General features: G+C 73.3%; 209 protein-coding genes and 2 pseudogenes (2 of these 211 only partly in view). 96 read left to right on the forward strand and 115 right to left on the reverse strand.

Annotation, left to right across the window (positions count from 1 at the left end; translation table 11 throughout):
- On the reverse strand, nucleotides 1-130 hold the beginning of the coding sequence (locus F6X51_RS02405) for a transglycosylase domain-containing protein (protein WP_150961618.1). The gene continues 2,186 nt to the left of window position 1, outside the view; only the first 130 of its 2,316 coding nucleotides appear in the window; the start codon lies at nucleotides 128-130; its stop codon lies beyond the left edge, outside the window.
- Nucleotides 131-496: 366 nt separating this feature from the next.
- Between F6X51_RS02405 and F6X51_RS02410 the strand changes: the two genes are divergently transcribed.
- Together F6X51_RS02410 and F6X51_RS02415 are read left to right on the forward strand one after the other, a co-directional pair.
- Nucleotides 497-1,003, forward strand: a complete 507-nt coding sequence (locus F6X51_RS02410) for a YcgN family cysteine cluster protein (RefSeq protein ID WP_150961619.1) — start codon at nucleotides 497-499, stop codon at nucleotides 1,001-1,003.
- Between the two features lie 146 nt (nucleotides 1,004-1,149).
- The gene (locus F6X51_RS02415) at nucleotides 1,150-1,653 is read left to right on the forward strand and encodes a YciE/YciF ferroxidase family protein (RefSeq protein ID WP_150961620.1); all 504 of its coding nucleotides are present in this window, start codon (nucleotides 1,150-1,152) and stop codon (nucleotides 1,651-1,653) included.
- Between the two features lie 30 nt (nucleotides 1,654-1,683).
- On the opposite strand, the gene F6X51_RS02420 is transcribed toward F6X51_RS02415, so the two are convergent.
- From F6X51_RS02420 to F6X51_RS02450, 7 genes are all read right to left on the reverse strand, one after another.
- Nucleotides 1,684-2,367, reverse strand: coding sequence for an NrsF family protein (locus tag F6X51_RS02420; protein WP_150961621.1), 684 nt, complete (start codon nucleotides 2,365-2,367; stop codon nucleotides 1,684-1,686).
- Nucleotides 2,360-2,899 carry an RNA polymerase sigma factor gene (locus F6X51_RS02425; RefSeq protein ID WP_150961851.1) on the reverse strand — a complete coding sequence of 180 codons (540 nt, stop codon included), beginning with the start codon at nucleotides 2,897-2,899 and terminating at the stop codon, nucleotides 2,360-2,362. Before F6X51_RS02425 ends, F6X51_RS02420 begins: the two co-directional genes overlap by 8 nt.
- 224 nt (nucleotides 2,900-3,123) lie before the next feature.
- Nucleotides 3,124-3,363, reverse strand: coding sequence for a pentapeptide MXKDX repeat protein (locus F6X51_RS02430; RefSeq protein ID WP_150961622.1), 240 nt, complete (start codon nucleotides 3,361-3,363; stop codon nucleotides 3,124-3,126).
- A gap of 76 nt (nucleotides 3,364-3,439) precedes the next feature.
- Nucleotides 3,440-4,129, reverse strand: coding sequence for a DUF1223 domain-containing protein (locus F6X51_RS02435; RefSeq protein WP_150961623.1), 690 nt, complete (start codon nucleotides 4,127-4,129; stop codon nucleotides 3,440-3,442).
- A gap of 58 nt (nucleotides 4,130-4,187) precedes the next feature.
- Nucleotides 4,188-4,982, reverse strand: a complete 795-nt coding sequence (locus tag F6X51_RS02440) for a creatininase family protein (protein WP_150961624.1) — start codon at nucleotides 4,980-4,982, stop codon at nucleotides 4,188-4,190.
- A 122-nt stretch (nucleotides 4,983-5,104) separates the two neighbouring features.
- Nucleotides 5,105-5,488 (reverse strand): CsbD family protein, encoded by a 384-nt coding sequence (locus tag F6X51_RS02445; RefSeq protein ID WP_150961625.1) that lies wholly within the window; start codon nucleotides 5,486-5,488, stop codon nucleotides 5,105-5,107.
- Between the two features lie 155 nt (nucleotides 5,489-5,643).
- Nucleotides 5,644-5,856, reverse strand: a complete 213-nt coding sequence (locus F6X51_RS02450) for a CsbD family protein (RefSeq protein WP_150961626.1) — start codon at nucleotides 5,854-5,856, stop codon at nucleotides 5,644-5,646.
- A gap of 789 nt (nucleotides 5,857-6,645) precedes the next feature.
- Between F6X51_RS02450 and F6X51_RS02455 the strand changes: the two genes are divergently transcribed.
- A complete protein-coding gene (locus tag F6X51_RS02455) occupies nucleotides 6,646-7,656 on the forward strand; it encodes a 2-dehydropantoate 2-reductase (RefSeq protein WP_150961627.1) in 1,011 nt (336 codons plus the stop codon).
- A 55-nt stretch (nucleotides 7,657-7,711) separates the two neighbouring features.
- On the opposite strand, the gene F6X51_RS02460 is transcribed toward F6X51_RS02455, so the two are convergent.
- From F6X51_RS02460 to ileS, 9 genes are all read right to left on the reverse strand, one after another.
- Complete coding sequence (locus F6X51_RS02460) at nucleotides 7,712-9,580, reverse strand: potassium transporter Kup (RefSeq protein WP_246696602.1); 1,869 nt, start codon at nucleotides 9,578-9,580, stop codon at nucleotides 7,712-7,714.
- Nucleotides 9,581-9,772: 192 nt separating this feature from the next.
- Nucleotides 9,773-10,483 carry a dethiobiotin synthase gene (gene bioD, locus F6X51_RS02465; protein WP_150961629.1) on the reverse strand — a complete coding sequence of 237 codons (711 nt, stop codon included), beginning with the start codon at nucleotides 10,481-10,483 and terminating at the stop codon, nucleotides 9,773-9,775.
- Nucleotides 10,484-10,635: 152 nt separating this feature from the next.
- Nucleotides 10,636-11,409, reverse strand: coding sequence for a ferredoxin--NADP reductase (locus F6X51_RS02470; protein ID WP_150961630.1), 774 nt, complete (start codon nucleotides 11,407-11,409; stop codon nucleotides 10,636-10,638).
- A gap of 181 nt (nucleotides 11,410-11,590) precedes the next feature.
- A complete protein-coding gene (locus F6X51_RS02480) occupies nucleotides 11,591-12,523 on the reverse strand; it encodes a ring-cleaving dioxygenase (RefSeq protein ID WP_150961631.1) in 933 nt (310 codons plus the stop codon).
- Nucleotides 12,524-12,681: 158 nt separating this feature from the next.
- Nucleotides 12,682-13,965 (reverse strand): M16 family metallopeptidase, encoded by a 1,284-nt coding sequence (locus F6X51_RS02485; protein WP_150961632.1) that lies wholly within the window; start codon nucleotides 13,963-13,965, stop codon nucleotides 12,682-12,684.
- A gap of 88 nt (nucleotides 13,966-14,053) precedes the next feature.
- Complete coding sequence (locus tag F6X51_RS02490) at nucleotides 14,054-15,451, reverse strand: M16 family metallopeptidase (RefSeq protein WP_150961633.1); 1,398 nt, start codon at nucleotides 15,449-15,451, stop codon at nucleotides 14,054-14,056.
- Between the two features lie 157 nt (nucleotides 15,452-15,608).
- Nucleotides 15,609-16,256 carry a hypothetical protein gene (locus F6X51_RS02495; protein WP_150961634.1) on the reverse strand — a complete coding sequence of 216 codons (648 nt, stop codon included), beginning with the start codon at nucleotides 16,254-16,256 and terminating at the stop codon, nucleotides 15,609-15,611.
- Nucleotides 16,257-16,434: 178 nt separating this feature from the next.
- Entirely contained in the window at nucleotides 16,435-16,977 is a 543-nt protein-coding gene (lspA, locus tag F6X51_RS02500) for a signal peptidase II (RefSeq protein WP_150961635.1), read from the reverse strand.
- A gap of 162 nt (nucleotides 16,978-17,139) precedes the next feature.
- Nucleotides 17,140-20,130: an isoleucine--tRNA ligase gene (ileS, locus tag F6X51_RS02505; protein ID WP_150961636.1), complete on the reverse strand. Its 2,991-nt coding sequence runs from the start codon at nucleotides 20,128-20,130 to the stop codon at nucleotides 17,140-17,142.
- A 362-nt stretch (nucleotides 20,131-20,492) separates the two neighbouring features.
- Between ileS and F6X51_RS02510 the strand changes: the two genes are divergently transcribed.
- A complete protein-coding gene (locus F6X51_RS02510) occupies nucleotides 20,493-20,789 on the forward strand; it encodes a hypothetical protein (protein ID WP_150961637.1) in 297 nt (98 codons plus the stop codon).
- Between the two features lie 24 nt (nucleotides 20,790-20,813).
- Here the strand turns inward: F6X51_RS02510 and F6X51_RS02515 are convergent, their stop codons facing one another.
- The 4 genes from F6X51_RS02515 to F6X51_RS02530 all read right to left on the reverse strand — a co-directional run bounded on the left by F6X51_RS02515 (nucleotide 20,814) and on the right by F6X51_RS02530 (nucleotide 24,731).
- Nucleotides 20,814-21,755 (reverse strand): DMT family transporter, encoded by a 942-nt coding sequence (locus F6X51_RS02515; RefSeq protein ID WP_246696603.1) that lies wholly within the window; start codon nucleotides 21,753-21,755, stop codon nucleotides 20,814-20,816.
- 258 nt (nucleotides 21,756-22,013) lie between these two features.
- The gene (locus F6X51_RS02520; RefSeq protein ID WP_246696604.1) at nucleotides 22,014-22,643 is read right to left on the reverse strand and encodes a MarR family winged helix-turn-helix transcriptional regulator; all 630 of its coding nucleotides are present in this window, start codon (nucleotides 22,641-22,643) and stop codon (nucleotides 22,014-22,016) included.
- 309 nt (nucleotides 22,644-22,952) lie between these two features.
- Nucleotides 22,953-23,342: a response regulator gene (locus tag F6X51_RS02525; RefSeq protein WP_150961639.1), complete on the reverse strand. Its 390-nt coding sequence runs from the start codon at nucleotides 23,340-23,342 to the stop codon at nucleotides 22,953-22,955.
- Between the two features lie 129 nt (nucleotides 23,343-23,471).
- Nucleotides 23,472-24,731 (reverse strand): adenosylmethionine--8-amino-7-oxononanoate transaminase, encoded by a 1,260-nt coding sequence (locus F6X51_RS02530; RefSeq protein WP_150961640.1) that lies wholly within the window; start codon nucleotides 24,729-24,731, stop codon nucleotides 23,472-23,474.
- A 183-nt stretch (nucleotides 24,732-24,914) separates the two neighbouring features.
- On the opposite strand from F6X51_RS02530, the gene F6X51_RS02535 reads away from it, so the two are divergent.
- Both F6X51_RS02535 and F6X51_RS02540 read left to right on the forward strand, forming a co-directional pair.
- Nucleotides 24,915-26,453 (forward strand): hypothetical protein, encoded by a 1,539-nt coding sequence (locus F6X51_RS02535; protein ID WP_150961641.1) that lies wholly within the window; start codon nucleotides 24,915-24,917, stop codon nucleotides 26,451-26,453.
- A 76-nt stretch (nucleotides 26,454-26,529) separates the two neighbouring features.
- On the forward strand, nucleotides 26,530-27,678 hold the full coding sequence (locus F6X51_RS02540; RefSeq protein ID WP_150961642.1) for an aminotransferase class I/II-fold pyridoxal phosphate-dependent enzyme: 1,149 nt from the start codon (nucleotides 26,530-26,532) through the stop codon (nucleotides 27,676-27,678).
- 7 nt (nucleotides 27,679-27,685) lie between these two features.
- Here the strand turns inward: F6X51_RS02540 and F6X51_RS02545 are convergent, their stop codons facing one another.
- From F6X51_RS02545 to F6X51_RS02560, 4 genes are all read right to left on the reverse strand, one after another.
- A complete protein-coding gene (locus F6X51_RS02545; protein WP_150961643.1) occupies nucleotides 27,686-28,141 on the reverse strand; it encodes an NfeD family protein in 456 nt (151 codons plus the stop codon).
- Nucleotides 28,142-28,145: 4 nt separating this feature from the next.
- The gene (locus tag F6X51_RS02550) at nucleotides 28,146-29,243 is read right to left on the reverse strand and encodes an SPFH domain-containing protein (protein WP_150961644.1); all 1,098 of its coding nucleotides are present in this window, start codon (nucleotides 29,241-29,243) and stop codon (nucleotides 28,146-28,148) included.
- 117 nt (nucleotides 29,244-29,360) lie between these two features.
- Nucleotides 29,361-30,737: a thermonuclease family protein gene (locus F6X51_RS02555; protein ID WP_246696613.1), complete on the reverse strand. Its 1,377-nt coding sequence runs from the start codon at nucleotides 30,735-30,737 to the stop codon at nucleotides 29,361-29,363.
- A gap of 163 nt (nucleotides 30,738-30,900) precedes the next feature.
- Nucleotides 30,901-31,743 carry a hypothetical protein gene (locus F6X51_RS02560; protein ID WP_150961645.1) on the reverse strand — a complete coding sequence of 281 codons (843 nt, stop codon included), beginning with the start codon at nucleotides 31,741-31,743 and terminating at the stop codon, nucleotides 30,901-30,903.
- Nucleotides 31,744-32,219: 476 nt separating this feature from the next.
- Here F6X51_RS02560 and F6X51_RS02565 point away from each other — a divergent pair, with 476 nt between their 5' ends.
- Both F6X51_RS02565 and F6X51_RS02570 read left to right on the forward strand, forming a co-directional pair.
- Complete coding sequence (locus F6X51_RS02565) at nucleotides 32,220-33,149, forward strand: lipid kinase (protein WP_150961646.1); 930 nt, start codon at nucleotides 32,220-32,222, stop codon at nucleotides 33,147-33,149.
- 18 nt (nucleotides 33,150-33,167) lie between these two features.
- Nucleotides 33,168-33,956: a TerC family protein gene (locus tag F6X51_RS02570; RefSeq protein ID WP_150961647.1), complete on the forward strand. Its 789-nt coding sequence runs from the start codon at nucleotides 33,168-33,170 to the stop codon at nucleotides 33,954-33,956.
- A 94-nt stretch (nucleotides 33,957-34,050) separates the two neighbouring features.
- Here F6X51_RS02570 and F6X51_RS02575 read toward each other — a convergent pair whose 3' ends face one another.
- From F6X51_RS02575 to F6X51_RS02605, 6 genes are all read right to left on the reverse strand, one after another.
- The gene (locus F6X51_RS02575; RefSeq protein ID WP_150961648.1) at nucleotides 34,051-35,232 is read right to left on the reverse strand and encodes a DUF2125 domain-containing protein; all 1,182 of its coding nucleotides are present in this window, start codon (nucleotides 35,230-35,232) and stop codon (nucleotides 34,051-34,053) included.
- A 173-nt stretch (nucleotides 35,233-35,405) separates the two neighbouring features.
- On the reverse strand, nucleotides 35,406-35,846 hold the full coding sequence (locus F6X51_RS02580) for a hypothetical protein (protein ID WP_150961649.1): 441 nt from the start codon (nucleotides 35,844-35,846) through the stop codon (nucleotides 35,406-35,408).
- Between the two features lie 156 nt (nucleotides 35,847-36,002).
- Nucleotides 36,003-36,791, reverse strand: coding sequence for a lysophospholipid acyltransferase family protein (locus F6X51_RS02585; RefSeq protein WP_150961650.1), 789 nt, complete (start codon nucleotides 36,789-36,791; stop codon nucleotides 36,003-36,005).
- Between the two features lie 109 nt (nucleotides 36,792-36,900).
- Nucleotides 36,901-38,652: a gamma-glutamyltransferase gene (gene ggt / locus F6X51_RS02590; RefSeq protein WP_150961651.1), complete on the reverse strand. Its 1,752-nt coding sequence runs from the start codon at nucleotides 38,650-38,652 to the stop codon at nucleotides 36,901-36,903.
- Between the two features lie 296 nt (nucleotides 38,653-38,948).
- A complete protein-coding gene (locus tag F6X51_RS02600) occupies nucleotides 38,949-39,440 on the reverse strand; it encodes a hypothetical protein (RefSeq protein WP_150961653.1) in 492 nt (163 codons plus the stop codon).
- A gap of 770 nt (nucleotides 39,441-40,210) precedes the next feature.
- Nucleotides 40,211-40,951 (reverse strand): response regulator, encoded by a 741-nt coding sequence (locus tag F6X51_RS02605; protein ID WP_150961654.1) that lies wholly within the window; start codon nucleotides 40,949-40,951, stop codon nucleotides 40,211-40,213.
- Between the two features lie 445 nt (nucleotides 40,952-41,396).
- Here F6X51_RS02605 and F6X51_RS02610 point away from each other — a divergent pair, with 445 nt between their 5' ends.
- The 3 genes from F6X51_RS02610 to F6X51_RS02620 all read left to right on the forward strand — a co-directional run bounded on the left by F6X51_RS02610 (nucleotide 41,397) and on the right by F6X51_RS02620 (nucleotide 44,327).
- A complete protein-coding gene (locus F6X51_RS02610; RefSeq protein WP_150961655.1) occupies nucleotides 41,397-43,142 on the forward strand; it encodes an ATP-binding response regulator in 1,746 nt (581 codons plus the stop codon).
- Between the two features lie 7 nt (nucleotides 43,143-43,149).
- Nucleotides 43,150-43,866 carry an NAD-dependent deacylase gene (locus F6X51_RS02615; RefSeq protein WP_150961656.1) on the forward strand — a complete coding sequence of 239 codons (717 nt, stop codon included), beginning with the start codon at nucleotides 43,150-43,152 and terminating at the stop codon, nucleotides 43,864-43,866.
- Between the two features lie 239 nt (nucleotides 43,867-44,105).
- On the forward strand, nucleotides 44,106-44,327 hold the full coding sequence (locus tag F6X51_RS02620) for a hypothetical protein (RefSeq protein WP_150961657.1): 222 nt from the start codon (nucleotides 44,106-44,108) through the stop codon (nucleotides 44,325-44,327).
- Nucleotides 44,328-44,382: 55 nt separating this feature from the next.
- Here F6X51_RS02620 and F6X51_RS28855 read toward each other — a convergent pair whose 3' ends face one another.
- A complete protein-coding gene (locus tag F6X51_RS28855; protein ID WP_281407617.1) occupies nucleotides 44,383-44,517 on the reverse strand; it encodes a hypothetical protein in 135 nt (44 codons plus the stop codon).
- Nucleotides 44,518-44,787: 270 nt separating this feature from the next.
- On the opposite strand from F6X51_RS28855, the gene F6X51_RS02625 reads away from it, so the two are divergent.
- Nucleotides 44,788-45,567 carry a DUF1194 domain-containing protein gene (locus F6X51_RS02625; protein ID WP_246696576.1) on the forward strand — a complete coding sequence of 260 codons (780 nt, stop codon included), beginning with the start codon at nucleotides 44,788-44,790 and terminating at the stop codon, nucleotides 45,565-45,567.
- A 45-nt stretch (nucleotides 45,568-45,612) separates the two neighbouring features.
- Here F6X51_RS02625 and F6X51_RS02630 read toward each other — a convergent pair whose 3' ends face one another.
- The 5 genes from F6X51_RS02630 to ispG form a co-directional block, all read right to left on the reverse strand.
- Nucleotides 45,613-45,996, reverse strand: a complete 384-nt coding sequence (locus F6X51_RS02630) for a hypothetical protein (protein ID WP_150961659.1) — start codon at nucleotides 45,994-45,996, stop codon at nucleotides 45,613-45,615.
- A gap of 250 nt (nucleotides 45,997-46,246) precedes the next feature.
- Entirely contained in the window at nucleotides 46,247-48,589 is a 2,343-nt protein-coding gene (locus F6X51_RS02635) for a xanthine dehydrogenase family protein molybdopterin-binding subunit (RefSeq protein WP_150961660.1), read from the reverse strand.
- Nucleotides 48,586-49,068 (reverse strand): (2Fe-2S)-binding protein, encoded by a 483-nt coding sequence (locus F6X51_RS02640; RefSeq protein ID WP_150961661.1) that lies wholly within the window; start codon nucleotides 49,066-49,068, stop codon nucleotides 48,586-48,588. Before F6X51_RS02640 ends, F6X51_RS02635 begins: the two co-directional genes overlap by 4 nt.
- 441 nt (nucleotides 49,069-49,509) lie before the next feature.
- A complete protein-coding gene (locus F6X51_RS02645; protein WP_150961662.1) occupies nucleotides 49,510-51,531 on the reverse strand; it encodes a potassium transporter Kup in 2,022 nt (673 codons plus the stop codon).
- A gap of 289 nt (nucleotides 51,532-51,820) precedes the next feature.
- Entirely contained in the window at nucleotides 51,821-53,131 is a 1,311-nt protein-coding gene (ispG, locus tag F6X51_RS02650; RefSeq protein WP_150961663.1) for a flavodoxin-dependent (E)-4-hydroxy-3-methylbut-2-enyl-diphosphate synthase, read from the reverse strand.
- Nucleotides 53,132-53,523: 392 nt separating this feature from the next.
- Here ispG and F6X51_RS02655 point away from each other — a divergent pair, with 392 nt between their 5' ends.
- The 3 genes from F6X51_RS02655 to F6X51_RS02665 all read left to right on the forward strand — a co-directional run bounded on the left by F6X51_RS02655 (nucleotide 53,524) and on the right by F6X51_RS02665 (nucleotide 56,298).
- On the forward strand, nucleotides 53,524-54,651 hold the full coding sequence (locus F6X51_RS02655) for a patatin-like phospholipase family protein (RefSeq protein ID WP_150961664.1): 1,128 nt from the start codon (nucleotides 53,524-53,526) through the stop codon (nucleotides 54,649-54,651).
- Between the two features lie 115 nt (nucleotides 54,652-54,766).
- Nucleotides 54,767-55,387 (forward strand): sigma-70 family RNA polymerase sigma factor, encoded by a 621-nt coding sequence (locus F6X51_RS02660; RefSeq protein ID WP_150961665.1) that lies wholly within the window; start codon nucleotides 54,767-54,769, stop codon nucleotides 55,385-55,387.
- 107 nt (nucleotides 55,388-55,494) lie between these two features.
- Nucleotides 55,495-56,298 carry an anti-sigma factor family protein gene (locus tag F6X51_RS02665; RefSeq protein WP_150961666.1) on the forward strand — a complete coding sequence of 268 codons (804 nt, stop codon included), beginning with the start codon at nucleotides 55,495-55,497 and terminating at the stop codon, nucleotides 56,296-56,298.
- 13 nt (nucleotides 56,299-56,311) lie between these two features.
- Here F6X51_RS02665 and F6X51_RS02670 read toward each other — a convergent pair whose 3' ends face one another.
- Nucleotides 56,312-57,298 carry a bifunctional riboflavin kinase/FAD synthetase gene (locus F6X51_RS02670; RefSeq protein WP_150961667.1) on the reverse strand — a complete coding sequence of 329 codons (987 nt, stop codon included), beginning with the start codon at nucleotides 57,296-57,298 and terminating at the stop codon, nucleotides 56,312-56,314.
- 281 nt (nucleotides 57,299-57,579) lie between these two features.
- On the opposite strand from F6X51_RS02670, the gene F6X51_RS02675 reads away from it, so the two are divergent.
- Complete coding sequence (locus F6X51_RS02675) at nucleotides 57,580-57,963, forward strand: response regulator (protein ID WP_150961668.1); 384 nt, start codon at nucleotides 57,580-57,582, stop codon at nucleotides 57,961-57,963.
- A gap of 109 nt (nucleotides 57,964-58,072) precedes the next feature.
- Entirely contained in the window at nucleotides 58,073-58,606 is a 534-nt protein-coding gene (locus F6X51_RS02680) for a protein phosphatase CheZ (RefSeq protein ID WP_150961669.1), read from the forward strand.
- Between the two features lie 24 nt (nucleotides 58,607-58,630).
- Here the strand turns inward: F6X51_RS02680 and F6X51_RS02685 are convergent, their stop codons facing one another.
- Nucleotides 58,631-59,554 carry a TIGR01459 family HAD-type hydrolase gene (locus F6X51_RS02685; RefSeq protein WP_150961670.1) on the reverse strand — a complete coding sequence of 308 codons (924 nt, stop codon included), beginning with the start codon at nucleotides 59,552-59,554 and terminating at the stop codon, nucleotides 58,631-58,633.
- Nucleotides 59,555-59,635: 81 nt separating this feature from the next.
- Nucleotides 59,636-61,153, reverse strand: a complete 1,518-nt coding sequence (locus F6X51_RS02690) for an EAL domain-containing protein (protein WP_150961671.1) — start codon at nucleotides 61,151-61,153, stop codon at nucleotides 59,636-59,638.
- Nucleotides 61,154-61,359: 206 nt separating this feature from the next.
- Between F6X51_RS02690 and F6X51_RS02695 the strand changes: the two genes are divergently transcribed.
- Complete coding sequence (locus F6X51_RS02695; RefSeq protein WP_150961672.1) at nucleotides 61,360-61,581, forward strand: heavy-metal-associated domain-containing protein; 222 nt, start codon at nucleotides 61,360-61,362, stop codon at nucleotides 61,579-61,581.
- Between the two features lie 307 nt (nucleotides 61,582-61,888).
- The gene (locus F6X51_RS02700; RefSeq protein ID WP_150961673.1) at nucleotides 61,889-63,562 is read left to right on the forward strand and encodes a formate--tetrahydrofolate ligase; all 1,674 of its coding nucleotides are present in this window, start codon (nucleotides 61,889-61,891) and stop codon (nucleotides 63,560-63,562) included.
- A 142-nt stretch (nucleotides 63,563-63,704) separates the two neighbouring features.
- Here the strand turns inward: F6X51_RS02700 and F6X51_RS02705 are convergent, their stop codons facing one another.
- Together F6X51_RS02705 and F6X51_RS02710 are read right to left on the reverse strand one after the other, a co-directional pair.
- Nucleotides 63,705-64,154, reverse strand: coding sequence for a GNAT family N-acetyltransferase (locus tag F6X51_RS02705; protein ID WP_150961855.1), 450 nt, complete (start codon nucleotides 64,152-64,154; stop codon nucleotides 63,705-63,707).
- A gap of 83 nt (nucleotides 64,155-64,237) precedes the next feature.
- Complete coding sequence (locus F6X51_RS02710; protein WP_150961674.1) at nucleotides 64,238-65,116, reverse strand: C40 family peptidase; 879 nt, start codon at nucleotides 65,114-65,116, stop codon at nucleotides 64,238-64,240.
- 327 nt (nucleotides 65,117-65,443) lie between these two features.
- On the opposite strand from F6X51_RS02710, the gene F6X51_RS02715 reads away from it, so the two are divergent.
- Nucleotides 65,444-65,791 (forward strand): hypothetical protein, encoded by a 348-nt coding sequence (locus tag F6X51_RS02715; RefSeq protein WP_191969992.1) that lies wholly within the window; start codon nucleotides 65,444-65,446, stop codon nucleotides 65,789-65,791.
- 6 nt (nucleotides 65,792-65,797) lie between these two features.
- On the opposite strand, the gene F6X51_RS02720 is transcribed toward F6X51_RS02715, so the two are convergent.
- Nucleotides 65,798-66,484 carry an SDR family oxidoreductase gene (locus F6X51_RS02720; protein ID WP_150961676.1) on the reverse strand — a complete coding sequence of 229 codons (687 nt, stop codon included), beginning with the start codon at nucleotides 66,482-66,484 and terminating at the stop codon, nucleotides 65,798-65,800.
- Nucleotides 66,485-66,630: 146 nt separating this feature from the next.
- Nucleotides 66,631-67,347 carry an MgtC/SapB family protein gene (locus F6X51_RS02725; protein WP_150961677.1) on the reverse strand — a complete coding sequence of 239 codons (717 nt, stop codon included), beginning with the start codon at nucleotides 67,345-67,347 and terminating at the stop codon, nucleotides 66,631-66,633.
- 260 nt (nucleotides 67,348-67,607) lie between these two features.
- On the opposite strand from F6X51_RS02725, the gene F6X51_RS02730 reads away from it, so the two are divergent.
- The 10 genes from F6X51_RS02730 to panC all read left to right on the forward strand — a co-directional run bounded on the left by F6X51_RS02730 (nucleotide 67,608) and on the right by panC (nucleotide 76,388).
- Nucleotides 67,608-68,660 carry an AAA family ATPase gene (locus F6X51_RS02730; RefSeq protein ID WP_150961678.1) on the forward strand — a complete coding sequence of 351 codons (1,053 nt, stop codon included), beginning with the start codon at nucleotides 67,608-67,610 and terminating at the stop codon, nucleotides 68,658-68,660.
- Nucleotides 68,661-68,812: 152 nt separating this feature from the next.
- Nucleotides 68,813-69,664: a DUF58 domain-containing protein gene (locus F6X51_RS02735; protein ID WP_150961856.1), complete on the forward strand. Its 852-nt coding sequence runs from the start codon at nucleotides 68,813-68,815 to the stop codon at nucleotides 69,662-69,664.
- A 114-nt stretch (nucleotides 69,665-69,778) separates the two neighbouring features.
- A complete protein-coding gene (locus F6X51_RS02740) occupies nucleotides 69,779-70,252 on the forward strand; it encodes a DUF4381 domain-containing protein (protein ID WP_150961679.1) in 474 nt (157 codons plus the stop codon).
- 16 nt (nucleotides 70,253-70,268) lie between these two features.
- Nucleotides 70,269-71,297 carry a VWA domain-containing protein gene (locus F6X51_RS02745; protein ID WP_150961857.1) on the forward strand — a complete coding sequence of 343 codons (1,029 nt, stop codon included), beginning with the start codon at nucleotides 70,269-70,271 and terminating at the stop codon, nucleotides 71,295-71,297.
- Nucleotides 71,294-72,223, forward strand: coding sequence for a vWA domain-containing protein (locus F6X51_RS02750; RefSeq protein ID WP_150961680.1), 930 nt, complete (start codon nucleotides 71,294-71,296; stop codon nucleotides 72,221-72,223). Before F6X51_RS02745 ends, F6X51_RS02750 begins: the two co-directional genes overlap by 4 nt.
- 154 nt (nucleotides 72,224-72,377) lie before the next feature.
- Nucleotides 72,378-73,247 (forward strand): tetratricopeptide repeat protein, encoded by an 870-nt coding sequence (locus F6X51_RS02755; RefSeq protein ID WP_150961858.1) that lies wholly within the window; start codon nucleotides 72,378-72,380, stop codon nucleotides 73,245-73,247.
- Nucleotides 73,241-74,524, forward strand: coding sequence for a BatD family protein (locus F6X51_RS02760; RefSeq protein ID WP_150961681.1), 1,284 nt, complete (start codon nucleotides 73,241-73,243; stop codon nucleotides 74,522-74,524). Before F6X51_RS02755 ends, F6X51_RS02760 begins: the two co-directional genes overlap by 7 nt.
- Before the next feature lie 2 nt (nucleotides 74,525-74,526).
- Nucleotides 74,527-75,030, forward strand: a complete 504-nt coding sequence (gene ybaK / locus F6X51_RS02765; protein ID WP_150961682.1) for a Cys-tRNA(Pro) deacylase — start codon at nucleotides 74,527-74,529, stop codon at nucleotides 75,028-75,030.
- Nucleotides 75,031-75,126: 96 nt separating this feature from the next.
- Nucleotides 75,127-75,468, forward strand: a complete 342-nt coding sequence (locus F6X51_RS02770; RefSeq protein ID WP_150961683.1) for a hypothetical protein — start codon at nucleotides 75,127-75,129, stop codon at nucleotides 75,466-75,468.
- A 47-nt stretch (nucleotides 75,469-75,515) separates the two neighbouring features.
- Nucleotides 75,516-76,388, forward strand: coding sequence for a pantoate--beta-alanine ligase (gene panC / locus F6X51_RS02775; protein ID WP_246696577.1), 873 nt, complete (start codon nucleotides 75,516-75,518; stop codon nucleotides 76,386-76,388).
- Between the two features lie 46 nt (nucleotides 76,389-76,434).
- Here the strand turns inward: panC and F6X51_RS02780 are convergent, their stop codons facing one another.
- From F6X51_RS02780 to F6X51_RS02820, 9 genes are all read right to left on the reverse strand, one after another.
- The gene (locus tag F6X51_RS02780) at nucleotides 76,435-77,784 is read right to left on the reverse strand and encodes an extracellular catalytic domain type 1 short-chain-length polyhydroxyalkanoate depolymerase (protein ID WP_150961684.1); all 1,350 of its coding nucleotides are present in this window, start codon (nucleotides 77,782-77,784) and stop codon (nucleotides 76,435-76,437) included.
- 66 nt (nucleotides 77,785-77,850) lie between these two features.
- The gene (locus F6X51_RS02785) at nucleotides 77,851-78,222 is read right to left on the reverse strand and encodes a CopG family transcriptional regulator (protein WP_150961685.1); all 372 of its coding nucleotides are present in this window, start codon (nucleotides 78,220-78,222) and stop codon (nucleotides 77,851-77,853) included.
- Between the two features lie 255 nt (nucleotides 78,223-78,477).
- Complete coding sequence (dnaQ, locus tag F6X51_RS02790) at nucleotides 78,478-79,206, reverse strand: DNA polymerase III subunit epsilon (protein WP_150961686.1); 729 nt, start codon at nucleotides 79,204-79,206, stop codon at nucleotides 78,478-78,480.
- A 53-nt stretch (nucleotides 79,207-79,259) separates the two neighbouring features.
- Nucleotides 79,260-79,502, reverse strand: a complete 243-nt coding sequence (locus tag F6X51_RS02795; RefSeq protein WP_246696578.1) for a type II toxin-antitoxin system HicB family antitoxin — start codon at nucleotides 79,500-79,502, stop codon at nucleotides 79,260-79,262.
- Nucleotides 79,503-79,555: 53 nt separating this feature from the next.
- Nucleotides 79,556-80,215, reverse strand: coding sequence for a dephospho-CoA kinase (gene coaE / locus F6X51_RS02800; RefSeq protein WP_150961687.1), 660 nt, complete (start codon nucleotides 80,213-80,215; stop codon nucleotides 79,556-79,558).
- Nucleotides 80,212-81,060 carry a shikimate dehydrogenase gene (locus F6X51_RS02805; RefSeq protein ID WP_150961688.1) on the reverse strand — a complete coding sequence of 283 codons (849 nt, stop codon included), beginning with the start codon at nucleotides 81,058-81,060 and terminating at the stop codon, nucleotides 80,212-80,214. Before F6X51_RS02805 ends, coaE begins: the two co-directional genes overlap by 4 nt.
- Before the next feature lie 41 nt (nucleotides 81,061-81,101).
- A complete protein-coding gene (locus F6X51_RS02810; RefSeq protein ID WP_246696579.1) occupies nucleotides 81,102-82,136 on the reverse strand; it encodes a cation diffusion facilitator family transporter in 1,035 nt (344 codons plus the stop codon).
- A gap of 55 nt (nucleotides 82,137-82,191) precedes the next feature.
- Nucleotides 82,192-82,809, reverse strand: coding sequence for a Maf family protein (locus F6X51_RS02815; RefSeq protein ID WP_150961861.1), 618 nt, complete (start codon nucleotides 82,807-82,809; stop codon nucleotides 82,192-82,194).
- Between the two features lie 356 nt (nucleotides 82,810-83,165).
- Nucleotides 83,166-83,996: a pyruvate, water dikinase regulatory protein gene (locus tag F6X51_RS02820; protein ID WP_150961690.1), complete on the reverse strand. Its 831-nt coding sequence runs from the start codon at nucleotides 83,994-83,996 to the stop codon at nucleotides 83,166-83,168.
- A gap of 514 nt (nucleotides 83,997-84,510) precedes the next feature.
- On the opposite strand from F6X51_RS02820, the gene F6X51_RS02825 reads away from it, so the two are divergent.
- The 3 genes from F6X51_RS02825 (at nucleotide 84,511) to F6X51_RS02835 (ending at nucleotide 86,550) form a co-directional block, all read left to right on the forward strand.
- On the forward strand, nucleotides 84,511-85,644 hold the full coding sequence (locus tag F6X51_RS02825; protein WP_150961691.1) for a uroporphyrinogen decarboxylase family protein: 1,134 nt from the start codon (nucleotides 84,511-84,513) through the stop codon (nucleotides 85,642-85,644).
- A gap of 3 nt (nucleotides 85,645-85,647) precedes the next feature.
- Nucleotides 85,648-86,088: a protoporphyrinogen oxidase HemJ gene (hemJ, locus tag F6X51_RS02830; protein WP_150961692.1), complete on the forward strand. Its 441-nt coding sequence runs from the start codon at nucleotides 85,648-85,650 to the stop codon at nucleotides 86,086-86,088.
- A 111-nt stretch (nucleotides 86,089-86,199) separates the two neighbouring features.
- Nucleotides 86,200-86,550 (forward strand): lysozyme inhibitor LprI family protein, encoded by a 351-nt coding sequence (locus F6X51_RS02835; protein WP_150961693.1) that lies wholly within the window; start codon nucleotides 86,200-86,202, stop codon nucleotides 86,548-86,550.
- A gap of 34 nt (nucleotides 86,551-86,584) precedes the next feature.
- On the opposite strand, the gene hisG is transcribed toward F6X51_RS02835, so the two are convergent.
- The 6 genes from hisG to secB all read right to left on the reverse strand — a co-directional run bounded on the left by hisG (nucleotide 86,585) and on the right by secB (nucleotide 93,009).
- Nucleotides 86,585-87,598 (reverse strand): ATP phosphoribosyltransferase, encoded by a 1,014-nt coding sequence (gene hisG, locus F6X51_RS02840; RefSeq protein WP_150961694.1) that lies wholly within the window; start codon nucleotides 87,596-87,598, stop codon nucleotides 86,585-86,587.
- Nucleotides 87,599-87,612: 14 nt separating this feature from the next.
- On the reverse strand, nucleotides 87,613-88,761 hold the full coding sequence (locus F6X51_RS02845) for an ATP phosphoribosyltransferase regulatory subunit (protein ID WP_150961695.1): 1,149 nt from the start codon (nucleotides 88,759-88,761) through the stop codon (nucleotides 87,613-87,615).
- Between the two features lie 128 nt (nucleotides 88,762-88,889).
- Entirely contained in the window at nucleotides 88,890-90,425 is a 1,536-nt protein-coding gene (gene hisS, locus F6X51_RS02850) for a histidine--tRNA ligase (RefSeq protein ID WP_150961696.1), read from the reverse strand.
- A 79-nt stretch (nucleotides 90,426-90,504) separates the two neighbouring features.
- On the reverse strand, nucleotides 90,505-90,999 hold the full coding sequence (locus F6X51_RS02855; protein WP_150961697.1) for a DUF3429 domain-containing protein: 495 nt from the start codon (nucleotides 90,997-90,999) through the stop codon (nucleotides 90,505-90,507).
- A 73-nt stretch (nucleotides 91,000-91,072) separates the two neighbouring features.
- On the reverse strand, nucleotides 91,073-92,323 hold the full coding sequence (locus F6X51_RS02860) for an MFS transporter (RefSeq protein WP_150961698.1): 1,251 nt from the start codon (nucleotides 92,321-92,323) through the stop codon (nucleotides 91,073-91,075).
- Between the two features lie 179 nt (nucleotides 92,324-92,502).
- A complete protein-coding gene (gene secB, locus F6X51_RS02865; protein WP_150961699.1) occupies nucleotides 92,503-93,009 on the reverse strand; it encodes a protein-export chaperone SecB in 507 nt (168 codons plus the stop codon).
- 391 nt (nucleotides 93,010-93,400) lie between these two features.
- Between secB and F6X51_RS02870 the strand changes: the two genes are divergently transcribed.
- From F6X51_RS02870 to F6X51_RS02910, 10 genes and pseudogenes are all read left to right on the forward strand, one after another.
- Entirely contained in the window at nucleotides 93,401-94,129 is a 729-nt protein-coding gene (locus tag F6X51_RS02870) for a Tim44/TimA family putative adaptor protein (protein WP_150961700.1), read from the forward strand.
- A gap of 37 nt (nucleotides 94,130-94,166) precedes the next feature.
- Nucleotides 94,167-95,360, forward strand: a complete 1,194-nt coding sequence (mltA, locus tag F6X51_RS02875; RefSeq protein WP_150961701.1) for a murein transglycosylase A — start codon at nucleotides 94,167-94,169, stop codon at nucleotides 95,358-95,360.
- 10 nt (nucleotides 95,361-95,370) lie between these two features.
- Nucleotides 95,371-96,000: a Smr/MutS family protein gene (locus F6X51_RS02880; protein WP_150961702.1), complete on the forward strand. Its 630-nt coding sequence runs from the start codon at nucleotides 95,371-95,373 to the stop codon at nucleotides 95,998-96,000.
- A 283-nt stretch (nucleotides 96,001-96,283) separates the two neighbouring features.
- Nucleotides 96,284-97,627 carry a transcription termination factor Rho gene (rho, locus tag F6X51_RS02885; RefSeq protein WP_150961703.1) on the forward strand — a complete coding sequence of 448 codons (1,344 nt, stop codon included), beginning with the start codon at nucleotides 96,284-96,286 and terminating at the stop codon, nucleotides 97,625-97,627.
- 91 nt (nucleotides 97,628-97,718) lie between these two features.
- Entirely contained in the window at nucleotides 97,719-99,053 is a 1,335-nt protein-coding gene (gene mnmE / locus F6X51_RS02890) for a tRNA uridine-5-carboxymethylaminomethyl(34) synthesis GTPase MnmE (protein ID WP_150961704.1), read from the forward strand.
- Nucleotides 99,054-99,463: 410 nt separating this feature from the next.
- Nucleotides 99,464-99,613: a hypothetical protein gene (locus F6X51_RS27680; RefSeq protein ID WP_191969993.1), complete on the forward strand. Its 150-nt coding sequence runs from the start codon at nucleotides 99,464-99,466 to the stop codon at nucleotides 99,611-99,613.
- A 7-nt stretch (nucleotides 99,614-99,620) separates the two neighbouring features.
- A pseudogene (mnmG, locus tag F6X51_RS02895) lies at nucleotides 99,621-101,483 on the forward strand (tRNA uridine-5-carboxymethylaminomethyl(34) synthesis enzyme MnmG); the annotation flags it as partial.
- A 356-nt stretch (nucleotides 101,484-101,839) separates the two neighbouring features.
- Nucleotides 101,840-102,472, forward strand: coding sequence for a 16S rRNA (guanine(527)-N(7))-methyltransferase RsmG (gene rsmG, locus F6X51_RS02900; RefSeq protein ID WP_150961705.1), 633 nt, complete (start codon nucleotides 101,840-101,842; stop codon nucleotides 102,470-102,472).
- Nucleotides 102,469-103,311 carry a ParA family protein gene (locus tag F6X51_RS02905; RefSeq protein WP_150961706.1) on the forward strand — a complete coding sequence of 281 codons (843 nt, stop codon included), beginning with the start codon at nucleotides 102,469-102,471 and terminating at the stop codon, nucleotides 103,309-103,311. Before rsmG ends, F6X51_RS02905 begins: the two co-directional genes overlap by 4 nt.
- A 127-nt stretch (nucleotides 103,312-103,438) precedes the next feature.
- Nucleotides 103,439-104,323: a ParB/RepB/Spo0J family partition protein gene (locus F6X51_RS02910; RefSeq protein ID WP_150961707.1), complete on the forward strand. Its 885-nt coding sequence runs from the start codon at nucleotides 103,439-103,441 to the stop codon at nucleotides 104,321-104,323.
- 19 nt (nucleotides 104,324-104,342) lie between these two features.
- Here F6X51_RS02910 and F6X51_RS02915 read toward each other — a convergent pair whose 3' ends face one another.
- The 4 genes from F6X51_RS02915 to leuS all read right to left on the reverse strand — a co-directional run bounded on the left by F6X51_RS02915 (nucleotide 104,343) and on the right by leuS (nucleotide 109,798).
- A complete protein-coding gene (locus F6X51_RS02915) occupies nucleotides 104,343-105,203 on the reverse strand; it encodes an intradiol ring-cleavage dioxygenase (RefSeq protein WP_150961708.1) in 861 nt (286 codons plus the stop codon).
- A 101-nt stretch (nucleotides 105,204-105,304) separates the two neighbouring features.
- Nucleotides 105,305-106,336, reverse strand: coding sequence for a DNA polymerase III subunit delta (gene holA / locus F6X51_RS02920; protein ID WP_150961709.1), 1,032 nt, complete (start codon nucleotides 106,334-106,336; stop codon nucleotides 105,305-105,307).
- 40 nt (nucleotides 106,337-106,376) lie between these two features.
- Nucleotides 106,377-106,925, reverse strand: coding sequence for an LPS assembly lipoprotein LptE (gene lptE, locus F6X51_RS02925; protein ID WP_150961862.1), 549 nt, complete (start codon nucleotides 106,923-106,925; stop codon nucleotides 106,377-106,379).
- 248 nt (nucleotides 106,926-107,173) lie between these two features.
- Complete coding sequence (gene leuS, locus F6X51_RS02930; protein WP_150961710.1) at nucleotides 107,174-109,798, reverse strand: leucine--tRNA ligase; 2,625 nt, start codon at nucleotides 109,796-109,798, stop codon at nucleotides 107,174-107,176.
- Nucleotides 109,799-110,273: 475 nt separating this feature from the next.
- On the opposite strand from leuS, the gene F6X51_RS02935 reads away from it, so the two are divergent.
- The gene (locus F6X51_RS02935; RefSeq protein ID WP_150961711.1) at nucleotides 110,274-111,038 is read left to right on the forward strand and encodes a YggS family pyridoxal phosphate-dependent enzyme; all 765 of its coding nucleotides are present in this window, start codon (nucleotides 110,274-110,276) and stop codon (nucleotides 111,036-111,038) included.
- A gap of 22 nt (nucleotides 111,039-111,060) precedes the next feature.
- Here F6X51_RS02935 and F6X51_RS02940 read toward each other — a convergent pair whose 3' ends face one another.
- Both F6X51_RS02940 and F6X51_RS02945 read right to left on the reverse strand, forming a co-directional pair.
- Nucleotides 111,061-111,483, reverse strand: a complete 423-nt coding sequence (locus F6X51_RS02940) for a MarR family winged helix-turn-helix transcriptional regulator (protein WP_150961712.1) — start codon at nucleotides 111,481-111,483, stop codon at nucleotides 111,061-111,063.
- 328 nt (nucleotides 111,484-111,811) lie between these two features.
- Nucleotides 111,812-112,348, reverse strand: a complete 537-nt coding sequence (locus tag F6X51_RS02945; RefSeq protein WP_150961713.1) for a L,D-transpeptidase family protein — start codon at nucleotides 112,346-112,348, stop codon at nucleotides 111,812-111,814.
- A 314-nt stretch (nucleotides 112,349-112,662) separates the two neighbouring features.
- Here F6X51_RS02945 and F6X51_RS02950 point away from each other — a divergent pair, with 314 nt between their 5' ends.
- The 6 genes from F6X51_RS02950 (at nucleotide 112,663) to F6X51_RS02975 (ending at nucleotide 117,527) form a co-directional block, all read left to right on the forward strand.
- The gene (locus F6X51_RS02950) at nucleotides 112,663-113,349 is read left to right on the forward strand and encodes a response regulator transcription factor (protein ID WP_150961714.1); all 687 of its coding nucleotides are present in this window, start codon (nucleotides 112,663-112,665) and stop codon (nucleotides 113,347-113,349) included.
- Between the two features lie 136 nt (nucleotides 113,350-113,485).
- On the forward strand, nucleotides 113,486-113,938 hold the full coding sequence (locus F6X51_RS02955) for a cyclic nucleotide-binding domain-containing protein (protein WP_150961715.1): 453 nt from the start codon (nucleotides 113,486-113,488) through the stop codon (nucleotides 113,936-113,938).
- 64 nt (nucleotides 113,939-114,002) lie between these two features.
- Nucleotides 114,003-114,845, forward strand: coding sequence for a 2,3,4,5-tetrahydropyridine-2,6-dicarboxylate N-succinyltransferase (dapD, locus tag F6X51_RS02960; RefSeq protein ID WP_150961716.1), 843 nt, complete (start codon nucleotides 114,003-114,005; stop codon nucleotides 114,843-114,845).
- A 113-nt stretch (nucleotides 114,846-114,958) separates the two neighbouring features.
- Nucleotides 114,959-115,831, forward strand: a complete 873-nt coding sequence (locus F6X51_RS02965) for an alpha/beta fold hydrolase (RefSeq protein ID WP_150961717.1) — start codon at nucleotides 114,959-114,961, stop codon at nucleotides 115,829-115,831.
- Between the two features lie 69 nt (nucleotides 115,832-115,900).
- Nucleotides 115,901-116,869 carry an acid phosphatase gene (locus F6X51_RS02970; RefSeq protein WP_407658419.1) on the forward strand — a complete coding sequence of 323 codons (969 nt, stop codon included), beginning with the start codon at nucleotides 115,901-115,903 and terminating at the stop codon, nucleotides 116,867-116,869.
- Between the two features lie 256 nt (nucleotides 116,870-117,125).
- The gene (locus F6X51_RS02975; RefSeq protein ID WP_150961718.1) at nucleotides 117,126-117,527 is read left to right on the forward strand and encodes a DoxX family protein; all 402 of its coding nucleotides are present in this window, start codon (nucleotides 117,126-117,128) and stop codon (nucleotides 117,525-117,527) included.
- A 6-nt stretch (nucleotides 117,528-117,533) separates the two neighbouring features.
- Here F6X51_RS02975 and F6X51_RS02980 read toward each other — a convergent pair whose 3' ends face one another.
- From F6X51_RS02980 to F6X51_RS02990, 3 genes are all read right to left on the reverse strand, one after another.
- Nucleotides 117,534-119,369 carry an HAD family hydrolase gene (locus tag F6X51_RS02980; protein ID WP_150961719.1) on the reverse strand — a complete coding sequence of 612 codons (1,836 nt, stop codon included), beginning with the start codon at nucleotides 119,367-119,369 and terminating at the stop codon, nucleotides 117,534-117,536.
- A 2-nt stretch (nucleotides 119,370-119,371) separates the two neighbouring features.
- Complete coding sequence (locus F6X51_RS02985; protein WP_191969994.1) at nucleotides 119,372-121,153, reverse strand: glycosyltransferase family 2 protein; 1,782 nt, start codon at nucleotides 121,151-121,153, stop codon at nucleotides 119,372-119,374.
- 71 nt (nucleotides 121,154-121,224) lie between these two features.
- A complete protein-coding gene (locus tag F6X51_RS02990) occupies nucleotides 121,225-122,613 on the reverse strand; it encodes a M20/M25/M40 family metallo-hydrolase (RefSeq protein WP_150961721.1) in 1,389 nt (462 codons plus the stop codon).
- Between the two features lie 418 nt (nucleotides 122,614-123,031).
- Between F6X51_RS02990 and F6X51_RS02995 the strand changes: the two genes are divergently transcribed.
- The 9 genes from F6X51_RS02995 (at nucleotide 123,032) to F6X51_RS03030 (ending at nucleotide 129,544) form a co-directional block, all read left to right on the forward strand.
- The gene (locus F6X51_RS02995) at nucleotides 123,032-123,574 is read left to right on the forward strand and encodes a (2Fe-2S)-binding protein (RefSeq protein ID WP_150961722.1); all 543 of its coding nucleotides are present in this window, start codon (nucleotides 123,032-123,034) and stop codon (nucleotides 123,572-123,574) included.
- Complete coding sequence (locus F6X51_RS03000) at nucleotides 123,571-124,584, forward strand: FAD binding domain-containing protein (protein WP_150961723.1); 1,014 nt, start codon at nucleotides 123,571-123,573, stop codon at nucleotides 124,582-124,584. The genes F6X51_RS02995 and F6X51_RS03000 overlap by 4 nt, the downstream gene beginning before the upstream one ends.
- Nucleotides 124,585-124,592: 8 nt before the next feature.
- Nucleotides 124,593-126,848 carry a xanthine dehydrogenase family protein molybdopterin-binding subunit gene (locus F6X51_RS03005; RefSeq protein ID WP_150961724.1) on the forward strand — a complete coding sequence of 752 codons (2,256 nt, stop codon included), beginning with the start codon at nucleotides 124,593-124,595 and terminating at the stop codon, nucleotides 126,846-126,848.
- 155 nt (nucleotides 126,849-127,003) lie between these two features.
- On the forward strand, nucleotides 127,004-127,375 hold the full coding sequence (gene crcB / locus F6X51_RS03010; protein WP_191969995.1) for a fluoride efflux transporter CrcB: 372 nt from the start codon (nucleotides 127,004-127,006) through the stop codon (nucleotides 127,373-127,375).
- Nucleotides 127,376-127,386: 11 nt separating this feature from the next.
- A complete protein-coding gene (locus tag F6X51_RS03015) occupies nucleotides 127,387-127,824 on the forward strand; it encodes an EamA family transporter (protein ID WP_150961726.1) in 438 nt (145 codons plus the stop codon).
- Nucleotides 127,825-127,826: 2 nt separating this feature from the next.
- Nucleotides 127,827-128,504, forward strand: coding sequence for a M15 family metallopeptidase (locus F6X51_RS03020; RefSeq protein ID WP_150961727.1), 678 nt, complete (start codon nucleotides 127,827-127,829; stop codon nucleotides 128,502-128,504).
- Nucleotides 128,505-128,737: 233 nt separating this feature from the next.
- A complete protein-coding gene (locus F6X51_RS27685; protein WP_191969996.1) occupies nucleotides 128,738-128,911 on the forward strand; it encodes a hypothetical protein in 174 nt (57 codons plus the stop codon).
- Complete coding sequence (locus F6X51_RS03025; RefSeq protein ID WP_150961728.1) at nucleotides 128,908-129,237, forward strand: hypothetical protein; 330 nt, start codon at nucleotides 128,908-128,910, stop codon at nucleotides 129,235-129,237. Before F6X51_RS27685 ends, F6X51_RS03025 begins: the two co-directional genes overlap by 4 nt.
- A gap of 115 nt (nucleotides 129,238-129,352) precedes the next feature.
- The gene (locus tag F6X51_RS03030) at nucleotides 129,353-129,544 is read left to right on the forward strand and encodes a hypothetical protein (protein WP_150961729.1); all 192 of its coding nucleotides are present in this window, start codon (nucleotides 129,353-129,355) and stop codon (nucleotides 129,542-129,544) included.
- 54 nt (nucleotides 129,545-129,598) lie between these two features.
- On the opposite strand, the gene F6X51_RS03035 is transcribed toward F6X51_RS03030, so the two are convergent.
- Complete coding sequence (locus F6X51_RS03035; protein WP_150961730.1) at nucleotides 129,599-130,429, reverse strand: FTR1 family protein; 831 nt, start codon at nucleotides 130,427-130,429, stop codon at nucleotides 129,599-129,601.
- 381 nt (nucleotides 130,430-130,810) lie between these two features.
- On the opposite strand from F6X51_RS03035, the gene F6X51_RS03040 reads away from it, so the two are divergent.
- Both F6X51_RS03040 and F6X51_RS03045 read left to right on the forward strand, forming a co-directional pair.
- The gene (locus F6X51_RS03040; RefSeq protein ID WP_191969997.1) at nucleotides 130,811-131,068 is read left to right on the forward strand and encodes a hypothetical protein; all 258 of its coding nucleotides are present in this window, start codon (nucleotides 130,811-130,813) and stop codon (nucleotides 131,066-131,068) included.
- Between the two features lie 197 nt (nucleotides 131,069-131,265).
- A complete protein-coding gene (locus F6X51_RS03045; RefSeq protein ID WP_246696580.1) occupies nucleotides 131,266-131,757 on the forward strand; it encodes a hypothetical protein in 492 nt (163 codons plus the stop codon).
- On the opposite strand, the gene F6X51_RS03050 is transcribed toward F6X51_RS03045, so the two are convergent.
- Entirely contained in the window at nucleotides 131,729-132,106 is a 378-nt protein-coding gene (locus tag F6X51_RS03050) for a hypothetical protein (protein WP_246696606.1), read from the reverse strand. The genes F6X51_RS03045 and F6X51_RS03050 overlap by 29 nt on opposite strands.
- Before the next feature lie 200 nt (nucleotides 132,107-132,306).
- Here F6X51_RS03050 and F6X51_RS03055 point away from each other — a divergent pair, with 200 nt between their 5' ends.
- Nucleotides 132,307-133,203 carry a GGDEF domain-containing response regulator gene (locus tag F6X51_RS03055; protein ID WP_150961731.1) on the forward strand — a complete coding sequence of 299 codons (897 nt, stop codon included), beginning with the start codon at nucleotides 132,307-132,309 and terminating at the stop codon, nucleotides 133,201-133,203.
- A gap of 242 nt (nucleotides 133,204-133,445) precedes the next feature.
- Nucleotides 133,446-134,126: a LuxR C-terminal-related transcriptional regulator gene (locus F6X51_RS03060; RefSeq protein ID WP_150961732.1), complete on the forward strand. Its 681-nt coding sequence runs from the start codon at nucleotides 133,446-133,448 to the stop codon at nucleotides 134,124-134,126.
- A gap of 18 nt (nucleotides 134,127-134,144) precedes the next feature.
- On the opposite strand, the gene F6X51_RS03065 is transcribed toward F6X51_RS03060, so the two are convergent.
- Nucleotides 134,145-135,560, reverse strand: a complete 1,416-nt coding sequence (locus tag F6X51_RS03065; protein WP_150961733.1) for a cytochrome ubiquinol oxidase subunit I — start codon at nucleotides 135,558-135,560, stop codon at nucleotides 134,145-134,147.
- A 110-nt stretch (nucleotides 135,561-135,670) separates the two neighbouring features.
- Nucleotides 135,671-136,969, reverse strand: a complete 1,299-nt coding sequence (locus F6X51_RS03070) for a DNA topoisomerase IB (RefSeq protein ID WP_150961734.1) — start codon at nucleotides 136,967-136,969, stop codon at nucleotides 135,671-135,673.
- Between the two features lie 109 nt (nucleotides 136,970-137,078).
- On the opposite strand from F6X51_RS03070, the gene F6X51_RS03075 reads away from it, so the two are divergent.
- The 3 genes from F6X51_RS03075 (at nucleotide 137,079) to F6X51_RS03085 (ending at nucleotide 139,683) form a co-directional block, all read left to right on the forward strand.
- Entirely contained in the window at nucleotides 137,079-138,230 is a 1,152-nt protein-coding gene (locus tag F6X51_RS03075; RefSeq protein ID WP_150961735.1) for a glycosyltransferase family 4 protein, read from the forward strand.
- 10 nt (nucleotides 138,231-138,240) lie between these two features.
- Nucleotides 138,241-138,915, forward strand: a complete 675-nt coding sequence (locus tag F6X51_RS03080; protein ID WP_150961736.1) for a class I SAM-dependent methyltransferase — start codon at nucleotides 138,241-138,243, stop codon at nucleotides 138,913-138,915.
- A 201-nt stretch (nucleotides 138,916-139,116) separates the two neighbouring features.
- The gene (locus F6X51_RS03085; protein WP_150961737.1) at nucleotides 139,117-139,683 is read left to right on the forward strand and encodes an NAD(P)H-dependent oxidoreductase; all 567 of its coding nucleotides are present in this window, start codon (nucleotides 139,117-139,119) and stop codon (nucleotides 139,681-139,683) included.
- Nucleotides 139,684-139,765: 82 nt separating this feature from the next.
- Here the strand turns inward: F6X51_RS03085 and pbpC are convergent, their stop codons facing one another.
- A complete protein-coding gene (gene pbpC / locus F6X51_RS03090; RefSeq protein WP_150961738.1) occupies nucleotides 139,766-141,883 on the reverse strand; it encodes a penicillin-binding protein 1C in 2,118 nt (705 codons plus the stop codon).
- Nucleotides 141,884-142,408: 525 nt separating this feature from the next.
- A complete protein-coding gene (locus tag F6X51_RS03095; protein ID WP_150961739.1) occupies nucleotides 142,409-147,757 on the reverse strand; it encodes an alpha-2-macroglobulin family protein in 5,349 nt (1,782 codons plus the stop codon).
- A 199-nt stretch (nucleotides 147,758-147,956) separates the two neighbouring features.
- Here F6X51_RS03095 and F6X51_RS03100 point away from each other — a divergent pair, with 199 nt between their 5' ends.
- The gene (locus F6X51_RS03100; RefSeq protein WP_246696581.1) at nucleotides 147,957-149,450 is read left to right on the forward strand and encodes a trypsin-like peptidase domain-containing protein; all 1,494 of its coding nucleotides are present in this window, start codon (nucleotides 147,957-147,959) and stop codon (nucleotides 149,448-149,450) included.
- 52 nt (nucleotides 149,451-149,502) lie between these two features.
- Here the strand turns inward: F6X51_RS03100 and F6X51_RS03105 are convergent, their stop codons facing one another.
- From F6X51_RS03105 to F6X51_RS03145, 9 genes are all read right to left on the reverse strand, one after another.
- Nucleotides 149,503-149,658, reverse strand: a complete 156-nt coding sequence (locus F6X51_RS03105) for a DUF3309 domain-containing protein (RefSeq protein ID WP_150961740.1) — start codon at nucleotides 149,656-149,658, stop codon at nucleotides 149,503-149,505.
- A 133-nt stretch (nucleotides 149,659-149,791) separates the two neighbouring features.
- Nucleotides 149,792-150,829, reverse strand: a complete 1,038-nt coding sequence (locus F6X51_RS03110) for a cysteine synthase A (protein ID WP_150961741.1) — start codon at nucleotides 150,827-150,829, stop codon at nucleotides 149,792-149,794.
- Between the two features lie 292 nt (nucleotides 150,830-151,121).
- Entirely contained in the window at nucleotides 151,122-152,147 is a 1,026-nt protein-coding gene (locus tag F6X51_RS03115; RefSeq protein WP_150961867.1) for a sulfate/molybdate ABC transporter ATP-binding protein, read from the reverse strand.
- Nucleotides 152,148-152,166: 19 nt separating this feature from the next.
- A complete protein-coding gene (gene cysW / locus F6X51_RS03120; RefSeq protein ID WP_150961742.1) occupies nucleotides 152,167-153,063 on the reverse strand; it encodes a sulfate ABC transporter permease subunit CysW in 897 nt (298 codons plus the stop codon).
- Entirely contained in the window at nucleotides 153,056-153,910 is an 855-nt protein-coding gene (gene cysT / locus F6X51_RS03125) for a sulfate ABC transporter permease subunit CysT (RefSeq protein ID WP_150961743.1), read from the reverse strand. The genes cysW and cysT overlap by 8 nt, the downstream gene beginning before the upstream one ends.
- Nucleotides 153,911-153,919: 9 nt before the next feature.
- Complete coding sequence (locus F6X51_RS03130; RefSeq protein ID WP_246696583.1) at nucleotides 153,920-154,987, reverse strand: sulfate ABC transporter substrate-binding protein; 1,068 nt, start codon at nucleotides 154,985-154,987, stop codon at nucleotides 153,920-153,922.
- A 371-nt stretch (nucleotides 154,988-155,358) separates the two neighbouring features.
- Nucleotides 155,359-155,589 (reverse strand): hypothetical protein, encoded by a 231-nt coding sequence (locus tag F6X51_RS03135; RefSeq protein ID WP_150961744.1) that lies wholly within the window; start codon nucleotides 155,587-155,589, stop codon nucleotides 155,359-155,361.
- Nucleotides 155,590-156,018: 429 nt separating this feature from the next.
- Nucleotides 156,019-156,201, reverse strand: coding sequence for a NepR family anti-sigma factor (locus F6X51_RS03140; protein ID WP_150961745.1), 183 nt, complete (start codon nucleotides 156,199-156,201; stop codon nucleotides 156,019-156,021).
- Between the two features lie 364 nt (nucleotides 156,202-156,565).
- Nucleotides 156,566-157,366, reverse strand: coding sequence for an enoyl-CoA hydratase (locus F6X51_RS03145; protein ID WP_150961746.1), 801 nt, complete (start codon nucleotides 157,364-157,366; stop codon nucleotides 156,566-156,568).
- Nucleotides 157,367-157,581: 215 nt separating this feature from the next.
- Between F6X51_RS03145 and F6X51_RS03150 the strand changes: the two genes are divergently transcribed.
- Entirely contained in the window at nucleotides 157,582-159,219 is a 1,638-nt protein-coding gene (locus tag F6X51_RS03150) for an alpha/beta hydrolase family protein (RefSeq protein ID WP_150961747.1), read from the forward strand.
- A 90-nt stretch (nucleotides 159,220-159,309) separates the two neighbouring features.
- Here F6X51_RS03150 and F6X51_RS03155 read toward each other — a convergent pair whose 3' ends face one another.
- From F6X51_RS03155 to F6X51_RS03170, 4 genes are all read right to left on the reverse strand, one after another.
- The gene (locus tag F6X51_RS03155; RefSeq protein WP_246696584.1) at nucleotides 159,310-160,956 is read right to left on the reverse strand and encodes an ABC transporter substrate-binding protein; all 1,647 of its coding nucleotides are present in this window, start codon (nucleotides 160,954-160,956) and stop codon (nucleotides 159,310-159,312) included.
- Entirely contained in the window at nucleotides 160,953-163,223 is a 2,271-nt protein-coding gene (locus tag F6X51_RS03160; RefSeq protein WP_150961748.1) for a sensor histidine kinase, read from the reverse strand. The genes F6X51_RS03155 and F6X51_RS03160 overlap by 4 nt, the downstream gene beginning before the upstream one ends.
- Nucleotides 163,224-163,451: 228 nt before the next feature.
- Entirely contained in the window at nucleotides 163,452-163,823 is a 372-nt protein-coding gene (locus F6X51_RS03165) for a hypothetical protein (RefSeq protein ID WP_150961749.1), read from the reverse strand.
- 110 nt (nucleotides 163,824-163,933) lie between these two features.
- Nucleotides 163,934-164,251, reverse strand: coding sequence for a hypothetical protein (locus F6X51_RS03170; RefSeq protein ID WP_246696585.1), 318 nt, complete (start codon nucleotides 164,249-164,251; stop codon nucleotides 163,934-163,936).
- A 288-nt stretch (nucleotides 164,252-164,539) separates the two neighbouring features.
- On the opposite strand from F6X51_RS03170, the pseudogene F6X51_RS03175 reads away from it, so the two are divergent.
- Nucleotides 164,540-164,959, forward strand: a pseudogene (locus F6X51_RS03175) (hypothetical protein); the annotation flags it as partial.
- A gap of 173 nt (nucleotides 164,960-165,132) precedes the next feature.
- Complete coding sequence (locus F6X51_RS03180; protein WP_150961750.1) at nucleotides 165,133-166,554, forward strand: FAD-binding oxidoreductase; 1,422 nt, start codon at nucleotides 165,133-165,135, stop codon at nucleotides 166,552-166,554.
- A gap of 63 nt (nucleotides 166,555-166,617) precedes the next feature.
- On the opposite strand, the gene F6X51_RS03185 is transcribed toward F6X51_RS03180, so the two are convergent.
- Complete coding sequence (locus tag F6X51_RS03185) at nucleotides 166,618-167,016, reverse strand: DUF3775 domain-containing protein (protein ID WP_150961751.1); 399 nt, start codon at nucleotides 167,014-167,016, stop codon at nucleotides 166,618-166,620.
- A gap of 240 nt (nucleotides 167,017-167,256) precedes the next feature.
- On the opposite strand from F6X51_RS03185, the gene F6X51_RS03190 reads away from it, so the two are divergent.
- From F6X51_RS03190 to F6X51_RS03210, 5 genes are all read left to right on the forward strand, one after another.
- A complete protein-coding gene (locus tag F6X51_RS03190) occupies nucleotides 167,257-168,750 on the forward strand; it encodes a hypothetical protein (protein ID WP_150961752.1) in 1,494 nt (497 codons plus the stop codon).
- Between the two features lie 95 nt (nucleotides 168,751-168,845).
- Nucleotides 168,846-169,643 carry a 4-hydroxy-tetrahydrodipicolinate reductase gene (dapB, locus tag F6X51_RS03195; protein ID WP_150961753.1) on the forward strand — a complete coding sequence of 266 codons (798 nt, stop codon included), beginning with the start codon at nucleotides 168,846-168,848 and terminating at the stop codon, nucleotides 169,641-169,643.
- 104 nt (nucleotides 169,644-169,747) lie between these two features.
- Nucleotides 169,748-170,383 carry a 2,3-bisphosphoglycerate-dependent phosphoglycerate mutase gene (locus tag F6X51_RS03200; RefSeq protein WP_150961754.1) on the forward strand — a complete coding sequence of 212 codons (636 nt, stop codon included), beginning with the start codon at nucleotides 169,748-169,750 and terminating at the stop codon, nucleotides 170,381-170,383.
- Nucleotides 170,384-170,390: 7 nt separating this feature from the next.
- Entirely contained in the window at nucleotides 170,391-171,086 is a 696-nt protein-coding gene (locus F6X51_RS03205; protein WP_150961755.1) for an alpha-ketoglutarate-dependent dioxygenase AlkB, read from the forward strand.
- Between the two features lie 101 nt (nucleotides 171,087-171,187).
- Nucleotides 171,188-172,153, forward strand: a complete 966-nt coding sequence (locus F6X51_RS03210; protein WP_150961756.1) for a hypothetical protein — start codon at nucleotides 171,188-171,190, stop codon at nucleotides 172,151-172,153.
- 36 nt (nucleotides 172,154-172,189) lie between these two features.
- Here F6X51_RS03210 and chrA read toward each other — a convergent pair whose 3' ends face one another.
- On the reverse strand, nucleotides 172,190-173,593 hold the full coding sequence (gene chrA / locus F6X51_RS03215; RefSeq protein ID WP_150961757.1) for a chromate efflux transporter: 1,404 nt from the start codon (nucleotides 173,591-173,593) through the stop codon (nucleotides 172,190-172,192).
- A gap of 76 nt (nucleotides 173,594-173,669) precedes the next feature.
- The gene (locus tag F6X51_RS03220; protein WP_150961758.1) at nucleotides 173,670-175,103 is read right to left on the reverse strand and encodes an FAD-linked oxidase C-terminal domain-containing protein; all 1,434 of its coding nucleotides are present in this window, start codon (nucleotides 175,101-175,103) and stop codon (nucleotides 173,670-173,672) included.
- 318 nt (nucleotides 175,104-175,421) lie between these two features.
- Between F6X51_RS03220 and F6X51_RS03225 the strand changes: the two genes are divergently transcribed.
- Nucleotides 175,422-175,778 (forward strand): c-type cytochrome, encoded by a 357-nt coding sequence (locus F6X51_RS03225; RefSeq protein ID WP_150961759.1) that lies wholly within the window; start codon nucleotides 175,422-175,424, stop codon nucleotides 175,776-175,778.
- A 104-nt stretch (nucleotides 175,779-175,882) separates the two neighbouring features.
- On the opposite strand, the gene F6X51_RS03230 is transcribed toward F6X51_RS03225, so the two are convergent.
- Entirely contained in the window at nucleotides 175,883-176,422 is a 540-nt protein-coding gene (locus tag F6X51_RS03230) for a MarR family winged helix-turn-helix transcriptional regulator (RefSeq protein WP_150961760.1), read from the reverse strand.
- Nucleotides 176,423-176,743: 321 nt separating this feature from the next.
- On the opposite strand from F6X51_RS03230, the gene F6X51_RS03235 reads away from it, so the two are divergent.
- The gene (locus F6X51_RS03235) at nucleotides 176,744-177,166 is read left to right on the forward strand and encodes an organic hydroperoxide resistance protein (protein ID WP_150961761.1); all 423 of its coding nucleotides are present in this window, start codon (nucleotides 176,744-176,746) and stop codon (nucleotides 177,164-177,166) included.
- On the opposite strand, the gene F6X51_RS03240 is transcribed toward F6X51_RS03235, so the two are convergent.
- The 3 genes from F6X51_RS03240 to F6X51_RS28460 form a co-directional block, all read right to left on the reverse strand.
- Nucleotides 177,115-177,972: a methyltransferase domain-containing protein gene (locus F6X51_RS03240; protein WP_150961762.1), complete on the reverse strand. Its 858-nt coding sequence runs from the start codon at nucleotides 177,970-177,972 to the stop codon at nucleotides 177,115-177,117. The two genes, F6X51_RS03235 and F6X51_RS03240, sit on opposite strands and share 52 nt — an antisense overlap.
- 162 nt (nucleotides 177,973-178,134) lie before the next feature.
- Nucleotides 178,135-179,067 carry a site-specific tyrosine recombinase XerD gene (locus tag F6X51_RS03245; RefSeq protein ID WP_281407620.1) on the reverse strand — a complete coding sequence of 311 codons (933 nt, stop codon included), beginning with the start codon at nucleotides 179,065-179,067 and terminating at the stop codon, nucleotides 178,135-178,137.
- Between the two features lie 53 nt (nucleotides 179,068-179,120).
- A complete protein-coding gene (locus F6X51_RS28460) occupies nucleotides 179,121-179,273 on the reverse strand; it encodes a histidine kinase (RefSeq protein WP_246696586.1) in 153 nt (50 codons plus the stop codon).
- Between the two features lie 383 nt (nucleotides 179,274-179,656).
- Here F6X51_RS28460 and F6X51_RS03250 point away from each other — a divergent pair, with 383 nt between their 5' ends.
- Together F6X51_RS03250 and aroB are read left to right on the forward strand one after the other, a co-directional pair.
- Nucleotides 179,657-180,259 (forward strand): shikimate kinase, encoded by a 603-nt coding sequence (locus F6X51_RS03250; protein WP_150961764.1) that lies wholly within the window; start codon nucleotides 179,657-179,659, stop codon nucleotides 180,257-180,259.
- 53 nt (nucleotides 180,260-180,312) lie between these two features.
- Nucleotides 180,313-181,449: a 3-dehydroquinate synthase gene (gene aroB, locus F6X51_RS03255; protein WP_150961765.1), complete on the forward strand. Its 1,137-nt coding sequence runs from the start codon at nucleotides 180,313-180,315 to the stop codon at nucleotides 181,447-181,449.
- Nucleotides 181,450-181,462: 13 nt separating this feature from the next.
- On the opposite strand, the gene F6X51_RS03260 is transcribed toward aroB, so the two are convergent.
- From F6X51_RS03260 to F6X51_RS03275, 4 genes are all read right to left on the reverse strand, one after another.
- The gene (locus tag F6X51_RS03260; protein WP_246696587.1) at nucleotides 181,463-182,401 is read right to left on the reverse strand and encodes a phosphatase PAP2 family protein; all 939 of its coding nucleotides are present in this window, start codon (nucleotides 182,399-182,401) and stop codon (nucleotides 181,463-181,465) included.
- Nucleotides 182,402-182,487: 86 nt separating this feature from the next.
- The gene (locus F6X51_RS03265) at nucleotides 182,488-182,853 is read right to left on the reverse strand and encodes a response regulator (protein ID WP_150961766.1); all 366 of its coding nucleotides are present in this window, start codon (nucleotides 182,851-182,853) and stop codon (nucleotides 182,488-182,490) included.
- A 167-nt stretch (nucleotides 182,854-183,020) separates the two neighbouring features.
- A complete protein-coding gene (gene hpt / locus F6X51_RS03270; protein ID WP_150961767.1) occupies nucleotides 183,021-183,590 on the reverse strand; it encodes a hypoxanthine phosphoribosyltransferase in 570 nt (189 codons plus the stop codon).
- 113 nt (nucleotides 183,591-183,703) lie between these two features.
- Nucleotides 183,704-184,525 carry a zinc-ribbon domain-containing protein gene (locus F6X51_RS03275; protein WP_150961768.1) on the reverse strand — a complete coding sequence of 274 codons (822 nt, stop codon included), beginning with the start codon at nucleotides 184,523-184,525 and terminating at the stop codon, nucleotides 183,704-183,706.
- A gap of 229 nt (nucleotides 184,526-184,754) precedes the next feature.
- On the opposite strand from F6X51_RS03275, the gene ftsE reads away from it, so the two are divergent.
- The 3 genes from ftsE (at nucleotide 184,755) to F6X51_RS03290 (ending at nucleotide 187,568) form a co-directional block, all read left to right on the forward strand.
- Complete coding sequence (gene ftsE / locus F6X51_RS03280; RefSeq protein WP_191969998.1) at nucleotides 184,755-185,453, forward strand: cell division ATP-binding protein FtsE; 699 nt, start codon at nucleotides 184,755-184,757, stop codon at nucleotides 185,451-185,453.
- Entirely contained in the window at nucleotides 185,453-186,418 is a 966-nt protein-coding gene (locus F6X51_RS03285; RefSeq protein ID WP_150961770.1) for a cell division protein FtsX, read from the forward strand. Before ftsE ends, F6X51_RS03285 begins: the two co-directional genes overlap by 1 nt.
- A gap of 523 nt (nucleotides 186,419-186,941) precedes the next feature.
- Entirely contained in the window at nucleotides 186,942-187,568 is a 627-nt protein-coding gene (locus tag F6X51_RS03290) for a YdcF family protein (protein WP_246696608.1), read from the forward strand.
- 9 nt (nucleotides 187,569-187,577) lie between these two features.
- Here the strand turns inward: F6X51_RS03290 and F6X51_RS03295 are convergent, their stop codons facing one another.
- From F6X51_RS03295 to F6X51_RS03335, 9 genes are all read right to left on the reverse strand, one after another.
- Entirely contained in the window at nucleotides 187,578-187,940 is a 363-nt protein-coding gene (locus tag F6X51_RS03295) for a hypothetical protein (protein ID WP_246696588.1), read from the reverse strand.
- Nucleotides 187,937-188,404: a PTS IIA-like nitrogen regulatory protein PtsN gene (gene ptsN, locus F6X51_RS03300; RefSeq protein ID WP_150961771.1), complete on the reverse strand. Its 468-nt coding sequence runs from the start codon at nucleotides 188,402-188,404 to the stop codon at nucleotides 187,937-187,939. The genes F6X51_RS03295 and ptsN overlap by 4 nt, the downstream gene beginning before the upstream one ends.
- Nucleotides 188,405-188,556: 152 nt before the next feature.
- Entirely contained in the window at nucleotides 188,557-189,168 is a 612-nt protein-coding gene (gene hpf, locus F6X51_RS03305; protein WP_150961772.1) for a ribosome hibernation-promoting factor, HPF/YfiA family, read from the reverse strand.
- Nucleotides 189,169-189,546: 378 nt separating this feature from the next.
- Nucleotides 189,547-191,094 carry an RNA polymerase factor sigma-54 gene (rpoN, locus tag F6X51_RS03310; protein ID WP_150961773.1) on the reverse strand — a complete coding sequence of 516 codons (1,548 nt, stop codon included), beginning with the start codon at nucleotides 191,092-191,094 and terminating at the stop codon, nucleotides 189,547-189,549.
- Nucleotides 191,095-191,420: 326 nt separating this feature from the next.
- The gene (gene lptB / locus F6X51_RS03315) at nucleotides 191,421-192,323 is read right to left on the reverse strand and encodes an LPS export ABC transporter ATP-binding protein (RefSeq protein WP_246696589.1); all 903 of its coding nucleotides are present in this window, start codon (nucleotides 192,321-192,323) and stop codon (nucleotides 191,421-191,423) included.
- 11 nt (nucleotides 192,324-192,334) lie between these two features.
- Nucleotides 192,335-193,150: an LptA/OstA family protein gene (locus F6X51_RS03320; RefSeq protein ID WP_150961774.1), complete on the reverse strand. Its 816-nt coding sequence runs from the start codon at nucleotides 193,148-193,150 to the stop codon at nucleotides 192,335-192,337.
- Nucleotides 193,147-193,893, reverse strand: coding sequence for a lipopolysaccharide-assembly, LptC-related protein (locus F6X51_RS03325; protein ID WP_150961875.1), 747 nt, complete (start codon nucleotides 193,891-193,893; stop codon nucleotides 193,147-193,149). Before F6X51_RS03325 ends, F6X51_RS03320 begins: the two co-directional genes overlap by 4 nt.
- Nucleotides 193,894-194,117: 224 nt before the next feature.
- Nucleotides 194,118-194,744 carry a ribonuclease D gene (locus F6X51_RS03330; protein ID WP_150961775.1) on the reverse strand — a complete coding sequence of 209 codons (627 nt, stop codon included), beginning with the start codon at nucleotides 194,742-194,744 and terminating at the stop codon, nucleotides 194,118-194,120.
- A gap of 201 nt (nucleotides 194,745-194,945) precedes the next feature.
- Entirely contained in the window at nucleotides 194,946-195,329 is a 384-nt protein-coding gene (locus F6X51_RS03335; protein ID WP_150961776.1) for a ComEA family DNA-binding protein, read from the reverse strand.
- A 338-nt stretch (nucleotides 195,330-195,667) separates the two neighbouring features.
- Here F6X51_RS03335 and rpmF point away from each other — a divergent pair, with 338 nt between their 5' ends.
- The gene (rpmF, locus tag F6X51_RS03340) at nucleotides 195,668-195,856 is read left to right on the forward strand and encodes a 50S ribosomal protein L32 (protein WP_003601373.1); all 189 of its coding nucleotides are present in this window, start codon (nucleotides 195,668-195,670) and stop codon (nucleotides 195,854-195,856) included.
- A gap of 81 nt (nucleotides 195,857-195,937) precedes the next feature.
- Here rpmF and F6X51_RS03345 read toward each other — a convergent pair whose 3' ends face one another.
- Entirely contained in the window at nucleotides 195,938-196,198 is a 261-nt protein-coding gene (locus F6X51_RS03345) for a hypothetical protein (protein WP_246696590.1), read from the reverse strand.
- Nucleotides 196,199-196,367: 169 nt separating this feature from the next.
- Nucleotides 196,368-199,253 (reverse strand): phosphoenolpyruvate carboxylase, encoded by a 2,886-nt coding sequence (locus F6X51_RS03350; RefSeq protein WP_150961777.1) that lies wholly within the window; start codon nucleotides 199,251-199,253, stop codon nucleotides 196,368-196,370.
- Nucleotides 199,254-199,521: 268 nt separating this feature from the next.
- On the opposite strand from F6X51_RS03350, the gene F6X51_RS03355 reads away from it, so the two are divergent.
- From F6X51_RS03355 to F6X51_RS03365, 3 genes are read left to right on the forward strand one after another with little or no spacing between them, the layout of a single operon-like run.
- Nucleotides 199,522-199,857 (forward strand): hypothetical protein, encoded by a 336-nt coding sequence (locus F6X51_RS03355; RefSeq protein ID WP_150961778.1) that lies wholly within the window; start codon nucleotides 199,522-199,524, stop codon nucleotides 199,855-199,857.
- The gene (locus F6X51_RS03360) at nucleotides 199,854-200,852 is read left to right on the forward strand and encodes a hypothetical protein (protein WP_150961779.1); all 999 of its coding nucleotides are present in this window, start codon (nucleotides 199,854-199,856) and stop codon (nucleotides 200,850-200,852) included. The genes F6X51_RS03355 and F6X51_RS03360 overlap by 4 nt, the downstream gene beginning before the upstream one ends.
- Nucleotides 200,853-200,891: 39 nt before the next feature.
- Nucleotides 200,892-201,332 carry a cupin domain-containing protein gene (locus F6X51_RS03365; protein WP_150961780.1) on the forward strand — a complete coding sequence of 147 codons (441 nt, stop codon included), beginning with the start codon at nucleotides 200,892-200,894 and terminating at the stop codon, nucleotides 201,330-201,332.
- A 7-nt stretch (nucleotides 201,333-201,339) separates the two neighbouring features.
- On the opposite strand, the gene yddG is transcribed toward F6X51_RS03365, so the two are convergent.
- From yddG to F6X51_RS03380, 3 genes are all read right to left on the reverse strand, one after another.
- The gene (gene yddG / locus F6X51_RS03370) at nucleotides 201,340-202,257 is read right to left on the reverse strand and encodes an aromatic amino acid exporter YddG (protein ID WP_150961781.1); all 918 of its coding nucleotides are present in this window, start codon (nucleotides 202,255-202,257) and stop codon (nucleotides 201,340-201,342) included.
- Between the two features lie 72 nt (nucleotides 202,258-202,329).
- A complete protein-coding gene (gene phbB / locus F6X51_RS03375) occupies nucleotides 202,330-203,058 on the reverse strand; it encodes an acetoacetyl-CoA reductase (protein WP_150961782.1) in 729 nt (242 codons plus the stop codon).
- 342 nt (nucleotides 203,059-203,400) lie between these two features.
- On the reverse strand, nucleotides 203,401-204,585 hold the full coding sequence (locus F6X51_RS03380; protein ID WP_150961783.1) for an acetyl-CoA C-acetyltransferase: 1,185 nt from the start codon (nucleotides 204,583-204,585) through the stop codon (nucleotides 203,401-203,403).
- 308 nt (nucleotides 204,586-204,893) lie between these two features.
- On the opposite strand from F6X51_RS03380, the gene phaR reads away from it, so the two are divergent.
- Nucleotides 204,894-205,487 carry a polyhydroxyalkanoate synthesis repressor PhaR gene (gene phaR / locus F6X51_RS03385; protein WP_150961784.1) on the forward strand — a complete coding sequence of 198 codons (594 nt, stop codon included), beginning with the start codon at nucleotides 204,894-204,896 and terminating at the stop codon, nucleotides 205,485-205,487.
- 238 nt (nucleotides 205,488-205,725) lie between these two features.
- Here phaR and F6X51_RS03390 read toward each other — a convergent pair whose 3' ends face one another.
- Complete coding sequence (locus F6X51_RS03390) at nucleotides 205,726-209,139, reverse strand: acyl-[ACP]--phospholipid O-acyltransferase (protein WP_150961785.1); 3,414 nt, start codon at nucleotides 209,137-209,139, stop codon at nucleotides 205,726-205,728.
- A gap of 344 nt (nucleotides 209,140-209,483) precedes the next feature.
- Between F6X51_RS03390 and F6X51_RS03395 the strand changes: the two genes are divergently transcribed.
- Nucleotides 209,484-209,996 carry a TetR/AcrR family transcriptional regulator gene (locus tag F6X51_RS03395; RefSeq protein ID WP_150961877.1) on the forward strand — a complete coding sequence of 171 codons (513 nt, stop codon included), beginning with the start codon at nucleotides 209,484-209,486 and terminating at the stop codon, nucleotides 209,994-209,996.
- A gap of 630 nt (nucleotides 209,997-210,626) precedes the next feature.
- Here the strand turns inward: F6X51_RS03395 and F6X51_RS03400 are convergent.
- On the reverse strand, nucleotides 210,627-211,133 hold the full coding sequence (locus tag F6X51_RS03400) for a molybdenum cofactor biosynthesis protein MoaE (RefSeq protein ID WP_246696591.1): 507 nt from the start codon (nucleotides 211,131-211,133) through the stop codon (nucleotides 210,627-210,629).
- Between the two features lie 233 nt (nucleotides 211,134-211,366).
- Between F6X51_RS03400 and F6X51_RS03405 the strand changes: the two genes are divergently transcribed.
- Together F6X51_RS03405 and F6X51_RS03410 are read left to right on the forward strand one after the other, a co-directional pair.
- Entirely contained in the window at nucleotides 211,367-212,386 is a 1,020-nt protein-coding gene (locus F6X51_RS03405; RefSeq protein WP_150961787.1) for a gamma carbonic anhydrase family protein, read from the forward strand.
- 690 nt (nucleotides 212,387-213,076) lie between these two features.
- Nucleotides 213,077-214,336, forward strand: a complete 1,260-nt coding sequence (locus F6X51_RS03410) for an AI-2E family transporter (protein ID WP_150961788.1) — start codon at nucleotides 213,077-213,079, stop codon at nucleotides 214,334-214,336.
- 6 nt (nucleotides 214,337-214,342) lie between these two features.
- On the opposite strand, the gene F6X51_RS03415 is transcribed toward F6X51_RS03410, so the two are convergent.
- Nucleotides 214,343-215,602, reverse strand: a complete 1,260-nt coding sequence (locus tag F6X51_RS03415) for an amidase (protein ID WP_150961789.1) — start codon at nucleotides 215,600-215,602, stop codon at nucleotides 214,343-214,345.
- Between the two features lie 184 nt (nucleotides 215,603-215,786).
- Here F6X51_RS03415 and F6X51_RS03420 point away from each other — a divergent pair, with 184 nt between their 5' ends.
- The 6 genes from F6X51_RS03420 to rlmN all read left to right on the forward strand — a co-directional run.
- On the forward strand, nucleotides 215,787-216,593 hold the full coding sequence (locus F6X51_RS03420; RefSeq protein ID WP_150961878.1) for a DUF2270 domain-containing protein: 807 nt from the start codon (nucleotides 215,787-215,789) through the stop codon (nucleotides 216,591-216,593).
- Between the two features lie 77 nt (nucleotides 216,594-216,670).
- Nucleotides 216,671-217,693, forward strand: coding sequence for an extensin-like domain-containing protein (locus F6X51_RS03425; RefSeq protein WP_150961790.1), 1,023 nt, complete (start codon nucleotides 216,671-216,673; stop codon nucleotides 217,691-217,693).
- Between the two features lie 129 nt (nucleotides 217,694-217,822).
- The gene (locus F6X51_RS03430) at nucleotides 217,823-218,290 is read left to right on the forward strand and encodes a hypothetical protein (protein WP_150961791.1); all 468 of its coding nucleotides are present in this window, start codon (nucleotides 217,823-217,825) and stop codon (nucleotides 218,288-218,290) included.
- 124 nt (nucleotides 218,291-218,414) lie between these two features.
- The gene (locus F6X51_RS03435; protein WP_150961792.1) at nucleotides 218,415-219,095 is read left to right on the forward strand and encodes a ribonuclease T2 family protein; all 681 of its coding nucleotides are present in this window, start codon (nucleotides 218,415-218,417) and stop codon (nucleotides 219,093-219,095) included.
- Nucleotides 219,096-219,161: 66 nt separating this feature from the next.
- Nucleotides 219,162-220,007 carry a 23S rRNA (adenine(2030)-N(6))-methyltransferase RlmJ gene (locus tag F6X51_RS03440; RefSeq protein ID WP_150961793.1) on the forward strand — a complete coding sequence of 282 codons (846 nt, stop codon included), beginning with the start codon at nucleotides 219,162-219,164 and terminating at the stop codon, nucleotides 220,005-220,007.
- 133 nt (nucleotides 220,008-220,140) lie between these two features.
- A protein-coding gene (rlmN, locus tag F6X51_RS03445) for a 23S rRNA (adenine(2503)-C(2))-methyltransferase RlmN (RefSeq protein ID WP_150961794.1) crosses the window boundary here: on the forward strand, nucleotides 220,141-221,008 show its 5' portion. It continues 422 nt past the right edge of the window; only the first 868 of its 1,290 coding nucleotides appear in the window; its start codon is at nucleotides 220,141-220,143; its stop codon lies beyond the right edge, outside the window.

The raw sequence follows: 221,008 nt of genomic DNA on the forward strand, positions 1-221,008 counted from the left end.
CCTGGAAGCGGCCATAGGCCTCCCCCGTCGAGCGCCCGCTGTCGTACAGGCCCGCATTGACCCAGGCATCGAAGGCGAGGGCCGCGTGCCGGATCCGCGTCGTCAGGGAGGTGAGGTTCGGCAGGCGCACGATCTGATCCGGTTCCTCGGGCACCCAGGGTTGTGGCGGTCCGCGGCTTTCCGCCTCCGCCCGTCCGGCCCCATCTCTACCAAGCCCCGGGCCCGACCGCGAGGCTTAACGCGCGGCGGATACCGGGGACGATTCTACGCAGGCCCTGCCCCGCATTCCTCCGCGACAACGCGCCCGGGTCTGCGCGGACCCGCGCCATCGCCGCAAGTCTGCGCGGACCCGCGCCATCGCCGCAAGATTGCAGGAACCTTGATGCAGGATTGGGGCGCGCGGGTGGCGGGGATGGCGGCGCCGCTTGCTCCCCGGCCCGCCTTGCGGCAGAGGGGAGCCGATCCGCTCACACTCCATGTCGACGAGGCACTCCCGATGGGGGACCGCACGGCTGGGCGCCGCACCGGCGCCCCCGCATCCGAGCCGTTCTGGCGCACCAAGACCCTCGACGCGATGACGCCGTCCGAGTGGGAGAGCCTGTGCGACGGCTGCGGGCGCTGCTGCCTGCTCAAGCTCGAGGACGAGGACACGGGCGAGGTCTACCACACCGATGTCGGCTGCACCCTCCTGGACGGCCTCGGCTGCCGCTGCCGCGACTACGCCAACCGCCAGAAGCGGGTGCCGGATTGCGTGCGCCTGACGCCCCAGGCCGTGCGCACCATCCCGTGGCTGCCCCCGACCTGCGCCTACCGCCTCGTGCGCGACGGCGAGGACCTGTTCGACTGGCATCCCCTGGTCTCGGGCCGCGCCGCGAGCGTGCACGAGGCCGGCGTCTCGGTGCGCGGGCGCCTCTCGGGCAACGAGGAGGAATTCACCGAGGACGAATTGCCCGACCAGATCGTCGCCTGGCCGGGCCGGCCGCCCGGTCTCGACGAGGATTGAGGCCGCGCCGGCCTCGGTCACGCTCGATTGAAGCTCAGCCGAAGTCGATCGCAGGAACCGCCCGATCTCCCCCCGGTTTCCCGTGCAGGCATCCGGCGCAGATCCCACTGCGCACCGGTCAAGCTCAAGCACACAGGGAGCACGCAATGGGCCTCTTCACGACGCCGATCAAGACGATGGACGACCTGTTCACGCATATGCTGCAGGACATCTACTACGCAGAGCAGCAGATCACCAAAGCTCTGCCGAAGATGATCGACAAGGCGGGCGAGCCGCAACTCAAGCAGAGCTTCGAGAAGCACCTGCGCGAGACGGAAGGCCAGATCAAGCGCCTCGACCAGGCGTTCGAGCAGCTCGGCAAGACGGCCAAGGGCGTCGAGTGCGCGGCGATCAACGGCATCATCGCCGAGACCAAGGAGATGATGAGCGATGTCGGCGACCAGACGGTTCTCGACGCGGCCCTGATCGCGGGCGCGCAGGCGGTCGAGCACTACGAGATCACCCGCTACGGCACCATCATCGCCTACGCCAAGCAGCTCGGGCACGACAACGTCGCGAGCCTGCTCGGCCAGACCCTCGACGAGGAGCGCGCCACCGACAAGACCCTGACGGGCCTCGCCGAGGCGAGCATCAACCGCAAGGCGGCCTGAGACCGCGGCGGCCTCAAGGCTGCGGCGGCCTCAAGACCGCGGCGCGTCCTTTCCGGCGAGCAGGCGCCCGCCGGCGAGGCCGTTCAGCCCGATGATGGCGCCGACCGCGAGGGCGTGCATCAGGAGGTCGGTCGCCGTCGCGTCATGGGGGTGGAAGGGCACAAGCAGGGCCGCCGCCGCCGCCGCCGCCGCGAGGCCGCCCAGCGCCGCCGTGAGGGTCGGGTGCAGCGGGCAGGCCCGGCGCAGCATCACCACGAGCAGCAGCGAGAGCGGCAGCGACACGCCGACCAGGAAGGTGAAGCAGCTCTCGACCTCCCGCGTCCCGGGGATGTCGGTGCTCGGCGCCAGGATGCCGCGCAGGCAGCCGAGGCCGCTCGCGCCGATCCACAGGAGCGCGGGCCCGACGGGCAGCAGGGCCCAGCGCAGGGACCGGCCGGGCACGCTGATCTGGAAGGCCGCAAACGCCGCGGTCGCCGCCGTCAGGACCGCCGCGAGGGCGGCGACCCGCAGGTCGGGCACGCTCATGCGCGCGCGCAACCCCTCGATGTCGGCCATCGGCATCAGGAGCACGCCGAACCCGAGGGCGACGGCGATCCAGGCGAGGGCGCGCAATCCGGGCGGCGGCAGGCGCCGCACCGGCGCGAGGCCGCCGACGAGGCTCTCGACCAGACGATCGTGCTCGGAACTGCGATTCTGGCGCGACGTCTCAGACACCGTCCCCCTCCTTCTCGCGCGACAGCGTCGCGCGCAGGGCCTTGAGGGCCCGGTGCAGATTGACCTTGAGGGCCCCCTTGCTGCGCCCGGTGAGGGCCGCGGCCTCGTCGAGGGAGCGCTCCTGGAAGGCGAGCTGCTCGACCGCCTGGCGCTGTCCCTCGGGCAGGCCCTTCACCGCCTCGGCGAGGCGCGCGTCGCGCTCCTGAGCCTCCAGGCGCGCGCCGGGCTCGGGGCCCGCATCCGCGTGGGCCTCGTAGGCGAAGGGATCGTGCACCTCCTGCGGCCGACGGCCCGCGCGGCGCAGGCGGTCGATGGCGCGGCGCTGGGTGATGGCGCGCAGCCATGGCAGGAAGGGGCGGGCCGGGTCGTAGGTGGCCCGCGCCCTGTGGATCGTCAGAAGCGTCTCCTGCACGACGTCGTCCACCGCCTCGCCCCGCACGCCCTGCGCCCGCGCCATGCCGGCGATCACCGGAAGGCAGTCCCGCAGGAGCTGACGATAGGCCGCCGCATCTCCGGCCTGCGCTGCCGCCATGGCGGCCGAGAGCCTCGTTTCGAGCACCGTCCCTGCCCTGTCGCTCCGTGCCCCGGCTCCTCTTACGCCGGTTGGCCCCGCGGCGAAACGCGCTTCCGCACGCCCCGCGGCCGGGACGCGCGGCTCGGGAACCCGGGGGAGCGCAACGAGGGGGGCGGAGAGGATCATGCAGGGGCTCCGGGGGAGGCGGTTCGGGCGGCGCGGGGCCGCCCGGATTCCGGCCGTCAGTGCTTGCCCATCGAATCCTTCTTCATGGCGTCGTCCTTCTTCATGGCGCCCCCCTTCGTCGCGTCGGCCTTCATCGCGTCCGGCTTCATGGCATCCCCCTTCCGGGCGTCCGCCTTCATGGAATCGTGGGACATCGATTCCTTGGCCATCGGCTCCTTCTTCATCGCGTCCTGGGCGAAGGCGGGGGCGGCCGTGAGCGCGAGGAGCGCGGAAATCGCGAGACGAGCGTTGCGCATGGTCTGGTGTCCTTGGGCTGGAGAGCACCGGGCGGAGCCGCGGTGACCACCTCTATTCGTCGCCCGGTCCCGCCGGTTACGAGCGGGCGGCGCCGAGGATGCGCCCGTCGGCCGCCTGGACGATCACCGCGGCCTCGGTGCCGGCCGGCCAGGGCTCGGACAGGGTCCGGGCGCTTCCGTCCCAGCGGCCGAGGCTGCGCACCGAGCGCACCACGTTGGCCTGGACGAGGGTCCGGCCGGCATTCTCCCCGCGGGCGACCCGCGTCTCGTGCCGGGCATCGAAGCCGACGAGGAGGATGGTGGCGCCGCCCGCGCCGGGGCCGAGGCGCACCACGAGATCGCCGCCGACGCGGGCGAGGCTGACCGGGACGGCCGCGGCGGCCTCGCCCCGCGCCTGAGCGATCGCCGCGTTCACCGCCTCCCGGCGGGAGCCGACCACGCTGCGGCGCCCGTCGACCACGATCTGCGGCGTGAAGCTGCCCGCGCCGAGGCGCTGGGCGTAGGCCTCCTGGCGCTCGGTGGCGGCGGGCAGCGAGAACGTGTCGCGCCAGTCGAGGCGGTTCCAGTAGGTGACGTGGAAGGCGAGCGGCAGCAGGTCGCCGGGCCTGTCCGCGAGCTCCCCCAGGAAGGCCTCCGCGGGCGGGCAGGAGGAGCAGCTCTGCGAGGTGAAGAGCTCGATGACGACGGGCCGCTCCGCCGCCGTGGCGGGGCCCGCGAGGGCGAGCGGGACGAGGAGCGGCAGGAGGAGGCGGGCGGCGTGGCGCATGGGTTGGCGAAGCTCCGGTTCTGCGATGCCGGAGCCTTCGGCGGAGGCAGGCCCGCGGTTACGCCCCGTCCGCGCCCTCGAGCCGGAACCGGCCCACGTCGCGCAGGAGGGCCGCGAAGGCGCGGGCCCCGTGGTCGAGGGCGGCTCGGCCCGCCTCCGCGCTGCCGAGGCGCGCATCGCCGATGGCGCCCGAGGGGTGGAGATCGCCGGCCTTCCAGGCGAAGGCGGCGGGACGCCCGGCGCGCAGATGGGTGAAGTCCCGCTCCATCGCCACCGTGCGGGGCGTGAAATCCGCGATCGCGGCGGCGCGCACGAGGTCGGGCCGCAGGGCCAGCATCAGGGCGGTCTCGATGCCGCCCGCATGGATGCCGTGGCGGATCTCGGCCTCGGGGAACAGCCCGTCCGGATAGCCGAGGCGGCTCCAGGACGTCGTCACCGCGACCATGCGGTGTCGCCCGCGCAGGTCGCCGGCCACGAGGTCGATCAGGGCGCTGTTGCCCCCGTGCGAGGTCACGATGACGAGCTTGCCGCAACCGGCGGCGGCGAGGCCCGCGCCGATCTCGGTCCAGGCGCGCAACGCCGTCTCAGCCGTGAGGCTGAGGGTGCCCGGGAACGCGTCGTGCTCGTCCGACTTGCCGATGCTCTGCACCGGCAGCAGCAGCACGTCGAGGTCGTCTCCCACCAGGGGCCCGAGCCGCGCGAGGTAACCCTCGGCGATGATCGCGTCGGTGGCGAGGGGCAGGTGGGGCCCGTGCTGCTCGACCGCCGCGACGGGCAGGACCGCGATGGCGCAGCCCAGGTCGCGCCCGCGCAGGTCCCGCGTCGTCAGCTCACCCCAGAAACGGACCGGCATGGCCTCGAGCCTCCGCGCGCCCGCGCCGCGGGCCTGACCGCCCTGTACGGGATCGTCGCCCGCAAAAAAAGGCGCCCCGGCGAACCGGGACGCCCCAAGGTCCTGCGCTCCCGTCGATCCGCTCAGCGGGTGCGGCGCGCCAGCCAGCCGAAGCTGAAGGCCGCGGCCGCCACGAGGAGCAGCGTCGCCGTCTTGTTCTCCTCGGCCTGCCGCACCACCGCCCGTCCGCGATGCACGGCCTCGTCGCGGTAGCGCTGGCCGCGCTCGCGGGTCCCGTCGGCGAGCGCCCGGCCACGCTCGCGCGCCTCGTCGATCAGGTGCTCGCCGTCGCGGCGCAGGCCGCGCGCGGTGTCGCGGGCCTGCCCGTAGGTGTACTGGGCCGCGCCCGCGACCTGGTCGATCGCGCCGTCGACCTGGGACATCGGATGCCCCGCCACCGCGCCGACGGCGGTCTTGGCGCGCCCGCGAATGTGGCGGATTCCGCCCTCGATCCGATCCCTGTTCATGCTCCAAACCTCATTCTTCGAAGGACCGAAGGCCGGCAGCGCCGGCCTTCCTGGCCCGGCCTTCCTGACTCGGCCTGCGGGGCGGGCTGTGGGCCCGCCATCCGCACGCCGTCACCGTCGCGCGGCCCCGGCGGGCCGCTCCGGGTCGTCCGGGCTCAGATCTTCTTGACCGCGTCGGCCGCGCTCTGGGCCGCGTTCTTCACGCCGTCCTTGGCGTTGCCGACGGTCTTCTGGGCTTCGCCCTTCAGCTCCTGGGCCTTGCCCTCGGCCTGCAGCTTCTCGTTTCCGGTGGCGCTGCCGATACCCTGCTTGACGTTGCCGACCGCCTCGTTGGCGAGGCCCTTGATCTTGTCGGTGGTGCTGCTCATCGGAACTCTCCGTGGGTCGTTGCTGGAATGATCGGCGGGCACGAAGCGTGACCGCTCGCTCTCGGCAATTCTGAACGGCGCGCTCCCCCGAATGTTCCGGTGTTCACGAAGCCTTGAGCGAAGCGCAGGCGGGCACGGCACCGACTTGCTGCGGCGCATGACTGGGTTTTGTCGAGACGACCCGCACCCGGGGCTCAAATTTTTCCTGCTGCCTTTCCAAAAATTTTGCGCAGGACTTGAGCGCCTGACTTCGGCAATGCTCCCCGAATTCAAATCAGGTTCGTGGCATATTGAGTACCACGACGAGGAAGCGATCCGAGGACGCCTTCGCATGACCCCGCACGCCGTCGCTGCCCCACCCGGCCCGCCTTTTGCCCGCGACGACGCCCGGGCGCCCGGCCACGGCGGCCGGCGCCGTCCCGGCCTGCTCGGCCAAAGGGGAGGCGGACGGAGGGTCTTCGACCCGGCCCCGGACCTCGCAACCCTGTTTGGCGTCCCGGCGCCGTGCGTGCCGAAGCCGATGCGGGCCCGGCAAGCGCCGGCGCAATTCCGCAGGGGGCGAGCCCGGGCGATCGAGACCGGCGGGATCGGACGCCCGATGAACCGCCTCGACTGAGGCACCACGCCGGTTCGACGCCTCGGTCGCGGGCGGATCGCCGCCGCGGCGGAAGTCGCGTCCAAAGCGAGCTGGTCCTCCTCAGGCCGACGGGGCGGTGCGCCGCCCGACACCGCAGCAAGCCTCCGGAGCCCGCGCTCCATCACCGGGTTTCCCAGAGAAGGACGGTATCCATGAGTATCGCGATCGTCGGCGCCGGCGCCATCGGCGGCCAACTCGGCGTGAAGCTCGCCCATGCGGGGGAGCAGGTCACCTTCATCGCCCGCGGCGCCAACCTCGCGGCCATCAAGGCCGACGGCATGCGCCTCATCGACGAGGACGGGACCGCGTATCACGCCCGGGACGTGCGGGCCACGAGTTCCATGAAGGAAGCGGGGGTGCACGAGGTCGTGATGCTCACCGTCAAGGCGCATCAGGTCGGACCGATCGCCGAGGACCTGCGCCACATGATCGGCCCGGACACCGTCGTGCTGCCCCTGCAGAACGGCATCCCGTGGTGGTACTTCGCCCGCGGGCACGGCGGCCCCTTTGCCGGCACGCAGCTCGAGACGGCCGATCCGGGCGGCCTGATCGCCAGGAATCTCGATCCCGCCCAGGTGATCGGCACGGTGGTCTATCCGGCCGCGATCCTGACCGAGCCCGGAACCGTCAAGGTGGTGGAGGGCCAGCGCTACGGCCTCGGCGAGATCGACGGGACGAGGAGCGAGCGCGTGCTGAAGCTCGCCGAGCGCCTGACCCGGGCCGGCTTCAAGGCCCCGGTCTTCGAGGACATCCGGGCCGAGATCTGGCTCAAGCTCTGGGGCAACCTCAGCTTCAACCCGGTCTCCGCCCTCACCCACGCGACCCTCGTCGACATCTGCCAGTTCCCCGACACCCGGGCGCTGGCGCAGGCCATGATGGAGGAGGCCCAGGCCATCGCGAACACGCTCGGCATCGCCTTCCGGGTCGGCATCGACCGCCGCATCGCGGGCGCCGAGAAGGTCGGGGCGCACAAGACCTCGATGCTGCAGGACGTCGAGGCCGGCCGGGCGATCGAGCTCGAGGCCCTCGTCGGCTCCGTGATCGAGCTCGGGCGCCTGACCGGGACGCCGACGCCGCATATCGATACCGTCTACGCCCTGATGCGGCTCCTCGCCCGCAGCCTCGAGACGCGGAACGGCCGCCTCGCCATCCAGTCCGCCTGACGGCGCCCGCACGCTCGCCCGAGGGCCCGCCCGCGGCCCGCCGGGGGCCGGGCCGTCAGATCTCGATCTCGGTCCCGACCTCGACCACCTGGCGGGTCGGGACGCAGAAGAAGGCGCCGGTGCGCTCGCCGTTGCGCTGCATGAAGGCGAAGAGCTTCTCGCGCCAGTCCGACATGCCCTGATGGTCGTTCTTCGGGATGATGGTCTCGTGCCCGATGAAGACCGTGAGATCGTCGATGAAATGTTCGGGCAGGAGCCCGCTCCGGACCGCGCAGGCGAGCCCCTCGGGGATCGAGGCGTCCTGCATGAAGCCGTAGCGGAGCGTCAGCCGGTAGAAGTCCGGCGCGATCTGGCTGATCTCGGCGCGCTCGGATTCCGGAACCGTCGGGCTCTCCTCGTAGAGCGCCGTCACGATCAGGATGCGCTCGGTCAGGGCGTGGCTGCGCTCGACGAAGCGCGACAGGTGGAGCGGGATGCCGTGGGTGGCCGCCGACAGGAAGGCGGCGGTGCCGGGCAAGCGCACCGGCGGGTCCGCCCGCAGCCGGGCGAGGAAGACGTCCTCGGGCAGGCGCAGCGCCGCCCGCGCCTCCTCGACGAGGGCGTTGCCCTTCTTCCAGGTCAGCATCATCAGGGCGACGAGGCCGGCGAGCACCAGCGGAAACCAGCCGCCCTCGAAGAGCTTCACGCTGTTGGCGCCGAGGAAGACGAGGTCGATCACGAGGAAGAAGCCGTTGAGTGCCACCACCGCCACGGGGTTGTAGCCCCATTTCAGCGCGATGAGGGCGGCGAGCAGCGTCGTGATCGCCATCAGGAGCGAGACCGCGATGCCGTAGGCGCCCGCGAGGGCATCGGAGGAGCCGAAGATCACCACGGCGGTCAGCGTCGCGATGGCCAGGAGCCAGTTCACCACCGGCACGTAGATCTGCCCGCGCTCGTCCTGCGCCGTCTGGATGATCCGCATCGTCGGCAGGAAGCCGAGCTGGATCGATTGCTGGGTGAGGGAGAACACCCCCGAGATGATCGCCTGCGAGGCGATCACGGTGGCGAGGGTGGCGAGCCCGATCAGCGGATAATGCGCCCAGTCCGGCGCCAGCCGGTAGAACGGGTTCTCGATGGCGTCGGGCTCGGCGAGGAGCACGGCGCCCTGCCCGAAATAATTGATCATCAGCGCCGGCAGCACGAGGGCGAACCACGCGATCCGGATCGGCTTGGCGCCGAAATGCCCGAGATCGGCGTACATCGCCTCGCCGCCCGTCACCGCCAGGAAGGCCGCGCCGAGCATCGCGAAGCTGACATGCCAGCCCGCATGGGTGAGGAAGTCGACCGCCCGCCAGGGATTGGCCGCCGCCAGGATCTCCGGATGGTGGATGATGCCGCCGAGGCCGAGCAGCGTCAGCACCACGAACCACGCCAGCATCACGGGCCCGAAGATGCGGCCGATGAAGGCGACGCCCTTGCTCTGGACCAGGAACAGCCCGACCAGGATCACGAGGGTGATCGGCACCACGTAGTGGCCGAGGCCCGGCGCATCGACCTTCAGGCCCTCCACCGCCGAGAGCACCGAGATCGCCGGGGTGATGGCGCCGTCGCCGTAGAGCAGCGCCGCGCCCACGAGACCGACGACGAGGAGGAGCGCCTGCCAGGTGCCGGGCTTGGCATGGCGGGCGCCGAGGAGCGCCAGCATCGCCACGATGCCGCCCTCGCCGCGGTTGTCCGCCCGCAGGATCAGCACCGCGTACTTCACCGAGACGATGATGATCAGCGCCCACAGGATCAGCGAGACCGCGCCCATGACGGCGGCCGGCTCGGCGGCGCCCGCCCCCGGGCTCGCCGCCCGCACCGCCTCCTTGAAGGCGTAGAGCGGGCTCGTGCCGATATCGCCGTAGACGACGCCGAGGGCGCCGAGAAGCAGTGCCGGCCGCACGCGGCCTCTGCCGTGCTGAGCGCCCTCCCCCGCCCGGGGTTCGACATGGCTCACGGCTGGTACTCCGGTGCGGCGGGCAGGCCGGGCGTGATCGCCCGCCGTCCTGACTTGGCTGTTGGGCGGGAAGGTAGGGGGAGCGCGGGTGCCGTCCAGGGGCCGGAGCCCGCCGCGCGCGACGAAACCGCGTCGGTTTCAGGGGGCGCGCGGGACCGCCCCGGCCGCGGCGTCCCGGACCAGCCGCGCCAGGGTCCCGGGGCAGTCCGCGCCGCGCCGGAGGCAGGCGACGGGCGCGCCGGCCCGGCGCGCGATCGCCGCGGCCACGGTCTCGGGGGGCGTCGGGGCGTCGGGGCTCTCGCTGACCGCGATGGCCGCGAGGGGCACGCCGTGCGCCCGCAGGGTCTCGACGGCGGTGAGGGCGTGGCTGATCGCCCCGAGATAGCTGCCCGAGACGAGGAGGGCCGGCACCCCGAGCGCCGCCAGCCAGTCGAGGCCGGTCGCCTCCCGGGTGATCGGGCTCATCAGGCCGCCGACTCCCTCGATCAGCACCAGGGTCTCGGGCTCGGCCGCCGCGACGGCGGCCCGGCACCATGCCAGGAGATCCGCGAGGTCGAGGCTCCGCCCCTCGCGGGCGGCGGCGAGATCGGGCGCGAGGGGGGCGGCGAAGCGCCAGGGCGAGCAGGCCTCGACCGCCTCCGGCGTCAGGGCCAGCCCCTGCGCGGCGAGCAGCCGGCCGGTGTCGCTCGCCGCGAAGGTCGGGTCGCCCACCGGCGGCACCCCGCTCGCGAGGGGCTTCAGGGCCCGCACCGCCTCGCCCCGTGCCCGCAGGCGCCGGGTCAGGGCCGCGGTGACGTAGGTCTTGCCGATCTCGGTGCCGGCCCCGGCGATGAAGAGCGCCCGCGTCATGGTGGACCTGGTTGTGCCGCCGGCATCACGCGCCCCGGCGGGGGGCGGCCCCCGGGGCGGGGACGGCCCCCGGGCGGGTTCGGTGCCCCGGAACGCGGAAGGGCGCGCCGGGCGGGCCGGGCGCGCGCTCGCGGCCGCGATGATCGCCCGCGCTACTTCTCGACGAAGGCCTTCTCGATGACGTAGTGGCCGGCCTCGCCGTGGTTGCCCTCGACGTAGCCGCCGTTCGTCAGGAGCTCGCGGGTGTCGCGGATCATCTCCGGGCTGCCGCAGAGCATGAACCGGTCCGCCTCGACGCTCATCCTGGGCAGGCCGATATCGGCGAACAGCTTGCCGGAGACCATCAGGTCGGTGATGCGCCCGCTGTTGCGGAACGGCTCGCGCGTCACGGTCGGGTAGTAGATCAGCCCGTCCCGGATCGCCTCGCCCAGGAACTCGTGGTTGGGCAGGTCCTGCGTGATCGTCTCGCCGTAGGCCAGCTCCGAGATCTGACGGCAGCCATGGACCAAGACCACCCTCTCGAAGCGCTCGTAGGTCTCCGGGTCCTTGATGATCGACATGAACGGCGCCAGGCCGGTGCCGGTGCCGAGCAGGTAGAGGTGGCGGCCCGGGAGCAGATTGTCGAGGACGAGCGTGCCGGTCGGCTTCTTGCCCACCATGATCGGGTCGCCGACCTTGAGGTGCTGCAGCTTGCTCGTCAGCGGGCCGTTCGGCACCTTGATCGAGAAGAACTCCAGTTCCTCCTCGTAATTGGCCGAGACCACCGAGTAGGCCCGCAGCAGGGGGCGGCCCTCCACCTCGATGCCGATCATCGTGAACTCGCCGTTGCGGAACCGGAACGACGGATCCCGGGTCGTGCGGAAGGAGAACAGCGTGTCCGTCCAGTGATGGACCGACAGAACCCGCTCCTCGTTGTACTTGCTCATCGGTGAAGGTGTCCCGAATCTCACGGCCTTTTGCGGCGTCTTCTCGCACCTGCGGCGGTCCCGTCAAGGCATGGCAGCATCGCAGGCGCGGGTTGTCTCTATTGTCTGGAACGAGTCTTAATTCTTGGAACGATGGGCTTCTCGGCCCGGCCGGATCCTCGGCCCGAGCGATGACCGCCGATCAGAGCGGCTTCAGCCCGGCCTCGATCTCGGCCCGGCGCGGCTCGAGGAAGGGCGGCAGGGCGAGGCGCTCGCCGAGCGTCTCCAGGGGCTCGTCGGCGGTGAAGCCGGGGCCGTCCGTGGCGATCTCGAACAGGATGCCGTTCGGCTCGCGGAAGTAGAGGCTGCGGAAGTAGTAGCGGTCGATCGGCCCGCTCGAGGGCACCCGCCGGATCTTCAGGCGGTCGGCCCAGGCGCCGTAATCCGCGTCCGGCACCCGGAAGGCGACGTGGTGCACGGCGCCGGCCCCCTGGCGCCCCGGGGCGGAGCGGTCGTGCATCAGCTGCAGCTCGGCGGCCGGGCCGCCCGCCCCCATGCTGAACACCCGCACGGCGCCCTCGGGCAACTCGAAGCTGCGCGCGTGGTGCATCCCGAGCACGTCCGTCAGCACGGCCTCGGTGCGCTCCGGCCGGGCCACCGCGAGGCGGACCGGCCCGAGCCCGCGGATCTGGTGCGCCTCCGGCACCGGGCTCTGCGCCCACGGGTGCGCCTCCCCCTGGCCGCCATCGTCCACGAGGCTGAGGCGCTGGCCCTCGCCGTCGGTGAAGTCGAGGGTGAGGCGCCCGTCCCGCGCGATCGGTGGGGCATGCTCCACGCCCTGGCGGGCGAGGTGCTCGCGCCACCAGTCGATCGCCGCCGCGCCCGCGACGCGCAGCCCGGTGCGGGTGATGCTGTTGCTGCCGCGCTGCTCCGGGGGCGCCGGCCAGTCGAAGAAGGTCAGGTCGGTGCCGGGCGCCGCGACGCCGTCGGCGTAGAACAGGTGGTAGGCCGAGACGTCGTCCTGGTTCACCGTCTTCTTGACGAGGCGCAGGCCGAGCACCCGGGTGTAGAAGGCGAAGTTGTCCGCCGCCCGCGCGGTGATCGCCGTGAGGTGATGGAGTCCGGTCAGGTTCATCGCGCGTCTCCGGTGCGGGGCCCGCCCCACAGATGGGTCGCGGGCGCGGCGGAAGGGTCCGGCGCCCCGGGCCCGCCCGAAGGCGCGCCGGACCGCCGGTGCGATGCGGCGCAGGCTTGGAAGCGCGGACGGCCCCCGGAAGCCGGGGGCCGGCGCCGTCAGAAGGCGGTGGGGCGTCCGGCGGCGACCACCAGCATCTTGCCGTCCGCGAAGGTGCGGCTCGCCGCGCGGCGGATATCGGCCTGGGTCACCGCCGCCACCATGTCGTTGCGGCGCGCGATGTAGTCCATCCCGAGCCCCTCGAAGGCGATCTGCACCAGCTGGTGGGCGATCTTGGTCGAGGTGTCGAAGCCGAGGGCGTAGGAGCCCGTGAGGTAGTCCTTGGCCTTCTGCAGCTCCTCGTCGTCCGGCCCGTCGGTGATCAGGCGGCCGATCTCGTCGCCGATCACCGCCAGCGCCTCGCCGACCCGCTCGTTCTTGGTGGCGGTGTAGCCCCAGGTCATGGCCGCGGCCCGGTGGCTGACGAGGGAGGTGCCGACCGAGTAGGCGAGGCCGCGCTTCTCGCGCACCTCCTGGAACAGGCGGGAGGTGAAGGCGCCGCCCCCGAGCACGTGGTTGAGCACGTAGGCCGGGATGAAGTCGGGGTCGCGCCAGGGCACGCCGGCCATGCCGAAGCGGATCACCGATTGCGGCACGTCGAGATCGACGACGACCCGGCGGCCGAGGTCCTGCACCGTGGTGCGGGGCACGGCGCGCAGGGGCCCGGCCTCCGGCAGGGCGCCGAAGGAGCGGTTCAGGGCCTCGGTGAGGCGGGCGGAATCGATGGCGCCGACGGCCGCCACCTTCACGGCGCCGCGACCGAGGATCTGCGCATGCATCGCCACGAGGTCGTCGCGGGTGATCGCCGTGATGCTCTCGAGGGTGCCGGAGGAGGGCCGGCCGTAGGGGTGGCCCACGAAGGCTTCCTTGAAGAACCGGCGCGAGGCCATCACGCCGGGGTCGTTCTGCTGGTAGCGCAGGCCCGCGATGGTCTGGGCCCGCACCCGCTCGACGGAATCGGGATCGAAGCGGGGCTTGGCGAGCGCCAGCGCCAGGAGGTCGATGGCCTCGTCGGCGTGCTTGAGCAGCATCTTCAGCGAGCCGCCGACGGCGTCGGGCCCGGCGTGGAAGCTGAGCTCGATCGCCCGGGCGGCCAGGCGCTCCTGGAAGGCGTCGGAGGGCAGGTCGCCCGCGCCCTCGTCGAGGAGGCGCGCCAGCATCTGGGCGCACCCGGCCTTGCCCTCCGGATCCTGCGCCGCGCCGCCCTCGAAGGTGAAGGCCAGGGCGATCATCGGGACCACGGGGGATTCGACGTGCCACGCCTCGATGCCCCCGACGGTGGCGACGGGTTGCGCCTGGGTCGGGGAGGTCGCGGTGCGGGTGGCAGTCTCGGCCAAGTTCATGGGAACCTCTTTGTTCTTGTGCGGAGCCGCGGCTGGAGCCGCGGGCCGGTCCTCTCGTCCCGGGGCGCGGGGCCCCGGATCGGCGCCCCTACTCGGCGGCGAGGGCCCGCGGCGCGTCGGGGTCGCGGGTCTTGATCAGGTAGCCGGTCACGGAGCGGGCGGGCGTCAGGTAGCGCTCGGCCGCGGCCGCGAGGCGCTCCTTGGAGACGGCCTCGATGTCCGTGGGCCAGCGGCGCACCTCGTCGATGGTCTCGCCGATGGCCAGCGCCGAGCCGTAGATGCGGGCGAGCGAGGACTGGCTGTCCGAGGAGTAGACCGTCTCGGCCACGAGGCGGGTCTTGGCCCGCTCGATCGCTTCCGAATCCAGCGCCTCCGCGGGGGCGCGGCGCAGGATCCGGTCGAGCTCCTCCTCCAGGCGCTCCAGGCTGACGCCCTCGGCCGGCACCGCGTAGACGGAGAAGCGGGTGTCGTCGATGGCCGAGCCCATGTACCAGGCGCCCGCATTCACCGCGAGGCCGAGCTCCATCACGAGCTTGCGATAGAGGTAGGAGGTCGCGCCCCCGCCCAGCACCTCGGCCAGCAGCTCGAGGGCGTGGCACTCGCCGTCCCGCGCCGTGATGCAGGAGGGGGTGAGGTAGAGGCGCTGCAGGGTCGGCTGCTCGACCTTCGGGTCGGCGACGCTGAGGCGGCGCAGGGCCTTGGGCTCCGGCTCCCGGGCCCGGATGCGCAAGGGGCGGGCGCCCTGCGGGGTGACGTGCCCGTAGGTCTCCTCGGCGAGGCGCCGCACCGCGTCGGGGGTCACGTCGCCGGCCACCACCAGGATGGCGTTCTCGGGGGTGTAGAAGCGCTTGTAGTAGTCGAGGGCGTGCTCGCGGTTCAGCTCCTCGATCTCGTGCATCCAGCCGATGATCGGGATGCCGTAGGGGTGGTGCACGAAGAGGGAGGCCGCCATCGCCTCGGAGAGCTGGGCGGAGGGGTCGGTCTCGACCCGCATGCGGCGCTCCTCCAGCACCACGTCGCGCTCGGGGGCCACCACGGCATCGTCGAGGACGAGGCCGGTCATGCGGTCGGCCTCGAACGACATCATGGTCTTGAGGTGGTCGCGGGCGACGCGCTGGAAATAGGCGGTGTAGTCGTAGGAGGTGAAGGCGTTCTCCTGGCCGCCGAGGCCGGAGACGGCCTTCGAGAAGGCGCCGACCGGGTGCGTCTCGGTGCCCTTGAACATCAGGTGCTCGAGGAAGTGCGCGATGCCCGAGCGGCCGAGCGGATCATCGGCCGAGCCGTTGCGGTACCAGATCATGTGGGTCACGACCGGGGCGCGGTGGTCCGGCACGACCACGACGTCGAGGCCGTTGTCGAGGGTGAACGAGGAGACCTCCGGGCCGCCAGCCTCCGAGCGCCCGAAGGGCGCGGCGTCCAACCGGCCGGCATGCGCCGTGTGGCTGGTCGGGAAGAGGGCGGGCGTGGCCTTCCTGAAAAGATGCATACCGTTGTCCTTGGTGCGGCCCCTCTGTCGAGACCCGTCCGTTTCTGGCTCATGCCCTGAGGCCGAGGCTCCCGGGGGAACGCTCAGGCCGGGCCGGTTCCGACCCCGGGCAAGTCTCGTACCGGGGCCGCCTGACGCGCGGTCGAGGCCCGGCGCGTCAGCGACCCTGCCCCCGTAGATAGGCACCCGGATCCGCTTCTTCCCGTTCGCGGCTCGCATTGTTGATCGGATCGCTGTTCGTGGTCACGACCTTGCGGGGGGCCTTGCGATATCCGGTCGGGGGTTGGGTGAGGGTATCGCGGGTGGGTTCGACGATGGAGGGCTCGCTCTTCGTCTCCCCGACGCCGCGCATCAGCTCGAGCGGATTGACCCAGAAGGAATCGCGGTTGTTGTCGCCGGGCTTGCGCTCGGGGGCGGTGGGGATCTGGGCGTCGGCGCGGCGGCCCGAGCGCATCTCGTCGATGGAGGCCGTGGCGTTGTTGTCGTTGTAGCGGCCCTGCATCTGGCTGCCGCGGGGCAGGCGGCGCTCGGCGTCGTCGCGCTCGCGCTGCACCACTTCGGGCTCCTTCGGCCATTGCGGCGAGGCGGCGCGGGGGCGCGGCGGCGGCAGGGCCTTGCCGTCGAGCTTGGGCGGCATCACCAGCGGGGGACGCTCGTGGTAGTTGATCGCGGGCTGCTCCTTCTCGAGGAGGCCGAGGTTGCTCAGCGTGTCGCGCATCAACTCGCCGCGCTGCTGCGCCTGGACCGGCCCGGCAGCCAGCAGGCCGAGGCTCGAAGCGAGGAGGATCTGGCGATACCGGGTCATGGCGCCCCACAGGTTCCAGCCGGGCCCGGGCCTCGCCGTCGAGGTCCTCGGCGATCGCCCGTGCGAGGCGACCCGATCCGACCCTGTCGGCCTGATCCCGGTTTCAGGCGATCGTATGGCGCCTTGACCGCGCTGCACCAGCCATCGGCGCCGAGTCTGCGCCGATGTGGTTTACGCATCACAGGCGCGAGACATTCTCGGGCGGCGGGCTTTTGCCCGGAACCGGGCCGTCCGGCCGCTCGGGCTCCGCCCCGCGCCCCTCCGGCATCAGGCTGTCGAGGATGAGCCCGATCACCCCCGCCACGATCGCCGCGTCCGCGACATTGAAGACGTACCAGGACCAGGTGCCCGCGTGCAGGTGGACGAAGTCGAACACGGCGCCGTAGGCCGCCCGGTCGATGGCGTTGCCGAGCGCCCCGCCGGCGATCAGCCCGAGGGCGAGCCCGAGCAGGCGGGTGCCGGCCCGGCGCATCCAGAGCCCGAGCCCGAGGGCGGCGGCCAGCGACAGGGCGACGAGCAGCCAGCGCCCGAGCCCGCCCTCCTGCTGGAACAGGCCGTAGGACACGCCCCGGTTCCAGACGACGACGAACTCGGCATAGGGCCCGAAGCGCCAGGGCTGCGTCAGCACGAGGTCGGTGCCGAGGTAGAGCCAGAGCTTCGAGGCCTGGTCGAGCGCCAGCGTCGCCAGGAGGCCGGCCAGGCCGAGGCGGAACGGCGTCATGGCCGCGGCCCTGGGGCGCGGATGCCGGTCGGGTGACGTCCCGTCATCCTGAGAGACCCGCGGGACGCGGAGGCCTGCCCGCGATCCCGGATCGCGGGCGGACGCCCGGGGCGAACGCTCCGGAGGCGAACGCTTCGGGTGAGGCAGCGCCTGTCGTGCATGTCACGGCGCGGCGGAGGCCGCGGGCCGGGCCGCGTCCCACTCGCGCAGGGCCTTGGCGTCGCGCGGGGTCACGTCGGGATAGTCGGCATCCATCCCGACATCCGGGGTGACGCGCCAGGAGCGGGCGCATTTGCGCCCCGGCGCCGGGGCCGGCACCACGGCGACGCCGCGCACGTCGTCGAGGCGGAAGGCGTCGGCCGGTCCCTCGCCCGCCTCGACCCGGATCGCCGAGGTGATGCAGACATCGGCGAAGTCGACGCCGTCGAGGGCCCCGAGCAGGTCGGCATCGCTGACATAGACGGTCGGCGCCGCCTCGAGGCTCGCGCCGATGCGCTTGGCCGCCCGCTCGATCTCGAGGGCCCCGGTGACGACCCGGCGCACGCGCCGGATCTTGTGCCAGCGCTCCGCCAGCGGCTCGTCGCGCCAGGTGACGGGGGTGTCCGGCAGGGTCTCGAGATGGACCGAGCCGTCCTCGGACGGGTAGCGGTCGAGCCAGGCCTCCTCGGCCGTGAAGGCGAGGACCGGCGCGAGCCAGATGGTGACGCGCCGGAAGGTCTCGTCGATGACCTGGAGCGCGGCGCGGCGCGCCTTCGAGGAGATCGGATCGCAGTAGAGCGTGTCCTTGCGGACGTCGAAATAGAAGGCCGAGAGGTCGCCCGTCATGAAGCCGTTGAGGAGCGCCACCACCCGCTTGGTGTCGAAGCCGCGATAGGCCTCGCGGATCTCGGAATCGAGCTCCGACAGGCGGTGCAGGATGAAGCGCTCCAGCTCCGGCATGTCGGAGGCCGGCACGTCGTCGCCGGGCACGCGGTGCGCCAGCGAGCCGAGCATCCAGCGCAGGGAGTTGCGCAGCTTGCGGTAGGTCTCCGCGAAGGTCTTGATGATCTCCGGGCCGATGCGCAGGTCGTCGGAATAGTCCGAGGCCGCCACCCAGAGGCGCAGGATGTCGGCGCCCGAATCCTTGATGACGTTCTGGGGCGCGACGACGTTGCCCTTCGACTTCGACATCTTCAGCCCCTTGGGGTCGAGGACGAAGCCGTGGGTGAGCACGATGTCGTAGGGTGCGCGCCCCCGCGTGCCGGCGGATTCGAGCAGCGAGGACTGGAACCAGCCGCGGTGCTGGTCGGAGCCCTCGAGGTACATCACGGTGTCCCCCCCGCCGTCGCGCCTGCGCCGGACATTCGCCAGCCCCGGAAAGGCCTCCGGATCGTCGAGCACGAAGGCGTGGGTGGAGCCGGAATCGAACCAGACGTCGAGGACGTCCGTGACCTTCTCGTAGGCGCCCGGGTCGTGGTCGGGGGCGAGGAAGCGGGCGCCGTCCGGATCCGTGAACCAGGCATCGGCGCCCTCGGCCCGGAAGGCCTCGACGATGCGGGCGTTCACCCGCTCGTCGCGCAGCACCTCGCCGCTGCCCCTGGCGACGAAGACCGTGATCGGCACGCCCCAGGCGCGCTGGCGCGAGACCACCCAGTCCGGCCGGTTGCCGACCATGCCGTTGATGCGGTTCCGGCCCTGCGGCGGCACCCATTGGGTGTCCGCGATCGCCCGCATGGCGACCTCGCGCAGGGTCTGGTCGCCGAGCGCCGCTACCGGCTTGTCCATCGCGATGAACCATTGCGGCGTGTTGCGGAAGATCACCGGCTTCTTCGAGCGCCAGGAATGCGGGTAGCTGTGGCGCAGCACGCCGCGCGCCACGAGGTTCCCGGCCTCGGTCAGCGCCGCGATGACGGCCTTGTTGGCGTCGCCCTTCTCGCCCTTATGGTTAAGGACGAGTTTTCCCGTGAAACCGGGGGCCTCCTCCGTTAACGCCCCGTCGGCATCCACCGTGTAGGGGATGCGGGTGTCGATGCCGCGCTGGGCGAGCGCCCGGCCGCTCGCCATCCAGATCTCGAAATCCTCGCGGCCGTGGCCCGGCGCCGTGTGGACGAAGCCGGTGCCGGCCTCCTCCGTCACGTGCTCGCCGTCGAGGAGCGGGACCTTGAAGTCGTAGCCCGGCACGTGCCCGCCGAGGGGATGCGACAGGGTCAGGTCCCCGAGGCTCGCGGCGGGGACGTCCCGCACGCGCTCGAAGGCCGCGACGCGGGCGGCCCCGAACACCCCGGCCGCGAGGGCGTCGGCGAGCAGGAAGGTGTCGCCGACCTTGGCCCAGTTGTCCGCGGCCGCCTGGGTGACCCGGTAGAGGCCGTACGCGACCCTGCGCGAATAGGCCACCGCCCGGTTGCCCGGCATGGTCCAGGGGGTGGTGGTCCAGATCACCACGCGCGCACCCGCGAGGTCGCCCTCGGCGCCCTCGCGGATCGGGAAGGCCGCGAAGATGGTGTCGCTGACGTGGTCCTCGTACTCGACCTCGGCCTCGGCCAGCGCCGTCCGCTCGACCACCGACCACATCACGGGCTTCGAGCCGCGGTAGAGCTGGCCCGTCATCGCGAAGGTCATGAGCTCGCGCGCGATCGCGGCCTCGGCCGGGAACGCCATGGTGGCGTAGGGGTGGTCCCAGTCGCCGGTGCCGCCGAGGCGCTTGAACTCCTCGCGCTGCACGTCGAGCCAATGGGCCGCGAAGGTCCGGCATTCCTGCCGGAACTCGATGACCGGGACCTCGTCCTTGTTCTTGCCCTTGGCGCGGTACTGCTCCTCGATCTTCCACTCGATCGGCAGCCCGTGGCAGTCCCAGCCCGGCACGTAGTTGGCGTCGTGCCCGAGCGCGCCCTGGCTGCGCACGATCACGTCCTTCAGGATCTTGTTCAGCGCCGTGCCGATGTGGATGTTGCCGTTGGCGTAGGGCGGTCCGTCGTGCAGCACGAATTTCGGCCGGCCCGCGGCGGCGGCGCGGATGCGGCCGTAGAGGTCGATCCGGGCCCAGCGCCCGAGGAGGAGCGGCTCGCGCACGGGCAGTCCGGCCCGCATCGGGAACTCGGTGCGCGGCAGGAACAGGGTCTGCGAATAGTCGCGGGCCGCGGGGGCGGCGGCGGTCTCGGGGGTCGTGGCGGTCATGGATTCCGGCAAGGTTCGCGCTCGTCGCGGGTCATCGAGGCCGGCAGGTCACGCCGGCGGCGTCGCACTCCCGGCATCCGCTCGGCCCGCGCCAGCGCGGGCCCTCACACGGAGGCCGGGCCCGTAATTCGAATGAGGCGGCGCAGGCCGCGCGGATCGCAGACGTCGCGCATGGGAGGCGCTTCTAGCAGCGGCCCGGGCCGGGCGCCAGCGCGCAGACGCCGTCGCGCATTCACCACGCCGCCGGCCCGAAACGGCCGGGATGCCACCTTTTTCAAGCGCGGCCGTTGATCCGGCGACCTCCCGGCACGCCGGCGCACGGCGCGAACGGGGGCGAGACACACGGACGAGGAATTCCCGCCATGCACTCGGTCATCAAGAACCCGGTCTTCAAGCGCGGCCTGATCGCCGCGACGCTCGCGCTCTCCGCCCTCACCCTGTCCGGCGCCGCGGAGGCGCAAGGGCTGCCCGGCGGCGTCCGCCGCGGCGCCGCCGAGGGCGACCGGGTGGCCGGGCCCGTGGGCGGCGTCGTGGGCGGCGCGGTCGGGGGCGCCGTCGGCACCGTCAACGGCGCGCTCGGCATCGATCCGGGCCGGCGCGCCTACCGCACCAACATGCGCTCGCGCCACCACCGCCATCACCGCCGCCATCACCGCTGAGCGGCAAACGCCGCGCCGGCCGCCTCACGCGGGGGGCCGGCGCTCGCGCCGGACGCGCTCCTGCGCCAGGAGGTAGAGGCCCGAGGCCACCACGATCGCCGCGCCCGTGACGGTGAACCGGTTCGGGACGTCGCCGAAGATCAGGTAGCCGAGCAGCACCGACCAGAGCAGCTGCGTGTAGATGAAGGGCGCCAGCACGTTGGCGGGCGCCCGCGCGTGGGCGAGCACCAGCAGCCAGTGCCCGAGGGTGCCGAACAGCCCGACCGCGCAGAGGAGCGCCCAGACCAGCCAGCTCGCCGGCTGGGTCCAGATCCAGGGCAGGAGCGGGCTCATCAGCGCCACGCCGGAGAGCCCCGAGTAGAACATCGTCGTGGCGGTGGAATCGTAGGCCGCGAGCTTGCGCGTCGTGATGATGTAGAGGGCGTAGCAGAGCATGTTGCCGAGGCTGCACAGCACGGCCGGATGCAGGGTGCCGACCCCCGGCCGCACGATCACCAGCACCCCCAGGAAGCCGACCCCGATCGCCGCCATGCGGCGGGGCGAGGACCATTCCCCGAGGAGCGGGCCGGCCAGCAGCGCCACAGTCAGGGGCGCGGCGAACTGGATCGACAGGGTCTCGGCGAGCTGCAGGTGGCGAAGCGCCACGAAGTTCAGGGCGGTGGAGCCGAACAGCAGCAGCGAGCGCACGATCTGCAGGCCGAGGCGGCGGGTGCGCGCCACGTGGGGCGTCGTGATCGGGTTCACGAAGACCGAGATCAGCGCGACGCTCACCGCGTAGCGCATGAAGGTGGTGACCAGGGGGTCGACGCCGAGGCGCGCGAGGCTCTTGGCCGAGGCGTCGAGCCCGGCGAAGAACAGCACCGTGCCGCACATCAGCCCGATGCCGACGAGGCGCTGCCGGTCGGGGAGCGCCGGCACGCCCTCCCCGGGCGCCGCCCTGCGGGGCTCCGCCTCGTCCGCGCTCATCGCCACCGCCGCAATCCCCCGCCCGACCATCCCCGATTCGTGACCGGGTCATAGCGCCGGAACGGGAGGCCGGGCAGGCCCCCCGCCGCGGGGGAAGGTTGCGCGCTCCGCGGGCCCTGCTCGGAACCGCCAGGCCCTGGACGGGCCCGCGGCCCGGCCGGCCCGGTCTCCGGGTCAACGACGACGGCAAGGCCGGCGTGGCCGCGGCGCTGCGGGGGGCGGATGCGGATGCGGCCCCGGATGACGGCCCGCGCGGCTTCAGAAGGAGCGCGCGACCACGTCCTCGGGGACGATCAGGCCGGGCTCGATCTCGTCGTCCTCGCCGTCGATCTCGGCCTCGGGCTCGTGGCCGGAGACGCCCGCGGCGTCCGCGAGGTTGCGGGCGGCCTTGCGCAGGAGCTTGCGCAGGCGGCGCCGCTCCTTGTTGTCGAAGCCGTCGAGGATCTCGGCCTCGACCTCGTCCCAGAGGCGCTCGATCGCCTCGGCCTTGGCGAGGCCGGTCTCGGTGAGGCGCACCCGCACGATGCGACCGTCCCCGGCCTCGGCCCGGCGCTCGACGAAGCCGAGGGCGGCGAGCCGGGAGATCGTCTTGGAGGCGGTGGGCGGGCGCACCCGAAGCGTCGCGGCGAGGTCACCCATGGTCATGGTGCCGGCGGCCGCCAGCGCCTGCACCACCTGCTCCTGGCCGGCGAAGAGATCGAGGGCGGCGAGCCGGTCGCCGATGCGGGAGCGGTGAAGGCGCGCGGCCTGGACCAGGGCCCAGCCGACGCTCTTGGCGCCGGGCGGACGCATCCGCCGGGCCGCCTCGCGGAGTTCCTTAGCCGGCTTCCCGGCCTCGGCGTCCGGACGGTCCTTCGGCTTCTGGTCCTTGGTCGAGGGATGCTTGATCGACGGCGTCTTGGCTGACGGCGTCCTGGCCGAAAGGTCTTTGGCCTCGGAATTCCGGGCCGAGGCGTCCTTCGCCAGCGGGTCCTTGCCCGGCTTGCTCTTGCCGTTCGCGTGCATCGGGAGATCGCCGCTCGGTGCAGCCGGATGGTCCTCAACCGCTGCCATCGCTCTCACCCTCTCACGCCGCGCCCAGGACGCAAAGCCCGGCGCCCGAGGGAGCGCCGGGCCGCAACCCGGATGGCATGTGACGCGATCGTATGAAGCTGCGATGACAGCGGCGGCGCTTTCGCGCCGCCCTCCGATGCCGGCTCAGCAGGGCAGCAGACGCTTGAGCTGGTCGAGGATGTCCTCGCCGCTGCAGGGGCGGGCGATGAAGCGCGCGCCGGGGGGCATCCGCTCGGGATCGGGGGCGGCGCGGCCCGAGACGATGACGATGGGGAGTTGCGGGCGCGCCTCCGCGACGGAGTTGGCGAGGTCGAAGCCGTTGGTGCGGCCGGAGAGCTCGACGTCGGTGACGAGGCCGCAGATGTCGGGCCGGGCCTGGAGGATGCTGAGCGCCCGCTCGGCCGAGGCGCATTGCACGGTGTCGTAGCCGCCGTTCTCGAGGACGTCCCCGAGATCCATGATGGTCAGGGCCTCATCCTCGACGAGGAGAATCACGGGCCGGTCGTCCGATGGGCTCGTCGTCTCGTTCGTCACGTTGTGGCTCCTCCAGCGTGACGGCTCACGGGAGGGATCGGCCCCGGCGCGAACCGCGTCGAAATCCCAACTGTGCAAACGCCGTCCGGGTTGCACCCTCGCACGCGGATGGGTCCGCGGGAATCCCGCCTACGGATCCTGTCCCGCGGGATCCCGCACCACCGCGCAGAGGCTCGCCACGAGATGGTCGAGGTCGGCCGTCCCGATGGTGAGGGCCGGGGTCAGGTAGAGGATGTCGCCGAAGGGCCGCACCCAGGTGCCGCGCCGGATCAGCCGCGCCTTCAGGGCGGCGAGGTCCGGGGCAGCCGCGAACTGCACCACCCCGATGGCGCCGAGGACGCGCACGTCCCGGATGCCCGGCTGCCCGCGCAGGGGCGCGAGCCCGTCCGCGAGGCGCTCCCCGATGGCGCGGGCCTGGGCCAGCCTGGGCTCGCGCGCGAACAGGTCGAGGCTCGCATTGGCGGCCGCGCAGGCCAGCGGGTTCGCCATGAAGGTCGGCCCGTGCATCAGGGCGGCGGCGGGGTCGTCCGACCAGAAGCCCTCGAACACCTCGCGCGTCGCCAGGGTGGCGGCGAGCGCGAGGGTCCCCCCGGTCAGGGCCTTCGACAGGCAGAGGATGTCGGGCACGACCTCCGCCTGCTCGCAGGCGAACAGGGTGCCGGTGCGGCCGAACCCGGTGAAGATCTCGTCGAGGATCAGGGGCAGGCCGTGGCGGCGGGCGAGGCGCGCCACGGTTGCCAGCACCTCCGGCGGGTGCATCCGCATGCCGCCCGCCCCCTGCACCAGAGGCTCGACGATGACGGCGGCGAGCGCGTGGGCATGGCGCGCGAGGGTGGCGTCGAGGTCGGCCGTCGCGGCCCGGCTCCGCGGCAGGTCGCAGAAGATCTGGGTCGGCAGGTAGGCGCCGAAGCGCCGGTGCATGCCCTCCTCCGGGTCGCAGACCGCCATCGCCCCGAGGGTGTCGCCGTGATAGCCCTCCCGGAAGGCGAGGAGCCGGGTGCGCCCGGTCACGCCCCGGTTGAGCCAGAGCTGCACCGCCATCTTGAGGGCGACCTCGACGGCGACCGAGCCGGAATCGGTGAAGAAGACGTGATCGAGATCCCCCGGCGCCAGGGCCGCGAGGCGCCGGGCGAGGGTCTCGGCCGGCGCGTGGGTGAGGCCGCCGAACATCACGTGCGGCATCGCGGCGAGCTGCGACGCGACCGCGGCGGCGATGTGGGGGTGGTTGTAGCCGTGCACCGCCGTCCACCACGAGGCGATGCCGTCCACGAGCTCGCGCCCGTCCGCCAGCACGATCCGCGTGCCGTGGGTGCGGACCGCCTCGAGGGGCGGGGCCGCCCCCTTCATCTGCGTGTAGGGCCGCCAGAGATGCGTGTCGTGCGCGGGCATTCCGGCGGGATGGGCGCCCGCGGGTCCGAGGTCAAGACGGGGCGGGCGGTCAGCGCCCGCGAGGCTCCTCACCGGATCTTAAGCGGGGGGCGCCCATCCTGCCCCCGCCCTGCCGGCGGGGCGAAGCGGACGGGACGGGGACGGCGCGTGCAGTGCAGCGGCATCGATGGGACCGGCGCGGGGATGGGCCGCGCGGCGCGGACCGACGCGGGGGCGGTCCGGCTCGTCCTGTTCGGCTGCCTCTTCGTCCTCGGGCTCCTGCCCGTCCTGGCGGTGCCGATCCCCGCGATGGTCGACTACCCCAACCACCTCGCCCGCATGTACCTGCTGGTCCGGGACGGGACGCCGGCCGAGAGCCCGATCTACCAGGCGGTCTGGACCCTTTCGCCGAACCTCGCCCTCGACCTCGTGGTGCCCCGGCTCGCCCGGCTCATGAGCGTCGAGACCGCGACCCGGATGTTCCTCCTGGCGAGCCAGGTCCTGACCGTGACGGGGGCGGTGGCGATCGAGCTCGCGGTGAAGCGCCGGTTCGGGATCAGCGGGTTCGTCGCCCTGATGGTCCTCTACAGCCTGCCCTTCGCCTGGGGCTTCCTGAACTTCCAGTTCGGCCTCGGGATCGGGCTCTGGGGCATCGCGGCCTGGCTGGTCCTGCAGGAGCGGCTGCCCGCACTGCGCTTCCTCCTCCACGCGCTCGTGGTGGCGGCGCTGTTCGCCTCGCACCTGTTCGCCCTCGGGATCTACGGCTTCACCCTCGGCCTGCACGAGCTCTGGCGGGCCCGGAGCCGGCGGGCGCCCCTCGGCGAGAGCGCGGTCCGGTTCGGGATGCTGGCGCTCCCCGCCCTCGTGCTCCTCGGCCTGATGCTGGCCGCGGGGGGCACGGTCGGCGAGGCGGGCAACCGCTGGCATCTCGCCTTCAAGCCGTTCTGGCTGTTCGCCTCGCTCAACGGCTACAGCCTCCAGCTCTCGGCCGTCTGCAGCGCCGCCCTGGCGGTCCTGGTCTACGCCCTGGCCCGGGCGGGCGCGCTGCGGCTCGTGGATTCGGGCGCCTGGATCCTCGTCGGGCTCGGGTTGCTCTACCTGGCGGTGCCCTCGCACCTGTTCGACACCGCCTTCGTGGACCTGCGCATCCTCGTGGCGGCGGCCCTGATCCTGCCGGCCTTCCTCACCGTGTCGCCGCCGACGCGCAGGCTCGCCCGCAACGCGGCGCTCCTCGTCGTCGCGGTGATCCTCGCCAATCTCGGCCTCGCGGGCTGGGTCGCCCTCGCCCACCGCGACAGCTACGCGGCGATGATCGCCTCGTTCGGGCAGCTGGAGAAGGGCGCGCGCGTCCTGATCGCCCACAGCGAGGAGGGTACGAACCCGCCCTTCGCCGACCTGACCGCGTATCCGATGTACAACGCCCCGACCCTGGCGGTGCACTACGCCGACGCCTTCGTGCCGACGCTCTTCACCTCGGCGGGCAAGCAGCCCATCGCCCCGCGCGGGCCCTATCGCCGGCTCGCCGTGCCCTACGGCGCCCCGGCCCCCGTCGCCGTGCTGCGCCGGCTCGCGCAGGGGGAGAGCCTGCCGGGCGTCCCCTCCTACGTCCGGACCTGGCAGACGGATTTCACGTATCTCTACGTCCTCGGCCCGGCCGCACCGAACCCGATGCCGGACCTTCTCGAGTTCCGCGAGGCGGATCCGCGCTTCGCGGTCTACCGGATCCGCAAGGCGGGGGGCTGAGGCAGCCTCGACAGCGACCGGCCCTCGACAGCGACCCGCCCTTGACAGCGCCCGGCCCCCGGGGCCTTGAGGCCCGATGTCCAGCCTCGACACCTTCGCGCGGCAGAAGCTCGCGGATCTCGACGCCGCCGCCCTGCGCCGCCGCCTGCGGCCGACCGTGCGGGGCGCCGGCGGGCGGGCCGAGCGCGACGGCCGGGACCTGATCTCGTTCTCCTGCAACGACTATCTCGGCCTCGCCAACGACCCGCGGGTGATCGCGGCGGCGCAGGACGCGCTCGCGGCCTACGGGGCCGGGGCCGGCGGCTCGCGCCTCGTGACCGGCAACCACCCGCTGCTGCCGGCGCTGGAGGCGCGCCTCGCCCGCCACAAGGGCAGCGAGGCCGCCCTCGTCTTCGGCAGCGGCTACCTCGCCAATCTCGGCATCACCCCGGCCCTCGTCGGCCCGCGCGACCTGATCCTGGCCGACGCGCTGTCCCATTCCTGCCTCTGGGCGGGAGCCCGGGTCTCGGGGGCCGAGGTCGTGCGCTTCCGCCACAACGACCTCGACGACCTGCGCGGCCTGCTCGACCGCCGCCGCGGGGGCCACAAGCGGGCCCTGATCCTGACCGAGCGGGTCTTCAGCATGGACGGCGACCGGGCGCCGATCCCCGCGATGCTGGAGATCGCCGAGGCCTTCGACGCCTGGACCCTCGTCGACGACGCGCACGGCCTCGGGGTGGTGGAGGCGGGGCGCCGGGCGCCCCTCGAGATGGGCACCCTGTCGAAGAGCCTCGGCTCCTACGGGGGCTATCTCTGCGCGGCGCAATCCGTCGTCGACCTGCTGACGAGCCGGGCCCGCAGCCTCGTCTACACCACGGGCCTGCCCCCGGCCTCCGCGGCGGCGGCGCTCAAGGCCCTGGAGATCCTGGAGGCGGAGCCCGCGCGGGCCGCCCGGCCGCTGGCCCTCGCGCGCCGCTTCGCCGCCCGGCTCGGCCTGCCGGAGGCGGAGAGCGCGGTGGTGCCGGTGCTGGTGGGCGAGGCGCAGGCGGCCCTCGCCCTCTCGGCGGCGCTCGAGGCGCGCGGCTTCCTGGTGGTGGCGATCCGTCCGCCGACGGTCCCGGCCGGCACCGCCCGCCTGCGGGTCGCGGTCTCGGCGGCCCATACCGAGGCGCAGGTCGACGCGCTGGCCGACGCGGTGGCGGCGCTTCATCCCGGCGCCGCCGAGGCGCCGCACCCGCGTCGCTGACGGCGGCTCAGGCCCCCTCCCCGGCGGGGCGCGCGGGGTCGACCCTCAGGATCGTGCCGCTCATCCCCGTCACCCGCACCCGGGTGCCGGCGGGGAGGTCCGGGCCGCTGACGCGCCAGAGGGTGTCGTCGAGGCGCAGCCGCCCCTCCCCGTCGACGATCGGCTCGGCGAGCACGCAGTCGCGCCCGATCAGCCCGCGGTCGGCCCGGTTGAGGGGCGAGAGGGGCTTGCGGGTCAGCCGGCTCGCGAGGGCGACGCTGACCACCGCGAGCCCGGCGAAGATCAGCACCTGCGCCTGCCAGGGCAGCGGCAGGCCCGCGCTCAGGAACCCGGTGAGCAGCGCCGCGAGCCCGAGCCAGACCAGGAACACCCCCGGCGCGGCGAGCTCCGCCCCCATCAGGACGAGCCCGGCGAGGATCCAGATCCAGGCCGGGCCGATCTCGGCGGCGAGCGCCGACAGCATCGCCTCAGGCCCCCGTCGCCGGGTCGCCGCCCGGCGCCGGGCCGCCCCAGGGCGAGGCCGCCGGGCCCGGACGGCTCGTCCCCGCCCCCTGCCCTGCCCTTTGCCCCGCCCCCTGCCCGGCCCCCGCCGCGCCCGGCCCGGTGCCCGGGGGCAGGCCCGAGCGGGTGCGCGGCGGCCCGCCTTCCCCGAACACGCTGCGGGTGATCTCGGCGATGCCCCCGAGGGTCCCGGCCAGCGCCGCCGCCTCGATCGGCACCACCACGACCCGCTGGTTCGGCGCCGTCGCGATGGCGCGCACCGCCTCGATGTACTTCTCGGCCACCAGGAAGTTGGCCGCCGCGAGGTCGCCCTTGCCGATCGCCTCGCTCACCATCGCGGTGGCCCGCGCCTCGGCCTCGGCGCCGCGCTCGCGGGCCTCGGCATCGCGAAACGCCGCCTCCTTGCGGCCCTCGGCCTCGAGGATCGCCGATTGCTTGCGCCCCTCCGCCCGCAGGATCTCGGCCTGGCGCGCGCCCTCGGCCTCCAGCACCGAGGCGCGCTTCTCGCGCTCGGCCTTCATCTGGCGCGCCATGGCGCCCGCGAGGTCGGCGGGGGGCACGATGTCCTTGATCTCGATGCGGGTCATCTTCACGCCCCAGGGCGAGGCCGCCGCGTCCATCACCCGGAGCAGGCGCTCGTTGATCTCGTCCCGGTGCGAGAGCAGCTGGTCGAGGTCCATCGAGCCGACCACGGTGCGGATGTTCGTCATGGTCAGGGTCATCATGGCGACCTCGAGGTTCGAGACCTCGTAGGAGGCGCGGGCCGGGTCGAGGACCTGGTAGAACACCACCGCGTCGATGGTGACGCCGGCATTGTCCCGCGTGAAGGCCTGCTGGCTCGGCACGTCGATGACCTGCTCCATCACGTTCACCCGCCGGCCGATGCGCTCGACATAGGGCACGATCAGCCCGAGCCCGGATTCGAGGTTGCGCGCGTAGCGCCCGAAGCGCTCGACCGTGTAGACGTAGCCCTGCGGCACGATGTTGATGCCGATCGCCAGCGTGACGATGACGAGCACGGCGAGCGCCACCGCGAAGGCGCTCAGGCCGACCGAAAGATCCATTCTGTGCCCCCTGAGGCGCGCAGCCGCGCCGCTGCCATTGAGGCGGAGGCCCGTGTCATGCGCAAGAGGCGAGGCAGCGAGGGGCGAGGCAGCGAGGGGCGGGACGGCGCGCGCCGCTCAGCGCTTCCAGACGCCGAGCCGCTCGCTGCGGGCGTGGTCCTCGGCGGCCACGAGGTCGGGGGTGGCCTCCGGGGAGGCGCGGCCGCCGCCGTTGAACAGCACCACCTCGGAGAGGTCGCGCCCATCCACTTGGCAGAGCACGTTCTGGCTGCCGGTGACGGGCTGGCAGGCCACGGTCCGGCCCGCGAGGTACCTGGTCAGCTCCTCGGCCTGCCCGCCCCGCACCCATTCGACGCCGAACAGGTGCACGAGCCGGCCCCCGATCCGGAGGGTCGCGGTGTCGATCACCTCGACCGGGCCGGCGATCTCGTTCGGGTTGGCGGCCGGCGGAGCCGCTGCCGGGGCCGCAGACCCCTCGGCGGGTGTCCGCGCCTCGGTCTCGGCGGCCGGCGGCGTCGCGGGCGCTCCGCCGGAGGCGGGCGGCGCGGCCGGCGGTGTCCCGGATTCGGAGGTCACCCCGGAGGGCTCGCGCCCGGCGGTGACCAGGGCGGCCGCCCCGACGGCGAGGACGGCCGCCGCGACGGCGCCGACCAGCCAGCGGCGGCGCAGCTGATCGCTCGTCTCCGGGCTCGCCCGCTCGCGCAGCCGCTCGACGAGGCCCGACAGCCCGCCGGCCCAGAGCTGCCCGGTCTCGCGCAGGGTGCCGCCGAGGCCGGGCCGGGGCGCGGCCTCGGCGGCGCCCGGCCCCGCAGGGGCCGGACGCATCGCGTCGCGGGCGCCCCGCAGCCGCTCGCGCAGGCTCGCCACGCCGCCGGCCGCCGTGGCGGCGAAGGCCCGGCCGCGGGCGGCGGAATCCGCCGCGAGGGATTTCGCCAGGACGGACTGGGTCTCGACGAAGCGGGCCGTCGCGGCGCGGACCTCGTCCCCGGTGCTCGCCGGCGCGGGGCCGCCCTCGGGGGCCGGCTCGGCGGGGGCGGCGGGCGGCGGCGCGGTCGCCTGGCCGTCCTGGCGCCCGCCGCCCCATCCGAGCCCCTGGCCGAAACCTCTGCCGAGCCCCTTGCCGAACCCTTTGCCGAGCCCCTTGCGCGGCTCCCGGAGGCTCTCCGTCGCGGCCGGCTCGGGCGCCGGGGCGGGCGGGGGCTCTGGGGGCAGGAACAGGGCGGGATGGCGGCCCTCGATCTCGTCGACGAGGTCGGCCAGCGTCATCGCCACGGGCGGTCCGGAATCCGGCTGGCGCAGGCGCGGGGCCCCGGTCCGGTCGATGATGCGGTAGTTGGGCGCGTCGGCCACGGGCTCGGAGGCCGCCTCGGCCAGGAGCTGCAGCGTGCGCAGGGCCACGCCCCGCGGGCGGCGGCGCGCGATCTCGGCCCGGATCTGCTCCCGCAGCCGCTCGCGCTCGTCGGCGGTGGGCGCGCTCGATGCGATCTCGGGCACCCGGCGCTCGTCCAAGGGCTCTGCGTCTCCCGACAATGTCATGAGACCGATCTAGGGATCATCCCGTGCCAAGTCACATGGTTTGTCGCGCGCTTTGTCGCACGCGACGCCGCGCGAGGCTGCGTCGGGGGGCTGCGCGGGGGCGACATCGGCGGGCGCCCGCTCAGGCGCCGCGCGGCGGTGCCGCCGCCGCGCTCACCGCCCCCTCCCGGCGCAGCACGCGGCTCTTCTCGGAGATGATCAGCGGCCGGCCCCCGGCGAAGCTCAGCTCCAGCTGCAACTCGGCGACGCCCTGCGAGCGGGCGCCGGTGGCGGGGTTGCGGGCCCGGAAATCGTAGAGGGTGTAGACGATGCAGCTCGCCAGCGCGGCGTTGCAGGCGGTGCGGGTGCTGCCCCCTTGGGCCTCGTAGCGGCGGTCGGGCCAGCGCCGGGCGAAGCTGCGCTTCTCCGCCATGATGGCGCGCAGCGACAGGGTACGGCCGTGGAAGCGCACGGATTCGGCATAGAGGCGCGGCGCGGCGCCGACGATGCCGTCGCCCGGGGCCGAGACGCTCTCGAGATAATCGTCGGCGAAGCGCTGGGACGCGCGGGCCCACTCCGCCACGCGCCCGTCGGAGGCCGCCGGCGGCAGGGCCTGGGGTGCGGGGGCGACCGGCGCCGCGGCGGGCGCGTCGGCGAGGCGGCGCGGAGCCCTGTGGGCGCTGCGCGCCTGGCGGCGCTCCTCGCGCCGCTCGGCCTGGCGGCTGGCGCGGGGGGGGCGGGCGCGCTCGGCGGTCCGGCGCCGGGCCGGGGCCGCGCTCTCGGCCGCCTCCTCGGCGGAATCCTGGGGGGCGGCCGGCGCGGTCGCCTGGGGCGGGGCAGCGGGCTCGCGCCGGGGCGCGGGGCCCGGCGCCGTGCCCCGCGCCGGCGGATCGACCCAGCCGGGCGGCGTCTGGGCGCCCGCCGGGCCGGCGGCCAGGAGCGTGCTCAAGAGGGCGGCGGCGGACACGGAGACGAGAAGGCGCATGGAGATCCACCGGTTCGCGGCCGAGGGGGGACGGTTCGGGCCGGCCGGATTGCCGCGGCCGATCGGGTGAAACGCCCCCGCCCGGGCGGGGGGTTCCATCAGGCAGGGCCATCCGGGCTTGCCGCCCCGCCGCATCGGCATGCCACGCGGCCCGAGCCGGGGGCAAGGGCGGCGGGGGGGCGCCGCGGAACCGTACCCGCTATCCAAGGGATTCAGAGGCAGGGACCGGCCAGCGGGCCGGGATCGCCCGGCCGGCCGGCCGGTCCCCGAACGCGGAATTGAACGTCGCCGGGGTTGCGATCGCCGGGCGAACACCCAAGTTCGCCTCACCCCGGGTCCGGGCCCCTCTGGCGATCGAGGCGTCGATCGTGATGTCGGACCCCCGCCTGCCTTTGCGCTGACGCGGCGCGAACGCACCGGAGGGCTTGTCCCGTGCCCGACCATCCCCCCCGTCCCCGCGCCGCGGAGGGCGCACGATGAAGGCCGGCTCCGCGCCCCGCCGGGCGCTCCTCCTCGTCAACCCGAGGGCCCGCAACGGCGGCTTCTCCCTCCAGGCGGTGCGCGACATCCTGCGCCAGGGCGGCATCGAGCCGTTCGAGCCCCCGGGCGATCCGGACTGCACCGCCGTGATCAAGCGCCACGCGGACGGGTGCGACCTCGTCATCCTCGGCGGCGGCGACGGCACCCTGAACGCGGCCGCCCCCGCCCTCGTCGAGACCGGCCTGCCCCTCGGGATCCTGCCGCTCGGCACCGCGAACGACCTCGCCCGCTCGCTGGCGCTGCCCCTCGACCCGCTCGCGGCGGCCGAGATCATCACCACCGCCGAGGCGCGGCCCGCCGACCTCGGCTGGGTCAACGGCCACTACTACTTCAACGTGGCGAGCATCGGCTTCTCGGCCGAGCTCGCGGGCGACCTCACGGCCGAATCCAAGAAGAAGTGGGGCACCCTCGGCTACGCCATCGCGGCGGTGAGGGTGCTGCGCCGCGTGCGCCCCTTCACGGTGACGATCGAGCATGACGGCACCACCGAGAAGGTGGTGACGATCCAGGCCTCGGTCGGGAACGGGCGCCATTACGGCGGCGGCATGACCGTGGAGGAAGACGCCTCGGTCGACGACGGCAAGCTCGACTTCTACAGCCTCGAGGTCGCGCATTGGTGGCGGCTGATCGCCCTGCTGCCGGCGCTGCGCCGGGGCACGCACGGGCAGTCGGACGACGTGCGCGCCTTCAAGACCACCGAGATCCGGCTGACGACGCGCCGGCCGCGTCCCGTCAACACCGATGGCGAGTTGATGACGCACACGCCGGCCCATTTCAAGGTCATCCCCAAGGCGCTGCGGATCTTCTCGCCCGCGCCCGCCGAGCGGCCCGGCGCCGCCGGCGGCAGCCGCCTCCCGTCCCTCTAACCAGGGCATCGACGCGCCGTGGATCACCTGCTTCAGCTCGCCGCCGACCCGACCGTCTGGGCCGCCCTCGCCACCCTCATCGTCATGGAGGTGGTGCTCGGGATCGACAACCTGATCTTCATCTCGATCCTGACGAACAAGCTGCCGCCCGAGCACCAGCAGAAGGCCCGCCGCATCGGCATCGGCCTGGCGCTGTTCCTGCGCCTCGGGCTGCTCGGCACCGTCGCCTTCATCGTGCACCTCACCGAGCCCGTCATCGAGATCCTCGGCAAGGGCATCTCCTGGCGCGACATGATCCTGATCGCGGGCGGCCTGTTCCTGCTCTGGAAGGCCACCAAGGAGATCCACGAGAGCGTCGACCCGCACGGGGCCGAGGCGGCGGCGGGACCGTCCGCGAGCCTCGGCTTCGGGGCGGCCATCGGCCAGATCCTGCTCCTCGACCTCGTCTTCTCGATCGACAGCATCATCACGGCGGTGGGCATGACCGACCACGTCCCCGTCATGATGATCGCCGTGATCGTCGCCGTGACCGTGATGCTGATCGCCGCCGACCCGCTCGCGCGCTTCATCGCGGCGAACCCGACCGTGGTGATGCTCGCCCTCGGCTTCCTCATCATGATCGGCATGACGCTGATCGCGGAGGGCTTCGGGGCGCACGTGCCGAAGGGCTACATCTACACCGCCATGGCGTTCTCGGCGGGCGTGGAGGGTCTCAACATGCTGGCGCGGCGCCGCAAGCGGGCGAAGAGCCCGGGTCCGGGCCCGACGCCGATGCCGATGCCGGCGCAGCGCCGGGCCAAGGTCTGACCCGGGGCCGCCGCGCCCAACGCGCCCGGACGCGCCCGGACGCGCCCAATGCGCCCAACGCGCCCAACGCGCGCGAGCGGGCGCGGCGCCCCGCTCAGTAGAGCGGCTCCAGCTGCACGTTCGGGATCGGGAAGGGGCCGAGGGTCAGGCGCCCGTCCGCGAGGCGCAAGGGGGGCAGGGCCTTGAGGGGCGCGTCCCCCGCGGCGGCGTCGGGCTGCGCCGGGCGCCGGCCGCCGCCGAGGAGCTGCCCGACGAGGTTGCCGATCAGCGCGCCGCGCTCGGCCCCGAAGCGCTGGCCCATCACCTGGCCGACGAGGGATTCGAGGCCCGCCGCCCGCAGGTCGAGCTGGCCGGCGAGGCGGTGGGCCTCGTCGAGCGCGAGGCCGCCATGGGCCTGGAGGCGGCGGTCGCCCTTGGCGATCGACAGGAGCGCGATGTCGAGCCCGCCGCCGGCCCGGCGCCACGCCTCCAGCTCCTGCGGCACCGGGCCGGTGCGGAACGTGGTGGCCCGGGTGACGTTGGCGTCGAGGGCGATGTCGGCGGGGGCGCCGTTGCCCAGGAAGGCGTCGGCCAGGGGCAGGGCGGCCTGGGCCACCCGCAGGCTGACATCGACGGCGCCGTCGCTGTCGAAGCGGCCGGGCGTCGGGCGGGCGTGGAGCTCGAGGTGCTTCACCGAGAAGTCGACCGGGGTCGGCATCGCGCCCGCGACGCTGCCCTTCGGGCCGTCGACCACCAGGGAGGCGCGCACGAACCCGTCCGAGGCGCCGTGGAAGCTGCCCGCCAGGGAGGTCCAGCCGACGTCGCCGGTGAGGCCGCCCTGCTCGACATGGAACGGGCCGGCGGCCTGGAGCAGGCCGTGGCGCGGCTGGTAGACCTGCACCAGGGCGGTGACGGGGCCGAGGGTGAAGCGCCCGTCCTGGCGGACGAGGGAGAGGGCGGCGCAGCGCAGTTCGAGGCGGAAGGGGTAGCCCGTGATCGAGCGGTCGCGGCAGGTCCAGGTCCGGCCGGCCGCCGCCTCGCGGGCCTGCCAGCCGTCGATCTCCCGGGCCGCCCGGTCGCGGATGTAGAACCAGCCCGCCGTCCAGGCGATGGCGGCGGCGAGGAGCAGGAGGAAGGGCAGGAACAGCCCGAGGCGCGAGCGCGGCTTCGGCGCCGGTCCGCGCGGCGGGCGCCCAACCGTCTCGCGATCGCCCGGCACCCGCAGGTCGCCCGGGGCCCGGTCGGCTTGGGGGAGTTCGGTCGAGGGCAGTTCGGTCTGCCCGGTGTCACGCGCCATCTCGTCCGCTCCCCTGGCTCAGGCCGGCCTCGCTCCGGGCGCCCCGTCGCCCTCCCCCGGGCTCATCTGGGCAGCCGGACGGGCGGGCAAGGGGTCTCGGCGCGCGGGGCCGCGCCGCAAGCCATGCCGGTCCTTAAGGGGCGAAAGCATGGCGGAGGGGGAGCCTGGGGCGCTCAGGCGCGGACGGCCGCCTCGACCTTGAGGTCGGCCACGATGGCGCCGCGCTCGGCGGCGGTGCCGGCCAGGCGGTGCACGTGCATCTCGGCCGCGCCGTTCTCGCGCGCGCGCGCGAGCCAGGCCGGGGCGAGACCCCCGCCCGGCCCCGAGCCGGCGGCCGCCACCGCGACGAGCTCGGCGAGCCCCGCCTCGTCCCGGCGCACCGCCATGACGACCGCCTCGCCGACCTCCGCGAGCTCGGCCTCGCTCAGGCCGTGGACGCCCACGACGTAGCGCTTGCCCGAACGGCCGCGCCACGCGCTCAGGGCCAGGGCCGGCGCGCCGCCGAGGCCGGAGGCCGTCCTCAGGCGTTCCTCGCGCACGTCCTGCCTCCGCGATCGGTCGTCCTTCAGGTCGCGCAGGGCGGCCGACCAGGACAGAGCTCTCTTGTTCGCCATTTGTTCTATACTATCCCGGGCGATTCCGCGGCGTCAAGGACGCCGCCCTCTGTTCCTGAAGATGGGGATCGGCCGGGTTATCCACAAGCCGGGAGCCGGTTTTCGGGCCGGTCCACAGGTCCCGGGCGCCGCCTGATCGCCGCAGCCCGGCGCCGCTCAGGCGATGCGGGAGCGCTCCGGATCCGGCCGCTCGGCGTCGGGGGCGGGCAGCGCGTGGCCGCGGGCGGTGAGCTCCGCCCGGCCGCTTGCCAGGAGCGCGTTCGAGGCGGCCTCGATCCGGGCCTCCACGAGTTCGAGGAACGGGGCGCGGCCGAGCCCGTGCGCGATCGGAGGCAGGAACTCGATCACGGCGATGCCGGGGCGGCGCCGCAGGCTGCGGCGGGGCCAGTACAGGCCGGTGTTGAGGGCCACCGGCAGGCAGGGCACGCCGAGCGCCGCGTAGAGGTGGGTGAGGCCGAGCTTGTAGGCGGGGGGCGCCCCCGGCGCCCGGCGGGTGCCCTCGGGGAAGATGATGAGCTGGCGCCCGTCGCGGATCGCGCCCGCCGCCGCCTGGTTCATCAGCGCCATGGCGCGGGTGCCCTTGGTGCGGTCGATCGCCACCATGCCGCTGCGGGACAGGTACCAGCCGATCAGCGGGATCCAGAGCAGCTCCCGCTTCAGGATGTAGGCGAAATCGTCGAAGCGGGTGACGAGGGCGAGGGTCTCCAGGGCCGATTGGTGCTTGGCGGCGATGAGGAGCGGCCCCTCCGGGATGTTCTCCAGCCCCCGGAACTCGACTGAGAGGCCGCCCACCACCCGCAGCAGCCAGAGCGTCGCGCCGGCCCAGGCCTGCGCCAGCCGGATCACCGCCCGCTGCGACACCAGGGTCGGCAGCCCGCCGACGGCCAGCAGGGTGGTGAGCAGGTAGAAGCAGAGGTTGAAGGCGAGGGAGCGGAGGGCGAGCATGAGGAACCTGGGTCGGGCACGGCGGCGCCTCCTTTAGCCTGCCACCGGCCCGCGCACCAAGCGCGGCCGCGGGCGGTCCCCCGAGGCCATCCCGGTACCCAGCCCGCCCTCAATACCCGGCCGCGCGCGTCCCGCGCTGGCGCGGGTCGGCGGCGCCGGCGAGCAGGCCGTCCACCCGCATCACGGAATTGGCCGAGCCCGAGCTCGACCCGACCTTGACCGCGTGACCGCGCGCGCGCAGGAGCGCCAGGGTGTCGGGCGAGAGCCCCTCCTCGGCGAGGAGCACGTCGGGCCGCCACTGGTGGTGGATGCGGGGGGCGGCCACCGCCTCGGCGAGGTTCATGCGGAAATCCAGGACGTTGACGATCACCTGCAGCACCGTCGAGATGATCCGGCTGCCCCCCGGGCTGCCGGTGACGAGGAGGAGGCGCCCGTCCCGGAACACCAGGGCCGGGGTCATCGAGGAGAGGGGCCGGGCGCCCGGCGCCACGAGGTTCGCCCGGCCGCCGACGAGGCCGTAGGCGTTCTGGGCTCCGATCTTGGCGGCGAAGTCGTCCATCTCGTTGTTGAGGATCACCCCGGTCCCCTCCGCCACGAGGCCGATCCCGTAGGAGAAGTTCAGGGTGGTGGTGGTGGCGGCCGCGTTCCCGTCCGCGTCGACCACGGAGTAATGCGTGGTCTGGTCGGGCTCGAAGGGCAGCGGGTCGCCGGCCCGGATCTCGGCGGCGGGCCGCGCCCGGTCCGGGTCGATCGCCGCCCGCAGGCGCTCGGCATAGGGCTTGGCGATCAGCCCCTCGAGGGGCACCTGGGACCGGCTCGGGTCGCCGAGCCAGGTGGCGCGGTCGGCGTAGGCCGGCTTCATCGCCTCCGCCAGGATGTGGAGGGCGGCGGCGCTCCCCGCCCCCATCCGGGCGAGGTCGAAGCCCTCCAGCACGTTCAGGATCTCGATCAGGTGGACGCCGCCCGAGCTCGGCGGCGGCATCGAGACGATCTCGGCGCCCCGGTAGCGCCCGCGCACGGGGGTGCGGATCTCGGGCCGGTAGGCCGCGAGGTCCGCCGCCGTCACGATGCCCCCCGCCTCCTGGACCGCGCCGGCGATGCGCGCCGCGATGGCGCCGGTGTAGAACGCGTCCGCGCCCCCCTCGGCGATCGACCGCAGGGTGTCGGCGAGGTCCGTCTGCACCAGGATCTCGTCGCGGGCGAGGGTCCGGTCGCCCCGGAAGAAGATCTTCCGGCTCGACGGCCAGCGCCCGAGGAGCCCGGCGGCGCGGGGCAGCGAATCGGCGAGCCCCGCCTCGACCGGGATCCCCGCGCGGGCGAGGCGCTCGGCCGGGGCGATCAGCTCCGCCAGGGTGAGGCGCCCGGAGCCGTAGAGGCGGTGCGCCTCGGCGAGCCCCCGCACGCTGCCCGGCACGCCGACCGCCTTGCCGCCCCGGACCGAGGCGGTGCGGTCGGGCTCGCCGTCGGCCCCGAGGAACATGTCGGCGCGCGCCGCCCCCGGCGCGGTCTCCCGGAAGTCGATCGCCACGGTCTCGCCGCGGGCGGCGCGATGCACCAGCATGAAGCCGCCGCCGCCGAGATTGCCCGCCCGCGGCAGGGTCACGGCGAGGGCGAACCCGACCGCCACCGCCGCGTCGACGGCGTTGCCGCCCCGGCGCAGGATCCCGACCCCGATCTCGGCCGCCCGCCCCTCCTGGGCCGCCACCATCCCGTGCGCGGCCAGCACCGGCAGCATCCGGGCCTCGTCCGCCTGGATCGGGGGCTCGGCGGGCGCCGGCTGGGCGAGGGCCCGGTGAGCCGGCGCCCCCGCGAGGGCGAGCACCAGGGCCGTGACGAGGGCGGCGCGGCAGGAACCTGTCATGCCCCGACAGATAGGGCATCCTGGCGCGCCGGTCTCGGTCGGGTTTCGGCCCCCCCGGAGAAACGCCGCGGCACGGACGGCCCTGCGCCCACCTCTCCCGTCCGGGAGAGGTCGAATTCGCGATAGCGGAACAGGTGAGGGCTGCGACCTTTCCGGAGAGCGCGCACCCCGCACCCCAACCCTCTCCCGCACGGGAGAGGGGGCGCGTCGCGCTACCCGCGCCAGCACCAGGGGTTGGCTTCCGAGCGACTCGGGGCGCGGCGACGCAGCGTCCGCCGGGCCGGAGCGGGGACCCGTCACGCCGCCCCCGCCGGCTCGGCCGCGCTCCGGCCGGCGACGAGCCAGTAGACGAGGCCGGCCGCCGCGCCGGCGAGGAACAGGATGGCGCTGAGATGTCCCTCGGCGGCGAGGCGCTCCGCCCCGCCCGGCCCCGCGCCGCCGCGCGCCAGCCAGGGCAGGGCCGCGCTCAGGAGGCCGGCGCCCCCCGCGTACCAGGCGAGGGTGCGCAGCCGCAGGGTCTCGCCCACGAGGGCGACGAGGACGGGCGGCGCGACGAGGAGCACCGCCAGGGCCTGGGCGATCCCGGCGAGCGCCAGCAGCATGGTCTCGGGCGCCATCCCGGCGGCGAGGTCGGACAGGGTCGCGTCGAGCCCCGCCAGGGCGCCCCCCGCGAGCCAGGCCTGCGCCGCCGGATCGAGCACCAGGGCCAGGCCCAGCATCAGGGCGCCCGCCGGGACGGCGAGGACCAGGGCCAGGCACAGGAGCAGAAGACGGCCGAGAACGCGCATGCCCCGTCATAGCCGGACCCGCGGGGATTTGCGCGGGTCCGGTGGCACGGGGGCGCGCCGCGCCGCCCCTCCCGTGCGGGAGAGATGGGGCGGGCCGCCGTTTCGGGGGGCGGGTCGATGGGCGCGGGTGGCGCGACGCGCCCCCTCTCCCGTGCGGGAGAGGTTTGCCCGCGGAAGCGGGCCGGGGTGAGGGATGCGGGCTCTCCGGAGAGGTCGCACCCCTCACCCGGTGCGCGTGCCGCGCACTCGACCTCTCCCGGACGGGAGAGGTGGGGCGCTCTGCCGTCCGGAGTGATGTGTGGTCCCGTGATGGCGCGGGTGGCGCGACAGGCCCCCTCTCCCGGCCGGGAGAGGGTTGGGGTGAGGGGTGCACGCTGTCCGGAGAGGTCGCACCCCTCACCCGGTCGGCTGGCGCCGACTCGACCTCTCCCGGACGGGAGAGGTGGGGCGCTCTGCCGTCCGGAGTGATGTGTGGTCCCGTGATGGTGCGGGTGGCACGCCGCGCCCCCTCTCCCGTGCGGGAGAGGGTTGGGGTGAGGGATGCGGACTCTCCGGAGAGGTCGCACCCCTCACCCGGTCGGCTGGCGCCGACTCGCCCTCTCCCGGACGGGAGAGGTGGGGCGGGCCGCCGTTCCGGGGGGACGGGGTGGCAGGCGCGGGTGGCACGCCGCGCCCCCGCTCCCGTGCGGGAGAGGGGCGGATTGCGGCGTGTCCGGACGACCCCCGATCCTCACCGGTCCGCGGTCGCACGCGGCCCGGAGGCGGGCGCCTCAATCCCCCTCGGGCCGGAAGACGTAGCCGAGGCCCCGGACGGTGCGGATGAAGCGGGGATTGGCCGGGTCCGGCTCGATCTTCTTGCGGATGCGGTTGATGCGGACATCGATGGCCCGGTCGAAGGCCTCGGGGTCGCGGGCGTCGGCGAGGTCGAGGAGGCGCTCGCGGGTGAGGGCCCGCTTCGGGTGGTCGGCGAAGGCCTTGAGCAGGTCGTACTCGGAGCGGGTGAGGGGCTGCTCCAGGCCCGCGTCGTCGCGCAGGCGCAGGGAATCGGGCTCCAGCCACTTGGTGCCGAAGCGGATGCGCCGGGGGGGCGGCGCCCCGGGCGGCGGGGCGGGGGCCGCCTCGGGCCGGGGGGCCGGCCCCTGCGCCCGGCGCAGCACCGAGCGGACCCGGGCCACGAGCTCGCGCAGCTCGCAGGGCTTCGACAGGTAGTCGTCGGCCCCGAGCTCCAGGCCGACGACCCGGTCGATGGGGCTCGCGGTCGCGGTCAGCATGATGATCGGGATCGTGCCCCGGGCCTTGAGGTCGCGCACGATCGAGAGCCCGTCCTCCTCCGGCATGTTGAGGTCGAGGACGATGAGGTCGGGGGTGCGCGCGTCGAGATGGCCGCGCAGCGCCCGGCCGCCGTCGCAGAGCGCCACGTCGAAGCCGTGCAGGCGCAGGTAGTCGCCGATCATCGCGCGGGCATCGGCCTCGTCGTCCACCACGACGATGTGGGTCGGCCCGGCGCTCACGGTCCCCTCCGGTCGGATCGATTGAGGATCACGCGCATCATCTCGGAAGCCGCAGGGTCTCGCATCACGGGTGGCGCCGCCGGGCGGCTCTCGGTGCCATTACGCGGCAGGATTGTACAGTGCACCATTCATGCCCCTCTGGCGACGCGGCCCTGCCATCTATCAACGACCGGTTGTCCGCCGGCCCGAACCCGGTCGGCCCGGCGGACGAGCTTGCCGGAACCATCGCGGTGCCCGCGCCGACCTGACGTCCCAAGTTTGCAGCAAGATTTCGTCCAGCGCGCCATCGGCGTGATCTTGCGCCGACCGGCCGACATCGTTGGCGCAACGGTGCAGTTGCGCACCGATGCACCCCAGATGGGCCACAATCGCGATTCACCTGTGAGACGATCCAGGGCAGAGCCTGGCGCGCCGCTCCGCGCCGCGGGGCAACCGGGACCTCGGAATGGACGACGACATCCTCCACCTCATCCCCGACGAGGTCGCGGAAGCGCCCCAGCGCGGCGGCGTCTGGACGATCGCGGTGGTCGACGACGACCCGGCCGTGCACGAGGGCACCCGCTACGCGCTGGCCGATTACCGGCTCGACGGGCGCGGCCTCGAGATCCTCTCGGCCCATTCCGCCGCCGAGGCCCGCGGGCTGCTGGCCGGGCGGCGCGACGTCGCGGTGGTGCTCCTCGACGTGGTGATGGAGACGGACGATGCCGGCCTCGCCCTCGTCGACTACATCCGCCGCGACCTGCGCGAGGAGACCGCCCGCATCATCCTGCGCACGGGCCAGCCGGGCCAGGCGCCGGAGCGGCGCGTCATCGTCGACTACGACATCAACGACTACAAGGCCAAGACGGAGCTGACCGCCGACAAGCTCTTCACCAGCCTGACGGCGGCGTTGCGCGCCTACCAGCAGCTGAAGCGCCTCGACGAGACCCGGCGGGGGCTCGAGATCATCATCGACGCGGCCCCGATGCTCCTCGACCACAAGTCGATGCAGCGGCTCGCCGAGGGGATGCTGACCCAGGTCGCCTCCCTGCTCAACGTCGCCTGCGCGGGCATCCTGGTGCTGCGCGAGAACGGCGAGACGGACGAGCGCTTCTGCGTGCTCGCGGGCTCGGGCTGCTACCAGCACTACGTGGCCCGCGAGCCCGCCTGGCCCCTCGACGCCGACGTGCACCCGATCGTCGCCCGCACCTTCGCGGAGCGCCGGCACAGCTTCGGCACGCCCTGCTCGACCCTCTACCTCGAGACCTCGACGGGCAGCGAGATCGTGGCCCTGATCGACGCCGACCGCTCGCTCTCCGAGACCGACCGGGCCCTGATCGACCTGTTCACGAGCCGGCTCTCGATCGCCTTCGACAACGTCATCCTGTACGAGCAGCTGCAGCGGGCCAATGTCGGCCTCGAGCAGCGGGTGGTGGAGCGCACCGCCGAGCTGATCCGGGCGAACCGGCGCCTCGCCATGCAGCGCTCGGACCTGCGCCGGGCGAACGGGCTGAAGACCGAGATCCTCGGCACCATCGCGCACGACCTCAAGAACCCCCTGGCGGTGATCCTCGGCCGGGCCGAGATGCTGACCGACATGACCGGGATGACGCCCCCGCCCCTTGAGCAGATGCGGGCGCAGGTCGAGCATGTCCGCAGCTCGGCCAAGCGCCTGACCGGCATGATCGAGAGCCTGATGGCCGACGCCATGACGGACGCCCTCGACATCACCCTGCGCCGGGAGCCCGTCGACCTCGCGGGCCTCGCCCGCGAGGTCTGCGAGGCCAACCGGCCCCTCGCCCAGATCAAGGACCAGACCCTGGCCGCGGAGCTGCCCGGGGAGCTCTACCTCTGCGGCGACGGCGAGCGCCTGCGGGAGGCGATCGACAACCTGATCTCCAACGCCATCAAGTACAGCTTCCGCGGCGGCGCCATCACGATCCGGGCCTGGCGCGACGGGGAGGAGACCGTCTGCGCCGTGAGCGACCAGGGCCCCGGCCTGTCGCCGGAGGATGCCGGCCGCGTCTTCGGCCGCTTCCAGCGCCTCTCGGCCAAGCCCACCGGCGGCGAGGGCTCGACCGGGCTCGGCCTCTCCATCGTCAAGCGCATCGCCGAGCTGCACGGCGGCCGGGCCAGCGCCGAGAGCCCCGGGCCGGGGGCGGGCGCCACCTTCGCGATCCGCTTCCCCAACATCGCGGTCGAGCTGCTCTAGGGTCCCGATGGCGGCGAACCGGCCCGAGCGCATCTTCGTCCTGACCGGGGCCGGCATCTCGGCCGAGAGCGGGCTCGGCACCTTCCGGGACCGGGGCGGCCTGTGGGGCCGCTTCGACCCGATGCGGCTCGCGACGCCCGAGGCCTTCGCGGACGACCCCGACACCGTGCTCGACTTCTACAACCTGCGCCGCCGCGGCGTGATCGCGGCCGAGCCGCATGCGGGCCACCGGGCGCTGGCCGCGGCGCAGGCCCGGCTCGCGGCCCGGGGCGGGCGCCTGTTCCTCTGCACCCAGAACGTCGACGACCTGCACGAGCGGGCGGGCGCGCGCGACGTCGTGCACATGCACGGCGAGCTCCTGCGGATCCGCTGCCTCGCCTGCGGCTCGGCCTTCGACCGGCGCGGCGACCTCCACCGGACCGAGCCCTGCGCCGCCTGCGGCCGGGCCGGGGCATTGCGCCCCGACGTGGTCTGGTTCGGCGAGATGCCGAAGCACCTCGACCGCATCGACGCGGCGCTCCGGGCCGCCGACCTCTTCGTCGCCATCGGCACCTCGGGCTCGGTCTACCCCGCCGCCGGCTACGTGGCGCAGGCCCGGGCCCTCGGGATCCGCACCTGCGAGCTGAACCGCGAGCCCTCCGACAACGCCGCGCTGTTCGACGAGGCCCGCTACGGCCTGGCCAGCGACATCGTTCATGAATTGTTCCATTCACGGGTCGACTGAGCGCTTGCGTACTCCACCTTGCGGGCTCCCGCAGGAGGCGGTTCCATCCAACGACTTACCCGCGCCGGGCCCCCCGCGGCCGCCGCGGCCCGATCCGGCGAACCGAGCCGAATCACGCCAAGGGGCGCCGTCAAGATGTGGACGGCGCCGCGACCCGAGCGTTACAAACGTCAAGCTTGGTGAGTCGTCGCGCGGCCTCATCCAGGCGTTCGTTGCAGCCTTAGGGGAATAAAATACCCATGCAGAACATAACCGTGACTGCCCGCGAGCGTGACACTGTTCTGGCGGCGTTGCGCTATTATCAATTCTACCGAATGCAGGGCCATCCTTTCGATCCTCGCCAAGATCATCTTATCGATGCTATTGCGAACGAGACTGGTGAGGCCCTCGATCTTGCTGAGGTCGACGATCTGTGTGCCGGCCTGAACGGCAACAAGCACGCGCTCTGCGCTTCGGTCTGAAGCGGCCGGCGGGGCGGAGTGGATCCGCCCCAATCCCGTACCGCCCTGGTTTCCCTCAGAAAACCCCCGCCACCCGCACGCCGGCACGCTGCGGATCGGGCTTTGCCGGAAGGTCCATCAGGCCCGGCACCAGGAGGGCGTAGGTCGTCAGGATCGTGCCCGCCGCGAAGATCTTGATGATGTCCCGCATGGTTTCAGTCCCCTCGTGTCGAGCCCGGTTCACCGGCGTCTCCCGTTGGGGTGGATGTCTAAGCGCGGCGGTTTGCCTCCAGATTTCGTCGGCACGTCCCGAATGTTGCGTTGCGGGCGCAACTGAGCCCCGCACCGCCCGGCCCGCCGAGCCCCGGCGCCGGCCGCCCCGGCGAGGCGGCCCGCCCTTCGCCCGCCCCGACAAATGTCCTAAGCAGGACCCGCGCCGGCACCGATGTCCGGCGGCGAGGAAGGTTGGGGGATGGGTCCGATGTCGCTGCGCCGCCTGGCCCCCGCCGGGTGGGTCCTCCTTGCCCTCCTGCTCGCCCCCCGGCCGCCCGCGCGGGCCGCCGAGGAGAGCGCCGCGATGGCCCTCGTCGTCTCCGTCGACGTCTCGCAATCCGTCGACGAGGCCCGCTTCCGCCTGCAGATGGAGGGGATCGCAGAGGCGCTGGAGGATCCGGCGGTGCTCGGGGCCATCACGGGCAATCCCGGCGGCATCCTGTTCGCGCTCGTCACCTGGGCCGACAAGGCGGCTCTGACGCTCCCCTGGACCCGGATCGCCACCCGGCGGGACGCGGCCGCCGTCGCGGCCCGCGTGCGCGCGGTACCGCGGCAGGCCGGCACCTTCACCTGCCTCGGCCAGATGCTGCGGTCGGTCTCGGCGAGCGTGCTGCCGGCCCTGCCGGTCCCGGCCGACCGGGTGGTGATCGACGTCTCGGGCGACGGGATCGACAATTGCGCCGACCCGGACGCGATCCACGATGAGCGCGACGGGCTGCTGGCGACCGGCGCCACCATCAACGGCCTGCCGATCCTGGTGCCGGGGGAGAACGACGTGGTCGGGGTCGGCGCCTTCCGGGCCCCCGGCTACGGCCTGCGCGAATTGAAGGACGGGGGCGAGACCACCCTCGACCGCTGGTACAGGGCCCACGTGGCCGGCGGGCCCGCGGCCTTCGTCCTGGCGGCCCAGGGCTACGGCGACTTCGCGCGGGCGCTGCGCCAGAAATTCGTGATCGAGATCAGCGCCCTGGCTCCCGCCCGGCGCTGATCGGAGGGCCGGTCCCGCGCCGCTCAGGGGCGGCACCGGCCTCGCTCAGGGGGCGGCTTGAAGCTGCTGCTTGGCCCGTCCGATCGCCGCCTCGCAGGCGCTCGCGTCGCCCTTCTTGTCGGCGGTCCTGGCCTCGTCGAGGGCGACCTTGGCCTGCTGCGCCCTGTCGCCGCCCTGGCCGGCCTGGGCCGACTTCTCCGGGGGCGCCTCCGGGACGGAGGCCTGCCCCCCGGTCGAGCCGGTGACGCCCTGGCCCTCGCGGGCGCCCGCGGTCGCCTTGCCGCTGGTCGAGGCCGAGATCGCCTCGGTCGCCTCGGCCTTCACCCGCTTCTCGAGGGCCGCGATCTGGTCCCCGCAGGGGGAGGCCAGGGCTGGCCCCGCGAGACCCGCGACGAGGAGGGAGGCCAGGGGCCAGACGATACGGGTCATCACGTTCATTCCTCGGCTGCTGGCCGCGCGGCGGGACGCCGGCCTCGCGATCTGTCGGAGAACGCCCCGGATAGGATTGCGATCCCTTCCGGCCGGAACCTTCCGGTCGATCCGCGGCGGGCGGGCCGCAGGTCCCGAACACGCGGCGCATCGCGCCCGACAGGGCGAGGCCCGGGACCGCGGGAGCAGCGGACCGGTGAGAAGGCGGAGCCCGCGCCCGACCCCGCAGGATCGGGCGCGGGTCCGGATCCTACGCGCTCAGCTGGTCGCGGATCGGCAGCTGGCGCACCCGCCGGCCGGTCGCCGCGAAGATCGCGTTGGCGATCGCCGGCGCCACGGGCGGCACGCCCGGCTCGCCGACGCCACCGAGCGGCGCGTTGAAGTCCGGGTTCGGCAGCAGGTGGACGACGACCTCCGGGGCGGCATCGATCCGGACGATCTCGTAGCCGTCGAAGTTGTTCTGCTGCGCGCGCCCGTCCTTGAAGGTGATCTCGGAGGTGAGCGCGAGGCCCATCCCCATGACGACCGCGCCCTCCATCTGCGAGCGGACGCGCTCCGGGTTCACCTGGGGCCCGCAATCGATGGCGATGTGGACCTTCTTGACCGAGACCTGGCCCTTGTCGCTCACCTCGACCTCGGCGGCGACCGAGGTGTAGGTGACGAAGCTGTAATGCCCGGCGATGCCGAGGCCCCGGCCCTTCTCCATCTTGCGGCCCCAGCCGATGCCGTTGGCCGTGGTCTCGATGACCCGGCGCAGGCGGCCCGTGTCGATCGGGTAGAGCTTCGGGTCCTCGCCGTGGTTCCAGACGTCGCCGATGGAGGTCGGATCGATCTTCCGGGCCGGCCCGATCAGGTCGAGCAGGTAATCCTTCGGGTCGCGCCCCGCCTCGTGCGCGAGTTCGGCCACGAAGGACTGGATCGCGAAGGCGTGCGGGATGTTGGAGACCGAACGGAACCAGCCGATGCGCACGTGCGCGGCGGCCTCCGGGTTCTCGAGCCGGATATTGGCCAGGTTGAAGGGCGTGTTGACGAGGCCCATGCCGAGCTCGAAGGGCAGCTCGTGCTTGGGGTCCGGCGCGAAGATCGAGCCGATCGTCGGAGCCGCGCTGCGGTGCAGCCAGGCCACCGGCATGCCCTTCTCGTCGAGGCCGGCCTCCAGGCGCTCCACCGAGATGGTGTGGTAGTAGCCGTGGTGGATGTCGTCCTCGCGGGTCCAAGTCAGCTTGACCGGGACGCCCCCGACCTGCTGCGAGCAGAGCGCGGCCTCGACCACGTAATCGGGCTTCGACTTGCGGCCGAAGCCGCCGCCGAGGAGCGTCACGTTCACCTTGACCTTGTCGGCCGGCAGCTTGAGCGCCTTCACCAGGCGGTCATGGGCCGCCTGCGGCCCCTGGGTGCAGGCCCAGGCCTCGCAGGCGCCGTCCTTCACCCACGCCACCGCGGCCGGGGGCTCCATCGGGGCCTGGACGAGGTGGGGCACGAAGTACTCCGCCGAGATGCGCTTCTTGGCCTTGGCCATCGCCCCGTCGACGTCGCCCTGGTTGCGCACGACCTTGCCGGGCGCGCGCACCGCCTTCTCCAATTCCTGGCGGAACGCGTCGGTGTCGTAATGCGCGTTCGGGCCGTCGTCCCAGGTGATCTTGAGGGCGTCGCGGCCCTTCATGGCGGCCCAGGTGTTCTTGGCCACCACCGCCACGCCGCCGAGCGGCATGAACTCGGAGGGGATCTCGCCGCCGTCGATCTTGAAGATCTTCACGACGCCCGGGACCTTCCTGGCCTCGCTGTCGTCGAAGCTCGCGACCTTGCCGCCGTAGACCGGCGGGCGGGCGACCAGCGCGTAGAGCATCCCGTCGAGGCGGGTGTCGAGGCCGTAGATCGCCTTGCCGGTGGTGATGTCCCGGTTGTCGATGAGGCCGATCTTGCCCTTGCCGATGTAGCGGAACTCGGACGCCGCCTTCAGCTTGACGCCCTCGCGCGCGGGCACCGCCAGCTCGGCCGCCGCCGCCGCGACCTCGCCGTAGCCGAGCTGGCGCTTCGACGTTACGTGGGTGAGGACGTGGTTCTGGGCCGTCACCTCGGCGACCGGCACGCCCCATTGCTTGGCGGCGGCCTCCCGCAGCATCAGGCGCGCGGCGGCGCCCGCGTGGCGGAAATGCCGGAAGAAGTGGCGCAGGGAGCGCGAGCCGTCGGTGTCCTGGTTGCCGAAGCGCTCCTCGTCGCCCCAGGCCTGGACGACCTTGACCTTGTCCCAGTCGGCCTCGAGCTCGTCGGCGACCACGAAGGCCACGGAGGTGCGCACGCCCTGGCCCATGTCGGAGCGGTGGTTCGTCACCGTGACGGTGCCGTCCTGCGCGATGGCGATGAAGACCTTCGGGTCGTCGCGCCAGCCATGCGGCATGCCGTCGGCGCCGAATTTGGGGGCCTCCTTCTTGGCCTCCTCGGCCTCGAGGCGGTCGGGCAGCGAGAGGGCGAGCACGAAGGCGCCCAGGCCGCCGAGGATCGCGCGGCGGCTGACATTGGCGAGGACGGCCGGAATCTCGGCCTTGGGGGTGTCGGCCGCGAGCTCGGCCATCAGCTTGGCGTCGTGGATCACAGGCGCTCTCCCTTGTTGGCGGGCGCGGCAGCCTGGCCGGCGGCCTGGTGGATCGCGGCGCGGATGCGCGGATAGGTGCCGCAGCGGCAGAGATTGCCGCTCATGGCCTCGTCGATCTGCGCCTCGGTGGGCTTGGGCGTGTCCTTGAGGAGGGAGGCGGCCTGCATCATCTGCCCGCACTGGCAATAGCCGCACTGGGAGACGTTGAGATCGCGCCACGCGACCTGGACCGAGTGGTTGCCGTCGGGCGAGAGGCCCTCGATCGTGGTCACGGCCTGGCCCTCGGCCGCCGAGAGCGGCGTGACGCAGCCGCGCACGGCGGTGCCGCCGAGATGGATGGTGCAGGCGCCGCACAGGGCCGCGCCGCAGCCGAACTTGGTCCCGGTGAGGCCGAGCTCGTCGCGCAGGTACCAGAGCAGCGGCATGTCGGGATCGCCGTCGAAGCTGCGCTCAGCTCCGTTCACGGTCAGTTTGATCATCAGCATCGTCCTGTCAGGGGTCGCTCGCGCCGGGCGGATCGGACCCGCTGCCGCGATGCGACCAAGTTCGGTTCGGCCTGGCCCCCACGCCGGATTCGACCGGCCTGCGAGATCCAGTTCGCTTGACGTGCAAAGCGGGCGACGGGCGCCGCCCTGGGGATGTGAGAACGCGGTGTCGGAACGCGACGCGAGAACGCGATTGCGGGCCCACGAAAGCCGCCTCCATCCCGGGCGGCGCGGATGCCGGTCGGGATGCAGAACCGCCCCCGGCCCGCTTTCTTTCCTCAGAATGAATTCAATCTACGACAGGCGTGCCACGCGTTGCAACGCGGGCAATGGCCGCGTCCGGGCAAAGCCTTGCATCTGTCACATGGCGCGTAACTTTTCGCACAGTCCCGGCCCGGATCCCGGGCCGGCGCCACGGATCACCGGCGGCAGGCCTCAGACCGTGACCTGCGTGCCCACTTCGACGACGCGGCCGGTCGGGATCTGGAAGAAGTCCGTGGCGTCGTTGGCGTTCTTGGCCAGCGTGATGAAGATCCGGTCCTGCCAGAGCGGCATGCCCGAGTGCGCCGCCGGCCGGATCGAGCGCCGGGACAGGAAGAACGAGGTCGCCATGATGTCGAACTTGAAGCCCTGCTTGCGCAGCAGCGTCAGGGTCTTGGGGATGTTCGGCGTCTCCATGTAGCCGAACTTCATCACGACCTTGGAGAAGTGCGGCCCGATCGGCTCGATCCGCACCTTGTCGGCGAGGTTCGAGCGCGGCGTGTCCACGGTCTCGACCGTCAGGATGACGTTCTTCTCGTGCAGCACCTTGTTGTGCTTGAGGTTGTGCAGGAGGGCGGCCGGGGCGATCTCGGGGTCGCTCGTGAGGAACACCGCGGTGCCGCGCACGTGGTGGGGCGGGCTCTTCTCCAGCATGCCGACGAGCTCGGTCAGCGGCACGTCGGTCTTGCGGGTCTTGTTGAACAGGATCGTGACGCCCCGCACCCAGGTCCACATCAGGATGATCAGGCAGCCGGCCACCAGAAGGGGCACGTAGCCGCCCTCGAACACCTTCAGGAGGTTCGAGAGCATGAACAGGAACTCGACCACGATGAAGGGCATGATCGCGGCGGCCGCCGCGATCGGCGACCAGCGCCAGTAGCGCCACAACACGATGAAGGAGAGGGAGGCGGTGAGCAGCATCGTGCCGGTGACGGCGATGCCGTAGGCCGAGGCCAGCGCCGAGGAGGAGCGGAACAGCACCGCCAGCACCACGACGCCGATCAGCAGCAGGGTGTTGATCTGCGGCAGGTAGATCTGGCCCGAATGGGCCTCCGAGGTGTGGCGGATCTCGAGGCGCGGCAGCAGGCCGAGCTGGATCGCCTGGCGCGACAGGGAGAAGGCGCCGGTGATCACCGCCTGGCTCGCCGTGACGGTGGCGAGGGTGGCCAGGATCACCATCGGGATCAGGCCCCATTCGGGCACGAGCTGGTAGAACGGGTCCGTGGTGTCGGGCTTGGCCAGGACCAGGGCGGTCTGGCCGAGATAGTTCAGGACGAGGCAGGGCGCGACGAGGCCGAGCCACGCCACCTGGATCGGGCGGCGCCCGAAATGGCCGAGATCGGCGAACAGCGCCTCCGCCCCCGTCACGGCGAGGAACACGGCACCGAGGGCGACCAGGGCGCCGGAGCCGTGGCCGAGGAGGTAATGCACCGCGTACCAGGGGTGGAAGGCCCAGAACACGCTCGGGTTGGCGATGATGTGGGGCAGGGCCGCGAGCGCCAGCGCCAGGAACCACACCACCATGATCGGCCCGAAGAAGGCCGCGACCTTGCTGGTGCCCCGGCTCTGGACCAGGAACAGGGCGACGATGATCGCCACCGTGATCGGCAGCACCGAGTTCTCGAAGGCCGGGGTGACGAGCTTCAGGCCCTCCACGGCCGAGAGCACGGAGATGGCCGGGGTGATCACGGCGTCGCCGTAGAACAGCGAGGCGCCGAGGAGCCCGAGGGTGAAGACGATGCGCGAGCCGCCGAGGGATTTGCGGGCGAGCGCCATCAGCGAGAGGATGCCGCCCTCGCCGTTGTTGTCCATCCGCAGCAGGATGGCCACGTACTTGATGGTGACGATGAGGAGCAGCGCCCACAGGATCAGCGAGGCGGTGCCCAGCACCTCCTCGGCGAGCAGGATGTTGTCGCTGCGCGCCGGCCCCAGCGCCTCGCGGAAGGCGTAGAGCGGGCTCGTGCCGATATCGCCGTAGACGACGCCGACCGAGCCGACCACGAGGGTCCAGAAGCTGACCGGAGCGTGGGGCTGCGCGCCGTCGGGCAGGTCGAGGGCGCCGGCCGGCATCGGCACGGCGCCGCCGCCCTCGCCCGCCGCCGGGCCTCCGGCCGGGCTGGCGCCCGGCTTGTCGGTTTGGCCGCCCGCGGCCGCGGGTTGAGCGGCGGCGGCGCTCGATGAAGCGGATTGCGTCATGGACTGCGATCTGGGGTGATGCCTGCCCGGAGGCTCGCGACGCGGCGCATGGGGGACGCGTAGGCTTCCAAGGCGCGCGGGCGCGGCTGGGGGCCGGCCCGCTCAAGGGATCGTGGCGGCACGCTAGCACGTGCCCGATTCCACGGAAACAGCGACCTTTCGGCAGGGGTGCCGCCGGGAGGCGCGGGTCGCGGCCCGGAGGGCCGCACGGGGTCGCGGGCGGAGCGGGCCGTCACGGCGGGGGCCGTCGGGCCGCCGCCATCACTCGGCCGCCGTCACGCTGCCGCCGTCACTCGGCCGCGTTGCGGGCGCCCTGGCCGAAGCGGCGCTCGATGTAGTCGATCACGATGGTCTCGAAATCCTTGGCCAGCGTCGCGCCGCGCAGGGTCATCGCCTTCTTGCCGTCGATGAAGACGGGGGCGGTCGGGGTCTCGCCGGTGCCGGGGAGCGAGATGCCGATATCGGCGTGCTTCGATTCGCCGGGCCCGTTCACGATGCAGCCCATCACGGCGACGTTCAGTCCCTCGACCCCCGGATAGGTCTTCTTCCATTCCGGCATCGAGGTGGTGATCCAGTTCTGGATGTCGCGGGCGAGCTCCTGGAACGTCGTCGAGGTGGTGCGGCCGCAGCCCGGGCAGGCGGCCACCAGCGGCACGAAGGTGCGGAACCCCATGGTCTGGAGGAGTTCCTGGCTCGTCTTGACCTCGAGGGTGCGGTCGCCGCCGGGCTCGGGGGTGAGGGAGTAGCGGATGGTGTCGCCGATGCCCTCCTGGAGCAGGACGCCGATGGCGGCGGAGGCCGCCACGATGCCCTTCGAGCCCATGCCGGCCTCGGTCAGGCCGAGATGGATGGCGTAGTCGGAGCGGCGCGCCACCTCGCGGTAGACCGCGATGAGGTCCTGCACCGCCGAGACCTTGGCGGAGAGGATGATGCGGTCCTTGGGCAGGCCGAGGGCCTCGGCGCGCTTGGCGGAGGAGAGGGCCGACTGCACCATCGCCTCGCGCATCACCGCGCGGGCGTCGATGGGGCGCGGCAGCTTGGCGTTCTCGTCCATCAGGTGCGTCAGCAGCTCGCCGTCCAGCGAGCCCCAGTTGGCGCCGATCCGCACGGTCTTCCCGTAGCGGACCGCCTGCTCGATGATCGTCGAGAATTGGGTGTCCTTCTTCTCCTTGAAGCCGACATTGCCCGGGTTGATCCGGTACTTGGCGAGCGCCTCGGCGCAGGCCGGATGGTCGGAGAGGAGCTTGTGGCCGATGTAGTGGAAGTCGCCGACCAGGGGGACGTGCACGCCGATCCGGTCGAGGCGCTCGCGGATCTTCGGCACCGCCGCCGCCGCCTCGTCGCGGTCGACGGTGATGCGCACGAGCTCCGAGCCGACCCGGGCGAGCTGCGCCACCTGCGCGACCGTCCCGTCGATGTCGGCGGTGTCGGTGTTCGTCATGGACTGGACCACGACGGGCGCGCCGCCGCCGACGACCACCGCCCCCTCGCCCTCGCCGACGCGCACGCCGACCGTGCGGTGCCGGGGCGCCGGACCCGCGATCTCGGGGCCGGTTCCGCCGAGGGTCTGGGGATCGGCTGCGGCTTCCATGGCTTCCATCGTGGACCTTGCGTGGGCCTTAGAGAGTCTTGTCGGCCGGCCTGCGGCCCGAAGAGACGATCGGATCGATCCCGGCCGCCGGTCCCGCCCATCGGACATCGGCTGGCGCCGGGATCATCCTATGCGGGCGATCGTTTAGCTGAGATTGCCGTGACGTGGCGTCAAGTCGATGACTCTGCATGGCAGGTTCGCGCGTGTCATGTCGCATCGCCGCGCGATTGTCGAGTTCACCTCCGGGACGCAGCCGCGACCGTCTCGCAGCCCTGACCTCCGAGGCAGGCGGGACCGCGCCGATTCCCCCCGCTGATTCGCGGGAACCCGGAGCCTGCTCCGCCGCTTTGCTGTGGTGCAACAGTTGCTACCGCAATGCAACATCCCATCTTGAGACCATGATGAACAACGATTCCCACCGGCCCGAGCCTCACAATCCCGTCACCGCCGTGCCGGCCCCGGACAGTGACGGCATCGCCAGCCAGCCCGACCGCCACCCGCCCGCCACCATCCTGGCGGGCCCCCGGGCGGAGAAGAACGTGGCGCTGGCCCTGCAGGGCGGGGGCGCGCACGGCGCCTTCACCTGGGGCGTGCTCGACGCGCTGATCGAGGACGGGCGCCTCGGCTTCGAGGCCATCACGGGGGCGAGCGCGGGCGCCATGAACGGCGTCGTGATGATCGACGGCTGGCTCAAGGGCGGCCCGGAGGGCGCCCGCGAGGGCCTCGAGACCTTCTGGCGCGAGGTCAGCCTCGACGGCGACCTCGGCCCGACGCAGCGCAAGGTCTTCAGCGGCTTCCTGGGGTTCTGGGCCAACAACCCGGTGGCGGAGTTCTGGACCAGGGCGCTGGCGCCCGGGCCCTACGTGACGAACCCGCTCAACATCAATCCGCTCAAGAAGGCCCTGGCCAAGCAGGTGGATTTCGAGCGGCTGCGCGGGGCCGACACCGCCGGGGTCTTCGTCTCGGCCACCAATGTCTGGACCGGCAAGCTCGCGGTGTTCGAGCGCGAGGCCCTGACGGTCGATCACCTGATGGCCTCGGCCTGCCTGCCGACGGTGTTCCAGGCGGTCGAGATCGACGGGGTGCCCTACTGGGACGGGGGCTATCTCGGGAACCCGCCGCTCTATCCCCTGCACCGGGGCGCGGTGACCCGCGACATCCTCCTGGTCCAGATCAACCCGGTCGAGCGCCGCGAGACCCCGCGCACGCAGGGCGAGATCCAGGACCGGCTGAACGAGATCACCTTCAACGCCAACCTGATGCGGGAATTGCGGGCGATCGACTTCGTGGACGGCCTCATCGACGAGGGCGTGCTCGGCCAGGGCCAGTACCGGCGCGTCCTCGTCCACCGCATCGACGGCACCGACGCGCTGGAGGATTACGACGCCTCCTCGCGCCTCGATGCCCGCTGGCGGGTGTTCCAGCGCCTGCGCGACAAGGGCCGCGCCGCCGCCCAGGCCTGGCTCGGCGAGCGCTACGACGATATCGGGCACAGCTGCACCCTCGACCTTCCCGCGGCCTACCAGTGACGCCGGCGGCCGGGCGCCGCCGCGATCCGGCCCGGCGGACCCGGCGAACCCGGCGCCCGGGGGCCCGGCGCGATCCCGAGGGATTAAGCCGGCCCCCTTGCGCGTTGGCACCTGTATGATGGCCGACAAGACAAAGCGACCCGACATCGTCGACCTGCTGGTGCCGCTGCGGCGCTACGCACGCTCCCTGACCCGCGACACCCTGCGGGCGGACGACCTCGTGCACGACACCCTGGTGCGCGCCCTCGAATCGCAGGCGACCCTGCGGCCGAACACGAACCTGCGGACCTGGATGATGACGGTCCTGCACAACGTCTTCATCGACGACCAGCGCCGCAAGCGCGTCGAGGCGCGCCATGCCGACGTGCTGGTGCAGATGAGCGAGGAGGTGGCGCCCCCCGCCCAGGAGGGGCAGGTCCGGCTGGCGCAGATCCGCAAGGCCTTCCTGACCCTTCCGGAGGAGCAGCGCGCCGCCCTCCACCTCGTGACCCTCGAGGGCATGGCCTACGCGGACGCGGCGGCCGTCCTCGGCATTCCGATCGGCACCCTGATGTCGCGCCTCGGCCGCGGCCGGGCGGCGCTCCGGGCCTTCGAGGAGGGCGAGCGCGGCGGCAAGGCCGCCGATCCGCATCCCGGCCCCTCCGAGCGGCCGCACCTGCGGCTGGTGTCCCGGGACGGGCAGGCGGCCGGAAGCACCCCGCCGGCCTACGAGAACCGGGCGTTCGGGACCTACTGAGCCCGGAGGCAGGCGGACAGCCGGCGGCTCCCAGGATGCCGCCGCTCCCCCCGCAACGTTTCGCGATGATATGAAATGCGCCTGAGACGACGATAGGACGTGGCGTCATGGTCGACCCGATTACAGACTCCGATCTCATCGCTTACGTCGACGGGCAGCTCGACGTGATGCGGCGCCTCGACGTGGAGGCGCACCTCGCGCGCCACCCCGAGGTGGCGGCGCAGATCATGGCCGAGCTGCACGATCGCGACGCCCTGCGCGAGGCCTTCGCCCGTCCCCCCGGGGTCGGCCCGGAGCGCAACCGGGTCGCGGCGCGGCGCCTCGACCGGAGCCTGCGCTGGCGTCAGGTCGCCTCGCGCCTGCGGCGCGTCGCGGCGATCACGATCCTGGTGGGCGCCGGCTGGCTGGCGCACGCGGAGGTCGGCGTCTTCGGCGTCCCCGACACCTTCGCGTCCCCGGTGGACCCGACCCTGATCGAGGATGCGCAGCAGGCCCGGCAGACGGCGCAGCTGCGCGCCCGGATGATCTCGCAGCGCGCCACCCCGGCCTATGACCGGGCCGATATCGAGGCCGCCACCGGCATCCGCCTGCCCGACCTGCCGCCCGACTGGACGGTGCGCGACGTGCAGGTGTTCCCCGCCCATCGCGGGGCCGGCGTCGAGGTGGCGATCAACGCGGGCGATCTCGGCGCGGTCGAGCTGTTCGCGACGCACCGCCGCACGGTCGGCCGGGCGAACGAGGTGACGCGCTCGAGCGACGGCGCCACCGCCTACTGGACGGCGGGCGGTTCGTCCTACGCCCTCAGCGGCGCCAGCGACGAGACCCGGCTGCGCCAGGCGGCCCAGCAGCTCGCCGCCGCCATGATGCCGCCCGCCGCGGGTCCGGCGACCGTGGCGCCCGCGACCCCTTGAGCGGGCACGCCCCTCAATCGAGCATCGAGGGCGTGGCGTCGGTGGCGAGGCGCGCCCGCGCCTCGGCGGCGTCGACGTCCATCCGGGCGATCAGCGCTTCGGCGCTGGCGAAGCGCTCCTCGCCGCGGATATAGGCGACGAACTCCACCGCGACGGCCTGCCCGTAGAGATCCCCCGAGAAGTCGAACAGGTTGACCTCGAGGAGGGGCGCGCCGTCGTCGAAGGTCGGGCGCCGGCCATAGCTCGCCACCCCGTTCCGGACCGTGCCGTCGGGCAGGCGCACCCGCACGGCGTAGATGCCGTGGGCGAGCCCGCAATCGGACAGGGCGAGGTTCGCGGTCGGGTAGCCGAGGGTGCGCCCGCGCTTGTCGCCGTGGCGCACGCTCCCCTGCACGAACCAGCGGTAGCCGAGCAGCGCGTTCGCCCGATCGACGTCGCCGGCCGCGAGCGCCGCCCGGATCGCGCTCGACGAGACCGGCCGGCTCTCGGCCGGGAGGGAGACCGGCGGGACGATGCGGCAGCGCAGGCCCGCGTCGCGGCACATGGCGGCGAGGAGGGCCGGGGTGCCCTCGCGCCCGCGCCCGAAATGGAAGTCGTGGCCGATCACCACTCCGGCGAGCCCGAGCTCGGCCTTGAGGAGATGCTCGACGAAATCGCGCGCGCCGGTGCCCGCGAGGCCGGCATCGAAGCGGCGCACGATCAGCCCGTCGAGGCCGAGGCGCCGGAAGACGATCTCCTTGGCGCCCGGGCCCGTGAGACGGAACATCGGCTGGCCGGGGGCGAAATAGGCCCGCGGATGCGGCTCGAAGGTGAGGATGACGGCGGGCCGGCCGAGCGCGGCGGCGGTCTCGCGCACCGCCCCGACGAGGACCCGGTGACCCTGGTGGATGCCGTCGAAATTGCCGATCGCCGCGATGGCCCCGGCGAGCTGCGGCGGGACCGGCTCGTCCTCGCGGCATACCGTGAAGGGACGGGCCGTCCTCTCGTCGCCTGACGACATCGAACTCATGAAGCTTGCAAGGGGATCGGGTCCGGACACGGCAGGCGGTCTCGCGCGCGGCGGACCCTGTCGAAAAGCGCCCGGAGGGTCAAGCGACGGGCCGACGCGGGCCGAGCGGCCACGGTTGCGCGGCCCTGGGTGCGGTTCCGTGCGGAGTTAACCGGTTTGAAATTCGATGTCGTGTAATTTCGCAGCACGAGGGGCCGCGTGGAGGCGGCGCCTCACGCAATATGCATCGGGGGCCGCCGCCGCACCGGCCCTGAAGACGGAGCAGACCGCCCATGGCCCTCGACCTCAGCATGCCGATCCTCGTCGTCGACGATTATCAGACGATGGTCCGCATCATCCGCAACCTGCTGAAGCAGCTCGGCTTCGAAGAGGTCGACGACGCCTCCGACGGCACCGCGGCGCTGGCCCGCCTCAAGAGCCGCAAGTACGGCCTCGTGATCTCCGACTGGAACATGGAGCCGATGACGGGCTACGAGCTGCTGCGCCACGTCCGCGCCGACGAGGCCCTGCGCACCACCCCGTTCATCATGGTCACGGCCGAGTCGAAGACCGAGAACGTCATCGCCGCCAAGAAGGCCGGCGTGAACAACTACATCGTCAAGCCGTTCAACGCCGCCACCCTCAAGACCAAGATCGAGGCCGTCTGCGGCGCCTGACCGGCGGACCGCGGTTGCGTCGATGCGGCCGGCCGCTCCCCGAGCGGCCGGCCCGAAGGGTGCCGGTGCCGCTCGGGCGCGTCGCCGGAGCGTAGGGAGTAGCGTGACGATGAAGTTCGCCCGCAAGCCACGGAACCCGGTTCCCGAGCCGCCCTCGCCGCGCGTGATCAACGAGCTGGTCGAGATCGCCGACTACATCAGCCATCTCCGGCAGGAGATCGCGGCGCTTCGGGCCAACGAGCTCACCCGTGACCGCATCCCCATGGCGCATGAGGAACTCGGCAACGTGCTGGCCGCGACGGCGGGCGCCACCAACCAGATCATGGCCTCGTCCGAGGCGATGCTGAGCCTGCCCGACGACGCCGCCTACCGGGAGAACGTCGAGGCCCGCATCTACGAGATCTTCGAGGCCTGCGCCTTCCAGGACATCACCGGGCAGCGCATCTCGAAGGTGGTGGAGGCCCTGCGCCAGCTCGAATTGCGGCTGGCGCGCTTCGCCAGCGCCGTGAAGGCGCGCGACGAGGCGGGCTACGACCCGACCGAGGCCGAGCGCCGCAAGCGGGCCGAGGTGCTGCTGCTGAACGGGCCGCAGATCGACGGTCCGGCCACCTCGCAGGACGACATCGACGCCCTGTTCGCCTGAGCCTCGCTCAGGCCAGGCGCCCGCTCACCAGATCAGGCGCTCGATCACCGCGTCGGGCCGGATCGCCTGCCGGCTCAGCCAGTCGGCGATGTCGCCGAGCCGCGCCTGCTCGGCGGCGACCCCGAGCTCCTCCGCGTGGATGCCGCGCGCCACGAGCAGGCTCGGGATCCCGAAGGCCCGCGCGCCCGCGATGTCGGTGCGCAGGGCATCGCCCACCGCCAGCACCCGCGCCCTGTCCGGCGCCCCGATACCGTCGAGGGATGCCGCCCGGGCGAGCGCCGCCTCGTAGACCGGCCGGTAGGGCTTGCCCGCGTAGATTACCGCCCCGCCGATCTCCGCATAGGCCGCCGCCAGGAGGCCCGCGCAGGGGATGAGCTGCTTGTCGCGCTCCACCACGAGGTCGGGGTTGGCGCAGATCATCGGCACCGCCCGCGCCCGCAGCGCCGCGAGGCCGTCGCGGTAATCCGCCGCCGTCTCGCGCGTGTCGTCGAACAGGCCGGTGCAGACGACGAGGTCGGCCGCCGCCGCCGCCACGAGCGCGAGGTCGAGGCCCGCGAAGATGCCGGCATCCCGCTCCGGGCCGAGATGGTAGATCCGGGCGCCCGGGCGCTCGGCGATCAGGTCGCGGGTGAGGTCGCCCGAGGTCAGGACGGCGTCGTAGGCCTCCCGGGGCACGCCGTACCCGTCGAGGATGCGCTGCACGCCGGCCCAGGGGCGGGGCGCGTTCGAGACCAGCACCACGCGGCGCGGGCGCTCGCCCGGAAGCGCCCGGAAGCGGATCAGCGCCTCCCCGGCCGCCCGGTGGCCGTTGGTGCCGTCGTGCAGCACGCCCCAGACGTCGCACAGGATCAGGTCGTGGCGCGCGGCGACCTCCGAGAGGCCCGCGAGGGTCGGGACGGCGGGAGCCGGGGCGGCGGAGGCCGCCTCGCCGGGGGAGTGACGCGTCATGGGGGATCCTGCTGCTGCGCTGCGGCGGCCGGGTTAGGCGGGGGCGCCCGCGAAAGCAACGCCGGCCGCGCGGCGCGGGGCTCAGCTCGCGCGGCGCAGGAAGTCGCGGAAGGGGCGCCGCTGCGGCGGCGGCTCGGGCTCGTCGGGGGAGGATGGCGGCGGGGAGGCCGGCGCCCCCGGCGCGGGGGCCTGGGCGGGGCCGGCGAGCACGTCGGCCCGCACCGCGCGGGGGGCCGCGAAGACGGCGCCCTGCGCGAAGGGCACGTCGAGGTCGATCAGGTCCGGCACGTCGGTCTCGCGCTCGACGGCGTTCGCCACGAGGCGGATGCCGGCCCGCGCGAGGGCCGCCACGAGGTCCTCGACGGCGATGTCCGAGAGGTTCTGGCGGGTGAAGGCCTGCCGCAGCAGCAGGTCGGCCGAGACCTTGACCTGGGCGACGCCGCGCTCGGCGAGCGAGAGGGCGTCGAAGCGCAGATCCGTCGGGCGGTCGAGGATGAAGCCGATCTTGCCCCGCATCGCGGCGAGCGCCCCCGCCTGCTCGGCGTCGAGGTTGCGCCAGCTCGCCTGCGGCAGGGCCACGACGAGGCGCCCGGCCAGCCCCGGCTCGGACGCGACGAGGCGGGCCAGCGAGCGCAGGAAGCCGGGCTCGAACAGGGAGAGGGGCGACAGGCCGTAGCTCACCGCCGCCTCGCTGCCGCGGCCGGCGAGGTGGCGCGCGATGGTGGCGACGCGCTGGAGCATGCGCCGGTCGAGGTCGGTGCTGCGCCCGTGCCGCTCCAGCACCGGCAGGAAGGCCTCGGGGGCCAGCACCTCCCCGGCGACGCGCAGCCGGGCCAGGGCCTCGTAGGAGGCGACCTTGCGCTGGGGCAGGGTGACGACGGGCTGGAGATGGACCTCGAGCCCGTCCGCGTCGAAGGCGGCGATCAGGGCCGCCTCGCGCAGCGGCTCGTGGTCCTCCGGGGGCGGCAGCTCGATCACGCCGCCGACGAAGGGCGCGGGCTCCGGCGCGCGCCGAACCGGCGGCAGAGCCCGGGGAGGCAGAGCCCGGGGAGGCATGGGCCGCGGCACCGGGGCGCGGGGCGCCTGGATCTCGGGCTCCGGGGCCGCCGGCGGCGCGGCGACCGACGCGGCGCGGGGCGCGGGGTGAACATGTGCCGGGTGGATATGCGTCGGATGCGGGGGCTCGGCCGCCGCCGGGGCGGCCTCGGCCACCGTCTTCAGCCGGGCGATCTCGCCGTCCTGCGTCGCCACCACGGCGGCGAGGTCGCGCACGATGCCGCTGAGGAGGCCGATCTCCACCGTGACCTCCTCGACGCCCGCCGCCAGGTCGGCGGAGGCGTCGCCCGGCGTGGCCGCCCGCGCGCCGCCCTCGATCCGGAGCAGGCGCTTCGAGAGCACGTCGACCTCGGCCGAGAGCTTGTCGCAGCGGGCCGCGAGGGCCGTGGCGCGGCGATGCGCGAGGCCCGTGGCGAGGACCGCCAGGAGGGCGAGCGCGCCCCCTGCGAGGATCGGCGAGTAGACGGCGAGCGGTGCCAGGGCGATGAGCCCGAGGATGCCGAGGGCCGTCAGGCTGCCACGCCGGCCGAAGATCCGGGCCATCGGATTCGCTCAACACCCTCAAGCACGCACGGGACGGGCGCCCCGACGCGGCGAATCGGGGCCTGACCGGTTGTCGCCGAGGGCCGCGGCCCCGGCAAGGCGCCGGGCACCCTCGGGAGTGGATTTCTCCGAACTGTGACATAGGCTTCCCCCGGAGCCGGCGTCGGGTTGCCGATCCCGGCGCCCCCGATACCGGAGCCCGCCGCATGGACGACACCCGAACCGAACTCCTGATGCGGGTCGAGGGCATGACCTGCGCCGGCTGCACCGAGGCGGTGCGCCGGACGATCCGCCGGCTCGACCCGGAGGCGGCCGTGGCGGTCGACCTGGAGCGGGGCCGCGTCGCCGTGACGACCCGGGCCCAGAGCCTCGCCATCGCGGACGCCCTGACGAAAGCCGGCTACACCGCCACCGCCATGACGGGCTGAGCAGGGCGGGAGCGACGGCACCGATGCGAGAGGGGGATCCTCGCCGGCGCCGCGCCCAAGAACGAAAATTTGCGCGTGCGTTGAAAAATTTCGACGCGCTTTTCCCCCTGCCATCGCGCACAGTGCCGCCGGGGATCAGGCTTGGCCCTTGGCCCAACGACAATCGCACGGCAAAAGCCGGCGACCCCCGCGGTGACCACTCGCGCCTGCCCGGTTCCGATTCCGGCCGCCGATCCGGCAAGGCGCGATGTCCCGTGGCCCAGAATGGACGCCACACGATTCCGTCGTGCCAAGAGGTGAGGAAACCATGCCCTCAGATATCGAGATCGCCCGCGCGGCGACCCTGAAGCCGATCACCCAGATCGCCGAGACGCTCGGCATCCCGGACGATGCCCTGCACAATTACGGCAAGCACATCGCCAAGATCGACCACGCCTTCATCAAGTCCCTGGAGAACCGGCCCGAGGGCAAGCTGGTCCTCGTCACGGCGATCAGCCCGACGCCCGCGGGCGAGGGCAAGACCACCACGACGGTCGGCCTCGGCGACGCCCTGAACCGCATCGGCAAGAAGACCGTGATGTGCCTGCGCGAGCCCTCGCTCGGCCCCTGCTTCGGCATGAAGGGCGGGGCGGCCGGCGGCGGCAAGGCGCAGGTCGTGCCGATGGAGCAGATCAACCTGCACTTCACGGGCGACTTCCACGCCATCACGTCGGCCCACAGCCTGGCCGCCGCCCTCATCGACAACCACATCTACTGGGCGAACGAGCTCAACATCGACGTGCGGCGCATCTTCTGGCGCCGGGTCGTCGACATGAACGACCGGGCGCTGCGCGCCATCAACCAATCCCTCGGCGGCGTCGCCAACGGCTTCCCGCGGGAGGACGGCTTCGACATCACGGTCGCCTCCGAGGTGATGGCGGTGTTCTGCCTCGCCAAGGACCTCGACGACCTCGAGGAGCGCCTCGGCCGCATCGTCATCGCGGAGACCCGCGACCGCAAGCTCGTCACCCTCAAGGACGTCAAGGCCACGGGCGCCATGACGGTGCTCCTCAAGGACGCGCTGCAGCCGAACCTGGTGCAGACGCTGGAGGGCAACCCGGCCCTCATCCACGGCGGCCCCTTCGCCAACATCGCGCATGGCTGCAACTCGGTGATCGCGACCCGCGCCGGCCTGAAGCTCGGCGACTACGTGGTGACGGAGGCGGGCTTCGGCGCCGATCTCGGGGCCGAGAAGTTCCTCGACATCAAGTGCCGGCAGGCCGGGCTCAAGCCCTCGGCGGTGGTCATCGTCGCGACCGTCCGGGCCCTCAAGATGCACGGCGGCGTCAACAAGAAGGACCTCGGCTCCGAGAACATCGAGGCCCTGGAGAGGGGCTTCGCGAACCTCGCCCGCCACGTCGCCAACGTGCGGGGCTTCGGCCTGCCGGTCGTGGTCGGCGTCAACCACTTCTTCGCCGACACCGACGCCGAGCACGCCAAGCTCAAGGCGCTCTGCCGCGAGACGCTCGACGTCGAGGCCATCACCTGCAGGCACTGGGCGGAGGGGGGTGCGGGCGCCGAGGAGCTCGCGCAGGCCGTGGTCAAGCTCGCCGAGGGCGAGCAGAAGCCCCTGACCTACACCTACGAGACCGAGAGCAAGCTCACCGACAAGATCAAGACGATCGCGACCAAGCTCTACGGCGCGGCCGACATCCAGATCGAGTCCAAGGCGGCGACGAAGCTCGCGGCCTTCGAGAAGGAGGGCTACGGCCAGCTGCCGGTCTGCATGGCCAAGACCCAGTACTCGTTCTCGACCGACCCGAACCTGATGGGCGCGCCCTCCGGCCACGTCATCGGGGTGCGCGACGTGCGCCTCTCGGCGGGTGCCGGGTTCGTTGTGGTGATCTGCGGCGAGATCATGACCATGCCGGGCCTGCCCCGCGTCCCGGCCTCGGACACGATCCGGCTCGACGCGAACGGCCAGATCGAGGGGCTGTTCTGAGCGAAACGCCGTTCTGAGCGACAAAGCACCGCCGGGACGATCGCCTTCGGGCCCGGTCGTCCCGGCGGTCCGCGGGCTCGTCGGCACACCGCCGTTGCGGCGCGCCCAGCCCTCGCGGGGCGCGCCGCAACGGCGCATCCCGTCAGAACAGCTTGCGGTACTGAAGGAAGCCCGAGCGGTCGCCGATGCGGTCGTAGAGCAGCATCGCGTCCCGGTTGGTCTCGTGGGTCAGCCAGTGCACGCGCGAGCAGCCCGAGGCCGAGGCCTCCCGGTAGACGTGCTCGATCAGGGCGCGCCCGAGGCCGAGGCCGCGGGCCTCCGCGGCCACGAACAGGTCCTGCAGGTAGCAGTAATCGCCGATGGTCCAGCAGGAGCGGTGCCGGACCGTGTGGACGAGGCCGAGGGCCCGCCCGTCGTCGTGGACCGCGAGGGCGGCGGCCATCGGCTCGGCCGGATCGAGCAGGCGCGCCCAGGTGACCTGCGTCGTCGCGGGCGGGATCTCGACGCGGTAGAAGGCCTGGTAGCCCCGCCACAGGGGCAGCCAGGCGGCGAAATCCCCGGGCTCGACCGCCCGGATGCGCGTGGATCGCAGGGTGGATCGGATGGTGGCGTCCAGGGCGGCCTCCGGGCTCCACCCCGCGCCGGCTCCGTCCCGGCGGCTCACGCGCCGACCGGTCACGCGCCGACGGGTCCGAGGCGCCGCAGGCCGGTGACGGGGCCGTGGCTGTTCTGGCGGATGCGGGTGACGGCGACGCGCAGCGGCTCCACCGCCACCGCCATGTGGTGGCCGTTGGCGTGGATCAGCCGCCCGCCGTCGAGCATCAGGCCGACATGCCCGCGCCAGAAGACGAAATCGCCCCGGCGCAGATCCTCCGTCTCCGGCGGCAGGGCGCTGCCGAGGGCGCGCTCCTGCTGGTCGGCGTCGCGCGGGCAGGCGATGCCCGCGAGGTCGAGGACGAGCTGGACGAGGCCGGAGCAATCGAGGCCGAGGCTGGTGCGCCCGCCCCAGAGATAGGGTGTGCCGACGAGGCGCTCGGCGGTTCCGGCGTAGTCCGGCGCCTGCCAGCCAACCGCCTCGCAATGGGCCGCAAAGACGAAGCGGTCCCCGGGCAGACGCAGGTACTCGCCCTCCCGGTCGAGGACGTGGATCGCGGCCCCGAGGCTGAGATGCCCGAGGGGTGGCCGCTTCAGGTCGGGGGCCGGGTACAGGAAGGTCCGCAGGGCCCGCACCCGGTGGGTCGGCGCGGGCTCGGCCGGCCCCAGGCTCGGGCCCGGCAGGTAGCCGACATAGCCGTCATGGACGAGCTGCGCGTAGGCGAAGCCGTCCCGCTCCTCGTAGACCCGGACCGCGTCGCCCATCACCGCCTCGGTGTCGATGGCCGCCCCCTCGCGCGGGGCCCGGCGCAGGGGCGCGGAGGGCACGGCGAGGCGGCGCAGCTCCGGCGCGACGTAGCGCTCGGCCGCGACGATATCCGTCAGGGCGATGTCGGCGAGGTCGGGCCGGGCGGGGGTGAGGCGGGCGTCGCGGGGGGCGGGGCCGGAATCGGAGGTCATGGGCGCGAGGGTATCGCGGCCGCGCCGCTCGCCGCAATCGCCGCGGCGGTTCGGGACCGGGACCGCCGCGACACCGCGACGCAGGACGCTCGCGCTCTCCCCGGATGGCGGCGCGATGGGGCCGAAAACCCTGCCATCCTGTCGACCCGGCGCCGAAAAGCGTATCCTCCGCCCCGGATTCAACCCTTGGTGTGGTCAGGACGACCCTGGAATGCATCCTGCATCGATCCTGGCCTGCGTTGCAGGGGCGGGACGGCTGCGTTCTGATGCAGTGCACAATTTGACGCGATGCATTATGGTCGCGTCATGCCGATCGTGAGCCGCGCCGTGAAGAAGACTCCGAAATCCCACGCCGACCTGCCGCCGATCCGGGTTCGCCGCGAGCCGCCGACGATCGCCGAGGCGGTGGCCGCGGCGCAGGACCTCGCCGACGACGTCGAGCAGCAGGTGGAGATCGCCGCCGGACTGATCGGCCTGCCCGTCGACGAGATCCGCCCCCACGTCCTGTCGGCGCCCCGGCCGAAGCCCGAGCCCCGCTTCGAGCGGGCGCCCGAGCGCATCCTGAGCCCGTCCGCCCCGAACCGGGCGCCGCGGACCGTCATCGTCGAGCGCCGCACGCGCCCGCCCGTGGTGGTGGAGCGCCGCGGCCGCCCGCCCTTCGACGGGCGCCGCTGACGCCCGCTACCAGGCCAGGGTCTCGCCCCGGTAGTCGCGATAGGCGATGCCCGTGCGGCCGAGCTGCCCCTCGATCAGGTCCGCCATGCCGGTGACGCTCGTGGCGACGTCGATGTCGGCCTCCGCGCCCCCCATGTCGGTGCGCACCCAGCCCGGATGCACCAGCAGCACGCCGAATCCCGCCGCGCGGTGGCGGATCTCGAAGCTGCGCGCGTAGGTGTTCAGGGCCGCCTTGCTGGCCCGGTAGCTCTCCCAGCCGCCGCTCTCGTTCAGCCCGACGCTGCCGAGGATCGAGCTCATGAAGGCGATGGTGCCGCCCGGCGCCACCCGGTCCGCGAAGGTCTCGGCGAAGCGGATCGGGCTCACCGCGTTGGTGAGGTAGACCTGGGCGGCGACCGCCCGCGGCACCGCGTGGAGCGGGTCGTGCGCCTGGGTGGCGACGCCCGCCACCACGAAGACGAGATCGTAGCGCTCGCCCGAGAGCCGGTCGTGCAGGGCGGCGACCGCCGCGTCGTCGTCGATGTCAACGGTCTCGACCCGCACGGCCTCGGAGGCGAGGCGGCCGAGGGCGGGCGAGGCCGAGCGCTGGGTCGCGGTCACCCGCCAGCCCCGCTCCGCGAAGGTCTCGACGAGGCCGAGCCCGAGGCCGCGCGAGGCCCCGACGATGAGCGCGCTTCTCTGCGTGTTGGCCATGATGATCGTCTCCCGGGACGCGGGGCGCGGGGCGCCCCACGGGGCGCGGCGCCGGTCCTCCCGGAGGCAGTGTGGGGCGGGGGGCCCGGGCGGAAAGGCGGGGGCGGTCCGGTCCGTGCGCCCGCGCACGCACGCCGCGGGCCCGCTCAGTCGGCGGTCTGCACCGACCAGGTGGCGTGGCGGATGCCCGGCGCGCGGGCGAGGGCGGCCGTCACGGCATCGAGTTCGGCGGCCTCCACCGCCGTGGCGACGAGGGTCGCCACCACCTCGACCGCGTCCTCGCCGCGCTCCACCACCTCGATGCCGCCGACCGGGTAGCTCGCCGCCTCCAGCCGCTCGACCAGGAGGTCGCGGGCGGGGCCGGCGGCCTCCGGCGCCGTCGTCACCTGGACCTCGTAGGTCGCCTCCGAGGCGCTCTCGTCGATGGGCGCCCGGTTGATGGCGTTGACGAGGGGCCGCAGCAGGGTGTTGCCGGCGAGCACCGCCACGGTGACGAACAGGGCCTCGAGGGGCAGGTCCGCCCCCGCGAAGGCGCCGACCGCGGCCGAGCACCACAGGGTCGCGGCCGTGTTGAGGCCGCGCACGTTCATGCCCTCTTTCATGATCACGCCGGCCCCCAGGAACCCGACGCCCGAGATCACGTAGGCCACCGTGCGGGTGCCCCCCGCCGCCCCCTCGAGGCGCATGCCGAGATCCACGAAGGCGGCGGCCCCGATCGCCACCAGCACGTTGGTGCGCAGGCCCGCGGTGCGCTGCCGGTACTGCCGCTCCGCCCCGATCAGGGTGCCGAGCACGAAGGCCACGGTCAGGCTGATCGCGGAGTTGAGGGTTTCGGGGAGCGGGAGGACGAGGAGGCCGGTCATCCCGCCTCCATGTCGATCGCCCGTGACGGAACCGTGACGCCGGCGGCGCGGCAGAACCGTGACGCCGGCGGCGCGGCAGAACCGTGACGCCGGCGGCGCGGCGCCCCCGGGCAAATTGCCCGAGGCGCGCCATTCGATTGCGCGCGGGATTGACGCCCGCCCCGGGCAGCGGGCACACCGGGCCCTCTGAGGGTCGTCCAAGAACCCGCCGAGGAGACGGACAGGATGCCGGTTCAGCACCGTGGAATGGGCGTGCGCGCATGAGCGCCGGCGCCAGCAGCGCGACCTTGCACGCGACCTTGCACGCGCCCCCGAGCGCGCCCCGGGCCGGGGATCCGGCCGCGGGCCGGACGGACGACGCGCTCCGGGCCCGCATCCACGCCCTGCGGGAGGGCCTGGAGGACGGGCTGATCGGCTGCACCGGCCTCGTCGAGCGCCTGCTGATCGGGCTCCTGACCGGCGGCCACCTCCTGATCGAGGGCGCGCCGGGCCTCGCCAAGACCCGGGCGGTCAAGCGCCTGTCGGACGGGCTCGACGGCTCCTTCGCCCGCATCCAGTGCACCCCCGACCTGATGCCCGCCGACCTCACCGGCACGACCGTGTGGCGCCAGGACAGCGGCACCTTCGAGTTCCTGCCCGGCCCCCTGTTCCACTCGCTGATCCTCGTCGACGAGGTGAACCGCGCGCCCCCCAAGGTGCAGTCGGCGCTGCTCGAATCCATGGCGGAGAGGCAGATCACGGTCTCGGGCCAGACCCATCCCCTGCCCGACCCCTTCATGGTGGTGGCGACCCAGAACCCGATCGAGCACGCGGGCACCTTCCCGCTGCCCGAGGCCCAGCTCGACCGCTTCCTGCTCCACGTCGTCGTCGACATGCCGGACGAGGCCTCCGAGCGGCGCATCCTCGACCTCGTCGAGGGCGAGCTGAACCACCACGCCGAGGCGATGTCGGTGCGGCTCACGGTGGAGGAGATCCTGGCGGCCCGCGAGGCGGCCCTGAAGACCTACGTCTCCCCGGCCCTCAAGGACTACCTCGTGCGGCTCGTGGCCGGCACCCGCAGCGACGCGGCGGCCCCGGACCTGCGCGCCGCGATCGAGCACCCGGCCTCCCCCCGCGGCACCCTCGCGCTGATGGTGGCCGGCAAGGCCCGCGCCTACCTGCACGGGCGCGACCACGTCATCCCAGAGGACGTCGCCGACCTCGCGGTCGACGCGCTGAGCCACCGCATCGGCCTGACCTGGCGGGCGGCCGCCGAGGGGCGGACGGCGCGCGGCATCATCGAGGGGCTCGTGCAGCGGGTGCGGGCCCTCTGACCGTGGCCTCCCCCGCCGCGCCCGCTCGCAAGGCCGATCCCGGGTTCGATCGCAGGGCCGATCCGAAGCCGGACCGCACGCCCGAATCCCGGCCCGAATCCCGGGCCGACCCCCTGGCGAGCCCCGGCATCCACCTGTCCGGCGACGTCCTGATGGGCCTGCGCCACCTCGCCCGGCGCGGGGTCTCACCGGCGACGCGGACGCTCGCGGGGCTGCCGGGCGGGATCGTCACCCGGCGGCGCGGGCGCGGCTCGGAGCCCGACGACGTGCGGCTGTGGTCGGAGGGCGACGACCGCCGCCACATCGACCGCAACGCCACGGCCCGCACCGGCATCCTCCACGTGCGCACCCACCACGACGAGCGCGACCGCGCCGTGGTGCTCCTCGCCGATTTCCGGCCCTCCATGCTGTTCGGCACCCGCCGGGCCCTGCGCTCGGTGGCGGCCGCGGAGGCCCTGACGCTGCTCGGCTGGCGCATCGTGGGGGACGGGGGCCGCATCGGCCTCGTCATCGGCGGCGCGGGCGAGCCGACCGCGATCCGCCCCGCCGGCGGCGAGCGGGCCATGACGGCGGTCACCGGGGCCCTCGCCCTCGCCCATGCCCGGGCCCTCGCGGCGAGCGAGGCCGCCGACACGCCCCTCGACGCGCTCCTGACCCTGGCGCAGAGCCTGCTGCCCTCGGGAGGGCACCTCGTGATCGCGAGCGCCCTCGACGCGCCGGGGCCGGATTTCGACCGGCTCCTCACGGTCCTGGCCGAGCGCCTCTCGATCCGCCTGCTCCTCGTCAGCGACGCCTTCGAGCGGACGCGCCCTCCGGGGTTCTACCCCTTCGCCACCCCGGACGGCCGGCGCGGCACCGTGCAGGCGAGGCCGGCGGACCGCCTCGCGGCGGACGAGCGCCTGGCCGAGTACGCCCATCGCGGCATCGAGGGCCTGCGCCTCGACGTCGAGGCCGGCCCGGAAGCCTACGCCCCCCTGATGGAGCGCCTCGATGCGATCCTGTGAGGCGGCGCGCACGGATCTCCGCCCCGCCGGGCCCGCCCGTCCCGGGGCGTTCGCCGTCCGGGCCGCGCGGGCGGGGGACGGCGGCGCGCGCATCCCCTCCCCCGGGAGGCCCGCATGAACCCGGCCGACGCCCCCGTCAGCCTCGACCAGCTGCGGGGCCTGCACCTGCCGGGCGCGGCCGGGGCGATCCAGGGGGAGATCGTGGCGGCGGTGGCCCTCGGCTTCCTGGCCGCGCTCCTCGTCGGGCTGGTCCGCTCCTGGCGCGGGCGCCGGCGCGCCACCCTGCGCCGCGCGGCCCTGCGGGAGCTCGATGCCGCCCGGGCCCTCGAGCCGGAGGCGCGGCTCGTGGCGCAGGCGAGCCTGCTGCGCCGGGTCGCCCGCGGCCTCGAGGGCGACGCCGCCGCGACCGAGCGCGGGGAGGCCTGGGCCGCCCGCCTCGACCGGCTGTTCGCCACCGACTTCTTCAGCCGCGGCCCCGGGCAGGTCCTCGTCGGCGGGCTCTACCGCCGCCGCGCCGAGGCGGACGCGAACCTGTCGGGGACGCTCGACGCGGAACTCGCCCGGCTCCTCGCCCGGATCAAGGCCTGACACGATGAGCCTCCTGATGCCCGGCTGGCTCACGGCGCTCGCCTCGTCCTTCGATCTCGCGAGCCCGCTCGCGCTCCTCCTCCTGCCGCTGCCGTTCCTGATCGCCCGGCTGCTGCCGGCGGAGGCCGCCGGCAACAGCGGGGCCCTGCGGGTGCCCGCCTCCCTGGTCGGGCCGGTGCGCGCGAGCGCGCCGGTCGGGGGCCGCGGGCGCCGCCGCACCCTCCTGACCTGGACCCTCTGGGCCGCCCTGGTGGCGGCGCTCGCGGGGCCGCGCCTCGTCCTGTCGGCCAGCGCCCTCCCGGCCTCCGGGCGCGAGATCATGATCGCCATGGACCTGTCGGGCTCGATGGAGCGGCGCGACTTCGCGCTGGACGGCGAGACCGTATCCCGCCTCGCCGCGGTCAAGCGCATCGGGGCGGACTTCATCCGGCGCCGGGCGGGCGACCGGATCGGCCTCGTGATCTTCGCCGACCAGGCCTACGTCGCCGCGAGCCCGAGCTTCGACACCGCCACCGTGGCGCACGCCCTGGAGGAGGCCAATATCGGCCTCGTCGGCCGCTCCACCGGCATCGGCGACGGGCTCGGCCTGGCGCTGCGGCGCCTCGACCCGAACGATGCCGGCCAGGATGCGGGCGCCCGGGCCGGCCAGCCGGCGCCCTCCACCGCCAAGGTGGTGATCCTGCTCTCGGACGGGGCCAACAATGCCGGCCAGACCCGGCCCACGGACGTGGCGGAACTCGCCCGCGACCTCGGCATCAAGGTCTACACCATCGCGCTCGGCCCCCGCGACCTCGCCAATGCCGACGGCGAGCAGGACGTGGTCGACGTCGAGACCCTGCGCGAGATGGCCCGGGTCAGCGGCGGCCAGTCCTTCCGGGTCAAGACCACCGAGGACCTGATCGCGGTGGCGGACGCCATCGACGGGCTGGAGGGCGGCCGCGCCAAGGCGCCGCCGCTGCCGCTCCGCCGCGACCTCTGGCCCTGGCCCGCCGCCCTCGCCTTCCTGTGCGCGGCCGGCCTGCTGGCGACCCGGAGGGGCGCGTGAGCCTCCTCGACGCCTACGCCCTGCTGCGGCCCTGGTGGCTCGCCGCCCTCCCCCTGGTGGGGCTGCTGGCCCTGCGGGCGGCCTGGCGCGCGGCGCCGCTCGGCGACTGGACCCGGGTGGTCGATCCGGCCCTGATGGCGCTCCTCGCCCGGCGGGGCGCGGTGCTCGGCGGGCGCCGGCAGGCGAACCTCGCGGCCGCCGTCGCGGCGGGGCTGATCGCCCTGGCGCTGACCGGTCCCGCCACCGAGCGCCAGGACGCCGCGACCTTCCGCAACCTCGACGCGACGGTGATCGTCATCGACCTGTCCCGCTCGGTCACGGAGGGCGGAAACCTCAAGGAGGTGCGCCAGGTCGCCCAGGGGGTGGCGGAGGCGGCCGGGACCCGCTCGGTCTCCCTCGTGGTCTACGCGGGCGACGCCTACCTGGCGACCCCGCCGACCACCGACCGCGACAGCTTCGCCACGACCCTGTTCGCCCTCGACGCCGACACCGTGCCCGACCGCGGCACCCATCCCGAGCGCGGCCTGGCGCTGGCCCGGCGCACCCTCGCGGAGGCCGCCGTGGTGGCGGCCGACGTGGTGCTGATCACCGACGGCGACGGGATCGGCGAGGCGGCGACGCGCGAGGTCGCGGCGATGCGGGCCAGGGGCTGGCACCTGCAGGGGCTGTTCGTGCCGGCGACCCGCGCCCTGCCGCCGGGCTCGCCGAAGCCCGACCGCACCGCCCTCGACGCCCTGGTGCGGGCGGGCGGCGGCACCACCGCCGATATCGGCACGCCGAACCCCGTGCTCGCGGCGGTCGGCGCCAGCACGGCCCAGCACCTCGCGGCCGGGGGCTACACCGTGCTGGCCTTCGCCGATCTCGGGCGCTGGCTGCTGCTGCTGGCGGCGCTGCCGGCCCTCGTGCTGTTCCGCAGGAGCGCATGACCATGAGAAGCGGCCTGAGCGTGAGACGCGGCCAGAGCATGGGGAGCGCCCGATGATCCAGGAGCGCATCGCGTCCGCGGTGGGCCGGGCCCTGCCGGGGCCGGGCGGCGTCCCGGGCGGCATCCCGGGCGCACTGCCGGCCCTCGCCCTCGGGATGTCGCGGCGCTGGCGGCGCTGGGCGCGGATCGGCGGCCTCGGCCTCGCGGGGGCGGCGATCCTCGGCCTCGCCCTGGTCTCGCAGCCGCGCACCGGCCTCGGGCGCCTGCTGATGGGCATCGGCCTGCCGGGCGCCGCCGCCGCGATCCTCGACGATCCGGCCTGGCGCGGGCCCGCCCTCTACGAGGCCGGGCGCTACAACGAGGCCGCCGCCCTCTTCCGCAACGGCGGGCGGCGCAACGCCTACAACCTCGGCAACGCGCTCGCCCGGGCGGGCGACTACCGGGGCGCGGTCGAGGCCTACGATGCCGCCCTCCAGTTCAACCCGCGCGACGCCGACGCCCAGGCCAACCGCTCGCTGGTGGCCCGGATGCTCGCCGAGGCGATCGACCGGGGCCAGGGCGGCGGCATCGCCAACGGCACCGCCCAGTACGGCGCCCGCTACAACAAGACCACGAACCAGGACCAGAACGACGACATCCAGGCGAATTCGAGCGGCGAGGGCCTGGCCGGCAACAAGGAGTCGAGCGCGAGCTCCTCCCTGCCCGGCAACAGCAAGGTGGCGCGCCGCGGCAAGGCCGAGCAGCTCGCGATCGAGTCCGGCCGCGGCGAGGCGCGGGGCTCGGCGAGCGACGCGGCCGGGCGCGGCCGCACGGGCTCCGGCTCCGCCATGGTGGCGGCGGCCCCCGAGCGGGAGGTGCGCCGGGTGACGAAGAGCTTCGAGGCCCACGAGATCCGGCCCGACCGGCTCTGGCTCCAGACCCTGCCGGACGATCCCGGCCGCTACCTGAAGCTGCGCCTCAAGGCCGAGCAGACCCGCCGCGTCGAGGCCGGCACGGCGATTCCGGCGGGGAGCAACCCATGGTGAGCCGGCGCGGTATCCTCCTGGGCACCCTCTTGGGCGCGCTCCTGGGCGCGCTCCTCGCCGGGGCGCCGGCCCGCGCGGTCGAGCCCGGCGACCTGACCCTGACGGTGACGCCGGAGCTCAACGGCAACGCGTCGCCCTTCTCCCGCGAGATGGTGCTGCTCAGGATCCACGGGGTCTACAAGCAGCCGATCCTGCTCGAGGAGGTGGTGCAGCCGACGCTGGCCAATTTCAGCTGGACCCAGCTCGGGCGCGACGGCTGGAGCAAGACCAAGCTGCCGGACGGGCAGAGCGCCATCGCGTTCGACCGGGTGATCGCGATCTTCCCCCACCATCCGGGCGACTTCGTCATCGACCCCTTCACCCACCGGCTGACGATCAACGACGGCGGGGACCGCAAGGTGGTCGATGTCCGCTCCGGCCCGATCGCCCTCCCGGTCGCGACCTGGACCCAGCCGGCCGGCGGGCCCGACGCCAAGGACCCCTGGTGGCTGCCCGCCCGCGACGTCACCATCACGGATTCCTGGAGCCCCGACCCCGAGACCGTGAAGATCGGCGAGACCACCCGGCGCATCGTCACCATCGAGGCGCAGGGGATGGTCGCCGAGGGCCTGCCGCCGCGCCCGGTGATGCGCACCCGCGGCATCCTCACCTTCGCGGGGCCGGTGACCCGCGAGACCCTGATCACCCCGCAGGGGCCCGTCGCGCGGGCGACCTACCAGTGGGACGTGCGGCCGGCGATCGACGACATCATTCCCCTCGACGCCATCGCGATCCCGTGGTTCGACACCGTCTCGCGCCGGATGCGCGAGGCCGAGATCCCGGCCCGCCAGATCGGCGGCGGCCTGCCCGACCGCGAGGAGGCCCCCCCGCCGGTCTCCGCCTCGCCCGCCGTGGCCGCGGCCGCCGGCCTCGCCGCCTTCGGGCTCGGCCTCGCCCTGATCGGCTTCGGCACGGGCCGGCGCCGCCTGCGCCTCGACGGCGCCCGGCGCCGGGCCCTGGCGCGGGCGGCCGCGGCCGGCGACGCGGCCGCCTTCCGGGCGGGGCTCGCCGAGGCCGGGCAGGCCGAGCCGGAGCTCGCCCGGCGCTGGCGCGCCCGCCCCGAGATCGCCGCCCCCCTGGCGGCCCTCGACCGCAGCCTCTACGCGCCCGGCGGCAGCGCGCCGCCCGACCTCTCCCGCCTCGCCCGCGCCCTGGCGCGGCCGGAGCGGATCACGCCGCCCGCCCTCCCGGCCGAGGACCGCCTCCCGCCCCTCGACGGCGCGGTGCGGCCGGGCTGACGATGTCCAAGATAACGCCCGCGAAGACCGCGCCCGCGAAGACCACCCGCGCGACCCAGGCCCTCGACCGGGCCGGGATCGCCTACAGCCTCCACGCCTACGCGTACGACCCCGCGGCGCCGCGCATCGGCCTGCAGGCGGCCGAGGCCCTGGGGGTGAGGCCGGACCACGTCCTCAAGACCCTGATGGCGGAGGTGGACGGCCGGCCCGTCTGCGTCCTCGTCGCCTCGGACCGGGAGGTCGCCCTGAAGCGCCTCGCCGCCGCCCACGGGGGCAAGTCCGCCGCCATGCTGAGGCCCGCCGAGGCCGAGCGCATCACCGGCTACCACGTGGGCGGCATCAGCCCCCTCGGGCAGAAGCGCCGGCTGCCGGTGCTGATCGATGCCGGCTCGATCGCGGGCCGCGACGCGGTCTACCTCAACGGCGGCGGGCGCGGCCTGCAGGTCCGCCTCGCGCCGGCCGACCTCGTGGCCCTGCTCGAGGCCCGCGTCGTGCCCCTCGCCTGAGGCGCGGTAACCCTTCGTTCACCCTGTCCTGCAAGGGTCGGGCGCCTGCAGGGGTCGGGCGTTCGATCCGGGGGATTGGTCATAGGGGGTTCGGTCATGACGGCGAGGGGAGCGCGGCGCGGCGCGCTGGCGCTCGGCCTGATCCTCGCGGGCACGCCGCTCGCCGCCGCCGACCTGTTCGAGGCCGGCCCCGGCCCGGCGAGCCCCCGCTACTTCCCGCGCAGCGACGGCGACGAGACCCCGCCGCGCCTCCTCCGGGCGGCGCCCCGGCCCCTCGGCTGCCTGCCCCGCCGGGTGCCGGTGCCGACGAACGCCCCCGACGATCCGAGCTATGTCGGCTCGAATTACGGCCTGTCGAAGCCGAGCTATTACGGCCTGACGCCGCCGCCCGGCATCGACGATCCCTACGGGCGCCCGCTCCGGCCCTATTGCGGCTAGCCACCGGGCGGACTTAAAGCTCCGGGCCGCACCCAAGGAGCCCGCCCGTGCGCCCGACCGAAGCCCTCTCCGGACATCCCCTCCCCGCCCGCATCACCGATCCCGCGGCCCTGCGCGCCACGGTCGAGGCCTGGCGGCGCGCGGGCGAGAGCGTGGTGCTGGTGCCGACCATGGGGGCGCTGCACGCGGGCCACCTCGCCCTCGTGGCGCACGCCAAGGCGATCGGCCGGCGCGCGGTGGTGAGCATCTTCGTGAACCCGACCCAGTTCGGCCCGAACGAGGATTTCGCCCGCTATCCCCGCGACGTCGCGGCCGACCTCGCCGAGCTCGCCGGGCCCGGGGCGGACGCCGCCTGGACGCCCGAGGTCGAGACCATGTACCCGCCGGGCTTCGCCACCCGCATCGCGGTCGCGGGCCTCAGCGAGGGGCTGTGCGGCAGCGTCCGGCCGGGGCATTTCGCGGGCGTCGCCACGGTGGTGACGAAGCTCCTCAACCAGGTCCGGCCCGACATCGCCCTGTTCGGCGAGAAGGACTTCCAGCAATTGCAGGTGATCCGGCGGGCGGTGCGCGACCTCGACCTCGGCGTCGAGATCCGCGGCGTGCCGACGATCCGGGAGGCGGACGGCCTCGCCCTGTCCTCGCGCAACCGCTACCTCGACGCGGCGGAGCGCGCCGTGGCGCCGCGGCTCCACGCGGTGCTGGCCCGCATCGCCGCCGCCCTGCGGGAGGGGGCCGCCGCCGCGCCGCTCCTCGCCGAGGGGGTCGCCGAGCTGTCGGCCGCGGGATTCGGCCCGGTGCAGTATCTCGAGGTGCGCGACGCCGAGACCCTGGCGCCCCTGGAGCGCGTCGCCGGCCCGGCCCGGGTGCTCGCCGCCGCCTATCTCGGCCGCACCCGGCTCATCGACAACGTCGCGGTCTAGGCGACGGGCCTCCGTCGCGGTCTAGGCGACGGACATCCGTCGCGGATTAGGCGACGGGCCTCCGCCCGGCCCCGAGCCGGTGCCCGGCGAAGAAGGCGAGCATCGCCCGGGAGGCGTCCGGGCCGCGCGGGTCGGTGTAGCTGCCGGCCGGGCTGCCGCCGGACCAGGCATGGCCCGAGCCCCGCACCAGCCAGCTCTCCACCCAGACCTGGCCCCGCGCGTCGGCGTAGCGGGTGCGGGTGAAGGCGTGCCCGTTCGCCTCGCCGGCCTCCTCCCGGGCCGCCAGGGTGGCGATGCCGGCCTGGGCCAGCACCTGGTCGCCGTTGCGCGGGCTCACGGTGCCGTCGCCGTCCCCGTGGAACACGATGGTGGGCAGCCGCAGGCCCTCGACCGGCGCCCCGAAGCCGTTCGGCTCGGCGAGGCCCGGCGCGCCCATCTGCATCGCCATCATGGCCGAGGACAGGTCGCGGGCGCAGCCCGCCGCCAGCCCCGAATGCACCCCGACCGCCGCGTAGAGGTCCGGATAGGCGCGCGCGACGTTGGCCGCCGCTGCGGCGCCCGCCGAGAAGCCCGCGATGTAGACCCGCGCCGGGTCGATCCCGTGGGCCTCCATCACCGTCCGGGTGATCCCCGCGATGATCGCCGCCTCGCCGGATTCCCGGCCCTGGTCGCGGGGCTCGAACCAGTTCCAGCATTTCTGGCCGTTCGCCCGCCCACTCTGGGCCGGGTAGGCGACGAACAGCCCCTCGGCCTCCGCGAGGGCGTTCATGTCGGTGCCGGCCGCGAAATCCTCGGGGGATTGCGAGCAGCCGTGCAGCATCACCACGAGGCTCGGCGCCGCGGCGGGCCGGCTCGGGATGAACAGCTTGTAGTCGCGCGCCCCTGCGGCGCTCTCGAAGCTCAGCGCCACGAAGGCACCCTCGCCGGATCCGGTCCCGGGGCGCCCGGGCTCCGCCGCGCGGCCGTCGGCGCGATCCTCCCCGTCCAGCCCCCGCGGCATCGGCACGACGCCGCGCACCCATTCGCCCACGACGCCGTCGAGGGTCTCGCGCAGCCGCTCCGGCAGGCGCGGCGGGAGCGGGCCGGCATGGTTCGGACCGGCATGGTTCGGGTGGCTCTCCGCCTGCGCGGCCGGCGGCGGGTTCGACGGCCGGGCGGCAGCGTCGGCGGGCGGCTGCCGGGTCGAGGATTCGGGAGCCGGGGATTCGGGGGTCGATGATTCCAGGGCGGGCGAGGTCCGGGCCGGCGTCACCTGCGGATGCGTCTCCGGGGCCGGCTCCTGGAAGCTGCGCTGGATCAGGGCCGTCGCCTCCTGCAGGCGCCCGACCCCCGTCAGCCGCGTGGCCTCGATCATGTCGGCGAGGTGCTGGGTGCTCCGGAGGAAATGATCGGTCATGGGGTCGCTTTCATCGGGTCGGGGCGCGCGGCGCGGCTGCGCGGCGCGTCGGGGGACGGACGCATGTCAGCGAAGGCGGCCGGCGAGCGCCGCCCTGACCTCGGGACCGGCCTGAAGGCCGCCCGGTACTTCCACGGAGGCGATGGTCTCGCGGGCGGGTTCGGGCGTGAGGCCGAACCCGAGGCGCGCGAGGCCGAGGACACGGATGTCGGGTCGGCGGTCCGCCGCGCGAACCGCTTCGAGGTCGGCGCGGCCGGGTTCGACGCGCCTGCGTGCCACCGGCCGGTGGGCCGGGCCGGTGCGCCGCGCGATCGGGTTGCGGGTGACCCCTTCGGACAGGAGGAGGTCGGCGTGACCGGGACCGACGGAGCCGAGAGGGGTCGCCTCGCTGTCGCCGATCCTCGCGGCGTTCCTCTGCCGCGGCGTCACGTGAAGCATGTCACCATCCCGTCACCCTCCGCCCGGGTGGTATATTGTCGGTTCATTGTGCGACGCAATAGGAATGTGTTGCGATGCGGGAGTGACCTGCGCGCGGAGCGGGGGTTCAGAAGGCGTCAGCGGATCACGGCGGCGGGTTCACAACTCCGTGAACACCGGGATGAATCCTGGCAAGGCGCGCGGTGCCGTCCATGCGGGCGCCGCGCACTCCACCCCTCGCGGCGCGCCGATCGGTGGAAGGAACGTGATTCCCCCTCAGGCGCCGCCGTCCTCGCCGAGATAGGTGCGCCAGATCGCGTTCGGCCCGAGCGTCGCCAGGAAGGCCTCGTGGCGCTCCCGCTCGGCGGGGGTCAGGCGGGGGCGGACGATGCGCGGTCCGGGCGCGGGCGCGCCGTCCGCGCCCGGAACCGGCACCGGCCCGGCGGGGGCGGCCTCGGCGGGGGCGAGGCCGAGGCTCGTCTGCTTGCCGCCGAGCAGCTCCATGTAGACTTCGGCGAGGATCTGCGCGTCGAGGAGCGCCCCGTGCTTGGTGCGGCGCGTGGTGTCGATGCCGTAGCGCGAGCACAGGGCGTCGAGGTTGTTGGCCGCGCCCGGGTGCTTGCGCCGGGCCATCAGCAGGGTGTCGACCACCGCCTCGAGGTCGATCGCCGGCGGGGCGGCCGCCCCGAGCCGGGCGAATTCCATGTTGAGGAAGCCGACGTCGAAGGGCGCGTTGTGGATCACGAGCCGCGAGTCGGCGCAGAAATCCCGGAACGCGTCGACCACGTCGGCGAAGACCGGCCTGTCCGACAGGAACGCGTCCGACAGGCCGTGGACCCCGAACGCCCCCTCGGAGACCGGCCGCTGCGGGTTGACGTAGCAGTGGAAGGTCTTGCCGGTCTGGATGTGGTTCAGGAGCTCGACGCAGCCGATCTCGATCAGGCGGTCCCCGCCCTTGGCATCGGTGCCGGTGGTCTCGGTATCGAGGACGATCTCGCGCAGCATGTCGGGTCCGTGACGGCAGGGGCTCACCAGAGCGCCATCGGCCTAAGCGACCGTTAACCGGCTGCGCGCGCGCGCCACGACGGCGGGTCGGGGAGGGAGTGACCGAGTTCCTCCGCCATCTCGATCCAGGAGTCGATGGCATCCAGCACGTTGTGCAGCGCTTCCTCGGGAGTCTCGCCGTCCGACATGCAGCCCGGCAGATCCGGGACGGTCGCGGCGAAGCCGCCGCCCTCCTCGGGGCCGAGCGGCGTGATCACGATCGGGTCGGCGCGCATCGCGGCCGGCCGCTTCGACATGCGAATCGACCCCTCCCCACCGGTCTCGACCTTTGGGCCGGCCCGGGCGCGGGTCAATCGGATGCCGGGGCCCGCGCCCGCAGAGCCGCGATGATCCGCGCCACCTCGGCCTCCGCATGGGCGAAGCCCCGGCTCGTGTCGATCACGAAATCCGCCCGCGCGCGCTTCTCGGCATCGGGCATCTGCTTGGCCCGGATCGCCGCGAAGGCGGCCTCGGTCATGCCGGGGCGGGCGAGGACCCGGGCGCGCTGGACCTCGGCCGGGGCGGTGACGACGAGGACGGCGTCGCAGCGCGCCTCGCCGCCGGTCTCGTAGAGGAGCGGGATGTCGAGGAGGACGAGGGGCGCCCCGGCCTGCCGCCGCAGGAAGGCGCGGGCGGCCTCCTGCACGAGGGGGTGGACCAGGGCCTCGAGCCGCGCGAGGCGCTCGGGTTGGCCGAGCACCGCCGCGCGCAGGGCGGTGCGGTCGACGGAGCCGTCCGGCGCCAGGGTTCCGGGGAAGGCCCGCCCGATGGCGGTCGCCGCCTCGCCCCCCGGCCCGTAGAGGGCGTGGACCGCCGCATCCGCATCGTGGACCGGCACGCCGCGGTCGGCGAACATCCGGGCGGTCGCCGACTTGCCCATCCCGATCGAGCCGGTGAGCCCGAGGACGACGGGGCGTCCACCCCTGTCGGATCCACCCCTGTCGGATCCACGCGTGCCGGGTCCGCTCATCGGGGCGCGAGGTCCGCGACGATGCGGGCGCGCAGAGCCTCGGTGACCTCCGGCCGGGTGCCGAACCAGGCGGCGAAGCCCGGCACCGCCTGGTGCAGCAGCATGCCGAGCCCGTCGACCGCCGCGAGGCCGCGGGCGCGGGCGGCTCCGAGGAGGGGCGTCTCCAGCGGCACGTAGACGATGTCGGCGACCGCCGCCCGCGCCGGGAGCGCCCCGAGGTCGAGGTCGAGGGCGGGCTGGCCCGCCATGCCGAGGGAGGTGGTGTTCACGAGGAGCCCGGTTTCGGGCAGGATGCGGGGCAGCTCGGCCCAGTCGACCGCCCGGGCCCGGGCCGGCTCGAGGGCCACCAGGGCCTCCGCCCGGGCCCGGGTGCGGTTGGCGACGCGGATGCGCGACAGGCCCCGCTCCGCGAGCCCGACCACGATGGCGCGCGCCGCCCCGCCGGCCCCGAGGACCAGGGCGGTGCCCCCCGTCGCCTCCGGCCAATCGGCCCCGAGGCTCTGGTCGAGATGGGCGATGAATCCCGGCGCGTCGGTGTTGTCCCCGAGGATCCGGCCGTCGGCCCCGACGACCAGCGTGTTCACGGCGCCGATCTTCTCCGCCCGCGGGGTCCGGGCATCCGCGAGGCGGAAGGCCGCCTCCTTGTGCGGGATGGTGACGTTGCCCCCCGCGAAGCCCGCCGCCGCGAGGCCGCGCACGAAGCCCCCGAAGGCCTCCGGCGCCACGTCGATGCGCTCGTAGGTGCCGGCGATCCCGTGCTCGGCGAGCCAGTGCCCGTGGATCAGCGGCGAGCGGGAATGGGCGATCGGGTGGCCGACCACGAAGGCTCTGGTCACGGGCCGCATCCACGTCTCGCCGTCCTCTCCCGCGAGGCCCGCCCCCGCGCTCACGCCGCGCACCCTTCCGCGCACCCTTGCGCGACGAGGCAGGGCGGGCCGCCCGCCTCCTCGATCTGCAGCGTCGCGTGGGCGATGCCGAAGCGGCTGCGCAGCTCCAGGGCCGCGTCGATCAGGAACTGGTTGCCCGGATGGCCCTGCTCCATCACCAGATGGGCGGTCAAGGCGATCTCGGTGGTGCTCATCGGCCAGATGTGGAGGTCGTGCAGGTCGGACACGCCCGGCCGCGCGCGCAGGCAGGCCCGCACCCGCTCGGGCTCGATGCCGGGGGGCACGCCCGCGAGCGCCATCGCGACGCTGTCGCGCAGGAGGCCCCAGGTGGCCCAGACGATCAGCCCCGCGATGACGAGGCTGACGGCGGGATCGATCCAGTCGAGCCCGGTCGCCCAGATGACGAGGCCCGCCAGCACGACGCCGGCCGAGACCGCGGCGTCGGCCGCCATGTGCAGGAAGGCGCCCCGGATGTTGATGTCGCCCTTGGCGCCGGAGGCGAAGAGCCAGGCGGTGAGGCCGTTGACCAGGATGCCGATGGCGGCGACCACCATCACGGTCCCGCCCGCGACGGGCTCGGGGTGGATCAGCCGGGCGGTGGCCTCCCACAGGATCGCCCCCGTGGCGATGAGCAGGAACACGGCGTTGAACAGGGCCGCCAGGATCGAGGAGCCGCGCAACCCGTAGGTGAAGCGCGCGGAGGCGCCGCGCTTCACCAGGACCGAGGCGATCCAGGCGACCAGGAGGCCGAGCACGTCCGACAGGTTGTGGCCGGCATCCGCCACCAGGGACATCGCGTTGCTGGCGAAGCCGTAGGCCGCCTCGACCACCACGAAGGCGGTGTTGAGCCCGATGCCGATCGCGAAGGCCCGGCCGAAGCTCGCCGGGGCGTGGACATGGCCGCCGGGCCCGTGCGCGTGACCGTGATGGTGGTCGTCATGATCGTGATCATGGCCGTGGCCGCCGCCCGGGTGGCCGGCCCCCGCCGGAGTGCCCGGGGCGTGGTCGCGATGCTCGTGTGCGTGGCCGGTCACGTCCCGCCGCCTTCCTGTTCGGATCGATCGTCTTCGGGGCCGGTGATCGGGGCCCTCAGAATGCGAGGAGGCCCCGCGCCCGCAGCCGCGCCAGGAGCGGCAGCAGCGGCAGGCCGAGGATCGTCGCATGGTCGCCCACGACCTCGGCGAAGAGATGGATGCCGAGGCCTTCGAGCTGGTAGGCGCCGACGCTGCCCGTGACGCGGGCCTCGCCGGCGCGTTCCACATAAGCCGCGATCTGGCCCGCATCGAGGGGGCGCAGCGTCAGCCGCGCGCTCTCGACGAAGCTTTCGGCGACGCGGCCCCCCTCGGCGATCGCCACCGCCGCGTGGAGCGCGTGCGTGCGCCCGGCGAGCCGCGCCAGGTGCTCGCGGGCCTGCGCCGCGTCGGCGGGCTTGTGGAAGACCGTGCCGGCGCATTCGAGCACCTGGTCGGCCCCGATCACGATCCGGCCCGGATGCCGGGCGGCGACGCTCGCGGCCTTGGCCTCGGCGAGGCGCCGGGCGAGCTCGGGGGGCGCGAGGCCGGCGCAGGCCGCCTCGACGGCGCGCTCGTCGACCTCGGGCGAAGCGGTCTCGACCGGGATCGCCGCGCCGGCGAGCAGCGCGCGCCGGGTCGGGCTCGTCGAGGCGAGGAGCAGCGGCGCCGCGCCGGTCCAGGCGGACGGGGTCATCGGGGCCGGCTCGGTCGGGGTCTCGGGGCGCTGCATCGTCCCAGTGTCACCGATCGGGGCCGGGCCGCAAGATCGGGGCCGCAAGATCGGGGCCGGGCCGCAAGCCGGCCGGGGTTCAGTCGGGGCGGGCGCCGGGCCGGTTGCGCTCGGCCTCGAGGGCCGCCGCCGGGACCGCCCGCGAGAAGGCGGGATCCGCCGCCGAACCGGTGGAATCGCTCATGATTTGTTCCATGACCCGGCTGCCGTTCCGGCTTCGGACCGGCGGCGTGGTCCGGCCCGGATGTGGCCGCGGCATGACTGGTTTTCGCTCAAGACTGCGCCGGCAGAAGCCGCGGTGAGCCCGCGCGCATCGGTCCTCAGACGGCGATGAACTTGAGCCGGTGCTCCCGATACAGGTCGAGGATCGCGGCCGCGGTCTCCTCGATCGAGCGCCGGGTGACGTCGATCGTCGGCCAGCGGTGCTTGGCGCAGAGCCGGCGCGAGGCCGCGACCTCGTCCGCCACCGCGTCCCGGTCGACGTAGAGGGAGGAGTCGTCGGCGTTCAGGCTGAGCAGCCGGTTCTGACGGATTTGCACGATCCGCTCGGGGCTTGCGAGCAACCCGACCACCAGCGGGCGCCGCACCGTCTCGAGCGCGACCGGCAGCGGCATCGCGGGGACGAGGGGGATGTTGGTGGTCTTAAGACCGCGGTTGGCGAGGTAGATCGAGGTCGGCGTCTTCGAGGTCCGGCTCACGCCGACGAGGATCACGTCGGCCTCCTCGAGGTCGTCGGGCAGGTTTCCGTCGTCGTGCGCCAGGGTGAAGTTCATGGCGTCGATGCGCTTGAAATACTCGGCGTTCAGCATGTGCTGCGCCCCCGGCCGGGCCGTGGTCTGGGCGCCGAGATAGGATTGCAGCAGGGCGTGGACCGGCTGCAGCACCGAGAGGCAGGGCGAGCCGGTCTCCCGGCAGGCGGCTTCGAGGCGCTCCACGAGATCGTGACCCACGAGGGTGTAGAGCACGAGGCCCGGCGCGGCCTCGATCTCGGAGATCACCCGCTCCAGCTGCGGCCCCGAGCGCACCAGCGGGTAGACGTGCTCGATCGCCGAGACGCCCTCGTACTGGGCGGCGGCCGCGCGCCCGACATTGATCAGCGTCTCGCCCGTGGAATCCGAGACGAGGTGGAGATGGAAGTAGCTGCGGCTCATCCGGTCTCAGTCTCCTCAGGCCGCGCCGGCGAGGCAGGGCCGGCGAGGCAGGAATCGCGCCTTGTCCACCGCGCGCCGTCAGGGGAGTCGATGAGTGTGGATAAGGTGCCGGACGCGCAGGGTCCAGGGCGACGGCGTCGTCCTTCGTCGACTCCGCCGTCAACAGGCCGTCATGACGGCGCGCCGGATTCCCGACGCGTGGGAGAATCCGGGACGCGCGCAGCCTCCAGGCCGCGAGCCCCGCTCAAGCCGCTGGCGAGGCTGTTCTATCCGGGACATTGGAGGGAATCTGTTAAAGCCCTCTTAACGCCGTCGCGGCGGGGACGGCCTGTGGACGCAGTTGCGATCCCGTGATCCAGCCTCCAAGAGAAAAAACAGAGTCCTAGAATCTCTCTTCTTCTTTGAAGAGGGCCTGGGTGGGGATGGCGTCGTGGCGCCCATCCGGACGGGCTCCAAGAGGGTTTCGGGAAGATAGCCCATCGTGCCGAGGGCGCGCATGGGATAGGGAGGGGCCATGGCCCAATCAGTTCAGGCGGACCGCAAGGTCCTGCGCGTGCTCTCCGGCGAGGCCCTGTCCCCGCCGCCCGCCTGGATGATGCGGCAGGCCGGCCGCTATCTTCCGGAATACCGCGAGACCCGGGCCGAGGCCGGCTCCTTCCTCGACCTCTGCTACAGCCCCGATTTCGCCGTCGAGGTCACGCTGCAGCCGATCCGCCGGTTCGGCTTCGAGGCCTCGATCCTGTTCTCGGACATCCTCGTGGTGCCGCACGCCCTCGGGCAGGACGTGCGCTTCGTCGAGGGCGAGGGCCCGCGGCTCGATCCGATGCATGGCCGGGCGGAGTTCGAGCGCCTGCGCCGGGCCGACGACCCGGCGATCTTCACGCATCTCGAGCCCGTCTTCGAGACCGTGCGGCGCCTGAGGGCGGATCTGCCCCCTGAGACGACGCTGCTCGGCTTCTGCGGCGCGCCCTGGACGGTGGCGAGCTACATGATCGGCGGCCGCGGCACGCCGGACCTCGCGCCGGCCCGCGCGCTCGCCGAGGGCGACACCGCCCTCGTCGATGCGCTGATCGACCGGCTCGTCACGGTGCAGACCGCCTACCTCGTGCGCCAGCTCCGGGCGGGAGCGGACGCGGTCCAGATCTTCGAATCCCATGCGGGCTCGCTGCCGAAGGCGGTGCCGCTCGCGAGCGACACGGTCGAGCCGGTGGGCGACGTCTCCGAGAGCGCGCTTCCGGAGACCCGGGCGATCGATGCCCTGAGCCGCTGGTCCTTCCGGCCGATCGCCCGGATGATCGCCGGCATCCGGGCCGAGGTGCCGGGTGCGAAGATCATCGTGTTCGCGCGGGGCTCGGGCCTCGACGGGCATGCCCGCGTGGTGCCTGAGACGGGCGCTGACGCCGTCGGCGTCGATTGGGCAGTGGACCTCGCGGCGTTGCGGGCACGCGTCCCGGCGAGCACCGTGACGCAGGGAAACGTGCATCCCGACACCCTGATCGAGGGCGGGCCGGCCCTGGACGCCGCGGTGGATGCCGTGCTGGCGGCGACCCGCGGCCTGCCGCACATCTTCAATCTCGGCCACGGCATCACGCCCCAGACCCCCGTCGCCCATGTCGAGCAGATGCTCGCCCGGCTGCGGCGGCGCTGATCCGTGCTCTACGACTGGATCAAGGCGGGGCACGTCATCGCGCTCATCGCCTGGATGGCGGGGATGCTCTACCTGCCCCGCCTCTTCGTCTACCACGCCGCCCTGCCGGCCGGCCCCGCCTCGGCGGCGCAGTCCGACACCTTCAAGGTGATGGAGCGCCGGCTCCTCAAGGCGATCATGAATCCGGCCATGATCGCGACCTGGATCTTCGGCCTGGCGCTCGCCGCCATGAGCGGCTTCTACGCCTCGGGCTGGCTCCAGGCGAAGTTCGTGCTGGTGCTGGGGATGTCCGGCATCCACGGCTGGCTCGCCCGGATGGTCAAGGACTTCGCGGCCGACCGGAACACCCGGGCTCCCAGGTTCTACCGCATCCTCAACGAGGTCCCGACGCTCGTGATGATCGGGATCGTCATCCTGGCGGTGGTGAAGCCGGCCTTCGGCTGATCGGGTGATCCTGTGATCACAACCGGCAAGGTCGCATCGTCACCGGCGCGACCTTGCCGCCGCGGCGGTTTCGGGCGAGCCTGCACCCCGTCTCCGGATCTCGGGAAGCCCATGTCGACTCGACGGATCGTGCCGATCGCCCTCGTCCTCGCCGCCGCGGCGGCCGGCCCCGCGCAGGCCGCGAGCTTCCCTTGCGCCAAGGCCGAGGCGCCCGACGAGAAGGCGGTCTGCGCCGACCTCGCCCTGAACGACCTCGACGTGGAGATGGCGGTCCGGTTCGAGATCCTGAAGGACCTGCTGCCGATGGGCGGTCGCGGCAAGCTGCGCGACGACCAGGAGGCCTGGCTCGCCGAGCGCCGCACCTGCGGGGCCGACACCGCCTGCCTCCAGCAGGCCTACGCGGCGCGCCTGAAGACGCTGCGCGCGGTCTTCTCGGAATTCGCCAAGCAGGGACCGCAGTAACGGGTGGGGCGTAACGCGGCCGGGCGCGGGCGCCTCAGAGCCGCGCCAGCAGGCGCTCCGCCAGGGGATTCTCGGCCGCGAAGGCGTAGTCGGTCCGGCGCACCGTGACGGAGCGGGCCCCGGCCTTCACGAGGGCGTCGGAGAGGTCGAACACCGCGTCGACGGGGCAGCGCAGCACGATCTCGCCGTCCGCGCCGCGCGGCGCCCCGTAGGGAAGCTCGGCCTCGTGCAAGCCCGCGAGCGTGGCGAGGTCGATCGTCCCGGTCTCGGGCAGGGCCGCCCGGACCTCCCGGGTGGTGCGGGCGCGCTCCTCGGCGGCGATCCGCCCGAGCACCGCCCGCAGGGCCTCGCGCTGGCTCCCGCCCCACGCCGCCTTCAGCGAGGCGACGAGGTTGGCCTCGGAGCGCAGGATCACGCCGTCCTCGAGGATCTTGAGGGCGTTCGCCGCGAGCGTCGCGCCGGTCGTGGTGATGTCGACGACGATCTCGGCGGAGCCCGCCGCCGGGGCGCCCTCGGTGGCGCCGAGGCTCTCGACGATGCGGTAATCGGCGACGCCCTTCTCGGAGAAGAAGCGCCGGGTCAGGTTGACGTATTTCGTGGCAATGCGCAGCCGCTTGCCGTGATGCGCCCGCATCGCGGCCGCGACCTCGTCGAGGTCGTCCATGGCGCGCACGTCGATCCAGGCCTGCGGCACCGCGACCACGACCGTCGCCTGCCCGAAGCCGAGCGGCGTCAGGAGTTCGACCTGGCCCCGCACATCGGGCAGCGTCTCGCGGATCAGGTCCTCGCCGGTGATGCCGAGATGGGCCGCGCCGGAGGCGAGCTGGCTCGCGATCTCGGAGGCCGAGAGGTAGCGCACCTCGACATTCGGCACGCCGACGAGCTTGCCCCGGTAGTCGCGGGCGCCGGCGCCCTGCGCGAGCTTGAGGCCGGCGCGGGCGAAGAACGCGCTCGCATTCTCCTGCAGGCGCCCCTTCGAGGGGACCGCCAGCACGAGGGGACCGCCGGTCGCGGCCTCGGCAGAACCCGTTCCGGCGGACCCCGTCATGGCATGCATCCCCGTCACCGCGGCGTCCCTCCCGCCTGAACCACCCGGTTGAGCCAGAAGGCGCAGCCCACAGCCGGGAGCGGGACGGGGCTGCCGAGATGCGTGAGCAGCCCGTCGTAGCGGCCGCCGCCGACGAGGACGGGCGCGTCCGCGGCCCCCGCCGTCACTTCGAAGATGAAGCCCGTATAGTAGTCGAGGTTGCGCGCGAAGCCGCCCGAGAAGCCGAAGCGCTCCACCGGCAGGCCGCGCGCGGCCATGAAGCCGGTGCGCTCCTCGAACAGGCCCAGCGCCGCCTCGAAGGGCGGATGGCGGAGTCCCGCGTCGCGGGCGAGTGCGCGCAGGGCCTGGGCGGCGGAATCGGGATCGCCTCCGATCGCCCGGTAGCGCTCGATGACGGCACGGTTCTCGGTGTTGAGGCCCGCGCCGCCACTGGCCTGCGCGGAGGCCTTGGCGAGGAAGCGCTCGGCGATCTCGGCCGCGCTGCGCCCGCCGACCCGCGAGATGCCGGCAATCGAGAGGACGTCCTCCACGAAGGCGCGCACGCCCTTGGGGTCCTGTCCCTGGATCGCCGCCAGGAGGCCCGCATGCGGATCCTCCGTCGCCGCCGCATGGGTCACGCCATCGAGCGAACGGCCGGCGGCGAGCGCGCGCAGGGTCCGCCGCTTGGCGGCCGGCGGAACCGACAGCCCGTCGAGCAGGGCGACCGTGAGGCCCATGTCGCCGAGGCGGACCGCGACGTCGGTGCGACCGAACAGGGCGAGGCCTTCGAGGGCGAGACCGATCACCTCCGCATCCGCCGCCGGCGTGTCGGCGCGGCCGATCGACTCGATTCCGGCCTGCAGGAACTCGTCGGGCTCGTCGCCGGCGAGCCGGAAGACGGGACCGAGATAGCTGTAATCGGCGCTCAGCCCGTCGGCGCGCGAGCGGTGCAGGCGGCCGACCGGGATGGTGAATTCGGGCCGCAGGCACAACTCGGTGCCGGCCTCGTCCTGCGTGACGAAGATGCGGCGCCGGATGTCCTCGCCGGACAATTCGAGGAACGGCTCCACGGGCTGGAGCACGGGCGGCGTCACGGCGGCATAGCCGGCCTCGACGAAATGCTGGGCGAGCCGCGCCTGTGCGTCGCCACCCGCGCTCGGGCTCCCTGCCTCGGGTAACATCATGGGTTCACTCGCCGTCTCTGGCGGCTCTCTAGCAACCGGCGCGCGCCTTGGCGACCGCGACCGGCGGGAATGATTGCGCAAGGAAGGTCCCGGGGCCCGCCCGCCTCAGGATCACGGCACGGCCCGCCTCAGGCGCCGGCCCCGTAATGCCGCGCCAGGACCGCGCGGACCCGCTCCACCAGCTCGGCCTCCGGCACCGAGAACTGGGCGGGCCGCGCGGCCTTCCACTCGGCGTTGCTGGCGATGTTCTCGGCCGCGCGCGCGCCCTCGATCAGGTCCTTGATCTGGACCTCGCCCGCCTCGCGCTCGTTGGAGCCCTGGATGATCACGACCGGTGCGCGGCGGCGGTCGGCGTATTTCATCTGCGCCTTCATGCCGGCACCCCCGAGATAGAGCTCGGCCCGGATGTTGGCGGCCCGCAGGTTGGCGACGAGGCGCTGGTAATCCGCGACGTTCTCCCGGTCGAGCACCAGAACCACCACGGGGCCCGGCTTCTGCGTGCCCTGGAGGAGCGGGCTCCTCACGAGCTGCAGCGCCGAGAACAGGCGCGAGACGCCGATCGAGAACCCGGTCGCCGGGACGGGCTCGGCGCGGAAGCGCCCGACGAGGCCGTCGTAGCGACCGCCGCCGGCCACCGACCCGAAGCGGACCACCTGGCCCTCCTCGTTCGTCACCGGGAAGGTCAGCTCCGCCTCGTAGACGGGGCCCGTGTAGTACTCGAGGCCGCGCACCACGCTCGGGTCGGCCCGGATCTGATCGTGGCCGTAGCCGGCCGCCGCGCAGAGACGCATGATCGCGTGCAGCTCGGCGATGCCCTCGCGGCCGGTCTCGGAATCGCCCACCACGTCGCCCCAGGAGCGGAAGAACTGCTCCCAGAAATGGACCCGGTCGCCCCCGTCGCTGGGCGAGGCCTGGAACGACACGTAGGCGAGGATGCGCTCGATCGCATCCTCGGGCAGGCCCGCCCCCTTGGTAAAATCGCCGCTCTCGTCCTTGCGGCCGGGGCCGAGAAGGAGGCGGACGCCGTCGGGCCCGAGCCGGTCGAGCTTGTCGATGGCGCGCAGCACCGTGAGGCGGCGGCCGGCCTGATCGGGCCCGGCGAGGCCGATTGCCTCCATGACGCCGTCCAGGACCTTCCGGTTGTTCACCTTGATGACGTACTGGCCCTTGAGGCCGAGCCGATCCAGGGTGTCGGCCGCCATCATGCAGATCTCGGCATCGGCCGCGACGCTCGGCGCGCCGACGATGTCGGCATCGAACTGCATGAACTGGCGGAAGCGGCCCGGCCCCGGCTTCTCGTTGCGGAAGACGTAACCCGCGCGGAAGCTGCGATAGGGCTTCGGGATCGCGTCGAAATGCTCGGCGACGAAGCGCGCGAGCGGAGCGGTCAGGTCGTAGCGCAGCGAGAGCCAGGATTCATCGTCGTCCTGGAACGAGAACACACCCTCGTTCGGCCGGTCGAGATCGGGCAGGAACTTGCCGAGGCTCTCGGTATACTCGATGAAGGGCGTCTCCAGCGCCTCGAAGCCGTAGAGCTCGAAGGTGCGGCGGATCTCCTCCAGCATCCGGTGCTGGGCTGCGATCTCCTCCTCGCGCCGGTCGAGGAACCCGCGCGGCAGGCGCGGCTTCAGGGTATCGGCCTTCTTCGAATCGGCCTTGGCCATCTGTCTTCGCTTCGTCTTGCGCTTCAAACAACCTGCCGGGCTCTATCGCGGGCGGGGGGCAGCGGCAAGCGCGAGCGGGTCAGAGACCGGCCTTGAGGGTCAGGAGCGCGGCCAGGCTCAGGATCGCGAGGGGGATCTGGAGCGGACGCAGGCGCGCGAAGAACAGGGGCACCTCGCCGCGCCCGGCCGCGATCGGATCGAGCACGGCGATCAGCCCGAAGCCGAGGATGAGCAGGCCGAGAGCCCAGACGGCCTGCCCGAAGGCCGCAGCCAGGAGGGCGGCGAACCCGAGGCAGAACAGGGCGAGCATCGTCAGGATCTGGACGAGGGTCGGCCCGCCCTCGGTGCGGAAGGAGACCCCGCGGCGCACGCCCGACAGGAACAGCAGGATGGCGCAGCCCCACAGGATGGTCAGGGTCGCGGTCAGCTCGCCGAGTTCGCCGCGCAGCAACCATGCGCCCGCGGCCCCGGCCAGGAAGGGCAGCATCGGACCGTAGCCGAAGACGACGCTCAGCCAGGGCGTCTCGCGCGACTCGTGCGCCGTGATGGTCCGTCCCGCCGCATCCTCTCGCATCGTTGCACCCGCTCCCCGGCTGCACGGGGAACGGGTCCGGCGTGGCACGGTTCCGGAGGCGCCGCCCGGCCGGTCAGGCCGGCTCCGGCTGCTCGGCCGACCGCATCGCGGCCCGGGCCTCGCGCCTGCGGGCGCGGCGACCGGGCTCCGTCGTCGCATCGAGCCAGACCACGAGGGCGAGCGCGACGAGAGCGGGCGCGCCGAGGGCCAGGAAGGAGCCGGTCCAGCCGAGGAGCGCGTAGGCCAGGCCGCCGTACCACGCCGAGAGGGCGCCGCCGATGCCCTGCACCGCGTTGACGACGCCGAGCGCGGTCTGCGTCCGGCCCGACCCCCAGGTCAGGTCGGCGACCACGACGGGCACGGCCACCCCAACGATGCCGGACGCGACGCCGTCGAGAACTTCCGCGGAGATCAGCCACATCGGGTCGTCGATGAAGCCGGAGAGCGCCGCGCGCACCGGCAGCACGGCGAACGCCACGAGCAGGAGCTTGCGCCGTCCGCGCTTGTCGGCGAGCGAGCCGGCGAACAGCGCCACCGGGATCATCACGAGCTGGGCCACCATGACGTAGCGAGCCGTCCAGACGGTGCCGTTGTGTGCGGTCGCCACGAGCTTCTGGCCGAGCAGGGTCAGCATGCCGCCATTGCCGAGGTTGAACAGCGCGAGCGCCACGGCGAGGACCAGGAGCCTGCGGTTCGACAACACGCTCCAGATCTTGGCGCGCTCCGGTTTCTCCTCCGCGTCATCCTCCTTCCAGCCGACCGCCCGGCGCTCGTTGTAGCAATGGCCCGGCGTGGTCGCGGTCGCCACGATGGCGAGCAACGCCATGGCGCCGAGCACCCAGAAGGCCACGGCCGGCCCGAGATGGGCGGTCCCGAAGCTGATGATGCTGGCCGCGATCAGGATGCCGACATGGTTGAAGGCCTGGTTGCGACCCTGCTGTCTCGGGAAGCGGTCCTTGCCGACGATGCCGAGGGTCAGCGCGGTCACAGCGGGCAGGAGCAGGGTGCCCCCGGCGGCTGCCAGCATCTGGGCCCCGAACACCGTCATGAAGGCCCTGGCCGGCAGGAGCAGCAGCGTACCGCCGAGGATCGCCGCGCAGGCCAGACCGATCAGCAGGCGCGGGCGTCCGAGGCGGTCGACGAGGGCGCCGAAGGGACCGCTCAGGAGGAGGGTGCCGACGCCCACCAGCGTCGTCACGAAGCCGACCCGTGCCGGGCTCCACTCCCCGGTCTCCGCGAGCCAGGTGCCGAGGAACGGTCCGAGTCCCCCCTGAATGTCACCGATGAAGACGTTGATCAGGCCGAGATGCGTGGTGGCGTTCATGAATCCGGGGGGTTGGGCGGCCGATCCTTCCGCGCAACCTTCGATCCGGCCGCGGAGGGCCGCGGACAACGCGCGGGCCACGAAAAATGTCGCGAAAAAACCCCGGCCGCGCCAGCGGCGACCGGGGTCGTTCATCGAGGGGCCGGCGCTACGCGCGGGCCCGTGATCTCACCGTGATCTCACGAGGCCAGCGGGCCGCCGGCTTCCGTCTGCGCTTCCATCGCCTTCTGGCGATAGAGACCGACGAAGTCGATCGGATCGATGTAGAGGGGCGGGAAGCCGCCGTTGCGCACGGCCTCGGCGACGATCTGGCGCGCGAAGGGGAACAGGAGCCGCGGGCACTCGATCATCACGGCCGGATGGAGCTGGTCCTGCGGGATGTTGCGCATGCGGAAGATGCCCGCATATTTCAGGTCGAAGGCGAACAGCACCTCGTTGTTGATCTTCGCGTCTCCCTCGAGGGTCAGCTCGACCTCGAAATCCGCCTCGGCGAGCTGCTGCGCATTCACGTTGACCTGAATGCTGATCTGCGGCCCCTGCCCTTCCTGCGGCTGCAGGGAGCGCGGCGCGTTCGGGTTCTCGAACGAGAGATCCTTGGCGTACTGGGCCAGCGCGTTGATCGCGGGCATGTCGTCGGGCTGCGCCGTGGCGCCACCGTTGCCGTTCGGTGCCGGAGAGTCGGCCATGGCGGTTCATCCTCCTCGAAGATCGTCTGGTGCGGCCCGGATCGGTGCGGGCGCCCTGCTTCTCTGGGCTCGCACGCGCCTCCGATCGCGGCAGGTCGGGTCCGTCACGACGAAGCCCGGTGCGGGAGCGCGCTAACACGCCCGTCCTGCAGGAACAAGCGAGACCACCGGGCGCGCGGATCGCCCCGGACGCCGACAGGAGCCTCGCCCGCGTCTCATCGGCGTGCGTGCCTGGAACCCTCCGCCAAACCGCCCCATATGCCCGTTAGAGCGAGGTCGCGCGCGGCGAACTTCGGCTCGATCCTTGCGGCAGGGTCGGGTAAAGGGCGCTGCGACGGAATTCCAGGCCCTCAGACGGCGTGCATGCGCGGCGGCCACCAGCGGATCGGTGATGCAGGACAGTTTCGATATTACGACGATCATCTTCCTGGCGCTCGCGGTCTTCGTGATCTGGCGCCTGCGCTCGGTGCTCGGTCAGAAGACCGGGGCGGAGCGCTCGCCCTTCAAGCCGGTCGATCGCAGCCGCACCGAACCGCCCTCCGGGCGCACGGAGAGCGACAACGTGGTGCGCCTCCCCGGAGCCGAGCGTGCGCCTGCGCCCGACCGCGCCCAGGCGGCCGCCGCGAACGAGGCGCGCGACTGGCGCGGCATCGCCGAGCAGGGTTCGCCCGTGGCCCGCGGGCTCGAATCGATCGTGCAGGTTGAGCCCGCCTTCGACCCCCGCGCCTTCATCGAGGGCGCGAAGGGCGCCTACGAGACGATCGTGATCGGCTTCGCCAAGGGGGACCGCAAGACGCTGCGCGCGCTCCTGTCGCGCGAGGTCGGTGAAGGGTTCGAGCGGGCCATCACCGAGCGGGAGAAGGCGCGCCAGACGATCGAGACCACGTTCGTGTCGATCGACAAGGCCGAGATCGTAGCCGTCGACGTGCGCAACCGGGTCGCGCAGATCACGGTCCGGTTTCTGTCGAACCTGATTACCGCCACCCGCAACGCCGAGGGAGCGGTCGTGGACGGCAGTGCCGAGACGGTGGTCGAGGTACCCGATGTGTGGACCTTCGCGCGGACGCTCGGCAGCCGGGATCCGAACTGGCAGCTCGTCGCCACTGAGGCCGGCAACTGAACGTTGTGTCGTGCCGGCCCTGACCGTCTGCCGAGGCATGGCCGGTCCCGCGGTCGCCCTCCTCGTCGTCTCGATGCTCCTGCCCGGCTCGGCTGCGCCTGCGGCCGAGCCTTTTCGCGTGGGCGAGGCGATCCTCGAGCCGGTGCCGGCTGCGGCCCTGCCGGGCTTTCCGGGGCGTGACCCGGCCGGGGCGCTCGATGCGCTCCGGCGGACCTGCGCGGCCTCTCCGCCCCCTGCCGCCGCAACTGTCGCGGGAGCGGCCGAGGATCTGGCTGCGGCCTGCAAGGCGGCCGGGAGCGTGGCGCCGGCCGAAGCGGGCGCCTTCTTCGCCACCGCCTTCGATGCCTATCGGGTGGTGCGCCCCGCGGACGGGGCGAATCCCGAGCGCCGCAGCGGCTTCCTGACCGGCTATTTCGAGCCGGAACTCGAGGGTTCGCTGGAGCCCGTACCCGGTTTCGCGACGCCGGTCCTCGCCCGCCCCGGTGATCTCGTGACCTTCGGCCCCGGCGAGACGCGGCCCGGCCTCGATCCGAGCCTGCGGGCGGCGCGCGCCACAGGCGACGGCTTCGAGCCCTATCCCGACCGGGCGGCGATCGAGGATGGCGGCCTCGGAGAGCGAGCGAAGCCCATCCTCTACCTGCGCGATCCGGTCGACCTGTTCGTGCTGCAGGTGCAGGGCTCGGGGCGCGTCCGGCTCCCGGACGGACGTGCGGTCCGGGTGCTCTATGACGGGCGCAACGGACGCCCCTACACCTCGATCGGCAAGCTCATCGTCACGGAAGGCCACCTGCCGCTCGAGGGCCTGACGCTCGCGCGCTGGACCGGCTGGCTGCGAGCGCATCCCGCCGAAGCGCGCCGCCTGATGCGCCAGAACGCCTCCTACATCTTCTTCCGCCGTGCCGAGATCGAGGATCCCGCGCTCGGACCGCCGGGTGCGGCGGGCGCGGCCCTGACCCCCGGGCGCAGCCTCGCGGTCGACGCCGATCTCTGGCGCTACGGCCTGCCCTTCTGGCTCGAAGGCGTCCTCCCCGGGGCGGAGGCGGGGGAGCGCGGGCGCCTCGTGATCGCCGCCGATACGGGCTCGGCGATCGTCGGACCGGCGCGGGGCGACCTCTATCTCGGCACCGGCGCGCGGGCTGGCGTCGCGGCCGGCAACCTGCGCGACGCGGTCGGCTTCGTCGTCCTGTTGCCGAAATCTCGCGCGGGGGTTGTGCCGGGGGACGTGCGATGAGGAGGCATCCGTGAGGCCGCCGCGCCGGTCGCGGCCGCTTTCCGGCGAGGAGGCCCGCCTCTGGGCCGAGATCGCCCGCCTCGTGACGCCCCTGCGCGGGCGCGTCCGTCCGGTTGTCGCGGCGCCCGCCGCGAAACCGCCCGTGGCCCCCGCCAGGCCGATGGCCGAAGCGCCCGCGGGGCCGCCGCCGCCCAAGGCTCCCCCGAAAACGCCTGGGAAGCGCGGATCCCGGGCCATGCCGGTCCTCACGCCGACCGCGATGCCCTATCAGGCGCCGCCGGCCGCGCCGTCCGGGCCGCCGAGCGGATTGGAGCGGCGGGCCCGCCTCGCGCTCCGCCGCGGCAGCCTGCGCGTCGAGGCGCGGATCGACCTCCACGGCCTGTACCAGGCGGAGGCGCATGCGGCTCTGGGGGGGTTCCTGATGCGGGCGCGGGCGGCGGGGCATGCGCACGTGCTGGTGGTGACCGGCAAGGGAGGTCCGAGCGTCGACGACCCCTTCTCGGAGCGCGGCGTCCTCCGGCGGAGCGTGCCGCACTGGCTGCGCTCGCCGGAGCTGCGGGGCATCGTGCTCGGCTTCGAGGAGGCGGCGCGCCACCATGGCGGCGCCGGGGCGCTCTACGTCCGGTTGCGCCGGCGCTGACCGTCCCCATATCCAGGGCGCGCGGGCCGGCGCTGCTCCGCCCCGGCCGTGGCGGCCCCGCGGCAGCCCGCTCCGGGACTTGAGCCGGGCCCGGAAACGCGGTATGCACGTACTGCCCTCCTATTAGCGCCGTATTGCATCCGTGAGCCGTGAGGGCTCAGCCAAGCCGATGCCGGGTCCGCCGATCACGCGCGACCCGATCCCAGGCGTCTCAGGACGCCCGACGCTGCAAAAGCTTCCCCCGTCCCGTCCACCTTCGCTCCTCGTTGGTCTCACACTCCCCATGACGTCACACAACGATGCCCTGGCCCCCGCGGATCAGCCGATCGAGGGCACCATCGTCGCCGCCGATCTCGACGGCATGCGCGAGGTCAAGCTCCAGGACCTCAAGGCCAAGACGCCGACCGATCTGATCACCTTCGCGGAGGAGGTCGAGGTCGAGAACGCCTCCACGATGCGCAAGCAGGAGCTGATGTTCGCGATCCTGAAGCAGCTCGCTGCCAAGGAGGTCGAGATCATCGGCTCGGGCACCGTCGAGGTGCTTCAGGACGGCTTCGGCTTCCTGCGCTCGAACGACTCGAACTACCTGCCGGGCCCCGACGACATCTACATCTCGCCGACGCAGATCCGCCGCTTCGGCCTGCGCACCGGCGACACCGTCGAGGGCCCGATCCGTGGACCGAAGGACGGCGAGCGTTATTTCGCGCTGCTCAAGGTCAACACGATCAATTTCGAGAACCCCGAGAAGATCAAGCACAAGGTTCACTTCGACAACCTGACGCCGCTCTTCCCGACGAAGCGGTTCAAGCTTGAGCTCGACAATCCGCCCAAGAAGGATTTCTCGCCCCGCATCATCGACATCGTCGCGCCGATCGGAAAAGGTCAGCGCGCACTCATCGTGGCGCCGCCGCGCACCGGCAAGACCGTGCTGATGCAGAACATCGCGCAGTCGATCACCATCAACCATCCCGAGTGCTACCTCATCGTGCTGCTCATCGACGAGCGCCCGGAGGAGGTCACCGACATGATCCGCTCGGTGAAGGGCGAGGTCATCGCCTCGACCTTCGACGAGCCGGCCTCCCGCCACGTCCAGGTCGCCGAGATGGTGATCGAGAAGGCCAAGCGCCTCGTCGAGCACGGCCGCGACGTGGTCATCCTGCTCGATTCCATCACCCGCCTCGGCCGCGCCTACAACACGGTGGTGCCCTCCTCCGGCAAGGTGCTGACCGGCGGCGTCGACGCCAACGCGCTCCAGCGCCCGAAGCGCTTCTTCGGCGCGGCCCGCAACATCGAGGAGGGCGGCTCGCTCTCCATCATCGCCACCGCGCTGATCGATACCGGCTCGCGCATGGACGAGGTGATCTTCGAGGAGTTCAAGGGCACCGGCAATTCCGAGATCATCCTGGACCGCAAGGTCTCGGACAAGCGCATCTTCCCGGCGATCGACATCACCCGCTCGGGCACCCGCAAGGAAGAATTGCTGGTCCCGCCGGATGCGCTCAAGAAGACCTACGTGCTCCGCCGCATCCTCAACCCGATGGGCGTCACCGACGCGATCGAGTTCCTGATGGACAAGCTCCGCCAGACCAAGAGCAACGGCGACTTCTTCGACTCGATGAATACCTGAGGCCCGATCCTCAGGACGACGACAGGACAGCGCCGGGGCTCCGCTCCGGCGCTTTTCTTTTGACCGCGACCACCGTCAAGCAACCCGGCGCATGACCACCGAGACCACCATCTTCGCCCCCGCGAGCGGCTTCGGACGCGCGGCGATCAGCGTGATCCGCATCAGCGGGCCGGCCTGCGCGCCCCTCCTGAGCGCGCTCGGCGGCACGCTGCCGCCGCCGCGGCGCCTGTCCCTGCGGCGGCTGCGCGACCCCGCCGACGGCCGGGTGCTGGACCAGGCCCTCGTCGCCTGGATGCCGGGGCCCGCCACCCTCACGGGGGAGGACATGGCCGAGCTCCACCTGCACGGTGGGCTCGCGGTGCGGGCCGGGGTGATCCGGGCGCTCGCGGGCTTTCCGGGGTGCCGGGCGGCGGAGCCCGGGGCCTTCAGCCGCCGGGCCGTGCTCAACGGACGGTTGGATCTCACCGAGGCCGAGGGCATCGCCGACCTGATCGACGCGGAGACCGAGGCGCAGCGCCGCCAGGCCCTGCGCCAGCTCGAGGGCGCGCTCGGCCGGCAGGTGGCGGATTGGCGTGCCTGCGCCATCGAGTGCCTCGCGGCGACCGAGGCGGCCCTCGATTTTTCCGATGAGGGGGATGTCGACGACGCTGCCCTCGGTGCGGCTTTGTTCAACCGTGCCAGGGACTTGCGTGATGAGATCGCGGCCGCGCTGGCGGATGGGCGCCGGGGCGAGCGCCTGCGCGAGGGCTTCACGGTGGTCATCGCCGGCCCCCCGAATGCGGGCAAGTCGACCCTCCTCAACGCCCTCAGCCGGCGCGACGCCGCGATCGTCTCGCCGGTTCCGGGGACGACCCGGGACGTGATCGAGGTACGCTGCGATCTCGGCGGATTGCCCGTCCTGCTGGTGGACACCGCGGGCCTGCGCGAGACCGCGGACGCCGTCGAGGCGGAGGGGATCGCCCGCACCCGGGCCCGGATGGGCAGCGCCGACCTCGTGCTGGAGCTGGTGCCCCCGGGCGCCACCGCCACCGCTGCCGCCCCGCCCGCGGCGCCCGGCCGGGTGCTGCGGGTCCGCACCAAGGCGGATCTCGTTGAGGAACAAGGGGAATCGGGCGCAGGCTCGGGCCTCCCGGTCTCCGCCCTGGCGGGGCTCGGGCTCGACCAGCTCCTCGCGGCGATTCAGGCCGAGGCGCAGGCCTCCCTCGGGGGCGGCGACGCGCTGGTGACCCGCGAGCGGCACCGGGAGGCGCTGACGCGCTGCGTCGCCCATCTCGACCGGGTCGTGGGGGCCGGGAGCCGGGAGCTGCCGGAACTCGTCGCGGAGGATCTCCGCCTCGCCGTGCGGGCGCTCGGCGAGGTCGGCGGCCATGTCGGCGTCGAGGAGATGCTCGACCGCCTGTTCGCGGGCTTCTGCATCGGCAAGTGAGGCCGAACGGGACCGTCTCAGTCACGGGCCGATCGGGCATTCAAGACCGGCTCAGGAACATCCCGGCGAGCAGGAAGCAGAACCCCGCGAGACCGAAGGCGCCTTCCCGGCGGCGCGTCCGGTCGAGGAAATGGGCTATGGCGCCGCCTGCGCAACAGGCCGCTCCCACCCCGATGGCAACTGTGCCCAATGCAACCTCCGATGGTCGCTCCACGGGCCTCGGTGCCGCGCGGACAGAATGTGCAAGGACGCGCGGAGTGTGCGCGTCAACGCAGGGTTAGGCAAGCGAAATGCCAAGGCGCAGATTGCACCCTAAAGCTGCATTGCCGGGCCGGACAAGCCCCGAACCCTGGAAGAAATCATCAACGAAGCGTGCGATTTGCCTGATTTTTCGGCGATGGATTTGTTCCATGTCGATGAATATTGAATTCATGCAGGCGCCGCTGCCCAAGCGGCGGGCGGCGATTGCGCAGCGGCGCGCCAGCCCTGATCGCATCACCACGCCGGACTCGCGGCGCGAGCCCTTCGACACGTTGACGCTGCGGCGCGCCGGCGCGTAATCACCCGATGCCCGAGATCCCTTCCTCGTCCTTCGACGTCGTGGTCGTCGGCGGCGGCCATGCCGGCGTCGAGGCGGCGGCGGCGGCCGCGCGCTGCGGCGCCCGCACGGCCCTCGTCACGCACCGGGCCGCCACCATCGGGGCCATGTCCTGCAACCCGGCGATCGGGGGCCTCGGCAAGGGCCACCTCGTGCGCGAGGTCGATGCCCTCGACGGGCTGATGGGCCGGGTGGCGGATGCGAGCGGGATCCAGTTCCGCCTGCTCAACCGGCGCAAGGGCCCGGCGGTGCGCGGCCCCCGCACCCAGGCGGACCGCAAGCTCTACGCGGCGGCCATGCAGGCGGCGGTGGCCGGGACCGCGGGCCTGCGGGTGATCGAGGGCGCTTGCGAGGACCTGATCCTGGCGGGCGGCCGGGTCGCCGGGATCGTGCTCGGCACGGGCGAGCGCCTCGCCACCCCGGCGGTGGTGATCACCACCGGCACCTTCCTGCGCGGGCTCATCCATATCGGCGAGCAGCAGGTGCCGGCGGGCCGCGTCGGCGAGGCGCCGGCGGTCGGCCTCGCCGAGACCCTGGACCGGCTCGGCCTGCGCCTCGGCCGGCTCAAGACCGGCACGCCGCCCCGCCTCGACGGGCGCACCATCGACTGGTCGGGCCTGGAGATGCAGGAGGCCGACGCGGACCCGGTGCCGTTCTCGAGCCTGACCGAGCGCATCGGCGTCCCGCAGATCCGCTGCGGCATCACCCGCACCACGACGGCCGTGCACGACCTGATCCGGGGCAATCTCCACCGCTCGCCGATGTACTCGGGCGGGATCGCGAGCCGCGGCCCGCGCTACTGCCCGTCGATCGAGGACAAGGTGGTGCGCTTCGGCGACCGGGAGGGCCACCAGATCTTCCTGGAGCCGGAGGGCCTCGACGATCCCCTGGTCTACCCGAACGGCATCTCGACCGCCCTCCCCGAGGCCGTGCAGCGCGCGCTCGTGGCGCTGATCCCGGGACTGGAGCGGGCCGCGATCGTGCGGCCGGGCTACGCCATCGAGTACGATTACGTCGACCCGCGCGAGCTCGATGCCAGCTTGCAGGTGCAGCGCCTGCCCGGCCTGTTCCTGGCCGGCCAGATCAACGGCACCACCGGCTACGAGGAGGCGGCCGGCCAGGGGCTGGTGGCGGGCCTCAACGCCGCGCGCCTCGCGGGCGGGCAGGCCCCGGTCGTGTTCGACCGGGCCGAATCCTATCTCGGGGTGATGATCGACGACCTGGTCACCCACGGGGTCAGCGAGCCCTACCGGATGTTCACCTCGCGCTCCGAGTACCGCCTGTCCCTGAGGGTCGACAACGCCGACGAGCGCCTCACCCCCCGGGGCCTCGCCCTCGGCTGCGTCGGCCCGCGCCGGGCCGCGCACTTCGCCGCCTCCCAGGCCGAGCTTGTGGCGGCCCGGGCCCGGCTCGACGCCGTCAGCCTCACGCCCCGCCAGGCCCTGGCCCAGGGCCTCGCCCTCAACCAGGACGGCATCCGCCGCACCGGCTTCCAGCTCCTGTCCTATCCGGACCTCGACTGGGCCCGGCTCTCGGCCCTCTGGCCGGACCTCGCCGCCATCTCCCCCCGCATCGCCGAGCGCCTGCGCACGGACGCCACCTACGCGGTCTATCTCGACCGGCAGCAGGCCGACATCACGGCCTTCCGCCGCGACGAGGCGGTCCGCCTCCCCTCCGGCCTCGACTACGCGGGCATCGCCGGGCTCTCGAACGAGATGCGCCTGAAGCTCGAGACCGTCCGTCCGGGCACCCTCGGCCAGGCCGCCCGCATCGAGGGCGTCACCCCGGCGGCCCTGACGCTCCTCGCGGCCCACGCGCGGCGCGGGACCGTGGCTCCCGTCGCCGACAGCGCGCGGGGGAAGGCTGATCCGGGTGTGGGGTGCGCCCTTTCCGGAAATGTCGCCTCCCTCACCCCAACCCTCTCCCGGACGGGAGAGGGGGCGCGGCGTGCCACCCGCGCCACCCCGGAACCACGACCCACTCCGGACGGCAGCCCGCCCCACCTCTCCCATCCGGGAGAAGTCGCGTGCGCGGCACGCGCACCGGGTGAGGGGTGCGACGCATCCGGAGAGCGCGCCTCCCTCACCCCAACCCTCTCCCGCACGGCAGGGAGCGTGCGCGCCGTCGATCCACCGGGGCATCAGCCACCGACCTCCCGCCGCGAGCCCCGCGAAGGCCCGGGCGCCTGATGCCCGCCGATCGTGATCGTGTTCTGGCAGACGCCCGTGTTTCACGTGAAACAGCGGCCAAGCTCGATCTCTACGTGGAGCAGCTGCGCCGCTGGCAGCGCGTGAAGAACCTCGTCGGGCCCGCGACCCTGCAGGAGGTCTGGACCCGCCATGTCGCGGATGCGCTCCAGCTGCTGACCCTCGCCCCCGAGGCGACGCGTTGGCTCGATCTCGGCGCCGGGGCGGGGATCCCCGGCCTGATCCTCGCCATCGCCGGGCGGGACCGCGCCGGCTTCTCGGTCGATCTCGTCGAGAGCAATGCGCGCAAATGCGCCTTCCTGACCGAGACCGCCCGGGTCACCGGGGCGCCGGCCCGGGTGCACAATGCCCGGATCGAGGATGTCATCACCACCCTGCCCCCGGTCGAGATCGTCTGCGCCCGGGCGCTCGCCAACCTCGATCAGCTCCTCGCCTGGACCGAGCCGGTGTTGAAAACGGGCACCACCGGGCTGTTTCCGAAAGGACGGGACGTCGAGACGGAATTGACCCAAGCTGCGCAACGGTGGAGATTCGTTTACGATCTCCACCCGAGCCGTACCGACTCGGCCGCGCGCATCGTGCGCGTCACCGACCTTTCCCGCGTGGATTCATGACCAGCGATCCCACCCCCCTTCCCGCTCAACCCGAGCGGCCGCTGCGGATTTTGGCGCTTGCCAACCAGAAGGGCGGCGTCGGCAAGACCACGACCGCGATCAACCTCGGCACCGCGCTGGCGGCCATCGGCGAGCGGGTGCTGGTGTTCGACCTCGATCCGCAGGGCAACGCCTCGACCGGCCTCGGCATCGACCGGCGCCAGCGCCGGGTCTCGACCTACCACGTGATGTCGGGCGACGCGCCGTTGGCCGACGCCGTGATCCCGACCGCGGTGCCCCGCCTGTCGGTCGCCCCCTCGACCATGGACCTGCTGGGGTTGGAACTGGAGATGGCGAACTCCGCCGACCGGGCCCACCGCCTGCGCAACGTCCTCAAGGGCGTGGGCGAGGCCGGCACCGCGACGGAGGGCGTCACCTACGTGCTGATCGACTGCCCGCCCTCCCTCAACCTCCTGACCATCAACGCGCTCGCGGCGGCCGACGCGGTGCTGGTGCCGCTGCAATGCGAGTTCTTCGCCCTCGAGGGCCTGAGCCAGCTCCTGCGCACCGTCGAGCAGGTCCGCGGCGCCCTCAACCCGCGCCTGACCATCCAGGGTATCGTCCTGACCATGTTCGATCCGCGCAACAACCTCTCGGCGCAGGTGGTGGCGGATGTGCGCAGCTTCATGGGCGAGAAGGTCTACGAGACCATGATTCCCCGCAACGTCCGGGTCTCGGAGGCGCCGTCCCACGGCAAGCCGGTGCTGCTCTACGACCTGAAATGCGCGGGCTCGCAGGCCTATCTGCGCCTCGCCTCCGAGGTGATCCAGCGCGAGGGGCGCATGCCCGTGGCGGCCTGAGGCCGCCGCGCGCCCTCCCCCGGACCTCGCCGGCCTGCGAATGCCGGGGACAGGGGCGCGGCGGTCCGTTCGACAAACGGCTTCAATCGAGTAGCGTCAGCGTACAGGAGTGCAACGGGTGGCGGCGATGGCGGATGATGCGGCACGGCCGCGGCTCGGGCGCGGCCTCGCGGCCCTGATCGGCGATTTCGGCAACGAGGCGAACCAGGCGTCGTCGCAGGCCCAGCGCAAGGTCGCGGTGGAATTCCTGCGGCCGAACCCGCGCAACCCGCGCCGGCGCTTCAACGACCCGGAGCTCGACGAGCTCGCCGCCTCGATCAAGCTGCGCGGCGTGATCCAGCCCATCGTGGTGCGGGCGCTCGCCAACGTGCCGGACACCTTCGAGATCGTGGCGGGCGAGCGCCGCTGGCGCGCGGCCCAGCGCGCCGGCCTCAACGAGGTGCCGGTCGTCACCGTCGAGATCGACGACCGCACCTCCCTCGAATTCGCCATCCTGGAGAACGTCCAGCGCACCGACCTCAACGCCATCGAGGAGGCGGCGGGCTACGAGAGGCTGATGAGCGAGTTCCGCTACAGCCAGAGCGAGCTTGCGGAGATCCTGGGCAAGAGCCGCAGCCACCTCGCCAACACCCTGCGGCTGCTCCAGCTCAGCCCGCCGATCCAGGAGCGCGTCATCGCGGGCGAGATCACGGCGGGCCATGCCCGGGCGCTGCTCGCCGTGCGCGACCCCGAGGCGGTGGCGCGCCGCGTCGTGGAGGAGGGGCTCTCGGTCCGCGAGGTCGAGGCCCTGGCCTCCGCCGAGCTGCCCGACAGCGACGGCCCCCGCCCCGGCCGGCCCCGCCGCGGCCCTGAGAAGGACGCGGAGATCCGCATTCTGGAGCAGAGCCTCGCCAAGGCGCTCGGCCTCGGCGTCGCCGTGAAGGCGAAGACCACCGGCGTCGGCGAGATCCGCATCCGCTACGGCAGCGCCGAGGAGCTGGAGGCCCTGTGCCGCCGGCTCAACATGGGGTAGGGCGCCCCGCGGGCGGCGCTCAGCGCTCCCGCCGCAGGCCCGGCACCAGGGCGCCGAGCCGGTCCTTCAGGGCGAGCCGGCCCGGCCCGCGGAAACCCGGGCCCGGCCCCGCGCCGCCGCCCGGCGGGGGCGGGGGGCGCTCCGGCCGGCCGGACGGGGTCTCGGCGCGCCCGGTGTCGCCGCGGTCGGCGGAGCGGTCGACCCCGAGGGTGAGGCTGGCGGCGTAGCGGTCGCGCTCCTCCTTCACGGCGCAGAAGGCCCGGCGGTTCGGATCCTCCTCGTTGGCGTTGACGACGAAGCGCTCGGCTCGGCGGCCCGTATAGGCGGGCACCTGGGTGTAGAGGAACTCGTTCAGCGCGTCCGGGAAGTAGATCTGCCCCGTCAGCATCGTGCGGGCGTCGAGGAAGGCCTTGACGTGGATATGCGTGGCCCGGCCCGCGTACCAGCCCGGATAGATCGTCTCGAAGGTCACGAAGCCGGCCGCATCCGTCACCTGGCTGCCGCGCAGGAAGGTCTCGCCGCGTGTGTCGATGCTGCGCGAATCCCCCTGCCCCGGATAGCCCGAGTACAGCCCCCTGGCGTCGCAGTGCCAGACATCGACCCGCGCCCCCGGGACCGGCGTGCAGGGCCCGGCCTCGATCAGGCGCAGCCGCAGCCGCAGCGGCACGCCGACCCGTCCCTCCGCGATGTCGGCGCGTATGAGCTTGGGATCATGGTAGAACGGGCCCTCGATCGCCTGCGGGGTCAGCCGGCAGGCGCCCTCCTCCGCCGGTGCAATCGCGGCCGGCGCGGCGCGGCCGGGGCTCGGCAGCAGGGCCCCGAGGGAGCCGCCGAGGGTCGCCAGCAGGGCGCGGCGGGAGGTCGGTGCGGGTCGGTCCATGCCTGTCTCCGGTGGGGGGGCCGTCCGGAGGCGATAGGATGCCCGTGTCTCCGCGTCGTGTCTCCCGCTCGGGGGACGGCACGACGCCGCGGCGCGCGGCCTCAGCCGCGGCGGCGTGCGGCCTCTCCGGCGATCCGCAGCAGGGTCGCGAGGGCGTGCGCCTGGGCGAGGTCCGGGCCGGCCCGGCGGCAGGCGAGCACCGCCTCCTGCAGGATCTGGATCGCCTGGCGAAGCCCGGCGGGGGACCAGCGGGCGAGCTGCGCCTCCACGATGGCCTTGCGGCGGAAATGCAGGCCGCGCCAGGCCGCCACCATCAGGCTCGGGCTCTTGCCCTCCCCGTCGAGGCGCGTCGCCAGCAGCGTCAGGGCGTGGCGCAGGCAGGAGCCGAGCATCACCGAGGGGTCGAGGCCCTCGTGCCGGAAGCGGCGGTACTCACGCTCGACCTCGACCATGCGGCCCGCGAAGGCGGCGTCGACCAGGGTGTTGAGCACGCTGCCGGCGACGTCGCTGACCACCGCCTCCACGGCGTCGAGGCCGACGCTGCCCGCGTCCCGGGCGTAGAGGGCGAGCTTCTCGATCTCCGACAGGCTGGCGCGCCGGTCGCCGCCGAGGCTCGCCACCAGCACCTCGCGCGCCTCCCGGTCGATGCGCAGGCTGTGCGCCTGCAGGGTGCGGTCGACGAGGTCCGTCAGGGCGCGCTCGTCGTCCGGGTAGCAGGGGAGGGCGAGGGCCTTCGGCGAGCGCTCGCACAGGGTGCGCAGGGGCGCGGACTTGCCGAGGTCCCCCGCCTCCACCACGATGCGGGTGCCGGCGATCTCGCCCTTGAGGGCGATCTCGATGGCCGGGGCGTAGTTGCGGCTGCCGGGCCGGACCCAGATGGTGCGCTCGCCCCCGAACAGCCCGACCGTGCCGGCCTCGTCGAGGAGCCGCCCGGGATCCGCCGCCAGGGTATCACCGTCGATCTTCACCAGGGCGAAGGGGTCGTTCGGGTCCTGCACGAAGCTCTCGGCCAGGCGCTTGGCGCGCTCGACCACGAGGCCGGTATCGGGCCCGTAGACGAGGATGACGGGAATGCGGGAATCGGGCCCGCGCCGGATCAGCCCCTCGACGTCGCCGGCCTTGACCGCCGTCATGGGTGAGCGCGTCCGGGGCCCGCGGGCAGGGGCCCTGCGCTCAAGGCTTCGTCACCAGCACCGAGGCGATGCGGGTCTTGATCTGCTCGGCCAGCACCTTGGCGAGGCGGATCTCGGCGTCGCGGGCGGCGCGCAGCGAGGCGAAACGCTGCACCGAGCGGTCATAGGTCGCCGTCGAGGTGGCGACGCCCTCGGTGATGATCTTGGTGCCCTCGAGGTTCTCCAGGGTGAACTTGACGTTCGCCACGATGGTGCCGGCCTCGGCCCGGCCCGTCTGCGAGGAGACGATCGGGGTCTGGAGGGCCTCGCTGCCCTGCATCTTCAACTTGTAGCGCTTGGCCGAGGGCTGGCCCGAGCCGTCGAGGTCGAAGATCAGCTCGCTGCGCAGGTAATGCCCGATGCGCTCCTGACCCTGCGCCATCGCGATGTCGTCGACCTGGATCGAGGCGAGCAGCGCCCCCATCGGAGCGCCGGAGGCGGTGGGCCCGTAGAGGGGACGGAAGCAGGCGGTGAGGTTGAGGCAGAGCGACGCCGCCAGCGCGAGCTTCGCCGCCCGGGCAGCCCGTCGGCCGCCGATCTGCCCTGCCATCCGCATCATGGTCCGCCGCAATGTCCGATTCCCTGTCACGTCCTTTAAGGGCAGGACCGGCCCCGGTCATCAGTCTGAACGATCAAGCTTACCGATTCCTGAGACTGACCCCCGTTCTGGGCGGCACCGGGGCAGGGCCCCGGCACCGGGGTGTGGAACCGGGGCAGGTCCCCGGAACCCGGGGCAGGGTCCCGGCCCCGGGGCAGGGTCCCGGCCCCGGGGCAGGGCCCCGGCATCCGGGCGAGGCCTCAGACCACGAGGTTCACGATCCGGCCCGGCACCACAATGACCTTGCGGGGGGCGCGGCCCTCGAGCGCCCGCTGCACCGGCTCGAGGGCGAGCACTGCGGCCTCCACCGCCGCGACCCCGGCCTCCCGCGGCACCGTGACGTCCGCCCGCTTCTTGCCGTTGATCTGGACCGGCAGGGTGATGTCGTCCTCGATCAGGAGCGACCTGTCCGCCCGCGGCCAGGGCGCCTGCGCGACGAGGCCGGGACGGTCGAGGACGCGCCAGCACGCCTCGGCGAGGTGGGGCATCATCGGGGCGATGAGCTGGACCAGGATACCGGCCGCCTCCCCCGCCGCCGGGCCCGAGACCGAGGCGCGCAGGGCGTCCTCCAGGGCATTGGCCAGGGTGTAGATGTGGGCGACGCAGCGGTTGAAGCGCAGGCGCTCGACATCCTCCTCGACCGCCGCCAGGGCCTTGTGGGCGGCCTTGCGCAGAGCCGCGTCGGCGCCTGCATCGCCCCCGTTCGCGGCGGCGGCGGTGGCGACGAGGCGCCAGACCCGCTGAACGAAGCGGGCGGCGCCCTGGACGCCCTCCTCGGTCCAGATCACGTCCCGCTCCGGCGGCGAGTCCGAGAGCATGAACCAGCGGGCGGTGTCGGCCCCGTAGCTCGCGATGATGTCGTCGGGGTCGACTACGTTCTTCTTCGACTTCGACATCTTCTCGATGGCGCCGATGCCGAGCGGCGCCTGCGTTTTCACGTGAAACGCCTGCCGCTCCGTCCCCTGCGCCTCGATCCGCACCTCGCTCGGCTGCACCCAGGCCCCGGCCGCGTCCTTGTAGGTCTCGTGGACCACCATCCCCTGCGTGAACAGGCCCGCGAAGGGCTCGGACACGCCGGACCACCCCGTCGCCTTCATGGCCCGCATGAAGAAGCGGGCATAGAGCAGGTGCAGGATCGCGTGCTCGATGCCGCCGATATACTGGTCGACCGCGAGCCAGTGATCGACCGCGGCGCGCTCGGTCGGCGCGTCCTGCAGCCAGGGCGCGGTGAAGCGGGCATAGTACCAGGACGAATCCACGAAGGTGTCCATCGTGTCGGTCTCGCGCCGGGCCGGCTTGCCGCAACGCGGGCAGGGGACGTCCCGCCAGGCATGGTCGCGCTCCAGCGGGTTGCCGGGCACGTCGAAGGAGACGTCCTCGGGCAGGGTCACGGGCAGGTCGGCCACCGGCACCGGCACGGCGCCGCAATCCTCGCAATGGATGATCGGGATCGGGCAGCCCCAGTAGCGCTGGCGCGAGACGCCCCAGTCGCGCAGGCGGAACTGCACCTTGCGGGCCGCCACCGGCTCGCCCCCGAGGCGCTCCTCCTCCAGCCGGTCCGCCACCGCCCGGAAGGCCTCGTCGGCGGTCATGTCGTCGAGGAAGCGCGAGTTGATCATGCGCCCGTCCCCGTCATAGGCGGTGTCGGTGATGATGAAGCTCGCCGCGTCCTGGTCCTCGGGGCAGACCACCGGGGTGTTGCCGAGGCCGTACTTGTTGGCGAAGTCGAGGTCGCGCTGGTCATGCGCCGGGCAGCCGAAGACCGCGCCGGTGCCGTACTCCATCAGGACGAAATTCGCCACGTAGACGGGCAGGAGCCAGGACGGGTCGAGGGGGTGGCGCACCTTGAGGCCGGTGTCGTGGCCGAGCTTTTCCGCCGTGTCGATCGCCGCCTGCGCGGTGCCGGTGCGGCGGCATTCCTCGATGAAGGCCTGCAGCGTCGCGTCCGTCCCGGCGAGGGCCGCCGACACCGGGTGGTCGGCCGCGATCGCCAGGAACTTGGCGCCGAACAGGGTGTCGGGGCGGGTGGTGTAGACCTTGATGGTGTCGATCTGGCCGGCCGAACCGCCGGTGCCGGCCGCGTGGAGCGGATGGTCGAGGGCGAAGCGGACCTCCAGGCCCTCCGAGCGGCCGATCCAGTTCCTCTGCATCAGCCGGACCTTCTCCGGCCAGCGCTCGAGGCCGCCGAGCGCGTCCGAGAGATCCTGCGCGAAGTCGGTGATCTTGAAGAACCACTGGGTCAATTCGCGGCTCTCGACCAGGGCGCCGGAGCGCCAGCCGCGCCCGTCGATGACCTGCTCGTTGGCGAGCACCGTGTGATCGACCGGATCCCAGTTAACCTTAGCGGTTCGTCTCGTGACGAGGCCGGCGTTCAGGAAGTCGAGGAACATCCGCTGCTGGTGCTTGTAATAGGCCGGGTCGCAGGTCGCGATCTCGCGGCTCCAGTCCAGGGACAGGCCCATCGATTGCAGCTGGCCCCGCATGGTGGCGATGTTGGCGTAGGTCCAGTCGCGCGGGTTGACGCGCCGCTCCATCGCGGCGTTCTCGGCGGGCAGCCCGAAGGCGTCCCAGCCCATCGGGTGGAGCACGTTGAAGCCGCGCGCCCGCTTGTAGCGGGCCACCACGTCGCCCATGGCGTAGTTGCGCACGTGGCCCATGTGGATGCGCCCCGACGGGTAGGGAAACATCTCCAGCACGTAGTATTTCGGGCGCGGGTCGTCGTTGGGCGTGCTGAAGATGCCGGCCTCCGACCATGCCTGCTGCCAGTGCGGCTCGGCTTCCTTGGCGTTGTAGCGCTCGAGGGCGTTCGGGGCGGCGTTCGTCATCGGTCAGGTCACCACAGGGGCAGGCGGCACGGTGGGCGGGTCGGCACCGGGCCGGGTCAGCGCAGGAACGGGGGCCCGGGGGATGCCGTCGCGCGACGGGCCCGGGCCGGGATCGGGTCTCGGGAGAACGGAGCGGCGCCGGATCCTTGGCGGATCTTCGGTTCGACGCCGTGATGGGGCGGGACTACCACAGGAGAACCGGCCCCCGTCAACAAATGCGACGCTGCGGCGCGCCCCGTCGGCGCGGGGTGGGGGAGGGGGCAGGAGAGGGGGCAAGGGAGGTGGCAAGGGAGGTGGCGGGAGAGGTGGCGGGAGAGGGGAAAAGCGGGCGGGATGCCGCCGGGCGGGAGCCTGGATTTGCCGCGCGCGTTCCCGATGATACTGCGCTGGCGCGGGACTGGCGCCGAGGCGGCCCGCGATCCGATCGAAGGCGCCGTTGACGATGCACCCAAGCGAGAGCCGGAGAGACGTCCGCATGTCCGACACGCCGCGCGAGATCGACCCGGCCGCCCCGGTGGCCGATGCCCCCGGGACCCGCGGCGGGGAGGGGCCCGCGCCGATCGGGATCGCCGACGTGGCGGCGGGGCTCGCCGAGGTCCGCGCCGGCATCCGGCGGGCCGCCGAGGATTCCGAGCGCCCGCCCGAGGGCGTGCGGCTGATCGCGGTCTCCAAGACCGTGCCGGCGGCCGGCATCCTGCCGGCCCTCGAAGCCGGGCAGCGCCTGTTCGGCGAGAACTACGTGCAGGAATCGAAGGCCAAGTGGCCGGAGCTGAAGGCGCGCCATCCGGACGTGGAGTTGCACCTGATCGGCCCGCTGCAATCGAACAAGGCCCGGGAGGCGGTCGAGCTCTTCGACGTGATCCACACCCTCGACCGGCTCTCCCTCGCCGCCGCGCTGGCCAAGGAGATCGCCCGGACGGGCCGCAGGCCGAAGCTCCTGATCCAGGTGAACACCGGCGAGGAGCCCCAGAAGGGCGGCATCGCGCCCGGGCAGGTCGACACGCTGCTGGCCGAGTGCCGGGACACCCACGGCCTCGCCATCAACGGGCTGATGTGCATCCCGCCCGCCGAGGACCCGCCCTCGGCCCATTTCGCCCTGCTGGCGCGGATCGCACGGGCGCACAACCTGCCGATCCTCTCGATGGGGATGAGCGCGGATTACCCGGCGGCGATCCAGATGGGTGCCACCCATGTCCGCGTCGGCACCGCGATCTTCGGGGCCCGCGCGCGCAAGGACTGAGCCCGGGCCCCGGATGGACGCCTCAGGCCCGGCCCACCACCCGCGACAGCGCCTGGCGCAGCCCGTCGGCCTCCGCCGCGCCGTAATCGGCCTCGAAGGCGGCCTGGGCCTCGCTCCACAGGGGCCGCGCCTCCGCGAGCAGCGACCGGCCCTTCGGCGTCAGGCTGAGGGCGCGGGTGCGGGCATCGCGCCCGGGCCCGATATGCACGAGGCCCTCCCGCTCCAGCGGCCGCAACGCGCGCCCGGTGGTGGTGCGGTCCATCACGAGGTGCAGCGCCAGCTCGTGCACCGCCACCGGCCCGAGCCGCCCCAGCACCGCCAGGACGGAATATTGCGTGGCGCGCAGGCCCACCGCCGCGAGGTGCCGGTCGTAGAGCTGCGTCACCTGCCGGGCCGCTTGGCGGACCGCGAGACAGTGACAAGGGGTGGCCGCGAGCGCGTCCATTGAGGGCAATCTCTCCGTGTATTCATGCAATGACGACATCCGTCCGGACCTGTAAAGCCGAAGACCTGCGGCCCAGGGCCGCGACGCGGGCCTCTCGGCCGGTGCGCCGCGGGTGCCGGCAGGGATCCGGCAGCGTTCTGGCAGGGTTCTGGTAGACGCGACGCGGCTGCCCGCCCGCGCCGGATCGGGCGATGCGGCGGGGCCTGTCCAAGCGCGTCGGTTGCCGGCTATTAAAGCCGGTGCGGTCGAGCCGGCAGACGCCTGATCCGATCCGGATGAATCCCAGCAAGTGGCTTGGGGAAATAGTGGAATAGCCGGCTATCGAAAATTACCCGATCAGCATCCTGGTCCGCGGTCCGAGGCGGCGCAGCAGCCGCACGAGGTCCGGGCGCGCGAGGGCGACGCAGCCCTCGGTCGGCTGGTAGCCGGGGCGGGCGACGTGCAGGAAGATCGCCGAGCCCCGGCCCGGCCGGATCGGGCCGCGGTTGTAGTCGAGGTCGATCACGAGGTCGTAGAGGCCGTCCCCGCGCCAGAGTTCCTCCGCGCTGACCCCGGGGGCGGGCAGGGGGATCGGGCGGTTGTAGCGGCGGTCGCCCGGGTCGTCGCACCAGCCGTCCCGGGGCCGCGTCCGGCGCAGCGGCAGGGCGGTCGGCGGGCGGGTGCCGAACCGGTCGGGGCGGTAGATCCCGCCGCGCAGGCGGAAGCGCCCGCGCGGGGAGGCGCCGTCGCCCTCACGCTTGACCCGGGCGATGCCGGAGCGCCCGAGCGCGCAGGGGATGACCGCGGGGCCGGCCAGGAGCTGGCCGCGGCTGCGGTCGCCTACCAGGGCGCGTACCCGCAGGATCGGGAGGGTTGTGCGTTTCATCAGCAAGGCTTCATCTTCGGCCGGGTATGATTCGATGGCACGGTGGGATTCGGGACCGGTGGTCCCGTCGAACCCGCCGCATGCCGGGATCTGGCGATGGTCGATGAATTTCCCTTTCTGATTGCGCGCAAGGGAATTCGCAGGCATGAAATCAGCGTAACTTTGGTGCGTATGCCCGGAATGCGGCGCGGCGGGGTCATCGGGTGGGCATGCTGCCCGGAACGGCCGCCGACCGCCGCCCCGGATCCTGCGGGGCGGATGCGTCGGGCCGGCCGCCGGACCGCGTGTGTGCCCTGTTGAGAGTCCCCCGGACGATGTCGAATCCCCATCGCCTCCTGATCTGCGACGACGACGCCACCCTGCGCGAGACGCTGACGGAGCAGCTCGACCTCTACGACGAGTTCATCGTGGTGAGCGACCCCGACGGGACCACGGCGATCAACCGCGTCGCCGAGGAGCGCGTCGACCTCGCGGTGATGGATGTCGGCCTGCCCGACATGGACGGGCGCGAGGCCGTGCGGGTGATGCGCCGCAACGGCTTCCGCGGCCCCGTCATCATGCTGACGGCGCAGGATTCGGAGGAGGACACGGTCGAGGGCCTCGAGGCCGGCGCCAACGACTACGTCACCAAGCCCTTCAAGTTCGCGGTGCTGCTCGCCCGCATCCGGGCGCATCTGCGCCAGCACGAGGCGAGCGAGGACGCGATCTTCCAGATCGGCCCCTACACCTTCCGGCCGGGCGCCAAGCTCCTCGTCGGCGAGCGCGGCTCGAAGCTGAAGCTGACCGAGAAGGAGACCGCGATCCTGCGCTTCCTCTACCGGGCCGGCCGCGAGGTGGTGGGGCGCGACACGCTGCTCGCCGAGGTCTGGGGCTACAACGCCCACGTCACCACCCACACCCTCGAGACCCACATCTACCGCCTGCGCCAGAAGATCGAGCCGAATCCGGCCACCGCCGCGATCCTGGTCACCGAGGGCGGCGGCTACAAGCTCCTGCCCTGAGCCCGGGGCCCGAACCGCGTCCGGACCCCGCCCGAACCCCGGATGCGAACCCCCTGACGCCGCGATGGTGCCCGCGCCGGGCATCGGCTAAACAGGCGCCCCGCGACGCCGGGGATGGGCTGGGCAGGGGCAAGGTGTGGGTCTCGACGAAGACATGGCGATCCTGGCCGGCGCGCCCCTGTTCGGCCTGATGGGCCGGGACGCCCTGCGCCTGCTCACCTTCGCGGCCGAGCGGCGCAGCCTCGCGGCCGGCGAGCTCCTGTTCTCCCGCGGCGAGCGCTCGGACGGCGGCTTCGTGGTCCTCTCGGGCACGATCGAGCTGACCCCGCGCGCGCCGGGCGCCGAGCCCGTGCGCGCCGGCCGCTCCGCCCTGATCGGCCAGCTCGCCCTGTTCCTGCGCGGCGAGCGCCCCTCGGACGCCCGCGCGGCGGCGCCCGCCGCGGTGATGCGCATCACCCCGACCCTGATGCGCCGGGTGCTCGAGGAGTTTCCCGACGCGGCGGCCTCGATCCACGACACCCTGGCGGACGACCTCGCGGGGCTGACCCGGGGGCTCGACCGGGTGCGGACCCTGTTCGAGGCCGGGTGACAGGCCGGGCGGCCTTTTGTAAGCACGGGGCGCCACCCCTCGACCGACCGGAACGGAAAGCCCCATGTCCCACGCCGACCTCGCCAGCACCATCGAGACCGCCTGGGAGGAGCGCGCCGGCATCGACACGGGTACCCGCGGCCCCGTGCGGGAGGCGGTCGACGAGGCCCTGGACCTCCTCGATTCCGGCAAGGCCCGGGTCGCCGAGAAGGTCGGGGGCGACTGGGTGGTGAACCAGTGGCTCAAGAAGGCGGTGCTGCTCTCCTTCCGCCTCAACGACATGGCGCCGATCGGCGGCGGCCCGAACGGCGCCCCCTGGTGGGACAAGGTGCCGTCGAAGTTCGAGGGCTGGGACGAGGCCGCCTTCCGGGGCGCCGGCTTCCGGGCGGTGCCGGGCTGCTTCGTGCGCCGGGGCTCCTTCATCGCGCCGGGCGCGGTGCTGATGCCCTCCTTCATCAATCTCGGGGCGCATGTGGGCAAGGGCACCATGGTGGACACCTGGGTGACCATCGGCTCCTGCGCGCAGGTCGGCGAGAACTGCCACATCTCGGGGGGCGCCGGCATCGCCGGGGTGCTCGAGCCCCTGCAGGCCAACCCCGTCATCATCGAGGACAATTGCTTCGTGGGCGCCCGCGCCGAGGTCGCCGAGGGCGTGATCATCGGGGAGGGCAGCGTGCTCTCGATGGGCGTCTATATCGGGGCCTCCACCAAGATCGTCGACCGCACCACCGGCGAGGTCATGTACGGCCGGGTGCCGCCCTACTCGGTGGTGGTCTCGGGCACGATGCCGGGCAAGCCGCTCCCCGACGGCAGCGCCGGCCCGGGGCTCTACTGCGCGGTGATCGTCAAGCGCGTCGATGCCGGCACCCGCGCCAAGACCGCGATCAACGAGCTCCTGCGGACCTGAGGCACCCGGAGCGACGTGTCGCGCAGCCGCAACGGCGCGAAACGCGCTACATCACGGGGGAAGCCGCGGGCGCGACGTCCGCGGCCGGGGTGCCAGGGGAGGGGACGCGAGAGATGGTCGAGCCGGCGCACGCCACCCGGACCCTGAATCTCGACGTCGCGGGCACCCGGGTGTCCATCCCCTGCGACGTGGTGGGCCACGGGCCGGAGGCCCTGCTGCTGCCCGCCCTGTCCTCGATCTCGGCCCGCTCCGAGATGCGGGCCCTCGCCAAGGACCTCGGCCACGATCACCGCTGCCTCGTGCCGGACTGGCCGGGCTTCGGCGACCAGCCCCGCGCCCGGGTGCCGATGAACCCCGCGACGCTGCACGCCTTCCTGGACGCGCTGCTGGCCGCCCTCCCGGGGCCCTACGCCCTCGGGATCGCGGCGGGCCACGCCGCCGGCTACCTCGTGGCCGCCGCCCGCAAGGATCCCCGCCGCTTCCGCCGGCTCGTCCTCGTCGCCCCGACCTGGCGCGGGCCGCTGCCCACCGCCATGGGGCCGGAGCGCGCGGGCCTGTTCCGGGCCCTGCGCCGCGCCGTCGAGGCGCCGTTCCTCGGCGACGTGCTCTACCGCATCAACATCAGCCCGCCGGTGATCGGCCGGATGATGCGCGCCCACGTCTACGCCGACCCGGCCCACGTCACGCCGGGCGTCATCGCCGACAAGCACGCCATCACGCGCCAGCCCGGCGGGCGCTTCGGCACCGCCGCCTTCGTCACCGGCGGGCTCGATCCGGTCGGCACCCGCGAGGCCTTCCTCGAGCTGTTCGCCGGCGAACTTCCGCCGATCCGGGTGCTGCGGCCGGAACGGGCGCCGCGCCGCTCGGGGGCCGAGATGGACGCCCTCGTGGCCACCGGCCGGGTCGTCAAGGAGATCATCCCGGGCGCGCTCAGCCCGCACGAGGAATATGCGGGCGAGGTCGCCGCCGCGATCCGCGCCGCCTGAGGCATCATACCCCCGTCGCATCCGGCCGCTATCCGCGCGGCGCCTGCCCATCCGAAGGTCCGAGACCCGATGCCCCGCCTGATCCCGACCCTCGCCCGCCCCGTCCTCGCCACTCCCGTCCTGGCGCTGCTCCTCGCCGCCGGCCCCGCCCTCGCGGCGCCGCAAGCCGCGCCGGGCCAGGGCGCGCCGAGCAGGGCCGCGCAGGGGCAAGGCGCACAGGGGCAAGGCGCGCAGGGACAGGGCGAGCTCGGGCCCGGCAGCATGGGCCGCGAGAAGTCCGCGCCCTCGGTCGGGGCCGATTCGCTGAAGCCCGAGAAGCCCGCGCACCAGCCCTACCTCGCCGACGCGGCGATGCCCGACACGGTGGCGATCCTGCCCGCCCCGCCCGCCAGCCACTCGGCCGCCGAGAACGCCGACAAGGTCGCGTTCAACGCCACCCGGGCCCTCAAGGGCAGCCCGCGCTGGGACCTCGCCACCGCCGACGTCGCCGAGGGCGCGAGCGCGATCCTCGACAACTTCGCCTGCGTGCTCGGCACCCGCCTCGACCAGGTCCGGGTGCCGGCCCTGATCACCCTCCTGGAGCGCTCCCGCCTCGACATCGCCCGCGCCACCCGCGGGCCCAAGGTGCATTACCGGCGCCTGCGCCCCTTCGTGGGCAACGACGCGCCGATCTGCGTGCAGCGCTCGCAGCAGCTCGCCGACAGCTTCAGCTACCCCTCCGGGCACGCGACGCAGGGCTGGGCCTACGCGCTGATCATGGCGAGCCTCGTGCCCGGCAAGGCCACGGCGATCCTGACCCGCGGCCGGGCCTACGGCGAGAGCCGGGTGATCTGCGGCGTGCACTGGATGAGCGACGTCGAGGCCGGCCGCACCAACGGCGCCGCGATCGTGGCGGCCCTCCAGGGGGATGCGGGCTTCCGGACCGACCTCGAGCGGGCCCGGCAGGACCTCGGCAGGGCGCTGGCGGCGGGGGGGCCGTCCCCGGACCAGGCCGTCTGCGCCCGCGAGGAGGCCGCCGCCAAGGAGCCGGTTCTCTGAGCGCATCGCGGCGCGGTTCGGCCTGACGGTCAGGCTTCGGGATGCGCCCCGCGTCCGGGCCCTCATCCCCCGGACGGGCACGAGCCTGGATTCGCGTGTGCACCGGCGCGCCTGGCCGCGCGGGAGACGGCCGCGCTCGCTTGACATCGCGCGCCGAACCGGGCGGCCATGGCGGACCCGCGGGCCAGGCATCCTGGCCGGACGACCTTGCCCGCATGACCTTAGCCGGACGACCCTGCACGGAGACCCTCGACCGATGGCCGCCCTGACCACCCGCCTGACCGGATACGCGCCCTACGCCCTCGCCCTGCTGCGGATCGTGTCCGGGCTGGTGTTCCTGGCGCACGGCTCGCAGAAGCTGTTCGGCCTGCCGCCCCGGACCAATCCGGCGCCGGAGCTCGCCTCCCTGCTCGGGGTGGGCGGGGTGCTGGAGCTCGTCGGCGGCAGCCTGATCGTGCTCGGCCTGTTCACCCGGCCGGTGGCCTTCCTGCTCTGCGGCGAGATGGCCTTCGCGTACTTCCTGTTCCACGCCCCGAAGAACGTCTACCCGACGCTGAACGGGGGCGATGCCGCGATCCTGTTCTGCTTCGTCTTCCTGTACCTGACCTTCGCGGGCGCCGGTCCCCTCAGCCTCGACGCGGCGCGCCGGCGGGCCTGAGGCGGGCTAGGGGGGCGGGGCGGCCGCGAGCGCCCGCATCCCGGCGGGCCAGGAATCCCCCCGGGCCGCCTCGCGCGGGTCGAGCCGCGCGGCGTAGCTCCGGAACAGGGTGCTGCTGCCCCAGCTGTCGAAATTGTAGATCGAGCCGAGGGTCTCGGCCTGATCCCGGGTGGGGTCGCGGGCGAGCGCCAGCAGCGGCGCCGTGAGGGCCGGCACCGGGAGGTCCACCCGGATCTCGGCGAGCAGCGCTCGCAGGGTCGCCACCCCCTCCCGGATGCCCGCGTCGATCTCGGCGGCGATCTCGGGCAGGCGCGGGTCGGCGCCCCGGCCGGGATCCTCCGCGAAGACGACGCCGCCATCGGGGGCGAGCCGCGCCCCCGTCACCGAGGCGTGGGGGGCGGAGAACAGCAACTCGGCCACCACCCGGTTGTCGTAGAGATCGCGCCGGATCGCGGCCCGGTGGGTCCCGGCCGAGATCAGGGCCTCCATCTCGAGCCCGTGCCGGGCCTTGTGCAGGCAGAGGTAGTAGCCCTTCACCCGCACGTCGAAGACGTCCCGCACGAAGTCCACGAAGGCGGCCTGGGTGCTGCCCTTCCAGCCGACATCGACGAGGCCGAGGCGCATCCCGTCGCGAAGGCCCGCCTGCAGGCAGGCGGCGTGGAGGCCGCGGCGGCACTCGCGGCAGACCTGCAGGATGCGCCAGCGCATCGCCCGCATCAGCGCCGCGAAGGCCGCGTGGCGCTTGCGCGTGTAGCGGGTCTCCGGGCTGAAGCCGAGGTCGCGCAGGACCGCGTCGTCGGGACGCTCCACGCCGATGCGGGCGAAGATGTCGGCGACGCTCGCGGCCCCCGAGAGCAGGAACGGGATCTGCGCCTCGAAGGTCCGCTCGGTGATGCCCGCGAGCACGAGGAGGACCCGCGAGGCCTTGAAGTAGAGGCTCGGGACCGCGTCCCCGGGCCAGAGCCGGTGCGCCGTGAACCCGTCGCGCGCGAGGAACAGCAGCAGGTCGATCCGGTCCTCCTCGGTGCGGGCGCGCAGCCACGCCACCAGGGCGTGGGTGGCGGGCCCCCCGGCCGAGAAGCCGATCCGCCACCAGGGCGAGCGGCCGGGCTGGACGGCCTGGAAGCGCGCGACGCCGGCCACGATCGCGTGGGCGAGGTCGGGGGTCGCCGGGGCGGGGCCGAGGTCGGGGGCGTAGTGGAACGTGGCGAGGCCCCGCTCGGCGCCCCGGGCGATGTCGGAGGCCGGGTTGTCGCCGAGATGCAGGATGCGGCCGGGCTCGAGGCCGAGGGCCTCCGCCGCCAGGGTGAAGAGGGCGCCGTCGTCGCGCTTCGTCGCCTGCGCGGCGCTCGAGACGAAGAGGCGGTCGACCGTGATGCCGGCCCGGGCGCAGAGGGCCTCGAAGAAGGCCTCGGGCAGGTACATGTCGGAGGTGAGGATGCAGGTCTTGCCGAGGGCCTGCGCGCGCAGCAGCACCGCGTGCACCTCCGGGTTGAGGCGCAGGACCGCGAGCTCGGCCGCCCACTCGGCCCGCTTCAGCGCCTCGGCCGGCACGCCGAGATCGGGCAGGCAGGCGTAGATCCCGTCGAGGTCGATCTCCCGGCGCCCCCGCGCGCGCATCACCCGGAAGGCCTGGGCCTGCGCGGCGATTCGGTGGCGGCGGAAGTGCTTCAGCCCGAACTGCGCGCCGACGAGGTCGAACACGTCCTCGGGCGCCGCGATCAGGCGCATGAACAGGGTGTCGAACACGTCGAAGGACACCGCCTCGGCGGCTTCCAGGGGTTCGCGCAGGCGCGCGAGCAGGCTCGGCCGGGCGGGGGCCGGGGAGGGGGGGGCGTCCATGCTCAGACCGTGTGCGCCTGGAACAGGCCGCTGTTGGGATGCAGATTGCGATTGTGGAACGGGTCGTGCGCGAGGTAGCGCGGATGCAGGGCGTAGAGCCGGCGCCGGTCGCGCTCCAGCCGCTCCCGCCTCTCGCGGCTGGCCCGGTCCTGGCCGCGGCTGACCGATTCGTGGTGGGTCAGCCGGGCGGCCTGGCAGACCACGTTGAAGTAGCCGGCCTCGACCAGGCGGAAGCACAGCTCGACGTCGTTGTAGGCCACCGGCAGCGCCTCGTCGAAGCCGCCCACCGCCTCGAACTTGGACCGCGCGACGGCGAGGCAGGCCCCCGTCACGGCGATCCAGTCGTAGTCGAGGCGGTTGCGGCCGAAATCGGCGATCCGGTCGCCGCCGAGCCGGTAGAAGGCGTGGCCCGGCCCGTCGAGGAGGTTCACGACGCCGCAATGCTGGATGCTGCCGTCCGGGAACAGGAGCTGGGCGCCCACCGCCCCGACATGGTCGCGCTGGGCGTAGCCGATCAGGCGCTCCAGCCAGTCGGGGGTGATCACCTCGGTGTCGTCGTTGAGGAAGAGCAGGATCTCGCCCGCGGCGTGGCGGGCGCCCAGGTTGTTCAGGGCCGAGTAGTTGAAGGGCCGGGGGTCGGACAGGATGCGGATCCGGGGCTCGGCCGCGATCTCGTCGAGATAGGCCAGCGTCGGGCCGTCGCTGCTGCCGTTGTCGAGGACGACGATCTCGAGGTTGCGGTAGGTGCTGCGCGCGAGGATCGCGGCGAGGCAGGGGCGCAGCAGCGCGTGGTTGTTCTTCGACGGGATGATGATCGAGACCATCGGCTCGCCCATGGGCGCGTAGGCGACGCGGAACTGGCCGGGCATGCCGGCCACGGGCTCGACCGTGCCGGGCAGCCCCCGGCGCCGGAGGGCGTCCTCCTTGAGGCGGCGCACGGCGTCCACGGCGTAGGGCTTGGCCGCCATCGCGGAGGCGATCGAGGCCGGCAGGCTGCGCCAGTGATAGAGCACCTTCGGCACGTGGACGATCCGCTGGGCCCGCTCGCTGACCCGCAGCGCCAGGTCGTAATCCTGCGCCCCCTCGTAGCCGAGGCGCACGCCGCCGCAGGCCTCGATCAGGCTGCGGCGCAGGCAGGTGACGTGGCAGGTATACATGATGCTCATGAGGGCATCGGGGGACCAGTCCGGCTTGAAGAACGGGCCCGAGAACAGCCCCTCCGGGTCGATCTTGTCCTCGTCGCTGTAGAGGAAGTCGGCCCCCGTCCGGTCGATCGCGAGGGCGAGCTCGTAGAGGCAGTCCGGGGTCAGCGCGTCGTCGTGGTCGAGGAACACGACGTAGTCGCCCCGCGCCCGCGCCAGCGCCGCGTTGGTGGTCGCCGCGATGCCCCGGTTCTCCGGGTTGCGGCCGACCGTGATCCGCGGATCCGCCAGCGCCGACAGCGCCGCGAGCGCGGCCCGGGTCTCCGGCTCGGTGCCGGCGTCGTCGATGAGGATCAGCTCCCAGTCCGGGTACCACTGGGCCGTCACCGAGGCGACGGCCGCCTCGAGGAAGCGGCGCTCGACGTCGTAGACCGGCGTCAGGATCGAGAAGCGGGGCCGGATCCGCAGGGACGCGAGGCGCGCCTCGAGATCCTCCGGCCGGCGCGGGGGCAGGTAGCAGTAGCCCCGCGCCCGGGTCTCGAAGCGGTAGCGGGGCGGGGCGCCGCCCTCGGCCCGGTAGGACAGGCCGGCGCCGGCCCGGCGCCGGCGCAGGAGGCCCGCGAGGACGGAGCGCCAGGACACGGGCCAGGACACGGGCCAGGATAAGGGCCGGGAGAAGGGCCAGGACAATGCCGCGAGCCTCCCTGCGCGCCTCAGCCCTGCCCGCCGAGGGCGGCCAGGATGCGGGCCCAGGAGCGGGTGCCCTTGTGGAAGCTCGCGAGGTCGTACTTCTCGTTCGGCGCGTGGATGCGGTCGTCGTCGAGGCCGAAGCCGATCAGCAGGGTGTTGCGGTCGAGGAGGCGCTTGAAGTCGCCGACGATCGGGATCGAGCCGCCGGCCCCGACCGTGACGGGCGCCACGCCCCACTCGGCCTCGAGCGCCGCCTTGGCGGCCCCGAGCTGCGGCATGTCGAAGGGCAGGCTGATCGCCCGCGAGCCCTTGTAGCAGATCACCTCGACGGAGCAGTCGGCGGGGATGCGCGCGCGCACGAAGGCCTCGAAGGTCCGGGCCAGCACCTCCGGGTCCTGGTCGTCGACGAGGCGGAAGGAGATCTTGGCGCTCGCCTGGCCGGCGATCACGGTCTTGGTGCCCTCGCCGGTGTAGCCGCCGATGATGCCGTTGACGTCGCAGGCGGGGCGCGACTGGATCATCTCGATCAGCATGCGGCCGCGCTCGCCCGCGGGCTCGCTGAGGCCGATCGGGCCGAGGAAGGTCTCGGGCGTGAGCGCGAGGCCGCGCCACTGCTCCAGCACCTCCGGGGGCGTCTCGCGCACGCCCTCGTAGAAGCCCGGCAGGGTGACCCTGCCCTCGGCGTCGTGGAGGTCGGCGACGATGCGCGACAGGACGTGGATCGGGTTGCGGGCCGCGCCCCCGAAGAAGCCCGAATGCAGGTCGCGGTCGGCGCAGGTCACCTTCACCTCGAAATAGGCGAGGCCGCGCAGCGAGGTGGTGATGGCGGGCGTCGTCCTGTTCCACATCGAGGTGTCGCAGACGAGCACGATGTCGGCGGCGAGCGCGTCGCGGTTCCGGGCCACCCATTCGGGCAGGCCCTGCGAGCCGTTCTCCTCGGCGCCCTCGATCAGGATGGTGACGCCGCAGGGCAGTTCGCCCGCCATCGCCTTCCAGGCCCGGCAGGCCTCGATGAAGGTCATCACCTGGCCCTTGTCGTCGGAGGCCCCGCGCGCGACGATCCGGCGGGCGCCGTGCGCGTCGGTGGCGAGGCGCGGCTCGAAGGGCGGCGTCTCCCACAGGTCCAGCGGATCGACCGGCTGCACGTCGTAGTGCCCGTAGAACAGCACGTGCGGCGCGCCCGGCTTCGGGGCGTGGGCGAGCACCACCGGGTGCAGCGACGTCTCGCTGATCGTGGTCTCGAAGCCCAGCGCCGTGAGCGTGCCCTCGAGCCAGCGCGCCGCGTCCCGGCAATCCCCCGCATAGGCCGGGTCCGTCGAGATCGAGGGGATGCGCAGGAACGCGAACAGGCGCTCGAGCGCGTTGTCGAGGTCGCGGTCGATGTCGTTGAGGATCGGGTCGAGTGCAGCCATCGCACAGAATCCTTGAACCGGTCGCCGCTGGGGCGTCGCCTCGGGGAAGTCGCCGCGGGGACGGTCTCGCCCGAGATGCCCCGCTCAGTGGCGCAGGGTTAGCCGAGAGCGCGGCGAAACGGAAACCGTCTGATGCCGGCCGAGCGTGCGGAGCCGCCGCGCAGGGCCGTGTGCGGGGCCCCTCCGGTCCGGGGCCGGGGCGTACGCACGCGGCCCCGTGGGAACAGCCGCAGGTTGGAATGGTTATCGAGTGGGTTCGACAGGACCGCGCGCCCGCGGCGCGTCCGCCCCGGATCCGCCCCGTCCTGCCCGCCGCACGCCCTCGGACGACCCCGAGCGATCAGGACGACCCCATTCCGTTCGGCCCCCACGCGCGACCCCACCCGCGCGGACCGGCCCCAAGCCTCGTGGAACGCCCATGCTCATCGAAAGCGGTTCACCCGTCCCGGCGGACACCAAGGTCGGCATCAGCCTGACCATCAACGGAGAGGCCCGCGCGCTTCAGGTCGCCCCCTGGACCACCCTCCTCGACCTCCTGCGCGAGCAGCTCGACCTCACCGGCACCAAGAAGGGCTGCGACCACGGCCAGTGCGGCGCCTGCACGATGCTGGTGAACGGCACCCGGGTGAATGCCTGCCTGACCCTCGCGGTGATGAGGGACGGGGCCGAGATCACCACCGTCGAGGGGTTGGCCCGGCTCGCCAACCCGGGCGGGGGCTCGAACGGGCTGCACCCGATCCAGGAGGCCTTCATCGAGCACGACGCCTTCCAGTGCGGCTACTGCACCTCGGGCCAGCTCTGCTCGTCGGTGGGCATGATGAACGAGGGCCACGCCCACAGCCGCGACGAGATCCGCGAGGCGATGAGCGGCAACCTCTGCCGCTGCGGCGCCTACACCAACATCGTCGATGCGATCGAGGACGTGATGCAGCCGGGTGCCACGCAGGGAGCCGCGCGATGAACCGCTTCGAGTATGTCCGCGCCGGCACCGTCGCGGAGGCCGTGCAGGCGCTCGCCGCCGATCCGAACGCGAAGTTCATCGCCGGCGGCACCAACCTCCTCGACCTGATGAAGTACAACGTCGAGCGGCCGGGCCGCCTCGTCGACATCACCCGCCTGCCCCTCGACCGCATCGAGGAGCGCGACGGGGCGCTGCGCATCGGCGCCCTGGTGACGAACGCCAACGTGGCCTACGACGCGCGGGTGCGGGCGAAGGCCCCGCTCCTCGCCAACGCGATCCTGGCGGGCGCCTCCGCCCAGCTGCGCAACGCCGCCTCGACCGGGGGCAACCTGCTCCAGCGCACCCGCTGCTACTACTTCTACGACGAGGCCACGCCCTGCAACAAACGGGTGCCCGGCTCCGGCTGCCCGGCGATCGGCGGCGTCAACCGCATCCACGCGATCTTCGGCACGAGCGAGCACTGCATCGCGACCCATCCCTCCGACATGTGCGTCGCCCTCGCGGCCCTGGAGGCGACCGTCCAGGTGAGCGGGCCGCAGGGCGAACGCTCGATCGCCTTCGCGGATTTCCACCGCCTGCCCGGCGACACGCCCGAGATCGACACCGACCTGACGCCCGGCGAGATCGTGGTCAGCGTCGACGTGCCGACGACGGATTACGGGACGCACTACACCTACCTGAAGCTGCGCGACCGGCTCTCCTACGCCTTCGCGCTGGTCTCGGTGGCGGCGGCCCTCGAACTCGACGGCGCGACCATCAGGTCCGCCCGCCTCGCGCTCGGCGGCGTCGCCCACAAGCCCTGGCGCAACCGGGAGGCGGAGGCCCTGCTCCAGGGCAAGCCCGCCACCCGGGAGAGCTTCCAGGCGGCGGCGGACCTGATCGTCGGCGAGGCCAAGCCCCAATCCGCGAACGGCTTCAAGGTCGAGCTCGCCCGACGCGCCATCGTGCGCGGCCTCGAACAGGCCGCCGCCGGCACGCCCCAGTCGCTCACCGACAAGCGCATCGCCTGAGAGGTCCCATGGTCGCCACCTTCAGCTCCACCGGCCGGGACACCTTCGTGGGCAGTCCCCAGAGCCGCGTCGACGGCCCCGCCAAGGTCACGGGCCTCGCCAAATATGCCGGCGAGTTCGCGGCGCCCGACCTCGCCCACGGCTACGTGGTGTCGAGCACCATCGCCAAGGGCAGCATCACGGCGGTCGACACCGCCGCGGCCGAGGCCGTGCCCGGCGTGATCAAGGTGTTCACGCACGAGAACCGGCCGCGCACGGCCTGGCTCAACTACAATTACCAGGACGCGGTGGCGCCCCCCGGCGCCCCGTTCCGGGCCCTCTACGACGACAAGATCCACTACAGCGGCCAGCCCGTCGCCCTGGTGGTGGCGGAGGATTTCGAGACCGCCCGCCACGCCGCCGCCCTGGTCAAGCTCGACTACGAGGCCGAGGAGCCCCTGACCGACACGGAGGCGGCGCGCGACCTCGCCTACGTGCCGCCGAAGAAGCGCAACGGCATCAAGCCGCCGCCCGAGCCCTGGGGCGATCCGGAGGGCGCCTACGACCGGGCGCCGGTGAAGCTCAGCCAGGATTACCGGCTGGCGATCGAGCATCACAACCCGATGGAGCCCCATGCCTCGACGGTCGTCTTCGAGGGCGACGGCAAGTACACGGTCTACGACAAGATCCAGGGCGTCTCGAACAGCCAGGGCTACCTCGCCAGCGTGTTCGGCCTGAACAAGGACGACCTGCGGGTGATGAACCCGTATCTCGGCGGCGGCTTCGGCTCGGGCCTGCGGCCACAATACCAGCTCTTCCTGGCGATGCTCGCCGCCCGCGAGCTGGAGCGCTCGGTGCGGGTGGCGCTGACCCGCGACCAGATGTGGAGCTTCACCTACCGGCCGGACGCGCTCCAGACGATCGCCCTCGGGGCGGACCGGGACGGCGCGCTCCGGTCCCTGCGCCACGACGCCATCGGGGGCACCTCGCATTTCGAGGATTACCAGGAGGTCGTCGTCAACTGGTCGGGCGTGCTCTACAAGTGCGAGAACGTCGCGCTCACCTACAAGATCGCCAAGCTCGACACCTTCACGCCCGGCGACATGCGGGCGCCGGGGGCCGTCACGGGGGTCTTCGCCATCGAGACCGCGATGGACGAGCTGGCCTACGCCACGGGGGTGGACCCGATCGAGCTGCGGCTGAGGAACTTCACGGACCACGATCAGACCGCGCAGGACAAGCCCTTCGGCTCGAAGGCGCTGAAGAGCTGCTTCAGCGAGGGCGCGGAGCGCTTCGGCTGGTCGAGGCGCGACCCGGAGCCCCGCTCGATGCGGGAGGGCCGCGAGCTCGTCGGCTGGGGCATGGCCACGGGCGTCTGGGAATCCATGATGATGCAGTCCGGCGCCCACGCGATCCTGAGCGCGGACGGCAAGCTCGAGGTCGGCAACTCGACGGGCGACATCGGCACCGGCACCTACACGATCCTGACCCAGATCGCCGCCGACACCCTCGGCCTCGCCATGGAGGACGTCACCACGAAGCTCGGCGACACGCGGCTGCCCGAGGCCCCCGTGGCCGGCGGCTCCTGGACCGCGGCCTCGTCCGGCACCGCCGTGATGAAGGCCTGCCGCGACGTCGCCGAGCAGGCCTTCCGGCTCGCCCGGCAGATGGAGAACTCGCCCCTCGCCAATGTCGATCTCGACCGCGTCGTCTTCACGGGCGGGCGCATCGAGGTCGCGGGGGATCCCGGCCGCGGCGTCTCCCTCGTCGAGGCGATGCGGGCCGGCGGCGTCGACAGGCTGGAGGCCACCGCCCAGGGGGCGCCGGACAAGGACTTCAACGACGCCTACGAGGCCTATACCCACTCGGCCATCTTCGCGGAGGTGAAGGTCGACGAGGAACTCGGCCAGGTCCGGCTCACCCGCGTCGTCTCGGCGGTCGCGGCGGGCAAGATCCTCAACCCGAAGACCGCCCGCAGCCAGATCCTCGGCGGCGTCGTGATGGGGATCGGCTCGGCGCTGGAGGAGGAATCGATGCTCGACCACCGCCTCGGGCGCTTCATGAACCACAATCTCGGCGAGTACCACGTGCCGGTGAACGCCGACATCTACGACATCGACGTGATCTTCGTGGACGAGGAGGACAAGGCCAATCCCCTCGGGGTGAAGGGCCTCGGCGAGATCGGCATCGTCGGCACTGCCGCCGCCATCGCCAACGCGGTCTATCACGCCACCGGCAAGCGCATCCGCCACCTGCCGATCACGGTGGACAAGATCCTCGCGTAGGTGGGCGCGCGGAACCTTTCCGAAGCCGCCGCGATCCCGTCGCGGCGGCTTCGTCATGTTCGGACGAGCAACGGAATGTCACGTCGTTCCTGGCTTGATCCGTCGCCCTTGGCGCGGGACATGCAGCCTGTCCGCGACGGTGCCGGAGAATGGGTTTGCAGGGTTTTCTACTGGTCTTCGTCGGGGCGGGGCTCGGCGGCATGGCGCGCCACGGGATCGGGATCGCCGCCCTGCGGCTCGGATCGAGCTTTCCCTACGCCACCATGGGCATCAATATCCTGGGCTCGATCCTGATGGGGCTGTTCGCGGGCTGGTTCGCGCTGCGGGGCGGGCCGCAGGCCCTGCGCCTGTTCATCGCCACCGGGATCCTCGGGGGCTTCACCACCTTCTCGTCCTATTCCCTGGAGGCGGTGCTGCTGCTGGAGCGGGGCGAGACCGGCGCGGCTCTGGCCTATATCCTCGGCTCGGTGGTGCTCGGCCTCGGCGGGTTCTTCGTCGGCCTCCTCCTGATGCGGGCCGTCCTCTGAGGGAGCCCGGAATGGGAGACCTGCTGCAATCCTGGCGCTTCTGGGCCCTGCTCGCGGCGGGGTTCGCGGCCCTGACGGCGATCCTCGCCAAGGTCGGGGTGGCGGGCGTGCCCCCGGACGTCGCGACCTTCGTGCGCACCCTGGTGATCCTGGCGCTGACGGGGGCGATCCTGGCCGCCTCGGGCCAGGCGGCGGGGCTCGCGGACCTGCCCGCCCGCAGCGCCGTCTTCCTGGTCCTCTCAGGGCTCGCCACCGGGGCCTCCTGGCTCTGCTACTTCCGGGCGCTCGGCCTCGGCGACGCCGCCCGGGTGGCGCCCCTCGACAAGCTCAGCGTCGTGCTGGTGGCGGTCTTCGGCGTCCTGTTCCTCGGCGAGACGCTGTCCGGCCCGAACTGGATCGGGGTCGGGCTGATCGCGGCGGGCGCGGTGCTGGTGGCCTACCGGGGGTGAGCATGCGGGCAGGGTTCCTCGTCGGCGGCGTCGTCCCGCTCCTGATCCTCGGCGCCGGCGCCCGGGCGGAGCCCGTCCCGGCCCTCGTCGACGCCGCGGCCCGGGTCCCCGGCCTGTCGGTCGAGATGCGCTACGCCGGCGCGGACAACTTCGTCGGGCGGCCCATCGCCGGCTACGAGGCGCCGCGCTGCCTGCTCACGCCGCAGGCCGCCGGGGCGCTCGCCCAGGTGCAGGCGGCGCTCGCCCCGGCCGGGCTCGGCCTCAAGGTGTTCGACTGCTACCGCCCGACCCGGGCGGTGGCGGATTTCGCCGCCTGGGCCCGGGACCCCGCCGACACCCGGATGCGCCGGGCCTACTACCCCGACATCGACAAGCGCGACCTCTTCCGCCTCGGCTACATCGCCGAGCGCTCGAGCCATTCCCGAGGCTCGACCGCCGACCTCACCCTGGTGCGCAGCGCCGACGGGAGCGAGCTCGACATGGGCACCCCCTTCGACCATTTCGGCCCCCGCTCCGCCCCCGCCTCGCCCGACGTCACCCCGGAGCAGCGGGCGAATCGCGACCGCCTGCGGGACGCGATGCGGGCGGCGGGCTTCGCGCCCTATGCCGAGGAATGGTGGCACTTCACCCTCGCGGCCGAGCCCTACCCGGACACGGCCTTCGACGTGCCGGTGCGCTGAGCCGCGGGGCGGGGACGCAGCCTGCGGCAGCGTCCGGCGGTACAGGATGGAATCAATCCAAATAAAAACTTCAAGATAGTCCCCGTCGTTGCGCTTTGTAGTATTTCCAATATTTGAACTTGCTCTTGATTACATGACGAATTCTCGTCATCTCTGGCCGCAAGGCGAGATGGCGCCGGCCCGAGGGCGGCCGTTGCCCGTCTCGTCGCCGATTCCGAGCGACGGAGACCGACATGGTAGGGGCACTCGACCTGATCCGCGGATGGACGCGGCTCGCATGGTGGGACGGATCCTGCCTCGACCTGCGGCTGCACCGGCTCGGCGACCTCATCGACTTCATGGCGGCCGCCCCCGAGCCCGCACGGGTCCGCGGCGGCGGGCGGACCCTCCCGGGGGACCGCGCATGAGCGCCGGGCTCGCGCGGGCTCGGGGGCGGCCGAGCGACGACGAGGCGCACCAGGCCGCGCTGGAGCAGGCGCTGATCCGCGCCTTCTGGCAGAGCATCGGGCGCCACCCGCTGCCGGTGATGACGGCGCTGGAGACGGCGGCGCGGGTGGTCGGGACCCTCTACGGGCAGGTGGCGCAGGCGCATGAGGGCCCGGGCGGCTGCCGCTGCGGCTGGGTGCCGGACCCGGATTGCGACCTGATCGTGCTGGAGGCGAACCTCGCCGCGGCCCTGCTGCAGCCGGCCCCTCCGAGCCTCGCCCGGATGGCGGTGGCGGGCCAGGCCTGAACGTCCGGGCCGCCGCGGGGGCCGATCGTCCCGGCGGTTACGCTTCCCTCACATCTCCCGCCGATCATGGGGGCGCGGCGCATGAAGCCTCGGCGCCCCTGGCGGGAGATCGCGGATGGACGAATTCTATCGCGGCATCGAGACGTCGCTGCTCGCCCTGAGCCTCGCCCTCGGCATCGGGGCCTTCTCGGCCTCGGCCCTGCCGCGGCCCCACGCGGCGCCAGCCGGCCTGATCGGCGGGGCCGGGACCGGGGTCTCCGTGACCCTGCCGATGCTCACCGTCACGGCGGATCTCCCCGCGCGCTGACGGGGGCCCGGGCGGGGAGATCCGCCCGGGGAACCGGTCGTCAGGACCGGGCGGTCAGGAAAGAACCTGCGCCGGCTTCGGGTTCTGCGCGCCGGCCGCCTTGCGGTCGCCCCGGCGCATCCAGAACAGCCCGAGGCAGGCCAACGCGGCGAGCACCAGCACGCCCTGTGCCCCGAGGGCCTCCCAGCTGCCGTTGAAGCCGAGATCGGTCACGAAGGCGGGCACGCCGTCGTTGTGGACGGGCACGATCGTCTGCTCCTGGAACTCCTGCAGGGCCTGGCCGACGAGGCGCAGGCCCATCACGAACAGGAACGCAGAGGTGATCAGGAACATCGGCCGCAGCGGCAGGCGCAGCGCCAGCCACTGCATCGCCACGAACACCGCCGCGAGGGCGATGGCCGCGAGGCCGAGGCCGGAGAGGAGCGAGCTGTCGAAGCCGTTGGCGGTCTTGGCCAGGGCGTGCAGGAACAGCACCGTCTCGGCTCCCTCGCGGAACACCGCCAGGAAGGCGATGCCGGCGAGGGACAGCACCGTGCCGGCCCCCAGCGCCCGCTCGGCCATCCGGTTCAGGTCCGTCTGCCAGGCCCTGGGATCCTGCCGCAGGAACAGCCAGCCGCTCATGTAGAACATCAGGGCGGCGGCCAGCAGCATGACGGCGGCCTCCATCAGGTCGTTGTGGTTGCCGTCGAAGTAGGTCTCGAACACCCAGGCCATGCCGAGGCTCGCGAGCGCCGCCGCCCCCGCCCCGGCATAGAGCGGGGTGGTCCGCTCCGGCGCGCCGGCCCGCCGCAGGAACGCGGCGAGCGCCGCGATGACCAGAAGCGCCTCCAGGCCCTCACGAAACAGGATCGTGAAGGCCTGAACGAACGTGGACCCGTCCGTCATGATCGATCTCCAGTTTGGAAGCGTTCAAAAACAGGCGCAGGCATGATCAGCGCCCGTCCCTTGAAGCTTAGAAGTGTTCTTAAGAAGAATGTTTCCAGGGCAAGATCTGCAGCGTTCCGCAGATCTGCTTTGCGCGTTCTGACTATGCTTCCGCGCAACCGGCCGCAAGTCCCCGGCGCGCGGCGTGGCGCCGCGACGCGGCCTCTGCCGGCCGCAGCCCGCGATGCGCTGGATCACGTCGGCGTGAACAAACTCCTGCAGACCCTGCAACCGAATCCCCCCGTCGCGAATTACCGCAGCAGAGAGCCGGCCGTACCCGGCCGTACAATCCCGACATCAAGCAAGTGACGCGTCCGCCGAGGGCGTGCGGGCAGGACCACGATGGCGATGAAATCTGCGGGACTTGGCTTCGCGGCCGTGATTCTTCTGGCATTCGGCGCCGTCTCCGGCGCCGCGGCGGCTCCGGTCGGCGACAAGGTCGCCACCAAGGTCGCGGATGCCGGCCAGTCCCTGCGCCCGGTGGCCGCCGTGGCCGAGGGCGAGGACGAGGGCGAGACCGCCAATTGCAGCCGCACCCGCCGCCGCCTCTGGGTCGAGGGCGAGGGCTGGATCGTGCGCCGGATCACGACTTGCCGCTGAAATTACCGCTGAACTTGCGGTTGACCCTGCCGCCGCCCCGTCGAGGCCCCGCGCATGTCGCGGGGTTTTTTGTGGGCGGAGCCTGGGATCGGCCGGCCTTAAGCACTCTGCGCGGCTGGCCTCGGGCGCCCGCGCGGAACGAACCTGCGGCGCGCGGGGTTCAGACCGAACGTCCTGTCGCGTCGGAGCGTTGCCGCATGTCACGAATCCTCTCCTTGCGCCGCCTCTCCTTGCGCCACCCCGCGCGTGACGTGCTGCTCGCCCTGGCGCTCTGCGGCGGGCTCGCGGCACCGGCCGCCGCCCAGAACCTGACCTATGTGGGCGGGACCCCCCCGGGCTACGTCGACGGCTATGGCCTCGGCGGCAACCTCGTCGGGGGTGCCTATGTGGGGGCGCCACTCACCCGCTTCCCGAGCCCGCGCGAGCTGGTCCCGCCGGCCTGGGGCTACGGCACCTACGGGGTGCCGACGGTCTCGGGCATCCGCCGCGCCCCCGTCGGCGAGCCGACCGTCTACGTCATCGACAGCCCCGCTCCGCGTCCGAGATCCTCCACACGGGCCTCGTCGCGCGCCCGCGTCCTCACGCGGGACCACGACGGCCAGTGGTCCCAGCTCGAGTCCGGCGGCGCCCGGGGGGCCTCCTACTCGGGCGGCGCCCGCATCATTTCGGTGACGGTGCCCCGCCGCTGACCGGCCCGGGCCCCGGACCCTCGCCGGGCTTCGTGTCGCTGCCGGGCTTCGTGCCCCCGAGCCCCGCGAACCAACCCGCGTAGGCCGTGTTGCGCACCATGCGGCGGTTCTCGTCCGGCGCCCCGTCCGTCCACCAGACCGGGCCGCGCTCGCCGAGCGCCACCTTCGCGGCGTCGACCGCCCCCCGCGCCGAGGCGAGGGCGCCCGCCGCATCCGGCGATCCGGTGCGCTCCGCGGCCTTGGCGGCCCGCACGGCGCGGCGCGCCGCCATCAGCTCCGCCACGAGGTCCCGGCGCCGCGCCTCCGGCAGGGACGGGTCCGCCCGGCGCCAGAGCCTGCCGCGAACCACGAAGTAACGGCGATCCGGCGTGACCGGATGGCTGTCGCGTTGCTGAAGATTGCCGGCATCGGGTTGGCCGTCATCTGCATTCGACAAGGTTACGGCGTCCGATCACGGGGCGTGCGGCCGGCCTGCCGCCTTGGGGACAAATTAAGGTTTGGCCGCGCAGGATGGGTGAGCCCGTTCCGCCCGCGCGAAAGTCTGCATCCATGCATATCATGATCGTCGATTCGAGCCGGGTGGTGCTGAAGATCATCACCGCCCTGCTCGAGCCGCGCGGGCACAGGGTCGATGCCTTCACGGATTCGAGCGAGGCGCTCACGTTCCTGAATGATACGCCCTCCGTGCGCGTGCTGATCACCAGCCTCGAGGTCCGGCCGATCAGCGGACTGGAGCTGTGCTGGTCCGCGCGCCTGCTCGCGGAGGCGCGCCGGCCGCTCTACGTCATCACCATGTCCTCGGCGCGCAATGCCCGCAACCTCGCCGAGGCCCTCGACAGCGGCGCCGACGACTTCATCGAGAAGCCCCCGGGGGCCGAGGAGCTGCATGCCCGCCTGCGCGCGGCCGAGCGCCTCACCACCATGCAGGAGGAGCTGATCCGCCTCGCCGAGACCGATTCGCTGACCGGGCTCCTCAACCGCCGCGCCTTCTTCGCGCGGGCTCGGGACGCGGCCGAGCGCGCCGGCAATCACGGCCGCATGGCCGCGATCCTCGCCGATATCGACCATTTCAAGCGCATCAACGACGAGCACGGCCACGATGTCGGCGACGCGGCGATCCAGGCGGTGGCCAAGCTGCTCGGCGCGGACGGGATCGTCGGCCGCCTCGGCGGCGAGGAATTCGCGATCGTGCTGCCGAACCGCTCCCTCGAGGAGGGGGAGGCCTGCGCCGGCCGCCTGCGCCTCCTCGTGCGCGACCTGCGGGTGCGCGGCGCCCGCGGCCCGGTGCGGCTCGCCTGCAGCTTCGGCGTCAGCGAGTGGTCGGAGAGCGAGACCGTCGAGGGCCTGCTGAAGCGGGCCGACATCGCCCTCTACGAGGCCAAGACGACGGGGCGCGACCGCGTGGTCTCGGCCGCCACCGACCTGATCCTGGCCCGCACCGCCTGACCGGCTCCGGGCGCGGGAGCACGGATCTGGCCCGATGGCTGCAACTGGTGCGAATCGGTACACGGATCGTTAACGGGTCTGTCCCGATCCGGAACAGATTTCGGGACAATTTGATCGAAAATCCGGGATTTACCCGTTTCGGGCCCTCCGAAGCCCTTCTAAGTCACTGGAACGACTCTTGAAACCTCTCCCCCAGGCCCGGCCGAGCTGTTTCGCGGCGGGAACAAGAGGGGTGAGGCGGCATGAGTCGAGCCGTGGACGTTCTGGTCCTGGATGAGTTGCGGGAGGCCAGCCCGACACTTCGCGCATCGCTGGAGCACATGCCGGTCCTGCACACGATCGGCGAGTCCGAGCTGAAGCAGGACGGCGCCGGCACGATCGCGCTGGTCTTCGTCGACGAGGCGCGCCCCGCCGACGGCAGCGCGCGGCTCGCCGGCCTCAAGGAACGCTGGCCGGCCCTGCGCACCCTCGTGGCCTTCCAGGCCCTGACGGGCGACGCCCTCCACGGCCTGCTCGCGGCCGGCGCGGACGCCTTCATCGCTCGCAACGCCTCGGCCTACGACGTCTGCACCGCGCTGCTCGCGCTGGCGGACGGCCAGGCCTGCCTCACCGGCGCCCCGGTGCCGGACGCCCCCGAGCCCGGCGACGTCCTCGGGCTGACGCCGCGGGAGGCGGAGGTGCTGCGCTTCCTCAGCGCGGGCTTCAGCAACAAGGAGGTGGCGCGCCGTCTCTCCCTCAGCGTGCGCACCGTGGAGACCCACCGCCTCAACCTGCGGCGTAAGACCCAGACCGGCCGCCTGAAGGACCTGGTCTCCCTCGCCCGGCAGCTCGGCCTCGCCCCCGTGGTCGATGCCGAGCCGGCGCGCCGGACCGGCGAGGGGAGTGCGCGCCGCCCGGAACGGGACGGGGCGGCGCACCATTGAGGCTTCGCCGCCCCCGGCTCAAGCCGGGTTCGGCTTGAGATCCTCGTTGACCGCCGAGAGGGGCCGCTTCGGCTTGCGACCGATGTCGCTGCCGCGCACCGCCTCCTCCAGCGGCTCGGGCCCCTTCCGCAGGAGCTTGGCGAGGTAATAGCTGCCGAACCCGAAGATGATCGCGTAGGCGATTAGGAACGCGATCAGCGAGGTCGTCACGGCCTGGGTGGTCAGCGGGGAATGGGCATCCGCGGTGCGCAGCTGCCCGTAGACGATGTAGGGCTGGCGCCCGATCTCGGCGGTGAACCAGCCGAACAGCACCGCCCCGAATCCGGACGGCGTCATCAGCATCGCGCAGGTGAGGAAGAGGCGGTTGCTGTAGAGGGTGCCGCGCCAGCGCAGGAGCAGGCTCCACAGGCTCAGGGCCAGCATCGCCATGCCGATCGCCACCATGATGCGGAACGAGTAGAAGACCGGCCAGACCGGGGGCCGCTGGTCCGGGGGCACGTCCTTCAGGCCCGGCACCACGCCCGAGAAATCGTGCGTCAGGATGAAGCTGCCGAGCTTCGGGATGCCGATCTCGAAGTCGTTCCTCTCCTCCTTCATGTTGGGGATCGCGAAGAGCAGCAGGGGCATGTCCGCCTGCCGCTCCCAGTTCGCCTCGATCGCCGCGAGCTTGGTCGGCTGCAGCTTCAGCACCGCGAGGCCGTGCGCGTCGCCGATGAAGATCTGGATCGGGGTGCAGATCACCGCGAACCAGAGCGCCATGGAGAGGGAGAGCCGGGCGCCCGCCACCTTCGCGGGCGGCTCCTTGCGGGCGCGCAGGATCATCCAGGCCGACATGCCCGCCACCGCGAAGGCCGTGGTGAGGAAGCAGCCCAGCACCATGTGGGCGTAGCGGATCGGGAAGGACGGGTTGAAGATCACCTGCAGCCAGTCGGTGGCGATGGCCCGGCCGTTCTCGACCACGAAGCCCGCGGGCGTCTGCATCCAGGAATTCGCCGACAGGATCCAGAAGGCCGAGACCAGGGTGCCGAAGGCGACCATGCAGGTCGACAGGAAGTGCAGCCGGTCGCCGACCCGCTCCCAGCCGAACAGCATGATGCCGAGGAAGCCCGCCTCCAGGAAGAAGGCCGTGATCACCTCGTACTGGATCAGCGGCCCGAGCACGTTGCCGGTGAAGTCGGAGTAGCGCGACCAGTTCGTGCCGAGCTGGTAGCTCATCACGATGCCCGACACCACGCCGAGGCCGAAGGAGACGGCGAAGATCTTGACCCAGAACCGGTACAGGTTCCGGTACATCGGGTCGCCGGTCCAGAGCCACTGCGCCTCGAGGCGCGCCAGGAAGCTGGCGAGCCCGATGGTGAAGGACGGGAAGATGATGTGGAACGCCATGGTGAAGCCGAACTGGATGCGCGAGAGCAGCAGCGCGTCGACGTCCATGGCGTTTCCTCTCCTGCGGCACCGGCGGCCGGGCCCGTGGCGCACGAGTAAAGTCTGAGTTCGATTCCAACTTCAAGGGCGGGTGTGGCGTCGCCCCGCGTCGCGCGTGCTCAGGCCGTCGCGCCGGCCCCGCCCCGAGGCGCCTTCCGCCCGGCGGAGGGCCTGGCCGACTTCGCCCCGGTCTTCGCCGCCCCGGTCTTCGCCGCCCCCGTTCTGGCCGTGCTTGTCCTCGTCACACTGGGCGCCTTCGCCCGCGCGGGCTTGCCGGAGGCGACATCGAGCACCTTGCGCTTCGTGGCCGCGCCCGCCTTGCCGGCCGGCAGGGCCTCGGCGCCGGCGAGCCGCTTCTGCAGCAGGCTCAGCACCGCCGCCTCCTCGGGCCGGAGCCGGCCCAGATCCTCGCAGAGCTCGGTCTCGACCGCGTCCTTCACCTGCAGGATCAGGTCGCCCTCGAGGTAGCCGTCGAGGATCTGGGGGTGGATGTAGCACTTGCGGCAGATGGTGGGCGTGTTGCCGAGCCGGCTCGCCACCCCCTCGATCGCCGCCCGGACGTTCTTCTTGGCCTTGGCCTCGCTGTCGAAGGCCTCGAATTCCTGCAGCGCCAGGGCGGCCAGGACCGTGCCGGCCCAGGTCCGGAAGTCCTTGGCGGTGATGTCCTGGCCGGTGATCTCGCGCAGGTAGGCGTTGACGTCCGCCGAGGTGACGTCGCGCGGCTCGCCCGCCTCGTCGACGTACTGGAACAGCTCCTGGCCCGGCAGGTCCTGGCAGGCCTTGACGATGCGGGCGATGCGCCGGTCCTTGACCGCGAGGTCCCAGGTCTTGCCGCTCTTGCCCTTGAAGCGGAACCGGAGGCCCGCCCCCGCGATCGTCACGTGCGGGTCGCGCAGGGTGGTCAGCCCGTAGCTCTTGTTGGCGCGGGCATAATCGTCGTTGCCGACCCGGATGAGCGTCGTCTCGAGGAGGTGCACCACCGTCGCCAGCACCTTCTCGCGCGGCAATCCGGGGCGCCTCATGTCCGCGTCGATGCGGTCGCGGATGGCCGGCAGCGCGTCCGCGAAGGCCATGATGTGGCTGAACTTGCTCGATTCCCGCGCCTCGCGGAAATCCGGGTGGTAGCGGTACTGCTTGCGCCCCTTGGCGTCGCGGCCCGTGGCCTGGATGTGGCCGTTCCGGCGCGGGCAGATCCAGACGTCGGTATAAGCCGGCGGGATCGCCAGGGACCGGATCCGCGCCAGGGCCGCCGCGTCGCGCACCGGCGCGCCCTTCGGATCGCGGTAGCGGAAGCCCTTGCCGCTGCGCTTGCGCGTGATGCCGGGCTTGCCGTCGTCCACGTAGGCGAGGCCCGCCTCGAGGGCGGCCTCGCGCGGATCCCCGGCCTTCTCCGCGCACCCATCCGGCCCAGAACGCATGAACCGACTCCTCCCGTTTCGTGGAGCATCAACCGGAGAGCCGCCGGCGCTGTTCCGGGCCTGCGAATCCGCCGCACGGCCGGAGCGCGGCCGTGCTAAAGCGGGCCGCATGGACACGCCCCCGCCGCCCGCGCCGATGAAAAGCCTCGTCTTCGTGGTGACCGAGGACTGGTTCTTCGCCTCGCACTTCCTGCCGATGGCGCGGGCGGCGGTCGCCATGGGCCTGTCGGTGGCGGTGGTGACGCGGGTGCGCGAGCACCGCGAGGTCATCGCGGCGACGGGCGCCCGCGTGGTGCATCTCGAGAGCGAGCGCTCAAGCCTGAACCCGATGGCGGCGGGCTACGCGGCGGGCCAGCTCGCCGCCATCCTCAGGGCCCTGAAGGCCGACATCGTCCACTGCATCGCCCTCAAGGGCATCCTCGTCGGCGGCACCGCCGCCGCGATGGCGGGGATCCCGGCCCGGGTCTACGCCCTCACCGGCCTCGGCCTGATCGGGGCCCGGAGCGACCGGGTGGGCAGGCTCGCCCGGACCGGCCTGCGCCACCTGATCCGGGGGCCCCTCGCCTCGCGCCGCACCCGTTTCCTGTTCGAGAACCCGGACGACGCCCGCGCGCTGGGCCTCGACCCGGCCGATACCGGCGTCACCCTGGTGGGCGGCGCGGGCGTCGACCCGGAGGCCTTCCGGCCGGAGCCCCTGCCGCCCCGGCCGCCGCTGCGGGTCGCCCTCGTCGCCCGCATGCTCTGGTCGAAGGGGGTCGACACCGCCGTCGAGGCGACCCGCCGCGCCCGGGAGGCGGGGGCGCCGGTGGAGCTCTCCCTCTATGGCGCGCCCGATCCCCAGAACCGCCGCGCGATCCCCGAGGCCACCCTGCGGGCGTGGAGCCGCGACGGCATCACCTGGCACGGGGCGACCCGCGACGTGGCGCGCGTCTGGGCGAGCCACCACGCGGCCTGCCTGCCCTCCCGCGGCGGGGAGGGCCTGCCGCGCACGCTCCTCGAGGCCGCCGCCTGCGGACGCACCATCCTGACCACCGACGTGCCGGGCTGCCGCGACCTCGTGCGCGACGGGATCGAGGGGCTCGTCGTGCCCCCGGACGACGCCCCCACGCTCGCCGCCGCCCTGCGCCGCCTCGCCGACGAGCCGGGCCTCGTCGCCGGCCTCGGAGCGGCGGCGCGCGCGCGCATCCTCGCGGGGGGCTACACGGAAGCCGCGGTTGTGGAGGCGGTCTGCGCCCTCTATCGCGAGCTTCTCGCCGCATGATCGCCGCCACATGAGCACGCCGGCGCGCCGGATCACGCCGGCCGACGCCCACGCCTTCATCCGGGCCGAGACCCGGCTGCGGCCGGTGCCGCACGCCCCCGAGATCCTCCTCCACGTCGCCGACGAGGCCACGGCCCTGTGGGAGCGGACGGAGGAGGAATTGCAGGCGATCGGCCTGCCACCGCCCTTCTGGGCCTTCGCCTGGGCCGGCGGCCAGGCGCTCGCCCGCTACATCCTCGACAATCCTGGCTTCGCGGCCGGGCGGCGGGTGCTCGATTTCGCCTCGGGCTCCGGACTCGTGGCGATCGCGGCGGCACGGGCGGGCGCGACCCGGGTGCTGGCGAGCGACCTCGACCCCTTCGCGATCGCGTCGATCGGCCTGAACGCGGCGGCGAACGGCGTCGCCGACCGGATCGAGGCCGCCGCCGCGGACCTGATCGGCACGGCGCCGGAGGCGGACCTCGTGCTCGCCGCCGACATCTTCTACGAGCAGGATCTCGCGGGCCGGGTCGGCGACTGGCTCGGCCGGCTCCACGCGGGCGGCACCACGGTGCTGGTGGGCGATCCCGGCCGCGCCTACCTGCCCAAGGGCCGCCTCGAGATCCTCGCCACCTACGAGATCCCGGTGACCCGGGCGCTGGAGGATGCCGAGATCAAGCGCACCAGCGTCTGGCGCTTCCGCTGAGGGGCCTCGCCCGCCCGAACCTTGCCGTTCCGAACCTTGCCGCTCCGGAACTTGCTGACCCGGTGAGACATTCCGCCTCTGTCTGATCCTTGCGGCCCCTTGCATTCGGGGCGCTACGTACCCGTATCAGTCTTGTCCGTCGGGCGGCCGATCCGCACCGCATCGGCCGAGAAGGTCCAGTCAGACCGGAGACCGCGCCCCGTGTCCCTTCCCCGCATCGTCGCCTTCTCGGGCAGCCAGAACCGCCCGTCGCGGACCCGGACCCTCGTGGAGGCGGTCGGGGCCGAACTCGCGCGCCACCGCCGCATCGACCTGAAGGTGCTCGACCTCGCCGATGCCGGGCCGGGCCTCGCGGTGGCGAGCCGGGAGGCGCTGCCCCTGCCGGCCGCGCACCTGATCGAGGCGATCGAGGGCGCGGACGCCCTGATCGTCGGGACGCCGGTCTACCAGGGCTCCTACGCGGGCCTGTTCAAGCACGTCATCGATTTCCTCGATCCCGCCGCGATGGCGGGCAAGCCCGTGGTGCTCACGGCGACCGGCGGCGGCCTGCGCCACGCCCTCGTGGTCGAGCACGGCCTGCGCCCGCTCTTCGGCTTCTTCGCGGCCCACATCGCGCCAACCTCGGTCTATGCCGGCCCCGGCGAGATCGAGGACGGGGCGATCGTCGATCCCGGGGTGGCCGAGCGCGTCGCCGCGGCGGGGCGGGAACTCGCGCTCCTCCTCGACACCGCGGTCCGGACGACGCGCCGCGCCGCGCCCGCGGCCTGACCGCCGCGCCCGCGGCCTGACCGCCGCACCCGCGGCCCGATCGCCGCGGCCAGCGGCCTGATCGCCGCGGCCAGCGGCCTGATTACTCGATCCGCACCACGACGCTGTCGCTGGCTCCGGCCGCATCCATCACCGAGATCCGGGCGAAGCCCGCCCCGTCCGGCCGCCATTCCGACTGGCGCCGGGGGCCCTGCGCCACGGGCAGGCCGTCGGCCATCCAGGTCAGGGGCGGCACGCCGCCGAGCGCCTTGAGGGCGAGGCCGGGGCCGGCCTCCTTCGGGTCCGGGCTCAGCCCGAGGTCGATCCGGGCGCCGTCGGGCGGGTAGGCGATCTTGAGGGGGGCGACCAGGGTGCCGGCCAGGGTCTTGGGCAGGTCGCGCCGGATGTGGCGGAGCGGCGGCGGCAGCCCCGCCGTCGTGGTCACGAGGGCGTCCGGGGGCCGGGCGATCGCCTCCGGCTCGCCGCCGTAGCGGGCGAAGGCGTCGAACAGGATCGGCGCCGCGACGAGCCGCCCGACGAGGCCCGGCACGGCCGCCCCGTCCGCCCGCCCGACCCAGACCGCCACGGTGATGCGGCGGTCGAAGCCCGCCGCCCAGGCGTCGCGGTAGCCGAAGGAGGTGCCGGTCTTGAAGGCGATGCGGCCGGCGAGCGCGTTCTCGGGGGGCGGCGCGCCCCGCAGGGTGTCGGCGACGTACCAGGCGGCCACCGGCTCCGCGATCGCGGCGTGTCCGGAGGCGGGCGCCGGGTCCGCGTCGCGGCGGCGCACGAGGTCCGGCACGGCGCCGCCGCGCGCGAGGCCCGCGTAGAGCCGGGCGAGATCGATCAGGGTGATGCCGAGGCCGCCGAGCGCCACGGGCAGGCCCGGCGCGGTGTCGCGCGGCAGGACGATGCCGGCGCCGGCCCCGCGCAGGCGGGCGATGAAGCGGGCGGGCCCGACCGCCTCGAGGAGATCCACCGCCGGCACGTTGAGGGAGAGCTGCAGCGCCCGCCGCGCCGTGACGGTGCCCTGGTAGGTGAGGTCGAAATTCTCCGGCGCGTAGGTGGCCGAGAAGCGGGCCGGCCGGTCGTCGAGGAGCGTCTCCGGATGCGCGATGCCGCCCTCGAAGGCGAGCGCGTAGATGAAGGGCTTCAGGGCCGAGCCCGGCGAGCGGATCGCCGCCGTCATGTCGATCGCCCCGCGCCGGGCGGCGTCGAGGTAGCCGGCGCTGCCGACCTGGGCCAGGACCGCGCCGCTGCGGTTGTCGATGACGAGGATCGCGGCGGAGAGGTCCGGCCCCGCCGCCGCGGCCCGCTCCCTCGCCAGCGCCTCGAGGCTCGCCTGCAGGCGCCCGTCGAGGGTCAGGCGCAGCACCCGCGCCTCACCGTCGGCCGCGACCGCCGCCTCCGCCGCGTGGGCCGCGATCATCGGGAAGGGTGTTCGCCCGCGCGGGACGGGCTCGGCCTTGGCCGCCGCGGCCTCGGCCCCGGTGATCACGCCGCGCGCCGCCGCGATGTCGAGGACCCGGTCCCGGGCGCGCCGCGCGGCCTCGGGGAAGCGGTCGGGCCGGCGCGCCTCCGGCGCCTGGGGCAGCGCCACCAGGAGCGCGCCCTCGGCGAACGACAGGCGGGCGGGCTCGCGCCCGAAATACGCGAGGCTCGCCGCGCGCAGGCCCTCCACCGGACCGCCATAGGGGGCGAGGGCGAGGTAGAGGTCGAGCACCCCCGCCTTGCCGAGGCGCCGCTCCAGCTCCACCGCCCGCACCATCTGGCGCAGCTTGGCCCCCAGCGAGCGCTCCGGCCGCGGCTCGATCAGGCGCGCCACCTGCATCGACAGGGTCGAGCCGCCCGACACGATGCGCCCGTGCCGGAGCCATTGCCAGGCGGCCCGCAGGGTCGCGGCCGGGTCGATGCCGGGATGGTCCGCGAAGCGCCGGTCCTCGTAGACGGTCAGCATGGCGAGCATGCGCGGATCGACCCCCGCCGCCGTCAGGGGCAGGCGCCAGCGCCCGTCCGCGGTGGCGAAGGGGCGCAGCAGCCGGTCCTGCCGGTCGAGCACCACGGTCGATCGGCGGCCGGCCTCGCTCAGGTCGAGGGGCGGGAACGCCGCCACCGTCCGATCGAGAGCGAGACCTCCGAGGACCGCACCGCCGACGAGGCCGGCGATGGCGAGGCGGCGGGCAGCGACGCACCGGCCGCCGGCGCGGTCAGGCAGCGCCGTCATTCACCCGCCCCGCCGTTCCGGCCCCCGGGCGCGTGCCGCGCCCCCTCTCCCATGCGGGAGAGGATTGGGGTGAGGGAAGCGCGCTGTCCGGAAAGGTCGCACCCCTCACCCGGTCCGCTCTCGCGGACTCGACCTCTCCCGGACGGGAGAGGTGGGGCGCCGCGCCGTCGGTCCGGTGCTTCGAGGATGGCGCCGCGGGTGTCAGATCGAGCGCGGGAAGCGCAGCGCGCCCCCTCTCCCGTGCGGGAGAGGGTTGGGGTGAGGGAAGCGACACATCCGGAAAGGTCGCACCCCTCACCCGGTCGGCTGGCGCCGACTCGACCTCTCCCGGACGGGAGAGGTGATGAGCACCACCCGCCGCGTCATGCCATGCCGTTGGATCTGCCGCAGGTGGTGCGACGGGCCCCCTCTCCCGTGCGGGAGAGGGCTGGGGTGAGGGAGGCGACCTCTCCGGACACGTCGCACCCCTCACCCGGTGCGCTGTCGCGCACTCGACCTCTCCCGGACGGGAGAGGTGGGCGCGGGTCACCGCGCCGCCTCGATCGTCAGGGAGCCGAAGGCGGTGCGGCCGAAGCGGTCGGGGCGGTACATGTCCTCGATCGTGGCGCCGGGATGCACGTAGGTGCCGGGGGAGACGGCCCGGACCGTGTAGGCGGCGCTGAAGAAGGCCGATTGCTCGGGGGTCCGGTCGTAGGCGGCTACGAAGCGGTCGTCGCGGAACTCCGTATGGGCCGGCTGGACCTCGGTCCTGGCGAAGGCGAGGCCCGTGAGGGTGTCGGCGTCGAGGAGCTTCGGGTTGTCGATCTCGAGACCCGCCGGCAGGCGGTCGACGAGGAGCAGACGCCCGGCGGTGGCGCGCGCCTCCGTCACCTTGAGGACCACCACGAGGCGGTCGTTCTGGCGCAAGGGGACCCGCAGGTCGACGGGGCTACCGTCGAGGCGGAAGTAGCCGCGCTCGACCGTGTAGCCCCGGGCCTCGGCGGGCTCGGGGGCGATCGGGTTGCCGCTGACGCCGAGCACGACCTGGGCGGGGGCGCGGCCCTCGTTGGTCAGCGTGACCGGCTTCGCCTCGAGCGCCGCGCCCCGGTAGGTGCGGGCCAGCGTCCCGGCCTGGCGGGTGCCGTCGACGGCGAGCGCCAGGGTCTCGGCCTCCTTGGTCAGCCCCTCGGCGGCGAGCACCATCCAGGCGTTCTCCTGGGTGCTGGTCGGGCGCCCGCTCGCCTGCTCCTCGCCGATCACCGCGGCGACGGGGGACAGGGTCTCGCGGGTGAGGCCGGTCTCCGCCGCGAGGGCGAGGATCCCGGCGCCGTCGCGCAGGCGCGAGCCGTAATCGGCCCGGTAGCTCCGCGTGTCGGGGGCACCCTTCAGGGCGGCGAGCGCGGAGTCGAAGGCCTTCTGGGCCCGGCCGCGGTCGCCGAGGAGCGCCAGGGCCGCGGCGATCTGGCCGCGGGCCAGCGGCGTCGCGAAATCACCGATCCTGGTGTCGGCGAGGTAGCGCAGGTCCCCCATCACCGGCCGGCCGTTGCGGGCCAGGACGTAGGCCGCGTAGGCGAGGTCCATGCCGCCCTCCCGCACCTCCGTGGTGTTGGCCACCGCGTTGCGCAGGCGGTCGAGGGCGCTCGCGAAGGCCGCCTGGGGCACCGCGAAGCCGCGCTCGCGGGCGCGGGTGAGGAAGTCCGTCACGTAGGCGTTGAGCCAGAGGTCGTTGGTGCCGCCCACCGACCAGAGGCCGAAATCGCCCCCCGAATCCTGGCGCGCGAGCACCCGCTCGATCGCCTCGCGGACGCGCTCGTCGACTTTGTCGTCGAGGGCGAGCCGGTCCATCGCCGCGAGGCGGTTGACGTAGAGGAGCGGCATCGCCCGGCTGACGATCTGCTCCGAGCAGCCGTAGGGGTAGCGGTCGAGGGCCTGGAGCAGGGCCGGGACGTCGAGGCCCGGCACCGCGCCGGCCCAGACCGAGACCGCCCCGGTGCCGGGCAGGATGTCGGCGAGCAGCGCGCTCGAGACCGTGAGGCTGGCGCCGGGCTCGAGCGGGCGCAGGGACCGCCGCACCAGGGCGCCGGTGCCGGGCCCGACCGGCAGCGCGAAGCTCTGGCCGACGCCCCCGGGCAGGCCCGGCCCCGAGAGGGTGACGTCGAGCCGGGCCGTGCCGGGCCCCGCGGCCGTGATCGGGATCACGAGCTGGCCCTTGGCGCCGGCCTCCAGCCGCAGGACCTTGTGCACCGCCTCGGCGCCGACGAGGACGGGCCCCGTGAGGTCGAGATCGACCGTGTAGTCGCCCCCCGCGGCCTCGACGTTGTCGAGGGCCACGAAGAAGCGCGAGCGATCGCCGACGTTGAGGAAGCGCGGCAGGGTGCCGGTGAGGACCACGGGATCGCGGATGATCACGTCGGCCTGCGCCTGGCCGACGCGGGTCCGGTCCCAGGCCGTCACCATGACGCGGCCGGTGCCGTTGAAGGCGGGCAGCGGGAAGGTGACCTGCGCGGTCCCGTCCGGCCCCACCGCGACGACGCCCGAGTAGAGGGCGAGCGGCGCCTGGGTCGGGGGCGAATCCGCGAGCTCGCCCGTGCCCCCGTCGCCGCCGGAGCGGATGGCGCCGAGCGTCCCCTGCATGCCGTCGATCAGGTATCCGTAGAGGTCGCGGATCTCGGGGCCGAGCGCCTTCTGGCCGAAGAAGTGGGCGAAGGGGTTCGGGGCCTCGTAGCGGGTCAGGTTGAGGATGCCGACATCGACCAGCGCCACCGTGACCCGCGCCTCGGCGCCGGGCGCGAGCCCGGCGAGGCGGATCGGCAGGGTGAGGTCCTGGCGCGGCCGGGTCTTGGCCGGCGCGTCGAGGGAGACCGTGAGCGCGCGCTTGCCCGCATCGACCGAGAACCAGGCGAGCCCGAGGGCCCGGCCCGGCAGGCGCCTGGCCGCCTGGTCAAGGGGCCGGTAGGCGCTCGCCACCAGGTAGGCGCCGGCGCCCCATTCGGGCCTGACCGGGATGCTCACCGTGGTGCCGCCCTCGGGCACGCTCACGTCGAGGATGTCGTGCACCTTGTCGCTGACGACCGCGAGGGTCGCCGTGCCCGTGAACTTCGGGGCGATCCGGGCCCGCAGGGTCTCGCCGCCCGCGTAGGACGCCTTGTCGAGGGTGAGGTCGAGGAGGTCGGGCACGTCGGCGGTCTCCCCGCCGGTCCAGCCGACCCCGAAGGTGACGCTGACGGTGGCGGAGGGCCGGCCGGGCAGGCTCGCCTCCAGGCGGTACTTGCCGAAGCTCACGGGGGCCCCGAGCCGGGCCGGCGCGTCGGCGCCCACGTCGAGGCGCCCGTCCGCGACGCGGCGGACCGACTTCACGGGCTCGAAGGACCAGCGCCCGTCGGCGCGGTACCATTGATAGGTCTGCTCCAGGCGCGAGAGGGTCCAGACCACGCCGGGGGCGGCGAGGCGGCGCCCGTCGGGGGCCGCCAGCACCAGCTCGAAGCTCGCGGTGCCGCCCTCCTGCAGGTCGCCCTTGAAACCCTTGCGGAGGGCGAGCACGGGGGCGTCGGGCAGGATCGGCAGGGTGAGGCTGCGGCTGAGCGCCCGGCCCCCCGGCTCGCCGACCTGCAGGGTGATGCGGGCCTCGGTCGGGCGCGGGCTCGCCAGGGCCTGGACCGGCACCGTGAGGCCGGCATGGCCCTTCGCGTCGGTGACGGCCTTGTCCTCGATCTCGGCGGTGTTGGCCTCGACGGCCTCGTCGTCGAGACCGACCGAGAAGCCCTCCAGCCCCTTGATGCCGCTGCCGGTGGCCGCCTGCACCACGACGCTGCCCGAGACGTCGAGCCCCGCGCCCGGCGCGCCGTAGAGGTAGCGGGCCGCGACGTCGATCCGGGCCGGCTCGCCCCGGCGCAGCGCCGGGTCCTTCGGGGTGAGGCCGACCTCGAGGCGCTCGGGCACGTAATCCTCGACGAGGAAGCTCGCCTCGCCGATCGCCGGCGCCTTCGGGTCGGTGTGGGCAAAGACGCGCCAGGTGCCGTGCTGGGCGCCGGGCAGGAGGGCGAGCGGCAGGGCGCGCCCGCCGAGGCCCTGGTCGGCGAGCTGGACGCGCCGGTACTCGACGCCGTCCGGGCGCTTCACCACCAGGGTGAGGGGCAGGCTCGGCACGGCCGCCCCTTGCGCGTCGCGCAGGAGGGCGGTGATCTGCACCGTCTCGCCCGAGCGGTAGACCCCGCGCTCGGGGAAGACGTAGGCGTCGACCGCGCCCGGCGCGGGCCGGCCCTTCACGCCGCGGTCGGTGAGGTCGAAGGCGGTCTGGGCGAGGTCGAGGAAGCCGTAATCGTCGCCGAGCTGCGCCACCACGAGGCCCGGCGCGATGCCGCCCTCCCCGCGGGCGAGGCCCGGATCGAAGGCGGCGTGCCCCTGCGCGTCCGTCCTGCGGGTCGCCAGCACCTCGTTGTTGCGGGCGACGAGGCGGATCTCGGCGTTCGGCACCACCGCCGCGCTCGCCAGCGAGCGGGCGAAGACGTGGACGCCGTCGCGGCCCTTGAAGGCGGTGAGGCCGAGATCCGAGACCACGAACCACTGCGTCGCCTGCTGCTCGTAGCCGCCCGAGTCCTCCTCCGTTGACGCGACGCTGCCGCTCGGGCGGGCCAGCATGATGTAGAGGCCGGGCTCCAGCTTGCCGACCGCCTGGAGCACCGGGAAAGCGGTGACGACCTCCTGGTTCAACTCGCCCTTGGCGGTGTCGAGGCTGCCCTTCCAGACCTGCTGACCCTTCTGGTCGGCGATGGTCCGGGCAGTGGCGCCGTTGAGCTGGCCCAGGAACTCCTCGGAGCGCAGCGAGGGCAGGAGGCTGCGGTCGCCGATGCGCAGCACCTCGACGTCGAGCTTCGCGGCGTTCACCGAGACGAGGGGCACGCCGGCCTGGCCGGTACGGGGCAGGACGTAGTTGCGGCCGGTGAAGCGGACCTGGGGCGAGCGGTCCCGGACGTAGATCTCGTAATCGGCCGATTTCAGCAGGGCCTCGCCGACGCCGGACGGCAGGCCCTCGCGCAGCACGAAGGCGTAGCGGGCCCCGTGCCTCAGCCCGTCGACGCAGACCTGGCTGCCCTCGGCGGTGACGGCGGCGTTCGCGGCGCCCGAGACGGCCACGAAGGGGGCGAAGTCGGTCTTCGGCGCGAGGCTCTCGGAGAACTGGAAGCAGGCGCGGGGCGAGGCCGCGTCCGAATCGACCTTGTAGTCGAGGATGCGGAAGCCGTGCTCGGCCCGGGCCCCGTCATAGGCCTGGCGCACCTCGGCGACGTCGTCGAGGGCGAGGCTCGCCCGGTAGGCCTCCAGCGCCGGGCGCCATTCCGACTGGTTGCCGTAGGCCTCCGCCAGGGCCGCCAGGGCCTCCGCCTCGGCGGGCGCCGCCCTGGCGCGCCAATAGGCCTGATAGGAGGCCGCCAGCGCCCGGCCGCGCAGGCGCGCCCGGCTCTGGTAGTCGCCCTGCGCCTCGTCGCTCCCGGCCGCGTCGGCGGCCCGCGCGTAGGCGAGCCAGTTCTGCGGATCGGCGGGGTCGGCCGCCACGGCCGCGGTCAGAGGCAGCAGGGCCTCGACCGGCTTCTCGGCCTCGAGCAGCGCCTCGCCGGCGGCGCGGGACTGGGCGGCGGGCTTCTGCGCCGCCGCGCCGGCCTCGGTCCTCAGGGCGGTCTCGAGCCGGACGCCCGCGCTCGCGAGGCCCTCGCGCAGGAACGTCTTCTGCGGGGCCGCGGGCTTCGGCGCGGCGGGTCTCGGCAGGGAGCGGGCGGAGGGCGTGAGCGGCGCCTGCGCGCCGGCCGGGAGCGGCAGGGCCGCACCCCAGGCGAGGGCCCCCGCGACGAGGCCGATGCGGTGCGCGAATCGCCAAGACCCGACCATGACCCGACCCCGCATGCCCGTTCCCCCGATTGCCGGCGCCGTCGCCGCCCGGGCGGACAGGCCGGCCGGTGCATCCCGTGCGTGAGAGGGTAGCACCTGCCGCAGGGGCCGCAATGCGCGGGAACGCCGGCGCTGGGACGCCGGCGCGGACAATGCTGGTCATCGGCCGCCGGCTCTGCCAGTTTCCCCGCCCCCGGGTCGGAGATCTCATCGGATGGCGCGCCGCCCACGCATCGGCCTCGTGACCGGCCTCGCGGCAGCCGTTCTCGGCACGGCGGTTCTCGGCGTGACGGCTCTCGGCGCGGGAAGCGCCGGCGCGCAGGCCCCGGGCCCCCGGCCGAAGCCTGCTGCCCCTCCCGCGCCCGCCCAGCCCGACCCCGCCTACGAGGCGGCCAGGACGGCGTTCGAGGCGCTGCCGGAGGCCGAGCGCAAGGGCCTGCAGGACGCCCTGATCTGGACCGGCGACTACACCAGCGTGGTGGCGGGCACCTTCGGGCGGCGCACCTTCGAGGCCCTGAACGCCTTCCGGGCGCGCATCGCCGCGGCGGCCGCGGACCCGCTGGAGCCGCGCCTGCGGGCCGCGATCCTGGCGGCGGGCGAGGCGGCCCGCAAGGCCGCGCGCTTCACCGTGAAGCCCGACCCGGCGAGCGGCGCCGTCCTCGGCCTGCCCGAGCGCTGGTTCACGAAGCGCGCTCCCGTGCCCGGCGGCACCCGCTTCCAGAGCGCGGACGGGCGCGTCACCCTCGAGAGCCGCTCCTTCCCGCCCGGCGAGACCGACCTCGACGCCCTGTTCGAGCGCGCGACCGCCGCCCTGAACGACCGCAAGGTGACCTACAAGCTGAAGCGGCCCGACTTCATCGTGGTCACGGCCGAGACCGCGGGCGGCAAATCCTACATCCGCTACGCCGCCGGCCCGGAGGGCATCCGCGGCTTCGCCCTCGGGTACGACAAGGCGCTCGCGGGCGAGATCGACCGCCTCGTCATCGCGATCGCCAACAGCTTCGTGCCCTTCCCGAACGCCGCGGCCCCGGCCGCTTCCGCTCTGGCCGCACCCGCCCCGGCGGCACCCGCCGCGGCCGCGAAGCTGGCGCCTGCGGCGGCGGCGGCGAGCGCGCCCGCCGCGCAGGCACCCGCCCCGCAGGTACCCGCCGCGACCGGCATCGGGGTGGCGCCGGGCCGGGTGCTGACGGCCGCGGCGGCGCTCGAGGGCTGCGCGGCGCCGCGCATCGGCGGGATGGCCGCCCGGGTGGTGGCGTCGGACCCGGGCCGCGGCCTCGCGCTCCTGGAATCGAGCGCGGCGCGCGCGGTCGCGGCGCTGCCGGCCCGTCCGAATCCGGTGGCGGAGGGCGATGCCCTCGTGGTGGTGGCGGCCGATGCGGGCGGTGTCTCGGTGGCGGCCGGGTCGGGCTCCGCGGCGGGCGGCGTGTTCGCGCCGCTCCAGCCCGGTTCGGCCGGGGCGCCGGTGCTCGACCGGGCGGGCGCGCTCGCGGGCCTCGTCGCCCGGTTTCCAGCCGCGCCCCGCCTCGTCGCCGGGGTGATGCCGCCGACGAGCCTGCCGCTGGTTCCGGGCAGTGCCGTCGCGGCCTTCCTGTCGGAGAACGGGATCGCCCCCGCCCCGTCGGGGGCAGGGGCGGGGGTGTCGGCGAGCCTCGGGGCCGTGGCGGCGCCGGTCTCGGGCGCCGTCCTGGGGATCGGGTGCGGGCGCTAGAGCCCCGCCCGTCCCGAGGCCGCGCGGCTTCGGGTCCCGGCCTGTCCCGAGGTCAGAGCCGGCCGGTGACCAGCAGCACGATCAGGATGATCACGAGGAGGCCGCCGAGGCCGAAGCTCGGCCCCCGATAGGCGCCGCCGCCCAGGAAGTTGCCGCCGCCGAGGACGATCAGGATCAGGACAATCAGCAGAATGGTGGTCAAGGACATGGACGTGATCTCCGGTCGGCCCGCAGATGGGTCCATCCGACGCGAGCTTGACGGTTCCAACGTCGCCTGAGTCGATTCCGTTCAACGCCGAGATGCAGGTTCTCCGGAATAATTCAGTCGGCTCACGCGTGCCTCAGGCGCGCCAGTCCGGCACGGGCGGCGGCGCGGCCTCGAGCCAGTCCGGAACCGGCAGGCCGCGCGTGCGCAGGAAGTCCGGGTCGAACAGCTTCGAGGCGTAGCGCGCCCCGCCGTCGCACAGGATGGTCGCGACGGTGTGGCCGGGGCCGAGCGCGCGCGCGAGGCGGATCGCCCCCGCCACGTTGATGCCCGAGGAGCCGCCGAGCGACAGGCCCTCCTCGCGCATCAGCCCGAAGACGATGTCGAGGGCCTCGCGGTCGGGGATGCGGAAGGAATGATCGGGCCGGAAGCCCGCGAGGTTGCCGGTCACCCGGCCCTGGCCGATGCCCTCCGTGATCGAGGAGCCCTCCGCCTTGAGGGTGCCGGTGGTGTAATAGGCGTGGAGCGCCGAGCCCTCCGGGTCCGAGAGGGCGACCCGCACCGCGGGGTTGCGGGCGCGGAGCGCCTCGGCCACCCCCGCGAGGGTCCCGCCGGTGCCGGCCGCGCAGACGAAGCCGTCGATGCGTCCCCCCGTCGCCTCGAAGATCTCGGGGCCGGTCCCCTCTAGGTGGGCCCGGCGGTTGGCGACGTTGTCGAACTGGTCGGCGAAGAAGGCGCCGGCCGCCTCCGTCTCCGCCAGCCGCTCGGCGAGGCGGCGGGCGACGTGGACGTAGTTGTTCGGGTTGGCGAAGGGCACCGCCGGCACCTCGACGAGGCGCGCGCCCGCGAGCCGCAGGGTCTGCTTCTTCTCGGCCGACTGGGTCTCCGGGATCACGATGAGCGTGCGGTAGCCGCGCACGCTGGCGACCAGCGCCAGCCCGATCCCGGTATTGCCGGCCGTACCCTCCACGATGGTGCCGCCGGGCCGGATCAGCCCGCGCGCCTCCGCGTCCTGCACGATCGCGAGGGCCGCCCGGTCCTTCACCGACAGGCCCGGATTCAGGAACTCGGCCTTGCCGAGGATGGTGCAGCCGGTCTCCTCCGAGGCCCGGCGCAGGCGAACGAGGGGCGTGCCGCCGATGGCGGCGAGGATGTCGGGACGGGGGGAGGTCAGGCGCGTGTCTCCGAGACGTCGGCGGGCGGGGGCAGGGTGCGCCCCATCCGCCGGGCTGTGGCGATCCGGTCTCCCCCGTCCTCCGGAGGAGTGCGGCGAAGCTCGAGGTCGTGGTCGCGCACCGGCATCGCGACCCCCTCCATGACGGCGACAAGGGCCCGGGCTGGGAGGAGCCGGAGCGGGTTCCGGCGCATCCGATCAGGGCGCTTCCCGGCCTGGCTCAATCCCTGATCGCTCCGGGCATGTGCCTTGGCCGGTGATCTAGTCGCATCAAAATCCGGAGGGCAAGGTCCTACGCGAACACGTACCCGCCGTTGATCCGCAGGCCGACATCGCGGCCCGCGGCGTAGCGCTCGCCGTCGAAATCCTCGACGACGAGGAGGCGCCCGTCCGCGCGCGCGACCTCGATGCGCTGGCGGCCCTGGCTGCGGTGCGAGGACCGGACCGTGCCGACGAGTTGGGATTCCGCCGGGTCGGTGAATTGGAGCTGCCAGGGGCGCACGAAGAGCTTGACCGGCCCGACCGCGCCCTTCGGCGCCGCCACCGCGGTCGGCTTCCCGTCGACGAGCACGCGCCCGCCCTCGGCGATCGCCTCGAGCTCGATGGCGTCGCCGAGGAAGCGCAGCACGGTGGCGGAGGCCGGGTTGTCCTGCACCTCGTCCGGGGTGCCGACCTGCTCCAGGCGGCCCCGGTCGAGGACGGCGACCCGGTCGGAGAGCTCCAGCGCCTCGTCCTGGTCGTGGGTGACGAAGATGGTGGTCTGGCCGGTGCGGTCGTGGATCTCGCGCAGCCAGCGGCGCAGGTCCTTGCGGACCTGGGCGTCGAGGGCCCCGAAGGGCTCGTCGAGGAGCAGCACGCGCGGCTCGACCGCGAGGGCCCGGGCGAGCGCGATGCGCTGGCGCTGGCCGCCCGAGAGCTGCGACGGGTAGCGGTCGGCGAAGCCCGAGAGCTTGATCAGGTCGAGGAGATCGCCGACGCGGCGGCGGATCTCGGGCTTGCTCGGCCGCTCCGAGCGCTTCCGGGCATTGAGCCCGTAGGCGATGTTGTCGGCCACGCTCATGTGCTTGAACAGGGCGTAGTGCTGGAACACGAACCCCACCGCCCGCTGCTGCACCGGCAGGCCGGTGGCGTCGTCGCCCCCGAACAGGATGCGGCCGCGATCGGGGAAGTCGAGCCCCGCGATGATGCGCAGGAGCGTCGTCTTGCCCGAGCCCGAGGGGCCGAGCAGGCCGAGCAGCTCCCCCGCCCGCACCTCGAGGTGGAAGTCGTGCAGCACCGCCGCCGTGTCGAAGGTCTTCGACAGGCCCTCGACCCGGATCGCCGTGGAGCCGGGCGCGCTAGTGCCGGGCTCCCGCCGCGAGGTCGTCGGCGTAGCGCCACTCGAGGAGCGACTTGACGAGGAGGGTGACGAGCGCAAGGCCGGCGAGGAGGGAGGCGACGGCGAACGCGGCAACGAAGTTGTATTCATTGTAGAGGATCTCCACGTGGAGCGGGAGCGTGTTGGTGAGGCCGCGGATATGGCCCGACACCACCGAGACGGCGCCGAACTCGCCCATCGCGCGGGCGTTGCACAGGAGGACGCTGTAGAGGAGGCCCCAGCGGATGTTGGGCAGCGTCACCGTCAGGAAGGCGTGGAGACCCGACGCGCCGAGCGTCAAGGCCGCCTCCTCGTCCGTGGTTCCCTGCTCCTGCATCAGCGGGATCAGCTCGCGGGCGACGAACGGGAAGGTCACGAAGATCGTGGCCAGCACGATGCCCGGCACCGCGAAGATGATCTGGATGCCGTGCTCGATGAAGAACGCCCCGAACAGGCCCTGCGAGCCGAAGATCAGCACGTAGATCATCCCCGACACCACGGGCGAGACCGAGAAGGGCAGGTCGATCAGGGTGATCAGCAGGCTCTTTCCCACGAACTCGAACTTGGCGATGGCCCAGGCCGCCGCCACCCCGAAGACGAGGTTGAACGGCACCGCGATGGCCGCCACCGTCAGGGTCAGGCGGATCGCCGAGAGGGCGTCGGGCTCCCGGAAGGCCGCGAAGTAGGCGTCCCAGCCGCGGGCGAGCGCCTGCGCGAAGACGGTGAACAGCGGTAGCACCAGGAACAGCGCCAGGAACACGATCGCGAGGCCTGTGAGGAGCCAGCGCACGGCGCGCCCCTCGGTGACGACGCTCTTCGCCCGGCCCTCGGCCTGGTGCGCGTCGATGGGCAGGGCGGCGCCGAGACCCTCAGACATATCCGAACCTCCGCCGGCTCCAGGCCTGGATCAGGTTGATGGCGAGCAGGGTCAGGAACGAGATCGCCAGCATGATCGTCGCGATGGCGGCCGCCCCCGCGTAGTCGAATTCCGAGAGCTTGATGACGATGAGCAGCGGGGCGATCTCGGAGACGTAGGGCAGGTTGCCGGCGATGAAGATGATCGAGCCGTACTCGCCGACGCCCCGCGCGAAGGCGAGGGCGAAGCCGGTGAGCACCGCCGGGATCAGCGGCGGCAGCACCACCCGCACCAGCGTCATCCGGCGCGTCGCCCCGAGGGTGGCGGAGGCTTCCTCCACCTCCTTGTCGATCTCCGCGATGAGCGGCTGCACCGTGCGCACCGCGAAGGGCAGGCCGATGAACACCATGGCGATGAAGATGCCGAGCGGCGTGTAGGCCGCCTGGATGCCGAACCTGGCGAGCTGGGCCCCGACGAGGCCCGTCGGCGCGTAGAGGGAGGCCAGCGCGATGCCGGCCACCGCGGTCGGCAGGGCGAAGGGCAGGTCGACCACCGCGTCGACGATCCTGTGGCCCGGGAACCGGTAGCGGCTGAGCACCCAGGCGACGATGAAGCCGAAGACCGAGGCCGTCAGCGCCGCGAGCAGCGACACGCCGAAGCTGACCCGCAGGGCGCTGGCCACGCGCGGGTCCGTCGCCACCTCGACGATGCCCGAGAGGCCGATCTCCGAGGACTTCGCCACCAGGGCGGCGAGGGGCAGGAGCACGATCAGGCTCAGGCATGTCAGGGTGTACCCGAAGGTGATCCCGAACCCCGGGATCACGCTCGGCCGGCGGAACTGCCGTTTCGGGCGCGGCGCATCGACCATGGCCTGCTCCTAGCGCCCCGCGCGGCTGAGCTGATCGAACAGGCCGCCGCTGTCGAAGTTCTTCTTCTGGATCTCGTCCCAGTTGCCTTGGAGATCCTCGATCTTGAACAGCTTAACGTCCGGGAGCTGGGCCAGATCCGCGGGCGCCGCCGCCTCGCGCTTGAGCGGACGGTAATGGTGCTTGGCGAAGATCGCCTGCGCCTTGTCCGAGTACAGGAAGGCGAGGTAGGCCTCGGCCTGCTTGCGGGTGCCCTTGCGGTCGACATTGGCATCGACGAGGGCGACCGGCGGCTCGGCGTAGATCGAGGTCGGCGGCACCACGACGTCGAACTTGTCGCGCCCGAACTCCTCGAACACGAGGTAGGCCTCGTTCTCCCAGGTCGGCAGCACGTCGCCGAGGCCGCGCTGCGCGAAGGTGATGGTGGAGCCGCGCGCGCCGGTGTCGAGGACCGGCACCTGCTTGTAGATCTGGCCCACGAAGGTGTTGGCCTTCTCGGTGTCCTTGTCCTTGTTGTAGGCGTAGCCCCAGGCGGCGAGGAAGTTCCAGCGCCCGCCCGCCGAGGTCTTCGGGTTCGGGGTGATCACCTTCACGTCCGGCTTCACGAGGTCGTCCCAGTCCTTGACGCCCTTCGGGTTGCCCTTGCGCACGAGGAACACCACCGTCGAGGTGTAGGGCAGGCCCTGGTTCGGCTGCTTCGCGCGCCAATCCGCCGGGATCTTCTTCGTCAGCCGCGCGATCGCGTCGATGTCGGAGGGGATCCCGAGGGTCACCACGTCCGCGTCGACGCCGTCGATCACCGTGCGGGCCTGCGCGCCCGAGCCGCCATGCGAGGCGCGCACCGTCACGGTCTCGCCGGTCTTGGCCTTCCACTCCTCGGCGAAGGCCGCGTTGATGTCGCGGTAGAGTTCCCGCGTCGGATCGTAGGACACGTTCAGGAGCGCGCTGTCGGCTGAGGCCGGAGACGCGAGCGGGAGCGCGGTGAGGGCGGTCGCGGCGAGGCAGGCGGCGACCCGGAGGCTCGGGAGGAGGCCCGTCCGCCCAGGGCGCCGGCTCCGCGTCAGGCTGTGCTCGCTCACGTCTGTCTACTCCGCCACAATGGTCCGAGACGGGAGGCACGGCCCGGCCGCTCCTCCGCGGCCCCGGTTGTCGTTCGTTTTAAAGAACGTTGTCAAGCGAGCTGGGCCGAAGCCCGAGTCCCGCTTTGCCGCATACGTAGCACGAGTTGCGTCCGAGACCGGATAGGTCAGGGCGATGCAAAAAGATTATTCCTTTCAACGCCTGGAGACAGAGAAGGATCGCATTGTTTCGGAGGAGTTCTTTAGAAAGAACGTTCTGGCGATCACGAAGCGGTGCTGCCCGGAATGCGTCCGGCGCGGACGGGGGCCCGCGCCATGACATGGCCACCTCGGGCGCGGAGAACGGGCTCGTGCGGGGTGGGACCGAAGAATCAGGCCTTCAGGTATCCGGCTGCCGCCAGGTCGGCCGCGATGGTCTCGGCGAGCCGCGCCTGCAGCCGGTCGTCGGGCGCGTGGTCGGGCTGCGGCGCCGGAATCGTCCGGAGGGCGGGCCCCGACCCGCGCGGAGCGGGCGTCGGCGCGGCGGATTCCGCCGAGCGCAGGAACCCGAGGCCGAGCAGGCTCGAGGCTGCCAGAATCGCGTCGCCGATCGACGTCACCATCGCCGTCCCCTTCGGTCGCCGGAGCCGTCCGGCATCATGAACGAAACCTTAACCGAATTGCGGCGGTTCCGGGGGCGGGGCGCCGCGCCCGCATTCCGCGTCCCGGTGTGGCGCGGAGGTCGCGTGGCGCCCCTGCATCGCCGTCAACCTTGTCGCGCGATCGAGCCCCGGCGGGGCCTCAAAACACGGGCGCGGGGCCCGGCTTGCGGCTAGAAGGCGGCGGCGCGCAGAGCGCCCCAGGATCCCCAGGCCAGACACCCCGCCATGACCGTGATCGCCCTCGTCCTCGCCGGCAACCTGATGCTCGCCGGCCTGTTCTCCCTCGTCGCCGTCGCCCTCGACTGAACCGTCCGTCCGCAACGCGAAACGCCCGGCCGGCGGGTGCCGGTCCGGGCGTTTCGCGTGGGGGACCCGGCGTCGGGCGGCGCGTCAGGATTTGCGCGGATCGAGCCGGGCGAGCAGCGCTTCGAGGCGGGCCCCGACCGGGGCGGACAGGGTCTCGGCGTAGAGAGCCTGCAGGCTGCGGCCGAGATGCCGGCGCACGCTCGGGCTCAGGGGCGCGACGGTCGGCGTCTCCGCCCTCCGGTCCATCTGCAGCTTCGGCGTCGCCATCGGAACCTCACGCGGTCGAGGGCTCATGGTGGCGTCCGCGTGGTTAAGGAACGGTGAGCGCGGCGGAACAAACCGTCGGGGAATGCTGTGGATTACGTTGACCGTATTTCCCAGTAACCTGCCTCTTCACCCAAACACCGCGGTCGGCCTGAAGCGCTGCGTCGCGAATACTGGCGTGATTTCGGGAGAATTTTCGAGGATCTCGGCGTGACGCCACGGATCGTCATCATTGAGAACGGGTCCGGAATCGCTCGGACGCCGGCGGGCCGGCCCGATCTTCTGACGCGCCGGTGGTGATGCGCAGGCGCGCGTCCCGACGCCCGCATCGACCGGGCCCCGGTCCCGGCGGAGGCCACCCGAGGCCTTAATCGGCCCAGCGCGGCGCGCGCTTCTGCAGGAAGGCGTCGATGCCCTCGGCCGCATCGTCGAGCATCATGTTCCGGGTCATCACCCCGGCCGCGTAGGCGTAGGCCGCCTCGAGATCGAGCGCGCCCTGGGCCGCGAAGGCTGCCTTGCCGAGGGCGAGCACGCGGCGGGACTTGGCGGCGATCCGCTCGGCCATGGCCCGGGCCGCCCCTTCCAGCTCCGTCCCCGGGACCACCCGGTTGACGAGGCCGATGCGGTGCGCCTCGGCGGCATCGATCGGCTCGCCGAGGAGCAGCATCTCGAGGGCCGCCTTGCGCCCCACCGCCCGCGAGAGCGCGACCATCGGCGTCGAGCAGAACAGCCCGATCTGGACGCCGGGGGTGGCGAAGCGCGCGTCCGCGGCACAGAGGGCGAGGTCGCAGGTCGCCACGAGCTGGCAGCCCGCCGCGGTGGCGATGCCGTGGACCTGCGCGATCACGGGCTGGGGCAGGCGGGTGATCGTCAGCATCAGCCGCGAGCAGGCCCGGAACACCGCCTCCACCGCCGCCGGCCCCGCGCCCCGCATCTCCTTGAGGTCGTGCCCGGCGCAGAAGGCCGGCCCGGCGCCCCGGAGGATCACGGCCCGGACGCCGGACTCGGCCGCGATGGCGTCGAAGGCGTCCTGCAGGGCCGCCATCAGGGCCATCGAGAGGGCGTTGCGGGCCTCGCCCCGGTTGAGCGTCAGGGTGGCGATGCCGTCGCGCTCCTCCCGCAGGAGGAGCGCGGGGGCAGGCACGGCGGAGATCTGGGCGGCGGGCATCGGGGCGGCTCCTCTGCGCGGGTTGGGCGCCCGCATTCCCCCTGAGACCTAGCACGCCGCGTCCGCGGCGGGACGCCCCGGGCCGTGGCGGGGGCAAGGTACGGTTGCGCGCAAGCCTTCTCGATTGCCGGCGCGGCGCCCCGGCCTCAAGCTCGGGCTTGGCCGCCTCACGCTCAGGCTCGGCCGATCCGCGCCGGTGAGGGGAGAGGCAGTTCATGGCCGCGCTGAGCCCGAAAGCCTATCTCGACCTCTCGAACTGGACCTATTTCAGCGGCATGCCGACGTCCGGCTCCCTGGGGGACGGGCTGACGGCGTTCCCGGTCGCGGCGAACCACTATGATTCGCGCAACGACTACGACGCATTCCGCAAGGCCTCCGGCTTCTACGGCGCGGCCTACGCGTCCGGGACGGGGACCGACAGGACCATCCTGATCGGCTTCGAGGGGACCAATCTCGGCATCCTGCCCCAGCAGCCGGAATTCGCCGTGGCGCAGATCTTCGCGGACCTCGCGCTCTACAAGGGCGAGCTGCCCCAGGCCCTCTCGGACGCCCTCGCCTTCACCCGATCCGTCATCGCCACGGCGGAGAGCCAGGGCATCCCGCGGGCGAACATCGTCATCACCGGGCACTCCCTCGGCGCGGCCGAGGCCGAGTACGTCGCGGCCCAGACCGGGCTCACGGGCATCACCTACGGGACTCCCGGGCTCTCGACGGATTTCGTGCCGCCGGGCGCCAGCGGGCTGCTCACCAACTACGTCGAGCGGGGCGATCCGGTCGGGAACTACGCCAACGGCTTTCCCCTGCCGGTCGAGACGTTCTTCCTCTATAGCGACCGGATCGCGCATTACGGCTCGGTGCGCTACCTCGGCGACATCGCGGAGGCGGCGCCGCTCGTGGCGGCCGGCCTCGCCTACGCCGATCCGGACCTGCGCCCCGAGGCGCTGGCGACCTTCGCGGTCCAGGCCGCCCTGTTCCACCGGCTCTCGGCCTACAGGGAGGACCTGTTCCCGAACCAGCCGGGCGTGGCCGGGCCCGCCTGGATGGACAGCTACACGGGCGCCGATTACCTGCGCATCGTCTCGGGCGTCCTCGGCGACGGCAAGCCCCTGGTCGACGACGTCTTCTACTACGTGGCCAATCCCGACGTGTTCGAGGCCCGGGTCGAGCCGGAGGCGCATTACGCGGCCTCGGGCTGGCGGGAGGGGCGGGACCCGAACGCCTACTTCTCGACGGTCGGCTACCTGGCGGCGCAGGGCGACGTGCGGGCGGCCGGGCTCGACCCCCTGGCGCATTACGACGCGAACGGCTGGCGGGAGGGCCGCGACCCCGGCGCCAACTTCGACAACGAGCTCTACCTCCGGGCCAACCCGGACGTGCGGGCGGCGGGCCTCGATCCCCTCGCGCATTTCCTGCAATCCGGACAGGCCGAGGGGCGCCAGGCCTACGCGGCGATCGGCCGGGCCGCCGACATCGGCGGGGCCTTCGACCCGGAATTCTACCTCCTCGCCAACCCGGACGTGGCCAGGGCGGCCATTGCGGCGGGCGGCGACGCCGAGGCCTTCGCGCTCCGGCATTTCGCCGATCACGGCTGGCGGGAGGGCCGCGACCCGAACGCCCTGTTCGACACCTCGGCGTATCTGGCCGAGAACCCCGACGTGGCGCGGGCCGGGATCAATCCCTTGACGCATTACGACACGATCGGCTTCCGGGAGGGCCGGGACCCCTCCGCGGCCTTCGACACGTCGGCGTATCTGGCGGCCTATGCCGACGTCGCCCGGGCGGGGCTCGACCCGCTCCAGCACTACCTGCAATTCGGGGCGCTCGAGGGGCGCAGCACCTTCGCGGGGGCGTGAGTCCCGGACGCCACCCGCCGCGCCCGGGACGGTCTGGGGAGCCCGGCCGGCCGGAATCGTTTCGCGCGGACCCGCACGCCAGGGGGTCGATCACTCGCCCAGGACGACGCCCTCGAAGAGGTGGCGCCCGAGGGGATCCATGCGGAAGCCGCCGACGCCGCGGCGCAGCGCCATGTGGACGACGGTGTGGGCGAGGGGCGCCCAGGGCGCCTCCCGCAGCATGATCGCCTGCCCCCGGACGTAGAGCGCCCGGCGGGCCGGCGCATCGGCGGTGCGCCGCGCCGCCTGGATCAGGGCGTCGTATTCGGGATCGCACCAGCGGGCGAGGTTCGCCCCGCCGGGGGCCGCCGCCTTGCAGCCCAGCAGCACGTTGAGGAAGTTGTCCGGGTCGCCGTTGTCGCCGGTCCAGCCGTACAGCATCGCCTGCGGCACGCCCCCGTAGAGGGCGGCCCGATAGGCGCTCCAGGGCTCGGTGACGAGGCGCGCCCGGATGCCGACGCGGGCGAGGTCGGCCTGGATCATGTCGGCGACGCGCCGGCCGTCCGGATTGTAGGGCCGGCTCACCGGCGGGTACCAGAGGTCGGTCTCGAAGCCCTCGGGGTGGCCGGCCTCCGCGAGCAGCCGCAGGGCCTCGGCCCGGTCGTAGGCGATCTCGGGCAGGTCCGCGTCGGCGGCCCAGAGGCCGGGGGGCAGGGGGCCGCGCGCCGCGAGGCCGGCCACCCCGTAGGCGCCCTCCACGATGGCGCGCCGGTCGATCGCCAGGTTGATGGCTCGGCGCACCCGGACGTCGTCGTAGGGGGGCTTGCGGGTGTTGAGGGCGAGGTAGGAGACGTTGAGCTCGGCCTTGGCGTCGAGGATCAGGTTCGGGTCGGCCTCGATCCGGGCGAGGTCCGTCGGCGCCGGGAAGGCCATGACGTGGCACTCGCCGGCCTTGAGCTTGGCGAGCCGCACCGCCGGGTTCGGGGTGATCGAGAAGACGAGGCCGTCGATCGGCGCGAGGCCGGGCTGTGCCGCCTCGGGCCGGCGCCAATACGGCTCGAAGGCCCGGTAGCGCACGGTGATGTCGGGTTTGTAGCCGGCGAACACGAAGGGGCCCGTGCCGATCGGCTCCTGCGCCAGGGCGTCCTTCGCGCCGGTCTCCGCGAGGGCCTCGGCGTACTCGGCCGATTGGATCGACGCGAAGGCCTGGGCGAGGTTCGCCAGGAAGGTCGCGTCGGGCTCCTTCAGGCGGAAGCGCACCGTTCGGGGATCGGGCGCGTCGATCGCCTCGATCAGGTCGGCGAGGCCGAGGTCGCGGAAATAGGCGAAGCCGCCCTGTCCGTGGAACGGGTGGTCGGGCTTCCACTGGCGCAGGAACGAGAACAGCACGTCGTCGGCGTCGAGCGGGCGCCGCGGTCGGAAGCGCGCGTTCTCGTGGAAGCGCACCCCCTCGCGCAGGGTGAAGTCGTAGGTCCGCCCGTCCTCCGACACCCGCCAGGATTCGGCCAGGGCGGGCCGGATCACGGTCGAGCCCGGGGCGAACTCCACCAGCGTGTTGAACATCTGCCAGGTCGCGTTCATGGCCGTCGTGGTGGTCACCCGGGCGGGATCGAGGGATTCCGGGTTGCCCTCCGAGCAGAACACCAGGGTCTTGGCCGAGGCAGGCCCGGGCAGGGCCGCCGGAACGGCCGCGAGGATCGCCGCGAAGGCGAGCCGGGCCGGGCGCCCGGGACGGCGCGTCGTCCGCCGCCGCATCATCCGGCCACCGAGGCGAGCGCCGGGCGCTCCGCCGCCCGGATCGCGGCCGGGAACTCGACGCGCAGGCAGGTGCCCTCCCCGGGCCGGCTCGTGACCGTGATGCGGCCGCCGAGCTTGGCGGTGACGAGGTTGTGGACGATGTGCATGCCGAGCCCCGTGCTGCCGCGCGAGCGGGCGGTGGTGAAGAACGGGTCGAAGATCCGCTCCAGGTTCTCGGGCGGGATGCCGCGCCCGTCATCGGCGATCTCGAGGCGGATCAAGCCGGCGCCGGCCTCGGACACGCTCACCCGGATCGTGCCGGGCCGGCCCGCCGCGAAGCCGTGCACCACCGCGTTGGTGATGCCGTTCGTCACCACCTGCGCCAGCGCCCCCGGATTGGTGTCGACCGTGAGCGGCGGGCAGGTCCGGGCGATGCCGTGGCCGCCCTGGCGCAGGAGGGGCTTCAGGCTCGCCAGCAGCTCGTCGAGCCAGGTGTCGAGGGCGAAGCGGCGCTGCTCGTCGCTGACCCGGTCGACCGCCACCTGCTTGAAGCCGTGGACGAGGTCGGCCGCCCGCGCCAGATTGGTGCAGAGCAGGGCCGCCCCCTCCTGCACCCGCTCGACGTAGTGGGTCAGGCGCGAGCGCGAGAGCTGGCCGGAGGCGAGCGTCGCCTGGAAGGCGCCGGTCTCGTCGCGCACCACCGTGGCGGTGGTGAGCGCGAGGCCGAGCGGGGTGTTGATCTCGTGGGCGACGCCGGCCACGAGCTGGCCGAGGGAGGCGAGCTTCTCGGCCCGGATCAGGTCGGCCTGGGCCTGGCGCAGGTCGAGGAGGGCGGCGTCGGCCTGGTCCTTGGCGCGCCGCAGCGCCTGCTCGCGCCGGGCGATCTCGGTGACGAAGAAGTTGGTGGCGCGGGCGATGTCGCCGAGCTCGTCGCCCCGGCGCAGGCCGCTCACCAGCCCGCCCGCCGGGTTGGCCGCGAGCGCGATCATGTCCCCCTGGAGCTGGCGCAGCGGCGTCGTGATGGCGCGCGCCACCGCCAGCGCCACCAGGGTGCCGATGAGCAGCCCCGCCGCCGCCCCCGCGAGCAGGATCTGCCGGATCGAGGCACCGAAGCGCTCGGCATCGCCCACGAAGGCGTCGTTGAGGTTCTGGGCGCTGGCGCTCATGGCGGCGGCGAGGCCGTCCATGTCGGCGAGCATCTCGGTCTGGCGCCGCAGCCCGTCGAGGGTGGTGGTCAGGCGCTTGCGCCAGCCGTCGACCGCGTCGATCATCTCGGCCTGGATCAGGGGCGAGATCGGCAGGGCGGCGGTCTTGGCGGAGAGCCGCTCGCCCTCCGCCAGCATCGCCCGGGCGGCGGAGGCGTCGCGGCGCACCAGGGCGTCGGCGGTGCGCTGCCCGAGCCGGAGCGTCGTCACCGCGATGTTCTGCGTCGCCTGCTCGGTCTCGTTGGCCTCGATCGCGTAGGTGAGGAGCTGCGCCACCTCCTCGTGCAGGGTGCGCTGCCCCGAGGAATCGATCTTGAGCAGGCGCTCGCCCCAGGCCGCGAGGCCGGGCGCGGCCCCGCTCGCCTCGGCGGCGGCGAGCCCCTCGAGCTCGCCGGCCTCGCGCCCGCGCCCCTGCGCCCGCAGGGCGGCGGCAAGGCCCCGGGCCGCCTCGCGCAGGCGCGCCACGTCGCGGGCGAATTCGAGGGGCGGCGCGCTCTCGCGGCGCGCCCGGTCGAGGGCGATCTCGGCGGCGCTCGCCCGCATGTCGTTGATCCCGGCGAGCACGTCGCGGGTGGCGCTCAGGCGCTGCACCTTCTCGCTGAGCGAGCGCACGAGGTCGGCGTTCGAGGCCTGCTGGCGCAGGCGCGCCCGGTCGGCGAGCTCGATCAGGCGCCCGGCCCGGGTCGCCATCTCGGCGATCAGCCCGTCATTCTCGCGGGTGACGCGGATGAAGGCCCGCATCCGGGCGACGTAGCGGTCGAGGGCGCCCTTGGCGGAGGCGATGCGGGCGGTCTGGTCGGCGGTGCGCACGTAGGCCTTGAGGGCGTCGAGCCCGGTCCCGGCCTCCCCGGTGAGCGCCAGGAAGCGCTCCGCATGGGCCGCGCGGTCGCCGGCGCGCGCCTCGACGTAATCGTCCCGCACCATCCGGGCGAGCGCCAGGACGCGGTCGACCTGGCCGGCCACCACGGCGCCGCCGCGGGCGCGCTCCTCCTGCGCCAGGAGGAGCCAGCCCGCCAGCGCGATCGCGGCCGCGATCAGGATCGGGACGCCGCCGACGAGGAGGATCTTCCGGCCGACCCGCATCAAGGCTCCTCGCGCAACGCCCGACCGCCGCCCCGCCCGTTCCGGCGTGCCGATCCGGGCGCAGAGGCTGCGCCGGGCCTGCGGGCGAGACCCGGGCTGCGTCGCCGAGCCGTGACGCCAGTGTAAATCGTTCGCGGGAGCGGGCAAGCGCGCGCCGAAACCTCGATTCGTAAGCCGGTCTGCTCCGGCGCTGGACCCGGAACCTTGGGGCCGCGCGCTTTCGCGGCCTCAGGGCGTGACGAGGGTCTTGCGCGTGACCTTCGGCGACCCGCAGCGATCGGGACCTGGACCTTTCAGGTGGCGCGCGCCCTTGCCCGAAGACTTCGCGCCGGATCGATTCGGGTCGTCCTTGCTCGGGCCGAGCTTGTCGGCGCCGCGCGAGGACTGGCCGAGGGGTTTGCCGAGGTTTCTGCCGAGGTTCCTGCCGCTGCCCGGGGACGTGGCGCGGCCGGCCGGCGCGGTGGCCGCCGGTCCGGCGCCGAAGCGCACGGCCAGGCTCGGGCGGTCCGGCGCCGGCGCGGACCGCCCGTGCAGGATGTCGCGCAGGCGCGCGAGGCCGTCCGGGTCGGCGTTGAGGAAGTCTTCCGAGAAGTGGGACATGGTGAACGTCCGAATCCTGGGCGGGGCGCCGTCAGCCTGCGGCCGCGCCCGTTGCGGGCGGCCTCAGGAATTGCTTCGAATTGCGCCGACCTCGCCGATTGCGAGGATCCTCAGCGCTGCCCGGGCACCCGGACCGGCTGCGCCGGATCGCCGAGGGCGATGATCCGCACCGGACGGGCGCCGGACGCGGCCGTGCAGGCGGCCGGGACGTAGGGCCACGCGGCCTGCCGGCAGGCACCGGCCTCTGCGGGAAGTGCCGGCGCGGCGGCAGGCTGCGCGGTGGCAGAGGCCGCGGCGGCAGTCGCCGCGACGCCAGTCGCCGCGATCGCCGGAGCCTTGCCGGCGGCCGGCATCGCCAGGGTCAGGCCGGCGGCGAGGCCCGTCGCCAGGACGGCGCTGACGCAGCTCAGTGGAACGAAGATCGACATGACACACCCTCCCGGCTTCGTTGAGCCGTTCCCGACGCCCCGTCTAAGGGGCCTGCATGTCCGCAGTTTTGCGTCGCGCGTCACAGGATCCGGGGATCGGGCCCGAAATGTTGCGTCGCCGGCTCCCGACGCAACATGAGGCGCGGGGAGGCGGCGCCCGCTGAGGCAATTCGCCGAAGGGAGCGGGCGGGATGCGCCCTTGGTGGCGGTGGCGGCCTGATCTATCTCGGATTCCGATCGGAAGCGGCTCCGCAGAGGCCGCTCGCGAGAACGAGGAAACCGCCCAGGATGCGCCGCTTCATCACCCCCGCCCTCGGCCTCGCCGCAGGGCTCGCCGCCGCGCTGCCCGCGCAGGGCCAGATCCGCAACGCGCCGGCCCCCCGCGCGCTCGAATTCGCCGCCTACATCTTCGCGGCCTCGAATGTCTGCGGCTACCGCATCGGCACCGAGCAGTTCGACGCGCTCCTGGCCAAGCAGAACACCCGCTCGGAGGATGTCAGCCCGCGCGGCCCCTTCGGCGCCCGGGTCCAGACCATGTTCGCCCTGATGTCGAACCAGATGGCGCTCAACCGCGAGCAGGCCTGCCTGGCGGTGGCGGGCGAGTACGGCCCCGAGGGCAACGTCGCCAGGAACGTCCTGCTGCCGGCGGGCGCCGCGCCGCCCGCCCCCGACGGCTCGGCGGCCAAGCCCGCCGGCGAGGCGCCTCCAGCCAATGCGCCCGCCGGCGAGGCGCCTCTTGCCAACAAGCCCGCCGGCGAGGCGCCTCCTGCCAACAAGCCGCCGCAGTAGAAATCCGGCGCGGGCTCGGCCCGGCCGTCGGCGCCTGCTAAGACGGGCGCCGGAGAGCCCGCAGAGACGTCCACCCGCCAGGGACAGCCCCGATGCCCGAGCCCGACGCCCTCGAACCGTTCCGCACGCTCCTCGGCGCGGGGGGCGTGCTCACGGCGCCGGACATGCTGGCGCGCTACACCCTGGACCATCGCGAGCTGATGCGGGGCGAGACGCCGGCCGTCCTGCGGCCGCGCTCGGTCGAGGAGGTCCAGGGGCTGGTGCGGCTCGCGCGGCGGCACGGCTACGGCCTCGTGCCCCAGGGCGGCAATACCGGCTATGTCGGCGGCGCGACGCCGGAGCCCGGGCGGCACCAGCTCGTGGTCAGCCTCGAGCGCATGACCCGGATCCGCGCGGTCGATCCCCTCAACTTCACCCTCGCCTGCGATGCGGGCGCGATCCTGGCGGACGCGCAGGCGGCGGCGGCCGCGCAGGACCTGCTCCTGCCCCTCAGCCTCGGCTCGGAGGGCAGCTGCCGCCTCGGCGGCAATCTCGGCACCAATGCGGGCGGCCTGCAGGTGCTGCGCTACGGCATGACCCGCGACCTCGTCCTCGGGCTCGAGGTGGTGCTGGCGGACGGCAGCCTGTTCTCCGACATGCGCCACCTGCGCAAGAACAACATCGGCACCGATCCGAAGCAGGTCTTCATCGGTGCCGAGGGGACGCTCGGCATCGTCACCGGGGTGGTGCTGAAGCTGTGGCCGGCGCAGGGCTTCCGGGCGACCGCCTGGCTGCAGCTCGCCGAGGGCGCGCCGCTGCCCGAGATCGCCGCCCTGGTGCGCCGCGAGACCGCCGACCTCGCCACCACCTTCGAGCTGATCTCGGCCTCCTCCCTCGCCCTCGTGGCGGAGATGCGCGGCGCCCCGATCGGCCTGAGGACGGGCCCGGGCGGCGCGGTGCTCCTCGAGCTGCAGGCCTCCTCCGCCCGCATCCCCCTCGACGACGTGCTGATGGGGACCCTCGAGCTCCTGATGGAGCAGGGTTGGGTCGAGGACGCCATCCTGGCGCAATCCGAGGCGCAGCGGCGCGAGATGTGGACGATCCGCGAGACGATCCCGGAGGGCGAGAAGCACGCGGGCGGCTCGTTCAAGCACGACATCGCGGTGCCGGTCTCCCGGCTGACGGACTTCCTGGAGCAGGGCGGCCGGCTGCTGGCGGAGCGCCTGCCCGCGGTGCGCCTGTCCTTCTACGGCCATGTCGGCGACGGCAACATCCACTACAATCTCGTGGTGCCGAAGGGGCAGGACCGCCTCGCCTTCAGCCGCACGGTCGAGGCCGGCATCGCCCACGACCTCTACGCCATCGCCCTCGCGCTCGGCGGCAGCTTCAGCGCCGAGTACGGCATCGGCCGCTTCAAGCGCGACCTCCTCGCGCGCTACACCGACCCGACCCGCCGCGCCCTCATGGCCACGCTGAAGCGCGGCCTCGACCCGGACGGGGTGATGAATGCGGGGGCGATGCTGGGGGAGGAATAGGAGGGAGGGATCGCGAGAGTCCCGGCCGCGGGGCTCGGATCCGGGCCGCGCGGCCGGGGCCCCTCACGCCTGCGGCAGGTCCGGGGTGATGCCGAGGGCGTCGAGGCCCTCGTCGAGGAGGTCGCCGGCATCCGGGGAGCCCAGGAGCTCGTGCGCGGCGCCCTCGCCCGCGGCCTCGCGCTCGCGGGCGAAGCGGACGGCCTCGCCCCATTCCTCCGGCTCCATGTCGCCGCGCCCGACATAGAGCAGTGCCAGCAGGTCGGCGCGCTCGTCGTCGTTGAGGCCGGCGATCATGCCGCGCACCTCCTCCTCGGTGGCGTCGTCGGTGCCCGAGACGAGGACGTCGGTGGAGCCGTCGTCGATCGGGTTCGAGCCCGAATCCGGATCGGTCGCGCCTTCCTTCACGTCGATCGCCCGCAGCCGCAGGATGATCTCGGTGACCTTGTCGACGGCGATGTCCATGGGCGGCTCCTGATGCGTGTGGGCCGAACGGGCCCGGCGCACCGACAACACCTGAGGGCCGAAGCGGTTCGGCGGACCGCCCGCATCTTCGCCGGACCCGCGGTTCAGTAGGCATCGCGGGCGTCCCGGTCCTTTTCGCTGAGGGGGCGGCGCGCTAACTCGGCAGTCGTGTCGATTGCCCGTCCTGCCGCAGCCCGCCCCCGCCCGCCCCGCGTCGTCTCGGCGGGTCTCCTCCTCGGGATGGCGGCGCTCGTCCCCTCGGCCCGGGCGCAGGGGGACGCGGCGCCGACCTGCTTCCTCACCGGCGGCGGGGCCCTGGAGATCTGCCGCGGCGGGGGCGAGGCCGAGGGCGTGTTCTTCACGCCCCGTCCCTGCGAGTTCGCCGGCAACGTGCAGCTCCTGCGCCTCACCGGCGCGAAGGGCGCGCCGGGGCCGCTCCAGGCGGTGTACCAGGGCGAGACGCCGACCGAGGCCCGCCGCCGGGGCGAGTCCTGCGAGGCGCGGCGCGCGACGACCCCCCTCGACGGCGGCTCCGTGCGCTCAGGCCGCCTTCCCGAGCAGCTCGCCACCACGATGCCGCCGACCCGCCACCGGCTCTGGGAGATGGCCCGCGCGCTCACCCGTCCGGAAAGCCGCGCCGAGACCCGCGCCGAGCGTCGGCGCGGCAAGCGTGGAGGCGGGCGCGGCGAGACCGCGGCGCCCCCCGCGCCGGCGGTCGAGGGGATCGCGGCCCGCAACCCGATGGTGATCACCGGCCGCGACTGGGCCGGCGACGAGTATTACTACGTGTTCCTGCTCGCCACCGCGCCGACCGAGGGCGGCAACCGCCACGTGCTGATCCAGGCGCGCACCTACGATTTCGAGCGCTTCGACATCCGCAGCCGCGAGGACGCGGACAAGGCGGGCGCGGACAAGGCGGGCGGGGGCAGGGAGCCTCCGGGCCGGGCCGGGACCCCGGCGGCGGAAGCCCTCGTCTGGGCGCCCTTCATGCCGGAAACCGAGGACAGGCCCCGCCGCCGCGCCCGCGGGGGCGACAACCCGAGCCCGAGCGCCGTGCTCGACGCGGCGGGCCAGCCCGTTATCGCCAATTGCACCGGCCAGGGCTTCGACACCCACGGCCTCGTCGGCTCGATCAGCGTGGTCGATCAGGTCTACCACTACTTCTACACCGATGTGCTGCCGGCCGATTGCAACGAGCCGGTGCTGAAGCGGCGCCTCGGCCTCTACCTGCGCACCAGCCGCGACCTCGCGGGCGACCGGGTCTGGTCGGCCCCGCGCCTCGTGGCCGAGCCGCTGCCGGTCCAGAGCCTCGTGCGGGTCGCCAAGGCCAAGGGGATGGACCGCTGGGCCGTGTCCTACAGCTGCAGCCGCCCCGCCAACGCGCCGGGCGGGCCGGTCGCGGATCTCTGCGTGCAGTACACGCCCGACCTCTCGGTCGGCGCGCTCGCGGGCCTGACCTGGTACGCCGAGCCCGTGACGGCGATGCGCTCGCCGGCCTATCTCGGCCTGCGCTCGGGCGGCGACGGCAGCGGGCGCTTCGGGCGGGCCCAGCATTTCTGGATGACCGACCGCTACGGCAACCTCGACACCCCGGCGAGCTTCCCCGCCAAGGCCGGCTTCCTGACCTGGCTCGACCGCCTCGCCCCGGGCCAGGACGGCACCGGCGCCTCGACGGTGTTCGGCCGCCCGGTCTACTGGGGCACCTGGTCGGTGCGGCAGGTGGGCGCGAAGTGAGCCCGGCGCCGTCGACCGGGCCCGCCCCTGCTCTTGGCAGTCCCGCCCCGAGCCTGTACCCCACCGCCACGCAACCGGGTGAGAAGGCTTGAGGCATGCGGCTCGTCGTGGTGGGCGCCGACGGGCGCATGGGGCGGATGCTGATCCGTGCGGTGGCGGAATCCGAGGGCTGCACCCTGTCGGGGGCGATCGAGCGCGAGGGCTCGCCGGCGCTCGGGCAGGATGCCGGGACGCTCGCCGGGCTCCAGCCCCTCGGCGTCCCCGTCACGGACGATCCGCTGCCGGTCTTCGCCGCGGCCGAGGGCGTCCTCGACTTCACGACGCCCGCCGCCACCACGTTCTTCGCCGAACTCGCCGCGCAGGCCCGGATCGTGCACGTGGTCGGCACCACGGGCCTCGCGGAGGCCGACCTCCGGAAGCTCGCGGCGGCGGCCCACCACGCCCGCATCGTGCGCTCGGGCAACATGTCCCTCGGCGTGAACGTGCTGGCGGGCCTCGTGCGCAGGGTCGCGGCGGCGCTCGGCGAGGAGTTCGACATCGAGATCGTCGAGATGCACCACCGCATGAAGGTCGACGCCCCCTCCGGCACCGCGCTGCTCCTCGGGGAGGCGGCGGCCGAGGGGCGCGGCGTGAGCCTGCCCGAGGTCCGGGTCTCCACCCGCGACGGGCATACGGGGGCGCGCCGCCCCGGCGATATCGGCTTCGCCGCCCTGCGGGGCGGCACGGTGGTGGGCGACCACAGCGTCACCTTCGCGGGGCCGGGGGAGCGCATCACCCTCAGCCACCACGCCGAGGATCGCGGCATCTTCGCCCGGGGCGCCGTGCGGGCGGCGCAGTGGGCGTTCCCGCAGGCGCCGGGCCTCTACGGCATGACAGACGTGCTCGGCCTGTAACCGCCCCCAAGCTTGGGCGCCGGTCGAGGCTCTGCTAGAGCCGGCATCATCCGGCTCCCGGCCTCCGGCGCGAAGCCGTTCGGATCACACAAGGAATCGTCCCGATGGACCGCCTGCTCGTCCTCGCTCGCCACGGCCAGAGCGAGTGGAACCTGAAGAAGCTGTTCACCGGCTGGCGGGACCCGGACCTGACGGATCTCGGCGTCGAGGAGGCGCGCCAGGCCGGGCGCTGGCTCAAGGACCAGGGATACGGCTTCGACGTCGCCTTCACGTCGAACCTGAAGCGGGCGCAGCGCACCTGCTCGCTGATCCTCGGCGAGATGGACCTCTCCGACATCGAGGTGGTGCGCTCGCAGGCCCTGAACGAGCGCGATTACGGCGACCTCGCCGGGCTCAACAAGGACGATGCCCGCGACCGCTGGGGCGCCGAGCAGGTGCACCAATGGCGCCGCTCCTACGACGTGCCCCCGCCCGGCGGCGAGAGCCTCAAGGACACCGCCGCGCGGGTCCTGCCCTACTACATCGAGACCATCCTGCCCCGCGTGATGGGGGGGGACCGGGTCCTGATCGCCGCCCACGGCAACTCGCTGCGCGCCCTCGTGATGGTGCTCGACCGGATGACCCCCGCCACCATCGCGGGGCTCGAGATCGCCACCGGCATCCCGCTGGTCTACCGGCTCAAGGCCGACACCACCGTGCTGATGAAGACGGTGCTGGAGCGCGACATCGATCAGGAATGAGGGGCGCATGGCCGGGGCCGTCGCGCTCGCGCCGGGGCTGATCCACCATCCGGGCTGCCTCGATGCCGGCGCCCGCGCGGATCTCGCCCGGGAGCTCGCGACGGCGCTCGCGCTGGCGCCCCCCGTGACGCCCCGGATGCCGCGCACCGGCCGGCCGTTCTCCGTGCGGATGACGAATTGCGGCCCCCTCGGCTGGGTCTCGGACGAGGCCGGCTACCGCTACCAGCCGCACCATCCCGAGACCGGGGCGCCCTGGCCGGCGATCCCCCCGACCGCCCTCGCGGCCTGGGCGGCCCTGTCCGGCTACGAGGCCCCGCCGGAGGCCTGCCTCGTCAACCTCTACGCCCCGGGCGCCCGGATGGGCCTGCACCAGGACCGGGACGAGCGCGACCTCGCCGCGCCCGTCCTGTCCCTCTCCCTCGGGGCGCCGGCCCTGTTCCGCTACGGCGGCCTGCGGCGGGGCGACCCGACCCGCTCGGTGCGGCTCCGGCCGGGCGACGCGGTGGTGATCGGCGGGGCCGCGCGCCTGATCTTCCACGGGATCGACCGCATCCTCGCGCCGGAGTCCGACCTTCCGGGTCTGCTGGAGGCCGGCCGTCCCGATCCGCCGGAGGCCCTGCTGCCCGGCATCCTGCCCCCCGGCGGACGTTGCAATCTGACGCTGCGGCGCGTGAACCCGCCGCGGGGCGGGGCCCCCGCTTGACACCGGGCCGGGAGGCGCCGACCCATCGCAACGGAGGACGCCCCGCGGGGCGGCCGAACAAGCCCCCGGCGGAACCGGGGCTCACGCGGAGAACCTGTCCGATGCGGTTGCGTCACGCCCTGTCTCCCGTCGCGCGTCCGCTGGCGGCGCTCGGCCTCCTCGCCGCCCTGTCGGGGGCGGGGGCCGCGGGCGAGCCGATCTACCCCTCGGGCTCCCGCTTCGGCTTCGAGCCCCCCTCCGACATGGCGCCCTCGCGCCGCTTCGCGGGCTTCGAGCGCAAGGAGGGCGGCGCCACCGTCTCGGTGGTCGAGCTGCCGCCCTCGGCCTACGCGGATCTCGAGAAGAACTTCACGGACGAGAACCTGAAGAGCCAGGGCTTCGTGGTGGAGAAGCGCGAGCCGATCAAGGTCGGGGGCGCCGACGCGCTGCTCTATACCGGCGAGCAGCCGGCCGAGAGCACCGGCGGCCAGCCGATCCGCAAGTGGCTGCTGCTCGTGGGCGAGGTCAGCGTGACGGGCCTCGTCATCGCCCAGGCGCTCCCCGACGCGGAGACCGAGGAGACCATGCGCGGCATGGTGACGGGCCTCACCATCCGCCCGGCGCTCAGCCTCGACCAGCAGGTCGATGCCCTGCCGTTCCGCATCACCGACCCGGCGGGCTTCCGGCCGGTGCGGGTGCTCGCCGGCAACTCGGTGCTGCTGACGCAGGGGCCGAAGGACCAGATGTCGAACCTGGAGCAGCCGATCCTGGTGCTGGCCCAGGCGGTGCAGCCGCCGCCGAGCGCCGAGCAGCGCGACGGCTTCGCCCGCGCGGCGCTCTACGCCAACCAGACCATGAAGGATTTCGTGATCGAGCGCTCGCAGAGCTACCGGCAGAACGGCGTCGACTGGCACGAGATCGTGGCGCGCGCCACCGACCTTCCCTCGAACCAGCCGGTGGTGGTTTCCCAGACCATCCGCTTCGCCCCCGACGGCTACCTGCGGGCGGTCGGCGTGGTGCGGGAGGACCAGCGCGAGGGCACGCTCGCCAGGTTCCGCGAGGTCGTCGACAGCGTGCAGGTCAAGTGAGGGGCCCGAGCGCGGCCCGGTCTCGGATCCCCCGCCTCAGATCGCGCCGGCGAGGCGCAGCGCCAGCCCCGCCGCCGCGCAGGCCGCGAGCATCGCGATCATGCCGGCCCGGAAGCGGAACACCGCCAGGAGGGCGGCGAGGCTGAGCCCGAGGGCGAAGGGGTCGAGGCTCGACCACACGGGCAGGTCGAGCCGGCCCGGCCCGGCCGCCACCGGCCGGACCTCGGCGAAGATCGTGTGCAGGGCGAACCAGACCGCGAGGTTGAGGATGACGCCCACCACCGCCGCCGTCACGGCCGCGAGGGCGGCGGCGAGCGCCCGGTCGCCCCGCAGCCGCTCGACATAGGGCGCGCCGAGGAAGATCCAGAGGAAGCACGGCGCGAAGGTCACCCAGGTGGTGAGCAGCCCCCCGAGGGTGGCGGCCACGAGCGGCGGCAGCGACCCGGGCGCCCGGTAGGCGGCGAGGAAGCCCACGAACTGCGTCACCATGATCAGGGGGCCGGGCGTCGTCTCGGCGAGTCCGAGCCCGTCGAGCATCTCGCCGGGCCGGAGCCAGCCGTAATGCTCGACCGCCCGCTGGGCGACGTAGGCCAGGACCGCGTAGGCGCCCCCGAAGGTCACCATCGCCATCTGCGAGAAGAACAGCGCGATCTGCGCGAACACGTCGCCGGGCCCGAGCCAGAGGAGGATGAGGGCGACGGGGGCGAGCCAGGCCGTGCCCCAGAGCCCCAGCACCCGGAGCACGTGCCCGTGCGAGGCCTGCTCCTGCGGCAGCCCCTCGTCGCCGAGGAGGTAGGGCGCGCCATCCTCCGGCGCTACGGCGCCGTGGCCCCCGGCCTGGAACTGCGCCAGCCCGGCCCGGCCGCCGAGATAGCCGATCGACCCGGCGCCGAGGACGATCAGCGGGAAGGGCACGTCGAGGACGAAGATCGCCAGGAAGGAGGCCGCCGCGAGGGCGACCATGGCCCGGCTCCGCAGGGCCTTGCGGCCGATGCGCAGCACCGCCTGCGCGACGATGGCGAGCACCGCCGCCTTGAGGCCGAAGAGCAGGCCCGCCACCGCGCCGACCTGCCCGAGCAGAACGTAGACCCAGCTCAGGGCCATGATGGCGAGAAGGCCGGGCAGCACGAACAGGCCCCCGGCCAGGAGGCCGCCGCGGGTGCCGTGCATGAGCCAGCCGACATAGGTCGCGAGCTGCTGCGCCTCCGGCCCGGGCAGCAGGGTGCAGAAGTTGAGCGCGTGCAGGAAGCGGCTCTCGGAGATCCAGCGCCGCTCCTCGACGAGGATGCGGTGCATCACCGCGATCTGCCCGGCCGGGCCCCCGAACGAGAGGGCCGCGATGCGGGCCCAGACCGGCAGGGCCTCGCGCAGGCTCACGGCGGGCGGACGGGCCGCCGCCGCGGGCTCACGGGCGGGCGGACCGAGGACGGCGCCGGTCATGCGGGGACGCTCGCTGTCGTGGCGGGGCCGGCGCGCGGCGGCCCGGGGGGGAGAGGCCCCGCGCGCGGGGCCGGGATCAGGCGGCGACGCGGCCCTCGAGGGGGAAGACCTTGGCGGGGTTCATCAGCCAGGCCGGGTCGAACACGTTCTTGACCCGCATCTGCTGCTCGAGATCGGCCTGGGTGTACTGGAAGCGCATCAGCTCGCGCTTCTCGATGCCGACGCCGTGCTCCCCCGTGAGGCAGCCGCCGACCTCGACGCAGAGCTTCAGGATCTCGTCGCCGGCGGCCTCCGCCTTCTCCATCTCGCCCGGCTTGTTGATGTCGAACAGGATCAGCGGATGCAGGTTGCCGTCGCCGGCGTGGAAGACGTTGGCGACGCGCAGGCCGTGGCCGGCGCAGATCGCCCCGATCCGCTCCAGCACGTGGGCGAGCTGGCCCGTCGGGATGGTGCCGTCCATGCAGATGTAGTCCGAGATCCGGCCCGTCGCTCCGAAGGCCGACTTGCGGCCCTTCCAGATCGCGGCGCTCTCGGCCTCCGAGCGCGAGACCTTGAGGCTCGTCGGCCGGAAGCCCTCCGCGATCGCCGCGATGCGGCCGAGCATGTCGTCGATCTCGGCGTCCGAGCCCTCGACCTCGATGATCAGCATCGCCTCGGCGTCGCGCGGGTAGCCGGCCTGCGCGAAATCCTCGGTGATCAGGATCGCCTCGCGGTCCATGTACTCGATCGCCACCGGGATGATGCCGGCCGCGATGATGGCGGCGGTGCAGGCGCCCGCATCCTCCACCGAGGAGAAGCCGACGAGGGCCGGCCGCGCCCCCTCGGCGGCGCGCAGGATGCGCACGGTCGCCTCCGTGACGATGCCGAGCTGGCCCTCGGAGCCGCAGACGAGGCCGAGCAGGTCGTAGCCGCCGCTGTCGAGGTGGTCGCCGCCGATCTCCACCACGGTGCCGTCGTTCATCACCAGGGTGACGCCCAGCAGGTTGTTGGTGGTCACGCCGTATTTCAGGCAATGCGCCCCGCCCGAGTTCATCGCGATGTTGCCCGCGATGGTGCAGGCGAGCTGGCTCGACGGGTCGGGGGCGTAGAAGAAGCCCTCGTGGCTGACCGCGCCCGAGATGGCGAGGTTGGTGATGCCCGATTGCACCCGCGCGGTGCGGTTGGCGAAGTCGAGGTCGAGGACGCGGGTCATCTTGCCGACGCCGAGGATGACCGCATCCTCCTGCGCGATGGCGCCCCCGGCGAGCGAGGTGCCGGCGCCCCGCGGCACCACCCGCACGCCGTTGCGGTGGCAATAGGCCATCACGGCCGAGACCTCCTCGGTGGTCGAGGGCAGGACGACGGCGAGCGGCATCCGGCGGTAGGCGGTGAGCCCGTCCGTCTCGAAGGCGCGGCGCTCGTCCTCGCTGGTGATCAGCGCCTCGGCGGCGACGAGGGGGCGCAGGCCCGCGATGATCGGCTCGCGCCGGGCGACGATCTCGGGATCCGGAACCGGGAAGGCGATCGACATGGCGTTCTCCCAACGGACGGCTGCGGCCCGGGTTGTTCGTCGGCGGCGCTGCACGGGTTCCGGGCCCGGGACGGTGCCGCCTTCACCGTCCGCTCAGCTTCGCCCGGGCAGGATGCCGTTCGAAGCCCGGCGCTCCCGGCTTCGCATCTTTACCGCAAAGCCGCGTTCCGCGCACCCGGAACAGAATCGTGGCCTTGCGGCTTCCTTTCGTCGCGGGAGCCCTAAATGCGGAGCTGGCGTTGCCAGTCTCGATCTGTTCTAAACGTGAAGCTCGGCTATAAGCCAAGGCGGCTCACACCGCCCAATGGAGGAAATCTCATGCGTCACTTCATCCTCGGCGCGGCCCTCGCGCTGCTGCTGCCCGTCTCGGCCCAGGCCCAGGACGCGGCCGGCGGCGAGAAGGCCTTCGCGCCCTGCAAGGCCTGCCATGCCTTCGGCAAGAACGGCGTCGGGCCGGATCTGAAGGGCGTCGTCGGCCGCAAGGCGGGCACGCACGAGGGCTACAACTATTCCGCCGCCCTCAAGGGCTCGGGCCTGACCTGGGACGAGGCGAACCTGAAGGAGTGGCTCAAGGACCCGAAGGCCAAGGTCGCGGGGAACAAGATGGTCTATCCGGGCCTCAAGGACGACAAGAAGCTCGAGGACGTGATCGCCTACCTCAAGACCCAGTCGTAAGGGCATCCCGGCTGGCGCCGGGCGATCGCAGGATTGCCCGGCACCCGGGCAGGACGGGCCGTCTCCCAGCCGGGGGGCGGCCCGTTCGCGTGTCCGGCTGCGGCTCAGGCCTGCTCGGCCGCCCGCTCGAGCCCGTTCGCGGCGCCGTCGTGCAGCCCCGAGCGCAAGTTGACGAGGTGGTCGAGGAGCTCGCGGCGATGGCCGAGTTCGAGGCCCGTCATGCCCCCGGCCTGGTCGGGGATGCAGGCCATCCGCCCCTGCAGCTCGCGGCCCTTCGGGGTCAGGAAGATGCTCACCTGCCGCTCGTCGGCCCGGTCGCGGGCGCGGCGGACATGGCCCGAGCCCTCGAGCCGCTTCAGGAGCGGCGTCAGCGTGCCGGAATCCAGGAACAGGCGGGTGCCGATCTCCTTCACCGTCAGCCCTTCCTCCTCCCACAGGACGAGGAGCACGAGGTATTGCGGATAGGTGAGGTCGTGCTCGGCCAGCAGGGTGCGGTAGGCGCGACCGAAGGCGTGGGCGGCCGCGTAGACGGCGAAGCACAGCTGGTTGTCGAGGCGCTGCGGATCGAGCGCATCGACGGCGCGGGCCGGAACCACCTCCGGCCTCGCCGATGGCTGCCCGTTCGGTTCACGACGGGTCGACATGCACACCACCCCACTCTGGCACGCCGTGCGCGCCGCGGTTCATGAATTGAAGCAATATCCTAGCCACACTCAGCGCATCGCACAATCAAGACGCGAAAACCCGCAACACGCGAAGACTCGGCGCGCATTCCGATTGCGCCCAACCGGGTATGGTGCGATAAGGCGATATCGATTGCGCGCAATCGATATCGCGGCCCCCTCGTAGCAGGCACACGGGCACGCGAGACCGGTCGGCGCTCTCCGACACTGTCCGCCCAGCGCGCGGGACGCAACCGTCGATTGAGCGCTCCCACAACCGAAACCCCATACCCGGAGACGATCATGCAGGCTCTCTACACCGCCCACGCCCATGCCACCGGTGGACGCGAAGGCGCGGCCGCGACCGACGACGGCAAGCTCGGCCTCACCCTCTCGACCCCGAAGGAGCTCGGCGGCGGGGGCGGCGCCGGCACCAATCCCGAGCAGCTCTTCGCGGCCGGCTACGCCGCCTGCTTCCTCGGCGCGATCAAGTTCGTGGCCGCGCAGGACAAGGTGAAGATCACCGACGACGCCAAGGTCGAGTCGACGGTCGGCATCGGCAAGCGCGAGGACAGCACCGGCTTCGGCCTCACCGTCACCCTGAAGGCGACGCTGCCGGGCATCGACCACGCGACCGCGCAGGACATCGTCAAGCGCGCCGACGTGGTCTGCCCCTACTCGCACGCCACCCGCGGCAACATCCGGGTCGACATCTCGGCGGCCTGATCGGCCGCGCGCTGAACCAGGCAGGTGGCGACCGCGTAGGTGACGCGGGCGCCGCCGGCCTCGAAGGTCCTGAGCACCCGGCGCAGGGTGCCGGCCGGGAGCGGAGCACGCCCGGCGGTGCCGGCGCCGATCGCCCGCAGCGCCGCCAGGAAGGCGTGCCCGTCGGGATGGGCCTCCCGCACGGGCTCGACCGAGACCGAGATCGTGCAGCCCGGGAGCCGCAGCCCCGCCAGGCGCGCCTCGGGCGGGTAGGGGAGGGCGGCGGGAACGAGCCCGTGCGCCCGCTGCGCCGCCGCCCACTCGGCGAAGGTGCCCTCCGCCAGGGTGGCGAGCGCGAGCCAACCGCCCGGGGCCAGCAGCCGGCTCAGGCCCGCGAGGGCGCCGGGCAGGTCCTCGAACCACTGCGCCGCGAGGCTCGAGGCGATCAGGTCGAAGCCCGGCCGGGCTTCGAGGCAGGGCCGCTCGCCGTCCATCGCCAGGAAATCGAGGCCGCCGGGATCCCCCGCCGCGCCCATCCGCGCGCGGCAGCGGGCGAGCATGCCGGGGGCGATGTCGGTGACGAGCATCGGGCCGGCCGGGAGGCGGGCGCGCAGGGCGGCGGTGAGGAATCCCGTGCCGCAGCCCACTTCGAGGATGCGCGGGCGCGCGGGCAGCGGCAGGGCCGCGATCCGCCGGGCCAGGCCCTCGGCGACCGGCCGCTGGATCCCGGCCGCCCGGTCGTAGGCCTCGGCGCCGTCGAAGGCGCGCGCGACCGCCTGCTTCCAGGGCGTTGTCCGGGATGGGGCGGCAGCCGTCGCGGTGGGCATGCCCCAGGGCCTTAGCTCGGCGGCGTCCGGGGCTCAAGCGCGGGCTTCTCCGGCCCGGTGGCTCCTGGACCTGCCGCGAGAAGGGGAAGCAGAGCCGGCAGAAGAGATGCTTTCGTCTGGAAACAAATTCTGCCGGGCGCGATGCCGGCAGCACCCCGTCCCTCACGCGCTCGCGGGTCCGATATCCGCGGGTTCCTCGTCCATCAGCGGGTGCAGGTCGCGCACCATGTTCTTCAGGCGCTCGTCGAGGACGTGGGTGTAGATCTGGGTCGTCGAGATGTCGGCGTGGCCGAGCAGCTCCTGCACGATGCGCAGGTCGGCGCCGTTCTGCAGCAGGTGGCTGGCGAAGGCGTGGCGCAGCACGTGGGGGCTGACCCGGTCCGGCCGGAGGCCGGACGCCGCCGCCGCGGCCTTGAGGTCGCGGGCGAAGGCCTGCCGGGTGAGGTGGCCGCTCGCGCTGTCGGCGGGGAACAGCCAGGGGCTGTCGGAGGGGGAGGCCGCCAGGTGCTCGCGCATGGCGGCGCGCGCCATCTCGGTGAGGGGCACGAGGCGCTCGCGCCCGCCCTTGCCGCGCACCACGAGGAAGCGCTCCCGGGTCGCGCCCGCCGCCCGCGGCAGCGCGATCAGCTCCGAGACGCGCAGGCCCGTGGCGTAGAGGAGCTCGATCAGGCAGAGCATCCGGCGGGCGCGGGCGGCGAGCGCGCGCGCCTCCTCCCCCCGCCCGGCCGTCACCTGCTCGCGGGCGACGGCGAGCAGCCGGTCGACCTCCTGCACCGACAGGATCTTGGGCAGGCTCCGGCCCCGGCGCGGGCCGGCGAGCGGCGCGCTCGGGTCGGTCTCGGCCATCCCCTCGGCGTAGAGGAACTTGTGGAAGCCGCGGATGCAGGAGAGCCGCCGCGCCGCCGAGGCGCTCTTGAGCCCCCGCGTCTCGAGCCCGGCGATGTAGGCGCGCAGCGCCCCCGCCTCGACCTCGGCCGGATCGAGGCCCTCCTCGGCCAGATACCCGAAATAATCCTCGAGGTCGCGCCGGTAGGCCTCGAGGGTGTTGCGCGCCGCGCCCCGCTCGGCCGCCAGCATGTCGAGATAGGCGGCGATCTCGGGGACGGGCGCGCCCGTCCGCGGCGACGTCCGCGCCGGGCCCGCCCGCGTCACCGATTGCCCGGCTGGAGCTTCGCGGCCGGGATGGTCACGCTCATCTCGCGCGGGGTCGGCTCGACGAAGGTCGCCAGGGCGAACATGCCGGCGAAGACGAGGCCGGCCAGGATCGCGATCGTGGCGAGGAAACGGAACAGGGTCGGCACGTCGGGCGAACCTCGATCGGGCGGGTGTGGCGGGCGGCCCCGGATGCGGCGGGCAACGTGTTGCGCTGCGGGGTCCAGGCGGTTCCACCATGCGAGGCAGGCGATGGCAAGATCCGGGAAGACACAGGCCGCCCGGCTTCCTGCACCGCAGCGGGCCGCCTCGCGCCGGAGGGCCCGGTGGCCGGCGGCGGCGCACCCCCGACCGGGTGCGCTCGGGCGGCGGTTTCCGCTGTTTCGCACGGGCGCCAAAACGCGCTAAGAGCCACCCGATGACACCCCGGCGCGCTGCCCCGGCCCGCCCGGCACGACCGGATGCGCCGCGGTGGCTCGAACCTGGGCTCGAACCTGTCGTCCGAACCGTTGTTCATGCGTAGACTGCCGTCATGACCGAGCCTGAGCCAGCAGGCGAAACGATCGAAGCGCGCTTGCGCCGGGCCCTCGGGCCGCGGTCGATCGTGCTCGTCGGCCTGATGGGGGCGGGCAAGAGCACCGTCGGGCGCCGGCTCGCGAACCGGCTCGGCATGATCTTCAAGGACGCCGACAACGAGATCGAGGCGGCGGCCGGCCTGACGATCCCCGACATCTTCGCGATCTACGGCGAGCCGAGCTTCCGCGAGGGCGAGGAGCGGGTGATCTCGCGCCTGATCCGCGAGGGGCCGATGGTGCTCGCCACGGGCGGCGGCGCCTTCATGCGCGATTCCACCCGCGCCCGCATCAGCGAGGGCGGCCTCTCGGTCTGGCTCAAGGCCGACCTCGACGTGCTGATGCGGCGCGTGCGCAAGCGCGGCAACCGCCCGCTCCTCCAGACCGAGAACCCGGAGGAGACGATGCGCCAGCTCATGGAGGCGCGCCACCCCGTCTACGGCGGCGCCGACGTGATGGTGCTCTCCCGCGACGTCTCGCACGACCGGGTGGTGCAGGACGTGATGGAGGCGCTGGACAGCCATCTCAACGGCCCCGCGCGGCAGGGCATCGCCGCCCAATAAGTGCATCGCCGCCCAATAAGTGCATCGCCGCCCAATAGACGAGGCCCCGATCCGTGACCGAACCCCTGACCGTGCAGGCACCCCTGACCGTGCACGTGCCCCTCGACGGGGGCCGCGCCTACGACATCCTGATCGGCCGCGGCCTGCTGGCCGGCGCGGGCGCGCGGGTCGCCGCCCTCGAGGCCCGCGCCGCCGCGATCGTCACCGACGAGACCGTGGCGGCCCTCTACGGCGAGACCCTGCGGGAGAGCCTGGAGGCGGCCGGGCTGCGCTCGGGCATCGTCGCGGTGGCGCCCGGGGAGGCCTCGAAATCCTACGCCACCTACGCGGCGGTCTGCGACGGGCTCCTCGCCCACCGGGTCGAGCGGGGGGACCTCGTGGTCGCGCTCGGGGGCGGCGTGGTCGGCGACCTCGCGGGCTTCGCCGCCGCGACGCTGCGGCGCGGCGTGCGCTTCGTCCAGGCGCCCACGACGCTCCTCGCCCAGGTCGATTCCTCGGTCGGCGGCAAGACCGGCATCAACGCGCCCCTCGGCAAGAACCTGATCGGCGCCTTCCACCAGCCGCGCCTCGTCCTCGCCGACACCGCCGCCCTCGACACCCTGTCGGAGCGCGAGATGCGGGCGGGCTACGCCGAGGTCGCGAAGTACGGCCTCATCGGCGATGCGGGCTTCTTCGACTGGTGCGAGGCGAACTGGCGCGGCATCTTCCGGGGCGGCCCGGAGCGCGACGAGGCGGTGGCGATCTGCTGCCGCGCCAAGGCCGGCGTGGTGGTGCGTGACGAGCGCGAGGACGGGGAACGCGCCCTGCTCAACCTCGGCCACACCTTCGGCCACGCCCTCGAGCGCCTGACGGGCTACGAGTCCGCCCGCCTCGTCCACGGGGAGGGGGTGGCGATCGGGCTGGCGCTGGCCTTCCGCTTCTCGGCCCGGCTCGGCCTCTGCCCGGGCCAGGACGCGGGCCGGGTCGCCAACCACCTCGCCCTCGCGGGGCTGCCGACGACGCTCGGGCAGGTGCCGGGGGGCAGCGGCGACGCCGACGCCCTCCTGGACGCCATGGCGCAGGACAAGAAGGTGCGCGACGGCGCCCTCACCTTCATCCTGGCCCGCGGCATCGGCCGGAGCTTCATCGCGCCCGGGATCGATCGCGCCGCGGTGCGGGACTTCCTGCAGGACGAGCTGCGGCTGGGGTGAGGCCGGCCCCGCCTCAGGGCGCGACCCCGGCCGGGACCGGAACGGGAGCGACGCTCGGCACGCCGCCGCAGAGGCGGCGGGCGGCGGCGATCGCCAGGGCCGCGATCGCTGCGCCCGCGATCAGGTCGACGAAGTAGTGGCCGCCGTCGATCGGCGTGGCGGCGATCAAGACACCGTTGAGGGCCAGCCCGGGCCAGCGCGTCCAGCGCGAGGCCCAGAAGGCGCGGGCGAAGATCACCCCGAGGGCGGCGTGGAAACTCGGGAAGGTGATGATGCCCTCGAGGTGGCGCAGCGAGACCACCCGGAAGGTGCCCGCGCGCAGGCTCTTCAGATCGGCCACATGGACGAAGGCCGCCGCGGGATCGAGGTTCGGGAAATCGGCCTGCGGATCCAGGCCGAGCTGCACGAACATCGCCATGGCCGGGGTGATGCCCGAGACGGCGATCGAGGCCAGGGCCGCGAGGATCAACGCCATCACGAATTCGCGGCAGGCGGTGAAGCGTCCGGAGAAGCCCAGCACGGTCACGGCCAGGAGCATCTGGGGCAGGAGGCTCTGGTAAGCGAGGGTGAAGACGAATCCGAGCCGCGGGTGCGCGTCCACGAAGGCGAGATAAGCGCGCCAATCGAGCCCCAGGGCGCGATCCCATGAGAGGAACGTCGCGTCCCAGAGCGGCCCACCGCTGCCCGCGACGGCGTAGGACAAAGGCCCTGCGACCGCCGTGAAAGCGACGAGCTGGGCGGTGGCGGTCATCGCCGCGGCGAGGCGCTCGTCCGGGCGGACGCTCCGGTAGAAGGCGGCGCCGGCCGCGAGGGCGAGGCAGGCGAGGCCGGGCATGAGGGCGCTCGCCCAATCGAGGGACAGCCCGATGCCGGCCATCCAAACCGCCGTCACCGCGGCGACCGCCCCGATCAGGTGCCAGATCCCGGCCGTGCCGCGCGTCCCGTCACTCACTCGCCTGACCCTCCGGGTCCCTCGGACCCGGATTAGCGCGCAGGCGCGAACGCCGCGTTAATGCGGTCGCGGCGCGGGGTGAGGCCTCAGGCGGCGAGCGCCCGGTTCACGGTGGAGCGGAGGTCGGCGAGGGAGAACGGCTTCGTCAGCACGTCCGTCACGATGGCGTCGAGGCCGCGGGCGCGCTCGCGCTGGTCGGCGAAGCCCGTCATCAGCAGGATCGTCAGGTTCGGGAAGTCGCGCTTGGCCGCGAGCGCCAGCGCGATGCCGTCCATCAGCGGCATCCGGATGTCGGTGAGCATCAGGTCGAAGGCGCCGTCGGCCTCGTTCAGGCGGTCGAGCCCATCGCTGCCGTCGATGGCCGTGATCACGGCATGGCCGTCGATCTCGAGGCCGCGCTTGAGGAAGCCCCGGACCGTCTCCTCGTCATCGACGAGCAGGATGCGCGCCATGTCGTCCCGTCTTCCCCATTGGTTGCGCCGACAAGCGCCGCTCGAATCAGAGTAAGTCGAAGCTCGCCCTGTCAAGGTACGGCCGGGCGCAACGGTTCCGGCCACGGCCGTATGCGCGCAAATGTCGCGACCGGAGGAACCGTCTGTCAACCAAAGGATTTCGTGGCTCAGGTGCCGCCGAACAGGTCCGGCTCGCTGCTGTCGTAGTCGACCAGACCGACGAAGGGCAACTGCCGGTAGGCGTGGGCGACGTCCATTCCGTAGCCGACCACGAACACGTCCGGGCAGGTGAAGCCGACGAAATCGGCGTCGATCGTCACCGCGCGTTTGCCGGGCTTCTCGAGGAGCACCGCCGTCATCACCCGCCTGGCGCCGCGCGCCATCAGCAGGTCCTTGGCGAACACGATGGTGCGGCCGGATTCCAGGATGTCGTCGATCAGGAGGACGTCGCGCCCGCGCACCTCGCTCTCCACGTCGCGCAGGATCTCGACCTGCCCGGACGACACCGTGCCGGTGCGGTAGCTCGAGAGGTGGACGAACTCCACCTGCGGCGAGAGGCCGGACCGGTGCAGGGCCCGCAGCAGGTCGGCCGCGAACATGAAGCTGCCCTTGAGCACCGCCACGACGAGGAGGTTCTCGGGTTTCGTGGCGACGATCGCCTCGGCGAGTTCCTCGTTGCGCCGGGCGATGGCGGTTTCGTCGAACAGGACGCGGACGCGTCGGGAGGGGCTGGTCATGGCTCTGTCTTAGAGCATGTGGCGGGCCTCTGCCCACGCCCCCGCGCGCAAAAAAACCGGCCTTCCCCCACCGGCGCTCCGGGGTGCGAAGCGGCCAAGCAGGGGCTGCCGGCTCAGTGCGGCGCGGCGGGCGCCCGCTCGGGCGCGGCGGCCGCGGCGGCCGCCTGGACGGGGGCGAATCGCAGGGCGATCGCCCGTCCCTGGGCCGGCGCGTCGGCGAAGCTCGCCCGGAAGCGGGCGCTCTCCCCTTGCGCCAGGAACGGGCGCGGGGCCGGCGCCGTCAGGACGCGCAAGGGGTGGTCGAGGGCGTCGCGCACCTCGACCTCGATCGCCGTCACCAGGACCCCGTCCCTGGCGAGGCCGACGACGTCCCCCTCGATCACGAGCTCGACCGGGCGCCCGGCGTCTGCGGGGTTCATGAAGGCCACGACGTCGCGCATCTCCAGCCCCCGCAGGTTCACCGGCAGGCCGATGCGGGCATAGAGCCCCGCGGTCTGAGGCATCGCCCGCACCACGGTGCTGCGGGCGAGGAGCCCGAGGGGGATGCCCGCCAGCAGCACGAGGGCGGCGGCCGCCACCGGGGAGATCCCGGCGAGGCCGAGCCGGCCCTTGCGGGCCCAGCCCCCCGCCGTCCCCGTCCGGACGCGGGGCTTGGCGCCGGCCCTCGCCCCGGTCCTCGCCCCGGCCCCGGCGTCCGGGCGGGGCGGCACGTTCTCGACGACGGCTCCGGCCGCGGCGCGCGCCTCGGCCTCCGCGACGGCGTCCGCCCCGAAGCGCTCGATGTCGAGCTCCTCGGCGCGGCCCGCCAGGACGTCCGCCGGGGTGATGAACCAGGTCTCGCGGCAGGCGGCGCAGCGCACGGAGCGCCCCTCCATCCCGACGCGATCCGCCTCGATCCGGTACTGGCTGGCGCAGGCGGGGCAGACGATCAGCACGGCGGGACGCTCCCCTCAGCGATCGGCGGTTGCCGCTCGCTGAAAAAACACTCAAACGGTTGTCGCGGGTCAGGGTTAATCCCCGGTGAAGCCGCGCCGCCGCGGGCCCGGCGCGACGCCGGGACGGGGCGGCCGGGCTTGAAAACGCCGTGCCGGGGGCTCATCCCCGGTCGTCGGCGGGGCTGAGGGCCCCGGCAACACGGGACTCGGGGGCACCTTGGGCGAACGGGTGAAGACAGGCAGCCTTCTGTCCGGCGCTGAGGAGCCGGTGGTGCAGTTCGAGAATGTCGGCATGCGCTACGGCCTCGGGCCGGAGGTGCTGTCCGATGTCAGCTTCCGGATCCAGCCGCGCTCGTTCCAGTTCCTGACCGGGCCCTCGGGGGCCGGCAAGACCACGCTGCTGCGCCTGATCCTGCTCTCGGTGCGGCCGACGCGGGGCCTCGTCTCGGTCTTCGGCGAGGAGGTCAGCGGCATCTCCAGCGAGGCGCTCACGTCTTTGCGCCGCCGCATGGGCGTGGTGTTCCAGGATTTCCGCCTGCTCGACCACCTCACCACCTACGAGAACGTGGCGCTCCCCTTGCGCGTCCAGGGCCGGGCCGAGGCGAGCTACCGGGCCGAGGTGGTGGAACTGCTGCGCTGGGTCGGCCTCGGCGAGCGCATGCACGTGCTGCCGCCGCTCCTCTCGGGCGGCGAGAAGCAGCGCGCCGCCATCGCCCGGGCGCTGATCGCCCGGCCCGAACTGCTGCTTGCCGACGAGCCCACCGGCAACGTCGATCCCGGCCTCGGGCGGCGGCTGCTGCGGCTCTTCGTGGAGCTGAACAAGCTCGGCACCTCCGTGATCATCGCGACCCACGATTACGGGCTGATGGACCTCGTCGACGCGCGCCGTATGGTCCTGGGGCACGGGCGCCTGCAGATCGAGGGATGATGGCCGAGACAGCGACCCCCCAGACGCCCCCCGCCGCGCCCGTCGCCCTCCAGGCGGCCCTGCCCCCGACCCTGCGGCGCAACGCCCCCCTGGTGCCGACGGATTCCGCCGCGAGCCGGTCGCTGGCGGCCGTCATCGCCATCCTGACCTTCCTGGCCGCCCTCTGCGCGGGAGCCGCCGAGATCGTGGCCTCCAGCGCCGGACAGTGGCAGGGCGCCGTGACCCAGGAGGCGACGATCCAGGTGCGGCCGAGCCCGGGCCGCGACCTCGACGCCGACATCGCCAGGGCCGAGGCCATCGCCAAGGCGGAGCCCGGCATCGCGGCGACGCGGGTGTTCTCGAAGGCCGAGGCCGAGCGCCTGCTCGAGCCCTGGCTCGGCTCGGGCCTCGACCTCTCGGACCTGCCGGTGCCCCGCCTCGTCACCCTGAAGCTCGCCGACAGCCCCGTGCCCGACCTCAAGCGCCTGCGCGGGGCCCTGACCGCCGCCATGCCGGGCGTCGCGAGCCTCGACGACCACGCCCTCTGGCTGCAGCGCCTCTCCACCATGGCCAACACCTTCGTGGGCGTGGGCGTCGGCATCGTCACCCTGGTGCTGATCGCCACGGGGCTCGCGGTGGCCTTCGCGACCCGCGGCGCGATGGCGGGGAACAAGGAGGTGGTGGAGGTGCTCCACTTCGTGGGCGCCGACGACGACTTCATCGCGCGCGCCTTCCAGCGCCGCTTCTTCGGCCTCGGCCTGCGCGGCGGCGTGATCGGGGCGGGCCTGGCGCTCGCGGCCTTCGGGCTCGCGGGGCTGCTCGCCCGGGCCTGGCGCTCCGGCCCGGCCGGCGAGGAGATCGAGGCCCTGTTCGGCGCCTTCCATATCGGCTGGCGGGGCTATGCCAGCGTTCTCCTCATCGGGGTCATCGCCTCCCTGGTCACCGGCATCGTCTCGCGCCTGACGGTCCGGCGCTTCCTGGCCTGAGGCGGGGCGCGGGGGATGCACCCCACCGTTGTCTGCGCGGCGAGACGTCTCGCAAGACGGGCGGCCGGCGGCCGGGCGCGCGGGGATTTCCATGACGGGCCGGGCATTTGGCGCCGCTTGGTACGGCTCGTTAACCCTTTGTGAACTTTTCCGGGACGGAATGCTTGCCTCTGGGGCGGGCCCTGTCGGGGCCGCCTCTCGGGTGCCGCAATCGGTGCTATCCTCTCGGAGAATGACGTCGCGGATGCCACGCGTACCCGATCTGAGCCCGGCGGACGCCTTCGGCTGGACCTGGCAGGACGCCCGGCAGGACGCCCGGCAGGACGTCCTGAAGGGCGCTTGGACGCGCGTGCCGCGGCCGAGCCGGACCCTGCGGGCCGAGCCCGCGCAGGCGGCCCCCGAGGGCAGGGCGCCGGAGCGGGCCGCGCAGGCGACCCCCGACCCGGCCCTCCCCGCCGCGCCCCCGCCGCGCCGCCCCGGCACGGTCGCCACCGCCTGCCTCGGCTTCGCGGGCCTCGGCGGCATCGCCCTCGGGGCCGGGTTCCTCGCCTTCGTGGCCTGCCTGGACCGGATCGAGCGGACGCCCGCCGCCCGCGCCGACGGAATCGTGGCCCTCACGGGCGGCGCGCAGCGCATCGGCGACGCGATCGACCTGCTGGCCGGCGGCTACGGCCGGCGCCTCCTGATCACCGGGGTCAACGAGCGCACCAGCCGCGACGAGATCACCCGACTCAACCCGACCCAGCGCCACTGGATCGATTGCTGCGTCGACCTCGACTACCGGGCGCGCAACACCATCGGCAACGCCATCGAGACCCGGCGCTGGATGCGCGAGAACCGCTTCAGCACCGTCGCGGTGGTGACCTCGAACTACCACATGCCCCGCACCCTGATCGAGCTCGACCACGCGCTGACGGGCGGCGACCGGATCGTGCCCCACCCCGTCATCGCCGAGGGCTTCGACGCCGGCCGCTGGTGGCAGCATCCCGGCGCGGCGCGGCTGCTCGCCGCCGAGTACGTGAAGTTCCTGGCCGCCTGGGTCCGGACCCGCTTCGAGACCGACCCGGAGCGCTCCCGCGCGGCGATCCTGATCGGCCGCGGCAAGCCCGTGAAGATGGTGGCCGAGCCCCTGATGCGCCGGATGAACTGAGGCGCGCCCTCAGAGCCCGCGGCAGCGGGTCTTCAGCAGCCCGGCGAATTCCTTCTCGGAGCCCTGCACCTGCGACAGCCGCTCGATGCGCTCCGTGCCGGAGAGGCAGCGGCCGTAGACGCTCGCGACCCGCCGCATGGTATCGACGTGGCGGCGCCAGACCCGGCAATTGCGGGCGTCATCCCCGTCGGCCTGCTCGAGCTGGTCGATCGCCTGGCGCTGCATCGACTGGGCCACCAGGACGTCGCGGGCGCAGGCCGTGTCGCCCCCGGGCTGGGCCCGGGCGGGCGGGCCCGCGAGAGCCGCAGCCGCGAGGCACAGTCCCGCAGCCAGGGCCGCGGGCGCGGCCCGCCTCGTTCCGGGCCGGCTCATGCCGCCTGGGAGGCCGAGGTGCGGGTCAGGAGCGCGTAGAGGGCGCTGGCGTCGCGGGCGGCGCGGATGCGCTCCAGGATGCCGGGTTCGCGCAGGATGCGGGCGACCTGGGCCAGGGCCTTGAGGTGGTCGGCCCCCGCCCCCTCGGGCGCGAGGAGCAGGAAGGCGATGTCGACGGGCTGGCCGTCCAGGGACTCGAAATCGACCGGGCGCTCCAGGCGGGCGACGAGGCCGAACAGGCGGTCGAGGCCGGGCAGCTTGCCGTGCGGGATGGCGACGCCGTCGCCGATCCCGGTGGAGCCGAGGCGCTCGCGCTGGAGCAGGGTCTCGAAGACTTCGCGCTCGTCGAGGGCCGGGAGCTGACGCACCGCCTGGGCGCTCAGCTCCTGGAGAACCTGCTTCTTGGCGCGGGCACGCAACGACGGCACCACGGAATTCGGATCGAGGAATTCCAGCACTGACATGGAGGACCGCTGCCCCGTCGGCAGGGCCCGAATCGGGACCCCGCGCAGTGAGAATGGCGCCGCGGGCCTTGGGCCCGCATGACCCCAATGGTCAATGGCCGAGGTCGGAGCGGGTTCCGGGACAGGGCCCGGGCCCGCGCCTTGCGTCGCGTTCAGGACGCGGCGTCCGGCGGGTCGACCCAGCCGATCGCCCCGTCGCTGCGCCGGTATACGACGTTGATGCGGCCGGTGCCAGCGTGAACGAACACGATGACCGGGGCCCCCGTCAGGTCGAGGGCGGTGACCGCCTCGCTGACCGAGTGGCGCTTCAGGGTCCGGGTGCTCTCGGCCACCACGGGCGGGTGGGCGGCCTCCTCCTCGACCGGATCGGCGATGTCCTCCTCGACGTCGTCGTGCACGGGGGCGGCGAACACCGCGTAGGCCGCCTCGACGGTGGCGCCGTTATGCTCGGCCGCGCCGTGGTCCTTGAGCTTGTGCTTGTAGCGGCGCAGGCGCTTCTCGAGCCGGTCCGCGGTCTGCTCGAAGCTCGCGCGGGCATCGTGGGCGGCCGAGGAGGCCTCGATGGTCAGGCCCGAGACGAGGTGCAGGATGCAGTCGGTCCGGTAAGAGGTCCCGTCCCGCCGCAGGGTCACGTGCCCCGAGCAGGTCCCGTTCATATGGCTGTCGAGGTATTTCGAGAGGGTGGCGGCCATCCGCTCTTCGACCCGTCCCCGCAGGGATTCGCCGAGGTCCAGGCCATGGCCTGTGACGCGCAATGCCCCCATGATTCCTCCGCTTTGTTGGATCTCGCCCGTCAGAGTAAGGAGCGGCGCCCGCAGAAGTCAACGCGCCGCCGCCCGCGGCAAGCGGCCAGCCCGCCGCGCCCCCTCTCCCGGGCGGGAGAGGCCGGGTGCGCCGCCGTCCGCGCCACCGCGTCGTTCCGAAGAGCCAGTGGCGAGCGCAGATCAGTGCGCGGGCACCGCGACGCGCCCCCTCTCCCGTGCGGGAGAGGGCTGGGGTGAGGGATGCGACCTCTCCGGACAACGCGCACCCCTCACCCTTCCGCTCGCGTGGATTCGACCACGCCCGGACGGGTGAGGCGCTCCGCGCACGCGGCCCCGGGATGACGATGCGGGTGGCGGAACGGCTGCGGGTGGCTGGGCTCAGCGTCCCGCATGGGCGAAATGGTCCCGGCGCCGCTCGATCGAGGAGGGGATGCGCAGGGATTCGCGGTACTTCGCGACCGTGCGCCGGGCGATGTCGATGCCCTCGTCGCGCAGGCGCTGCACCAGGGCGTCGTCCGAGAGCACGTCGCTCGGCGCCTCGCCGTCGACGAGCTGCTTGATGCGGTGGCGCACGGCCTCGGAGGAATGCGAGGCCGTGCCGGCCGCGCCGGGGATCGCGGCGGTGAAGAAGTACTTCATCTCCAGGGTGCCGCGGCTGGTGCCGATCGACTTGTTCGAGGTCACCCGCGAGACCGTGGATTCGTGCATGCCGATGGCCTCCGCCACCGTCTTCAGGTTGAGGGGGCGCAGGTGCGCCACCCCGTGCACGAAGAACCCGTCCTGCTGGCGCACGATCTCGGTGGCGACCTTCAGGATGGTGCGGGCCCGCTGCTCCAGGCTGCGGGTGAGCCAGTTCGCGGTCTGCAGGCACTCGGACAGGAAGGCCTTGTCGCCCTCCGCCGCCGCGCCCCGGGAGACCCGGGCGTAGTAGCTCTGGTTGACGAGGACCCGGGGCAGGGTCTCGGCGTTCAGCTCGACGAGCCAGGCGCCGTCGGGCCCCATGCGCACGAAGACGTCGGGGATCAGGACCTCGACCGCGGAGGCGCCGAAGGCGCGGCCGGGCTTCGGGTCGAGGCGGCGCAGCTCGCCCAGCATCTCGACGAGGTCCTCGTCGTCGACGCCGCAGAGGCGGCGCAGCCCCGCGAAGTCGCGCTTGGCCACGAGGTCGAGGCGGGAGACCAGGGCCTGCATCGCCGGATCGAAGCGGTCGCGCTCGCGCAGCTGCAGGCTCAGGCACTCGGCGAGGTCCCGGGCGGCGACGCCGGCCGGGTCGAAGGTCTGGATCAGCTTCAGCACCCGGGCGACGTCGTCGAGGCCGGTGCCGAGGCGCTCGGCCACCGCGTCGATCGGCTCGCGCATGTAGCCCGCCTCGTCCACCGCATCGATCAGGAAGCCGCCGATGAGGCGGTCCCGGGGATCGCGGGTGGCGAGGTCGAGCTGCGCCGAGAGATGCTCGCGCAGGGAGATCTCGGCCGTCAGCGTCGCGTCGAAATCGGGCGCCTCGGCGTCGAAGCTGCCCCCGGTGCTGCCGTAGGGCGCGGGCGTCAGGGAGAGCATGTCGCCGGAGGCGGCCTCGCGGGCCGGGCTCGGGGTGTCGTCCGGGAAGACGTTGTCGAGGCGGGTGTCGAAATCCCCCTCGATCTGGCTCTGGCTCATCTCGGTGGGGAGCCAGGCCTCGGCCTCGCCGCCCTCGCCCTCGCCGTCGAAGCCGGCCTCCGGGACGTCGGGGGCGGCATCGGCCGCCTCGCGCGCCTCGCCGCCCTCGCCCTCGACGCGCTCGAGGAGCGGGTTGCGCTCGAGTTCGGCATCCACGTAGGCCGCGAGGTCGAGCTGGGAGAGCTGGAGGAGTTTGATCGCCTGCAGGAGCTGCGGCGTCATCACCAGGGCCTGACCCTGGCGCATCTCGAGCCGTTGCAGCAAACTCATGGCGGTGCCCCGATTCTCCGAGAGATGACGGCCGGGCCAGCCGAAAACCGGCGGCGGCACATTTCTTGCTTCCTCTCTTGTTTCTAGCTCTAGCCCCATTGCGATGCCGCGTCAAAGCGCGATCGCGTCGCGCCACCCATGCGGCCCGCCCGTGGCGGGAACAGCACAGGGCCGGGATGCGCCGGCCCGCGGGACCACCGCGAGCCCCCGGAACGCCGCGATCCCCGGTCGCCGCTATCCTGGCGCCGCGATGCTAAGGTTTGCTGAAGGCCGCCGGCCGGGCGTTCGCCAAAGGGTCAGGATGGGTTCGCGGAGGGCCGGGGGCCCTACAGGCGGAAATCCTCGCCGAGATAGAGCCGGCGCGCGTCGGGGTTCGCCACGATCTGCTCGGGCGTGCCCTCGGTCAGGATGCGGCCCGAATGGGCGATGTAGGCGCGGTCGATCAGCCCCAGCGTCTCGCGGACGTTGTGGTCGGTGATGAGCACGCCGATGCCCCGGCCCTTGAGGTGCTTCACGAGGTCCTGGATGTCGCCGACCGCGATCGGGTCGATGCCCGCGAAGGGCTCGTCGAGGAGCATGAAGCTCGGCGAGGAGGCGAGCGCCCGAGCGATCTCGCAGCGCCGCCGCTCGCCCCCCGAGAGGGCGATCGAGGGGGCCTTGCGCAGGCGGGTGATGTTGAACTCCTCGAGGAGCGCGTCGAGCTTGCGCTCGCGCTCTCGCCGGTCGGGCTCGACCACCTCCAGCACCGCCCGGATGTTGTCCTCGACGCTGAGGCCGCGGAAGATCGAGGCCTCCTGCGGCAGGTAGCCGATGCCGAGCCGGGCCCGCTGGTACATGGGCAGGTGCGTGATCGGCAGGCCGTCGAGGGTGATGTGGCCCTGGTCGGCCGCGACCAGCCCGGTGATCATGTAGAAGATCGTGGTCTTGCCGGCGCCGTTCGGCCCGAGCAGCCCCACCGCCTCGCCGTTATGCACGGTGAGGCCGGCCTCGTGCACGACCGTGCGGGCGCCGTAGCTCTTGCGCAGGCCGCGCACCGAGAGGATGCCGGGGCCGCCCTCGGCGTCGAAGCCCTCCGGCGCCGCCGCCTCGCGCGGCGCCGCCCCCGCGCTCCGGGACCGGCCGAAGAGCCGGCCGAGGAGCGAGGGGCCGCGGGCGGCGCCGGCGGCCTGGGCGCGGGCGGGCTGGCGCGGCGCGGGGGCCGCCCGGAGCGGCAGGGCGGCGGTGCTCACCGGGCCGGTGCTCAATTTGCCTGGGCCCGGGGCTTCCCGGCGGGGATCTCGGCGGCGGGCTTGTCCTCGGCCGGCTTGTCTCCACCGGGCTTGTCACCGCCGGGTTTGGGCGCCGCCTTGGCGATGCCCGGGGTGGCGCAGCCCTTGGAGCCGCCCTTGGCGTCGGCCTTCTCGCCCGGCACGAACAGGGCCGAGACGCGCCCGCCCGCCACCGGGTCCATGTTCGCCCGCCCCGTGCCCATGTCGTAGACGAGGCGCGAGCCGCGGGTGACGTTCTGGCACTGGCTCAGCACGACGTTGCCGGTGAGCACGATGCGCTTGGCGGCCTGGTCGAAGACGGCGTTGTCGCCGGTGGCGACCTGGTCCTTCTGCACCACCGTCACGGGGCCGGCGCACTCGACCTTCTGGATGCCGTTCTCGCCCATCGCTGCCTTCTCGGCGGGTTTCTCGGCCTCGTCGGCGGCGGGCGCGTCGCCCTTCTTCGCGTCCTTCGCGTCCTTGCCGCGCTTGTAGTGCACCGTCATGGTCGAGCAGCGGATGGTGCTGTCGCCCTGGACGGCCACGACGTTGCCGACGAAGACCGCCTTGTTCTCGCGGTCGAACACGTCGAGGCGGTCGGCGTCGATCTTGATCGGCTCCTTGCCGCCGCCCCCGAGGGCGCCGAGCGGCGAGGCCTCCTTCTTGGCCGGCGCCGCGGCGGGGGCGGGGGAGGCTCCGCCGGTCTTCTGCGCCAGGGCCGGCCCGGCCGCGGGCAGGCCGACGGGGCCGGCGAGCAGGCAGAGCGCGAGGCCGGACCCGGCGAGACGCTTCAGGCGGGATCGCGTCATGGCTGCCCATCCGCGGGTTCGGCGGCCGAGGTCACGATGCGGGCGGCCCTGTCGGCGCCCTCGGCCTTGTCGGCCTTGGCGTCGCCGCCGTTGAACACCGTGCGGACGTTGCCGATGAAGGAGATCACCTTGCCGTTGTCGACGACGTCGAGGCTGTCGGCCACGACCGCGCCGCTCGGCACCGTCACGGTCACGGCCTCGCGGGACGTCACGGTGCCGGCCTTGAAGTCGACCGCGGCGGATTTCAGCCGCGCCTCCTCGCCCTTGTCGGTCCAGAGGCGGATGTCGCGCTCGAGGGTCAGTGATTCGCGGCTGGTGTCGAACAGCCCCGTCGCCGCCTCGATCCGGGCGATGCCGCCCTTGTCGTCGGTGGCGATGTGGCCGCGCATGGCCTCGAGCTCGATCAGGCTCGGCTTGCGCACGTCCTGGAGGGCGGCCGCCGCCGTCACCTCGTAGCCGCGGTCGTTCTTGCGGAAGCCCGAGAGCCGCGGGTTCTCCATCCGGACCTTCGTGCCCGACAGGCTGACCGGGCCGATGGCCACGCTCGGCGCCAGGGTTCCGAAGGGGTTGAACAGGGTCGCGGCGCCGAGGAGCAGCACGGCGGCGCCCGCCGCCACCGGGATCAGGCGGCGCAGGGTCTTCACCTGCGCGCTGTGGGAGCGCGCCCGGGCATGCGCCCGCGTCCGGCGCGGATTCGCGCCGCCTGCGGGGCCCCTCGTCTCGACGGCGTCGACCACCTGCATGACATTCCTGAGAGGCACCGGCGCGTTCCTCGCCGCGCCGCCGGTTCACGGTCCCCGACCGCCGGCGGCTGCCGGATGCGCTTGCCCGGTGGCGAAGTTATGGCCTGAGCGTTTCGGAATGTTCAACCGCGGCGCAGCGTCGAGGATTGCCGACGACCGGTTTTCCGCCGAGGCGATGTGCGGCGCCACACCGATTCGACGGGCGGATACCGGCCGCGAAGGCGTCAGGTATGCGCGAAGATGTCGACCTCGGGCCAGCCGGCGAGGTCGAGGCGGGCGCGGGTCGGCAGGAAGTCGAAGCAGCTCTGCGCCAGGTCGGTGCGGCCCTCGCGCGCCAGCATCGCGTCGAGGCGGGCGCGGGCCGCGTGCAGGTGCAGCACGTCGGAGGCCGCGTAGTCGAGCTGGGCCTGGCTCAGGGTCTCGGCGCCCCAGTCGGAGGATTGCTGCTGCTTCGACAGGTCGACGCCCACGAGTTCGCGGACCACGTCCTTGAGCCCGTGGCGGTCGGTGTAGGTGCGGGCGAGCTTCGAGGCGACCTTGGTGCAGTAGACCGGCGCCGGCATCACCCCGAGGGCCCGGAACAGCACCGCGAGATCGAAGCGGGCGAAGTGGAAGATCTTGAGCACGCCCGGATCCGCGAGCACCCGCCCGAGGGTCTCGGGGGCCGGCCCCTCCGGCCGGATCTGCACCACGTCGGCGCTGCCGTCGCCGCGGGAGATCTGCACGACGCAGAGCCGGTCCCGGTGCGGGTTGAGCCCGAGGGTCTCGGTGTCGATGGCGATGGCCGGGCCGGCCTCGTAATCGGCGGGCAGGTCGCCGCGGTGGAGGCGGATGGCGGGCTGAGCGGGCATCGGGTCGATTCGGGCGAGTGTTGGGGCAGGTGCCTGAGACGCAAGCGGATTTTTCGCGCCTAGCATCCGGGCCGGCCCGCAGCAAGCCCGGGGCCTTCGGCGAACGCCCGCGCCGTCCCCCGGGCTTGCTGCGGCGGCGCGAAGTCCCGCGGCGGCGGCGCGAAGCCCCGCGCCGCCGCCACAACGTCCCGGTCCGAGACCTTACTTCTGCTTGGCGATGACCTTGTCCTTGATCCCGTCATAGACGTTCTGCGGGATGATCTTCTTGGAGACGAGCTCGTCCTTGCCCTTGTAGGGGCGGCCCTTGATGATCGCGCCGGAGCGGGCGGCGCCGATGCCCGGGAGCGCGTCGAGTTCGTCCGCGCTGGCGCTGTTGAGGTCGACCAGGGCGCCCTTGGCGGCGTTCGGCGGGCCGGCCACGGGGGCGGTGGGCTTGGCGGGCGCCGCCGGGGCCGCGGGCGCGCCGGCGCTCGGCTTCGTCGGGCTCGCGGGGCCGGGCGTCGCGGGGCTCGGGCTCTGAGCGAGGACGGGTGCCGCCGCGAGGCAGGTCAGGAGGGCGAGGGTGCGCAAGAGGGATGACGTCATGGCGGTTCTCCCGGAGCCGTTCCCGCCGGTGGCGGCCTCGGCCCCCTCGATCTAGGGCGCGCGACTTGAACCCGGGCTTAACGGTGCGGCGTGGCGCCGCCCCCGGGGATTGCGCCGGGCGCCTCGCGCGTGCGGGCCCCTGCGCAGGGAAAGCCTCTTGCATCCCCGGCCCGGTTGCGGCATGGGCAGGCGGCCCCCGCGCGACGGCTCTAGCCAGACGGGGTGGGTGCCGCTATAAGCGCGCCCTCGAATCTCCGTTTGATGACGGTGCGCGAGGCGATCCTCCGAGACGGGGGCCGCCGGAGCGCACCTTTGCCAGTTCCAGCAGGACCCTCGTCATGGCCGTTCCGAAGCGAAAGACCTCCCCCTCGCGGCGCGGCATGCGCCGGTCCGCCGACGCCCTCAAGGCCCCGACCTATGTCGAGGACAAGGATTCGGGCGAGCTGCGCCGTCCCCACCACATCGACCTGAAGACCGGCATGTATCGCGGCCGCCAGGTTCTCAAGGTGAAGTCGGCCGAGGCCTGAGGCTTCCGGCCCGCGACAGCCTCGCGGGCTCCCGGGCGCGCCGCCGCGGCGCGCCATCCGCATCACCCCGAGACCGGTCCCTCAGGCGCGCCGCCGCGCGGCTTGCGCGTAGAGGGAGGCCGCCGCCCGCGTGCGCTCCCCGCGCGAGGGGCGCAGGCGCGGGTCCGCGCTGACGATCAACTGCGCGACGAATCCCGCCAGCGGCCGCCGGACGACCGGCCCGGCCCGGGCCGCCGCCTCCCCCACGACCGTCAGCGCCCGCGACCCCGCCTCCGTGCCGGATCGCGACGCCGCCGCGCCGGCCTGCGCCATTTCCGGATCCCCCGTCCCAGCCTGCACCATCACCCCCGGCCCTCCGCGCCCCGTCGCGCGGCCGCTGCAAAGGTGGGACCGACGTTAACGTTTCGTCAACCTTTTGCTGGGTGACGAAGCGGCACGCCCCTTCTCCCGTGCGCGAGAGGGTCGGGGTGAGGGGGGCGACCGCTCGGGACAGGTCGCACCCCCCCACGCCTCAGCCGAAGGCGCCGACCTCGTGTTGGATCATGCCGGAGATCTCGCGGACCTGGACGAACATGCGGTGGATCGGCTGGAACAGGCCGCCATGCTCGGCCTCGTAGGTGCCGACGTCGCGGGGCCCCGCGGGCTCGCCGAAATTGAGGCCGAGGGTCGGGTCGGGGGTGATCGGGAAGATCTCGTCGAGGAGGGTGAGGCAGCCCTCGATGTCGAGGCGCAGGAAGCGCTCGAGGAGCTGGTCGCGGGTGACGCCGGCCTGCGGGCGGAAGCCCGGGATGTGGACGGCCAGGAACCAGATCCGGTGGATCAGCGCGAGGCGGATCGCGTGGAGCAGGGTCAGGCGCACCGACATCTTGCGCAGGTCCGGCGCCGCCTGCTGCAGGGTGAGCCAGTCGGTGGTGAGGCGGCCGAACAGGCGGCGCAGGGCCGGGGCGAGGTTGAGGCGCTCGAGCGCGCCCGCGATGACCACGAGCTCGTCCCGGCGGCCGTCCTTCTGGGTGCGGCGCGCCCGTTCCAGCCAGACGGCGGGGTCGAGGGTGTCGATATAGGCCCGCAGCACGTCGAGGTCGCTGACGGTGGCGGCGTGCTGGACGATCCGGAAGGCGCGGGAGAAGCGCACCGAGTCGCGGCGCATGTCGCGGAACAGGTCCGGCGCCCGGCCCGCCGCCCGGCCCATGCCGTGGAGCGAGTTCGCGAGGTAGCCGAGCTGGTGCAGGATCGCGTTGTTGGGGATCGCCCGCATCTGGCGCGGGTGGGTGATCATGGCGGGCCCGCCCGAATCCGACTGGCGCGCGACGGGGCGCGAGCCGGTGCGGTCGATCAGGCTCGGGCCGAAGGTGCCGAGGAGCGCGGCGTAGCCCGCGTCGTCGACGAGGGCCTCCATGTCCTGGCGCGCCACGGTGAAGAACTCGGCGGCGAAATCCGCCGCCCCGTAGATCGGGTCGTCGGTCTCGTCCGCCCCCGCGCGGGGCTCGGAGAGGACGTAGTCCGCGAAGGCGTCGTCCTCCGCGACGTCGAGGGCGAAGACGTGCTCGGCGATCCGGGCGACGCTCGCGGTGGCGAGGGGGAGCGTGCCGAACAGCAGGTAGCCGTCCGTGCCCTGGAAGCTCGATTCGAGGCGGACCGGGATGCCCGCCTGGCGGTTGCGGCGGCGCGCATCCTCGGGGGCGAGATAGGCGAGGCGGTCGCGCAGGGAGGTCGGGTGGGCGCCCCGGCCGATCGATTCGCCGTGGGTGTCGAAGATCGCGAGCTCGACCCCCGCGAGGTCGTTCTGGACGAGGAGCTCGGTGAGGCGCAGGCGCAGGCGCTCGATCCAGAAGGTGGCGGCGAGCTGGCCGACGTAGCGGCCCGAATCCGAGTAGCCGAACTGCACCGTCAGGCGCCCGATGCGCTTGAGGTACTGGCGCCAGTGCGGGTTGCGCAGGGCGTCGTCGAGGACGCGGATGCCCTGCTCCAGCGCCGAGGCGGTCTCGAACAGGGGCGTGATCTCGACCTTGTCGGCGATGCCGTAATGGCGCGCTAGCCAGAGGGCGGCGAGCAGCGTGTAGCCGGTCTCGGTCTCGGCGATGAGGAAGCGCACCGGGTGGGTGCCGTCCACGTGCTTGAGGATCTGAGTGATCGTCATCATCAGCCGGGCGGCGGAGGCCCGCTCGGCGGCCAGCGCCCCGAAATCCACCGCCACCGGGGTGACGTCGTTGAGGAGCGTGTGGATGGTCGAGAGGTGCGAGCGGCGCTGGGCCGCGTCGGTGGGCTCGCCGTCGAGGTCGATCACCCGCCGCACCGCGTTGTGGATCTGGCTGGCGTTGAGCCGGAAATGCGGCAGGGCGTTCGAGAGGCCGTGGGTGGCGATGCCGGAGCGCAGCACCGCGATGGTGCGCTTGTCCGCCGCCTCGGGCGCCGCCGCGACGGCGCCCGCGAGGCCGGCGAGCAGGATTCCGGCATCGGTCTGGGCCCGCTCGCGCTCGATGATGAGGGCGAGGGCGAAGCGGTGCACCGCCTCGAGGGAGGGCTGCGTGCCGAGGCGCGGCGCCACCGCGAGCTGGCGGTTGACGGCGCTGAGCGCCCCCTGGGTCAGCTCGCGCACCACGCCGGTGGCCGGGATGTCGGGGAGCTGGCGCATCACCCGGTCGAGCTGCATCCGCTTCGATTCGAGGCGGTAGCGCAGGGTGTCCCACCAGCCGATATCGGTGCGCCCGTCCGTGTCGCAGCCGACCCAGGAGGCGATGGCGAAGGGCTTGGGGACGAGCTCCGTCCAGCGGTCGGGCCAGCGCGCCCGGGCCGCGTCCAGGAGGGCGCCGTTGAAGGCGTCGAGGGCGTTGCGGCCGTGATTGGCCGCGATGCAGGCCTGCTCGAACTCGTCGTCGAGGGTGATGACGGGGTCGGGCCGGGTCGAGAGCGCGGCCGCCTTGGCGATGATCGGCGCCCGGGCGCCGGGCTCCGGCTCGCTCGCGGCCTGGGCGATCAGGGCCGCCACGGCCTTGGGCATGCCGAAGGTCGGGTGGGCGGTGAACACCACCGCGAAGGCGGTGCGCCCGACGAGGTCGCGCAGGGTCTCGAAATCCCCCGCCCGCCGCGGGACCGCGGCGACGAGGCGGGCCGGCATCGCGGCGTCCGCGGCGAGATCCGTCCCGGCCTCGAGGCCGACATAGCCGCGCAGGCGCTCGGCCCGCTCGGCCAGGGCCTGCTCGCGCAGGCGCACGAACAGGGCCTCGAGGTCAGCGGCGTTGATCTCGTCCCGGTCGAAGCGGCGGGTGATCGCGAGGGTCACGGCCAGGACCGGGTTGCGGAACGGGTCCTCGCTCGACTGCTCGCGCGAGGCCTCGATCAGGCCGAGGAGATGCTGCTCCAGCTCATCGGGGCTGCGACTCTGGTCGTCCGTTCGCATCGATCGGCCTTCGGGCATGGGACATCTCGCGCAAGGACACGCTTCGGGGACACGCTTCGGGGCACGCGCGGCGGGCGAGCCGGCCTCCGGCGGGCCCGGCGCGTCCGCGATCGGGTTCGCCCGTCTTCTCGACGGGCCGGGCCCGCGACGCAAGGACCGTTCCGAAGCGCCGCCGTGCGGCCCGGCGCCGGGGCGCGGACGGAGACGACCAAACCGGATGCAACGGGGGCGGCCTTCGGGTAACGCTGGTGCCCGTATGGAAACCCTCATGATCCTTGCGGCCGTGGTGGCCTGCGCGATCGCCGGCGTCATGGTCCTGTCCATGACCAAGCGCAGCCGCCGCGCGCCCATGCGCATGCCGAACGAGCTCGACGACGACGACACCGAGATGCTGCTCGGCACGATCCGCCGGCCCGAGAGCCCGATCGACCGCACGGTGCAGATCCTCGACCTCGAGCCGATCGCGCGGGAGCCGGCGAGAGGCCAGGCTCCGAGCCGAGGTTCGGGCCAAGGTTCGGGCCAAAGTTCGGGCCAAGTTTCCGGACAGGTGTCCTACCCGATGCCGGCGGACGGGCCGGGCCGGGCCCCGAGCGAGACACGATGAACCCGAACGATCGATCCGCCCGCGCCGCCGGCCTCCTCGCCGCGGCGCTCCTGGCGACCGGCCTCGCCCTCGCCGCCCTGGCGCCGGGGGGCGCCCGCGCGCAGGAGGCCGCCCCCGCGGAGGAGCCGGCGGCGGAGACCCCGCCGAAGCCCAAGCCCGCGAAGCCCGCACCGAAGCCGAAGCCCGTACCGAAGCCCAAGCCCAAGCCCGCGCCGAAGCCCGCGCCGAAACCCGAGTCCGCGCCGAAGCCCGCCCCCGAGACCGAGGTCGCGCCGAAGCCCGAGCCCAAGCCCGAGCCCAAGCCCGCGGCTCCCGTGACCGCGGCGCCCGCGCGGGTGCCGGCCCCGGTTCCGCCGCCGGCCGGCCTCAACGCCGCGATGCCGAGCCCGGCCTGCGGCGCCCAGGCCGCCCGCTACGAGGGCGACAAGGGTTTCGTCCTCTGGGTCACGCGCAGGGGCCGGGCCGAGATCGAGAACCCCTTGCGGCCCCTCACCCCGGAGGTGACCGAGATCCTCGGGGTGACGATCGGCGGCAAGTCCGCCACCGCCTACGGGCCGGACCTGCGGGCCCTGCGCCGCGGGCCGGGACCCGGCGCCCTCGAGGCGCAGGTCGGGGCCCCGATCCACTGGCAGGCCGGCCTGCCGGCCCTGCCGGACCCGATCACCGTCGTGTCGGAATCCGGCGAGGTCCTGGCCCGCCTCGGCTTCCGCGAATGCACCGAGGCGCCCCCCGTCAAGGCGGAGCCCAAGGTCCCGGCGGCCAAGGCTCCGAATGCCAAGGCCCCCAACGACAAGGCTCCCGACGACAAGGCTGCCGGCGCCGCCGACGCGGCGGAGGGGGGCGATCCCGGCGCCGGGCGGGCTTCGAAGGCGGCGGGCAAGGCGGCGGGCAAGGCGGCGGGCAAGGCGGCGGCCAAGCCCGCGGGCAAGGCCGAGAAGGCCGCCCCGCGGACGCCGCCGGGCTTCAGCCTGCCGCAGGGGGCGATCGGCGAGTAGGCCGGCGAGGCGACGGGGCGCAGCGAGGAGAGTTCGACCATGTCCGGCACGATGACGGCCGCCGCGGTGATCGCCGCCCTGCGGCTCGCGCCGCACCCCGAGGGCGGCCATTACCGCGAGACCTTCCGCGATCCGCGCGAGGTCGAGGGCCGCTCGGTCGGCAGCGCGATCTACTACCTCCTCGACGTCGGCGAGGTCTCGGCCTGGCACCGGGTCGACGCCACCGAGATCTGGCACTGGCACGCGGGCGCGCCCCTGGTCCTCAGCGTGAGCCCGAACGGGCACGATGCCGGCGCCCGCTACCTCGGCCCCGACATCGCCCGCGGCCAGCATCCGCAGATCGTGGTGCCGGAGGGCCATTGGCAGACCGCCACCAGCCTCGGGGCCTGGACCCTCGTCGGCTGCACGGTCTCGCCGGCCTTCCGCTTCGAGGGGTTCGAGATGGCGCCCCCCGACTGGCGCCCGACGCCGCGGGGGTGAGCGTCCGTCAGCGCCGCAGCGTCGGCGCGGGCCGCGCCGCCGGGACGGGGCGGCCCGCGCGGGCGGCCACGAGGGCGCCCGCCACGATGAGCCCGCAGGCGAGGCCGAGGGCCGGGGTGGCGGTGGCGTAGCCGGTCGCCACCAGGATCAGGGTCGAGAGCACCGGGGCGGCGTAGGACGCGATCCCGAGGAGGCGGATGTCGCCCCGCTTCACCCCGACATCCCAGAGGTAGAAGGCGCCCCCGACCGGGCCGAGGCCGAGGGCCGCCAGCGCCGCCCACGGCCCGGGCCCCTGCGGCCAGGCCGTCTCTTCGAAGGCGAGGTGGCAGAGGAGGCTCAGGGCCGCGGTGGCGAGGCAGAACCCCGCCACCGCGTCCGTCGGCACCGCCCCGACCCGGCGCGACAGCACCGAGTAGCCCGCCCAGACGAAGGCCGCCGCCAGGGAGGCCGCGTAGCCGGGCACGGCGCCGGCCTCGACATGCAGGTCGCCCCGCCCCGCCAGGAGCGCGGCGACGCCCGAGAGCCCGAGCAGCGCCCCCAGGATGTGGGCCGGCCGCAGGCCCGCCTCGCCGGGAAGCCCGGCCGAGAGCAGCACGATGAGGAGCGGCCAGAGGTAGTTGAGGAGCCCGGCCTCCGCCGGCGGCGCGAGGCGCAGCGCCGTGAAGTAGAGGGCGTGGTAGCCGAACAGGCCGCCGATCCCGAGGGCCCAGACGGGCCAGGGCTGGCGCAGGGCCCGGATCCCCCGGGGCCGGACCAGCCAGGTGGTGCAGCCGAGGAGCCCGCCGAGGCAGAAGGTCATGGCGGCGAGCTGGAACGGCGGCACCGCGCCCGACGCCGCCGTGAACAGGGCGAGGAGCGACCAGAGCAGGATCGCGCCGGATCCGACGAGGGTGGCGGTGGAGCGGGTCGTGGTGGAGCGGGTCATGGCCCGGCCGCTAGCATGCCGGCCGGGGAAGGGCGAGACGGCACCGGCCGCCCCGCCCTCCGGGTTCCGGCGTCAGGCGATGTACTGGCCGCCGTTGATCGTCAGGGTCGAGCCGGTGATGAAGCCCGAATCCTCGGCCGCGAGGTACTCGACCGCGCGGGCGATCTCCTCGGCCTCGCCGAGGCGGCCCGTGGGGATCGTCGCGATGATCTTGTTGCGGATGTCCTCGGCCACCGCCATCACCATGTCGGTGGCGATGTAGCCGGGCGCGATCACGTTGACGGTGATGCCCTTGCTGGCGTTCTCCTGGGCCAGGGCCTTGGCGAAGCCGATGACGCCGGCCTTGGCGGCCGAATAGTTGGTCTGGCCGGCCTGGCCCTTCTGGCCGTTGATCGACGAGATCAGGATGATGCGGCCGAAGTTGCGCGCGCGCATGCCCTCGATCAGGGGCCGGGTGCAGGTGAACATCGAGTCGAGGTTGGTGCGGATGACCGCCTGCCACTTCTCGAAGGTCATCTTGTGGAAGGCGCCGTCGCGGGTGATGCCGGCATTGTTGACCAGCACGTCGATGGGGCCGACCTCGGCCTCGACCGCCTTGATGCCGGCCTCGCAGGCGGAAAAATCGCCGACGTCGAACTTGAAGACCGGGATGCCGGTCTCGGCCTTGAAGGCGTTGGCCGCCTCGTCGTTGCCGCCGTAATTGGCCGCGACCTTGTAGCCCTTGGCCTTGAGGCCCCTCGAGATGGCGGCGCCGATGCCGCGCGTTCCGCCCGTGACGAGGGCGACGCGTTCCTGAGCCATGTTTTCCTCCGTAGGTTTCTTGGGTCGGCTTCTTGGTCGGTTTCTCGGTCGGCTTCTTGGGTCTGTTTCTGGGTCGGCTTCCTGGAATTCTTCAGGATTCCTGTCGTGCGGCCGACGACCGGGCCCCAGCGAACCGGGTCTTGGGGAACCGGGTCTCGGGCAACCGGACGGCGCGCCCGGGGACCGGCAGGCGGATGCGCCATTCTGCCCGCCGCCGGGCTCGGCCGCACGCCAATTTAATTGCCGGCGGCCTCAAGCGGTTTTTCGGGAAAGCCGTTCCGGGTTTCAGCGGGCCCGTCCTGTCAGCCCGGGCGGCCCGCGGGGACCGCCCGGACGGGGCTCTCAGGGCCGCTCGATGCACATGGCGACGCCCATGCCGCCGCCGATGCAGAGGGTGGCGAGGCCGCGCTTGCCGTCGCGGCGCTTCAGCTCGTGCAGCAGGGTGACGAGGACGCGGGCGCCCGACGCCCCGATCGGGTGGCCGATGGCGATGGCGCCGCCGTTGACGTTCACCTTCGCGTCGTCCCAGCCCATGTCCTTGTTGACCGCGAGCGCCTGGGCCGCGAAGGCCTCGTTCGCCTCGATCAGGTCGAGGTCGGAGGGCTTCCAGCCCGCCTTCTCCAGGGCCTTGCGGGAGGCCGGGATCGGGCCGGTGCCCATCACCTTCGGGTCGACGCCGGCGGTGGCCCAGCTCACGATCCGGGCCAGCGGCGTGATGCCCCGGCGCTCGGCCTCGGAGGCCGACATCAGCACGATCGCGGCCGCGCCGTCGTTGAGGCCCGAGGCGTTGGCGGCCGTCACGGTGCCGTCCTTCGAGAAGGCGGGCTTCAGCTTGCCCATCGCCTCGACGGTGGCGCCGTCGCGGATGTACTCGTCGTTCTCCACGATGGTGTCGCCCTTGCGGCCCGGGACCGTGACGGGGACGATCTCCTCCTTGAAGCGGCCCTCCCTGCGGGCGGCCTCGGCCTTGTTCTGCGAGCGGGTCGCGAAGGCGTCCTGCTCCTCGCGGGTCAGCTGGAAGGCCTGCGCCACGTTCTCGGCGGTGGTGCCCATGTGGTAGCCGTTGAAGGCGTCCCAGAGGCCGTCCTTGATCATGGTGTCGACGAGCTTGACGTCGCCCATCTTCTGGCCGCCGCGCAGGTACTGGGCGTGGGGCGAGAGCGACATCGATTCCTGGCCGCCCGCCACGATCACGGTGGCGTCGCCGTTGGCGATCTGCTGCATGCCGATCGCGACGGTGCGCAGGCCCGAGCCGCAGACCTGGTTGAGGCCCCAGGCCGTGGCCTTCTCGGGGATGCCGGCCGCGATCGCGGCCTGGCGGGCGGGGTTCTGGCCGGCGCCGGCCGTGAGCACCTGCCCGAAGATCACCTCGTCCACGTCGTCCGGCGAGACGCCGGCCCGCTCGAGGGCGGCCTTGATGGCGACCTTGCCGAGTTCATGCGCCGGCATGCTGCCGAACGCGCCGCCGAAAGAGCCGACCGGGGTGCGCGCCGCACCGACGATGACGATCTCTTCGCTGCCTGCCATCTGACGTTCTCCTCTCACGGCCGGCGCTGCTTGGACGGATCGCGCGTTCTGAGGCCGTTCAGGGGATGAAAGCCTTGGGCCTGATGAAGTCAAGCACGGTCTCGAACCGTGCGTGACGTACGGGGAGGATTGAATACACGATACATTCCGTGGTCGGCATTATTCTGCGTGGACGAGGCTCAGATTGCTGTTTTCGTCGGCGGGGGAAAGTCTTAAGGTTCCTCGCAGGCGCGATGGTCGCCTCCGGTTGCATCCGGGGCAGCCCGGGGGGCCGCGCCGCGACGTTCGGGTGGGGAGAGACCGCAGAGATGGCGGAAAACGGCAAGGCACATCAGACCGTCATCAAGAAATACGCCAACCGGCGCCTCTATCACACCGGCACCTCGACCTATGTCACCTTGGAAGATCTCGCGACCATGGTGCAGAGCGGCGAGGATTTCGTCGTCTACGACGCGCGCTCGGGCGACGACATCACCCGCTCGGTCCTGACCCAGATCATCTTCGAGCAGGAGAACAAGGCCGGCGACGACAACCTGCTGCCGGTGGCCTTCCTGCGCCAGCTGATCCGCTTCTACGGCGACAGCATGCGCACGATGGTGCCGAGCTTCCTCGAATTCTCGATGGCGAATTTCGCGCGGGACCAGGACGGGCTTCGCGAGAAGCTGTCGCAGAGCTTCGGCCCCTCGGCCTTCCAGCACGCCATGGAGGAGCAGGTCCGCGCCAACATGAGCTTCTTCGGCGATGCCATGAAGATGTTCACCAATTTCGGCCCGCCGAGCCAGATCCCGAGCCCCCCCAGCATCCCGGCCCCACCCCCTCCCGCCGCCGGCACCGACCTCGACGACCTCAAGCGCCAGATGGCCGAGATGCAGCAGCGCCTCGAGGCGCTGGCGAAGAAGTAGGGCGCGGCAATCCGCCCGCGCCACCACGGACCCACGACTCACTCCGGACGGCGCTGCCCCCCACTCTCCCGTCCGGGAGAGGTCGAGTCCGCGACAGCGGACCGGGTGAGGGGTGCGACCTCTCCGGAAAGGTCGCCCCCCCTCACCCCGGCCCGCTTCCGCGGGCAAACCTCTCCCGCACGGGAGAGGGGGCGCATCCGGACGGCGCCGCCCTGGAGAGGACGCCCGGCGGGCCGGCTCAGGCCGCTTCCGCCGCGGCGGCGCGCTCGCGGGCGAGGCGGGTGACGCTGACTTGGTCGATCTTGCCGGTGCCGAGCATCGGGATGCGGTCGAGGACGACCACCTCGGCCGGGATCGCGATCTCGGTGGCGCCGCGGCCCTTGGCGAAGCTCTGGTACTCGGCCCGGGTCGCGCCCTTCCGCTCGGTGAACAGGACGAGCCGCTCGCCCTTGCGGGCATCCGGCACCGCCGCCACCGCGCTCGGGGCGTCCGGCCAGAGCTCGGCCGCGAGGGCTTCGATGCCCGCGAGGGAGACCATCTCCCCCGCCACCTTGGCGAAGCGCTTGGCCCGGCCCTTGATCGCGATGAAGCCGAGGGGATCGATCGCCACGATGTCGCCGGTGTCGTGCCAGCCGCCGGGCGGCGGCTCCAGCAATCCGGGCGCCTCGGCCCGCAGGTAGCCCAGCATGATGTTGGGGCCGCGGACCGAGAGGCGCCCGCCCGCCTCGATGCCCGGCACCGGCTCGAGCTTCGCATCCATGCCGGGCATCTGGCGCCCGACCGTGCCGAAGCGGTTGAACATCGGGGTGTTGAGGGCCACCACCGGCCCGCACTCGGTGACGCCGTAGCCCTCGAGGATGCGCAGGCCGAACTTTTCCGCGTAGGTGCGGCGGGTCGAATCCTTCACCGCCTCGGCGCCCGCCAGCACGTAGCGCAGCGAGCGCAGGTCGTAGGCATGCGCCGCCTTGGCGTAGCCGGTCAGGAAGGTGTCGGTGCCGAACAGGATGGTGCTGTTCGAGCCGTAGATCAGCTCGGGCACGATCCGGTAATGCAGCGGCGAGGGGTAGAGGTAGACCGGCACGCCCGAGACCAGGGGCAGCACGAGCCCCACCGTCAGCCCGAAGGCGTGGAACACCGGCAGCACGTTGAAGACCTTGTCGGTGCGGCCGAAATCGATGCGGGCGGCGGCCTGGGCGGTGTTGGCCAGCATGTTGCGGTTGGCCAGCACCACGCCCTTCGGGGTGCCCTCCGAGCCCGACGTGAACAGGATCGCCGCGGGGTCGTCGCCCCGGCGCGCCACCAGGGGCCGGCGGGGGGCGAGGAAGCCCCGGAGCTTGTCGGCGAGCCCGATGGTGGCGCGCACGTCCTCGAGGTAGACGAGGTCGACCTGCCCGCGGATCGCCTCGATCAGGGGGCCGAGGCGGCCCTTCTCGATGAAGGCCCGGGAGGTCAGGATGGTGCGGATCTCCGCCGCCTTGCAGGCCGAGAGCACGCTGGCGGGCCCGGCCGAGAAGTTGATCATCGCCGGCACCCGCCCCGCCGAGGCCAGGGCGAAGAAGGTCACGGCGGCGCCGTTGGCGTTCGGCAGCATCAGGCCGACCGGCTTGCCCACGGGGGCGAGGGGGATCAGCTTGCGGCCCAGGATGGTAGCGCCCATCACCAGGCGCGAATAGGTCAGCGTGCCGGTGACCGGGTCCTCCACCGCGGTGCGGTGCCAGCCGTGGCGGTCCCCCGCCTCGATCAGCGCCTCGGTGAGGCCGCGGTCGATGTCGGTGGTGCGGAAGACGAGGTCCGACATGATGCCGTAGAGGGCCGCCCCCGCCGCCTGCCGGCGGGCCTTGCCCTTCAGCGCGGGGTCGACCGCGAGCCGGACCGGCTCCAGCACCGTCACGGTGACCTTCGGCCACCAGCGCCGGCGCACCTGGGCCCGCGACAGGCGCGAGAAGGCGGTCTGCTCCAGGCCCTCGATGCGCACCGGCACCACCATGGCGCCGGACTTGTCGGCGATGAGGCCGGCCCCGTCATAGACCTTCATCAGGCTGCCCGTGACCGTGAGCCGCCCCTCGGGGAAGATGATCAGGGTCTCGCCGTTCTTGACCGCGTTGATCAGGGTGCGGGTGGCGAGCGGCCGCGTCGGGTCCAGCGGCATCGCCTTCGTGACCCGCAGGAACGGCTTCACCCACCAGGCTTTCGCGATGCCGTGGTCGATGGCGAAGACGGGCTCCTGGTCGAGGAGCGAGAGGGCGAGGGGCGCGTCGAGGAACGAGACGTGGTTGAGGGCCACGATCGCGTTCGGGCCCGCCTTCTCGACATTCTCGAGGCCCCGCACCTCGAGCCGGTAGAAGGCCCGGAACAGGATCGACAGGAAGTCGCGGAACGGGCTCGTGGGCAGGGTCGCCAGGATGACGGCGCCGACCACGAGGTTGAGGATGGCCACCAGGGCGAGGAGCGCCGCCATCGAGAAGCCCGCGCCCTGCAGCACGGCGAGCGCCAGGGTGCCGGCCACCATGAAGGCCGCCGTCAGCACGTTGACGGCGCCGATGACGCGGGCGCGCTTGGCCTTCTCGGTCCAGGCCTGCACCGCCGCGAAGGAGGGCACGATGTAGAGGCCGCCCGCCACCGCGAGGCCGAAGAAGTCGAACCCGACCCGCAGGCCGGTGCCGCTCGCCAGGAACCCGGCGGCGCCGATCATCGGCCCCGAGACCGGCGGCAGCTGCCACACCGTCCAGGCGAGGTCGAGGCCGAACAGCCCCATCAGGATCGCGCCGACCGGCGTCGGCAGCAGCACGATGCGCCCGCTGGCGAGCCAGGAGGCGAGGCCGGAGCCCAGCGCGATGCCGACCGAGAAGGTCGCCAGCAGCATCGTCACCACGGTCTCGGAGCCGTTGAGCCCGGTCTTCACCAGGACGGGCAGCAGCGACAGCACCACCGCGCCGACGAGCCAGAACCAGCTGACGATGACGGAGCCGCGCCACAGGCGGGAATCCGCCCAGAGGTCGCGCAGGAGGTCGTAGGTCGAGCGCGCGACGTTCGGGTCGACGTAAAGGTCGGGGGCGCCCTCGCCGGTCCGGGGGATCAGCCGGGCCGAGAGCCAGCACAGCACCGCGAAGCCCATGATCAGGGCGCCGAAGGCCGCCGCATCCCCCCCGGCCGCCATGGCGAGGCCCGCCACGATGGTGCCGAGCAGGATCGCCAGGAAGGTCGCGGCCTCCACCAGCGCGTTGCCGGCGGGCAGCTCCTCGCGCCTCAGGTGGTCGGGCAGGATGCCGTACTTGATCGGGCCGAACAGGGCCGCGATCGTGCCGAACAGCCCGAGCGCCACGAACAGGACCGGCACCGAGCCGAGCCAGAAGCCCACCACCGCGGTGCCGGCCGCGAAGATCTCGGCGAATTTCAGCCGCTTGGCGACCACGGCCTTGTCGTAGCGGTCGGCCCACTGGCCGCCGAGGCCCGACAGGATGAAGAACGGCCCGATGAAGACCGCGCTCGCCAGGGTGATCAGCATGCCGGACTGCGCCTGGTCGCCGGCATTGACCTTGAACAGGATCAGGAACGCGAGGGCGTTCTTCAGGAAGTTGTCGTTGAAGGCCGAGAAGAACTGGCACCAGAACAGCGGCGCGAAGCGGCGCGCGGTCATCAGTGATCGGAACATGGCTGCCCTCCCCGGCGAGGCGCATGACTGCCTGCCGATCGGTGAAGCGTCAAATCCCGCCGCGCCCACCCCTCGGCGCCGGCGAATTTGAACGACGTGCAAAAACTAGATCCGGTCACGCCGGCCCGCAAGCTTGATTTTGAACAGCGTGCAATCTACACCGCTCCGCGCGTGTGGCGGCACACCTCCGGGGAGGATGCCGGGAAAAGGTAAAGGCACCGGTGGCAGGCAAAGGTGGCAGCACCGCGAAGCCGCGGAGCCCGAGTGCCCGCGGCACCGGGCCCCGGGGCGAGCACGACCGGGAGGGCTTCCTCGCCCTGGTCACCGGCGCGGCCGAGGCCATCGTGCGGGCCGAGGGCTTGCGGGCCCTCGGGATGCGCCGGCTCGCGGCCGCGATCGGCTACGCCCCGAATTCGATCTACAACGCGGTCGGCGACCTCGATCAGGTGGTGCTGCACATCAACGCCCGCACCTTCCGGCGCCTCCGGGCGACGCTGACCGGGGCGATCCCGCCGGATGCGCCCCCGCGGGCGACGGCCCTCGCCGTGGCGGAGGCCTACCTCGCCTTCGTGGCCGCGGATCCGGCGGTCTGGAGTCTCGTCTCGGACTACGCCACGGCGCCGGGCGCGCCCTTCCCGGACTGGTACGCGGCGGCGCTCGCCGAGGCGATCGCCCCCGTGGACGCGGTGCTGGCGCCCCTCCTGCCGGACGCGACGGAGCGGCGCCAGGCGGTCGCGGCCCTCTGGGCCGCCCTCCACGGGCTCGCCGCCCTCTCGACCTCGCGCAAGCTCGCCATGCTGACCCCGGAGCCGCCGCAGGCCCTCGCCCGGCTGCTGGTGGGGCGGTTCCTGGGGTAGTTCGGGGGTGATCCCCGGCCCCGGCCGCATCGCGGGTGCCGGGCCGGCGGCCCCCCGTTGGCGCGCGGCACGGCCGCCCCGCGCCGTCTCGAACCCCTCAACCCGGTCGGCTGGCGCCGACTCGACCTCTCCCGGACGGGAGAGGTGGGGCGCTCTGCCGTCCGGAGTGATGTGTGGTTCCGGGCTGGCGCGGGTGGCACGCCGCGCCCCCTCTCCCGTGCGGGAGAGGGTTGGGGTGAGGGATGCGACTTGTCCGGAGAGGTCGCACCCCTCACCCGGTGCGCGTGCCGCGCACTCGACCTCTCCCGGACGGGAGAGGTGGGGCGCTCAGCCGTCCGGAGTGAGTCGTGGTTCCGGGGTGGCGCGGGTGGCACGCCGCGCCCCCTCTCCCGAGCGGGAGAGGGTTGGGGTGAGGGGTGCGCGCTCTCCGGAGAGGTCGCACCCCTCACCCGGTGCGCGTGCCGCGCACTCGACCTCTCCCGGACGGGAGAGGTGGGGTGCACCGCTGTCCGCTCCATGTCCTTCAATGGCGCGGGCGGCACGCCGCGCCCCTCTCCCGTCCGGGCGAGGTTTGCCCGCGGAAGCGGGTCGGGTGGGGGAGGCGACCTCTCCGGAGAGGAGCGGGGCGCGCTAGGGGGCGTCCCCCGGGAGCCAGCGCTGCGCCGCCGCGTCGTCGGAGGCGGTGGCCTCGACCCAGGTGCCGGTGGTGCCGTCGGCGCGGTGCTCGCGCTTCCAGAAGGGGGCGCGGGTCTTGAGGTAGTCCATCAGGAAGCTCGCGGCCTCGAAGGCGGCGGTGCGGTGGGCGGAGGCCGTCAGCACCAGGACGATGCCGTCGCCCGGCGCCACGAGGCCGTGGCGGTGGATGACCCGCACGCCGGCGAGCGGCCAGCGCGCCCGCGCGTCCGCCACCACCCGGCCGATCTCGGCCTCGGCCATGCCGGGGTAATGCTCGAGCTCGAGCCCGGCGAGGCGCCCGCCCTCGTCGCGGCAGAGGCCCGTGAAGGTGACGACGGCGCCGGCCCGGCCCGCCGTCTCGGCGGAGAGCCGCGCGATCTCGGCGGCGACGTCGAAGGGCTCGGCCTGGATGCCGACGGCCTCGGGGCCGGGGGCGGCGGGTGCCTCGGGGACAGCGGACACGGATCTCTCCAAAGGGCGCGGCGGCGGGGCCCGCGCGGGCACGGGTGGGTTACAACGTCCGGCCATCCCGGTTAAGCCGGGCTCGACTCAACGCCGGCCCGCATGCGCCTATATGGCAGGGCGACTCAAGGCCTGCGCCCCCGCGCCGGCCCCGGTCCGCGTCCCGAGCCCCGGCCGAGCCCCGGGCCCGGACCCCGCGGACGGGACCGCGCCGGATTGGAAGGACCACCCGTGTGACGCCCGACCTGATCCTGCCCCATGACGGCGTCCTGCCGCGCTTCTCCGCCCGCCCCGTCTGGTGCGGGCGCGGCAGCACCGTGATCGGCGACGCGACGATCGGGGCGCAGGCCTGGATCGGCGACAACGGGGTGATCCGGGCGGACGGCCAGAGCGTCGTCCTCGGCGAGCGCTTCTGGCTCGGCCACCGCTCGACCGTGCACATCGCCACCTTCGCGCACGGCACCACCGCGGGGGACCGGGTCACGGTGGGGCGCAACGCCGTGGTGCATGCCTGCGCGGTGGGCTCGGACGTGGTGATCGAGGACGACGTCGTGATCCTCGACGGCGCCCGGATCGGGGACGGGGTCGTGATCGAGGCCGGCGCCACGGTGTTTCCCCGCGCCGAGCTGCCCGAGGGCTTCGTCTACGCGGGCAGCCCGGCCAGGCCGCAGCGGCCGATCACCCGCGCGGAGATCGCCGAGCGGGCCGAGCGCCTGCGGGAGGCGGCGGGCGACAGCGCCCCGGCGGCCCCCGCGGACGAGCCCGCCGTCGAGGACAGCGTGTTCGTGGCCCGCACGGCGCTGCTGCGCGGGCGCATCGCCCTCGGGGCGGGCTCGACCGTGCTGTTCTCCTGCGAGCTCAGCGCCGAGGTCGGCCCGATCGTGGTCGGGGCCGACACCAACATCCAGGACAACAGCGTCCTGCGCAGCCGGGGCGAGGGCATCGTCATCGGGCGCGACACCACGATCGGCCACAACGTCCGCATGGGCGATTGCCGCATCGGCGCCCGCAGCCTGATCGGCATCGGCTGCGCCATCGCCCCCGGCACCGTCATCGCCGACGACGCCATGCTGGCGGCCGGCGCCACCACCGATCCGGGCCAGCTCCTCGAGGGCGGCCACCTCTGGGGCGGCCGCCCCGCCCGCATCCTCGGCCCCCTCGACGCCGACAAGCGCGCCATGATGAGCCGCATCGTCGAGGGCTACCGCGACCACGGCCGGGCCTACCGCCGGCTGCAGGCGGAGATCGCGTAAGGCCCGCCCGCCCCGCGCCGCGCGATCGCCGCCGCGTGCGCGCGAGGCCGGGTGTGCGCGAGCGGACCGGTGGCGGGTGCGCGTCGTCCGGAGAGCCCGCACGCCTCACCCCGGCCCGCTTCCGTCCGGGAGAGGGAGCCCGTCGCGCCACCCGCGCCCACCACGGGACCACGACTCACTCCGGACGGCGGCCCGCCCCACCTCTCCCGTCCGGGAGAGGTCGAATCCGCGATAGCGGAACAGGTGAGGGGTGCGACATGTCCGGAGAGCGCGCATCCCTCACCCCAACCCTCTCCCGCACGGGAGAGGGGGCCCGTCGCGACGCCCGCGCCACCCTGGAACCACGACCCACTCCGGACGGCGGCCCGCCCCACCTCTCCCGTCCGGGAGAGGTCGAGTCGGCGACAGCCGACCGGGTGAGGGGTGCGACCTCTCCGGACAGCGCGCACCCCTCACCCCAACCCTCTCCCGGACGGGAGAGGGGGCCGGTCGCGCCACCCGCGCCACCCCGGAACCCCGACTCACTCCGGACGGCGGCCCGCCCCATCTCTCCCGCCCGGGAGCGGGAGCGGGGGCGCGGCGCGGGGCGTGACCGGGGAATCGGGAACCAACGCGGGTGCCGCCGCCTTCCCGGCAACGCTTCCGTCGTCGTGGCGGCGCGGGTCCGGACGTCACCCGAAGGTTTTCGCGATGCTGCAGCAGCCCCCGACGCCCGTCGACGCCCCGGTCGGCCCCGGGCGGGGCACCCGCCCGCTGGCGCTCGCCGGGATCGCGGTGGTGTCGTTCGCGGCGCTGCTGGCGCTCGCCTGGATGGCGGCCGCGACCCTGATGCTGATCTTCGCCGGCGCCCTGCTCGGGGTGTTCCTCGACGGGCTGACCCGGGGGCTCGGGCACCTGCTGCCGCTGCCCCGGGGCGTGCGGCTCGGCATCGCCAGCCTCGCGGTGGCGGCGGCCGGCCTCGGCTTCGTGGCCTTCGGGGGCGCCACCATCGCCCAGCAGGGGCGCGACCTCGGCCAGACCATCCGCCAGCAATCGGGCACCGTCACCGGCTGGCTGAAGGAGCACGGGGTCGACCTGCCGCTCCTCGACGCGGTGGAGAGCCAGGCCGGATCGGGCCAGGCCGCCCCGGAGCCGGGGGCCGAGAAGTCCGGCGGCGGGAAGTCCGGCGCCGAGAAACCGGCAGGCGAGAAACCGGGCGTCGAGAAACCGGCAGGCGACAAACCGGCAGGCGACAAGTCGGCAGGCCAGAAGGCCGGCGGGTTCGGGGGCCTCGCCTCCGGGGCGCTCGGCAGCCCGGGCTCGCTCCTGTCCGATGCCGGCAGCGTGCTCGGCCCCGCCGCCACGGTGATCTTCGGCCTGTTCAACGCGCTGGGCAACGTCCTGGTGATCGTGTTCCTGGGCGTCGCCTTCGCGGCCGATCCCGGCAGCTACCGGGACGGGATCCTGCGCTTCGTGCCGCCGCGCCACCGGCCCCGGGGCGCCAAGGTGCTCGACGGCATGGGCGAGACCCTGCGGCACTGGCTGTTCGGCCAGCTCATCACCATGGCGGTGATCTTCCTCTGCGTCTGGGCCGGGCTCTGGCTCCTCGGCATCGGCGGCTCGCTGATCCTCGGCCTGCAGGCGGGCCTGCTCGCCTTCATCCCGACCATCGGCCCCCTGGTGGCGGGGCTCGTGATCGTGCTGGCGAGCCTCGCCTCGGGCTGGAGTGCGCTTCTCGGCGCCGTCGGCGTCTACCTCGCGGTGCAGACCCTCGAGAGCTACGGGCTGACGCCGTTCATCCAGAAGCAGGCCCTCGACATCCCGCCCGCCACGATCTTCGGCGGGCAGCTGCTCCTCGGCGTCCTGTTCGGGCTCTGGGGCATCGCCCTGGCGCTGCCGCTGCTCGCCGTGATCAAGGTGCTGCTGGAGCAGCTCTACGTCGAGGAGACGCTCGGCGAGCCGGCGAGCTGAGCCGTCTCAGGTCTCCCGCGCCAGCGCCCGCTCGATCAGCCGGGCCACCGCCAGGGCCCGGCCGTCGTCGCCGAAGCGGGCGACGACCTGCACGCCGAGCGGCGGCCCGTCGCCCGGCACCGGGACGTTGACGCAGGGCACGCCCATCAGGGTCCAGAGCCGGTTGAAGCGCGGGTCCCCGGTGGAGGCGAGGCCCTCCGGCGCCGGGCCCGGCGCCGAGACCGTCAGGATGGCGTCGATCTCCCCGAACACGTCCTTGAGGACGCGCCGGGCCCGGTGGGCGTGGCGGCGGGCCCCGTCATAGGCCTCGGCGGTGAGGTCCTGCGCCGCGTCGAGCTGGCCCCGCAGCACCGGGCCGAGGGCGGCGCGGTGGGCGGCGTATTCCCAGGCCAGGGCCTGGCGGGCCTCGTAGCTCTGGATGGTGCCGTGCGCCGCCCAGGCCTCCGGCAGGGGCGGCGGCAGCGCACAGTCGCGGACCCGCGCCCCGGCGCGCTCGGCCGCCCGCACCGCCCGCGCCAGCGCCGCCGCCATCGCGGGCTCGGGCGCCCCGGCGAAATCCTGCGCGACGAGGCCGATGCGGGGCGCGGATCCGGCCTCGGGCCCGAGGCCGGATCCGCGCCCGAGGTCGATCGCCGGCCGGTCGGCGAGGAGCGCCAGCGCGTGGGCGACGTCGCGGATCCCGGCCCCGAACAGGCCGAGCGTGTCGAGCGCCCACGAGACGGTCTTGACCCCGACCATCGGCAGCAGCCGGAACGAGGGCTTGATCGCCGCGACCCCGCAGAAGGCGGCCGGGCGGATCACCGAGCCGCCGGTCTGGGTGCCGAGGGCGAGCGGCAGCATCCCGGCCGCCACCGCCGCGGCCGAGCCCGCCGACGAGCCCCCCGGGGTGCGGCCGGGCGCGCGGGGGTTGCGCGTCGCGGTCGGGTCGAGGCCCGCGAAGGGCGAGGTCGTGGTCTTGGCCAGCGCCACCGCCCCGAGGTCCCGCAGCCGCATCACGATGGCGGCGTCCGCCCGCGGCCGCCAGCCCGCGTAGATCGCCGAGCCCATCCCGGTGGGCAGGTCGGCGGTGTCGATGATGTCCTTGACCCCCACCGCGATGCCGGCGAGCGGCCCGGCGCCCGGCACCCGGGGGTCCGCCAGCCGGCTCGCCAGGGCGCCGACCGCGGGCTCGTGCGCCGCGATGGCCTCCTGCGCGAGGCGGATCGCGGCCTCCGGGCTCAGGCTGCCGGAGGCGAGGCGGGTGCGGAGATCGACGAGGGACAGCATGGGCGTTCAGTCGAGCGGGGGACGGCGGGTGTCAACCGGGACGGAGCGGGCGGACCCGGGCGGATCGCTCATGATTTGTTCCGCTTCGGGACCCCGGCAAAATGCAACTACAGGTCCAGGGCCTCCGGGTTCATGATGGGGCGAGCGGGCCCGCGACGTGGCCCGGACGATCCGGGAGGAGACCATGGCGCAGGTGCCGCCGCCGGCCCCCGGCCGCGACGGGCCGCCCGCGCCCGCGACCGGGCCCGCGACCGGGCCCGAATCCCCGCGGGTGCCGCTGCCCCGCAGCTCGGGCGAGATCATCATGGTGCTGGCCCATTACCACCGGGCCGAGATCGCCCGCATGGCCGGCTGGCGCGACCGCATCGACCGCACCACCAACTGGGCGATCACCGTCGTGGCCGCCATGCTGTCGGTGTCGCTGTCGACCCCGACCGCCCATCACGGCGTCCTGCTCTTCGCCATGCTGCTGGTGCTGCTCCTGCTCGCCATCGAGGCGCGGCGCTACCGCTTCTTCGACGTCTACCGCGCCCGGGTCCGCCGGATGGAGCGCCACTACTACGCCCAGGTCTTCGACGCCCAGGACCCCGACGCCGAGGTCTTCGGCGCTCAGGATTGCGCGCCCGCGCCCGGCCCCGCCTGGACGGAGGAGCTCGGCCGGGACCTGCGCCGGCCGGCCTTCCACATCAGCCTGACCGACGCCCTGTCGCGGCGCCTGCGGCGCAACTACTGCTGGATGTTCCTGATCCTGCTGCTCGCCTGGGTCCTCAAGATCACCTCGGCCAAGCTCCAGCCCGGCGCCGAGGCCGCGGCGCCGGTGCCCGAATTCCTGCACGCGCTGGCGGACGGCCTCGGCAACGCCGCGCTCGGGCCGCTGCCCGGCTGGCTCGTGGTCGCCATCGTGGCGGCCTTCTACGGCCTCCTCCTGGCCGCGACCCTCCGGTCGATCCGCCGCGACCGCGCCGGGGAGGACGGGCAGGTCCACGTCTGAGGGGGCCATCCCGGCGCGGGGCTGGCGCGCCGCAGCGTTGACGATCCCTTCACACAACCGCGCGCATCTTACGCGCCATGTGGCGTGGCGTAATTGCGTTCTCCGCCCTGGCGCTGTTCGGCGCGGGGCTCACCGGCTGTGCGCTCAACAAGTTCGAGCGCCGTGAGCCCTGGCGCGACCAGGCGGAGCAGGTCTGCCTGTCGAAGCGCCTCGTGCAGCCGACCGAATTCATGAGCTTCGCCAAGGAGATCGACGGCCCGGGCCCCTGCGGCATGCAGCAGCCCTTCCGGGTCACGCGCCTCGGCAACGGGACCGTGGCGCTGAAGCAGCGCATGACGCTGGCCTGCCCGGCGCTGGCGGAGGCCGAGGCCTGGCTCGCCGAGACCATCCAGCCGGCCGCCAACCTCTATTTCGGCCAGCCGGTGGCGGAGATCAACGCGGGCTCCTACGCCTGCCGCGGCCGCAACAACCAGGCCGGCGCCAAGCTCTCGGAGCATTCCTTCGGCAACGCCGTCGACGTGATGTCCTTCAAGCTCGCGGACGGCTCCGTCATCACCGTCAAGGGCGGCTGGCGCGGCACCGAGGCCGAGCAGGGCTTCCTGCGCGAGGTCTTCCTCGGGGCCTGCCAGCGCTTCACCACGGTGCTGGCGCCGGGCTCGAACGTGTTCCACTACGACCACATCCACGTGGACCTCGCCCGGCACGATCCCCGCGGCCTCAAGCGCATCTGCCAGCCGCTGATCAAGTTCACGCCGCAGCTCGGGACCGAGGGCGCCCGCTCCTACGCCCGCCCGCGCCCGCCCGAGCGCCAGCCCGCCCCGCCGCAGGCCCCGATCGACATCGAGGAGGACGATCCCTACGGCCTGACCCCGATGTCGGCCCGCGAGACGCCCAGCCGGGTCGCCCGCGCGCCTGCCGCGCCGCAGGCGCCCGCGCAGCCCCCCTACGCCTACGCCTCCGCCCCGGCGGCGCGCCCCGCTCCGAGCCGCCCCCCGGCCCCGCGGGTCGCCGCTGTCCCCGCCTACGACGAGCCGGCGCCGGGCTTCGAGGAGCCGCTCTCGCTCTCTGCCCCCGGCCTCGGCGCCGGCCCGATCTACTGACGGTTGCAGGTGTGCCCCGCACACCCCACCCAGGCTCGAAAGCGGCGCCCGGACCGCACCCAAGCTTGACACGGCGATAGGCCGAGCCATCGTCTTGGACGATCAGGAATTCCAGCGGAAGACGCCGGCATGCGCCCGAACTCCACCTTCGCCGCCTTGAGCATCGGTCTCCTCCTCGCGAGCGCGCTGCAGCCCGCCGCCGCCCGCTCGGCACGCGAGGAGATCGAGCCCTCCGAGGAGCGGATCTTCCCCTTCGACGCGAACATCCCGGGCTGCCAGGACGCCGACGTGCTGGAGAAGGTCTCGACCCAGTTCGCCGAGAAGGAGGCGAAGTACTGGAACTCGTCGCTGACGATCGTCGCCTATGACCATATCGAGCGCACCGCCTGGCGTCCCTGGGGCGTCGATTTCTACCCGCGCCGGTTCTGCTCGGCGACCGCCACGACCTCGGACGGCATCCGCCGCAGGGTCGACTATTCCGTGCGCGAGAGCCTCGGCATCATCGGCTCGACCTGGGGCGTCGAGTTCTGCGTCCACGGGCTCGACCGCGACCTCGCCTACGCCTACGCTACGGCCTGCCGCATGGCGCGCCCGTAACGGCCGCCCGTCCGGCAACGGCGCGGCCGGGGGGCCGACGCCGCTATCTCGCTTCTGCCTTCGGGGGATGGTCATGAAGCCGGCAGGTTTGGGCGTCCGCGCCCTCGCGGCCAGGTTGGCACTCATGTCGGCGCTCGCGTCGGTGCTCGCGTCGGTGCCCCTGGCCACCGGGGCCGGGGCCCAGGATTTCGGCGGCTTCGGGCGCGGGGAGGGCCGCGGCGGGGGCGGCACGCCGGGCGCCTTCGATTTCTACGTGCTCGCCCTGTCCTGGTCGCCGACCTATTGCGAGACCGCGGGCGCCCGCCGGGACGACCGCCAATGCGCGCCGGGCCGGGGCCTCGGCTTCGTGGTGCACGGGCTCTGGCCGCAATACGAGCGGGGCTACCCGCAGAACTGCTCGGCCGTCGAGCGCGCCCCCACCCGGCAGGCCCTGGAGGTCGCGGGCGAGGTCTATCCGAGCGAGGGGCTCGCCCGCTACGAGTGGCGCAAGCACGGCACCTGCTCGGGGCTCGACCCCGCCGCCTACTTCCGCGCCGCCAGGGACGCCCGCATGGCGGTGACGATCCCGGACGCGTTCCGGGGGGCGGGGGCCGACCGCCGCGCCGCCCCGGTCGAGATCGCCCGCGCCTTCGTGACGGCGAACCGTGGGTTGCGGCCGGACATGATGTCGGTGACCTGCGCGCGGGGCCAGCTGCAGGAGGTCCGCATCTGCTTCGCCAAGGACCTGCGCGGCTTCACGCCCTGCCCGGAGGTGGCGCGCCAGAATTGCCGCGCGCCCGAGGTCGCCATCGACGCGGCCCGCTGAGGTCACTTCGCGCGCGGGCCGATCAGGGCCCTGGACATTCGCCGCGATTCCCCCGAATTGCGCGCCATGAATTACCGGCACGCCTTCCATGCGGGCAATTTCGCCGACGTGCTGAAGCACCTCGTGCTCGCCCGCGTCCTCGCGCATCTGCGCGGCAAGCCCACCGGCTTCCGGGCCATCGACGCCTTCGCGGGGCTCGGCTTCTACGACCTCGCGGGGGACGAGGCCGGGCGGACCGGCGAGTGGGAGGCGGGCTGGGGCCTCCTCGACGAGCCCTTCCCGAAGGAGATCGAGACCCTGCTGGCGCCCTATCGCGCCGCGGTGGCGGCCGTGCAGGCGCGGCACGGCGCCACCACCTATCCGGGCTCGCCCGCCCTCATCCGCGAGGCCCTGCGCCCGATGGACCAGGGCGTCTTCGTCGAGCTGCACCCGGTGGATGCGGCAATCCTGCGCGAGCGCTACAACGCGGATCCGCGCACCAAGGTGATGCATCTCGACGGCTGGACCGCGCTGAACAGCCTGATCCCGCCCCCGGAGCGGCGCGGCCTCGTGCTGATCGACCCGCCCTACGAGGTGCCGGGCGAGTTCGACCGCCTCGGCAGCCGCCTCGCCAAGGCGGTGGCGAGGTGGCCGACCGGCATCTTCCTGGCCTGGTACCCGATCAAGGACATCGCCGTGCTGGAGCGCATGATCGCCGGTCTCGACGCTGTCCTGAAGCGGCCCGCCCTGCGCCTCGACCTCATGATCGACCGGCCGGACGCCCTGCGCCTCACCGGCACCGGGCTCGTCGTGGTCAACCCGCCCTGGACGCTCGCCGACGATGCGAGCCTGTTCCTGCCGGCCCTCGCCGAGCGCCTGGCGCTCGGGGATTACGGCGCCTTCCGGTGCGAGGCCATCGGCGCGCCGGCCTGAGCGGGCGCGCCGCCCGGCCTGCCCGGGACGCATCCCCCCGATCCGGCGCACGGCGCCCGCAACCATTCGCGTTTGCCCGCTGAATCGCCTATAGGCGGGGGAAATCCCCGTTCCAAACTGATCTGGACCCATCATGGCGACGGCGTCGTTCGACACCGCCCGGCGCGAAGGCAGCGCCATTCCGGCAATCGAGAAGGTCCCCGAGGCGGAGGTCGCGGCCGGTCCGCTCCCGGGCGTGCGCGCCTCTCTCGTCGGGCTGACCCGGGACGGCCTCAAGGCGCGGCTCCTCGCCATGGGCGTGCCGGAGCGCGAGAGCCGCATGCGCTCGGGCCAGATCTGGCACTGGCTCTACGTCCGCGGCGCCCGCGACTTCGACGCGATGACGAATGTCGGCAAGGGCCTCAAGGCCCAGCTCAAGGAGCACTACACCCTCGACCGGCCCGAGACGGTGAGCCAGCAGGTCTCCCGCGACGGCACCCGCAAGTGGCTGCTGCGCATGGCGCCCACCGGCAGGCACGACCACAACCGCGGCGCCGAGATCGAGTGCGTCTACATCCCGGGGCCGGACCGGGGCACGCTCTGCGTCTCGAGCCAGGTCGGCTGCACCCTGACCTGCTCGTTCTGCCACACCGGCACCCAGCGCCTCGTGCGCAACCTCTCGGCCGCCGAGATCGCCGCGCAGCTCGTGGTGGCGCGGGACGAGCTCGGCGACTGGGTCGGCCAGATGCCCTCGCGCGACCCCACCGGCACCGGCGAGGCCGGGCGCCTCGTCACCAACATCGTGTTCATGGGCATGGGCGAGCCCCTGTACAACCTCGACAACGTCGTGGACGCGGTGGGCGTGATGTCGGACCCGGAGGGCCTCGGCCTGTCGCGGCGGCGCATCACGGTCTCGACCTCGGGCGTGGTGCCGCAGATGCAGCGCCTCGGCGAGGAGGCGCACGCGATGCTGGCCATCTCGCTCCACGCGGTGCGGGACGCGCTGCGCGACGAGCTGGTGC

It is taken from the genome of Methylobacterium planeticum (assembly GCF_008806345.1).
In the GTDB taxonomy this organism is placed as follows: Bacteria; Pseudomonadota; Alphaproteobacteria; order Rhizobiales; family Beijerinckiaceae; genus Methylobacterium; species Methylobacterium planeticum.

Excerpts from the sequence above, each read along its gene's own strand:
- F6X51_RS02970 (WP_407658419.1), top strand. The coding sequence starts at position 115,901 with ATGCCCCGCCTGATCCCGACCCTCGCCCGCCCCGTCCTCGCCACTCCC.
- F6X51_RS02495 (WP_150961634.1), bottom strand. The coding sequence starts at position 16,256 with ATGACCCGGTATCGCCAGATCCTCCTCGCTTCGAGCCTCGGCCTGCTG.
- F6X51_RS28855 (WP_281407617.1), bottom strand. The coding sequence starts at position 44,517 with ATGCGGGACATCATCAAGATCTTCGCGGCGGGCACGATCCTGACGACC.
- F6X51_RS02655 (WP_150961664.1), top strand. The coding sequence starts at position 53,524 with ATGAACAACGATTCCCACCGGCCCGAGCCTCACAATCCCGTCACCGCC.
- dapB (WP_150961753.1), top strand. The coding sequence starts at position 168,846 with ATGCGGCTCGTCGTGGTGGGCGCCGACGGGCGCATGGGGCGGATGCTG.
- phaR (WP_150961784.1), top strand. The coding sequence starts at position 204,894 with ATGGCGGAAAACGGCAAGGCACATCAGACCGTCATCAAGAAATACGCC.
- F6X51_RS03180 (WP_150961750.1), top strand. The coding sequence starts at position 165,133 with ATGCCCGAGCCCGACGCCCTCGAACCGTTCCGCACGCTCCTCGGCGCG.
- chrA (WP_150961757.1), bottom strand. The coding sequence starts at position 173,593 with ATGACCGGCGCCGTCCTCGGTCCGCCCGCCCGTGAGCCCGCGGCGGCG.
- F6X51_RS03320 (WP_150961774.1), bottom strand. The coding sequence starts at position 193,150 with ATGACGCGATCCCGCCTGAAGCGTCTCGCCGGGTCCGGCCTCGCGCTC.
- F6X51_RS02980 (WP_150961719.1), bottom strand. The coding sequence starts at position 119,369 with ATGGACGCCCCCCCCTCCCCGGCCCCCGCCCGGCCGAGCCTGCTCGCG.
- F6X51_RS03350 (WP_150961777.1), bottom strand. The coding sequence starts at position 199,253 with ATGCGAACGGACGACCAGAGTCGCAGCCCCGATGAGCTGGAGCAGCAT.
- F6X51_RS02755 (WP_150961858.1), top strand. The coding sequence starts at position 72,378 with ATGTCGCGGCGCTGGCGGCGCTGGGCGCGGATCGGCGGCCTCGGCCTC.
- F6X51_RS02745 (WP_150961857.1), top strand. The coding sequence starts at position 70,269 with ATGCCCGGCTGGCTCACGGCGCTCGCCTCGTCCTTCGATCTCGCGAGC.
- F6X51_RS02835 (WP_150961693.1), top strand. The coding sequence starts at position 86,200 with ATGTCGACTCGACGGATCGTGCCGATCGCCCTCGTCCTCGCCGCCGCG.
- F6X51_RS02690 (WP_150961671.1), bottom strand. The coding sequence starts at position 61,153 with ATGGCCCGGATCTTCGGCCGGCGTGGCAGCCTGACGGCCCTCGGCATC.
- F6X51_RS03160 (WP_150961748.1), bottom strand. The coding sequence starts at position 163,223 with ATGCGGGTCGGCCGGAAGATCCTCCTCGTCGGCGGCGTCCCGATCCTG.
- F6X51_RS03235 (WP_150961761.1), top strand. The coding sequence starts at position 176,744 with ATGCAGGCTCTCTACACCGCCCACGCCCATGCCACCGGTGGACGCGAA.
- F6X51_RS03150 (WP_150961747.1), top strand. The coding sequence starts at position 157,582 with ATGGCCGCGCTGAGCCCGAAAGCCTATCTCGACCTCTCGAACTGGACC.
- F6X51_RS03095 (WP_150961739.1), bottom strand. The coding sequence starts at position 147,757 with ATGCGGGGTCGGGTCATGGTCGGGTCTTGGCGATTCGCGCACCGCATC.
- F6X51_RS02935 (WP_150961711.1), top strand. The coding sequence starts at position 110,274 with ATGTCCGACACGCCGCGCGAGATCGACCCGGCCGCCCCGGTGGCCGAT.
- F6X51_RS03410 (WP_150961788.1), top strand. The coding sequence starts at position 213,077 with ATGCTGCAGCAGCCCCCGACGCCCGTCGACGCCCCGGTCGGCCCCGGG.
- F6X51_RS02910 (WP_150961707.1), top strand. The coding sequence starts at position 103,439 with ATGGCGGATGATGCGGCACGGCCGCGGCTCGGGCGCGGCCTCGCGGCC.
- hpt (WP_150961767.1), bottom strand. The coding sequence starts at position 183,590 with ATGACCAGCCCCTCCCGACGCGTCCGCGTCCTGTTCGACGAAACCGCC.
- F6X51_RS02735 (WP_150961856.1), top strand. The coding sequence starts at position 68,813 with ATGGGCCTGCGCCACCTCGCCCGGCGCGGGGTCTCACCGGCGACGCGG.
- F6X51_RS02490 (WP_150961633.1), bottom strand. The coding sequence starts at position 15,451 with ATGCATCTTTTCAGGAAGGCCACGCCCGCCCTCTTCCCGACCAGCCAC.
- F6X51_RS02995 (WP_150961722.1), top strand. The coding sequence starts at position 123,032 with ATGCTCATCGAAAGCGGTTCACCCGTCCCGGCGGACACCAAGGTCGGC.
- F6X51_RS02805 (WP_150961688.1), bottom strand. The coding sequence starts at position 81,060 with ATGCGGCCCGTGACCAGAGCCTTCGTGGTCGGCCACCCGATCGCCCAT.
- coaE (WP_150961687.1), bottom strand. The coding sequence starts at position 80,215 with ATGAGCGGACCCGGCACGCGTGGATCCGACAGGGGTGGATCCGACAGG.
- rho (WP_150961703.1), top strand. The coding sequence starts at position 96,284 with ATGACGTCACACAACGATGCCCTGGCCCCCGCGGATCAGCCGATCGAG.
- rpoN (WP_150961773.1), bottom strand. The coding sequence starts at position 191,094 with ATGAGTTTGCTGCAACGGCTCGAGATGCGCCAGGGTCAGGCCCTGGTG.
- F6X51_RS02645 (WP_150961662.1), bottom strand. The coding sequence starts at position 51,531 with ATGACGCAATCCGCTTCATCGAGCGCCGCCGCCGCTCAACCCGCGGCC.
- F6X51_RS03000 (WP_150961723.1), top strand. The coding sequence starts at position 123,571 with ATGAACCGCTTCGAGTATGTCCGCGCCGGCACCGTCGCGGAGGCCGTG.
- F6X51_RS02845 (WP_150961695.1), bottom strand. The coding sequence starts at position 88,761 with ATGATGTTACCCGAGGCAGGGAGCCCGAGCGCGGGTGGCGACGCACAG.
- F6X51_RS03390 (WP_150961785.1), bottom strand. The coding sequence starts at position 209,139 with ATGTTCCGATCACTGATGACCGCGCGCCGCTTCGCGCCGCTGTTCTGG.
- F6X51_RS02585 (WP_150961650.1), bottom strand. The coding sequence starts at position 36,791 with ATGCTCGCCCTCCGCTCCCTCGCCTTCAACCTCTGCTTCTACCTGCTC.
- F6X51_RS03165 (WP_150961749.1), bottom strand. The coding sequence starts at position 163,823 with ATGTCCCACTTCTCGGAAGACTTCCTCAACGCCGACCCGGACGGCCTC.
- F6X51_RS02815 (WP_150961861.1), bottom strand. The coding sequence starts at position 82,809 with ATGACCCCGTCCGCCTGGACCGGCGCGGCGCCGCTGCTCCTCGCCTCG.
- F6X51_RS03425 (WP_150961790.1), top strand. The coding sequence starts at position 216,671 with ATGTGGCGTGGCGTAATTGCGTTCTCCGCCCTGGCGCTGTTCGGCGCG.
- F6X51_RS02825 (WP_150961691.1), top strand. The coding sequence starts at position 84,511 with ATGGCCCAATCAGTTCAGGCGGACCGCAAGGTCCTGCGCGTGCTCTCC.
- F6X51_RS02670 (WP_150961667.1), bottom strand. The coding sequence starts at position 57,298 with ATGTCGTCAGGCGACGAGAGGACGGCCCGTCCCTTCACGGTATGCCGC.
- F6X51_RS03055 (WP_150961731.1), top strand. The coding sequence starts at position 132,307 with ATGCATATCATGATCGTCGATTCGAGCCGGGTGGTGCTGAAGATCATC.
- ybaK (WP_150961682.1), top strand. The coding sequence starts at position 74,527 with ATGTCCAAGATAACGCCCGCGAAGACCGCGCCCGCGAAGACCACCCGC.
- ptsN (WP_150961771.1), bottom strand. The coding sequence starts at position 188,404 with ATGTCAGTGCTGGAATTCCTCGATCCGAATTCCGTGGTGCCGTCGTTG.
- F6X51_RS03365 (WP_150961780.1), top strand. The coding sequence starts at position 200,892 with ATGTCCGGCACGATGACGGCCGCCGCGGTGATCGCCGCCCTGCGGCTC.
- hpf (WP_150961772.1), bottom strand. The coding sequence starts at position 189,168 with ATGGGGGCATTGCGCGTCACAGGCCATGGCCTGGACCTCGGCGAATCC.
- F6X51_RS03140 (WP_150961745.1), bottom strand. The coding sequence starts at position 156,201 with ATGGCGACGCCGAAGCTGCAGATGGACCGGAGGGCGGAGACGCCGACC.
- F6X51_RS03330 (WP_150961775.1), bottom strand. The coding sequence starts at position 194,744 with ATGCCCGCTCAGCCCGCCATCCGCCTCCACCGCGGCGACCTGCCCGCC.
- F6X51_RS03005 (WP_150961724.1), top strand. The coding sequence starts at position 124,593 with ATGGTCGCCACCTTCAGCTCCACCGGCCGGGACACCTTCGTGGGCAGT.
- F6X51_RS02740 (WP_150961679.1), top strand. The coding sequence starts at position 69,779 with ATGAACCCGGCCGACGCCCCCGTCAGCCTCGACCAGCTGCGGGGCCTG.
- F6X51_RS02730 (WP_150961678.1), top strand. The coding sequence starts at position 67,608 with ATGAGCGCCGGCGCCAGCAGCGCGACCTTGCACGCGACCTTGCACGCG.
- F6X51_RS02720 (WP_150961676.1), bottom strand. The coding sequence starts at position 66,484 with ATGGCCAACACGCAGAGAAGCGCGCTCATCGTCGGGGCCTCGCGCGGC.
- F6X51_RS03265 (WP_150961766.1), bottom strand. The coding sequence starts at position 182,853 with ATGGCGCGCATCCTGCTCGTCGATGACGAGGAGACGGTCCGGGGCTTC.
- F6X51_RS03100 (WP_246696581.1), top strand. The coding sequence starts at position 147,957 with ATGGCGCGCCGCCCACGCATCGGCCTCGTGACCGGCCTCGCGGCAGCC.
- F6X51_RS02480 (WP_150961631.1), bottom strand. The coding sequence starts at position 12,523 with ATGAACCTGACCGGACTCCATCACCTCACGGCGATCACCGCGCGGGCG.
- rsmG (WP_150961705.1), top strand. The coding sequence starts at position 101,840 with ATGCCCGCCGATCGTGATCGTGTTCTGGCAGACGCCCGTGTTTCACGT.
- F6X51_RS03065 (WP_150961733.1), bottom strand. The coding sequence starts at position 135,560 with ATGGACGTCGACGCGCTGCTGCTCTCGCGCATCCAGTTCGGCTTCACC.
- hisG (WP_150961694.1), bottom strand. The coding sequence starts at position 87,598 with ATGACGGGGTCCGCCGGAACGGGTTCTGCCGAGGCCGCGACCGGCGGT.
- F6X51_RS02915 (WP_150961708.1), bottom strand. The coding sequence starts at position 105,203 with ATGGACCGACCCGCACCGACCTCCCGCCGCGCCCTGCTGGCGACCCTC.
- F6X51_RS03015 (WP_150961726.1), top strand. The coding sequence starts at position 127,387 with ATGGGAGACCTGCTGCAATCCTGGCGCTTCTGGGCCCTGCTCGCGGCG.
- F6X51_RS02430 (WP_150961622.1), bottom strand. The coding sequence starts at position 3,363 with ATGCGCAACGCTCGTCTCGCGATTTCCGCGCTCCTCGCGCTCACGGCC.
- F6X51_RS03335 (WP_150961776.1), bottom strand. The coding sequence starts at position 195,329 with ATGACGTCATCCCTCTTGCGCACCCTCGCCCTCCTGACCTGCCTCGCG.
- F6X51_RS02860 (WP_150961698.1), bottom strand. The coding sequence starts at position 92,323 with ATGAACGCCACCACGCATCTCGGCCTGATCAACGTCTTCATCGGTGAC.
- F6X51_RS03420 (WP_150961878.1), top strand. The coding sequence starts at position 215,787 with ATGGCGCAGGTGCCGCCGCCGGCCCCCGGCCGCGACGGGCCGCCCGCG.
- F6X51_RS03035 (WP_150961730.1), bottom strand. The coding sequence starts at position 130,429 with ATGACGGACGGGTCCACGTTCGTTCAGGCCTTCACGATCCTGTTTCGT.
- F6X51_RS02940 (WP_150961712.1), bottom strand. The coding sequence starts at position 111,483 with ATGGACGCGCTCGCGGCCACCCCTTGTCACTGTCTCGCGGTCCGCCAA.
- F6X51_RS02565 (WP_150961646.1), top strand. The coding sequence starts at position 32,220 with ATGAAGGCCGGCTCCGCGCCCCGCCGGGCGCTCCTCCTCGTCAACCCG.
- F6X51_RS02410 (WP_150961619.1), top strand. The coding sequence starts at position 497 with ATGGGGGACCGCACGGCTGGGCGCCGCACCGGCGCCCCCGCATCCGAG.
- F6X51_RS03380 (WP_150961783.1), bottom strand. The coding sequence starts at position 204,585 with ATGGCAGGCAGCGAAGAGATCGTCATCGTCGGTGCGGCGCGCACCCCG.
- F6X51_RS02725 (WP_150961677.1), bottom strand. The coding sequence starts at position 67,347 with ATGACCGGCCTCCTCGTCCTCCCGCTCCCCGAAACCCTCAACTCCGCG.
- F6X51_RS03210 (WP_150961756.1), top strand. The coding sequence starts at position 171,188 with ATGCGGTTGCGTCACGCCCTGTCTCCCGTCGCGCGTCCGCTGGCGGCG.
- F6X51_RS03155 (WP_246696584.1), bottom strand. The coding sequence starts at position 160,956 with ATGATGCGGCGGCGGACGACGCGCCGTCCCGGGCGCCCGGCCCGGCTC.
- F6X51_RS03325 (WP_150961875.1), bottom strand. The coding sequence starts at position 193,893 with ATGCAGGTGGTCGACGCCGTCGAGACGAGGGGCCCCGCAGGCGGCGCG.
- F6X51_RS02680 (WP_150961669.1), top strand. The coding sequence starts at position 58,073 with ATGAAGTTCGCCCGCAAGCCACGGAACCCGGTTCCCGAGCCGCCCTCG.
- F6X51_RS02640 (WP_150961661.1), bottom strand. The coding sequence starts at position 49,068 with ATGATCAAACTGACCGTGAACGGAGCTGAGCGCAGCTTCGACGGCGAT.
- F6X51_RS02625 (WP_246696576.1), top strand. The coding sequence starts at position 44,788 with ATGTCGCTGCGCCGCCTGGCCCCCGCCGGGTGGGTCCTCCTTGCCCTC.
- F6X51_RS02560 (WP_150961645.1), bottom strand. The coding sequence starts at position 31,743 with ATGCGCCTTCTCGTCTCCGTGTCCGCCGCCGCCCTCTTGAGCACGCTC.
- F6X51_RS03200 (WP_150961754.1), top strand. The coding sequence starts at position 169,748 with ATGGACCGCCTGCTCGTCCTCGCTCGCCACGGCCAGAGCGAGTGGAAC.
- hisS (WP_150961696.1), bottom strand. The coding sequence starts at position 90,425 with ATGGCCAAGGCCGATTCGAAGAAGGCCGATACCCTGAAGCCGCGCCTG.
- F6X51_RS02855 (WP_150961697.1), bottom strand. The coding sequence starts at position 90,999 with ATGCGAGAGGATGCGGCGGGACGGACCATCACGGCGCACGAGTCGCGC.
- F6X51_RS02950 (WP_150961714.1), top strand. The coding sequence starts at position 112,663 with ATGTCGAATCCCCATCGCCTCCTGATCTGCGACGACGACGCCACCCTG.
- F6X51_RS02760 (WP_150961681.1), top strand. The coding sequence starts at position 73,241 with ATGGTGAGCCGGCGCGGTATCCTCCTGGGCACCCTCTTGGGCGCGCTC.
- F6X51_RS02510 (WP_150961637.1), top strand. The coding sequence starts at position 20,493 with ATGCACTCGGTCATCAAGAACCCGGTCTTCAAGCGCGGCCTGATCGCC.
- F6X51_RS02660 (WP_150961665.1), top strand. The coding sequence starts at position 54,767 with ATGATGGCCGACAAGACAAAGCGACCCGACATCGTCGACCTGCTGGTG.
- F6X51_RS03025 (WP_150961728.1), top strand. The coding sequence starts at position 128,908 with ATGAGCGCCGGGCTCGCGCGGGCTCGGGGGCGGCCGAGCGACGACGAG.
- ispG (WP_150961663.1), bottom strand. The coding sequence starts at position 53,131 with ATGGAAGCCATGGAAGCCGCAGCCGATCCCCAGACCCTCGGCGGAACC.
- F6X51_RS02965 (WP_150961717.1), top strand. The coding sequence starts at position 114,959 with ATGGTCGAGCCGGCGCACGCCACCCGGACCCTGAATCTCGACGTCGCG.
- F6X51_RS02610 (WP_150961655.1), top strand. The coding sequence starts at position 41,397 with ATGGACGACGACATCCTCCACCTCATCCCCGACGAGGTCGCGGAAGCG.
- F6X51_RS02415 (WP_150961620.1), top strand. The coding sequence starts at position 1,150 with ATGGGCCTCTTCACGACGCCGATCAAGACGATGGACGACCTGTTCACG.
- lptE (WP_150961862.1), bottom strand. The coding sequence starts at position 106,925 with ATGGCAGGGCAGATCGGCGGCCGACGGGCTGCCCGGGCGGCGAAGCTC.
- cysW (WP_150961742.1), bottom strand. The coding sequence starts at position 153,063 with ATGTCTGAGGGTCTCGGCGCCGCCCTGCCCATCGACGCGCACCAGGCC.
- F6X51_RS03045 (WP_246696580.1), top strand. The coding sequence starts at position 131,266 with ATGTCACGAATCCTCTCCTTGCGCCGCCTCTCCTTGCGCCACCCCGCG.
- F6X51_RS02785 (WP_150961685.1), bottom strand. The coding sequence starts at position 78,222 with ATGCTTCACGTGACGCCGCGGCAGAGGAACGCCGCGAGGATCGGCGAC.
- F6X51_RS02945 (WP_150961713.1), bottom strand. The coding sequence starts at position 112,348 with ATGAAACGCACAACCCTCCCGATCCTGCGGGTACGCGCCCTGGTAGGC.
- ileS (WP_150961636.1), bottom strand. The coding sequence starts at position 20,130 with ATGACCGCCACGACCCCCGAGACCGCCGCCGCCCCCGCGGCCCGCGAC.
- F6X51_RS02870 (WP_150961700.1), top strand. The coding sequence starts at position 93,401 with ATGCAGGACAGTTTCGATATTACGACGATCATCTTCCTGGCGCTCGCG.
- rpmF (WP_003601373.1), top strand. The coding sequence starts at position 195,668 with ATGGCCGTTCCGAAGCGAAAGACCTCCCCCTCGCGGCGCGGCATGCGC.
- leuS (WP_150961710.1), bottom strand. The coding sequence starts at position 109,798 with ATGACGAACGCCGCCCCGAACGCCCTCGAGCGCTACAACGCCAAGGAA.
- F6X51_RS02455 (WP_150961627.1), top strand. The coding sequence starts at position 6,646 with ATGAGTATCGCGATCGTCGGCGCCGGCGCCATCGGCGGCCAACTCGGC.
- F6X51_RS03135 (WP_150961744.1), bottom strand. The coding sequence starts at position 155,589 with ATGGTGACGTCGATCGGCGACGCGATTCTGGCAGCCTCGAGCCTGCTC.
- F6X51_RS02695 (WP_150961672.1), top strand. The coding sequence starts at position 61,360 with ATGGACGACACCCGAACCGAACTCCTGATGCGGGTCGAGGGCATGACC.
- F6X51_RS02780 (WP_150961684.1), bottom strand. The coding sequence starts at position 77,784 with ATGACCGATCATTTCCTCCGGAGCACCCAGCACCTCGCCGACATGATC.
- cysT (WP_150961743.1), bottom strand. The coding sequence starts at position 153,910 with ATGGTCGATGCGCCGCGCCCGAAACGGCAGTTCCGCCGGCCGAGCGTG.
- pbpC (WP_150961738.1), bottom strand. The coding sequence starts at position 141,883 with ATGACGGCGCTGCCTGACCGCGCCGGCGGCCGGTGCGTCGCTGCCCGC.
- F6X51_RS02820 (WP_150961690.1), bottom strand. The coding sequence starts at position 83,996 with ATGAGCCGCAGCTACTTCCATCTCCACCTCGTCTCGGATTCCACGGGC.
- F6X51_RS02535 (WP_150961641.1), top strand. The coding sequence starts at position 24,915 with ATGGGCCGCGCGGCGCGGACCGACGCGGGGGCGGTCCGGCTCGTCCTG.
- F6X51_RS03190 (WP_150961752.1), top strand. The coding sequence starts at position 167,257 with ATGGCGGCGCTCGTCCCCTCGGCCCGGGCGCAGGGGGACGCGGCGCCG.
- F6X51_RS03230 (WP_150961760.1), bottom strand. The coding sequence starts at position 176,422 with ATGTCGACCCGTCGTGAACCGAACGGGCAGCCATCGGCGAGGCCGGAG.
- F6X51_RS02710 (WP_150961674.1), bottom strand. The coding sequence starts at position 65,116 with ATGACCTCCGATTCCGGCCCCGCCCCCCGCGACGCCCGCCTCACCCCC.
- F6X51_RS03075 (WP_150961735.1), top strand. The coding sequence starts at position 137,079 with ATGGACACGCCCCCGCCGCCCGCGCCGATGAAAAGCCTCGTCTTCGTG.
- F6X51_RS02665 (WP_150961666.1), top strand. The coding sequence starts at position 55,495 with ATGGTCGACCCGATTACAGACTCCGATCTCATCGCTTACGTCGACGGG.
- F6X51_RS03205 (WP_150961755.1), top strand. The coding sequence starts at position 170,391 with ATGGCCGGGGCCGTCGCGCTCGCGCCGGGGCTGATCCACCATCCGGGC.
- F6X51_RS02615 (WP_150961656.1), top strand. The coding sequence starts at position 43,150 with ATGGCGGCGAACCGGCCCGAGCGCATCTTCGTCCTGACCGGGGCCGGC.
- F6X51_RS03355 (WP_150961778.1), top strand. The coding sequence starts at position 199,522 with ATGATCCTTGCGGCCGTGGTGGCCTGCGCGATCGCCGGCGTCATGGTC.
- F6X51_RS03070 (WP_150961734.1), bottom strand. The coding sequence starts at position 136,969 with ATGCGTTCTGGGCCGGATGGGTGCGCGGAGAAGGCCGGGGATCCGCGC.
- F6X51_RS02440 (WP_150961624.1), bottom strand. The coding sequence starts at position 4,982 with ATGCCGGTCCGTTTCTGGGGTGAGCTGACGACGCGGGACCTGCGCGGG.
- F6X51_RS02575 (WP_150961648.1), bottom strand. The coding sequence starts at position 35,232 with ATGGCGCGTGACACCGGGCAGACCGAACTGCCCTCGACCGAACTCCCC.
- F6X51_RS02770 (WP_150961683.1), top strand. The coding sequence starts at position 75,127 with ATGACGGCGAGGGGAGCGCGGCGCGGCGCGCTGGCGCTCGGCCTGATC.
- F6X51_RS03295 (WP_246696588.1), bottom strand. The coding sequence starts at position 187,940 with ATGAGCCGGCCCGGAACGAGGCGGGCCGCGCCCGCGGCCCTGGCTGCG.
- F6X51_RS02470 (WP_150961630.1), bottom strand. The coding sequence starts at position 11,409 with ATGAGCAAGTACAACGAGGAGCGGGTTCTGTCGGTCCATCACTGGACG.
- mltA (WP_150961701.1), top strand. The coding sequence starts at position 94,167 with ATGGCCGGTCCCGCGGTCGCCCTCCTCGTCGTCTCGATGCTCCTGCCC.
- F6X51_RS03360 (WP_150961779.1), top strand. The coding sequence starts at position 199,854 with ATGAACCCGAACGATCGATCCGCCCGCGCCGCCGGCCTCCTCGCCGCG.
- F6X51_RS03060 (WP_150961732.1), top strand. The coding sequence starts at position 133,446 with ATGAGTCGAGCCGTGGACGTTCTGGTCCTGGATGAGTTGCGGGAGGCC.
- F6X51_RS02700 (WP_150961673.1), top strand. The coding sequence starts at position 61,889 with ATGCCCTCAGATATCGAGATCGCCCGCGCGGCGACCCTGAAGCCGATC.
- F6X51_RS03080 (WP_150961736.1), top strand. The coding sequence starts at position 138,241 with ATGAGCACGCCGGCGCGCCGGATCACGCCGGCCGACGCCCACGCCTTC.
- holA (WP_150961709.1), bottom strand. The coding sequence starts at position 106,336 with ATGACGGCGGTCAAGGCCGGCGACGTCGAGGGGCTGATCCGGCGCGGG.
- F6X51_RS02540 (WP_150961642.1), top strand. The coding sequence starts at position 26,530 with ATGTCCAGCCTCGACACCTTCGCGCGGCAGAAGCTCGCGGATCTCGAC.
- F6X51_RS03225 (WP_150961759.1), top strand. The coding sequence starts at position 175,422 with ATGCGTCACTTCATCCTCGGCGCGGCCCTCGCGCTGCTGCTGCCCGTC.
- F6X51_RS03040 (WP_191969997.1), top strand. The coding sequence starts at position 130,811 with ATGGCGATGAAATCTGCGGGACTTGGCTTCGCGGCCGTGATTCTTCTG.
- F6X51_RS02580 (WP_150961649.1), bottom strand. The coding sequence starts at position 35,846 with ATGGCGAACAAGAGAGCTCTGTCCTGGTCGGCCGCCCTGCGCGACCTG.
- secB (WP_150961699.1), bottom strand. The coding sequence starts at position 93,009 with ATGGCCGACTCTCCGGCACCGAACGGCAACGGTGGCGCCACGGCGCAG.
- F6X51_RS03145 (WP_150961746.1), bottom strand. The coding sequence starts at position 157,366 with ATGCCCGCCGCCCAGATCTCCGCCGTGCCTGCCCCCGCGCTCCTCCTG.
- F6X51_RS02600 (WP_150961653.1), bottom strand. The coding sequence starts at position 39,440 with ATGCGCGTTCTCGGCCGTCTTCTGCTCCTGTGCCTGGCCCTGGTCCTC.
- F6X51_RS03430 (WP_150961791.1), top strand. The coding sequence starts at position 217,823 with ATGCGCCCGAACTCCACCTTCGCCGCCTTGAGCATCGGTCTCCTCCTC.
- dnaQ (WP_150961686.1), bottom strand. The coding sequence starts at position 79,206 with ATGCTGCGCGAGATCGTCCTCGATACCGAGACCACCGGCACCGATGCC.
- F6X51_RS03030 (WP_150961729.1), top strand. The coding sequence starts at position 129,353 with ATGGACGAATTCTATCGCGGCATCGAGACGTCGCTGCTCGCCCTGAGC.
- F6X51_RS02685 (WP_150961670.1), bottom strand. The coding sequence starts at position 59,554 with ATGACGCGTCACTCCCCCGGCGAGGCGGCCTCCGCCGCCCCGGCTCCC.
- F6X51_RS03440 (WP_150961793.1), top strand. The coding sequence starts at position 219,162 with ATGAATTACCGGCACGCCTTCCATGCGGGCAATTTCGCCGACGTGCTG.
- yddG (WP_150961781.1), bottom strand. The coding sequence starts at position 202,257 with ATGACCCGCTCCACCACGACCCGCTCCACCGCCACCCTCGTCGGATCC.
- F6X51_RS02630 (WP_150961659.1), bottom strand. The coding sequence starts at position 45,996 with ATGACCCGTATCGTCTGGCCCCTGGCCTCCCTCCTCGTCGCGGGTCTC.
- F6X51_RS27680 (WP_191969993.1), top strand. The coding sequence starts at position 99,464 with ATGTCGATGAATATTGAATTCATGCAGGCGCCGCTGCCCAAGCGGCGG.
- F6X51_RS02975 (WP_150961718.1), top strand. The coding sequence starts at position 117,126 with ATGGCCGCCCTGACCACCCGCCTGACCGGATACGCGCCCTACGCCCTC.
- F6X51_RS03020 (WP_150961727.1), top strand. The coding sequence starts at position 127,827 with ATGCGGGCAGGGTTCCTCGTCGGCGGCGTCGTCCCGCTCCTGATCCTC.
- F6X51_RS02620 (WP_150961657.1), top strand. The coding sequence starts at position 44,106 with ATGCAGAACATAACCGTGACTGCCCGCGAGCGTGACACTGTTCTGGCG.
- F6X51_RS03285 (WP_150961770.1), top strand. The coding sequence starts at position 185,453 with ATGGCCGAGACAGCGACCCCCCAGACGCCCCCCGCCGCGCCCGTCGCC.
- bioD (WP_150961629.1), bottom strand. The coding sequence starts at position 10,483 with ATGACGCGGGCGCTCTTCATCGCCGGGGCCGGCACCGAGATCGGCAAG.
- F6X51_RS02515 (WP_246696603.1), bottom strand. The coding sequence starts at position 21,755 with ATGAGCGCGGACGAGGCGGAGCCCCGCAGGGCGGCGCCCGGGGAGGGC.
- F6X51_RS03220 (WP_150961758.1), bottom strand. The coding sequence starts at position 175,103 with ATGTCGATCGCCTTCCCGGTTCCGGATCCCGAGATCGTCGCCCGGCGC.
- F6X51_RS02485 (WP_150961632.1), bottom strand. The coding sequence starts at position 13,965 with ATGAACTTGGCCGAGACTGCCACCCGCACCGCGACCTCCCCGACCCAG.
- F6X51_RS03240 (WP_150961762.1), bottom strand. The coding sequence starts at position 177,972 with ATGCCCACCGCGACGGCTGCCGCCCCATCCCGGACAACGCCCTGGAAG.
- F6X51_RS02795 (WP_246696578.1), bottom strand. The coding sequence starts at position 79,502 with ATGTCGAAGCGGCCGGCCGCGATGCGCGCCGACCCGATCGTGATCACG.
- F6X51_RS03415 (WP_150961789.1), bottom strand. The coding sequence starts at position 215,602 with ATGCTGTCCCTCGTCGATCTCCGCACCCGCCTCGCCTCCGGCAGCCTG.
- F6X51_RS02445 (WP_150961625.1), bottom strand. The coding sequence starts at position 5,488 with ATGAACAGGGATCGGATCGAGGGCGGAATCCGCCACATTCGCGGGCGC.
- phbB (WP_150961782.1), bottom strand. The coding sequence starts at position 203,058 with ATGGCTCAGGAACGCGTCGCCCTCGTCACGGGCGGAACGCGCGGCATC.
- F6X51_RS02675 (WP_150961668.1), top strand. The coding sequence starts at position 57,580 with ATGGCCCTCGACCTCAGCATGCCGATCCTCGTCGTCGACGATTATCAG.
- F6X51_RS02435 (WP_150961623.1), bottom strand. The coding sequence starts at position 4,129 with ATGCGCCACGCCGCCCGCCTCCTCCTGCCGCTCCTCGTCCCGCTCGCC.
- F6X51_RS02450 (WP_150961626.1), bottom strand. The coding sequence starts at position 5,856 with ATGAGCAGCACCACCGACAAGATCAAGGGCCTCGCCAACGAGGCGGTC.
- dapD (WP_150961716.1), top strand. The coding sequence starts at position 114,003 with ATGTCCCACGCCGACCTCGCCAGCACCATCGAGACCGCCTGGGAGGAG.
- F6X51_RS03435 (WP_150961792.1), top strand. The coding sequence starts at position 218,415 with ATGTCGGCGCTCGCGTCGGTGCTCGCGTCGGTGCCCCTGGCCACCGGG.
- F6X51_RS03105 (WP_150961740.1), bottom strand. The coding sequence starts at position 149,658 with ATGTCCTTGACCACCATTCTGCTGATTGTCCTGATCCTGATCGTCCTC.
- F6X51_RS03170 (WP_246696585.1), bottom strand. The coding sequence starts at position 164,251 with ATGTCGATCTTCGTTCCACTGAGCTGCGTCAGCGCCGTCCTGGCGACG.
- F6X51_RS02990 (WP_150961721.1), bottom strand. The coding sequence starts at position 122,613 with ATGGCTGCACTCGACCCGATCCTCAACGACATCGACCGCGACCTCGAC.
- F6X51_RS02905 (WP_150961706.1), top strand. The coding sequence starts at position 102,469 with ATGACCAGCGATCCCACCCCCCTTCCCGCTCAACCCGAGCGGCCGCTG.
- mnmE (WP_150961704.1), top strand. The coding sequence starts at position 97,719 with ATGACCACCGAGACCACCATCTTCGCCCCCGCGAGCGGCTTCGGACGC.
- F6X51_RS02425 (WP_150961851.1), bottom strand. The coding sequence starts at position 2,899 with ATGGCGGCAGCGCAGGCCGGAGATGCGGCGGCCTATCGTCAGCTCCTG.
- F6X51_RS03250 (WP_150961764.1), top strand. The coding sequence starts at position 179,657 with ATGACCGAGCCTGAGCCAGCAGGCGAAACGATCGAAGCGCGCTTGCGC.
- F6X51_RS02550 (WP_150961644.1), bottom strand. The coding sequence starts at position 29,243 with ATGGATCTTTCGGTCGGCCTGAGCGCCTTCGCGGTGGCGCTCGCCGTG.
- F6X51_RS03345 (WP_246696590.1), bottom strand. The coding sequence starts at position 196,198 with ATGGTGCAGGCTGGGACGGGGGATCCGGAAATGGCGCAGGCCGGCGCG.
- F6X51_RS27685 (WP_191969996.1), top strand. The coding sequence starts at position 128,738 with ATGGTAGGGGCACTCGACCTGATCCGCGGATGGACGCGGCTCGCATGG.
- F6X51_RS03185 (WP_150961751.1), bottom strand. The coding sequence starts at position 167,016 with ATGGACATCGCCGTCGACAAGGTCACCGAGATCATCCTGCGGCTGCGG.
- ggt (WP_150961651.1), bottom strand. The coding sequence starts at position 38,652 with ATGACAGGTTCCTGCCGCGCCGCCCTCGTCACGGCCCTGGTGCTCGCC.
- lspA (WP_150961635.1), bottom strand. The coding sequence starts at position 16,977 with ATGACGCCGTTCCGCCTCGGCCTGGCCGGCCTCCTGGCGACGCTGGCG.
- F6X51_RS02545 (WP_150961643.1), bottom strand. The coding sequence starts at position 28,141 with ATGCTGTCGGCGCTCGCCGCCGAGATCGGCCCGGCCTGGATCTGGATC.
- F6X51_RS02530 (WP_150961640.1), bottom strand. The coding sequence starts at position 24,731 with ATGCCCGCGCACGACACGCATCTCTGGCGGCCCTACACGCAGATGAAG.